The organism is Anaerococcus sp. C0059F3 (genome assembly GCF_056590475.1).
The window spans coordinates 1-164,545 of sequence record NZ_JBWPWE010000005.1 but is presented as its reverse complement, the minus strand read 5'-3'; the positions used below and the strand labels follow the sequence as shown (position 1 = coordinate 164,545).

150 protein-coding genes, 1 tRNA gene, 1 rRNA gene, 1 pseudogene and 2 riboswitches are annotated in these 164,545 nt (G+C 37.1%); of the genes and pseudogenes, 54 read left to right on the top strand and 99 right to left on the bottom strand.

Annotated features, from left to right (window positions below; all coding sequences use genetic code 11):
* Positions 1-130: 130 nt before the first annotated feature.
* Genes AC1EJ5_RS04895 through AC1EJ5_RS04880 form a run of 4 tightly spaced genes read right to left on the bottom strand, consistent with a single transcriptional unit; the run spans position 131 to position 3,252 of the window.
* Positions 131-487 carry a DUF956 family protein gene (locus AC1EJ5_RS04895; RefSeq protein WP_223418884.1) on the bottom strand — a complete coding sequence of 119 codons (357 nt, stop codon included), beginning with the start codon at positions 485-487 and terminating at the stop codon, positions 131-133.
* On the bottom strand, positions 488-1,426 hold the full coding sequence (locus AC1EJ5_RS04890) for a PTS system mannose/fructose/sorbose family transporter subunit IID (RefSeq protein ID WP_348938444.1): 939 nt from the start codon (positions 1,424-1,426) through the stop codon (positions 488-490).
* On the bottom strand, positions 1,423-2,250 hold the full coding sequence (locus tag AC1EJ5_RS04885) for a PTS mannose/fructose/sorbose transporter subunit IIC (RefSeq protein ID WP_479814882.1): 828 nt from the start codon (positions 2,248-2,250) through the stop codon (positions 1,423-1,425). The genes AC1EJ5_RS04890 and AC1EJ5_RS04885 overlap by 4 nt, the downstream gene beginning before the upstream one ends.
* Positions 2,251-2,259: 9 nt before the next feature.
* Positions 2,260-3,252 (bottom strand): PTS sugar transporter subunit IIB, encoded by a 993-nt coding sequence (locus AC1EJ5_RS04880; protein ID WP_223418878.1) that lies wholly within the window; start codon positions 3,250-3,252, stop codon positions 2,260-2,262.
* A gap of 562 nt (positions 3,253-3,814) precedes the next feature.
* Here AC1EJ5_RS04880 and AC1EJ5_RS04875 point away from each other — a divergent pair.
* Entirely contained in the window at positions 3,815-4,558 is a 744-nt protein-coding gene (locus tag AC1EJ5_RS04875) for a DeoR/GlpR family DNA-binding transcription regulator (protein ID WP_223418876.1), read from the top strand.
* Positions 4,559-4,590: 32 nt separating this feature from the next.
* On the opposite strand, the gene AC1EJ5_RS04870 is transcribed toward AC1EJ5_RS04875, so the two are convergent.
* Together AC1EJ5_RS04870 and AC1EJ5_RS04865 are read right to left on the bottom strand one after the other, a co-directional pair.
* Positions 4,591-5,271, bottom strand: a complete 681-nt coding sequence (locus AC1EJ5_RS04870; RefSeq protein ID WP_308749488.1) for a transaldolase family protein — start codon at positions 5,269-5,271, stop codon at positions 4,591-4,593.
* 171 nt (positions 5,272-5,442) lie between these two features.
* Positions 5,443-7,866 (bottom strand): glycyl radical protein, encoded by a 2,424-nt coding sequence (locus AC1EJ5_RS04865; protein WP_308749489.1) that lies wholly within the window; start codon positions 7,864-7,866, stop codon positions 5,443-5,445.
* A gap of 163 nt (positions 7,867-8,029) precedes the next feature.
* On the opposite strand from AC1EJ5_RS04865, the gene AC1EJ5_RS04860 reads away from it, so the two are divergent.
* From AC1EJ5_RS04860 to AC1EJ5_RS04845, 4 genes are all read left to right on the top strand, one after another.
* Complete coding sequence (locus AC1EJ5_RS04860; protein ID WP_479814880.1) at positions 8,030-10,885, top strand: insulinase family protein; 2,856 nt, start codon at positions 8,030-8,032, stop codon at positions 10,883-10,885.
* 114 nt (positions 10,886-10,999) lie between these two features.
* A complete protein-coding gene (locus AC1EJ5_RS04855; RefSeq protein ID WP_479814878.1) occupies positions 11,000-12,091 on the top strand; it encodes a 5-bromo-4-chloroindolyl phosphate hydrolysis family protein in 1,092 nt (363 codons plus the stop codon).
* The gene (locus AC1EJ5_RS04850) at positions 12,084-13,199 is read left to right on the top strand and encodes a toxic anion resistance protein (protein ID WP_223418864.1); all 1,116 of its coding nucleotides are present in this window, start codon (positions 12,084-12,086) and stop codon (positions 13,197-13,199) included. The genes AC1EJ5_RS04855 and AC1EJ5_RS04850 overlap by 8 nt, the downstream gene beginning before the upstream one ends.
* Positions 13,200-13,288: 89 nt before the next feature.
* The gene (locus AC1EJ5_RS04845; RefSeq protein WP_209774744.1) at positions 13,289-13,570 is read left to right on the top strand and encodes a kinase to dihydroxyacetone kinase; all 282 of its coding nucleotides are present in this window, start codon (positions 13,289-13,291) and stop codon (positions 13,568-13,570) included.
* Between the two features lie 71 nt (positions 13,571-13,641).
* Here AC1EJ5_RS04845 and AC1EJ5_RS04840 read toward each other — a convergent pair whose 3' ends face one another.
* From AC1EJ5_RS04840 to AC1EJ5_RS04830, 3 genes are all read right to left on the bottom strand, one after another.
* Complete coding sequence (locus AC1EJ5_RS04840; RefSeq protein WP_479814876.1) at positions 13,642-14,718, bottom strand: NAD(P)H-dependent amine dehydrogenase family protein; 1,077 nt, start codon at positions 14,716-14,718, stop codon at positions 13,642-13,644.
* 534 nt (positions 14,719-15,252) lie between these two features.
* Complete coding sequence (locus AC1EJ5_RS04835; RefSeq protein WP_479814874.1) at positions 15,253-15,651, bottom strand: GNAT family N-acetyltransferase; 399 nt, start codon at positions 15,649-15,651, stop codon at positions 15,253-15,255.
* A gap of 12 nt (positions 15,652-15,663) precedes the next feature.
* Complete coding sequence (locus AC1EJ5_RS04830) at positions 15,664-16,524, bottom strand: DUF4300 family protein (protein WP_479814872.1); 861 nt, start codon at positions 16,522-16,524, stop codon at positions 15,664-15,666.
* Positions 16,525-16,773: 249 nt separating this feature from the next.
* Here AC1EJ5_RS04830 and AC1EJ5_RS04825 point away from each other — a divergent pair, with 249 nt between their 5' ends.
* Positions 16,774-18,060 carry a hypothetical protein gene (locus AC1EJ5_RS04825; RefSeq protein WP_479814870.1) on the top strand — a complete coding sequence of 429 codons (1,287 nt, stop codon included), beginning with the start codon at positions 16,774-16,776 and terminating at the stop codon, positions 18,058-18,060.
* A gap of 110 nt (positions 18,061-18,170) precedes the next feature.
* Positions 18,171-18,983, top strand: a complete 813-nt coding sequence (locus AC1EJ5_RS04820) for a hypothetical protein (protein WP_479814868.1) — start codon at positions 18,171-18,173, stop codon at positions 18,981-18,983.
* A gap of 410 nt (positions 18,984-19,393) precedes the next feature.
* Here AC1EJ5_RS04820 and AC1EJ5_RS04815 read toward each other — a convergent pair whose 3' ends face one another.
* The 9 genes from AC1EJ5_RS04815 to AC1EJ5_RS04775 form a co-directional block, all read right to left on the bottom strand.
* A complete protein-coding gene (locus AC1EJ5_RS04815; RefSeq protein WP_479814866.1) occupies positions 19,394-20,368 on the bottom strand; it encodes a hypothetical protein in 975 nt (324 codons plus the stop codon).
* Positions 20,369-20,657: 289 nt separating this feature from the next.
* Positions 20,658-21,455: a conjugal transfer protein gene (locus AC1EJ5_RS04810; protein ID WP_308749124.1), complete on the bottom strand. Its 798-nt coding sequence runs from the start codon at positions 21,453-21,455 to the stop codon at positions 20,658-20,660.
* Positions 21,445-21,900, bottom strand: a complete 456-nt coding sequence (locus tag AC1EJ5_RS04805) for a TFIIB-type zinc ribbon-containing protein (protein ID WP_308749125.1) — start codon at positions 21,898-21,900, stop codon at positions 21,445-21,447. The genes AC1EJ5_RS04810 and AC1EJ5_RS04805 overlap by 11 nt, the downstream gene beginning before the upstream one ends.
* Before the next feature lie 60 nt (positions 21,901-21,960).
* Positions 21,961-23,127 carry a helix-turn-helix domain-containing protein gene (locus AC1EJ5_RS04800; RefSeq protein ID WP_308749126.1) on the bottom strand — a complete coding sequence of 389 codons (1,167 nt, stop codon included), beginning with the start codon at positions 23,125-23,127 and terminating at the stop codon, positions 21,961-21,963.
* A 14-nt stretch (positions 23,128-23,141) separates the two neighbouring features.
* Complete coding sequence (locus AC1EJ5_RS04795; protein ID WP_308749127.1) at positions 23,142-23,840, bottom strand: DUF5986 family protein; 699 nt, start codon at positions 23,838-23,840, stop codon at positions 23,142-23,144.
* Between the two features lie 575 nt (positions 23,841-24,415).
* The gene (locus AC1EJ5_RS04790) at positions 24,416-27,514 is read right to left on the bottom strand and encodes a type I restriction endonuclease subunit R (protein ID WP_308749128.1); all 3,099 of its coding nucleotides are present in this window, start codon (positions 27,512-27,514) and stop codon (positions 24,416-24,418) included.
* Positions 27,507-28,730 (bottom strand): restriction endonuclease subunit S, encoded by a 1,224-nt coding sequence (locus AC1EJ5_RS04785; protein WP_308749129.1) that lies wholly within the window; start codon positions 28,728-28,730, stop codon positions 27,507-27,509. Before AC1EJ5_RS04785 ends, AC1EJ5_RS04790 begins: the two co-directional genes overlap by 8 nt.
* Positions 28,720-30,222 (bottom strand): type I restriction-modification system subunit M, encoded by a 1,503-nt coding sequence (locus tag AC1EJ5_RS04780; RefSeq protein WP_308749130.1) that lies wholly within the window; start codon positions 30,220-30,222, stop codon positions 28,720-28,722. The genes AC1EJ5_RS04785 and AC1EJ5_RS04780 overlap by 11 nt, the downstream gene beginning before the upstream one ends.
* Positions 30,223-30,308: 86 nt before the next feature.
* Entirely contained in the window at positions 30,309-31,013 is a 705-nt protein-coding gene (locus AC1EJ5_RS04775; RefSeq protein ID WP_308749131.1) for a DUF4145 domain-containing protein, read from the bottom strand.
* 296 nt (positions 31,014-31,309) lie between these two features.
* Here AC1EJ5_RS04775 and AC1EJ5_RS04770 point away from each other — a divergent pair, with 296 nt between their 5' ends.
* Positions 31,310-32,029: a helix-turn-helix domain-containing protein gene (locus AC1EJ5_RS04770; RefSeq protein WP_308749132.1), complete on the top strand. Its 720-nt coding sequence runs from the start codon at positions 31,310-31,312 to the stop codon at positions 32,027-32,029.
* 113 nt (positions 32,030-32,142) lie between these two features.
* Here the strand turns inward: AC1EJ5_RS04770 and AC1EJ5_RS04765 are convergent, their stop codons facing one another.
* The 23 genes from AC1EJ5_RS04765 to uvrB form a co-directional block, all read right to left on the bottom strand.
* A complete protein-coding gene (locus AC1EJ5_RS04765; RefSeq protein WP_308749133.1) occupies positions 32,143-32,796 on the bottom strand; it encodes a hypothetical protein in 654 nt (217 codons plus the stop codon).
* 632 nt (positions 32,797-33,428) lie between these two features.
* A complete protein-coding gene (locus AC1EJ5_RS04760) occupies positions 33,429-34,829 on the bottom strand; it encodes a S41 family peptidase (protein WP_223418813.1) in 1,401 nt (466 codons plus the stop codon).
* The gene (locus AC1EJ5_RS04755) at positions 34,816-35,163 is read right to left on the bottom strand and encodes a hypothetical protein (protein WP_308749134.1); all 348 of its coding nucleotides are present in this window, start codon (positions 35,161-35,163) and stop codon (positions 34,816-34,818) included. Before AC1EJ5_RS04755 ends, AC1EJ5_RS04760 begins: the two co-directional genes overlap by 14 nt.
* Position 35,164: 1 nt before the next feature.
* Complete coding sequence (tsaD, locus tag AC1EJ5_RS04750) at positions 35,165-36,175, bottom strand: tRNA (adenosine(37)-N6)-threonylcarbamoyltransferase complex transferase subunit TsaD (RefSeq protein WP_308749135.1); 1,011 nt, start codon at positions 36,173-36,175, stop codon at positions 35,165-35,167.
* Positions 36,172-36,609 (bottom strand): ribosomal protein S18-alanine N-acetyltransferase, encoded by a 438-nt coding sequence (gene rimI / locus AC1EJ5_RS04745; protein WP_311487222.1) that lies wholly within the window; start codon positions 36,607-36,609, stop codon positions 36,172-36,174. Before rimI ends, tsaD begins: the two co-directional genes overlap by 4 nt.
* Positions 36,606-37,265: a tRNA (adenosine(37)-N6)-threonylcarbamoyltransferase complex dimerization subunit type 1 TsaB gene (gene tsaB / locus AC1EJ5_RS04740; protein WP_311487221.1), complete on the bottom strand. Its 660-nt coding sequence runs from the start codon at positions 37,263-37,265 to the stop codon at positions 36,606-36,608. The genes rimI and tsaB overlap by 4 nt, the downstream gene beginning before the upstream one ends.
* A complete protein-coding gene (gene tsaE / locus AC1EJ5_RS04735) occupies positions 37,246-37,692 on the bottom strand; it encodes a tRNA (adenosine(37)-N6)-threonylcarbamoyltransferase complex ATPase subunit type 1 TsaE (RefSeq protein ID WP_223418802.1) in 447 nt (148 codons plus the stop codon). Before tsaE ends, tsaB begins: the two co-directional genes overlap by 20 nt.
* Positions 37,693-37,832: 140 nt before the next feature.
* Positions 37,833-38,426, bottom strand: coding sequence for an ECF transporter S component (locus tag AC1EJ5_RS04730; protein WP_479814860.1), 594 nt, complete (start codon positions 38,424-38,426; stop codon positions 37,833-37,835).
* A gap of 56 nt (positions 38,427-38,482) precedes the next feature.
* Positions 38,483-38,598: riboswitch (FMN riboswitch) on the bottom strand.
* Positions 38,599-38,671: 73 nt separating this feature from the next.
* The gene (locus AC1EJ5_RS04725; RefSeq protein WP_479814858.1) at positions 38,672-39,331 is read right to left on the bottom strand and encodes a winged helix-turn-helix domain-containing protein; all 660 of its coding nucleotides are present in this window, start codon (positions 39,329-39,331) and stop codon (positions 38,672-38,674) included.
* Between the two features lie 365 nt (positions 39,332-39,696).
* Positions 39,697-40,386 (bottom strand): 2,3-diphosphoglycerate-dependent phosphoglycerate mutase, encoded by a 690-nt coding sequence (gene gpmA / locus AC1EJ5_RS04720; RefSeq protein ID WP_479814856.1) that lies wholly within the window; start codon positions 40,384-40,386, stop codon positions 39,697-39,699.
* Entirely contained in the window at positions 40,387-41,436 is a 1,050-nt protein-coding gene (mreB, locus tag AC1EJ5_RS04715; RefSeq protein ID WP_223418793.1) for a rod shape-determining protein, read from the bottom strand. It lies immediately after the preceding gene.
* A gap of 1,158 nt (positions 41,437-42,594) precedes the next feature.
* Positions 42,595-43,767: a methionine adenosyltransferase gene (gene metK / locus AC1EJ5_RS04710; RefSeq protein WP_308749326.1), complete on the bottom strand. Its 1,173-nt coding sequence runs from the start codon at positions 43,765-43,767 to the stop codon at positions 42,595-42,597.
* Positions 43,760-44,239: a 2-C-methyl-D-erythritol 2,4-cyclodiphosphate synthase gene (ispF, locus tag AC1EJ5_RS04705; RefSeq protein ID WP_308749327.1), complete on the bottom strand. Its 480-nt coding sequence runs from the start codon at positions 44,237-44,239 to the stop codon at positions 43,760-43,762. The genes metK and ispF overlap by 8 nt, the downstream gene beginning before the upstream one ends.
* Complete coding sequence (ispD, locus tag AC1EJ5_RS04700) at positions 44,236-44,937, bottom strand: 2-C-methyl-D-erythritol 4-phosphate cytidylyltransferase (RefSeq protein WP_308749328.1); 702 nt, start codon at positions 44,935-44,937, stop codon at positions 44,236-44,238. The genes ispF and ispD overlap by 4 nt, the downstream gene beginning before the upstream one ends.
* A complete protein-coding gene (locus AC1EJ5_RS04695; protein WP_308749329.1) occupies positions 44,930-46,027 on the bottom strand; it encodes a PIN/TRAM domain-containing protein in 1,098 nt (365 codons plus the stop codon). The genes ispD and AC1EJ5_RS04695 overlap by 8 nt, the downstream gene beginning before the upstream one ends.
* A gap of 22 nt (positions 46,028-46,049) precedes the next feature.
* Entirely contained in the window at positions 46,050-46,529 is a 480-nt protein-coding gene (locus AC1EJ5_RS04690; RefSeq protein WP_223418783.1) for a CarD family transcriptional regulator, read from the bottom strand.
* 92 nt (positions 46,530-46,621) lie between these two features.
* On the bottom strand, positions 46,622-47,518 hold the full coding sequence (locus AC1EJ5_RS04685; RefSeq protein ID WP_479814852.1) for a diacylglycerol/lipid kinase family protein: 897 nt from the start codon (positions 47,516-47,518) through the stop codon (positions 46,622-46,624).
* An 85-nt stretch (positions 47,519-47,603) separates the two neighbouring features.
* On the bottom strand, positions 47,604-48,242 hold the full coding sequence (locus tag AC1EJ5_RS04680; protein WP_479814850.1) for a hypothetical protein: 639 nt from the start codon (positions 48,240-48,242) through the stop codon (positions 47,604-47,606).
* The gene (locus AC1EJ5_RS04675) at positions 48,239-48,778 is read right to left on the bottom strand and encodes a DUF4256 domain-containing protein (RefSeq protein ID WP_479814848.1); all 540 of its coding nucleotides are present in this window, start codon (positions 48,776-48,778) and stop codon (positions 48,239-48,241) included. The genes AC1EJ5_RS04680 and AC1EJ5_RS04675 overlap by 4 nt, the downstream gene beginning before the upstream one ends.
* Positions 48,778-49,074 carry a nitrous oxide-stimulated promoter family protein gene (locus AC1EJ5_RS04670; protein ID WP_479814846.1) on the bottom strand — a complete coding sequence of 99 codons (297 nt, stop codon included), beginning with the start codon at positions 49,072-49,074 and terminating at the stop codon, positions 48,778-48,780. The genes AC1EJ5_RS04675 and AC1EJ5_RS04670 overlap by 1 nt, the downstream gene beginning before the upstream one ends.
* A complete protein-coding gene (locus AC1EJ5_RS04665) occupies positions 49,074-49,358 on the bottom strand; it encodes a hypothetical protein (RefSeq protein WP_223418773.1) in 285 nt (94 codons plus the stop codon). Before AC1EJ5_RS04665 ends, AC1EJ5_RS04670 begins: the two co-directional genes overlap by 1 nt.
* Positions 49,359-49,459: 101 nt before the next feature.
* Positions 49,460-52,279: an excinuclease ABC subunit UvrA gene (gene uvrA, locus AC1EJ5_RS04660; RefSeq protein WP_479814844.1), complete on the bottom strand. Its 2,820-nt coding sequence runs from the start codon at positions 52,277-52,279 to the stop codon at positions 49,460-49,462.
* A gap of 859 nt (positions 52,280-53,138) precedes the next feature.
* The gene (uvrB, locus tag AC1EJ5_RS04655; RefSeq protein ID WP_308749334.1) at positions 53,139-55,094 is read right to left on the bottom strand and encodes an excinuclease ABC subunit UvrB; all 1,956 of its coding nucleotides are present in this window, start codon (positions 55,092-55,094) and stop codon (positions 53,139-53,141) included.
* 144 nt (positions 55,095-55,238) lie between these two features.
* Positions 55,239-55,333: riboswitch (TPP riboswitch) on the top strand.
* 27 nt (positions 55,334-55,360) lie between these two features.
* Here uvrB and thiT point away from each other — a divergent pair.
* Positions 55,361-55,909, top strand: a complete 549-nt coding sequence (gene thiT, locus AC1EJ5_RS04650; protein ID WP_308749335.1) for an energy-coupled thiamine transporter ThiT — start codon at positions 55,361-55,363, stop codon at positions 55,907-55,909.
* A gap of 50 nt (positions 55,910-55,959) precedes the next feature.
* Here the strand turns inward: thiT and AC1EJ5_RS04645 are convergent, their stop codons facing one another.
* The 4 genes from AC1EJ5_RS04645 to AC1EJ5_RS04630 all read right to left on the bottom strand — a co-directional run bounded on the left by AC1EJ5_RS04645 (position 55,960) and on the right by AC1EJ5_RS04630 (position 61,214).
* Positions 55,960-57,219: an amidohydrolase family protein gene (locus AC1EJ5_RS04645; RefSeq protein ID WP_308749336.1), complete on the bottom strand. Its 1,260-nt coding sequence runs from the start codon at positions 57,217-57,219 to the stop codon at positions 55,960-55,962.
* A gap of 29 nt (positions 57,220-57,248) precedes the next feature.
* Positions 57,249-58,409: an MFS transporter gene (locus AC1EJ5_RS04640; protein ID WP_308749337.1), complete on the bottom strand. Its 1,161-nt coding sequence runs from the start codon at positions 58,407-58,409 to the stop codon at positions 57,249-57,251.
* Positions 58,410-58,855: 446 nt separating this feature from the next.
* Positions 58,856-60,496, bottom strand: coding sequence for a hypothetical protein (locus tag AC1EJ5_RS04635; protein ID WP_479814841.1), 1,641 nt, complete (start codon positions 60,494-60,496; stop codon positions 58,856-58,858).
* Positions 60,489-61,214 carry an ABC transporter ATP-binding protein gene (locus tag AC1EJ5_RS04630; protein WP_223418755.1) on the bottom strand — a complete coding sequence of 242 codons (726 nt, stop codon included), beginning with the start codon at positions 61,212-61,214 and terminating at the stop codon, positions 60,489-60,491. Before AC1EJ5_RS04630 ends, AC1EJ5_RS04635 begins: the two co-directional genes overlap by 8 nt.
* Positions 61,215-61,714: 500 nt before the next feature.
* Here AC1EJ5_RS04630 and AC1EJ5_RS04625 point away from each other — a divergent pair, with 500 nt between their 5' ends.
* The 4 genes from AC1EJ5_RS04625 to AC1EJ5_RS04610 are packed head-to-tail and all read left to right on the top strand — an operon-like array spanning position 61,715 to position 64,182.
* The gene (locus tag AC1EJ5_RS04625) at positions 61,715-62,074 is read left to right on the top strand and encodes a GntR family transcriptional regulator (protein WP_479814839.1); all 360 of its coding nucleotides are present in this window, start codon (positions 61,715-61,717) and stop codon (positions 62,072-62,074) included.
* Positions 62,071-62,754, top strand: coding sequence for an ABC transporter ATP-binding protein (locus AC1EJ5_RS04620; protein ID WP_479814837.1), 684 nt, complete (start codon positions 62,071-62,073; stop codon positions 62,752-62,754). Before AC1EJ5_RS04625 ends, AC1EJ5_RS04620 begins: the two co-directional genes overlap by 4 nt.
* On the top strand, positions 62,754-63,548 hold the full coding sequence (locus AC1EJ5_RS04615) for a hypothetical protein (protein ID WP_479814835.1): 795 nt from the start codon (positions 62,754-62,756) through the stop codon (positions 63,546-63,548). Before AC1EJ5_RS04620 ends, AC1EJ5_RS04615 begins: the two co-directional genes overlap by 1 nt.
* A 10-nt stretch (positions 63,549-63,558) precedes the next feature.
* Positions 63,559-64,182, top strand: a complete 624-nt coding sequence (locus AC1EJ5_RS04610; RefSeq protein WP_479814833.1) for a hypothetical protein — start codon at positions 63,559-63,561, stop codon at positions 64,180-64,182.
* Positions 64,183-64,263: 81 nt separating this feature from the next.
* Here AC1EJ5_RS04610 and AC1EJ5_RS04605 read toward each other — a convergent pair whose 3' ends face one another.
* The 12 genes from AC1EJ5_RS04605 to AC1EJ5_RS04550 form a co-directional block, all read right to left on the bottom strand.
* On the bottom strand, positions 64,264-64,656 hold the full coding sequence (locus tag AC1EJ5_RS04605) for an SMI1/KNR4 family protein (RefSeq protein WP_479814831.1): 393 nt from the start codon (positions 64,654-64,656) through the stop codon (positions 64,264-64,266).
* A gap of 2 nt (positions 64,657-64,658) precedes the next feature.
* Positions 64,659-65,879, bottom strand: a complete 1,221-nt coding sequence (locus tag AC1EJ5_RS04600; protein ID WP_479814829.1) for an HNH/ENDO VII family nuclease — start codon at positions 65,877-65,879, stop codon at positions 64,659-64,661.
* The gene (locus AC1EJ5_RS04595) at positions 65,876-67,738 is read right to left on the bottom strand and encodes a hypothetical protein (RefSeq protein ID WP_479814827.1); all 1,863 of its coding nucleotides are present in this window, start codon (positions 67,736-67,738) and stop codon (positions 65,876-65,878) included. The genes AC1EJ5_RS04600 and AC1EJ5_RS04595 overlap by 4 nt, the downstream gene beginning before the upstream one ends.
* A gap of 252 nt (positions 67,739-67,990) precedes the next feature.
* A complete protein-coding gene (locus tag AC1EJ5_RS04590) occupies positions 67,991-68,320 on the bottom strand; it encodes a hypothetical protein (protein ID WP_479814825.1) in 330 nt (109 codons plus the stop codon).
* The gene (locus AC1EJ5_RS04585; RefSeq protein ID WP_479814823.1) at positions 68,298-69,443 is read right to left on the bottom strand and encodes a hypothetical protein; all 1,146 of its coding nucleotides are present in this window, start codon (positions 69,441-69,443) and stop codon (positions 68,298-68,300) included. The genes AC1EJ5_RS04590 and AC1EJ5_RS04585 overlap by 23 nt, the downstream gene beginning before the upstream one ends.
* A gap of 12 nt (positions 69,444-69,455) precedes the next feature.
* Positions 69,456-70,574: an EpsG family protein gene (locus AC1EJ5_RS04580; protein ID WP_479814821.1), complete on the bottom strand. Its 1,119-nt coding sequence runs from the start codon at positions 70,572-70,574 to the stop codon at positions 69,456-69,458.
* A 1,020-nt stretch (positions 70,575-71,594) separates the two neighbouring features.
* Positions 71,595-71,822 (bottom strand): hypothetical protein, encoded by a 228-nt coding sequence (locus tag AC1EJ5_RS04575; protein ID WP_479814819.1) that lies wholly within the window; start codon positions 71,820-71,822, stop codon positions 71,595-71,597.
* A gap of 80 nt (positions 71,823-71,902) precedes the next feature.
* Positions 71,903-72,955, bottom strand: a complete 1,053-nt coding sequence (locus tag AC1EJ5_RS04570) for a DUF4097 family beta strand repeat-containing protein (RefSeq protein ID WP_479814817.1) — start codon at positions 72,953-72,955, stop codon at positions 71,903-71,905.
* Positions 72,948-73,304 (bottom strand): DUF2089 domain-containing protein, encoded by a 357-nt coding sequence (locus AC1EJ5_RS04565; protein ID WP_223418725.1) that lies wholly within the window; start codon positions 73,302-73,304, stop codon positions 72,948-72,950. The genes AC1EJ5_RS04570 and AC1EJ5_RS04565 overlap by 8 nt, the downstream gene beginning before the upstream one ends.
* A gap of 145 nt (positions 73,305-73,449) precedes the next feature.
* The gene (locus AC1EJ5_RS04560) at positions 73,450-74,142 is read right to left on the bottom strand and encodes a hypothetical protein (protein ID WP_479814815.1); all 693 of its coding nucleotides are present in this window, start codon (positions 74,140-74,142) and stop codon (positions 73,450-73,452) included.
* Positions 74,126-75,139 carry an LTA glycolipid anchor biosynthesis glycosyltransferase, IagA/BgsA family gene (locus AC1EJ5_RS04555; protein ID WP_479814813.1) on the bottom strand — a complete coding sequence of 338 codons (1,014 nt, stop codon included), beginning with the start codon at positions 75,137-75,139 and terminating at the stop codon, positions 74,126-74,128. Before AC1EJ5_RS04555 ends, AC1EJ5_RS04560 begins: the two co-directional genes overlap by 17 nt.
* Complete coding sequence (locus tag AC1EJ5_RS04550; protein ID WP_479814811.1) at positions 75,108-76,271, bottom strand: glycosyltransferase; 1,164 nt, start codon at positions 76,269-76,271, stop codon at positions 75,108-75,110. The genes AC1EJ5_RS04555 and AC1EJ5_RS04550 overlap by 32 nt, the downstream gene beginning before the upstream one ends.
* A gap of 991 nt (positions 76,272-77,262) precedes the next feature.
* Here AC1EJ5_RS04550 and AC1EJ5_RS04545 point away from each other — a divergent pair.
* On the top strand, positions 77,263-77,616 hold the full coding sequence (locus AC1EJ5_RS04545; protein WP_479814809.1) for a hypothetical protein: 354 nt from the start codon (positions 77,263-77,265) through the stop codon (positions 77,614-77,616).
* 193 nt (positions 77,617-77,809) lie between these two features.
* Entirely contained in the window at positions 77,810-80,485 is a 2,676-nt protein-coding gene (locus AC1EJ5_RS04540; protein WP_479814807.1) for a cation-translocating P-type ATPase, read from the top strand.
* A 120-nt stretch (positions 80,486-80,605) separates the two neighbouring features.
* On the opposite strand, the gene AC1EJ5_RS04535 is transcribed toward AC1EJ5_RS04540, so the two are convergent.
* Positions 80,606-80,929 (bottom strand): PTS sugar transporter subunit IIA, encoded by a 324-nt coding sequence (locus tag AC1EJ5_RS04535; protein ID WP_308748614.1) that lies wholly within the window; start codon positions 80,927-80,929, stop codon positions 80,606-80,608.
* A 203-nt stretch (positions 80,930-81,132) separates the two neighbouring features.
* Between AC1EJ5_RS04535 and AC1EJ5_RS04530 the strand changes: the two genes are divergently transcribed.
* From AC1EJ5_RS04530 to AC1EJ5_RS04510, 5 genes are read left to right on the top strand one after another with little or no spacing between them, the layout of a single operon-like run.
* Positions 81,133-83,109 carry a BglG family transcription antiterminator gene (locus tag AC1EJ5_RS04530; protein WP_479814805.1) on the top strand — a complete coding sequence of 659 codons (1,977 nt, stop codon included), beginning with the start codon at positions 81,133-81,135 and terminating at the stop codon, positions 83,107-83,109.
* Between the two features lie 17 nt (positions 83,110-83,126).
* Entirely contained in the window at positions 83,127-83,459 is a 333-nt protein-coding gene (locus AC1EJ5_RS04525) for a PTS sugar transporter subunit IIA (RefSeq protein ID WP_308748612.1), read from the top strand.
* Between the two features lie 4 nt (positions 83,460-83,463).
* Positions 83,464-84,798, top strand: coding sequence for a PTS sugar transporter subunit IIC (locus AC1EJ5_RS04520; RefSeq protein WP_479814803.1), 1,335 nt, complete (start codon positions 83,464-83,466; stop codon positions 84,796-84,798).
* Positions 84,798-85,883: a DUF871 domain-containing protein gene (locus AC1EJ5_RS04515; protein WP_479814801.1), complete on the top strand. Its 1,086-nt coding sequence runs from the start codon at positions 84,798-84,800 to the stop codon at positions 85,881-85,883. Before AC1EJ5_RS04520 ends, AC1EJ5_RS04515 begins: the two co-directional genes overlap by 1 nt.
* Positions 85,884-85,893: 10 nt before the next feature.
* On the top strand, positions 85,894-86,220 hold the full coding sequence (locus AC1EJ5_RS04510) for a PTS sugar transporter subunit IIB (protein ID WP_479814799.1): 327 nt from the start codon (positions 85,894-85,896) through the stop codon (positions 86,218-86,220).
* Positions 86,221-86,276: 56 nt separating this feature from the next.
* On the opposite strand, the gene AC1EJ5_RS04505 is transcribed toward AC1EJ5_RS04510, so the two are convergent.
* Both AC1EJ5_RS04505 and AC1EJ5_RS04500 read right to left on the bottom strand, forming a co-directional pair.
* Positions 86,277-86,837, bottom strand: coding sequence for a chromate transporter (locus AC1EJ5_RS04505; RefSeq protein WP_479814797.1), 561 nt, complete (start codon positions 86,835-86,837; stop codon positions 86,277-86,279).
* Positions 86,830-87,366, bottom strand: coding sequence for a chromate transporter (locus AC1EJ5_RS04500; RefSeq protein WP_479814795.1), 537 nt, complete (start codon positions 87,364-87,366; stop codon positions 86,830-86,832). Before AC1EJ5_RS04500 ends, AC1EJ5_RS04505 begins: the two co-directional genes overlap by 8 nt.
* Positions 87,367-87,628: 262 nt before the next feature.
* Here AC1EJ5_RS04500 and AC1EJ5_RS04495 point away from each other — a divergent pair, with 262 nt between their 5' ends.
* Both AC1EJ5_RS04495 and AC1EJ5_RS04490 read left to right on the top strand, forming a co-directional pair.
* On the top strand, positions 87,629-88,471 hold the full coding sequence (locus AC1EJ5_RS04495) for a hypothetical protein (protein WP_479814793.1): 843 nt from the start codon (positions 87,629-87,631) through the stop codon (positions 88,469-88,471).
* 111 nt (positions 88,472-88,582) lie between these two features.
* On the top strand, positions 88,583-89,242 hold the full coding sequence (locus AC1EJ5_RS04490; RefSeq protein ID WP_308748609.1) for an HAD family hydrolase: 660 nt from the start codon (positions 88,583-88,585) through the stop codon (positions 89,240-89,242).
* 189 nt (positions 89,243-89,431) lie between these two features.
* Here AC1EJ5_RS04490 and larA read toward each other — a convergent pair whose 3' ends face one another.
* Positions 89,432-90,709: a nickel-dependent lactate racemase gene (gene larA, locus AC1EJ5_RS04485; RefSeq protein WP_223418688.1), complete on the bottom strand. Its 1,278-nt coding sequence runs from the start codon at positions 90,707-90,709 to the stop codon at positions 89,432-89,434.
* 101 nt (positions 90,710-90,810) lie between these two features.
* Positions 90,811-92,154 carry an MATE family efflux transporter gene (locus AC1EJ5_RS04480; RefSeq protein WP_223418685.1) on the bottom strand — a complete coding sequence of 448 codons (1,344 nt, stop codon included), beginning with the start codon at positions 92,152-92,154 and terminating at the stop codon, positions 90,811-90,813.
* 85 nt (positions 92,155-92,239) lie between these two features.
* Here AC1EJ5_RS04480 and AC1EJ5_RS04475 point away from each other — a divergent pair, with 85 nt between their 5' ends.
* The 27 genes and pseudogenes from AC1EJ5_RS04475 (at position 92,240) to AC1EJ5_RS04345 (ending at position 120,620) form a co-directional block, all read left to right on the top strand.
* Positions 92,240-92,842: a sugar O-acetyltransferase gene (locus AC1EJ5_RS04475; RefSeq protein WP_479814790.1), complete on the top strand. Its 603-nt coding sequence runs from the start codon at positions 92,240-92,242 to the stop codon at positions 92,840-92,842.
* A gap of 178 nt (positions 92,843-93,020) precedes the next feature.
* Positions 93,021-94,898 carry a BglG family transcription antiterminator gene (locus AC1EJ5_RS04470; RefSeq protein WP_223418680.1) on the top strand — a complete coding sequence of 626 codons (1,878 nt, stop codon included), beginning with the start codon at positions 93,021-93,023 and terminating at the stop codon, positions 94,896-94,898.
* Between the two features lie 27 nt (positions 94,899-94,925).
* The gene (locus tag AC1EJ5_RS04465) at positions 94,926-95,903 is read left to right on the top strand and encodes a glycosylasparaginase (protein ID WP_479814788.1); all 978 of its coding nucleotides are present in this window, start codon (positions 94,926-94,928) and stop codon (positions 95,901-95,903) included.
* 8 nt (positions 95,904-95,911) lie between these two features.
* Positions 95,912-96,232 (top strand): PTS sugar transporter subunit IIA, encoded by a 321-nt coding sequence (locus AC1EJ5_RS04460; RefSeq protein ID WP_223418676.1) that lies wholly within the window; start codon positions 95,912-95,914, stop codon positions 96,230-96,232.
* On the top strand, positions 96,225-96,809 hold the full coding sequence (locus AC1EJ5_RS04455; protein ID WP_223418674.1) for an RDD family protein: 585 nt from the start codon (positions 96,225-96,227) through the stop codon (positions 96,807-96,809). The genes AC1EJ5_RS04460 and AC1EJ5_RS04455 overlap by 8 nt, the downstream gene beginning before the upstream one ends.
* A gap of 2 nt (positions 96,810-96,811) precedes the next feature.
* Positions 96,812-97,138: a PTS sugar transporter subunit IIB gene (locus tag AC1EJ5_RS04450; RefSeq protein WP_223418671.1), complete on the top strand. Its 327-nt coding sequence runs from the start codon at positions 96,812-96,814 to the stop codon at positions 97,136-97,138.
* Between the two features lie 2 nt (positions 97,139-97,140).
* Complete coding sequence (locus AC1EJ5_RS04445; RefSeq protein ID WP_348937915.1) at positions 97,141-98,493, top strand: PTS sugar transporter subunit IIC; 1,353 nt, start codon at positions 97,141-97,143, stop codon at positions 98,491-98,493.
* Positions 98,494-98,513: 20 nt separating this feature from the next.
* Positions 98,514-99,026 carry a GrdB-related putative oxidoreductase gene (locus tag AC1EJ5_RS04440; RefSeq protein ID WP_223418667.1) on the top strand — a complete coding sequence of 171 codons (513 nt, stop codon included), beginning with the start codon at positions 98,514-98,516 and terminating at the stop codon, positions 99,024-99,026.
* A gap of 8 nt (positions 99,027-99,034) precedes the next feature.
* Positions 99,035-100,030, top strand: coding sequence for a hypothetical protein (locus tag AC1EJ5_RS04435; RefSeq protein ID WP_308748603.1), 996 nt, complete (start codon positions 99,035-99,037; stop codon positions 100,028-100,030).
* Position 100,031: 1 nt separating this feature from the next.
* A complete protein-coding gene (locus tag AC1EJ5_RS04430) occupies positions 100,032-101,093 on the top strand; it encodes a M42 family metallopeptidase (RefSeq protein ID WP_223418663.1) in 1,062 nt (353 codons plus the stop codon).
* A complete protein-coding gene (locus tag AC1EJ5_RS04425) occupies positions 101,090-102,196 on the top strand; it encodes a Sapep family Mn(2+)-dependent dipeptidase (protein WP_348937921.1) in 1,107 nt (368 codons plus the stop codon). Before AC1EJ5_RS04430 ends, AC1EJ5_RS04425 begins: the two co-directional genes overlap by 4 nt.
* 1 nt (position 102,197) lies before the next feature.
* Entirely contained in the window at positions 102,198-103,091 is an 894-nt protein-coding gene (locus AC1EJ5_RS04420; protein ID WP_308748602.1) for a DUF7916 family protein, read from the top strand.
* A 230-nt stretch (positions 103,092-103,321) separates the two neighbouring features.
* Positions 103,322-105,199 (top strand): BglG family transcription antiterminator, encoded by a 1,878-nt coding sequence (locus tag AC1EJ5_RS04415; protein ID WP_479814784.1) that lies wholly within the window; start codon positions 103,322-103,324, stop codon positions 105,197-105,199.
* A 4-nt stretch (positions 105,200-105,203) separates the two neighbouring features.
* Positions 105,204-105,533 (top strand): PTS lactose/cellobiose transporter subunit IIA, encoded by a 330-nt coding sequence (locus AC1EJ5_RS04410; protein WP_223418654.1) that lies wholly within the window; start codon positions 105,204-105,206, stop codon positions 105,531-105,533.
* Positions 105,533-105,850 carry a PTS cellobiose transporter subunit IIB gene (locus AC1EJ5_RS04405; RefSeq protein ID WP_223418652.1) on the top strand — a complete coding sequence of 106 codons (318 nt, stop codon included), beginning with the start codon at positions 105,533-105,535 and terminating at the stop codon, positions 105,848-105,850. Before AC1EJ5_RS04410 ends, AC1EJ5_RS04405 begins: the two co-directional genes overlap by 1 nt.
* An 8-nt stretch (positions 105,851-105,858) precedes the next feature.
* Positions 105,859-107,214, top strand: coding sequence for a glycoside hydrolase family 1 protein (locus AC1EJ5_RS04400; protein ID WP_479814782.1), 1,356 nt, complete (start codon positions 105,859-105,861; stop codon positions 107,212-107,214).
* On the top strand, positions 107,211-108,521 hold the full coding sequence (locus tag AC1EJ5_RS04395; RefSeq protein WP_223418646.1) for a PTS sugar transporter subunit IIC: 1,311 nt from the start codon (positions 107,211-107,213) through the stop codon (positions 108,519-108,521). Before AC1EJ5_RS04400 ends, AC1EJ5_RS04395 begins: the two co-directional genes overlap by 4 nt.
* 68 nt (positions 108,522-108,589) lie before the next feature.
* A complete protein-coding gene (locus tag AC1EJ5_RS04390) occupies positions 108,590-110,014 on the top strand; it encodes a 6-phospho-beta-glucosidase (protein ID WP_479814779.1) in 1,425 nt (474 codons plus the stop codon).
* A gap of 79 nt (positions 110,015-110,093) precedes the next feature.
* Positions 110,094-110,537, top strand: a pseudogene (locus AC1EJ5_RS04385) (transposase).
* A 222-nt stretch (positions 110,538-110,759) separates the two neighbouring features.
* Positions 110,760-111,449, top strand: a complete 690-nt coding sequence (locus AC1EJ5_RS04380; RefSeq protein ID WP_479814884.1) for a transposase — start codon at positions 110,760-110,762, stop codon at positions 111,447-111,449.
* 267 nt (positions 111,450-111,716) lie between these two features.
* Complete coding sequence (locus AC1EJ5_RS04375; protein ID WP_223418644.1) at positions 111,717-112,136, top strand: PTS sugar transporter subunit IIA; 420 nt, start codon at positions 111,717-111,719, stop codon at positions 112,134-112,136.
* Between the two features lies 1 nt (position 112,137).
* Positions 112,138-112,452 carry a PTS fructose transporter subunit IIB gene (locus AC1EJ5_RS04370; protein ID WP_223418641.1) on the top strand — a complete coding sequence of 105 codons (315 nt, stop codon included), beginning with the start codon at positions 112,138-112,140 and terminating at the stop codon, positions 112,450-112,452.
* A 10-nt stretch (positions 112,453-112,462) separates the two neighbouring features.
* Positions 112,463-113,698 carry a PTS fructose transporter subunit IIC gene (locus AC1EJ5_RS04365; protein ID WP_308748596.1) on the top strand — a complete coding sequence of 412 codons (1,236 nt, stop codon included), beginning with the start codon at positions 112,463-112,465 and terminating at the stop codon, positions 113,696-113,698.
* Positions 113,691-116,258: a glycoside hydrolase family 38 N-terminal domain-containing protein gene (locus AC1EJ5_RS04360; RefSeq protein WP_308748595.1), complete on the top strand. Its 2,568-nt coding sequence runs from the start codon at positions 113,691-113,693 to the stop codon at positions 116,256-116,258. Before AC1EJ5_RS04365 ends, AC1EJ5_RS04360 begins: the two co-directional genes overlap by 8 nt.
* 9 nt (positions 116,259-116,267) lie before the next feature.
* Entirely contained in the window at positions 116,268-118,061 is a 1,794-nt protein-coding gene (locus tag AC1EJ5_RS04355) for a BglG family transcription antiterminator (protein WP_308748594.1), read from the top strand.
* 102 nt (positions 118,062-118,163) lie between these two features.
* Positions 118,164-119,069, top strand: a complete 906-nt coding sequence (locus AC1EJ5_RS04350) for an alpha/beta hydrolase (protein WP_308748593.1) — start codon at positions 118,164-118,166, stop codon at positions 119,067-119,069.
* A gap of 78 nt (positions 119,070-119,147) precedes the next feature.
* Positions 119,148-120,620: a hypothetical protein gene (locus AC1EJ5_RS04345; RefSeq protein ID WP_308748592.1), complete on the top strand. Its 1,473-nt coding sequence runs from the start codon at positions 119,148-119,150 to the stop codon at positions 120,618-120,620.
* A gap of 102 nt (positions 120,621-120,722) precedes the next feature.
* Here AC1EJ5_RS04345 and AC1EJ5_RS04340 read toward each other — a convergent pair whose 3' ends face one another.
* The 27 genes from AC1EJ5_RS04340 to AC1EJ5_RS04210 form a co-directional block, all read right to left on the bottom strand.
* Positions 120,723-121,577 (bottom strand): amidohydrolase family protein, encoded by an 855-nt coding sequence (locus AC1EJ5_RS04340; RefSeq protein WP_308748591.1) that lies wholly within the window; start codon positions 121,575-121,577, stop codon positions 120,723-120,725.
* Positions 121,574-122,959 (bottom strand): MFS transporter, encoded by a 1,386-nt coding sequence (locus tag AC1EJ5_RS04335; protein ID WP_308748590.1) that lies wholly within the window; start codon positions 122,957-122,959, stop codon positions 121,574-121,576. The genes AC1EJ5_RS04340 and AC1EJ5_RS04335 overlap by 4 nt, the downstream gene beginning before the upstream one ends.
* Positions 122,960-122,973: 14 nt before the next feature.
* Positions 122,974-124,368, bottom strand: coding sequence for an alpha/beta hydrolase domain-containing protein (locus AC1EJ5_RS04330; RefSeq protein WP_308748589.1), 1,395 nt, complete (start codon positions 124,366-124,368; stop codon positions 122,974-122,976).
* A gap of 113 nt (positions 124,369-124,481) precedes the next feature.
* Entirely contained in the window at positions 124,482-125,174 is a 693-nt protein-coding gene (locus AC1EJ5_RS04325) for an AraC family transcriptional regulator (protein WP_308748588.1), read from the bottom strand.
* A gap of 292 nt (positions 125,175-125,466) precedes the next feature.
* On the bottom strand, positions 125,467-126,354 hold the full coding sequence (sdaAA, locus tag AC1EJ5_RS04320) for an L-serine ammonia-lyase, iron-sulfur-dependent, subunit alpha (protein ID WP_479814774.1): 888 nt from the start codon (positions 126,352-126,354) through the stop codon (positions 125,467-125,469).
* Between the two features lie 8 nt (positions 126,355-126,362).
* The gene (sdaAB, locus tag AC1EJ5_RS04315) at positions 126,363-127,022 is read right to left on the bottom strand and encodes an L-serine ammonia-lyase, iron-sulfur-dependent subunit beta (RefSeq protein ID WP_209774468.1); all 660 of its coding nucleotides are present in this window, start codon (positions 127,020-127,022) and stop codon (positions 126,363-126,365) included.
* Positions 127,023-127,117: 95 nt separating this feature from the next.
* Positions 127,118-128,329, bottom strand: a complete 1,212-nt coding sequence (locus AC1EJ5_RS04310) for a dicarboxylate/amino acid:cation symporter (protein WP_479814772.1) — start codon at positions 128,327-128,329, stop codon at positions 127,118-127,120.
* Positions 128,330-128,762: 433 nt separating this feature from the next.
* Positions 128,763-129,203 carry a MaoC family dehydratase gene (locus tag AC1EJ5_RS04305; RefSeq protein ID WP_223418606.1) on the bottom strand — a complete coding sequence of 147 codons (441 nt, stop codon included), beginning with the start codon at positions 129,201-129,203 and terminating at the stop codon, positions 128,763-128,765.
* A complete protein-coding gene (locus AC1EJ5_RS04300) occupies positions 129,203-130,333 on the bottom strand; it encodes a haloacid dehalogenase-like hydrolase (protein ID WP_479814770.1) in 1,131 nt (376 codons plus the stop codon). Before AC1EJ5_RS04300 ends, AC1EJ5_RS04305 begins: the two co-directional genes overlap by 1 nt.
* Entirely contained in the window at positions 130,334-131,698 is a 1,365-nt protein-coding gene (locus tag AC1EJ5_RS04295; protein WP_479814768.1) for a class II fumarate hydratase, read from the bottom strand.
* On the bottom strand, positions 131,698-133,116 hold the full coding sequence (locus AC1EJ5_RS04290; RefSeq protein WP_479814766.1) for an aspartate ammonia-lyase: 1,419 nt from the start codon (positions 133,114-133,116) through the stop codon (positions 131,698-131,700). The genes AC1EJ5_RS04295 and AC1EJ5_RS04290 overlap by 1 nt, the downstream gene beginning before the upstream one ends.
* A gap of 140 nt (positions 133,117-133,256) precedes the next feature.
* Positions 133,257-134,387 (bottom strand): sortase, encoded by a 1,131-nt coding sequence (locus tag AC1EJ5_RS04285; RefSeq protein WP_223418596.1) that lies wholly within the window; start codon positions 134,385-134,387, stop codon positions 133,257-133,259.
* 176 nt (positions 134,388-134,563) lie between these two features.
* Complete coding sequence (gene nagA, locus AC1EJ5_RS04280) at positions 134,564-135,694, bottom strand: N-acetylglucosamine-6-phosphate deacetylase (RefSeq protein ID WP_479814764.1); 1,131 nt, start codon at positions 135,692-135,694, stop codon at positions 134,564-134,566.
* 30 nt (positions 135,695-135,724) lie between these two features.
* Entirely contained in the window at positions 135,725-135,922 is a 198-nt protein-coding gene (locus tag AC1EJ5_RS04275; RefSeq protein ID WP_479814762.1) for a hypothetical protein, read from the bottom strand.
* 224 nt (positions 135,923-136,146) lie between these two features.
* Positions 136,147-136,434 carry an AraC family ligand binding domain-containing protein gene (locus AC1EJ5_RS04270; protein ID WP_311486862.1) on the bottom strand — a complete coding sequence of 96 codons (288 nt, stop codon included), beginning with the start codon at positions 136,432-136,434 and terminating at the stop codon, positions 136,147-136,149.
* 37 nt (positions 136,435-136,471) lie between these two features.
* Positions 136,472-137,044 (bottom strand): uracil-DNA glycosylase family protein, encoded by a 573-nt coding sequence (locus tag AC1EJ5_RS04265; RefSeq protein WP_479814760.1) that lies wholly within the window; start codon positions 137,042-137,044, stop codon positions 136,472-136,474.
* A 131-nt stretch (positions 137,045-137,175) separates the two neighbouring features.
* Positions 137,176-137,298, bottom strand: coding sequence for a hypothetical protein (locus AC1EJ5_RS04260; protein ID WP_479814758.1), 123 nt, complete (start codon positions 137,296-137,298; stop codon positions 137,176-137,178).
* A complete protein-coding gene (locus AC1EJ5_RS04255; protein WP_479814756.1) occupies positions 137,291-137,431 on the bottom strand; it encodes a hypothetical protein in 141 nt (46 codons plus the stop codon). Before AC1EJ5_RS04255 ends, AC1EJ5_RS04260 begins: the two co-directional genes overlap by 8 nt.
* Positions 137,432-137,563: 132 nt before the next feature.
* On the bottom strand, positions 137,564-138,547 hold the full coding sequence (locus tag AC1EJ5_RS04250; protein WP_479814755.1) for a tagatose 1,6-diphosphate aldolase: 984 nt from the start codon (positions 138,545-138,547) through the stop codon (positions 137,564-137,566).
* Entirely contained in the window at positions 138,544-139,473 is a 930-nt protein-coding gene (locus AC1EJ5_RS04245) for a 1-phosphofructokinase family hexose kinase (RefSeq protein WP_479814753.1), read from the bottom strand. The genes AC1EJ5_RS04250 and AC1EJ5_RS04245 overlap by 4 nt, the downstream gene beginning before the upstream one ends.
* 57 nt (positions 139,474-139,530) lie before the next feature.
* Positions 139,531-140,280 carry a DeoR/GlpR family DNA-binding transcription regulator gene (locus AC1EJ5_RS04240; protein WP_479814751.1) on the bottom strand — a complete coding sequence of 250 codons (750 nt, stop codon included), beginning with the start codon at positions 140,278-140,280 and terminating at the stop codon, positions 139,531-139,533.
* Between the two features lie 34 nt (positions 140,281-140,314).
* Positions 140,315-141,718 (bottom strand): 6-phospho-beta-galactosidase, encoded by a 1,404-nt coding sequence (gene lacG, locus AC1EJ5_RS04235; RefSeq protein ID WP_308748575.1) that lies wholly within the window; start codon positions 141,716-141,718, stop codon positions 140,315-140,317.
* The gene (locus tag AC1EJ5_RS04230; RefSeq protein ID WP_308748574.1) at positions 141,718-143,445 is read right to left on the bottom strand and encodes a lactose-specific PTS transporter subunit EIIC; all 1,728 of its coding nucleotides are present in this window, start codon (positions 143,443-143,445) and stop codon (positions 141,718-141,720) included. The genes lacG and AC1EJ5_RS04230 overlap by 1 nt, the downstream gene beginning before the upstream one ends.
* Before the next feature lie 14 nt (positions 143,446-143,459).
* A complete protein-coding gene (locus AC1EJ5_RS04225) occupies positions 143,460-143,786 on the bottom strand; it encodes a PTS lactose/cellobiose transporter subunit IIA (protein ID WP_223418570.1) in 327 nt (108 codons plus the stop codon).
* 13 nt (positions 143,787-143,799) lie between these two features.
* The gene (gene lacB / locus AC1EJ5_RS04220; RefSeq protein ID WP_308748573.1) at positions 143,800-144,330 is read right to left on the bottom strand and encodes a galactose-6-phosphate isomerase subunit LacB; all 531 of its coding nucleotides are present in this window, start codon (positions 144,328-144,330) and stop codon (positions 143,800-143,802) included.
* An 11-nt stretch (positions 144,331-144,341) separates the two neighbouring features.
* Positions 144,342-144,794, bottom strand: a complete 453-nt coding sequence (locus AC1EJ5_RS04215; protein ID WP_223418565.1) for an RpiB/LacA/LacB family sugar-phosphate isomerase — start codon at positions 144,792-144,794, stop codon at positions 144,342-144,344.
* A 190-nt stretch (positions 144,795-144,984) separates the two neighbouring features.
* The gene (locus AC1EJ5_RS04210; RefSeq protein WP_479814748.1) at positions 144,985-145,896 is read right to left on the bottom strand and encodes an N-acetylglucosamine kinase; all 912 of its coding nucleotides are present in this window, start codon (positions 145,894-145,896) and stop codon (positions 144,985-144,987) included.
* Positions 145,897-146,359: 463 nt separating this feature from the next.
* Here AC1EJ5_RS04210 and AC1EJ5_RS04205 point away from each other — a divergent pair, with 463 nt between their 5' ends.
* The 3 genes from AC1EJ5_RS04205 (at position 146,360) to AC1EJ5_RS04195 (ending at position 150,044) form a co-directional block, all read left to right on the top strand.
* Positions 146,360-147,442 carry a galactose ABC transporter substrate-binding protein gene (locus tag AC1EJ5_RS04205; RefSeq protein WP_308748571.1) on the top strand — a complete coding sequence of 361 codons (1,083 nt, stop codon included), beginning with the start codon at positions 146,360-146,362 and terminating at the stop codon, positions 147,440-147,442.
* Between the two features lie 62 nt (positions 147,443-147,504).
* Positions 147,505-149,001: a sugar ABC transporter ATP-binding protein gene (locus AC1EJ5_RS04200; protein WP_479814746.1), complete on the top strand. Its 1,497-nt coding sequence runs from the start codon at positions 147,505-147,507 to the stop codon at positions 148,999-149,001.
* An 8-nt stretch (positions 149,002-149,009) separates the two neighbouring features.
* Positions 149,010-150,044 carry an ABC transporter permease subunit gene (locus AC1EJ5_RS04195; protein ID WP_479814744.1) on the top strand — a complete coding sequence of 345 codons (1,035 nt, stop codon included), beginning with the start codon at positions 149,010-149,012 and terminating at the stop codon, positions 150,042-150,044.
* A 288-nt stretch (positions 150,045-150,332) separates the two neighbouring features.
* On the opposite strand, the gene AC1EJ5_RS04190 is transcribed toward AC1EJ5_RS04195, so the two are convergent.
* Genes AC1EJ5_RS04190 through AC1EJ5_RS04180 form a run of 3 tightly spaced genes read right to left on the bottom strand, consistent with a single transcriptional unit; the run spans position 150,333 to position 154,616 of the window.
* Complete coding sequence (locus AC1EJ5_RS04190) at positions 150,333-151,682, bottom strand: citrate synthase (protein WP_479814742.1); 1,350 nt, start codon at positions 151,680-151,682, stop codon at positions 150,333-150,335.
* A gap of 1 nt (position 151,683) precedes the next feature.
* Positions 151,684-152,682, bottom strand: coding sequence for an isocitrate/isopropylmalate dehydrogenase family protein (locus AC1EJ5_RS04185; RefSeq protein ID WP_479814740.1), 999 nt, complete (start codon positions 152,680-152,682; stop codon positions 151,684-151,686).
* Positions 152,679-154,616: an aconitate hydratase gene (locus AC1EJ5_RS04180; protein WP_479814738.1), complete on the bottom strand. Its 1,938-nt coding sequence runs from the start codon at positions 154,614-154,616 to the stop codon at positions 152,679-152,681. Before AC1EJ5_RS04180 ends, AC1EJ5_RS04185 begins: the two co-directional genes overlap by 4 nt.
* A gap of 236 nt (positions 154,617-154,852) precedes the next feature.
* On the opposite strand from AC1EJ5_RS04180, the gene AC1EJ5_RS04175 reads away from it, so the two are divergent.
* Complete coding sequence (locus AC1EJ5_RS04175; RefSeq protein WP_479814736.1) at positions 154,853-156,007, top strand: iron-containing alcohol dehydrogenase; 1,155 nt, start codon at positions 154,853-154,855, stop codon at positions 156,005-156,007.
* A gap of 123 nt (positions 156,008-156,130) precedes the next feature.
* Here the strand turns inward: AC1EJ5_RS04175 and AC1EJ5_RS04170 are convergent.
* The 6 genes from AC1EJ5_RS04170 to AC1EJ5_RS04145 all read right to left on the bottom strand — a co-directional run bounded on the left by AC1EJ5_RS04170 (position 156,131) and on the right by AC1EJ5_RS04145 (position 161,846).
* Positions 156,131-156,206: transfer RNA gene (locus AC1EJ5_RS04170), tRNA-Gln, on the bottom strand.
* 77 nt (positions 156,207-156,283) lie between these two features.
* A complete protein-coding gene (locus AC1EJ5_RS04165; protein ID WP_479814734.1) occupies positions 156,284-157,000 on the bottom strand; it encodes a hypothetical protein in 717 nt (238 codons plus the stop codon).
* 110 nt (positions 157,001-157,110) lie between these two features.
* Positions 157,111-159,438 (bottom strand): DUF5633 domain-containing protein, encoded by a 2,328-nt coding sequence (locus AC1EJ5_RS04160; protein ID WP_479814732.1) that lies wholly within the window; start codon positions 159,436-159,438, stop codon positions 157,111-157,113.
* Positions 159,439-159,448: 10 nt separating this feature from the next.
* Positions 159,449-160,243 carry a metal ABC transporter permease gene (locus AC1EJ5_RS04155; protein ID WP_311486874.1) on the bottom strand — a complete coding sequence of 265 codons (795 nt, stop codon included), beginning with the start codon at positions 160,241-160,243 and terminating at the stop codon, positions 159,449-159,451.
* A 6-nt stretch (positions 160,244-160,249) separates the two neighbouring features.
* Positions 160,250-160,912, bottom strand: a complete 663-nt coding sequence (locus AC1EJ5_RS04150) for a metal ABC transporter ATP-binding protein (protein ID WP_479814730.1) — start codon at positions 160,910-160,912, stop codon at positions 160,250-160,252.
* A complete protein-coding gene (locus AC1EJ5_RS04145) occupies positions 160,905-161,846 on the bottom strand; it encodes a metal ABC transporter substrate-binding protein (protein ID WP_479814728.1) in 942 nt (313 codons plus the stop codon). The genes AC1EJ5_RS04150 and AC1EJ5_RS04145 overlap by 8 nt, the downstream gene beginning before the upstream one ends.
* Positions 161,847-162,713: 867 nt before the next feature.
* Here AC1EJ5_RS04145 and AC1EJ5_RS04140 point away from each other — a divergent pair.
* The gene (locus tag AC1EJ5_RS04140; protein ID WP_479814726.1) at positions 162,714-163,613 is read left to right on the top strand and encodes a GIY-YIG nuclease family protein; all 900 of its coding nucleotides are present in this window, start codon (positions 162,714-162,716) and stop codon (positions 163,611-163,613) included.
* A gap of 569 nt (positions 163,614-164,182) precedes the next feature.
* On the opposite strand, the gene rrf is transcribed toward AC1EJ5_RS04140, so the two are convergent.
* A 5S ribosomal RNA gene (gene rrf / locus AC1EJ5_RS04135) occupies positions 164,183-164,299 on the bottom strand.
* Between the last annotated feature and the right edge of the window lie 246 nt (positions 164,300-164,545).

The following is a 164,545-nucleotide window of genomic DNA, read 5'->3' as shown; positions in this document are numbered from 1 at the left end:
TATTCTTTTACTACTTTCATTTTGAATTCTGTGCTATATTTTGCCATTAAAAAACTGACCTCCTTTAGTTAGTTTTTTGGTCTAACTTTTGGGGGTCAGTTCATTTTATTACTTGAAGTGGGTGGTTTTTTTATTTCTTATTTTTATCCTTAAGCTTATCAAGGATACTAGGTATTTTTCTTATTTTTTCTTTGCCTAGGTAGGTCTGTAAGAGGAGTAGGATTTTTTTATTGTTTGAACTATTAAATTCAAAATCTCCATTGCTTCTAGTGCAAATTTTAAATCTTAAAATCTTTTTGCCAAACAAGAGCCTTACCCCAACTAGGGAAATTTCTGAATATGGTATTTGTATATAATCTCTTGGATTTTTCTCATTATAATATTCAAATGCCTTATCCCCAATGTAAATATCCCCTCGGCTAGTGAAATTTTTTAGATAATTTCCCTTTGCATTCAAATCCACCTTGTTATTTTTACTTGATATCATCTACATTATATGGAAAACTCTTGCTAGTATTCCTACAACAAATAGGGATAATATAATTACTATAGGAGATATATTCTTCTTTAAAAGTTTGCATATACCTAAAGTTAATAGCAAGGCAGATAGACCTGGAATTAAGGAATCTAGGTTTTGTTGAAGGGTTGTCACCTTAACAGAGTCTAAGGCTGTTGGTCCAATCTCTAAAGCTTTGGATATTGCCATTTTAATTCCTTCAGCTCCTGCTGGTAGGACTGCCCAATCTATATAGGTTCCTGGTTGTTGTGTAACTGATGATACATTTATTGTAAAATTAATTGATACCCATCTTTGAACTAGGGCTCCGATTATGAACATACCAAGTATGGATGCCATAAGAGTTACCCTGCCTAAAAGTCCACCAGATAGGTCTTTTATTATTTCATTTCCTGTCCTATAACCAAATTCTTGGCTCTTCCATTCAAATATCAATCTCATAGCATTCCAGATTAGGAAAAATATTAATGGACCTACGATATTACCTGTTAGAGCTAAGGAAGCTCCAAGAGCTCCAAGTATAGGTCTTATTGTAAACCAGAATACTGGGTCACCTACACCTGCAAGTGGTCCCATAAGACCGATTTTAACACCATTTATTGCCCCATCATCAATATCCGCTCCGTTTGCCCTTTCCTCTTCCATGGCGAGGGTAACTCCCATTACAGAATTTGAAACATAAGGGTGGGTATTGTAAAACTCTAAGTGTCTTTTAAGGGCTTGACTCTGATCTTCTTTTTCAGTATAAATTTCTTCTAGGGCCGGAGAAATCGAATAGGCCCAGCCACCATTTTGCATTCTCTCATAGTTCATAACCCCTTGCAAAAATTGGTGACGCCACCAAACTTTTTTCCTTACTTCCTTACTAATAACTACCTTGTTTTCATTGTTATTTATATTTTCTGTCATATTAACCCCTCGAAATCATCTAAAATATCACCTAATGCATCACCCGAACCTGAAACAGCAGCCTTATTGCTTGTAGCAAGCTGTTTTAATGTCATATAAATAACAGCAAGCATTGAACCTAAGGCTCCCAAACCAATCAAAGTTAGTTGTGGCAAAGCCGCTAATACAAAACCGATAATGAAGAAAGGCCATGTTTCCTTACTGCTCATTATATTTATAACCATGGCATAACCAACAGAAGCAACCATACCACCACCAACAGCCATACCTCCTGTTAACCAGTCAGGCATTGCGTTAAGAGCATCTGTAACTACCTTAGCTGGGATAAAGCAAAGGATAATGGCAGGAATCATAATCCTGATACCTTGCAAGAATAAAGCAGTGTAGGTGAGCCTGTCTATCTTTCTAAAATCTGCAACTTCTGCAGCCGCATCCATGCCGTGGATGATAATTATAGACAAGGTCCTAACTATCATAGACAAGAACAAACCTGCAATGGAAAGTGGAATAGCCAATGTTATGGCTGTGTTTATTGCTGTTTCTGCATCGGCACTGCCACCTTTTAGTGCCAAGACCATAATGATAGATGATGCAACTGAGGCAAGACCAGCATCAGGAGCCACTGCAGCACCAATATTAGCCCAACCAAGAGCTATCAGCTGTAAAGAACCACCAAGAATTATTCCCTCTTTTGCATGACCTGTGAAAATACCAATGAGGGTACAAGCTACCAAGGGTTGGTGAAATTGAAACTCGTCAACTATACCGCCACAACCCGCTAAAAATGCCACAACGGCGATTAATACAATATTAATAATACTCATATTTTACTCCTAAGAAATTTTCAATTCTCTTTTAGCTTTTTCAATCATTCTATCAAAAGATTCAGGACTGTCAGCTGGAACTTTTCTAATATCAAATTCAACACCCATATCCTTAATCTTTTCAAGTGTTTCTACATCATCCTTGTCAAGGGCTATGGCATTTGTTGCAACAACCTTACCCTTAGAATGAGCCATAGAACCAAGGTTAACCTTATCTAGCCTGCCACCTAATTCCATAAACTTCAAAACAGATTGAGGCTCTTCAAACAACAATAGAGCCTTAGTTGAACCAAATCTTGGATCATCCTGAACCTGAATCATTTTCTTGAGAGGTATGACATGGGCCTTGACCCCTGGAGGTGCAGCTTCCTTAATCATTCTGCTTCTTAATTCATCCTTGCAAACCTTATCACAAACAACTATAATTCTGTCTGGATTTACAAACTTAGTCCAATTTGTAGCAACTTGCCCATGAAGCAATCTTGTATCAACCCTAGCCAAAACAATATCTATCCTGCCATCTCCCAAAACAGTACCTGTTGGTATTTGGCAACCGATAGTATTTTCCTCAAGTTCCTTAAGCAAGGTGGCCTTATCTGGTGGATTCACAAATTCAGGAACACCCTTAGCTCCTTCCCTAGCAGTATCAATTATTATCTTGGCAAGGTCGTGGGCGGATTCTGATGTCATCCTCTCAGATAGGGCTTGGATAAGCATAGGTAAATTCACACCTGCAACCACAGCTATCCTATCCTTATCTTCCTCATAGAGGGTCATGCATTGGTTAAAAGGTGTTCCTCCCCAGAGGTCTGCCAAAAATAAAATATCACCACTTCCGACCTTATCCATGGCCTTTTTTAGATTATTCCTATATTCTTCTGGGCCCATGGAAGGTTTTAACATTACAGTCTCTAAATTCTCTTGACTGCCAAAAATCATCTCAGATGATTCTTTTATACCTTTAGCAAAGTCACCATGACTAGCTAAAATAATTCCTATCATTCTTCCTCCTTTTCAATTGATATAATTTTCAAAATTTACATAAAAAAAATCTCTTAAAATTAAATAATCAAAATATTTATATGTCATGGCTTTCGTTAAAAAGCACCTGTTAATTATATAATTCTAAGAGCTGTCATCTAAGAAATCGTTCTCAAAAGACAAATAAGTACCAGGCCTTAAAATTATGATTATTATTAAAAAATGGGTAAATATAATTTATAAAGACCAATATTATTAGATACGATATAAAAAAAACAATCAGATTGTAGTTAGAAAAATAAACTAACTTTAATCATTATAATTAGTTTTAATACCCTATAGTTTTAGAATCATTAAGTAAAACATTTCCGGAAATTATAGTTTTCTAGCTTGACTCTTTATCACTATACTCTATTCGAAACTAGTTTCAATTTTAAACGAAAGTTTTTTTATTTTGTTCGATTGTTTTTTTCTTATCTTTGTAAATTTGTGTAAAGTTTTGAAAAAAAATACTATAATATTAATAGTAGGTAAAATAGTATATAAGATATAAACTTAATCTTTAAATTAATAAGGAGAATGTATGAATAAAAGTCAAAGGCAGGCTAAGCTTGTCGAAGAAATTAATAAAAGAAAAAAAGTTTCTGTAAACGACCTTTCTGACATCTTTGAGGTGTCTGCAGTTACTATAAGGAAGGATTTGACTGAGCTTGATGAGGCTGGCCTTATAGTTAGGACCCACAATTATGCAGAGTTGGCTGATGACGATTCAATTTCTAGAAAATTATCTTTTCACTTTATGGAGAAGACCCAAATAGCTGACAAGGCTTGTGAGCTTGTGGCAGATAACGAAACGGTTATGATTGAGTCTGGGTCTTGTTGTGCGATTTTTGCAAAAAAACTCGCTGAGACTAAGAAAAATATTACTATAATAACAAATTCTGTATTCATTGCTGATTATATAAGTGAAACTGGGGCTCAAATTATTGTCCTGGGTGGTATCTACCAAACTAAAAGCCAGGTTTTGGTGGGACCTGTCCTTGCTGAGTCGGTTAAACATTACAAGGTTGATAAGCTTTTTATAGGTGCAGATGGTTATTCCTGCGAATGGGGTTTTTCAAATAAGGATCCTTTCAGGGGTGAGGCTGTTAGACATATGGCTTCAAGGGCCAAACAAGTTGTCGTCCTTACAGAAAGCCATAAGTTTGAATTGGAGGGCAACCTAGGCCTCGGAGTTGCCGTTAATAAGGTTGTAACTGATAAAAATATCAAGAAAAAAACTAAGGACCGCTTGAAGAATTCTGGCATCAAACTAATCTTATCATAAAAAAAATCGCCCAATTTGGACGATTTTTTTCTTTATAGTATATCTAAGAAGGTTTGGCCTTCTTCTAAAATACTTTCAAAGTCTTCTTCGAAGGTTTTGATTGCAAAATCAACGTTTTTGTCATTTACCAGACCCTTAAAGACATCTGGGCCTAAAGTTAGGGCACCTACTCCTCTTTCCACAAGGTCAAGGACCTGGTTAGAATTTTTAAAGGATGCGGCTAGGATTTGTGCGTCAAAATCGTTAGCTTCTAGGATGTTTTGAATCTTTCTTGTCACACCAAGGCCGTCATAGCCTAGGTTATCAATCCTATTTACATAAGGAGCTAGGTATTTAGCTCCTGCCTTGGCGGCTAAGAAGGCTTGGAGAGGGGTGTAGATGCCTGTGGCTGTTATCTTTATCCCTTCCTTGGTGAGTTCTTCCATGGCCTTGAAGCCTTCTCCAGAAGATGGAACTTTGATATAGGTATTTTCCCCAAGTAAGGCTACAAGTTTTCTTGCTTGGTCCACCATTTCTTCTTTTTTTGATGCCACAACTTGGCAATGTAGGTCCATGTCTGGGCCGATTAGTTCTCTAATTTTAACAAGTCTATCTTTAGGATTTTCCCCTGCCTTAGCGAGGATAGTAGGGTTTGTTGTAACCCCGTCAATTGGGAATAAGGCTATCAGTTCCTTGATAGAATCTAGGTCTGCGTGGTCGATTAATAGTTTCATATTTTTTTCTCTCTCCCTCATCCGATATGAGTTATCATTATTAAATCATTTTCTTTATCTTTATTGTATTCTTTTTTTATTAAATTTCGGCTTATTTTCACCTAGGCTCTTTGCTTATAAAACTTTTACCAAGTCCTAGGTCGGATTTTCTTAGTATGACTTTACTTATCTTTAAAGACTTTGTTCAGTCCTTGCTATTATATCATCCTGGGTATCTTTTGATAAGACGTTGAAGAAGGCTGAATATCCTGCTACCCTTACTATTAGGTTTTTATGTTTTTCTGGGTGGATTTGAGCGTCTATTAGTGTTGCCCTGTCTACTACGTTATATTGGATGTGGTAGCCTTCAAGACCGTCGAAGAAGGCTCTAGTTAGGCTTATTAGTTTATCCTTGTTGCCTGGCTTATCTATCATGGTTGGAGTTACTTTTTGGTTTAATAAAACTCCACCTGTGATATCCCTGGTTGGGAGTTTGGCTACTGATTTTAATACTGCTGTTGGGCCATTTAAGTCTGATCCATGGCTTGGTGAACATCCTTCTGCTAGGGCTTCGCCCTTTTTTCTACCGTCTGGTGTGGCGAGTGTGCCTGCACCTTGTGGGACGTTGGCTGAAATTGAAGAGGTGCCAGCATAGTAGCAACCACCGATTGGTCCCCTGCCATACCTTGTATTTTTAGCCTTTTTAATCTCATCAATATAGGAATTGTAGGCCCTTGTTCCTAGCATATCAACGTAATCATCGTCATTGCCATATTTTGGAGCGGCTATTAAAAGCTCTCTGATTTCCTTGCCTCTTGGACTTTCAAAATTATCCATTAGAGCATCCCAGAGTTCTTCCTTGCCTACTGTCTTATCTTCAAAAACGGTTTTCTTGATGGCTGCTAGTGAGTCGGCTGTATTTGCAATTCCTACCTGAAGGCCTGAGATAAAGTCATAAACTGCTCCACCTTCCTTCATAGTAAGTCCTCTTTCTATACAATCGTCTGTTAATACGCTTGCCAAGATGTCGGCTGTGTTTTCTTCTTGGATTGTATCGCAAACTGAGTCTACTACTACTGTTTGCCTAGCCATTTCCCTAATGGTCTTATCCCAAGATTCCATAAAGTCTTCAAAATTATCCAAATCTTTAAATTCTTTGACATTTTCTATTAATAAAGTACCTGTAGCTGGGTCCTTGCCGCCGTTCATGGCTATTAGGATTCCCTTGGTAAAGTTTAAGAAGCTCATACCGGTACATCTATAGCCCCACTTGCCTGGAACAGCTGTTTCTACACAACCTACCGCACAATAGTTGTAGGCGTCTTCTTCTTTTACACCCTTTTCTATAAAAGATGGGATGATTACCTCATCTGAGTTAAAGGCTGGCATACCAAAACCACATCTGATTACTTCTAAACATTCCTTCATGAAGTCGTCTGGTAGATTTTTGTGGTATCTAACTGTGAGGTTAGGTTGTGGGAGATGGCATTGGGCGATTGTCTTAAGGATTAGCCAAGATGTCTTATTTGTGGCATCTTTTTTATCCTTAGTTTGGCCGCCTATGGTCACGTTTTGGTAAAGTGGGCTTCCTGCAGAAAACACTGTATGACCCCAAGGTCTTACCTTATTTATAGTATATGTTTTTAACCAAAGATTGACTAGGACTTCGCTCGCCTGATCCTCTGTAATCCTACCGCAAGCTAGGTCTTGCCTTAGGAAAGGATCAAGGTATTGGTCAACTCTACCATAAGAAACTGAGTGACCATTGGATTCGATTTGTAAGATAAGGTGACCTAACCAAATGGCTTGAACTGCTTCTTTGAAGGTCTTAGCTGGTTCAAAAGGAACCCTTCTTAACATCTGGCCAATTTCAAGTAGTTCTTCTTTTCTTTTGGCATCTGTAGTTTCTCTTGCCTTTTCTTCCGCAAGGACTGCATACCTGAGGGCAAAGTCCCTAACTGCGTCAATTACTATGATACAAGCCTTGTAGAAGTAGGTTTTTTTGATGTTTTTATAATCTGAAAGGTCAAGATTTCTTAATTTTTCCTCTGCCCTTTTCTTATAGTCTTTTAGGCCAACTTTTAACATGTTGGTGTAGTCAGCCGCAAAATGGCCGTCACCACTGGTTACCTTTCCTAAAAATGAAATTATGCCAAGGTCCGCATATTTTTGTGCCTGGTCAGGCATATATGGCTTACCCTTATCGTAAATGGTGTTATTTTCCCAATAAGGATATATGGCCCTTAATTTTTCCTTATTTTCTTCGGTAATTGTAAAGACGTCTCCGTCACGTTTTTCAAGGTCGTCTAGCTCGTCAATTACCCATCCCATTGCATATTCTGGAAAAATTGGCGCAGCCCTATTTGAAGAAGCTTGGTTACCTGCAATTAAGCCGCAATCTTCGATATAGATTGACATATTTTCTAAAATATCCTTAAGCATCAAGGCTCTTTTGATGTGAAGAGGTTTGTTTTGGTTTTCCTTATAAGATTTTGTTACAATTTCCGCTCTTTCTACACAAATTTCTGGGGTCTTGTCTAAAAGCTCATCCCTTAATTCTTGCATCCTTGGAGTTAAAGCTCCAAAATAATTACTTCCGTATGTTGACTGAGTCATATTTTTCCCTTTCTATTTTAGTTTTTCATATTTTCTTTCGTTCGAAACTAATTCATATTTCTAATGTAATCTTACTTCAGTTTTTATCTTTGTCAAATATTATTTTAAGTAACTCCAAGAATGGTATAGTCCTAATGAGAACAATATTAGTAAAGGATGATTTATGAACAAAAATTACGAATTAATTAAAAGTGAAAATTTCCCTGCTATAGGCATTGAGGCTTTCCATTATAAGCATATAAAGACCGGCGCCAAGGTCGTTTTTGCCAAAAAAGATGACACCAACAAGACCTTTGCCATTGGTTTTAAAACCCCACCAACAAATTCTAAGGGCATGGCCCACATTATGGAGCATTCTGTCCTTAATGGTTCAAAAAAATATCCGACCAAGGACCCTTTCATGGCCATGGATTCTTCATCTTTGCAAACTTTTTTGAATGCCATGACCTATCCAGACAAGACAGTTTTTCCTGTTTCAAGTGAAAATGACAAGGATTTTAGAAACCTAGTTGACGTCTATACTGACGCAGTTTTAGCGCCCCTTGTTATTAATAAAAAGCAAATCTTAGACCAAGAAGGTTGGCATTACGACATCGAAGGCGACCAAGTTGTTGGGGTTTCAGGCGTGGTTTATAACGAGATGAAAGGTGCCCTATCAGATCCAGAATCTATCATAGATAATGATATAAATTCCTATCTCTACAAAAATTCCCCTTACCAGTACGAATCTGGCGGTGATCCTCGTTTTATCAAGGATTTGACCTTTGAAGAATTCCAAAAATTCTACGCTGACCACTACCACCCATCAAACGCCTATATTTATTTTTATGGCAATATAGATGACATAGATCCATATTTGACAAGGCTTGACGAGGAATATTTATCAAAATATGAGGCTAAATCCATGGACCTTGCCATAGAAGTTAAGGAAAATTTCTATGAACAACCAATAGAGTCCACCTATCCAGCAAGTGAGGAAAAGCCTGGCCAAGATTATTTGACCTACGCCATGTTGACCCACTCTGCCCTTGATGTCAAGGAAACTCTAACTGCGGCCATTCTTGTAAATGCCCTTTTCAATATGGATTCATCAAAGATTAGGAATGAGATTCAAGAAATCTTATCTCCAGAATATTTTTACGCAAGAAACGCTTATGGCAACAGGTCAGCCCTTATTATCCAAGCCCAAAAAACTGATGCTGCCAAGGTCAATGACTTTGTGGAAATAATTGAAAGTGGACTAAAAAGAGCTAGCCAGGGAATTAACAAGGAAGCCCTCAAATCAGCCTTTTCCCTCTTTGACTTTGGCCAAAGGGAAAACCTAAATTCTGTAAATTCCGGCCTAAATTACTACCTATCCATGTCCTTTGACGCCGATCCTTTCGAAGTCTTTAGGCTGGTTGACTATTTAAAAGAACTTAAGGCTCTAATCGACACAACTTATTACGAGGACTTTATCAAGGAATTTTACCTAGATAATCCTACTAAGCTCATTCATATTGCAAGGCCTTCGGTCGATTATAACAAAAATCAAGATGAAGATTTCAAGGCTTACCTAGATAAGGTCAATGAAGAAATGACTCCAGAAAAGCTTAGCGAAATTAAGGAAGATTTGGAAAAGCTCAAGACCTACCAGGACCGCGAGGATACAGAGGAAGAAAAGGCGACCATTCCAAAACTCGACATAAAAGACGTACCTACAAAAACTAGAGAGGTCCCAAGAGAGGTTGAAACCGATACTTTTGAATATGTCTATAACGACCTTTCCACAGCTGGATTAATCTACACAGATATGTATTTTAACCTAAACCACCTAAATCTTGAGGACTTCAAATATGCCCAAATCATAGGCGAACTTTTAGGATCAATTGACACCAAAACTATGAAATATACAGAAATCGACGACCTCATTTGGCAAAAACTTGGGTCTTTGAATTTCTCAATCATGAATTTCAAAAAAGGTGCAGAAGAGATTGACAGGACCTTCAAGGTTTCTTTCAAGACCCTGCCTACCTACACAAAACAAGCCGCTGACATCGTAAAAGATTTCACAAAAAATTCCCTTTTTGCAAACCAGGCTAGGATTCATGAACTTTTGAGGATTAGAAAGGCTGTTTTTGAGTCAAAAATGTACGACATTGGCCATATGATAGCCATAAACAGGGCCAACGCCCACATCGATAAGCACGCCTACCTCCAGGAAAACTTGACAGGAATCGCCTATTACGACTTTATCAAGGAAAACATAGCTTTAGCAGAAAATGACTTTGGCAAACTTCAAGAGAGGCTGGAAAATGTTTATAAGAGGATATTTACAAAAGACCTTTCTATAAATATTACAAGCGAAAAAGACGGCTATGACCTTATGAAAGGCGGAATAAATGAGGCTTTTGCAGACCTTGGCAGGAGAGAAGCAGATGTCGAAATCGAATTTGAAGCTAGGGCCAAAAAAGAAGCTATAGCAACCGACGCAAATGTCAACTACGTCGCAAAATCAGCTAATTTCTATGATTTTGAAGGTGGCTATGACGGCAAATTCCTCCTTGCAGGATCAATCATGTCAAACCCATACCTCTACTCCCTAATCAGGGCCCAGGGCGGTGCCTACGGGGCAGGCATGTTTGTTTCAAGGTCCATGCTTCTTGCGACCTATTCCTACAGGGACCCAAATATTTCTTCAACTATTGACTCTTTCAACAAGATTGGTCAAATAGCCAAAGACCTAGAAATGACCGACAGGGATTTTGAAAACCAAAAAATTTCCTCTATGGGTACCATTTTAAGGCCTAGAAATCCAAAGCAAATGGGCGATGCCGACTACGCCTACTTTAGGATTCCTTCTTCCAAAAAAGAAGACGACATTCTAGCTGAAATCAAGGCAGCAAATCTTGATGATATCAAGGCTTTAAGCGATTCTTTTGACAAGGCCATGGACCTTGATAACCTGGTTGTGTTTGGGGCAAGGTCCGATATTGAAAAGAACAAGGACCTCTTTGACGAAATTAAGGACCTAAAATAAGGAATCTTTGACCAAAATTTTAAGATAATTAATTTTTGTCTTAAGAATTTTAAAAATATTTATCCTATAGTATAATATCAGCAAGAGGAAAATCACCTTTTGTAAGGAGATAAAATGAAGAAAAAAGATAAGTATAGTCAAAAAGATAACTTTAATATCAATTTTGACTTTGACGACATAGATTTTGAATCAATTGGACAAACAATAAAAAATTCTGTAAATTACGCTGTTTCAAGCTTTTCCAAGGGATATAATAAGAATTTACCAGCAGCAAAAAATCCTGATATTTGTGAACAAAAACCTAAGGAAAAATCCAAGTCAAGTCTCTTAAAAATCGGGGCTGTCTTTGTTGGTATGACCCTTTTTGCCATAGGAATGGACACAATTGAAAATTGGGGCCTTGGAGCAAAAATGATCGGCCTCCTATGTCTAGGAGGTGCTGTAGCAGCGCCAGTCCTTATGTGGAAGCTATCAAGCCACTACAAAAGGCTTGCCATAAACTATTCTAGATACAGGCGTGAGCTTGGAAACTCAACCATTATCTCAATTAGAGATTTGGCCAGCGCAGTTTCCCAAACTGAGGAAGAAACCATCAAGGACTTGCTATATTTTATGAAACAAAACTATTTCAAACAGGCAAGAATTGTTGAAAATGACTCGATTTTCATCCTTGACATTCCAACATTCAAGCTCTATAAGGAAAATCTAGGGAAAATTCCTTCCTACGAAAAAGAACAAATTGCACAATCGGATGACTTCGATTCCCAAAATGCTTCCGACATTCTATCAAATTGTGGTTCTACCCTAAGGGACATGGAAGAAATAGCTAGGAAAATTTCTTCACCTAGCTTTAAGGCGGACCTGGCCCCACTTTTTGAAAATATCAGGGACATCCTAAATATTTTGGACAAATACCCAGAAAAAGCCATCGCCCTTAATAAATTCAACGATTTTTACATGCCAACCGCAGCCAAACTCGTTGAGTCTTACTCGGAATTTGAGCAAATAGACTCAAATAATCCTAAAATATTAAAATCTATGATGGAAATAGATGGGTCAATTAAAACCATTACCGAGGCCTTTGACAAGATCAAAGTTGACCTTATCTCTGACAGGGCCATGGACATAAAGACTGATATTGACACCATTAGGCTTGTTTTAAAACAAGAAGGACTAGTAGAAGGAGATTTTAAAGACCATGAGTGATATCGAATTAAAACTAGACGGAATAGAAGAAAACGACGAAAAACTCGACCAAATCCTAAAAACAGAGCCAGAAAAAATCGAAAATAAAATTGTCTTTACTGAAGCTGAGGAAAAGATGATAGACGAATTTTCCAAAAAAATCGACCTAGACAATACCAACATCATCCTTCAATACGGTTCGGGCGCCCAAAAGAAGATTTCAACCTTCTCCGAGAAGACCCTAGATGCCGTAAAAGATAAGGACCTAGGCGAAATCGGCAAACTCCTTGACACAGTAGTCATGGACATCAAAACCATGGACGATGAGGAAGAATCTAAGGGCCCACTTGGCTTTTTCAAAAAGGCCGGCAGGAAAATTGACAATCTCAAAGTCAAATACCAGTCTACCGAAAAAAACATCAACGAAGTCTCAAGAGCTCTGGAAAATCACCAAATAACCCTCATGAAAGATATCTCCATGCTTGATCAGATGTACGACTTAAACGAGGAATATTACAAGGAAATTTCCATGTATATAGAGGCCGGCAAGAGGAAACTTGAAGATTTGTACAAAAATGACCTCCCAGCCCTAGAAAGGGCGGCAGCCGAATCAAACCTTCCCCTCGATGCCCAAAAAGTCAACGACCTAAAGGCCCAGGCCAACCGTTTTGAGAAAAAACTCCACGATTTAGACCTAACAAGGATGGTCTCAATTCAGATGGCCCCACAAATAAGGATGGTCCAATCATCAAACTCAATTATGGCAGAAAAAATCCAGACAACCATTGTCACAACCATCCCACTTTGGAAAAACCAAATGGTCCTAGCCCTCGGCATGCACCACACCGACCAAGCCATAAGGACCCAACAAATGGTCACCGACCTCACAAATGACCTACTAAAGAAAAACGCCGACACCCTAAAGCAAAACACAATCGAAACCGCAAGGGCAACAGAACGTGGCATAGTTGACGTAGAAACAATCAAACACACCAACGAAGCCCTAATTTCAACCATCGAAGAAGTAAGAAATATCCAAATCGAAGGTGCCAAAAACCGAGAAAAAGCCCAAGCCGAAATCAGAAATTTAGAAGAAGAATTAAAAAAGAACCTAACTAGGAGAAACTAGGGTATAATTTAATTGAGAATGTTTATCAAATGATAAACATTATGTTAATCGAAAATCAATTATTTAGAAAAAAATATGAGGTATATACTATGCACGAATTTAAACCAGGCGAAAAAATTGAATTTCAATTCGATTGCCAAATGCTAATCGCAAGGACAGACAAAGACCTAGACGAAGACGAAATCTTCGACTACATTTCAGACAACCTAGAAGGCGACAGCCTACTTGCAGTGGGAGATGAAGACCTTATAAAAATCCACTTCCACTCCAACAAACCATGGGAAGTCCTAGAATACGCCGCAAGCCTAGGCGACATCCACGACATAGTCGTAGAAAACATGCAAAGACAAGCCGACGGCTTACAAGGCTAAAAACCAAAAAGAGAGCATCGCAAAGGCGAAAGCTCTCTCTTTTATTGCCATTCCAAACAATCAATAAATTTTTATTTTACATACTCATTCATATCTTTAACCATATAGACAGGATTTGGAAACTTATCTGTTGTTACATAACCTGGCTTAGAATTAATTAGCTCTGGTATCCTATTAATTAAATTTGAGCAGGTTAGTCTAACTGTATCAGGTTTATCCATAACTATATCTGTATTTGGCTCACCCTCAAAGGTCCATCTATTCATATCTATATCATTTTCTCCATAAACATAACCTAGGTTGTGAGTTTCTAAGGTTATACCTTCTTCTGTTTCAGTAGTTACAACAAACTCTGTACCTGTGGCATCTCCTGCCTTAACTGTCATGTTTAAGGTTGAAGATTGTAAATCTTTTTCATTTGTAACAGGTATGCTTTTTTGTGTTTGAGATTTTATTGTAAGTCCAAACTTTTCGCATAGCCAGCCATTTTGATTCCACATATATGATGGAATTACCTTGCCTTCATTTATTGCTTCTAGGGTTTCTTCATAGTTTAAATCATTATACTTGCCAAACTTTTCCTCAAAGTCTTCCTTGCTCAAGCCAGCACCATGGCCTTCAGCTAATGCTATACCATAATCTTCAACATTATAGCTGCTGACACCAACTATTTTCTTTATATCATATAATGAACCAGCTAGTGTATCTATTAAAACTCCCCAGTACATATCAGGATAACCACTTCCCGCTAAAGTACAATTGTTTTCCTTTGCTAATTTGTCGAGTTCTGCAGTCAACTTGTGGTTGGAATTCCAAGGATATAAAGCTTCTTCACAAGTAGAGATAGCATTTACACCATGCTTAGCACATAGTTTATAAGCATCTGCTATTTCCTCTACAGTAGATCTAGTAGCAACAATACAAACATCTGGTTTTTCAGTCTCCAAACATTTTTCAAAATCATCTACTGATGAAACCTTGACACCTACTTCGCCTTGTCCAATAATATCACCGATATCTTTTCCAATAACTGCTGGATTCATATCAAATGCTCCTACAATCTCTGCACCTTTTCCTAAGGCATATTTCATAAGATGCTTGGACATTTTTCCACAACCAAATTGAACAATCTTAACTTTTCTATCCATAAAAACCTCCAATCTAAATTATTGTTTTCAATATTATTTTACCCACTGAAAACCTTTTCTAACCAGGAAGCAGTCTTTTCATAAAACATTTATAAAATAATAACAACCCTCCTGAAACCTAGGCAAACCCAAGCCCTCATCTCGACAGAGGCCTTAGGCCGACAAGAGACCTTAATCGTCCTCTACATCAAGGGTTATCTTTATGCACCGGTATTATCCCAATCCTTTATAATTCACCAATATAATTCACAAAATAATCCCGATGCAAGAGCGAATCCTAATCCAGAGTGAGCCGATAGAGACCTCTCGAAGCTTTGCTCCTCGAGGTGGTGGTCTTTATTCTGACTATTTCACAAAATTTAATAGTGTCTTTAGAATAAAATCCAAATAAATCCCCCGAAACCAACTCAAACCCGCACCCGTCTCGACTAAGCGCAGCGCATGGAGAGACCTCCATAATTCTCTACATCAAGGGTTCTGTCAGTTCATCGTTATTATCTTAATCCTCTATAATTAATAAGAAAAATCCCAATCTCACCACATAAAAGCCAGGCAAGAGAATTCTCCGACTTCGCTTAGGCCTAATTTTTTATAAAATCCCTTAGTTTTCTCACTGTCTTCGGTCAAAAGTACAAATTGGCGGATGTTTTGGTTTTCTTTCATGACTTCTTTTAATAAATCGCTGCCAAGACCTTGGCCCTGGTAGGCTTTTAAAATCAAGATATCTTGGAGGTAGCAAATTGTGGCCCCATCTCCTATTGTCCTTGCCAATCCTATTAGTTTTTCACCGTCCCAAAGGGTCCAAACTTTTAGGGAATTTTCTATGGCCTTCATCAAGATGTCTGGCTCATCAGTGTAGGCGGTCCATCCTGCGTCTTCGTAAAGGGCCAAGACTTGGTCTTTTTCTGGTAATATTCCAACTTTTATTTCCATTTTTCTTTCCTCCTAACCTACATATTCCCCATTATCCATCACAAATGGCGGACAGGTATTTGGGTCGGTGTAGTCTTTGAATTTGTCTTTTAGATAATCGTAAACAGCTTGGCGGTTGTGGAATTTTATGGCCTGATAAGGCTCTTCGAAGGAGATTTTTTCTACAAATAAATATCCTTCGTCGGTTTTAACAAGAACTCCAATATGGCCTATAAATAAATAATTTCCGTCCAAATTATCGTGGATTACAACTGAAACCAAGCTAGCGTCTTTGGGAAAGGACCAGCCTTCAAAATATTTTTCCATGACCTTGGCCTGGTCTTCTGGATTTTTAGATCCATTTGTAGGGACTCTTGAGAAAAATTTCCTAAAAGTTTCACTAACTTGGCTATCAAAAATCTTGCCTTCCTTGATTTTTTCAAGGTCCATAAAAAGCATCTCGTCGTCAGGATTGCCTGCCCTTTGGATTTTCATATTGGCAAGGGCAAGCAAATAGGCATTAATCCTACAATTTGTGTCGGGAAATTTTTTCTGGGCCTTTTGTCTATTTTCAATCACCTTCCCTGTATCGTAGGTCGGATTTAGGTCTTCCTTAAAATCGCCAATGAGGTTTTCCTCGCCAACTGACTTGTTGTAATCAGAAACCATATCCATAAACTTGTCAACATTGGCCCTGGCAAAGTCATTGTCTCCGCCTAGCTTATCCTTTAGGATTTCTCCCACAAAATTAAAAGAGGCTTCATTTGCCATATTCGAAAGGCTTGGGCTTTCAAGATTTTCATTTACATTGCTAGGCTTTCTTACAACTTGTTGTTGCCCACAAGCCGCCAAAATCCCAACCATAATCACTAGGCTTAATAATATTTTTTTCATATTTTCTCCTTTTATTCTTAAGATAATTATAAATTATTGGCAAGGCTTGTCAATATGATTGGCCTTTTTCCTCCTTAATGACCTCACCTTTCATCTTTTCAAAATCTGCCCTGAAATCTTTCCAGGCCTTTATTTTTTAATCATCTAGGCTATTTATATACCTCGGATAAATAAAGATTTTATATTGATTTTGTGGGAAAAATAAATATAATGAATACAGTATAAGCAATTGTGAAAAAAGGAAGATTTATGAATAATTTTAAGAAAACTCTAGCAACAGCCCTAGCTTGCGCCCTTATCTTTGGGACAGGATCCAAGGCTTTTGCGGACGAAGCAAATAAAACACCTTCGCTATTTGAAATCCTAACATCTAGCGAAAAAAAGGCCCAAAGCCCAGAAAAAAACGAAGAAAAAACTACAAAAGAATCTTACGAAAGCGACCCAGCCTACCAAGAAGAATTCAAGGCACGCTTTGATCTTTACAATAAGATTCTAATAGCCAAAGAGTTAAAGGAAGTCGATGAGACAAAGTTTATCGACATATTAAATAAAAAGGCAGCCACAAAGGAAGATTTGGAAAAAGCCACAGAAGAGCTTTCTCAACAAATCGACGCTTCTGGCGAAAAAGTTGCCCTAGACCTAGATGTGGAAGGTGTCAAAAAAGACGTCAAGGCCTATATCCTTCAAGGAAAGTTATTTTTCCTAGACAGGCTTGACAAAAAAGACATCAAAAACCTCTACCTCTTCTATGAGTCAACAGTCAATTCCTACGGCCTAAAAAGAGCAAGCGAAGCTGAGAAAAATGCCATTACTCCATGCCTTGAAGAAATTTATAACTATATTCTAGAGACAGATAAAAAAGTCAAGGCAGGAATAGAAATTACAGAATTAGACAAGGCAAGAACCCAAGATTTAATCGAAAAACTCGACAAAACTCTTGAAGAAAACGCCAAAAAAGACTTTACCCACCAATCAACAAAGATTGTAAAAACAAGCTTTTTGACAAGTGGCAACCAAGTAGACGGGACCCTAAACGAAAACTCAGCCTTCTACAAATCTCAAAGGCCAGGCATCAAGGAAGCCTACTCAAAACTTCCATCAAGCCAAAGGACCTTCCTAGATAATATCAACACCAACAACGACGATTATATCGAGGATGCAGAAATAAAGGCCAATGGCCAATACACCCTCCCATTAAGCGAAGATAACTTCATCAAGCCATTTTATGGCAAACCAGAAGGGAATAATGTGGAAGTAAACACCACAGAAGTGGCAGGAACAAGCACCCAAACAACTAGCCAACCAGCCCAAACTCCAACCACCCCACAAAACCCAAACGGAGGCGTGCCAGAAACCGTCACCATCTCCCAAGGCCAAAATGAACAAGGAGTAAAATCAGAAGACGCCCCAACACTCATGACCAAGGCCGCAAGCCAAGTCAAAACAGGTATCAAGGGCGTAGGATACTTGGGGATAGTCCTTGTAGGAGCAATAATCGCATTTGTTGTTCTAAGTAAGAAAAAAGAAGAAAAATAAAAGCAAAAGGATCCGCAAGGGTCCTTTTTTCTTGGCAAAAGTCAGGCCCTTCTGATTGCTTAAGATAATAGGCTCAAGTACAATGATAAAAATATACCAAGGAGTAAGTCATGAAAAAGAAAATCCTAGGAGTCCTTGCCCTATGCCTAGCCTTCACAGCTTGCAAGGCTGATAAGGACCAAAATAAAGAAGCAGAAAATAAACCAGTCCAAGAGGCCCAAATCCAAGAAAAGGAAGAAGGCAAAGATAAAAAAGAAGCTGAAAAAGATAAGGAGAAAGAAAAAACCGACGAAGAAAAACTCTCAAAAGACGAAGAAAACACAGACTCAGAAATATTCTCCATGCTAGAAGACAAGGAATTTGTCGCCTATATCACCGACAGAAGCGATTTTATCTACTTCTACAAGGACGGAACATTTGATGGATGCACCTACTCTGGGGGACTCGAAAAAGTAGCCTGTCTATACACCGGCCGCTTTGGTAAGCCAAGGAAATTAGACGACAAATCCTATGCTCTCACTCTCGAAGAAATAAAATACCAAACCCCAACAAAGGGCAATATCGAAGGCAGTAAAACTAATGACGTATACTACCCATCCATATATTTTGACGAATCCATGAAAGGCGAGGAATACATAGTCTACCTACCAGGCACCAACCTACACGACCTTGAACAAGTAGGCGTATCCCACGAACTTGGCTATGATGAAAATGTAAAAGATGGGGTAATTAATATGTACACAATAGCCAAAAATCCTGTGAAAGCCCTAGATTATCCGGGAGAAGTAATCTTCATGGAAGAAGAAATCAACCGAGATTATTGGTATGCCAAACCAGAATTAAAGAATGAAGATCCAGAAAACAACTGTTTCCAAAAACTACTATTCGGAGACAAAGAAAACCCTTATAAGGGAAAATTATAATAAAAAGGAGGCCTAAGGTCCACAGCTTGTTGACAACCAAAATTAATTAAATGTTTCAATAATTAATATTTGAAAATCCCATAAAGAAATCGCTAATTTATGAGATTCCTCGTCAGAGCATAGCGGCTTTTCTGTCGGAATGACCTAAGTTCATATACTTTCTCAACACAAAAGGATCCGTCAGGGTCCTTGTTTTCTTGGGAAAATTATCCCAAATATTTCCCAAATGGAATTTAAAAGCAAAGGCCAAGGCAAAACCCAATTTGAAATAAGCTCATCTTGGCAAAATCCAAATCCAGCCAAGCCTTAGCCTGGCTTTCCTATCCTCCAGCAAATTAAAACTCTTAAAAAACAAAAAACACCCGCAAATCCAAAAAACTTGCAGGCGTTTGATAAATTTTGTCAAAATCTTATTTGAAACCATCCAAAACTTGGACCTTCTTATCCTTATCCAGATAAAAAAGCTTGCCCTTAAAAACCCTATAACCATAGGATTCTAGGTCTTTGGCAACAAAGTCTCCAGTCAAGAAATTTATTATATCCATCTTAAACAAATAAGGGTCCTTTTCAGGGTCGATGTAGGTCTGCAAAAGAACATTTGGCCCAGCTGAGATAAACTGAGTACCTTCTTCTGCTGGGCAGTTATTGCCGTTAATATAACATTTGCCCTCATCATCAAAGTTTACATCAAGAATTTCGTAATTATCCTTGCCATTCTTGTCATATTTAACTGACTGAAGCCAGGTAAAACCTTCCACGTCCCCGACTTCTTCAGGCTCTTGGTCATAGCCCTTAGATAAATCAAGCCTATACAATTTTTCCGGAAAATCACCAGACATATTATGTTTAATATAGCGAATCTCCTTGTCAGTAAAACCAATACCTTGCAAAAATCCATTAGAATCCTTCATTTTAAGGGCCTCAAAAATATTGGTCTTTCCAGTTTTTAGGTCTATCTCACCAAAGGCAGAAATATAATCAAATTTACTAAGGTTAACATTGCCGCTAAAAAGCCCATAGACCTTATCGTAAACCTTGGCAGATGGCAAAAATTCATGGTCCTTAATTATATAAATTTCCTTAATCTCCTTGCCCACAATCTTCATAAGAGTGCTATTATGGAAACCTTCAGAACCTGTAACAAAAACAAAAAGATCATCAGACAAAGGAACTGGATAGACATAGGTATCAGCGCCAAGATTTTTCATATCCGAAATGATACTTACAACCTCCCCATCCATGACAGAAACCAGGTTAAAATCAGAAAAGAAAAGATCATCCTCAGTCAAAGAGTCTTGATCTGAAACTTTTTCAACCTTATTAGCCTTATTGCCACAAGCAGAAAGAAAAAGGCCCAAAGCCAAAATCCACAAAAACTTCTTCATAAAAACTCCTTAAAAAATAAAATTGTAATACCCCTCTCCCGCAAAAACAAGGATATTATCCGCTAACGCAAACATTTTCTTGTTAGGGATATTATAGCATATTTTATTAGGGTAGTGCAATGAGTGGGATAAATGTAGCCATACTGATAAGAAAATGCCCCAACACACTAGGGTGGTAGGGGAGTATAATTATGTTTGATAAAATAAGTTTTTAATCAATTAATATATAATTTAGTAATTTTTAATTGCAATATCCTAATTAATATAACTAATAGCAATCAATTCAATTTTAAAATCCCAATAAAATCCCTAATTTGTTTATACCCTCAACAAAATCTGGAAGTGTCGCTATAGAACCAAGTATAATTTTCAAATAATTGAAAGCTGTTTTTAATAGATTTCTATCAGGGTTTGCTTTAGCTACTTCCCCCTTTATAAGCTTTAAGTTTTCCAATAAAACAATTTGTTTATCTTTTTCTGCTATTTGATCCAATATACCTTCCAACTTTAAAATTTCTTCATTAATCTCATTCATATTTAAAAAATTATTTTGTATTGCATCTATAGATGAATTATCACTAGCTAAATTTACCTGAACACCAGAACTATTTATGTTAATTTCATATTTATTATTATCATCATAACCCATATCAGTTGCTATATCTTTAATATATTCTTCAATTTCTGAAATAAATGGGTAAACCATTCTATTTCCAAAACAATATGCCATGTCTTGATATTTACTACTATCAGCATAAAACCAACCCAAAAAAATAGTATCTAAATCATTGTCTATAATGTATTTAAAAGTAGTATATAGAAGATACAATCTTTTACCACCATTACTTCCTAGGTCTAAACACTCTCTTCCGTAGGATGAATAAACGCTATTAATATTTTCTTCTAATCCGTCTATGTCATATTTAAAGCTTTCAATATAATTGCATATCAAATACGTCTCATCTATATAATCTATAAATTCTTTTAGAAGATCATTTTGTTCTCTATAATGAGCATAAATTACGCTCTTGCCTAGGCTTCTAAATCTTCTACTAATTTTCCTTAATTCCTTTTTATTAATCTCCATCTATAAGCTCTCCACAAAAAGGACAATATCCTCCCTCAAATTTCTTTATACTACTAATTTTCGCATATTTATTGCAACATGCATAATATTTTTCTTCAAAATCACCTATTTTTCTTCCTATAGGTATCTCTACTTCCTTTTTATTTTTTTCAGATTTAATTTCAATATCTGAATTTTTAAAACTTTTATTAATTGATGTTGAAATCTCATTTAATATATCAGCAACTTTATTACCTACCATCCTTTCTGCTAGATTTATTGTCTCATCATCAAAATACTCTTGATGTACTAAACCACAATTCGGACACCAAATATCTAGAACTGTGTCATCATTAATATCATCTTCGAGAAGCATAAATTTCTCTCCGCAAGATGGGCATTTTAATAAAATATATCCATCATTATCGGATGGTATACTTATATACATTGTTTCAAAATCTTTCATCGTTTCCTTATCAATTCTGACTATTATTTATTATATTATTGACTTAACCAAATAAAATTCTTACGATTTCTCATTAAGCTTTAATTTAACAATATTATTTTCACATTTATTTTCTATTTTCAAATAACCTTCTGGTAAATTTAATAATCCTTCAATTTCGTCACTAAAAAAATTCACCGAAGATTCATTAAACATGTTAACAATATCTTCTTTCGAATAATCATTATCTAAAAGTAATTTTATAGCCATTTTAAATATATTTTCATTTAGAGTATATGGATAATCACCTGGTTCTTTTTTTCTCCAACCTCTAGAACTTACTTGTCTCATTAAATATTGGTACTGATTATTGCTTATAACGTCTAAATCGTTGGCTCTAAATATCATAGCTTGAATAGAGACTTCCCAGTCATTTTTTAAGTTTCTATAATATTCTAATTCTGTTGGATATTTCCTACAATCTGCTAAGAATGTATCTCTTGGTAAAAGAAATGAGCTGGCAAACTTATTAGCTTGCCTCTCTCTTTCTTTAAACTCATCATTAGATAAAGTTTCGATATCTTCAGTCCAAGGATGTAAAATAATGTGACCTAGTTCATGAGCCATATCAAAATTAATTCTTGCTTTACCTTTTTTACCAACACATAAAACAATTATGTAAGTTTCATTATCGTCTATATTCACAATTTGACTATATGCATCAATTTTTCTATCTGGAACATTCACTCCGGTGACAATTAGACCATTTGATTCTAGAACATATTGTAAATTTTTAATAGGCTCTGATCCTAACCCCCAATAACTTCTTAAGTCTGACGCTAACTTTTCAATATATTCATCAGATAAATCCTCATTATCATTGTAAATTTTAGGTAGATTCAACTTGGGAAAATCAACGTATTTATACAACGCCTCATATAGTGCACCAATAAATTCAACTCTTGTAATCTCTGCTAACCTACTTTTCTTAGTAGTTGTGCTTAAAGATCTAAAATAAGTTGATCCTGATTTTATATTATGACTTGATTCTTGGTTGAAATAATTAGTAGGAAAATTTAATACCTTAGATAATTTCATAATAGTTTCAAAATCAGGATTCCCTTTATTATTCTCATATAATGAAAGAGTTTGCTTACTCAAATCAATTGATCTACCTAATTCAGCTAATGTCATGCTTCTATATGTTCTAGCTGTTTTAAGCTTCTCCCCATTAAATTTAAAACCCATATCATATACACCTCTTAACTATTTTTTACTGATTTTTTCTTTTTTAATCCTAGTTTAATTCCTTCATTAGGCTGAGGACTTTCCGAATTCTTATCAATATCCTCGGTTTCACTTTCTGAATTTGTTAATTCTATAATATCTGGTTTAATAAATTTAATCAGTGATTCTGTGTATACTTCATTGAAATCACTGTCAAATAAATACCAAATAATATCAATTACTTTATCAGATTTATAATCATATGCAACTATATAATAAGTATATCCTTTTAAATCTATACCAATATCAGAAAAAATATCATTAAATTCTTTATTATATATCCCCACTCCATCAGTATATAAGGGATCAAACGATAATTGTTTATTAGGTTTAACATCAGTATTTAAAGAGTTACTAATAATTTTCATATAGTGATCACTACTACTATACTTATCTCTAGACACTTTATTTAAATTAGTCGTACCGGTAATACTTACTAAAGACTTGGATTTTGAATCAACTAAAATCTTTCCTTTCCAATAGCTTCTCTTAAAATCATGTATAAAGCAGTCATCAGAAGTAAAAATTTCTTCTAATCGCCAGTATATTGTATCTAATTTTAAATCTCTGTGACAGTTTGCAGTTGGTAAATCTAAGATATTTTTTTTATAAACATAATCTTGCTCTAAAGCACTAACTACTGTATTAGCAATCAACTCTTTTAATCGTTCCATATTTACCTCCGTATCTTGGAATTTTCCATCTTTATGGTCTTATATTTTATTCTATCTTCATTATTTGTCAACTATTTGACTTTTTTTATTATTTCTGTCTAATGGTTAATCATTATATGTATTATTTAATTTCATATGAGTATTTATTTTTAATATATCCATACACCTGATATAATAGTATTAATAAGTAAATTTTCTTTGTGAATAAATTTGAGGTTATTATGGAACAACCGTTGATTGATTTTAATTCTTATCCTTTGAAAATCGCTCTAAAGCGTTTGCTTAAGGATAAGTCTACAAAAAAGAATATTATATGGGCGACTAATACCTATGAGGATTTTGGGGATACTCACGGGTTTTAGTTAATATATTATCCCATGCATTAAAAAGCTGTTGCAATTTCATGAATTAGTACCTTCCATTACTAGAGAAAAGTCAAAGGCTTTCATAAACCTCTAATACTTAAGGAAGCTTTATTCATTCAGCAACAGCTTCTTTTTTTATTTGATCACTATATCCAAAAGTTCCTCAAAAGAGCTTACTAGTCCGTATCTTACCTTATCGCAGCCTATTTCTCACAACTCATAAGCCTCATCAAAATACTGAGCTTGGTCAATAATTAATTTTATTACCTTATTCATCTCATCTTTTGGATACTTGTATTTTCTAAGGAGCTTTTTGACTGCCAATCTCATTGAGGCTCGGCCTGATTCTTTTATTGACCAATCAGGTGTCATTTCCTCGTCAATTGTTTTAGTCAATTCTCTAGTAAACTTGACTAGGTCTTCATTGGTGTAAAAGTCCTTGATGTTTTCTGGTTGAATTATGGCGTGGTAGAAGGCGAGTTCTTCCTTGCTAAGGCCTATGGCCTTGCTTTCTTCTTCCATTTTTACCATTTCATCAGCCAAGCCTATAAGCTTATTAATTATGTCTTCAAGGTCATAGTCCTTATCGCCATCTTCTGCCACTCCACTTGTAAAATTTTGAAGTCCCTCGGCATTGGCAATCAGGCCCCTTTTATACCTTTCCATGACCCTTTCTAATTTCTTAGAAAATTCTTCACTCTTAAGCTTATCAGTTCTTGCATACAAAACTATTTCGTCCCTTAATAGCTTTTCTAATAGCTTGATGCTTAGGTTTTTCTGCTTCATCTTCGCAAGATTTGCTAGAAATTCCCTATTAAATAAGTTAACTTCTCCACCAATAGTTTGGAAAATATCAATCACACCCCTACTTTCCACTACCTTGTCTAACAGAGTACTTATTTCAGCATCAATTTCTTTCCTAGATAATTTGTTAGGATTTGCAATCCTCATTACACTTATTCTTATCGCCTCAATAAAGGCTGCCTCTCTCTGTTCTGTTTCATCAGTCAGTGAAGCGCAAAGACTGTGGGCTTGTTTTAAGGCGTAGGCTTCTTTCTTAAATTCTTCCTGGATTTTATCGTCAAAGCCAAGGACAGTATTGATTCCGTCCCTGATAAGGCCTGCCATTTCCTCTTTTCCTATATCTTTGGCAAAAATCCTCTTATATTTATAATCATTTGTAACAAGTATCCTGCAAGCTTCAAGTTTTTCCTTAAATACTGGATAAACTCTTTCGCTAATGTTAGGATCTGGGGTATCTTTACCACCCCTGGTATATTCGCTAATAGCCTTCCTAAGGGCATCGGCAATACCAATGTAGTCTACAACTAGTCCGCCTGCCTTATCTTCAAAGACCCTATTTACCCTGGCTATAGCCTGCATGAGATTGTAGCCTTCCATAGGCTTATAAACGTACATTGTAGATAGAGAAGGCGCATCAAAACCTGTCAGCCACATATCTACAACTATGGCAATCTTAAATGGATCGTCGTTGTCTTTAAAGCGTTTGGCTAGGTCTTCCTTGTCGGACTTAAAGCCTAGTATGTCCTTCCATTCTTCTGGGTCATTGTTGCTTGAAGTAGCAACGACTTTTACCTTTTCATCCCATTCTGGCCTTAGCTCTAAGATTTTTTTGTAAATTTTTATAGCTATACGCCTGTTGTAAGCCACTAGGAGGGCCTTCCCTGTCAAAAGGTCCGCCCTATTTTTTTCGTAATGGTCGATGATATCCCTAACCAAGGTATCAATGGCTTCATCAGAACCAACTATTCTTTCAAGTTTACTTAACTTTTTCTTTGAATTTTCAATATCAATGGCACTGGCATTTTCTTCCATTTCTTTATATTTGGCATCAATTAGGTCTAGGACTTCCTTGTCCAAAAATAGGTTTAGGACCCTGTTTTCATAAAAGACTGGCTTGGTCGCCCCGTCTTTTACGGCCTGGTTCATATCGTAGATATCTATATAAGAACCAAAAACTTCCTTGGTATCCTTATCTTTTTCAGAAATAGGTGTCCCCGTAAAACCAATATAAGTTGCATTTGGCAAGCTATCACGCACCAGCCTTGCCATTCCCACTTGGATTGCTCCATCTTTGGCAATTTTCTCCCTCAAACCGTACTGGGACCTGTGGGCCTCATCGGAAATCACAATTATATCATTTCTCAAACTCAAAGGCTCGTCAGATTCTCTAAATTTTTGCATGGTTGAGAAAAATATCCCGTTAGACTTTCTCTTATCAAGCAAATTATAGAGGTCTTCTCTAGACTTGGCTTGTTCTGGGACTTGTCTTAAGAATCTAGATGCCCTGGCAAATTGTCCATAAAGCTGGTCATCTAAGTCGTTTCTATCGGTAATAACTACAAAGGTAGGCTTATCCAGGATTCTAATCAAATATTGGCTATAAAAAACCATAGACAAGCTCTTGCCAGATCCTTGGGTATGCCAGAAAACTCCCCCTCTGCCATCGCCTTTTTTGATAGCTTCTAGGGTGGACCTGACTGCCTTGTGGACGGCAAAATACTGGTGGTATTGGGCCATAATCTTGGTAGTTCCTTCGTCCTTATGCTCAAAGAATATAAAATTCCTAAGTATATCCAAAAATCTTCTCTTTTCCAAAAGTCCTTTTATAGGTGTAATATAATCTCCAAAATCCTTGGACTCATAGGACCCGTCCGCACTCTTCCACTCCTTGTACCAGGCCATATTGGCTGTAATTGTCCCAACCTTAGTCGTGGTGAAATCAGAAATAATATTAAATGCATTGTAAACAAAAAGTTCCTCAATGCCCTTTTGGTAGTTTTTGATCTGCCTATAAGCGCTATCCACATCAGAAAATTCTGTATTTAAGGACTTAAGCTCGACTACAACCAGGGGCATACCATTGACATAGATAAGGACATCTGGCCTTCTTGTGTCCCTACCCTCTATTGTAAGCTGGTTTGCAACTACAAAGGAATTTGCCTCAGGGTTTTCGTAGTCAATGAGATAAGCCATCCTAGTCTTAGACTCGCCGTCCTCATAGCTTGTGACCTCGACCCCATTTTGCAGATAATCAAAAAAAGTTTCGTTCCTATTTACAAGGAGACCTGCGTCTATATTATTGATCTTAAAAACCACCTGGTCAATCAATTCATCGCTCAAGTCTGGATTAATCTTTCTTAGGGCATCTCTCAAAAAGTCCGCCGCCAAGGCCGACCTCTTGGATTCCCTCCTAATCATAGTCTGGTCAATCCTTTGATAACCCAAATCCTCTATTGCCTTGATAAAAATCTCTTCAAAGCCTTTTTCTAACAATACTTCAGTCATAAGATCCCCCTAGACCCTCAAGGTCAATCTCCCCCGCCATCAGCCTAGGCAAAAGTGCATCACGGGCCTGGGCTAGGGTTCTATTTTGTATTCCTAAATTTATAATTAAATCTATAATTGGATTTATAACATCACTAGCATTTTTATATGTTTTTTCATCACAAATCAAAACTTTCGATTCTTTTAAATGCGATCTCTTTATATGTCCCATTGTTGTTGCCTTATCTCTAGCAATCGAAATAAATTTCTCTAGATGATACAATGTCCATAAATAATAAAACCATTTATCATATTTTTCAGATGTTACTTTAAATAAATGTTGATTTAATCCAGCATCCCCACCTGTCCATATTTTAACTAATAGAGTTCCTGACCATGAAAAAATAACATCTCCATCATAAACCTTTACACTTTCGTCTATATAATTACCAACCACATCACTACTTTCATCAGTTGAATTTTTGTTTAATTCTCTTATTTTAAGCGCAGGTAGACTGTTATCCTTGTCCTTTGGAGGGAATTTCTTTATAGCTACACCATTTTTATAGTTAGCTATTTTTTCAAGGTTTGAAACTTCCCAACCTTTTGGAATTGGTCCCAAATCTGAGTCTATAAAATTTCCACCCGCGAAGGGCTCAAAGTCTATAAAATAATATTTAAACAAGGCCTGGGCCTGGGCTTCCAGGTTAGCAATAATTTTATTGTTGGTTTCTATTTTTTTGTCAATTCCAAACAAAAAATTTAAAACTTTCTTTTGATAGTTTAAATCTGGAACTAATATATAGTGCCCTAATAAATCAGTTTTCCTAATGCTAGGTTGTGAACTTCCTCTGTTATATTTAATTATTTTATTCTTTTCATTTTTCAGTGCATAGTATAAATATTTATTATACATCAACTCGTTGCATCTCAATCCAATTGTATTTTGAATTATTGCACATTGATTATTAGGAACCATCGTTACATTTCCAATTCCATTTCCTACTAAAGTTATTAAAACATCGTTCTTAATAACATATCCTCGTAAGAAGTTATCCCAGCTATCTTTATCTAAATATCTATTAACCAAGTTTAAATCTGGAAATATATCATTTTTTATTAAGTAATTATCAATAACAGGATATTTTGAAAATTCTGAATACTTTTCTGGGTTCTTTCCTCTATTATCAATAATAATATCTATGACATCTGAAATTTTCTTCTCTTTATATTCCATACCCCAACTCCCCAAGCTGGGTCTTGATGTCTTTTTCCAGCTTGTTTGATTCTTCAAAGAGGGTTTTGAGTTCTCCTGCTAGTCTTTCCATCTTTTCATCAAATGGCTCGTCGTCCTCGTCTTCTTCCTCAAGGCCCACATAGCGCCCTGGGGTTAGGACAAAGGAATTGGCTTCTATCTCACTAGTTTCTGCCACATGGGCAAAGCCAGCTTCCTCTACATCTTTCCCCTCGGTAAACTTATGGTAGGTAGTCGCAATCTTTTCTATATCAACCTCTGCCAAGTCCCTGTGGGCCCTGTCTACCATATGACCAAGAGACCTACAATCCAAAAATAGGGTCTTGTTTTTCTGGGCCTTAGCCTTATTTATTATCCAAAGAGAAACAGAAATCCCAGTTGAATAAAATAGCCTGTCTGGCATAGCAATTATACATTCTACCAGGTCATCTTTGATGATATTTTCCCTGATTTGAGCTTCTGTGCCGGTGGATGAAGATAGGGACCCATTTGCAAGTACTAGTCCCATCTTGCCCACGTCTGATAAGTGGTAAATCATATGCTGCATCCAAGCGTAGTTGGCATTGCCTTCTGGTGGAAGGCCGTACTTCCATCTCTTATCCTCAACCAATCTGTCCCCGCCCCAGTCTTTGAGATTGAAAGGTGGGTTGGCTATGATAAAATCAGCCCTCATATTTGGGTGAAGATCTCTAAAAAATGTATCCGCAGCCCCTTCTCCCAAGTCTCCCTCTAGGCCATGAATGGCTAAGTTCATCTGGGCGAGCTTCCAAGTATTGGCATTTGATTCCTGCCCATAAATAGAAAGGTCATTTGCCCTGCCTTGGTGGTTTTGGACAAATTTTGCAGATTGGACAAACATACCCCCTGCGCCGCAACATGGGTCATAGACACGGCCTTGATAAGGCTCAAGGATTTCTACAATGGTCCTTACTATAGATGTAGGAGTGTAGAATTCCCCAGCGTTTCTACCTTCAAGGCTTGCAAATTGAGCTATGGCATATTCATAAGTCCTGCCAAGTATATCCTTAGATGAGCCGTGGTCTTTTAATTTCAAGTTGTTAAAAAGATCCACAACCTGGCCTAGTTTTCTCTTGTCAAGCTCAGGTCTGGCGTAATTTTTTGGCAAAATTCCATTAAGTCTTGGGTTTTCTTCCTCAATGGCAATCATGGCGTGGTCAATTAAAAGGCCGATTTCTTGGGTCATGGATTGTGAAGCGATAAAATTCCACCTGGCTTCCTTTGGGACAAAGAAAATATTTTCTGCTAGGTATTCGTCCCTGTCTTCAGCGTATTCTTCGCCTTCTTCAAGTAGGCTCTTGTATTTTGATTCAAAAGAATCTGATATATACTTTAGAAATATCAAGCCTAAGACAACATTTTTATATTCAGCCGCATCGATATTGCCCCTAAGCTTATCTGCCGCAGCAAAAATTTCCTTTTCAAAACCGAGATTGGCTCCAGTAATATTATCCATTATGTGCTCCTATTTTTATTATCTTCTACTTATCATATCATAAAGTATTTCCCATACTTATAATTTAATAATTGTTTTAATAATATTTACTTTTCACTTCGTAATTTTTCTTTAGAATCATTGATACTAACTATGTCTTCAAATAATTTTTCTCTCTCGTACACATCTATATACCAAGACTTAATAAGTACCTCTATAAGTAATATTAATTTTTCAGCTTCCAAAGGCTCTATATCTATAATAAGTCTTGTATCCTTTTGCATATGAGCTCCAATATTTCCTATTTTACGCAAGGCATCAATGGCTTCCCAAGTTTTGGCATCTACTTTATCACTTATAGCATCAATTTCCTTATATAAATTTTTCTCATTTACTTTCCACCTATGTCTGATCATGCTTTGTAGGCATCTTCTCGATAAGGTAGCTGAAGCCTTTGGGCTTAATTCTAATATATCATATGCTTCAGTATAATCTTTCAATATATGGCTTGGTATGTAATTTGGATATTGTTTGGCTTGAGATGCTGGGAATATTCTTCGTCTGAACCCTTCAGGAAATTGTGAACCTGCTCCTATTATATCTATTGTTACTTTTTTGCAAGCTGGGCATTTATTAAATTGTACAATTAACCCAGATGTATCTAAATGTGGATATTCAATCTTATCCTCTGAATTTTTCAGCCTATAACATTCCCAATTATTAGAACCAAACTCAGGATAGGCTTCATAAAAAGTATCTGTAGTCAAAGGAAATATCTTCTTACAAAATGGACACTCTAAATAATCGTTCATTTATTATCCTTTCTAAAATAATCAAAGATCTAGCTAACATTTTTTATTTATTATCTCAATTATTATTATATCATATAGGTTCCGAATTCTTAATATTTTATAATAATGAAAAATAGGAATTTATAAGTAATAAAACTAAGCGTAAATTTATGGTTTTAAAAATCCTGATTGACTTTATTTGAAATAGAGGCATAATGTATATAAGTGGCAAGCCATATTTAGGATGGAGAAATATAATGAATTCAATAGAAAATAATAACAACATGTCTAAGCTAATAAAAAACAGAAGAGAAGAATTGTGCTTAACTATTGAACAAGCTGCAAAAAAAGCTAATGTAGGCACTAGAACATGGAGTAGGTATGAATCTGGAAATCCAATTAGACAGGATAAAATTAAGGGTATATTAGTAGCTTTAAGGTGGTCAAAATTTCCTGATGATGAAAAAACAGATGTTGAAAATTATATAGATGAGTATAGGACTCATGATGCATGGTCAGAAACGATAAACGACTTATATGGTAAATACGCAGCTATAGCATTTTGCATAGGTTCTGATATCTTATCAGATGATATAATGATGGATCTAGAAGAATTATCAAGCTTGCCTAAAGGTTCACACATTGGACAATTAAATGCTTCTAGCCTTCAGTTATCCTTACCAGAAGAATTCCTAATGGAGTATGATTATAATTTCTTAATAAAATTAAAAAGAGCTTTAAATCAATTAATAATAAAAGCTGTGAAGGGTGATGACTTTATAGCTCATAAGCCTATTGAAGAGATAATATTAAAATCAATCATTGACGAGGCAGAATTATTAATGCAAGAAATGTTAATCAATCTTAATAAAGATGACTTTGAAGATTTCCAGTATTGGGATGAGTGGATATACGATATGTTTGGAGATAATGATATTGAAACATTTTTATATTCAGATATGCCATTCCCTATAGTTGATGATTATAAGTTTGATAATTGGTTTGAAGATAGATTTTATTTAAATGATTATGAATAATGTTTTTTATATTATTTTAAGTTTAGGATAAAATAAAAAATAAATAATGTAAAAGAGGATCCTATGATCCTCTTTATGTTAATATCTTTTATTAATTTATAATCAAAGTCTAATTATCCTACAACTCCCTCCCCCAAAATCTCTCGTACCGCATCAACCAAGGCGTAGTACAAGTAGGCGTCTCTTATTCTGGCTTCGGGGTGGGCGAAGCTTAGGATGATTTTTTCCTTATCCTTAATATATTTCACGCCTCTTTGGGTCATGGTCCAGTTTATTTCTTTTGGGTCTAGGGCTGATTTTACGAAGTCTTCTGCTGTGCCGCAGCAGATTATGATGTCTGGATTATAGACTTCTATTTGATTTTTGATTATTTCCTTGTTTTCCCATGCTGCCTTGGATATTTCTTTATCAACCGATGTGTGGCCGCCGCCGGTTTTTTTAAGATTTATTGACCCTATTTTTTTGAGGTATGTTTCTCTTCTTTTTTCGTTGTCTTTTAAAAGTTCTTCCCAGCTGTATTCTTTATCTAGGTTTAGTATGCCTTGTGTCCATCTGGCGACATTGTCCCAAGTTTGAGGGCGGCCTCCTTCATATAAAAACTCTCTTAGATCCCAATCCTTGCCTCCGTTTACTTCTTTCATTACATATAATATTTTGTATTTTGATGATAAGTACTCATTTTCATCAACTATCCCGTCTGTTACTATGGCGTGATTATCTTTTCTTAGCTTTTCAAATAATATTTTTTCTTTTTCTTTTATAGTCATTCTTGACCTCGCTTATATTTTTATAATTTATACCCTATTTGGATGGATTGGTAGTAGATATTACTTCGTTCATGCTGGTCCTGGGTTTGTGGGATTCTTCACTTCGCTCAGAATGACTCCCTTCGAGGTAAAGTCTATGACAGCTTGGAAAGTGGGATGCTATCTTCGGTTGTACTGGTCTCGAGTTTATGAGGTCCCTCGGCGGCCTGCGGCCTTTGACGGGACGGCGCCGGTCCTGGGTTTGTGGGATTCTTCCTTCGCCTGCGGCTTCGTTCGGAATGACGGGGCCTTTAGTCATGCTCTATGGAGCTATCAACTATTAGGAATTTCCTAATAGTTCAACTCTTAAGAATTACTTAATAGTTCAGTTATTAAGAAATACTTAATAGTTCAGTTATTAAGAAATACTTAATAGTTCAGTTATTAAGAAATACTTAATAAGTGGTGGGGGTTCTTCGGTTGTGTTGGTCCCTTATTTATAAGGTCCCTCGTCAGTCGCTTCGCTCCTTCTGTTGGGACGGCGCATGGAGTGGTTTCTTCGAATTTTCTGGTCCTGGGTTTATTAGGTCCCTCCGCCGCCTGCGGCGTCGTTCGGGACGGCGCGGTACAAAAAAAGCCCCATTTCTGGAGCTTTAGTTATTTACCATATTTTCAATTATTTCTATAGACTGTCTGTAGGAGGCGGATTCTATGTCGGGGGTGGTTGGGTGTTCTTCGTTGATTTCGCCAGTTGGGTCGTAGCCTAGGGTGTTGGTGTAGGTGAAGACTAGGCCTGAGTTTGGGAGGACGGAGTTTATTACTCCGAGGGTTATCCCATCGCCACCGGTTTGAGTGCCGACAATGGTTGCAAATTCGGTGTTTTTGACGAAGGATGCGAAGCCTTCTGCGGCTGAAAATACGTCTTCGTCGACTAGGAGGAAGATTTTTCCCTCGTAGCCATTGTCCCTTTTTGATTCGTCTGGGTTTATGACTATGGTATCTTTGATATAATAAGAAAACTCTTTTAACTCTTCCGCATGGTCTAACCTTATCCCTGTAATGTCAACATTTGACAAGTTTTCCATATTTAGGGTATTGTCCTGGAGCAAAAGCCTTGTTTTTGGCGAATCCTTGAAGAACATATGGTTTACAACTTGTTTCGGATTTTTGGTTAATTTTGGCATGAGGAAATTCTGCCAGTATTCCATATTTCCGCCTACATTGTCCCTGATGTCTATAACTAGGGCCTTGTACATGTGTTTATTTCTCAAAAATTCGTTAAGAACCTTCTCGTCCTTGTCAAGATTTGCCAAATCTCCCATCTGGGATATCTTTAAAATTGCGAGGTCGCCCTGGCTTTCCAGGCTGATATTGGCTTCACCGTCGTCTTTTATGAGGCCCATTTGTTTCCTTTTTATAGGGCCAGCTCCAGTTTTGGATTGAATACCATCAAGGCCGTACCTATTTCTAACAACCTGCCTATTTAAATTTAAAAATTCGTAATAAATTGAAGGTTGGTTCCAATTTCGCGAATAATATTTCAAAGTCTGATCAACATAGGCAGAATCGGCAATTTTGGCGTGGAAATTGTGCAAATCACCCATTATCTCGTTTAAGGTCTTGGTAAATTCTTCGTCAGTCTTGCAGTCTTTGACCTTTTTGAGGTAAATATCGTGGTTTTTTAGAAAATCTATGTCATATTTTCTCTTCAAAACCTCAAAAAATGGGTAGGTCTCTTTGAGTTCTCTAAATAAGTATTCAAAGTCTTCCACCATCTCAGACCTTGAGAGCTTTTTGGGATTTTCGTGGCTTGCCAGTTGCAAGTGTGGGGGCGCCTTCAAATCCTTGTACCATTTGAGGTAGTCTTCTAGGGAAAAATCCGTAATATTTTCCGGATAAAAAATCCCTGTGTGGGCTGCCGTCTTGATTCCAGCATTTTCCCTGGCAAGTTTTTCCCTCTCAAGATAGGAAATTCTCCTTTTGACACAGGAAGTCTGGATTAGGATGAGGAGGACAAAAAAGATGAAAAGCCCGTATTTTTTAAGCTTTGTCATTGAAATCTCTCCTCATTACAAAATCTCTTTTGAATAGGTCAAAAAGGATGGCAATATTGCCCAAAGGATTAACTAGTGAATAAATTACCAAAAGGCCAGCCAAAACAAGGAGTCTGCGTTCTTCGTAAATCCCTATTGCAGCTGGTTTTTTCCTGGCCCTTAGGGTTAGAAATCCGATTAGGATGGCAAGGGCACCAAAGACTTTTTCCAAAATTTCCTTATAATAAATTCCAAAGGCAATTATCCCGGCTCCCGCCAAAATCCAAATGATTGACGAGGCGGTGTTGAGTTTATAATATTTTCTTAAGTCTGTGTTTTTCTTCCTTCTTCTCATATCATAGGTCTAAGTTTGGATAAACTTTCATAAAGGTGTCATCACGAACGCCGTCCATATAGTCAAGATAGCCTGCCATGGCGATCATGGCTGCGTTGTCTGTGCAAAGGATGGTTTCTGGGTAATAAAACTTTATATCTCGCTTTTCTAGCTCTTCGCCCATCCTTGCCCTAAGTCTTGAATTGGCAGCAACTCCGCCTGAAATGGCAAATTGTTTATAGCCGGTTTCTTCAAGGAGCATGAGGGATTTTTCTACAAGGACGTCAACTACTGCATCCTGGAAAGATGCGGCAAGGTCTGCCTTGTTGATTTCCTCTCCCTTTTGTTCTAGGTTGTGGGCATAGTTTAAAACTGCAGTCTTAAGGCCTGAAAAAGAAAAGTCATAAGAGCCTTTTTCTAGCATAACCCTTGGAAAATCTATGGCTTGTGGGTTGCCTTCCTTGGCGAGTTTGTCAATTTTTGGCCCACCTGGATAGCCGAGGCCGATTTTTCTTGCGACCTTATCAAAAGATTCGCCTGCAGCATCGTCCCTGGTTGATCCCACGACTTCTATGTCGTTATAGTCATTTATCTTGCATAAATATGTATGTCCTCCCGATACGACTAGGCATACAAAGGGTGGCTTTAGGTCCTTATTTGAAAGGTAATTTGCGCAAATGTGGCCCTTCATATGGTTGGCACCCACAAGAGGGAGACCTGTCGCTAGGGCTAGGGCCTTTGCGGCAGAAATCCCCACCAAAAGTGAACCAATGAGGCCTGGCCCTTTGGTTACGGTGATTAAATCTAGGTCAGAATATGTTATGCCTGCATCATCCATTGCCTTGTCAATCAATGGATTTATGGCTTCAAGGTGCTTTCTTGAGGCAATTTCTGGGACAACACCCCCAAAAAGGGCGTGGATGTCAATCTGACTGGATATTAAATTTGTTAGAATTTCTCTTTCATTTTTCAAAATTGCAACGGAGGAATCATCGCAAGATGTCTCTATTGCAAGGGTATAAAAGTCTTTCATGTAATGGTCCTTATCATATTGTAGGCATCTTCGCCTGTCTTTTGATAGTAGTTTTTCCTGATAGATTGGATATTAAAACCGTATTTTTCATAAAGGTTGACAGCGGCAAGGTTCTTAGTTGAGGCCTCTAACCAAATTTCGCTGGCATTTTTCTCCTTGGCAAAATTTATCAAATGCTCCAAGAGAGCAGATCCTATGCCTTGGCCCCTGTGGTTTTTATCGACCGCTATTGTGAAAATCTCAACCAAATCCGATATGCAAGAAATTATGTAAAATCCAACCACTTCCCCGTCTTTTTCGTAGACGAAATGTTTGAGGAAGGAGTTTTCTTCAAATTCTTTTAGGAGCCTTCTTTTAGTCCAAGGTTCGAAAAATGAATCATTCTCGATTTCGTAAACCCTGTCAGCGTCTTCAAGTTCCATCGGTCTAATCACTTCTTAAACTCCCTTTCCGCCTGGCTTTTTCTTAGATAATTTGGGCTTATTTCATAAAGAGGCTTGACTGGATTGTCGTCTTCCATGGCAAGTCTAATTAGGCCACCGCCGATGCAATTATTGATATTTATCGGCGCTTTTTTTGCCCTTTCAAACTTGTCAAAATACTTGTCGTTTAAAAGGCCAATCATCTCTATTTCAAGGCCTTTGGCATTTACAAGCCCTGCCAAATCGTCGATTTCATATAGATTTGCTGGAATAATTTCTTCTAGGTTTTCGCCATACAAGGCGGCATAGACCCTTGTGGACCTTGCGTCAATTAAAGGGAGCTTTGCCCTATCAGATGTGGAACCAGCTGCCATGGCCTTTAGGGTTGAAATTGTAATCAAGTCTTTCTTCTCAACTTGAGCCAAGGTCTTTGCGACAGTCATACCTATCCTGAGGCCGGTAAAAGATCCAGGACCTTCGGCTATGACGAATTTATCAATGTCTGCCACAGTCATTCCCAAAAGATCTAAGAGATTTTCTATCATTGGGACCAGGCTTTCCGAATGGGTCTTTGATTGGTTTACGTTAAAATCGCCCAATATTTCCTTTTCATCAGCTACTGTCACAGTTGAAATCATGGTTGATGTATCAATTGCCAAGTAATTCATTAATCTCCCTTGCCCTTTCTGTGTCGTCTAGGATGGTAATTTCCCTTGTGTCGGGGTCAATCTTGTCTATCCTTATATTTATCATTCCGTCTGGCAAATAGCCCTCGCCATTTTCCGCCCATTCTAAAAATGTTATAGCCCCTTCTGGGTAAAAATAGGTCTCAAAATCAATATCCAAAAGGTCATCAGGACTCTCAAACCTGTATAAATCTAGGTGGTAGATTGTCACATCCCCCTCATAGATATTTACAATGGCAAAGGTTGGTGAAGACGAGTCGTAAATCTTAAAAAACCTAGCAATGGCATTGACAAGGGTTGTTTTGCCGGCACCCATATCGCCAATGAGGTTAATAACGTCGCCTTCTTTTAAAAGCGGCGCAAGATTGTTTGCAAATTTTTCTAAGTCACTTATCTTGTTTATAATCATATAAAACCTTTCATTCCTAACATTATACCTCTTTTTTTCGCCAATAGGAGGCTTTAGCCTATTGCCAACGCAAAAAGCACCCGGCTGAGGTGCTTTTTGTCAAACAGAATATTTTATTGGATAATAATGTAGGATTTCCCTTATCTTAATTTTAATATTGGAGAGACCCTCTTGTAGATTAGGTCGGTAACAAAGGCTGCTGCTGTGCCTTTTACGATGTTAAATGGAGCTATGGATAAAAGCATAAGGCTTACATAGGATTTAACAAGTGGGTTACCTGGAACTTGGCCTGCAAAGGCGTTTAGGTCTATGCCCATGGCTTTTCCATAAGCTGGGAAAACCACAAAGGCGTTTGAAAGTGTAGCTATGGCTGTCATTGCAATTACGCCGCAGAAAAGAGCAAAGATTGCAGTTTTCTTGGTCTTTTTGCTTTTATAGATAGAAGCTGATACAAATACAAAGCTTGCTCCAACTATAAAGTTTGACAATTCGCCAACGCCAACTGTTTGAGTCTTTGTTAGGTTAAGTATATTTTTAACTAATTGGATAGCAACACCTGCCCAAGGTCCCATAGCAAAGCCGCCTACTAGGGCTGGCACGTCAGCTAGGTCTACCTTCATAAAAGGTGGAGCTATAGGAATTGGTATTTGGAAAAACATTAGGATAAAGGCTAATGCTGCTAAAATACCGATCTTGACAACGTTGTTTAATGAAATAGATTTTGTTTTGTTCATAATACCTCCCTTTGGGCAATAAAAAATGCCCAGTTATCAGGGCACGAAAAAAGCTATAATATCTTCTTCCATCCAGACTATACTGTCGGTTTTGGAATTTCACCAAATCGGTCCTAAGACTCGCAGACTATCACTGCCGGTTAAGGAATTGCACCTTTCCCTGAAGAAGCAATGGATTTCCATTGCTATATCTATTCAATTTCTGATTCTATTATATGAAAACTTTTGCTTTTTGTCAAATATTTTTACTTAGTTTTTAAAGAATCCATTGTCCACCTATATCCCTTGGCAGTCACAGTGTCGATTGGCTCTAGGTCTGCCTTCTTAAACTCTTGTCTGATTTTTCTGATGTGCTCTCTGACAGACCTTGGAGTTGAGTTTAGGCCCCTATTTTGCATTTCGCAAACTATATCCTCTTTGGATAAAATATTAGGCATTGATTGGATTAAAATCGAGCAAATTTTAAGCTCAGACTTGGTCAGATCTAGGATTTTGTTGCCAACCCTAAAGACTCCATTGGCCTCATCCAGGCTACACTCACCCAAATCAAGAACATTTGCCTTGGACAATTCTTCGACCTTTTTGAAAACCTCGTCGATAAATTCCTCACGGGTGAAGGAATGGATCACAAAGTCTTTGTCATCAAGCTCCTGTTCGTAGGGGTTTTTTTGGTATCTTTCTGTTAAATAGATTACCGGTATATTTGTTTTTTGTTTTATGTATTGAATAAATTGCAAGCACCTGTTGTGAGTCATATCCACAAGGATTAGGTCATAGATACTACAATCCTTAAACAAGAGCTCGTCCATTGATTTAATTTGTTCAACAACGACCTCATTTTTATCAAAATGAGAGTTTATAAGGCTTGAAACACCATTTTCATTTTCTATTGAAGCTATTCTCATCTTGTCCTCTTTCTAATTACTGTCTTCTTTTACTATCATAATACCTCTATAAAGTATTTTCAACAGTATTTTTTTAATTTTTTTAAAAATATATTTAAATATTAATATAAGGCCTTAAGTAGTTTTGATATTTATTTTGTTTTTACCTAAATTCACCCATAAAAATCAAGCAATTCTAATAAATACCTATACTTTTTTATATATATTGTAAATAAAAGAAAAAAAACAAATTGCCTTTACTAATATTATATGATTAGACCAGTAAGATTTAATCATAGCAAAATTGAAAAGGATTGTCAATGTTTTTCACAAAAAAATTCCCAAACCCTTAAGACAATTCATAGGGTCTGGGAATTTTCTAAAATTTATAGGTAGTATTTTTTGATTACGTTTAACTCGTCGTCTAATTCGTAAACAAGTGGTTGACCTGTTGGAATTTCAAGATCCATAATATCATCATCTGAAATTTTTTCTAGGTGTTTTGCAAGGGCTCTAAGGCTATTGCCGTGAGCTGCTACTAGGACAGTTTCACCTTCAAGTAGTTGTGGAGCGATGCTATCAAAGTAGTAAGGAAGTACTCTTTCAAGTGTTACTTTAAGGTTTTCTGCTCCTGGAATTACATCTTTTGGAAGGTGGGCAAACATTGGTAAATGCGCTTGTTTTTCTTTTTCTTCTTCAGAAATTTCTGGTGGAAGTGTATCGTAAGATCTTCTCCAGATATGAACTTGTTCATCACCGTATTTTTCTGCAGTTTCTGCCTTGTTTAGGCCTTGAAGGGCACCGTAGTGTCTTTCGTTGAGTCTGTAGGTCTTATTTTGTGGGACATACATTTGGTCAGAATATTCAAGTACAAAGTTACAAGTCTTGATTGCTCTTTTTAGAACAGATGTATGAGCGTGGTCAAATCTAATGCCAGCTTCTTTAATCTTTCTACCAGCTTCTTTGGCTTCTTCAATCCCTTTTTCAGAAAGGTCTACATCAACCCAACCTGTAAATTTGTTAGCTAGGTTCCATTCACTTTGTCCATGTCTTACTAAAACTAATTTTTTTGTCATTTATCTTCTCCTAAGTTTTTCAAAAGCTTCGTTTTCTTCTTGCTTGCTTCTTATAGCTTCGTTCCTATTTTCATCCAGACTATCAATCCAATTTAGAGCTTTAGCTGTGCCTTTAATCACGCATTCTTGTGGATCTTCGGCAATTTTCGCCCTGATTTGGAACTTCTCTTCTATCCTATCTTTTAAACCAATTGTGTGTGATGCTCCGCCGGTTAAAATAATTTCCCTGTCGAAAATATCTGAGGCAAGCTCTGGAGGAGTCACCTCGAGGACCTTCTTAATCCCCTCAACAATCTTGTCAATCTCGCCCCTTAGGGCATCCTTAATCTCTGATACAGGTATATAAACCTTGGCTGGGAGGGCATTTGCAACATTTCTACCCTTAACCTCAAAGGAATCATCAGCGGTAAGTGTGTCTGCTGCTTCCTTCAAAGCCTCTGCAGATGTATCGCCAATCAATAAGCCATAACGGATTCTAATAAAATCCTTAATAATCCTATCAAAAGAACGACCCGCAGCATCAACTGACCTTGAAGCAATGATTTGGCCCATGGAAATAACAGCTATATCGCTAGTACCGCCGCCAACATCCACAACCATAGACCCCTTAGGATCTGTAATATCAACGCCAGCCCCAAGAGCAGCTGCAAGAGGCTCCTCGATGAGGTAGGTCCTGTGAGCTCCAGCATTTTCCGCCGCCTGGATAACGGCACGCTTCTCCACCTGGGTGGACCTGGCTGGAACACAGATTAAAAGATCAGGCTTAAAAAGGGACCTCTTAACAGATTTCTTGAGGAAATAATCAAGCATCCTCTCAGTCGCCCCAAAATCAGCAATAACACCCTCTTTCATAGGCATTATGCAAGAAACATTACCACCAGCCCTGCCAATAAGCTTCTTGGCATCACTACCCACCGCAAGGATCTCGTCAGATAGGACGTCAATAGCTATGACAGATGGTTCATTTAAAACTATTCCTTTGTTATTAATATAAACAAGCACACTTGCTGTACCAAGGTCTATAGCAACCGACCTTCTAAATCTTGACATCTTCTTTCCTTTTCTAATACTAATTTCGCCTTAGGCAGGCGATGGCCTTTTTTTGCTCGGCGCAAGGCCTTATCATTTTTTTGCATTAGGCATTTGGCCTTATAATTTTTTTGCATTAGGCATTTGGCCTTATAATTTTTTGCATTAGGCATTTAGCCTTATAAATATATTATATTACTTTTTGTGAAATATTAAACTATTTTATAAAAAATTCGTCCGAGACGAATCAATCTTTGTTCTTTTTCAATCCGAGATTGAATTCATCTTTTATGTAATTATTATATTTACAATATCTCTTCGAACCTGGGGAGGCCCAGGGGAACGTTCCGGACGTTCCCCAACCTGCCTCCCCAGACCCCTTTCGGCTACCCCCTCCGTCCGGCCCCTCGCGGGGGATATTGTGTTTGCCTGCGGCAAACTTTTAATATAGAGGAGCCCTTGTTTAAGTTAAACTATCTCCTTACTTTTTTGACATTCAGTCGGCTAAAAATCTCAATCTCGTCTGACTTGTGTTGTTTTAGTTACATAAGTTCACAGTATTCACATTATTTTAATTCGTAAATGGCTGTCAGTGAGATTTTCTTAACGCCTCCCTCATTTACAAAAATACTTGGTCTTAGGATTTTAATTTCTTCGTTTGAAAAAAATTAATTTAGCAATGTTTGTCAAAGCCAAACGAGCCCAGAAGTTCTGGAAATTCGGGACTAATTCTCCTTTTTATCGGGCAAAGATTTTTAATAGAAAGCCCCGTTAAGAAAACTGATTGTTTGAGGCGGAGCCGAGTTATCAGTTTTTAGGGGCTTGAATATTAGAAATCTGTGGGGATATACGTAAACTTATATGAAGTTGTTCTCTCTACTAAAAAAAAGCTTGCGAAAAGCAAGCTTCTATATCCGCACTCCGCTTTAGGAGCAGTCGGGGGTGTAGCGTAAGGGGGTCTTAGGGGGAACCGGTGAGGGGGCATCTGCCGCCCCCTTGGGTTCCCCCTATGAACGAAGATTCAACTGTAAATAAAATAATAATATATAATATCAAGAAATAACAATAATAAAGTTAATAATAAGTTAGTCTCGGATAATAAAGACAAAAAATCCTAGATAAAAATATAATTTATCTAGGATAAAACTACTCTAATGATACTTCATCTCGGATGAATAATTAATATTTAAGAAGATCTTGGACCTTATCGACTCTTTCCCATGTAAACCCATCTTTTTCTTCCCTACCAAAGTGTCCGTAGGCTGCGGTTTTTTTGTAGATTGGGCGTCTTAGGTCTAGCTTGTCTATTATGGCGCCAGGCCTAAAGTCAAAGTTTTCTTCTATGATTTCCTTTAATTTTTCATCGTCATATTTGCCTGTGCCGAAGCTGTCTACAAAGATTGCAAGTGGTCTTGCTACACCAATAGCGTAGGATACGCCTATTTCTAATTTCTTTGCAAGGCCTGCTGCTACCATGTTTTTGGCTGCGTATCTTGCCATGTAGGCTGCAGATCTGTCTACCTTTGTTGGGTCTTTGCCGGAGAAGGCTCCGCCGCCTGCCTTTGAATAGCCACCGTAGGAGTCTACGATTATCTTCCTGCCTGTAAGGCCAGAGTCACCCTTTGGGCCGCCTATTACGAATTTACCGGTTGGGTTTACGTAGATCTTTGTCTTATCGTCGATTAATTCATTTGGCACCACTTGCTTGATTACATTTTCAATAATGTCTTCGCGGATTTTTTCCATTGGGATTTTGTCTTTGTGTTGGGTTGAAATTACGATTGAGTCTATTCTTACTAGCTTATCGTCGTCGTATTCTACAGTCACAAGGCTCTTGCCGTCTGGTCTTAAGTAGTCTAGGATTTTTTCCTTGCGGACTGTGGCAAGTCTTTTTGCCAAATCTTGGGCAAGTTTGACTGACATTGGTAGATAAACTTCTGTTTCATCATCTGCATAGCCAAAGACCATGCCTTGGTCGCCTGCACCAATTTTATCGTAGTCATCGCCGCTTTGGTCGTATTCGCTTGCCTTGTCAACTCCTTGGGCAATGTCTGGGGATTGGCTGTTGATTGATGTCAAAACTGCAACATTTTCGTAATCAAAGCCTAGGTCATTGTCTGTATAGCCAATTTCCTTGATGGTTTGTCTTACCACATCTTCTATTGGCACGTAGGCTTCTGTTGTTAGTTCTCCTACTACTAGGACAAGTCCTGTTGTTGTGATACATTCTGCAGCAACCCTAGCGTTTGGGTCTTGTTTTAGGCATTCATCCAAGATTGCGTCTGAAATTTGGTCACAAACCTTGTCTGGATGGCCTTCAGTTACTGATTCGCTTGTAATAAATTTACGCATTTATTTCCTCCAAATAAACTATGGCTCTTGCTTCTATCCCTTCGCCCCTACCTGTGAAGCCAAGTTTTTCGCTGGTAGATGCCTTCACTGACACATTTGCTATATCAGTTCTTAGGTGTTTTGCAAGTAATTTTACTATTTCTTCTCTTTTTGGGGCAATCTTTGGGACTTCACAGATTATAACTGAATCAAGATTGCCAATTTTGTAGCCCTTTTCGTACATTTTTTCCACAACCCTGTCTAAAAGGTCGATTGAATATATATCCTTATAGGCAGGATCTGTATCAGGGAAAAGATTGCCAATATCAGGCAGAGCGAGGGCTCCTAAAATGGCATCCATGATAGCATGAGTCAAAACGTCGGCGTCTGAATGGCCCAATAGACCAAAGTCGCTGTCAAATTTCACGCCTCCTAGGATTAAATCCCTGTCTTTTACTAATTTATGAACATCGTAGCCTAGGCCTACTCTCATTTTTCTCCCCTTATATATGCTTTTGCGAAGATTATATCTTCAGCTGTTGTTATCTTAATGTTGGAATATTCGCCTTCAACCACCTTTACAGGTTCCTTTCTGTCAAAAAACTCAAAAAGTTGGCTGTCGTCAGTGATTTTGGCTTCTGATTTGAAATACTTTTGGTAAAGACTTTTTATTAGCCTGGTGTCAAAGGCCTGAGGGGTTTGGATATTGTAGACAAAGTCCCTATTTGGAGTGAAATCTACCTCTCCCGCCTCATTTACAACCTTTATTGTATCTTTGGTTTTAGTCGCAGCAATGGCTGCCTTATAGGTCATTATTTCTTCTAAAACCCTCAAAAAAAGACCCCTAGATGCGAATGGCCTGACTCCGTCATGGCTTAAAACCAAGTCAGAATCGGGATTTAGGGCGCAAAGTCCCTTGTAGGTAGATTCTTCTCTGGATTTGCCACCGGCAACCATTTTTATTCTAGGATCCCTAAAAATAGATAAAATCTCAGAAGCAAGGGGGAAATCTTCCTCCCTTGCCACCAAGATTATCTCGTCAAATTCTTTTATACTTGTCACAGTTTCAATACTTAGTTCAAGGATTTTTTTGCCCCCAACTTCTAGGTATGGCTTATTTATTGATGAACCCATCCTTGTGCCTGAACCTGCTGCAGTAATTACTGCTGATAGAAATTTTCCCTTATACATCTTCCGCCCTTACAAAGATCATCCTGCCGGCTGAGGTCTGTAAAACTGATGTGACCTTGGCCTTGATTGTCTTATCTATGAGGTCTTGGCCGTCTTCAACGACAACCATGGTTCCGTCTTCAAGATAGCCTACGCCTTGGTTTTTGCCCTTACCTTTTTTGATGACTTCTATTTCCATTTTTTCACCAGGTATAACCACAGGTTTCAATGAATTAGCTAGGTCATTAATATTTAGGATTGGGATACCTTGAACATCTGCGACCTTGTTTAGGTTGTAGTCGTTGGTAAAGACCTTGGCTCCAAGATCTAGGGCAAGTTTTAATAATTTGGCATCAACTTCCTTGATGTCTTTGTAGTCCTTATCGAGGACTGTAAGCTTGATTTTGTCAGACTCCTTGATTTTATTTATTATATCAAGGCCGCGCCTTCCCCTTTCTCTTTTGAGGTCATCTGGGGAATCTGCTATGTGTTGGAGCTCTTCAAGGACAAATTCTGTTACGATTAGCTCGCCTTCAAGGAAATCTGTATTTATTATATCAAGTATCCTGCCGTCGATTATGACTGATGTGTCAAGGACTTTTGGACTTGCTGTTAGATTTGACCTGTCGAAAAATTCTCCGCCGTCCTTAGTTTCTACCTTGGACCTGGTAACAAGGCCTAAGAGGTCTTCAGAATTTTTGTAGGCTAGTTTCCATCCTAAATAACCAAAACCAATATATAATAAAATAGATAATAGCACAAAAAATGAATTTCCCATAAATGGTAGGGATAGTTTGGTTAATGGTGTGGATACTAGGGTTGCTATCAAAAATCCTAGGATAATTCCTACGACGCCTACGACTAGGTTGGCAGCGGGCAATTTGCTAATTTTCTTTTCAAACTTCGACAGACTCACTGCTGCACGTTTGGATATTGGATCTGTTGCAAAATAAAATATTATTGCAAATAAAGCTGATGAAATGACTTTCGCCCACAGAATTAATTTGCCGCTATTAGGGATGAACCCAAAAGCGGCGTTAACTATTCCGAAGACTACTATGCCAAGAACAGCTCCGATTAGCATAAAAACTAATCTGATTACTCTTTTCATAAAATCTCCTTATATTAATAGACTAGAGTCCTATAGATTCGTCTATCATTTTCTCTGCTTCTTCCTTGGCCAAGGAACCCGCCATAACAAGCTCACTTGCGAGGATTCGCCTTGCCCTATTTAGAAGCTTCTTTTCAGTTGTTGAAAGTCCCTTGTCAGAATCTAGGATAGCTAGGTTTCTGACCATCTTTGCTATCTCGAAGATGTCACCAGTTTTTAAGATTTCTTGATTGTCCCTATATCTCTTGGTCCAATTAGAGTTCATTTCTGTTGGCTTATCGTCAAGTATTTCTAGGACTTCAAGGCCTTCTTCCTTGCTGATTATAAATCTAATGTTAGCATCTTTCATGTTGGTCGCAGGTATTGAAATATCCATCTCACCTATAGGCATTTTTAGGATGTAATATTCCCTTTCTTCGCCCATAAATTCTATCTTTTCAATTGCATCAATGACACCTGCACCATGCATTGGGTAAACTATCTTATCGCCTACTTTAAACATCATAACCTCCTAGGTTTCTCACTTATACTATACCATAATTTTGAGATTACGCTTATGCTAATCGTTTACTATATCACAAAGGAAGTCCCATTTCAATCCATTAGACCAGTTTTCATATTAACTCTTTGGCCGACGACTTCAATTGTGCAATCGGTGGTCTTGCCACCAAATTCTCCATCTAAGGACCAAGACACTTCCTTTTCAGTTTTGATTCTAATGTTTTTGACCTGTCTTTGGATGACAAGGTCGCTTGATTCGCCTGTTGTCAAAGATTGAATAATCTTATTTAGGTCTGTGATTGATTCCGGTTTTTTAACTAGGGTTACCTCAAAGAGTCCGTCTGTAAGGCCAACCTTGTCGTCAAAGAGGTTAAAACCACCAACTGAAACAGAATTTGATGCCATGAAGTGAATAAATTCGCCATTTATCATTTCGTCATCAAACTCAATTTCCGCATGGTAGGATTCCATGGATTGGATTGGCAAAAGTTTTTTGATGCCTTCTACAATGTAAGCAGAGCGTCCGATTAGGTTTTTTACATCCTGGTCGGTTGAAAAAGAAATATCGGAAAGGGCACCAAAAGCTGCCACATAGACAAAATATTTATCGTCGATTTTGCCTACGTCAATCCTCTTAACCTTGCCCCTGACGGCGGTTTTTGTAGCCTTTTCTATATCTGGGGAAATATTGATTGTCTTTGAAAAATCGTTGGTAGATCCAGTTGGGATATAGGAAATGGTTGGGTCTATATCTGCCTTTAGAGCGCCAGATACTGCTTCATCCAAGGTCCCATCCCCGCCAGAAATTAGGATCTCGTCAAAGTTCTTACCGTATTTTTCGATAATTTCCCTGCAATCTCCAGATTTTTGTGTGGCGTAAACTGTAGGAAAAATCCCCTTTGATGAGAGGTATTCGATTATCCAAGATAATTTATCATTGATGGCCCTTTGGCCAGAGTTTGGATTGTAGATAAATAGTAGTTTTTCCATATATTTCTTTCTTTCTTTTATATTTTACACTGGGGGACCTTAAATTTTGGTTAAGTCCAAAATGTCCCTCAAAATATTTGTAAACTTATTGGTTTTGGCTAAAAATTTCTTTGTCAGTTTTATTATAAATTATAAAACCAGATGTCTTTTGCCCGTCGGGAGAGCCCTTTTTGGCAATTTCTCTTAGCCTATCGTCATTTTCCAAGTCCTTTATTGGACAACCTGGCCTGTAGAGTATATATTCCGCTTCTGGGTTTAAGCCTAAGGCAAAGTCCACATGGTAGTAGATTTGGTCGTAGACACCTTCTTTCGTGGTAATTTTAAAATCTTTAAGGTCTAATTCATAACGATAATCGTCGATTGCCTTGGTGATTTCAAAAATCCCCTCAAACTCAGAAGAGTGGATTTCTTCCCCATGGTAATAAAGCCAGGCAGTATCTGTTAGGCCGTAATCTTTGCCATCTGCGGCAATTTTCCCAAAATAGTCTCCCCTAAAACGTCCCTCATTTTCAAAGATGACTTTTGTCTGACCTGTATCTTCGCCATAGGTCCTGATTAGGGTCTGGCCCTTTAATTTTTCATAGAAAAAGTTTTTTATGGTTTCAAAATCAACTTCTTTTTGGTTTTGGCTTGCTTTTTGGTTTTTGTCTGTATTTTCTACTGACTTTTCTTTTCCACAAGCCGCAAGAATCAAGATAATCAGAAGGGCTAGGACCTTTTTCATATTTCTATGTAGGCCCTAAAGCCCCTGTCTTTATTGTAGGATCCTGGGGTGTTGTAATAAACAAAAACCCTGTCAAAACGCCTGCCCGCAAAGAGGGCTCCTTCTTGGTTTCTTATTTCCTCTGGAGTTTTAATCCAAGAAGTGGTTTTAGTGTCAAAAACTGCAATTTCTGCAAGGGCCTTGTACTTTTCTTCGCTCAAAAGTTTGATACCAAAATCGCCAATTTCTTCCATAACAGAAGATGCTGGAGGATTTTCCTTTCGGGCGAGTCTTGCTTCTTTGTCATAGCAGAGGCTTCTCCTACCCTTTGGGCTCTTATCGGCGAGGTCTACATAAACCAAGCCCTTAAAGATTTCCAAATCCACTAGGTCTGGCTCCCCGCCTGTTTCTTCCATGGCATAAATTGCGTCATAAAGGTCTAAGTTGTTGAGAATACTAGATTTGACAAAGTCCCACTTAATCCTTGGGTGTCTGTCCATATTTTCTTTGAACCTTTTTTCTAGCTTGTCAATAAAGGCTTTATCGTAATTTTCCACTATCTTCTCCTTTTGTTTTCTAGTAAATGTCTTAGGGCCACAACCGGTGCGTAAAAAATCATTCGAGGTCCGGCATATTTCATTACTTTTTTGATTCTCTTCCTATTTTCCTTATCATAGCAATGGATTTTGCAAGACGAACAAAAAGGCTTGGCATCTCCGTGAGGACAGTTGGCAAGTTTTTTTGCCACATAGGCCTTAAGTGGCTTTCTTTCAGAGTCCTTTTCCAAATGCCTGTCGTAGTAGAGATCAATCATAAATTCGACTAAGCCAAGGCCCCTGTCGGATTTTATCATTACTTGTCTTCTTCGGCTAGCTTTCTTATAGCCTCAAGGTCAGTTGGGTCCTCGATTCCTGCTTCTTTTAGTAGGTCAATTATGGCATCTGTTGTTTCGCTTAGTTCTTCGGCTATTGCTTTAGATTCTTCTTCATCGCCTATTGGCTCATTAGCTGGGGCTTTTTTGGGCTCATCTACATAAAAAACCTTGCCTGTCTTTGGGTCAAAACCAACTGTTCCTGCTGTATTATCTGCTATATCTATATCATTTCTATCTTTGTTATCATTTTTTGCTTCTAACATAAGTTCTCCTTTTAATCTTTATAAAATTATTTTATCATTTTTTGCCTATAAATTAAAGCTTTTCGTTTTTTTAAGAAAAATCGCCCCGTCTGGGACGACTTTTACTTCAATAATTTTTTGAGATATTGGCCGGTGTAAGATTTTTTGACCTTGGCAATCTCTTCTGGAGTCCCTGTGGCAACAAGGTTTCCTCCCCCATCTCCGCCTTCAGGTCCCAAATCGATTATATAGTCAGAAACCTTGATCACATCAAGATTGTGCTCGATTACTACAACCGTATTGTTTTGATCAACAAGCCTATTTAAAACTTCTATAAGCTTGTGAACATCAGCTGTGTGAAGGCCTGTTGTTGGCTCATCTAGGATATACAAAGTTTGACCTGTCGACACCTTGGCAAGTTCTGTGGCAAGTTTGACCCTCTGGGCCTCACCACCGGATAATTCTGTAGAAGGTTGGCCGATTTTAATATAGCCAAGGCCCACATCATAGAGGGTTTGGAGTTTTCTCACAATAGTAGGCTGGTTTTCAAAAAATTCAATTCCTTCCTCAACAGTCATATTAAGGACCTCAGAAATATCCTTGCCCTTAAATTTGACTTCAAGGGTTTCCCTGTTGTATCTTTTGCCGTGGCATACTTCGCATGGCACGTAAACATCAGGCAAAAACATCATGTCAACCTTGATTGTCCCATCACCCTTACAAGCCTCGCACCTTCCGCCCTTGACGTTGAAGGAAAATCTTCCCTTTTGGAAGCCCTTCATCTTAGCCTGGTTGGTCATTGCAAAGACGTCACGGATGGAATCGAAAACCTTGGTATAGGTCGCTGGATTTGACCTTGGAGTCCTGCCTATTGGGGACTGGTCGATGGCTATGACCTTATCAATTTGATCAAGGCCCTTGATTTTCTTGTGACGACCAGCGTGAACCTTGGACTTGTTGATTTTCCTGGTTGCCATCTTATATAAAATCTCATTGACAAGCGAAGATTTGCCCGATCCAGAAACCCCTGTCACAGTTGTAAGAGTCCCAAGCGGGAATTTCACGTCAATGTTTTTGAGGTTATTTTCCGCCGCTCCTATTACTTCTATAAATTTATCCGAAGTCCTACGTTTTTTTGGAAGTTCGATTTTCTTCCTGCCCGCTAGGTAATCGCCTGTTAGCGAATCCTTGCAGGCCATGATGTCTTTTAGAGACCCTTTGGCGACAATCTCTCCACCGTGGATGCCAGCCCTTGGCCCAATATCAACAATAAAGTCCGCCGCCCTCATGGTATCTTCGTCGTGTTCTACAATTATCAGTGTATTTCCAATGTCTGTGAGATTTCTTAAGGAATTTATAAGCTTGTCATTATCTCTTTGGTGAAGGCCGATTGAAGGCTCGTCCAAAACATAAGACACGCCCACAAGACCCGATCCGATTTGGGTAGCAAGCCTTATTCTCTGGCTCTCACCACCCGAAAGGGTTGAAGCTGTACGATTTAGGGTCAGATATGAAAGACCAACATCATTTAAAAACCTAAGTCTGCCCTTAATTTCCTTGATAATTAGCTCTGCGATTTGCTCTTTCATCTCAGAAAGCTCAAGCTTTTCGAAAAATTCAATGGATTTGGCCACAGAAAGGCGGGTTAATTCTGAAATATTTTTGCCCCCAACCTTGATTGCCAAAACCTCTGGTTTTAGCCTATCGCCATGGCAAACCCTACATTCTTCTTCGCCCATGTAGTCCCTAAACTTTTTCTTTTGGGAATCAGAATTTGTTCTTTGGTACCTGTCCCAAATATTTTGGATAGCACCCTCAAAAATTCCCTTGTAGCGTTTTTTGCCCGAAAAATGGGACTCAAAAACAAAAGACAAGTCGTAATCAGTTCCATATAAAATATCGTTGATCATTTCATCTGGTGCATCTTCCAAAGGCACGTCGTATGGGTAATTATAATGATCTGCAATGGCCCTTATGACCTCATAGTAATAGGTCCCCTTGGCAGATGTTGCATAAGGCTCAACCGCACCTTGGTTTATAGAAAGGCTCTTGTCGGCAAGGATGAGGTCCGGGTCGACCTGGAGGTGAAAACCAAGTCCATTACACTCAGGGCACATGCCAATTGGAGCGTTAAATGAAAACATATTTGGGGTAATTTCAGGTAAAGATACGTGGCCTTCTGGACAGGCAAGTTTTGATGATAAAAGCATCTGATCTCCGCCTATGACATCCACAATCACGAGGCCATCAGCCAAGCCAATTGTAGTTTCAAGGGAATCTGCAATTCTCGATTCAATCCCCTCTTTCATCTTAATCCTGTCTACAATTACAGAAATGTCGTGTTTTTTATTCTTATCAAGGTCTATATCATCCTCGATTTCATATCTTTCCCCATCGATAATTACACGGACAAAACCGTCTTTTCTAATATTTGCCAGGGCATTTTTGTGCTGACCCTTTCTGGCCCTAATAACAGGGGCAAGAAGTTGGATTTTGGTCCCTTCAGGAAGCTCCATAATCTTATCAACCATCTGGTCAACAGACTGGGCAACGATTGGTTTTCCACAAACCGGACAAAAAGCGTCCCCGATTCTAGCATATAAAAGCCTGTAATAGTCGTAAATTTCAGTCACAGTCGCCACAGTCGAACGTGGGTTCCTGTTGGTAGTCTTTTGGTCAATGGAAATAGAAGGCGACAAGCCCTCGATAGAATCAACATCAGGCTTATCAATCCCACCCAAAAACTGCCTAGCATAAGAAGAAAGACTCTCCACATAACGCCTCTGCCCCTCAGCATAGATAGTGTCAAAGGCAAGAGTAGACTTACCAGATCCCGAAAGCCCAGTAAAAACAATCATCTCATCACGAGGTAAGGTTAAATCAATGTTCTTTAGATTGTTAGTCCTTGCTCCTTTTATAATAATATTATTATTTTCTTTCATTACTTTCCTTTCAGTTTTGTTATCCAAGATAACTTATTTTCTTTATTTATAATATTAAGATATCTTTATCTTTTATATTTTTATTCTACTTACAGTTGAATCCCCGTTCTAAGGGGGACCCCTAGGGAACGTTTCGCACGTTCCCCCATCGGGTCCCCCTTAAACCCCCTTCCGTTACCCCCTCCGGGCGACCCCTCTCGGGGGGCAAGGAGTTTGCCTTTGGCAAACTTGTTGGTATGGAGGTGCCCTTGTTTTAGTTGAACTAACTCCAAACTTTTTTGACATTCAGTCGGCTAAAATTTGATAACTCGCTAACGCTCAAACAATCAAATTTTTATACGCCGACTTCATTTACAAAATACTCGATATTATGTTTTTTGACTTCTTCGTTTAAAAATGAACCTCAATTTAGCAATGTTTGGCAAAGCCAAACGAGCCTGGTAAAATCTGGAACTTCGAAGTCAATTCTCTAATCTACTGGCAAAGATTTCTAATCAAGAAGCCCGTAAAAAATCGCACTGTTTGCGGCGAAGCCGAGTTTGTGATTTTTAGGGCTTCGCAAATTAGAAATCTATGGGGAGATACGTAAACTAATACGAAATCATTCCCCTTAATAAAGAGGTTTGCCGAAAGGCAAACTTCTGATTTTGCCCTCCGCTTAGGAGCCGCTTGCGGGGTGTAACGGAGAGGGGGTTCAAGGGGGAGGCCGATGAGGACCCATGCGGAAGGGTCCTTGGGCCTCCCCCTTTTTACAGGGCAGCCACGTAAATGGCTGAGTTTCACTATTTTACAAAAATAAAAATTAATAAAAACAATTTTATGAAAATTTTTCCAAAAAATAGTTTTGCGAAAACTTTTTCTAAAAGTTTTCTCTCATCTTTTTGATTTGGTCTCTAAGTCTTGCTGCTCTTTCAAAATCAAGCTCTTCTGCCGCCTTATACATTTCGCTTTCCATATTTATTAGGATGGTGGCGATGTCTTCTCTGTTGAATTCTTCGATTTCTTCTTCTTCGGCTTTTTTGGTGATTTGGATTATTTCGCCGATATTTTTCTTTATGGTTGTTGGTGTGATGTCGTGTTTTTTATTGAATTCTTCTTGAATTTTTCTCCTACGTTCTGTTTCGTCGATGGCTCTTTGCATGGATCCTGTGATGGTGTCTCCGTACATAATTACATGACCTTCGGAGTTTCTTGCCGCACGACCTATAGTCTGGATTAGGGAAGTTTCGCTCCTTAAAAATCCTTCCTTATCGGCATCTAGGATGGTAATTAAAGACACTTCTGGTATATCAAGACCTTCTCTTAAGAGGTTGATTCCAACTAGGACGTCAAATTTTCCTAGCCTTAAATCCCTAATAATTTCAGACCTTTCTATGGTTTTGATGTCAGAGTGGAGATATCTTACCTTGATAGATTGTTCCATCAAATAATCTGTCAAATCTTCTGCCATTTTCTTTGTAAGAGTTGTCACTAAGACCCTTTCTCCCTTGGCGATTGTCTTGTGGACTTCTCCTATTAGGTCGTCTATTTGATTTTCTGTTGCCCTTACTTCCACAATTGGGTCCAAAAGTCCTGTTGGTCTAATGATTTGCTCTACAAGCTCACCATGGGTTTTCTTCATTTCGTATGGACCTGGAGTTGCTGATACATAGACCGTTTGGTTTATTAATTTCTCAAATTCATCGAATTTTAAAGGCCTATTATCAAGGGCAGATGGGAGTCTAAAGCCAAAGTCTACCAGGTTTTGCTTTCTAGACCTGTCGCCTTCGTACATGCCGCCAACTTGGGGAATGGATACGTGGGATTCGTCAACCATGAGGACAAAGTCCTTTGGAAAATAATCTATAAGTGTATATGGCCTTGAACCTCTTGGCCTTTGGGAAAGGTGGGCAGAGTAGTTTTCTATTCCCGAGCAAAAGCCGATTTCCTTGAGCATTTCAATGTCATATTTGGTTCTCTGTTCGATTCTCTGGGCCTCTAGGAGTTTGTTTTCACTTTCAAATTCCTTAATTCTTTCCTCAAGCTCTTTTTCAATGGAAATTATTGCTTTTTCAGTCTTTTCACTAGTTGTGGCATAGTGGCTGGCAGGGTAAATATAGGCGTGGGAAATTTTTGAGATTGCCTTTCCTGTTAGGGGATCAAATTCTGAAATTTGGTCGATTTCATCGCCAAAAAATTCGATTCTGATGGCTTTTTGATCAAAACCAGCAGGATAAATATCTAAAATATCGCCCCTTGCCCTAAAGGTTCCCCTTTCAAATTCCACGTCATTTCGGACATATTGGACGTCGATCAGCTTTTTCATCACCTCTTCCGGACTAATTTCCTGGCCAGGTCTTAGGGATACGACTAGCTTTTTATATTCAATCGGGTCACCCAAGCCGTAGATACAAGAGACACTTGCAACAATAATTACATCCCTTCTTTCAAAAAGGGCCATGGTTGCGGAATGGCGCATCTTGTCGATTTCGTCATTTATGGACGAGTCCTTGGCTATGTAGGTGTCAGTCACTGCCACATAGGCCTCTGGCTGGTAGTAGTCGTAGTAGGAAACAAAGTATTCCACAGCATTTTCTGGGAAAAATTCCTTGAATTCGGTAAATAATTGGTAGGCTAGGGTCTTGTTGTGGGCAAGAACCAGGGTTGGTCTTTGAACATTTTGGATAATATTGGCCATGGTAAAGGTCTTACCAGAGCCTGTAACTCCCCTTAGGATTTGGTGCTTTTTGCCAGCGAGAATCCCATCACTTAATTTTTTAATGGCCTCAGGCTGGTCACCCTTTGGCGCATAGTCTGATTGTAACTTAAATTCCATCTTATCTCTCAATCTATATCTAAACTTTCGCTAATTTTCCTTATTTATACCCAAGTATTATACTAGAAATTAGCCACTTTTCTATAAGCAAAGTGGGTAGAGAACCCCGTCGGAGTTTACTTTTACCAATTTTCCTATATAGTAATAGTGTACTAGGGGTGCCAACCAAGAGTTGGCTGAGATCATACCCTTAACCTGATCCAGGTAATGCTGGCGGAGGTAAGTTACAAAATCCTCCCAGTATTGTGCAAAGGAGGAATTTTTTTATGAATAATAGTAAATGGTCAACAAAAATGATAGCTGAAGGCGGTGTAATGCTTGCCCTCGCCTTTATTCTAGGTCGTATAAAACTTTTTGAATTGCCTCAAGGTGGTTCTGTAACAGCAGGCCAGATGATTCCATTAATCATCTTTGCAATAAGACACGGAGCAGGCCCTGGCATTCTTGTAGGAGCTCTTTACGGTGTGCTTGATATGATGTTTGGCGGTTCAATCTACCACCCAGTCCAAGCTATCCTAGATTACCCACTAGCCTACGCTTCACTTGGTCTTGTTGGATTTTTCTCAAAGAATTTTGCAGCAAACCACGAAATCGCACCTGTTATCAAGGGCACATTCCTAGGCGTCTTTGCCAGATTTGTCTGCCACGTCCTAACAGGAGTCATCTTCTTCGGCTCTTACGCCCCAGAAGGCCAAAATGTTTGGTTATATTCCATTGCTTATAATGGTACATTCCTAGGAGTAGAATTTATAATTACAATTGTAATCATCATCCTACTAAAGAATTTCATTACAAAAGATATAGCTAGACTATAAATAAGCATAAAAATGGGGCTGTTTAGCAGCCCCTATTTTTTTATAAATTTTTATTTTAAATTAAGTTCAATTTCAAATTCTCTCTTTGCTTTTTTAAATAAGAATTCTCCATTGCGCACTGATGAAAGACATTCTGCCCTATTTCTTATTGCTTCAAATTCATTTGGTGCATCAAGAACTATGAAGTTAGCTGGTTTTCCTTCATCAAATCCATATTCGTCTTGAAGGTACATTGCCTTTGCTCCATTATAGGTTACAAGGTCAAAGTCCCTATCAAAGTCCTTTTCTCCCATTAGTTGGGCAAGATGGATTCCATTATCAAGAATATTCATTAGGTTTCCATTGCCTGCTGGGTACCAAAGGTCAACTATAGAGTCTTGTGCAAAGCATACGTTAACACCATTGTCTACAAATTCACGAACTCTTGTGATGCCACGACGTTTTGGATATGAATCTTGGCGGCCTTGTAAGAAGGCATTTTCTGTTGGAAGGGAGACGAAATTTAATTTAGATTTTCTAAATAATCCCATCATTCTAAAGGCATAGGAATCATCTGCTGAACCAAAGGAACAGGTATGGCTTGCTGTTGTTTTTTCAGCAATACCATTAATCATTGCTTCCGCATTTAATACTTCAACAAATCTTGCCATAACATCATCAGTTTCATCACAGTGGACGTCAATAAGTTTGTTATGTTTAACTGCAAGACCTACAATTTCTTTTAGTGACTTTTCTCCAAGTTCACGGCTCCATTCGTTGTGTGGGATTCCACCAACAACTTCGCAGCCAAGTTCAAGCGCTTCTTCAACTAAATCTCTTCCTGTTTTGCCAGCTTCTTTGTATGAATACATACCATTTTGTGGGAAGGCAACAACTTGAATTGTACACTTATCTTTTAATTCGTCGCGCACTTCTAGAGCTGCCTTAATTCCTGTTAGGTTAGGATCAGTACAGTCAGTTTGTGCTCTTATATATTGAGTACCATAGGAAAGACAATCTTCTACTGCTTGATAAATTCTCTTTTTCATGTCTTCCTTTGTTACTCCCTTTTTGAAATCATTCCAAAGGTCGATTGCTTCAAAAAGTGTTCCTGATTCATTTTTAACTTCATCAGTCTTACCAATCATGTAGTAATCTAGGTGAAGGTGGGCATCTACATATGGTGGAATAACAAGGTTTCCATCTAAATCAATAACTTCATCTGCATCTTCAAGATTGTTTCCAAATTTCAAAAACTTTCCATCTTCAACTAAGATTTCAGATGCATCTTTGTGACCATAAACTTTTGCGTTAATAAATTTTTTCTTCATAATATATTCCTCCTAAGAATTTTAAATAATTAAGCCAATGTCTTCTTTGATAAAATTGCCACAAGTAAACCTATTCCTAAGATAGCTGCCATTAGGAAAAGTAGATTATTAATATTTCCACTTGCGAGTATTGCTCCACCTAGTGAACTTGCAATCATTATTGAAAAGTTAAAACTTGCAGATTGTAATGATGTAGCAACTGCTGATGCGTTTGATGGCACCTGCCTAGCTACTGCTGTTTGATATAGGGTTACTAAGGCACCAAATCCAATGCCCCAAAGGATAAATCCTAAGTGAACCATAAAACTAATTGATGAAAGACTACCGAAAAATATAAAGGCTAGTAAAGATGATGCTAACATTAAAAGGCAAAGTATCTTTATATGTTTATCTATAATTTTTCCTGCAATAAGAACAGATAAGATTGAACCAATCCCAAAAAGAACTTGGGCAAATCCAATTCCCCCACTGTAATTTATTGAATCAACTAAATTTGTGATGTAAGTGTAAACTCCATAGTTAGTAAGAACTGATATAAATGTAAGCAAGATAATAATAAGTACACCTTTATTTTTGATAAGAGTAAGGGGTGAGTTAGCTCTAACTCTTTTTTCTCCAGATACTTCTGGCAACATTAAATGACTGCCTAGAGCAATTAAAATAATAAGAATTGCAATTACCAAAAATTCAATTCTCCATCCAACATTTGTACCAACAAGGGTTACAAGTGGAAGTCCTAAACTCATACCAAATGTTGTACCACTCATGATAACAGCTACGGCCAAACCCTTGTGTTCATCATCGACAAGCTTCATTCCGTAAGCCGCAATCATTGGCCACAAAACTCCGGCACAGATTCCACCAATTACCCTTCCAACTATGGCAAGAATATAACTAGGTGCGAAACCAACTAAAACATTACTAAGGGCAAAGCCTATTAGTAAGCAAATTAAAAGTTTCTTCCTGCTAAATTCAACAGTTGCAGAGATTAAAGGAATTGCAAAAATCGCACTGGCTATTGCATAAAAACCAACTAAGGTACCAGCTTGTGCTTCAGATATGCCAAGACCCGTCATAAGCTCTGGCAAGATCCCCGATGGTACTAGCTCAGATAGGATTGCCATAAATGTTACACTTGCCATAAGTATAAAAATTGGCCACTGAAATTTTTTATTTTCTACCAAATACATAACCTTCTTTCTTTAATTTCGTTCATAAATCCTTGTATAATTATGAACGAATTAATTATACGATAATTTAATTGTAAGACAAGGACCAACATTATCTACTCTATGCATATAGCAATGACAAAGGTTTGCTTTATTTGCTAAGTTTATACTATCATTTCATGTATTGATTAATATTTATAAAATATTATTTTAATTTTATTATAAATATTAATTTTGTGATTTTTTTAAAGCTTATTGAAGGTTTTAATAAAAAAAATAAGGCGAATTGTCTTAAGACAATTCACCTAGGAATTCGGTTATCCCTCATTCATGAGATTCCTCACTTCGTTCAGAATGACACACGATACTTATTCTATCTGGCTTCATTCCGACAAATAGTTTACCTCGAGCAAGGTCGACAGGAGGAATCTAACAAATTAGGGACCAAAGCATTCGAAGTATTCCCCCTAATCCCTGATCTTAAAAGTTTTTGACCCAAATTTCACTATTAGGATATTTACAACAATTATAAAAGCAAGGATAAAGCCACCGCTTGCCATCAATATCATCTTATAATCCATATCCCTAACAATAAAGGCACCGTAGATACAAATGTAGTAGACAACCATATTTATGACTCCTGCGACCTTACTTACAAGTATGCCCTCTTGGTTGTAAGGTTGGAGGAGGTAATATTTTGCAAGGGCCAGGCTTGTGAAAAATGTGGTCATTAATAGAATATAGGCGAGAACGACCAAATTATTTACCCACAAAAGCTCTCCTTTGTAAGCAATTGCCGCCATATAAGTCGCAAAAACTGCCGCCGCTGGAATCATGTTGATTGCTAGCATGGACCTAAATCTTAGCCTGTACATAGCTTGGAGCATTTCACCTTTCCTGTAAAAACCATAAGGCAAAAGGCCCTGGTCGCAGTTTAAATACATGGCATTTATAACCTTATCCTGCCTTGAAAGAGTGTAGGTCAAAAATGGCATGGCCCTGATTGTTAGCTCAAAAATCCCTTCTGTTGTTAAAGTTTCCTTAAAAACTGTAAAGAAAAATACTCCCAGACCTATGGCTGGCACAGCCAAAGATTTTATTATTACTGGTTTTGTAATAAGTCTTTTGTGCCTTGCAAAAAACAAGGAATTAAGAAAGGCAAGGCCCTTTTTGCGGGAAAGACCTTTTTTATTTTTAACTTCAATATCCTTATCCTTTAGCTCGTAGGCCTTGGCTTCGCTTAAATTAAGATCTTCTGCAGATACATCATAATTTTCTACGGATTCCTCGATTACTTGGTCAAAAGATTCGAAATTCCTAAGTCCATTTAGGCCATAGATGAAAAGGGCAAGTGAAAATCCAAAAATTATAGCAGTCGCAATCCTTAGGTCAAAACGACCTGTAATAACAAGTCCCATAACAAGAACAGGGATTAAAATAATAAAGGCGACTTGCAAAAGTCCATTGTCTAAGATTCCCTTTTTGTGTTTAAGTTTGTATTTCATCCAGAAAACCGAAGCCCCTGTTTCTAGGAAATAGACTCCAAAGCTCATTAAAAGAGGATAAATAAGAGAAATTTTATTTATCAGGCTAAAAAATATAGCAAAAATTAGAGTCCTACCAATTAGCCTCATGGCTGGTTTGTAATACAAAAATATCTTGTAAGAAGATGCGGGGTCTATATGGTATTGGGCAAAATATTTGCCAATTCCAGGCCCATTGTCGTAGATAAAATTCCTAAAAATCCCTGTTGCAAAGTAGAGAATTACAGGAATCATGAGGCCCATAAGATAAGATGACAATTCAGCTTTGCTTGTAATATCCGCCGCAAAAATCTCTCCACCAAAGATTTTAAAAACCCAACCATAAGTGATAGTTGTGAATAAATAGGCGATTACAAAGGATAAAAGACAGCCCAAAATTTGTTTTATAAAGACAAAAATCGGATAAAAGCTATACATTATCCCCTTTACCTCAAAAAACCTATACTTATCTCCTAATTTTTTCCCGATTAAAGGAAGCTTCCTTATACCGTAAACCATGAGGTTAAAAGTTTCAGTAAGAGCGATTTTTTCAGCTATGATGTAGGTCCTAAGATCTTTATTCATGGTCATTTCCTAAATGCTCTTTTTCGCCAGCAAGGATTGATATTAACTTGTCCTCAAAGTCAGGGTCAGCAAGGTAAGAATCATCAAGTCCTGATAATTTTTTCTCTGATAATAAAACAATCTTATCGCAAATATCCTTAGCAAGCTGGAGAATATGGGTTGAGAAAATCATGATGTGATCTTCGTGGATTTGTCTGATAATTTTTTTCATCTGGAGGGACACAACCACGTCAAGGCTTGTTAGCGGCTCATCCATAAGGATTATCCTTGGTTTTAGGATCAAAAACATGAGCATTTGGATTTTGTTTTTCATACCTGTTGAATAGGACTGGATTAGCCTGTGGCTGTCTTCCTCGTCAAAATCAACTAGGTCTAGGTAGTAGTCAATGTCCTTTAAATCCTTGATATTTTCCCTATTGGCATCTATGAAAAATCTGATAAACTCGTAGCCTGTGAGAAATTTAGGCAAATCAGGTTCTGCCACCATCATAAAAACGTCGTCAAAAGACACAGGAGTCTTTGTCCCATCTTCTTCTATATAAATCTCTCCGGAATCTTTCTTGATAGCTTCTGTAATCAGCCTAAAAAGTGTAGTCTTACCTGCCCCATTTCGTCCCAATAGCGCATAAACAGTGCCTTTTTCAAAGTCATAAGAAGCGTCCTTTATAACTTCCTTTTGGTCAAAGGACTTGGATAAATTTTCTATAACTAATTTCATATTATTCCTCAATTTATTTCTTTTATAACTAATTATTTATATTTTACCATAACTTGGTAAGAAAAAAATTTTTAAATTCATATAAAATCTCTTCGTATATATGTATCTCGCATTCATAAGATTTCTCGTCGATTTGCTCCTCGAAACGGCGGAGAGGACGGTTTTTTCGAAAAATTCATCATGCGCCGTCCCTAATGGGAATACAGCCCGTCGGCTCGAGGAGACCACAGTGAGCAAAGCGAACTGATGGCAGCCCTTAATCGAGGCTTTTCGAGGCGAACTCTTTATCCGGAACGGATAAGAGCGAGCCCGAAAAATACCGTCGACAGAGAGAACGAAGCGAACGACGAGGGAGCTTATAAAATCAACATTCTCTCATATACGATATTCACTACTTCCTTGCAAATAAAAATTTTTTTAAATAAATTTGACATTGTATTAAGGACGTAGTACACTTGTATTAAGATAATAGTACAGTGATACAAAGAAAGAAGGTTTGTATGGATTTTGATAACAACCGACCTATCTATATCCAGCTTTTGGAAGATTTTAAAATCAAAATTTCCACAGGCGAATGGCAGGCCGGAGAGAAAATTGACTCGGTAAGAAATCTCGCCACAGCCTACAAGGTAAACCCAAATACCATCCAAAGAGCCCTAGCGGAGCTTGAAAGAGAGGGTCTTTGCGAGAGCCAAAGGACTATCGGCAGGTTTGTAACAGAAGACACAAAGAAAATAAAATCACTTTCAAACAGAGCCTTTACAAGCTTTGCAGATGATTTTATAAATGGGATGGAATCTTTAAACATAGGTAAAGATGCGGCCCTAAAAGATTTAAACGATTATTGGGAGGAAATATGATAGAGATAAAAAACTTAAGCCTCAAATACGGAGGCAGAAAAGTCCTAGAAGACTTTGATTTAAAGCTTGATGCGGGCAAGATAATAGGTCTTGTCGGAGAAAATGGAGCAGGCAAGTCCTCTCTTATGAGAGTAATTGCTGGTCTTGAAAAAAATTATCATGGAGAAATCCTAATCGACGGTCAAAAACCAGGCGGACCTACAAACGCCCTTATCTCCTACCAACCCGACCACCTTCCCTTTGACGATTTCATGACTGTAATAGACATTGGCAATATCTACGAAAAATTCTACGACGATTTTGACTCAGAAAGCTACTACAAGATGATTGATTCATTCTCTATAAAAAGAAATTTAAAAATAAAGGAATGCTCCAAAGGAATGAAGGATAAGGTTCAAATCGCAGCCACCCTTGCGAGGAAAACCGAGATCTACCTCCTAGATGAGCCAATGACGGGCATTGACCCAAAGGCAAGGTATGAAATGCTAAATACAATTATAGAAAATTTTAATTCTGAATCAACGCTTATAATCTCAACCCACCTAATTTCTGAGATTGAAAAAATCCTTGACGAAGTAATTATAATTTCAGACGGCAAGGTCCTTACTCATAAGTCAGTTGACCAGATAAGAGAAGAAAAAGGCCTAAGCCTTGAAGAATATTTTAGGGAGGTCCTCTAATGGGAAAATTATTTAGACAAATTTTTAAAGAAGACATAAAAAAGGTAATGACATGGATGCTATCACCTCTTCTAATAGCAATCCTAGGGGTCTTTGTCTATAAGTTGACAGATTTCCGCCCAATATCCCTTATAATTGTAATAAGCGGATCAGTTATGACCTTTGCCCCACTAATTTCCCTAGCCAGCCTTAATGATAGTGACAACAACAGGTTTTACGGCAAAAAAGCAGCCTTTTATACATCACTACCATTTTCATCAAGTGAGGTAACAGGAGCTAGACTTATAAATTACCTAGTGATGGGACTTGTAATTGGAGTTTTTTCTATCTTTAACTTTTTGCTTATAGGCCTAACTAGCGACGGTGGACTAGATCCACTAGAAGTATTGAAATACCTAAGTCAAAGCATTAACTTAAATGTTTTTATCAGTTTGGTAAAATTCCTAATTATAATCGCCTTGTTTTATACAATTTTTGCCCTAATTATGATGGCAGCTAATACACTTGGCGTATCACGTCCCTTTAACAAAATGGGCAGGTCAGCAAAGTTAGTCCTTTTCGTAGCCTTGATTTTATTCCAAGGATATGTATATGCAAAATTGATTAGTGGACTAGGAAACACAAGCTTAATCAAATTTAAGGAATATTCAACTAATGCAGCCACATTTTCTATAAATATGCTAGATTTAAACTGGTCATCTTTTGCGATTATTGTTCTAATCTTAGGAATATTTGCCCTAGCCTATTTCGCCCTAGTAAATTATTTCCACAAGGAGAAGATTTCTGTAGAATAAGGAGAAGATCATGTTTAAAAAATTAGTATTTGGAATAATTGGGATATTTATCGCCATCTGGGCCTTCATCTTGTTAACCTTCAGACCAACACCTGGATATTTAAGAAATATGGAAGCAAACGGGGTTAAAATTGAAGCGCAGATCTCAAATGACGACAGAAAGCCGATTATAAGGACCTACACCAAAGAAGAATTTGAGACTTTTGACCAGGCGAAAATCGATAATATCGAAGACGACGTAGACGGTAGGGTTGAAGGTGACCTACCTTGTATTGACCTCCTAAAGGACAATAAAATCTACATCTCTTTCTACAAAGACGGTAAAAAAGTTGACCCAGAAAAGACTCACATAGAAATAACCGCCCATGCGAGTGATTACAAGGACCCAACAAAAACACGCCATATCGAAGGCGAACTTACTGAAGATGGAGAAAACACCTACTCTTACGCCACAAAAAGATACGGAGTCCAATTTGAAAAATACTTCATGGAATACCTACAGTTCCAAATTTCTTACACAATCGAAGGCAAGGACTACGTTTCAATCTTCGGTACCTTCCAAAACAACGCCCCAGACGGCACAGATTTCTTCAAAAACGAAGATCTAAAAGAACCCCTAGCCCCTGAAGAATGATAAAAGTAAAACAAAAAAGCCCCCAGCGGGCTTTTTGTTTTTGGAAAATTTATCTTTTTTGAATTCTTAGTTGTAAACATTTTAACTATATTTTTGAATATAAGCTGACAAAGAATCTGCTATGAGCTTTGGGCTTGAATTTTCAACTGTCATATATATCTTTCCTGAAAAATCTTGCCAAATCACTATTCCATCAATATTGGCTTCTTCAATTACATAACAATTTGGGGCTTCAGGATTATTTTCCCGTTGGTCTTTTGTCACATGGACGACATCTAAGCGGGGATCTTGGCAAATCCCTGTTAATTCGTGACCATCAAAACAAGCAAGGCCGATTTCCTTAAGATAGGTTTTATAATCAGTAGCAAAGTCTATGCCAAGCTCCTTTTGAACCCTTTCTATTTCTACATCTGTCCTACCAGTCCCACCTATAAAGTCTGGGGCATCTTTTAAAGTTTTAATAATATCCTCCATGCTTAAATACCCTCATTTTCTAATTTCCGCTTCACATAACCTTTCCAAATCTTATTTCTGACCTTATTAAATTCATATCTATCAATTTCAGATGGCTTATTGGATGTGTGTAAAATTGAATAATTGCCGCGGTGTTGGTCTCTAGTAAGCATTACTAGAGTTCCGTTAGCTTTTTGACCCATATGGTGGAGCTCATAAGGATAGCCCGTCGCTGCTTCTATAGGAGAAAGGTTCTTATTTGTGCGGTCTAGATTAGTAACTATAGTTCCATCAGGCAACTTAATTTTAAAATTAAGGTCAATATTCTTCGGAACAAGGACACTTCTACCATTTATCTTAATTTCTTTCATACCTTTAATAACCTTATACTGGTCAAGATCTTGAATATCTTTAATAACATCCATTGACCACTTGTTTCCCATCTGAATACGTGCAACGTCACCCTTCTTTAGTTTACTATTGGTTATTGAGATAGAACTGAAGGCTTCCTTAGCGCCACCTGTCACAGCTCCTGTAATAGCTCCCCATTTGAAACCCTCACTTGCGCCTAAGGCTGCGGCTTCCATACTTTCTCCAAAATCCCCAGTTTCAATTCCCCTTACAAGGCCTGCTGATATTCCTCCAAAGGCAGCAGAAGATGCGGCAAATGTTTGAGCAGATTTGGCCGATGCAGCAAAGATTGCACTTACAGCTGATGCCGGCCCAGCAGAAACAGCAGAAACTGTTACACAAACAAGAATGACTCCTGTACCAATAGCCACATTTTTAATCATTTTTTGAGTTTTATTATCATCAATGGATTTGAGTTTTTGAACTTTAGTCTTTCCATCATCTCCTAAGGTGAAAATATAAGAATCTCCCTTAAATACTTCATTTAATTCAGCTAGACTATATCCAAAATAGACATTTGACTTAGAATTAAAGGCGACTTCTTCTAGGTATTCTTTAGAAATATAGACGGCACTAACATTTTCTACGACATAATCTTCGCTATTAATGGCATCTATAGTTTCCTTATAAACAAGGTCTTCAACGTCAACTAAGAGTCCCTTATCGCTTAAGGATTTATATTTAGGCTTGTTTTCCTTCAATACTACTGGCTTAGAGCTTTTATCACATATTTGGTTTTCACTAGGTTTTATTGGTTGATTTTCTATTTTTGGCTTTACGCACCCTGTAAGAACCATTGAGATAGCAAGGATAAGGGGAATTATTTTTTTCATTCTTTATCTCCTTTACCGTCTTTCTTATCAAGAGGTCTTCTTTTTTTAAATGCAAAAACCGAAATTAGGATAATAATACAAAGGCCAAGACCTATAAGTACAGGACTTGATAAGGCTCTTTTCCCTTCTTCATCGCCTTCTTTTGCTTTTTCATCATAATTTTCAACTTCAGTCCCAGTTTGTTTTGTCTCCTCAGTTTCCGATACAATTTGTTCCACATTTGCCAGTTGAATAGTCCCATCATCAGAAATTTCAGCTCCCTCTCCTACAAGTTTATTGATTTCAGAAATGCCAAGGCCTGTTGTCATGTGGGCTTTCATCACATTATTATTTCCCACATAAAGCTTCTTTATCGTAGACTGGCCTGTGTATTCATTGCTAACTGTAATAGTGTAAATCCCCTCTTCAGTATATTTAGCACCGTCTCTTGCTGGTCCGTTAAAACGTGTATCTTCCACCAAACCATCAGCCCCTTCTGCCAGGGTCTCTCTTTTGAGATTTATTTTCAAATACCTTGACTTGGCCAAGTCTAAATAAAAACCATTTTCCGTTATAGAAGTGTTTGTTAGCTCACTTCCATTGACTAGATCAAAGGGATATACCATGCAGTTTCCATTTCTGACGGAAAATTTGAAGAATATCCTATAATGGCCAGTTTTATCAATTAACTTGTCGTTGGTGACCTGATAATCCAAAGCCACTTCATAGTCTCCCTCTTCGAAAAGTTTGACTATGGTATCCGCACCTAAAGATGTGTTTGATTCCAGATAATTTGTATAAATCGTAGGCTCTGACTTTTCATTTTTATAGTCTGTATGGCGGATAATGAGAGTCCCGCGGCCAAAATCCATAGAAGGAGTTTCAAAATACTGGTCGCTTCCTTCCCTGTCCGCTGTGATGGAAAGCTTGTCTTTTCCATTTAGCTTATTGATATCCTGGTTCAAATGAAAGCTAAGTGTGACCTTATCACCCAAATTTTTTAGAAAAACCATATTACCATCAGGGTTTTTTATCTTATCTGTATATCCGCTTACAAAGAAAGATCCCAAATCCCAACCATAGTGGGGATCATCCTTGCCAATGGCTTTCTCGCCGGAATATGTGTCAAAATCAGCCACTCGGACTTTGGAGCCAAGCTTGTAAGTTTCCTTTGATGAGTTAGCTTCGCCACTCTTATTGTCAGTATAGGCGTAAAATTTATAAATTTCTGCAATCTTTTTATAATCGTACTTGTCCCTATTTATAAAAAGAAACTTCCTATCTTCTGTTTTAATCCTAAGTTCGTAGGCCACGATCAATCTGTAATAGCAACCATTTATTAACTCTAGGTCCTTACTTTCATAAAAGGGTTTTGTTCTGATTGGGGTTTGGGAAAAAGCATCAGTCATAATTGCTACATTGACCCAATTTAGGCCATCTGTCGAAGTTTGAAGGATGATAGCTCCTTTGAGGATTTTCTCATCTAACTTGAGTTCGTCAATTTTTTTGCCTTTGTCATTGATAACCTGCCAAGCATCTTCCTCTGCATTTAAAAGTATATCCCCATAATTATAGAAAAACTCCAAATTGCCGTCAGTGACTTCATAGGCAGGAATCCCGTCTTTTGTAGTCACATCAGCGATCTTTCCGCTAAGAAAAAAACTTCCGTAGGTATTAGTCTTATCAGTCGGTGAAAAATCTTTAGTCTCAGAAAATTCATAATGACTATCCTTGCCAAAGTTATAAATTCGCCCTGAAACCTCATTTTTAGCCTCTTTAGCAAAAGATTCTTGGATAAAGGTGCTTAAAATAAAAACCGTACCCACTAATAAGGCAAGGGAAAATTTGATTGGTATTGATATTAAATTTTTCTTTGTCATATCTTTTCCTCCTCTGATTATTTTGTTTAAATCTTTCTATAATAAGAATTGCAAATTTTGCGAATCAGTATTTATAATATATTTATAATTGATTTCAGACTTCTTCTCCAATCAGACCTAAGTCAAAGCAGGAAAGGCATAGAGATTAGGCTGTAATTTGAATATTATTATAAAAGATATTATAAAAGTAGATTTTCTACAAAGTTCAAATCAAAATACCAGAACAAAAGCACCTCTAATCTAAGGTGCTTCCTATATTCCTTCTAGGTCTTTAACTTTAATGTAAAACCCCTGGCCCTGGTAGGTCACATAGGCAAAGCCATTTTCTTCTTCCTGGCTAGCTTGGACAACAGCTCCTTTTTCTAAGGTATCGAAGGCTGCTTTTTCGTCGGGATCGGTGTAGATTTCAGCATCTCTTATGACTTTGTATGAAAGCCCGATGCCGATTTCATCTTTAAGCTTCATCCCAGTCCCTGGCCTTGTTTCTATATCTTGTTTGGTGTATTTTTCTTCCTTGCCACATCCAGCTAAGATTATTAAAAGGCAAAAAATTATAAACTTATTTATGGTAAACCACCCCACAATAATCAATCCCAAGTTCCCTTAGGTCGCTAATCGCCTTATCTAGAGCAGTTTTCCTTGTCTTTGAGTCAACTAGGATTATTTCCATATCGCAAAGCCTTGCAGCGAGGTATGGGTCGGCTGTTTTTAGGGATTTTTGATCAATTAGGATGTAGTTGTAAGAAGATTCCCTATTGGCAATTTCTGCAAAAAATTCGTTGGTATCAATAATTTTATCAGAAGCCTTTTCTGGTAGGGCCAAATAGTCAATGGCGCCCTTTCTTAAAACCTTAAAGGAATTAACTTCGCTTAGGTATTTGCCTTCAAGGTCCGCCTTATTTTTGCTGTCTACAAACAAAACCCCATTGGCAGGTGCTAGACTTTCTGCCAAGGCTTTGGCAAAATCAAAGGAATCAACTTTTCCAAGACTTGTTATGCCAAGGACCCCATTTTGAAGTCTGTGGTCAATTTTCGCCTTCACTTTAGAAAGCTCATCGCTAGATCCAAGCACATCAAAATCAAGGTCCCTCAAGTCGTCCTCATCGGCTATAGAATCAGAAAGTAGGGTCTTAATTATAACCATGGCAAGGCCGAAAATTGCCCCTGCAATTCCTGCCGCCACAGAAAAGATGATCAGCTTTTTCTTTGAAGCCTTATCTACCATTACCTCATGCAAATAGGCTAAATTATCCGCATTCATGTAGTCTTTAGCCATTATCCTAAAGTTTTCGCAGGTTGACTTTAAGGAATCTGCCGCCCTGTCTTTATTAGAATCATTGTAGGTTAGGCTAATAAGGCCAGCTTGAGGATTTACTTCAAAATCAGAACGGGCCATAATTTCCTTATAAGAAAGGGTCGAACCTCCCTTTTTTAGGTCAGCCTCAACCTTTTTGTAAAGGTCAGGTGATTTAATAATTTCCGAATAAATGTTGGCAAGTTTTTCGTTTAGGATTAATTTATTATAAGAAATTTCCTCGCCCTCATCAGCTGTGGCAATTAAAACGGCTGAAGCTTGGTAAGTTCCGCCCACATTTTTCATGCCAAGGCCGAAAACTAGGCCAAAAAGCAGGATGGCAGGGACGATAAGAAGGGCAAGGTTTCTCTTAATCCCGTCGATTAATTGGTAAGTTGTAACTTTTCTCATAAAAACTCCTTTTTAATTTAATGACTCGATGGCCATTGGATTTGTAAAGAAAAAATCGTAAGCTGGGGCATCCACGCTAATGTAAATCGCATAAGGTATGATAAAGACCACTATGGATAAGATTAGCAAAAAGGCCGCCAGGCTGTCTTTGTATTTTAATTTCTTGATCATCATTGGCAAATAAAACATCTCCAAAATTGCAAAATAGGACGAAAACCTAAAGGCAATGGCTGTCGATGACCTAAAAACAAGCATGACGCAAAGGCCAAAAACCATGGCTTTGACAGCCGCCTTATCCATCCTGTCACCCTGGAAAGTTTTCTTATCTAGATACATTATGGAAACAATAAATAAGAGAAGGAAAAATATTATCCTCGGGTCGAAAAGTTTCATTCCGTAGGCGAATTTCCCCTCAAAGGTGTAGGTGATAATTTTTCTAGAAAGTATGCCAAGACCAATTTTCGAAAAAATACTGGCCGCTATGGCAAAAACCACCTTTGAAAAAACCGACACAACCAAACTCGCAAGGACAATTACACATTTCACTAGGTTTGAAAGATCAATTTCTAGGTAGATCAAAAATGGAATCAAAACCACGGCCGACTTGTGAAAGCTAATGGCTAAAACAAGGACAAATAAGCTTTTAATTCTCTTTTTTTCGCTCGCAAGATATATGGATAAAAGGCCCAGGCCTATAGCTGTGGCTGTCCTTGATGTTTGCATATCAAATTGCAAGAAAATCGGTAAAAATATGATGGCCGACAAAAATGGATTGACCGATTTTTTAATTGCAACATAGGTCACAGGTACAATTGATAAAAAATTCATAAGGACAATCACCCACTGGCGGGAAAGACCTATGAGGTTTATAAGGTAGGAGGCAAACCTAAAGGAAAACTCAACCGGATAGGAAAAATTCATCACCTTAGCAAAGTCTGTCCCTATATCCTTGGCAAACCACAAATAGTTGTAATAATCCGCATCCCCCGACCCTCTGGCTGCAGCAAAAATAAACATCAAGAAAAACATAGAAAAAGCCGCGAGGTTTTTTTGATATGAAGTTTTAAAATCTATAAGACTAAAGCAAAGAAAAAGCAATAGCTCAAGTGTAAAAAATAAAAAAAATCCCATAAAACTTTTCTAATTAGGGGGCATCCCCCTAAGACTCCCTTATGTAGCAAAAGAATTCTTCTCTTGTACTCTTACTCATTAATATATCATTTTTTGGGCTTTTATCCATGATAAATTAATTTTTTTATCCGAGATAAATTATCTTTTATTCTTATCCGAGATAAGTTATATTTCTTTCGTCAATCCGAGATTAACTTATCATTTAATAATGCTAACTATTCTAACAATATCTCTTCGAACCTGGGGAGGCCCAGGGGAACGTTCCGGACGTTCCCCAACCTGCCTCCCCAGACCCCACTCGGCTACCCCCTCCGGCCGGCCCCTCGCGGGGGATAAGGAGTTTGCCTTCGGCAAACTATTAATAAAGAGGAGCCCTTGTTTTAGTTGGACGATCTCCAAACTTTTTTGACATTCAGTCGGCTAAAATTTGATAACTCGGCTAAAGCCTCAAACAATCAAATTTTTATACGCCGACTTCATTTACAAAATACTCGACCTTGGGATTTTTCACTTCTTTGTTTGAAAATAAACACTAATTTAGCAATGTTTGGCGAAAGCCACACGAGTCTGGCAAAATCTAGAACTTAGATGCCATTTCTCCCTTTTATCAAGCAAAGATTTCTAATCAAGGTCACCGTAAAGAAAATCGCTTGTCTGAGGCGAAGCCGAGTTTGCGATTTTTAGGTGACCGACGATTAGAAATCTCTAGGAAGATACATAATCTTATACAGGGTAATTCTCTCTACACAAAAAAGCTTGCGAAAAGCAAGCTTCTATATCCGCACTCCGCTTAAGGAGCCGCTCGGGGGTGTAGCCGAGAGGGGTTTAAGGGGAGGCGGGTGAGGGACCCTGCGGAAGGTCCCTTGGGCCTCCCCTTTGAACGAAGCAGTTATGTCAATGACTGAAATAATATATAAGATAAGTTCAATCTCGGATTGAAGAAAAAAAAGATGATATTCCTGGATTAATAGACTCACCTAGTGAAAAAATTATTTTCTGAAAATAAAAAAAGAACATCTTTTATAAAGACGTTCTTTTGTGGTTTTTCCATTCCATATATATAAATGTAGCGTCCATTATTATCATTAGGATCCCTATCATGAATAATATTGGGCTGAATTTTTTTATTTGGCCGCCTACATTTCTTTCTAGAGATTGGTAGATAAAAAGGCCTGCTAGGGTTAGTTGTAGGATGTAAAATGTGATTCTTTTTTTAAAGGATTTTTGCTTTTGGTTTTCTTCTTTCATAAAAAGCTCCTTTCACTTCTTTTCCTTATTATATCACATTTTTGAGGTCAAAAAAAGATGGGCTTCTGCCCACCTTTATTTTATCTTAGGGATACTTTGCCGTGGCCTGTTTTGGCTTTTATTGTTAGTTTTGCCTCGTCTGTTGAGGTTGATAGGTCGTATCCTTCGTCGGTTTTTATTTTATTTTGGTATTTTTCTGTCACATTGATAGCTGGGCTTTCTACAAAGGCTTTGATTTCGCCATCGTAGTCATCTGTGTCAACCACAATTATTCCGCTTACAGTTTCTAGGTCTATATCTGTGGTTTCCTTGATATTGTAAATCCTAATTGATCCAGAACTTGAATCTGCACTTATTCTCTCGCTTTCAAGACCATCAACCCTGATATTGCCAGAAACATTGTCGACTTCTACCAAATCTCCCTTGATTCCTGCAAGATAAATTGCACCTGAAACATTTTCTATGCTCAAAAATCCGTCGATATTTTTGATGTCGATTTTTCCATTTACATTGTCAATATCAATCTTGGACTTGGAGTTTATTACCATAATCTTGCCGTTTACAGAGTTGATATTTAAGCTTCCAAAATCTGTATCTGCGATTTCTACCCTAGCATTTACAGTGTCGATATTTAATTTTTCATAGAAATCCTTGCCTAGTTGGACCCTTAATTTTACGCTTGCTCCTAGGGTTTTGTAGTCGTCGTTTTCTCCTATATCTAGGACACCGTCCCTAATTTCAACATCGATGTAGTCTTCTAGGTTGGATTTTTTAGAAAAAACATCAGCAGAAATAATGATTCCTGAATCTGTCCCTTTTTCTATATAAATTTCCCCATTAACTAGGTCAATATTTATCTCGTCAATTTCGTCATCTACCCTTATATCTTTGTGGGTATTGACTTCGCCCTTGAGGTTGAAATTGTTGATGTCAAAGGCTTGGTCAAGGTCGATTGCCCCTATGGCCTCAGTTGCCTTTTTCAAAATAGAATCAACTGCGGATGTGACCTTGCCCGCAAAGTCAGTTTCTCTTGATTTTTTATCCCCGATTGCTGCTAGGAGGTCACTTGCCTCTTCGACTGTGATTTTTCCTTCCTTAAGCATATTTAGGATTAGTTGTTTTTCTTCAGTCATTATTTATCTCCTCTAGTAATTCCTTGGCTTTTTCTGTTGTAATTTCGCCATTATCTAGCATATTCAAAATGTCTAGTCTGTGAGATTTTTTGTCGATTTTTCCACCGAGTTTGCTTACAATTTTATCAATCCTGTTTCTAACTGTTGGGTAGGAAATGCCTATTTCTTCTCCAACATCTTTGATTGATCCTCTTTTTTGTAAGAATAGCTCAATGAATTCCTTATCTTCCTTATCTAGCCTTGAAAAGGCATCAACTTCAAACTCTCCGTGTACTTCTGTGTAGCAAGAATTGCATCTATATGAGGTGATAACCATTTGGTCACCACAATTTGGACATTTATTTATCATAAGAACCTCCCTTTTTTCTAAATTATACTAGGTTTTTTTATTTTTGTAAAGTTAATATTTAATATTTTAAGTTTTTATTTTATTTTTTTTAATATATGAAGTTCGCTTTTAATATAAGCAAAGAAAAAGACCAGCAATGCTGATCTTATAAAAAATCTCTGTCCCAGTAGGATTTGAGGGTCCTTGATAGCCAGATTATGGTATTTATCAAAAAACCTGTCCCCAAAACCATCTGAACCATATATAAAATTACATATAGGCCCTCGTTAGTGTTGTATTTTTGAATCAAGCCTATGAGGCCAAGGAGGATAAAAAATCCGCCCGCCCACTTAAGGCTCATCTTTACATTTTCCTTAAAATCTAGATAGACCCATCTCTTGTGCTTGTATTTCTTGTTGAAATTATCACGTCTTATCTTGTATTCTTCACGAAGGATTGGGTCAGCATTTTTGATAAAGCCTGAATAATAGTGGTCCATATCAGCCACTTTGGATGTGTATTTCTTAAGATTTCCCGCCTCTTCTTCGGAAAATTCTTTTAACAAAATCGCCTTGGTGATGGCAGCCTTTGAATCATGAGAAATTCTCTTTTCTCTTAAGGCTTTTAAATCTTCTATATCCCCCGCCTGGTCAATTAACATGAGGGTTTTGGCTTCGTAGAGCTTTTTTCCCTTTAGATACATTAAAATTATGGCAAGGCTTATGCCGATTACCCCAAATTGGGAAATAACCATGGCTGTACTGCCGTAAATATCAAAGCTAATTAAAAAATAATTTACAAAGAGGGGCGGAAAGATAAAGAGAGCAAGAAGTCCAATTAATTTAATTACCGATCTCATTTTTCATTGTCCTTTCATAAAGTTCAAGGAGCCTAGCTCCTGTTTTTTCAATCGACTTTTCTTTAGCTTTTTTGTAGGCAATTTCTGATAAGTCGGGCAAATCACCTTCCAATATCCCCTTGATTTTACTTTGGAAATCGTCGAGATTTTTGCCCTTGTAGATATTCCCCCCATCTACAAAGCCATCTTGGAAAATTTCTATATCTCGAATTAGGATTTGGGTCTTAGTGGCCAGGGCCTCAAGAAGAACTATGCCTTCGGTTTCTTCGTGGGTCAAAAAGGCGTAAAGATCAGAGCCAGAGTAGGCCTCTCTTAGGTTTTCGCTATTTACATAGCCAGGTGTGTGGAAATTCGCAGGCACATCTTCCATTTCCTTTTTGATTTCAGGGCTCATAAGGGCCCTATCAAGCTTGCCAAACCAGATAAATTCGTATTGAGGAAGCCTTTTTGCAAGCCTTAGAAAATCGTCAATGCCCTTTCTTTTTATTGGTAGGCCAACAGAAATTATTGACTTTTTTTCTGGATCTAGACCATATTTTTTGTAAAAATTCTCCCTGTCATTTGATTTTTTTCGCCAAAAGTCAAGGTCAATCCCATTTGAAACCACTTCTATTGGACGATTTAGGCCATAGGTCTCTAATATTTTTTTCGAATAATCTGTAGGTGTTAGGACTAAGTCGCCCTTTCTGTAGGCATAAACTAGCCACTTTTTAAAAAGCGGAGCTATTTGATTGGAAAATATAAAGGAATTTTTGAAATCTTCCATAGTGGAATGGCCATGGTAGATGACTTTTTTGCCCATTTTCCTAGCCTTTCTTGCAAAGCGGACTGATCCGGGAAGGATGGTGTTAATGTGAACTAGGTCAAAGTCATCTTTCTCATCGAGGGTAAAGTCACAACCAACAAGCCTGAGGGCCTTGATTTGATGGTCCATAGCCTTGCCTACGCCTGATTCCTTCACAGTCTCATAGTCTTTTGAATATATTAAGACTTTCATGGTCATATTCCTTTATAGCTTTTTCGTATGAGTCTATACACTTAGAACCAAAACCATCCACAGAGAAATTTTCCTCGGCATATTCTCTGGCATTTATTTCTAGAAGTTCCTTGTATTCATCATCTGTAAAGACCCTATTTACAAACTTTTCAAATTCTTCAAAATTCCTATATTTAAAGCCATTAAAGCCATTTTTGATTACCCCATCAAGGACCGCATCATCCCTACAAAGGGCGATTGTCCCGTTGGCTAGGGATTCATAATAGGTAAGGCCCTGGGTTTCTGATGTGGAAGCTGTGACAAAAATATCTGCCGCCTGGTAATAGCGGTTTACAGAATTTGACTCAACCATGCCTGTAAAAATGACTTCTTTATTAATGGCGGCGGCATCTTCCTTTAGGGTATCAAGATAAGGTCCACCACCAACTATGTAAAGCTTTATTTCTCTATCTTCTAGCCTGTCGTAATAGGACATGATTTCCTGGATATTTTTCTCAGCCCCAAGTCTGCCCAGATAGAGCAAAACTTTTTCATCCTCGGCCATTCCCAAAGATTTTCTCAAAAGAGCCTTGTCGGACATTTCTGGAATATGGATGCCAGTTGGGATAATATCGAGCATATAAGGATCGATTCCGTAGTCTATCAAAAGCCTCTCAGTCTTTGCAGTCGGCACAATAATCCTATCGCAAAAACCAGCTAGGGTCTTACTTGCAACAGATACAATCTTTTTTCCAGCTTGTTTGGATGGGATAAAATAATGGGTGTAGTCTTCATAAACAGTGTGGTAGGTGTGGACAAGGGGAATTTCCAAATCGCTCGCTAACTTTCTTGCCATCATAAAGGTAGAAAACTCACACTGGGAATGAATGACATCCGGCGCCCAAGCCTTAATCTCCTTTTGGTGACTCTTAGCTAGAAGATTTGAAATCCTCGCTTGTGGATAAATCTTAGCCGCAGAAAGAGATCCAACATAATAAACCTTGCCATCCCTGTATGACTTTGTAGTATTAGAAAGGGTAAGAACCCTAACATCGTGGCCCTCATCCTCTAGATATTCTATTAAATTCATAACCGAACGCACCACCCCATTAACAACAGGATAGTACCAATCGCTTGTAATTAAAATCTTCATAAAACCTCTCTTCAAATATAATACTCTTTTTGCAAGGAATTTTACAATAAACTTCACATTAAGATATATTCTTCTTATTATGTATTTATCTTTAAATATAATAATTCTATTTACTGTGTTTCTTCGGAATTTTATTTTTTAAATAATTATTCTACTTACAGTTGAATCTCCGTAAAAAGGGGCCCCCAGGGGAACGTTTCGCACGTTCCCCCATCGGGTCCCCTTAAACCCCTTCCGTTACCCCCTCCGGGCGACCCCTCGCGGGGAAAAAGGAGTTTGCCTGTGGCAAACTTGTTGATATGAAGGATCCCTTGTTTAAGTTGTACTATCTTCTAACTTTTTTGACATTCAGTCGGCTAAAATTTGATAACTCGGCTAAAGCCTCAAACAATAAAATTTTTATACGCCGACTTCATTTACAAAAATTCTAGGTCATAAGTTTTTTTAACTCTTCGTATAAGAATAAATAAACCCATCTAGCAATGTTTGGCGAAAGCCAAACGAGCCCAGCAAATTCTGGAACTTCGAAACTAATTCTACCTTTTATCGAGCAAAGATTTCTAATAGAAAGCCCCGTTAAGAAAACTGATTGTTTGAGCGTTAGCGATTTATCAGTTTTTAGGGGCTCGAATATTAGAAATCAGCGGGGATATACGTAATCTTATACAAGGTAATTCTCTCTATATAAAAAAGCTTGCGATTAGCAAGCTTCTATTTTCGCACTCCGCTTTAGGAGCATTCGGGGGTGTAGCGTAAGGGGGTCTTAGGGGGAACCAGTGAGGGGGCATCTGCTGCCCCCCTTGGGTTCCCCCTATGAACGGAGAGGTCATGTAAATGACCTAGAATTTTTATAAGATACAGTTAATCTCGGATTAACAAAAAGATATTTTTATTCTCGGATAAAACCCCAAAAAATAGTATATTAAATAAAAAGGGTATTAGGGAAGATTTCCCTAATTTAATTTATCAAGGATAAAAAGGAGAGAGTGTTTTGGGACCAGTTATTGTTGGCGATTTGATGCTTCTTATTTTTTCAATTTATATAGGAATATTTTTTATATTTTTCCACACAGATAATCCTGACATGCATGTTGGTTTTCATGTCTGGGAAGCTTGTTTTTCTCGCGAGACTTGGATTTTTGGCAATAAGTTTGCGGGGTGTCTTTCTATTGGACTTGGGATTTTGTTTTATGGGATCCTTATTCCGATTTTGATTTATCTTGAGATTTCTAGGGAGATTCTTTCTATTATAATCATTATTTCCCTCTTAATTTTCTTTTTATTATTATTTGGCATTGCTAAATTGGTTTTGAGGAAGAAATTTGATCTTAAGGATACCAAGTAAAGACCTTTTTGATTGATTTTGCTTTTATTTGCTATATAATATTACTAGCAAAAGGGAGTAGCCCAATTATTTAATCGTCAGAACGGTTTTTACCCGGTTAAATAAACCCTAAAAGGTGGCGAGACGGAGCTAATGAGTATGACTCACTAAGCCCCGCTTTTTTTATATTTTGCAAAATTTTTAAGGAGGAATTATGGACTATAAAGGCAGTCTTAATGAAGTAATCAAAAAACACGCTACTGATGCCAAACGTGGACTTACCTCATCTGAAGCCAAAGCTAGGCTTGAAAAATATGGCCCAAATGCTATTGAGTCATCAAATAAAAAGAGCCTAATCAGCAAAATTATCGAACAATTAGCCGATCCAATGGTTATTCTTTTGATAGTTGCTGCTATTGTATCAGCTTTCACTGGTGATGTGGTTGAGTGTGTAATTATTATCGCAATTGTTGTTATTAACGCCATTATGTCTATTATCCAGGAAGGAAAGGCAGAAGACTCTGTTGCGGCTTTACAAAAAATGAGCTCACCTGAAGCCACTGTCATCCGTGATGGACAAAGAGGACATGTAAAGGCAGAAGATTTGGTGCCAGGAGATATAGTTGTATTAGAAACTGGGGATATTATCCCAGCTGACATGAGGCTTATCGAATCATCAAACCTAAAGATAGACGAATCATCACTCACAGGTGAATCTGTGGCGGTAGAAAAACATGCAGATTTTGAAACAAATGAAGATGTAGGTATTGGTGATAGGGAAAACTACGTCCACTCATCATCAATCGTGACTTATGGCCACGGCATTGGCCTTGTGGCAACAACTGGTGAAAATACAGAAATCGGTAAAATCGCAACAAGTCTTGATGAAGTTGAGGATAAGGAAACTCCTCTCCAAAAGCAGCTTAAAAAGCTTTCAAAACTTTTAGCTGTCCTTGTAGTTGTAGTTTGTATAGCAGTTTTTGCCCTAGGTTATTACAGGACAGGGGATGACCTTCTTGAGACCTTTATGGTGGCGGTATCTCTTGCTGTTGCAGCTATACCAGAGGGCCTTACAGCCGTTGTAACCATTGTCTTATCAATCGGTATGAACAGGATGGCAGACAGAAAGGCCATAGTTAAAAACCTCTTATCTGTAGAAACTTTGGGCTCAACCACAGTTATCTGCTCAGATAAGACCGGAACTCTTACCCAAAATGAGATGACTATCACAAAAATTTTCACCAACGACCAAGAATACGAAGTCGAAGGTTCAGGCTATAAACCAGATGGTGATATAAGAAACCAAAACAAAGAAGTAATTGATTCTGACGATCAAATCAAACTTCTTATGACTATTGCAAGTCTATGTAATGACGCAAATCTCATCCGCGAAGGCGAAGAATACAAGATTACAGGTGACCCTACTGAAGGTGCCATGCTAACTTTCGCCGAAAAATGGAACATCAACCAAGAGACTCTTAACGACAAACACCCAAGGCTCCAGGAAATCCCATTTGATTCTACAAGGAAGATGATGACAACCTTCCACGAGCTTGATGGCAAATACTACGCCATGACCAAGGGTGCACCAGATGTTGTTATGGGCCATTCTTCAAAGATTTTAATCAATGGTCAAATGGAAGATTTCACAGATGATTATCGTAAGAAACTTGCCGATAAGAATAATGACCTAGCAAGCCAGGCCCTAAGAGTAATGGCTTACGCTTTTAGGCCACTAGAAACTCTTGACCAAGACCTTACAACAGAAAATATCGAAAAAGATATGATTTTTGTAGGGCTCACAGGAATGATTGACCCAGCTAGGCCAGAAGCCAGGGCAGCTGTTGCCGAATGTCATGCATCAGGTATTGATGTAATAATGATTACAGGCGATTATTTTGAAACGGCCCTTGCCATTGCCAAGGACCTTGGAATCGCATCAAGCCGTGACCAAGCTATGCAGGGATCTGAATTAAACGATAAGACCCACGAGGAAATCAGAGAAATTGTCAAAACTAAGAGGATTTTTGCTAGAGTTTCCCCAGAAAACAAGGTTCAACTTGTTAAGGCACTAGAAGCCAACGACAATGTCGTAGCCATGACAGGTGACGGAGTAAATGATGCTCCAGCTATTAAAAACGCCGACATAGGTGTGTCTATGGGTATTACAGGAACAGACGTTGCCAAGGATGCATCAGATATGATCCTTGTTGACGATAACTTCGCAACCATCGTAAATGCAGTTGAAGAAGGAAGAGTAATCTTTTCAAATATCAAAAAATTTGTATCCTTCCTCCTATCTTGTAACATCGCAGAAGTTTTGATAGTTTTCCTATCAATCTTATTAGGCCTACCAAGCCCATTAACCCCAATCCAGTTATTGTGGTTAAACCTAGTCACAGACGCCTTCCCAGCCCTTGCTTTGGGTGTTGAACCAGCAGAGCCAGGCCTTATGGAAGAACCACCAAGAGACCCAAGAGAATCAATCATCTCTGGCGATATCAGGACCAACCTAATTAGCCAATCAATCTTTATAACCCTTGCAGTCCTTGGAGCTTATATAGTTGGCTTAAAATGGATCTTCCCTGACTCAATCGAAGGTGCCCACACAATGGTATTTGCAACCTTAATCACATCAGAACTTCTTAGAGCCTTCTCTGTAAGGTCTACAAAGTTCACCCTAAAGGAATTAGGTTTTGCCTCAAACCCACACCTAATCAAGGCAGTGCTCCTATCCTTTGCTCTACTCTTAGTTGTGATGTATGTCCCAGTATTGACAGAACTCTTTGAAGTCGTATCCCTAACTTGGGAATGGATCCCAGTTCTAATACTCGCATTGATTCCTCTAGTATTTGGAGAAATTTCTAAGGTTATTAGAAGAAAAAAATAATAAATTAGAAAAATTTTCAAAAGCCAAAGGCTAAAGGCTTTTAAAAATCGAAAGCTGCTGAAAATTGAAAGTAAAGTAAAAAAGCCCAGAATCCTGTTGGACTCTGGGCTTTTTGCATGCTTATTTTTTGTAAATATCAATCAAATTGTTTATTAAATCCCTAAGTAAAAGGGTAGTCATGTAGTGGTCTTGGGCGTGGATGGCCAAAAAGTCAAGACCCTCGCAGCTTCCTTCTGCCTCATTGGCTAGGAAATCTTTTTGAGCCTGACCTGCCAAGTCCAAGTTTTCTAAACCCATTTTTATATATTGGTCTGCTTCATCAAACTTACAAGCCTTGGCAAGGTCAAGGGCTTCAAGGAAATTGCTCCTAGCATTGCCCGAAAAAGCCACAACCCTAAGGCCAGCATTGGTTAATTCTTCTTTTGGATTATTAATATCAGTCATAAATCTCTCCTTATATCATTCTTATAAGTAAAATACCGAAATAAGCTAAATATGCAAGAGTTTTTCAAATAACTTTGATTTTTATTTTTTAAACAAATCCTTTATAATATAGGTTACTAATAATCAGGATTGCCGCTTGTATAACGGAAAAAATAGAAATTTGTTTGAATACGTTTTCTAGTATAATGGTAGTGAGGAGAAGTATGTTATCTGATAGAGAAATAAGAATTATAAAATATCTATATAAAAATAAAGACCAATACTGCACAAGTACAGAAATAGGTGATAATGTTGGTTTTTCTGAAAGGACTATAAGGACCAATATAAACTACATATCAGAAAATGTTCCTAAGGATATTTTTGAAATTGTTGCGAAAAAAGGCTGTGGCTTTAAGCTTAAAATAAATGATCAGGACAAGTATATAGACTATATTTATAAGTCTAGGGCCAATATGTCAAGCATAGACCAGGCTTACGATAAAAAGGGTAGGGAAAAATATATACTCGAAGATCTTCTATTAGAAAACAAAAATCTAAGCTTTGAGGACTTTGTTGATATACTTTTTATTAGCGAATCAACCTTGCAAAGAGATATTTATAATTTAAAAAACAAGCTAAATGAATACAAGCTTGATATAGTTAAAACCGATAAATCCTACCTAGAAATTGTTGGTAAAGAAATAGATAAAAGACACTTTATCCTTGATTATTTCTTTTCAAATATATATGCTAATTCCTTCATAAACGAATTAGATAGGCTTGACCTTTTTGATAGGTCCACCATTTCTCAACTCCTAATAATTCTTCTAGATTGCATTAGAGAGTACAACATATCAGTCAACGACTATATCATACAAAACTTGGTCATTCACTTCGCCCTAGTCCTTGAAAGAGTTAATAAAAACTTTTTAATAGATAAGCCTATTAAAGACATCCCTAAGGATAGGGATGAGTACTTTGATGACTTTGCAGGGACCATTATAAATAGGATTTCTAAAAGTTTTAACCTAGAATTGCCAGTTGAGGAAAAAACCTATATATATTTGCAACTTTTATCAAAAACTAAACCATCTTATGAGAAAAGTTATGAATCTTTTGAAGCCTATAACCAAGTCATAGATATGTTAAGGTACTTATCAAAGAAGTTAGATGTTAATTTATTAGAAGATAATTTATTTATGAATAATTTCATTGAGCATCTAAAATCTCTAAAAAACAGGATTGAATCAGGTCTTTTCGTATCAAACCCTTTGACAGCTAAGATAAAAAGTCAATATAAAGATTATTTTGACTTAGTTATAAAAAGTTTTAGAAAATTTTTGATATTTGATAATGTAGAGATAAGTGATGACGAGTGGTCTTACCTAGTAATTTATATCCTGTCAGCCATTGAGAGAAATAAATTCAACAAGAAGATAAACGTCCTTGTTGTTTGTGCTTCAGGCTATAGCACAGGGCTTATGCTCAAAAATAGAATACAAAACGAGTACGGCAATACAATCAATATTAAAAATGTAGTTGGATACTATGAAATAACTCCAAAAAATATTGAAGATATAGATTTGATTATATCTAGTGTAGATTTAAATGGTTTGGTAATTGCCGTTCCATCTATAAAGGTCAGTGTCTTCCTTGATGATGAGGACTGCGCCCTAATAGATAAAGAAATAGAAGGCCTTAGAAAATCTTATAGAACAAACAAATTCGAAGAAAATGTCCCTGATTTTAATAATATTGACTTATTTGAAAAATATTTTACAGAAAAAAACTTTCTTATAAACGAAACTTATACTGATAAAAAAGACATATTAGAAGTAATTTATGAAACCTTGGCAGAAGATGAAGACAGCAAAAAACTTTTTGAAGAAAAAACAATAATTAGGGAGAATTTTTCTTCCATTGTTTTCAAGGATTTGATTGCTATCCCCCATCCTATAAGCCCAGTAAAAACAGAAGCTGAAGTCTTTGCCGTAATTTCAAGAAAAGATATAAATTGGGGAAGAGACTCAGATAAGGTGAGATTGATTTTTTATATATCCCCAGCTAAGAAAAAAGATTCTGATTTTGAAAAAATCATTAGAATCTTTACCAAGCTTTTAAAAGATGATTCTTCAATCGAAAATTTGACTAAAGTCGGTAATTTTAAGGATTTTAAGAAAATCATCTTGAAACTAATATAAAAAGAAAGGAGGTATCCATGGAATTAGGCGATTTAGAAGAAGTATGCATGCAACTAATAACCTTTGCTGGCGTGACCAAGTCAGCCTATGTTGAAGCAATGGCCGAAAGAAGGGCTGGAAATAAAGACAAGGCCCTAGACTTATTAAAAGAAGGCAAGGAGAGCTTTGCCCAGTGCCACAAAATTCACCAGCAGATGTTTACCAAGGACTTTAAAATAGAAAAGCCCATGCAAAATATCTTGCTAATGCATGCTGAAGATCAGATGATGGCATGTGAAACAATTTATATTTTGGCAACAGAACTTATGGAGTCTTATGCCAGAATAGAAAACTTAGAAAATAAGAGGTAATAAAATGAAAAAACAAAGTTTTATGGACAAATTAGAAGAAAAACTTATGCCAATGGCGGCAAAAATAAGTGGTAACGCCCATCTACAATCAATCAGAGATGGTTTTGCCCTTGCTATGCCTTTATTAATTATAGGCTCAATGTTTATGTTAATTTCAAACTTCCCAATTCAATCATGGATGGACTTATTAAGAAGTACTGAAGTAAACGGCAATACAATAGCTTCATATTTCTCAGCTGCTACAAATGCAACCTTTACTATCATGTCAATATTTGTAGTTATTGGTATTGGTTATGCCTACGGCGGCAAACTTAAAGTCAACCAAATATTTAGTGGGATTGTTTCTCTAGTAGCATGGTTTATATTAATGCCATTTTCTTTTGAATTCACTCCTGAAGGAAGCGAAGAAGCCCTAACAGTAAATGGCCTTTCTTTTGATTGGCTTGGATCAAAGGGTGTATTTATCGGTATAATTTCTGCCTTTTTAGCAGTAAGAATTTATAAAATAATAATAGATAAGGGTCTTGTTATTAAGATGCCTGCAGGTGTTCCACCAACAGTAGGTCAATCATTCGCAGCTTTATTACCAGCAGCCTTTGTAATGACAGCCTTTGTCCTAATCAGATTTATATTTTCCCTAACTCCATGGGACAACGCTTTTAACTTTGTATACAGCGTCCTACAACTTCCACTCCAACACATCGGTGGAACCCTAACAGCAATGATTTTAGTATATCTATTTGCCCACATCCTATGGTTCTTAGGTATCCACGGCACAAACATCACCGACTCAATGTTTATGCCAATCCTATATGCCCTATCTGCAGAAAACTTAGCAAAAGTAAATGCAGGACAATTACCTGAAAATATCATAAATGTACAATTCCAAAACTTATTTGCTACCTATGGTGGTGCAGGATCTACCCTATCCTTATTAATAGTTGCAGTATTAATTGCAAAATCAAAAAGACTTAAACAACTATCAAAATTATCAATCTTACCTGCCGTATTTGGTATAAACGAACCAGTTATCTACGGTTTGCCAATAGTATTGAACCCATTATTGATGGTGCCATTTATACTTGTTCCAACTATAAACATCATAATAAGTTACGTAACAATGAATATAGGCCTAGTGCCAATACCAAATGGTGTAATCATGCCTTGGACAACACCACCTATAGTTTCAGGGTTCTTATCAAGCAATTGGCAAGGAGCTGTTTTGCAACTATTCCTAATTGCTTTGGGTTGCTTAATCTACTACCCATTTGTAGTTGCAATTGATAAAAATAACCTAATCCAAGAAGAAGAACTCGCAAATGAAAGCGAAGAAGCCTAATGCGTAAACTAGGTATTTCAATCTATCCTGAACACTCCACACCAGAAAAAGATCTAGCCTATATGAAACTTGCCTCAAAGTATGGTTTTTCAAGAATCTTTACCTGCCTTCTATCAGTAGAAGAAAGCAAGGAAGACTTAATTGAAAATTTCACAAGCTTTATAAAAAAAGCCCATGACCTAGGCTTTGAAGTGGCTGTTGATACAAATATAGACGTCTTTAACAAGCTTGGTGCAAGAGCAGATGATATTTCTGCTTTTGCCAAAATGGGTGTTGATATAATTAGACTTGACTGGCCACTTTCTGATAGAGAAAATATTTTAATAACAAATAACCCTTATAATATCACTGTTGAATTTAACGCAAGTTCAGATATGGCTTTGGATTTGTTGATCAAAAAAGGGGCAAATAGGAATCAAATGTCTACCTGCCACAACTTCTATCCACAAGAATACACAGGCCTAAGCAAGGAAAGATTTGATTATTTTACCCAAAAGTACTACGATATGGCCCTTGACGTCCACGCTTTCATTTCAAGCAACAACGACTCTACCTTTGGCCCATGGCCTGTTTATAATGGCCTTTGCACCCTGGAAGACCATAGACATAAGGATATAGGCTACCAACTAAGATATTTGATAGCTGACAGGAGAATTAAGGATGTAATTATCGGCAACTCTTTTGCTTCCGAATCTGAACTTAAAGAATTAAGCGAAGTTGACCTTTCCATTCCGAGCTTAAAAATAGAAGAAATAAGTGATATAATAGAAGTAGAAAGAGAAATCCTTTATGATTTTGTTCACGCTGATAGGATCGACTCCTCAGAATACTTTATTAGAAGTAGCATAAGCAGGGCTTTTGGAAAAGATAAGGACATTCCTCAAAGAAAATCTGAAAAAGAATATTTTGAAAAGGGCGATGTCTTAATAATTAACAACAATCTATCCTACTACAAAGGTGAGCTTGAAATTGTTAAAAAGAAAATCAAAAATACAGGCGAAAGAAATCTTGTAGGCCACTTTAACGAAGATGAGCAAAAAATCGTCGATATATTAGCCGAACAAAATCCTTTCAAAATTATTTAAGGAGATTAATATGAGTGAAAAATTAGACATAGTGCTTTGCTGTTCAGCAGGAATGAGTACAAGTTTGGTAGTAGAAAAAATGCAAGATGCCGCTAAAGAAAAGGGAATAGATGCTGAAATTAAGGCTGTTCCTGTTTCTAGCGTCGAAGAACTAGATAATTCACACAAGATAGACATCCTTCTTTTAGGACCACAAGTGAAGTTCAAATTAAACGAGCTAAAGGAAGTCTATAAAGACCAAAACACCCTAGTTGACGTCATAAATATGATAGACTATGGAATGATTAACGGCGAAAAAATCCTCACAGATGCCCTAATGGCTTATAAGAAACAATAGCAAAGTAGAAAAACCCAAGTTGATACTTGGGTTTTTCTTTGCCAATTATTAGATTTTTACAAGCCCAAAACTATTCCAAGACCTGCCCCTGCAAGAATTATCCAAAGAGGGCTTAGGTCTTTGAATTTGAATAAAACAAAGCTAAAACCTGCAAAAAGGGCAATTGGAATTGGCCTTATTAGGGAAAGTAGATTTCCTGTTTGACTAAAGGCCGCTGTGTCAAAGAGGGTTATTATTAAAACTGTTGACATTGCTCCTAAAATCAAGCCTGCTGTGGCAGGTCTAAGTGTTGTGAAGGCGTCAGCAACTGTCTTTGAGTTTTTGAAGGCCAGGATCATCCTCGCTATTATTAAAATTATTATAATAGGACCTGTTACAAGAGATAAGGTTGCGAGAATGCCACCGATTGGTCCATAGGCCTTAATGCCAGCATAGTTTGCCATGTTGATGCCAATAGCCCCTGGGGTTGATTCAGAGACTGCTATCATGTCTAATAACTCTTCACCAGTGAAATATCCATATTTTTCGCCCATTTCCTGAAGGAAAGGAATAGTTGCCATTCCTCCGCCAACGGCAAAAAGTCCTGTTTTGAAAAATTCCCACATCATCCTAAGCATTTCTAAACCTCCCCAAAACAATTCCTAAAAGCCCAACTCCAATTACAATTAGAACTGGAGAAATGTTTAAAACTCCAATAGCCAAAAAGGTTAGGAGAAATACAGCAAATTTCCCAAAGCTATTAGCGTTTTTTCTAACCATTTTTATTACCGAATACAAAACCAGGGCACAAACCGCAATCCTAATGCCTACAAAGGCGTGCTGGATGGCTTCAATATGAGAAAAGTTTTCCAAAAATTTTGAAATAAGGGTTATGATTATTATAGAAGGTGTGATAAAACCAAGACTTGCCACAAGACCCCCAATGTTTTTTGCCATCTTGTAGCCGCAAAAAGTCGCTGTATTTATAGCGATTATCCCAGGTGTGGACTGGCCAATTGCATAATAATCTAGGATTTCTTCGCTGGTTGCCCATTTTTTCTTCTCAACAACTTCTCTTTCAAGAATTGGCAGCATGGCATAGCCACCGCCAAAGGTCATAAAACCAATTTTTACAAAAGATATATAAAGATCTAATAAAATATTCATATTTTTCCTTTCTATTTCTTATGGCTATTATATAACAATCCCGAAAAATTATAAAGCAAAGTATTTTTTTAAAAAAATCCCTATTTTGCAATAAAAAACAATTATTTTACTAAGGTTACAAAAATAATACAAAAATACAGGTTTTATTCGAGAATTGACAAGGTTTTCAAGGATTAAGTAACAAAATCGTAACATTTTTGTTGACAAAATGGTAATTATGGGTTAGAATATAAAATGTTGTAAGATTAAAGGAGAAAAAATTATGAATTTTAAATATATATTAACAGGCCTAGTAACGGCTTCTGCCTTGGCTATGGTAAGCCCGGCTATGGCTGATGAAGACGCTAATACTAGCCAAGCAGAAACAGAAAATTATGAACTTGTCGAATATGACTCAACCAACCTTGATGACCTAATCAAAAGCGTGGACACTGAAGTTTTTCATGAAGAAACAAAGCTTGTCCAAACTCCTTACAAAGGCGAAAATACTCTTGAAGTAAAGGAAGAAGAAAAAGATCCTGGTCATCCTGATCGTGTTGAAATCACCGGTTCAAATAGAAATGCAACAGGCAACAATGAGGAACCTGGAAGACTATCTTGGAGAAATTACAGACAAGGCGATTTAGCAAATTTTGACATAAGAACAAAAAATCCTGATCATATCACAGGTGCATACATAGATAAGTTCCTAGAAAAGCGTGGTCACTACACCCCACTTAAGGGCTATGGCAACACTATTTTAAAACTTTCAGAAAAATACGGAATCAACGTAGGAATCTTTATGGGCCAAATCGCTAAGGAAACTACCTTTGGAATGAACTCAGGCGGCGGCAAATACAATTTCGGTTGCATCCGCTACTACAAAAATGGTTTTGGTGGCGAATGGCCACCTGCCTATATCGGCCGTTCACCATGGGTAAACCCACCAACAGTTGAGGACGGGATTGAAGTTACTTTCAAACTCATGAGAAAAGCCTATGCGGACAAGGGATATACAACCTACAAGTCTTTCATAAATCGCTATTCTCCAGCATTTGAGAATAACCATAGGTCTTTTGAGCAACTAGCAGCAGGAACTATGAACGCCCTAAATATAGCATATTAATTTTAAACCAGCCTAGAAAATCGGGCTGGTTTTTTAGTCTATTTTTTGCCTTTATAGAAGAAAACATATAAGATATATAGAGAAGGAAAACCCAGTTAAGAAAGGAAAATAATGAAAAAACTAATTTTTGATGTTGACGGGACAATTTTAGATTCTATGCACATTTGGATTGAGCCACAAAACAGGCTTTTTTCAAAGTACGGCTTTACTCTAGAAGATCTTAAAAAGGAAGAAAAGGGCAAGATTGAGGCCCTATCAGTTGAGGCAATGTGCCAATATATAGTAGATGAAATAGCCAAAGACATGACCTTTGACCAGGTTAGGCAGTATTTTGAAGATGTAATCTACGACGCCTACAAGGATAACCTAATGCCAAAGCCTGGCAATCTCGAAATCCTGAAAAAATTAAAGGATGCAGGCTTTTCTATGTCAGTTGCCTCATCCACCCCATATATCTACCTAGAAATGGCCCTAAAAAGACTAGGAATCTACGATTACTTCGATTTTTTCGCCACACCTGACCTTTTGGATATGCGAAAATCAGACCCTGCCTTCTGGCAATATTCAATTAAAAAACACGGAGCTAAGCCTTCTGACTGCGTTCTTTTTGACGATGCCCTTTATGCTATAAAGGCCGCCAAAAAAGAAGGAATCATGACCGTAGGCCTTGAAGATTTCCCTTGGAATGAAAAAGAATGGGAATATATCATAGAAAAAGCCGACCTCACCCTGCCTACAATCGCAGATATGGATATAAATAAATTTATGTAATAAAAAAGATGTTTTACTAGAATCTAGTTAAACATCTTTTTATTTTGGAAATAGTAAATAAATCTGTTTTTAAAAGGCTTTTGGGACTTATCTTTAGAAAATATTTCTAAATACCAGGTCTTTTATCAAAGGAATCTTCGCAATATTTTCTCTTTAAAATCTCTACCTTCTAAAAGCATTTTCAAATTCTTATTTTTTCTTGTTAACAATTACAGATACACCATCTGGAACAAAGGCAATCTTAGCATCTTCGCCCTTGATTTCCTTAGCCATTCTGAGAGCTTCCTCAATGTTTTCAGCATAAGTCATGTGCATATCTTCGATTAATTGTCTATTTTCTGGGTCAGTTACAAAGATTACTTTATGACGAACTAAGATTCTTGCAAGAATTTGGATTTCCCATTGGTCTGGAATTGTTTCTTCCATTGGGATTTGAAGGACCCTATCTTCAACATCTTTTGGTGTTGCTGCTTCTTTAAAGGTTTTATAGAAGCTTTCTCCACCATGACCATCGTTACATCTAGAAACCTCGATGATTACTCCATCGTCTGCTGCAGCTGCTTCTGCTGCTGTCATTGATTTTACAGATTGGTAGACGTTTTGATCTAGTGGGTAGCCACCGTTACTTGTAATAGCAATATCTGCGTTAACGCCGTCTATGGTTGATAGGCCTCTAACAAATTCTGTACCCTCATAGTGAGCTTTTACCCTATCGCCTGCAAAGGCATTGATAATTTTCTTTTCAGCGTCGATTACAACGTTAAGAATGAAGGCAAGTTTTGCTTGTTCTGCAGCAAATTCCATGTCTTTGTGGATTGGGTTTTCTTTAAGGATACCTGTTCTTGAATAATCACTTGCTATAAATTTAGAGCAGTGGTTGGCAAGAACTGTTTTTTCGCTGGCAACACCTGGAAGAATTGATTTTCTACCGCCTGAGAAACCTGCGAAGAAGTGTGGTTCGATAAAGCCTTCAGCGATTAGAAGGTCGGTGTTAATTGCGTGTTTGTTTAGAAGTAGTCTTCCGCCTGAAGGAAGAGTATCTAGCTCAACCATGTCTTCATCTACACCAGATTTGTGGACAACAATGTGTTCATTGTCTACAATTTCTTGGCCATATTTTGCAACTAATTCTTCATGAGTAGTTGGCCTATGGAAACCTGTTGCTATAAGGATTGTAATCTCAGCATCTGGGTTGGTTGACCTGATTTCCTCTAGAAGGATTGGCATGGTAATTGCAGATGGAACTGGTCTTGTATGGTCAGACGAAATAATTGTTATGGTTTTCTTTCCTTTTACAAGTTCAGATAATTTCTCTGTACCAATTGGATGTGCAAGGGCATCTCTTACGAGGTCTTCTTGGCTTTTTTCCGCCTTAAAATCTCCTGCTTTGCTGACTAATATATCAGCATCATCGCCAACTTCGAGTTCGATAAATTCTTTGCCGTATGGCAATCTTACTTGTTTCATATTTGATCTCCTTTTCTTCTCTCTTTATTATTTTATATTATAATACTAATTATTGCAAACATTTTCACAATCAATATAAAAAAACTCTTCCGAAGAAGAGTTTAGCCCGCCATATATTTTTTTACTTTCCTGTAAATTAAGGTCATGGCTACAAGACCTTTCATGATAGAAGTCGAACTCATGGCAATCCATACACCATAAACGCCAACAAAAGGCATCAAAACTATGGCAATTGGGATCCTTAGAAGGTTGTTGATTACACCTAGGATGGCTGGAGTCTTGGTATCGCTCATCCCATTGAAACAACCCGCAAGTCCTATTTCAATCGCCATAAAGCCTTGGGAAAGACCCAGGATAAAGAGGTAATTTGCCCCAAGTTCTATGGCTTCCTGACTTTCCGGAGTGAAAAGTTCAAAAAGTTTATGCCTAAAAACAATTAAAACCAAGGTCGCAATGATGCCGATAATCGCAACGAGTCTGAAGGATTCTTTGATAGAACCTTTTACCCTTTCCTTGTTTTCTGCCCCATAATTTTGGGCAACAAGGGCTTGGATACCGACCTGGATACCCTCAGTAGTATTCCAAGAAATTGACTCAAGCTGAGAACCTATGGCACAAACAGCCACAGGTGTTGGCCCGAAAGCTGACATAAACCTATTTAAAACCATAGAAATTGAAGCATGAAATCCAGACAAAAGTGCCGCAGGAAGGCCAAGCCTAAAAATTTCTAGTTGCCAATTTTCCCTATAATCTATATAGGAAATCGCAGATTTTATAATCCCGTCTTTAGAAATCACAACCAAAAAGTAAATCAAAACGACCACAAATTGGCTGATGATAGTAGCAAGAGCCGCTCCCTTTGCCCCCATGTGTGGGAAAGGACCAAGGCCAAAAATCAAAACTGGGTCTAAAACCATGTTGATAGCAAGGCCTACAGCGTTAATCACAAAGGGCGTAAAAGAATCGCCTAGAGATGTGAAAGCCTGAGTAAACATAGGGCCTACAAAAAAGAAAATCATCCCAAGACTTACAACAAAGAAATAATCCTTGGCAGCCATTTCAGCCTCATGACCCAAATTATAAAATTCAATAAAAACATTTTTTACAATGAGGCAAAAAGTAGTGAAAAACAAACCGATGATAATAGCTTGGATAAAACCATTATTAATAATCATCACCGTTTCCTTCTCATTTTGCGAACCAAAGGCCTGGGAAGCATATACACCCATGCCAACTTTTGGTATAAGGACAAGGGAATTGCCTATCCAAAAGATAAAACCAGCTATCCCTACCCCTGCCATAGCCTTAGTACCCAACCTTGCAATCCAAATCGTATCTACAAAGCCATAGGCAATCTGGATAAAGGCTGTAAGGGCCAAAGGAAAAGACAGCTTCAAAAGCGTATGCCTAATATTTCCATGTAATAAATCTATTTTCCTATTCATACCGACTCCTATATATGTAATAACCTTATTATTCTACTAATATTTTACGAATTGTCATTTAATTTATCAAAAGTATATTGATAATATGAAAAACTACGAAAATTTAAAAGCAGGCAAACTTTTTAAGACAGATTCCTACCTAGTCGAAAAACTCACAACCTGCTGGAAAAAATTAGTAAAATTAAATATGGAAACAGACAGAGAAGAAAGAAACAAAATCTGTAAGGAAATCTTTGGATCCTTTGGCAAATCAACAGTCCTCTCACCCTTCAGGTGTGACTACGGAGAAAATGTCTTTATAGGAGACAATTCTTTTATAAACTTCAACGTCTCCATGGTAGACCTGGGGAAAATTAAAATAGGAAACAGGGTCCTCATAGGCCCAGGCACTGGACTTTTCACCGCAATCCACCCCATAGATCCAGAAATAAGAGCCACAGGCATAGAAAAAGGAGCCGACATAAGCCTAGAAGACGACGTTTGGATAGGCGGAAACGTCACCATCCTCCCAGGAGTCACTATAGGAGAAGGATCCATAATAGGAGCAGGATCAGTAGTCACCAAAGACATACCTCAAATGTCCATAGCAATTGGAAACCCCGCCAAAGTCGTAAGGAAAATAACCGAAGAAGACAAGAAGTATTGGCAAGAGGAATACAAAAATTATCTTGAAGAAGTTTGGGAATAAATTTCAATAATATATTAAAATTCAAAAGGGAAATCCACTGGGTTTCCTCTTTTTTATCCAAATTCATCCTTTTTCCTTACATGGGATTTCAAAACACCCCTCTTCCACAGACTTAAGGAAAATGTTTGTGTGGACCTTATTTCTCTTCTCTACTATAATAAAATTACAAGGTGGTTATATGATTGAGACAAGACTAAAACAGATATTTGACTACCTAACTCTTGACTACGACTACCATACGTCTAAAGAGATAGGCGAAGTGATGGAATTATCTTCTAAAACTATAAGAAAGGAGATAAACCAACTAAATTCAGTAATTAAAGATAAGGGAGCGATAGTTGAATCCAAGCCTGGTAAAGGTTTTATCTTTACAATCAAGGATAAGGATAAATTCAAGCTCTTTTTGAAAAACGACTGGTACAAATATGCCTACTACCAGGAAGAAGATGGAGATAAAAACTTAAGATATATAAATATCCTAAAGACCTTCCTCTTCTCAAATTCCTATATCAAGCAGTTTGAACTAGCCGAAACCTTTCATGTAAGCGAATCCCAAATCAATAAGGACCTGCCTATCGTAAGGCAAATTTTAGAAACTTACAACCTAAACCTTGTAGCAAGACCCTACTACGGTATGAAAGTAGAGGGTAGCGAAAAAAATATAAGGCTTGCTATAAAAAACGAAATCGGAGAAGATCCCCTCCTCTTCGAAGGAGATGTAAATAGGGACCTCTTTAAAAAAATCCAAGATATTATCGAAGAAATGGACTTCGGCGATGACTATTACATGCCTTATGTAAACTTCAAAAACCTAGTCATCCACATTTATATATCAATATTAAGGATTAAGCAAAAGAAATATATAAGCCTAAGTAAGGATTTTGAAAAAAAGGTCGACTCTACAAAAGAATACAAAATAGCAAAAATAATTGTAGATGAACTTGAAGATAAACTTGAGATTAAAATCCCAAAAGAAGAACTAGTCTATATCACCATGCACCTAATAGCCAAAAATACAATAAGAGACCAAGAAAAAATATCCACAGAAATCCTCGAACTATCTCAAAGTATAATCGATGAAATCTACAAGGTCTCCAAATACGATTTTAGGGCAAATATAGACTTCTACTTCTCCCTCGCCATCCACCTAAGCCCCTTGGCAAATAGGATAAAATACGGTTTTGACATGAAAAACCCAATCCTAGATGACATCAAAGAAAACAAAATATCCTACCTTTTGGCAACAATCGGGGCAAATGTGATAAACGAAAAATACCACACAAAACTATCAGAAGATGAGGTTGGCTACATATCCCTCCACATAATGGCAGCTATGAATTCCAACTCTGTAAACCAAAAGAAAATACTCATAATCTGTGGTTCTGGCAACTCCTCAGCCCAGATAATGAAAGCCCAGCTAAACAGGCAATTTAAAGAAAAAATAGATAGCCTAGATACAACTGACCTAAGAAGCCTAAAAAACTTAGACCTAAAAAAATACGACCTAATCATTTCATCAATAAAACTAGACTACGACTTGGAAATTCCTGTGGTTTATGTTGATATAATATTTTCTCAAAATGATTTGGATAATTTAAAGCTAGCTTTTGAAGACAAAAGGCTTGCAAAAATCTACGACTTGTTCAATAATTCTATCTTTATAAGAACTAGTCAGTTTAAAAACAAGTTGGAAATCCTAAAATATATATCAGAATGCATCGAAGAAAAATCTGCAATGAACAAAGACCTTGCCCTTAAGCAATTGAAACAAAGGGAAGATATGGGTTATACCTTGTTTAACCAAATAGCCATCCCCCACATCCTAGACCAGGTTGATGGAGATTCCTATTCCATAATTATTTTCTTAGACAATCCTGTAAAATGGAACGAATCATGCGCCAGACTAGTTTATTCCCTAATTATAGGTAAGGAACTAGCTGATATGAGCCTATATTACGAAAAACTCGGCTTGTTTTTATCAAACCACAAGTCAGTCACAAGGGCTCTTGAAGCAAATAACCAAATGGACTTTATGAACATATTCTTAAACATTTAAGATAAATATAATCTGAAAGGAGAACTTATGTACGCTTTAATCGGAACTTGGAGGATGTCCCTTGAAGGCATAGAAAAAAGCTTAAAAGATTTGGAAAATGGCAAAAGTGCAGCAGATGCCATGACCCAAACCATAAAAGAAGTTGAAGACTTTCCCTATTTTAAATCTGTAGGTTACGGTGGTTTGCCAAATGAAAATATGGAAGTTGAGCTAGACTCAGCCTTTATGGACGGTACTAATTTTAACTTTGGTGCTGTTGCAGGTGTGAAAAATATTAAAAACCCAATCGCTGTCGCAAGGGACTTGTCAAAATTTGATGCCAACAACTTTTTGGTAGGAGCTGGAGCAGAAAAATACGCCGACCAAAACGGTTTTGAAAGGGTAAACATGCTCACAGATAGGGCGAAAATCCATTACAAAAACCGTATCTACCAAGAAAAAAAATTAGCCATGGAAAGAGATCTAAAACCCTATATAGGTCACGATACTGTTGGAGTTTGTGCCCTTGATAAGGACGGCAACATCGCCTGTGGCACATCTACAAGTGGACTTTTTATGAAAAAGCCAGGCAGGGTTGGCGATAGTCCTGTAATTGGATCGGGTCTTTATGCAGACAGTGAAGTTGGAGCCGCCACAGCCACAGGTCTTGGAGAAGACCTTATGAAAGGTTGTATCTCATACGAAATCGTAAGGCTAATGAAAGAAGGAAAAAATGTCCAAGACGCTTGTGATCAAGCAGTGAACAATTTGGATAAAATCCTAAAGAAAAAAAGGACCAAAAGTGGTGACCTATCGGTAGTAGCCATTGACAAAGACGGGAATTTTGGCGTAGCAACCAACATTGACGGCTTCTCCTTTGTTTATGGAGGAGAAAACCAAGAGGCCAAGGTCTATCTCTGCTATAGAGAAAATGACAAAACCCTCTACAAAGAAGCAAGCTCCGATTGGCTTGATGACTATATGAAAACCAGGACTACACCACTAAAATTATTGGAAGAAGAATAGGAGGAAACATGGAAGATTTAGAATTGATTTGCTTTCAAATCATCTCGCACGCAGGCACAGCCAAATCAAATTATATAGAGGCTATGACCAAGGCAAGAGAAGGTGATTTTAAAAGAGCTTCAGAATTAATTGAGGAAGGGGTTGAGTCTTATAGGCTTGCCCACAAGGCCCACTCTTCCCTAATTACAGAAGAAGCATCTGGTAATAAGGTAGAAGTAGGCTTGCTCCTAATGCACGCCGAAGACCAACTAATAACAACGGAGGTGATAAAATTAATGGCTGAAGAAAATATTCAGCTGATAAAAGAAATTAGGAAAATCGATGAGTAAAAAATCTAAAATAAAAATTGAGGAAGACACAAAAACTGAATATTTTATTAAAAGAGTCTTTGCTTACATGATAGATTGGTACATCTCGGCTGTGTTCTTAAACTTAGCCATCAGACTAAGCTTGATTTTTACAGGACTTGGAGATGAATACGGAGCCTTAGTTACTAGGAGTAATAAGGCAGATGCAATAATAATTGTTATGTCACTAATAATAGCCTTTATATACTATGTACTAATCCCTTACACTTCTAAAACTACCTCCACTATCATGAACAAGGTTATGAAATTTGAAATAGTAAATATGGACGGAAGCAAACCTAGCCTTTTAACCTTAACTAAAAGGTATTTCCTAGGATGTTTCCTCCTTCAAGGCATATTGTATTCGCCTTTTAACACCATAATTCAAACCATATTTCAACACATAAACCACAGTGGAACCAAGAGTTTTGATATAATCCTAGCTTCCGCTATGACCCTTATAATAGCTTATTCATCCTATATGGCCCTAAAAGATAAGAATACTCATCAGACTGTTCAAGACAAGATTTCAAACACTTATGTAAGAAAAAGGAAGTAAACATGAAAAAATTTTATTTATTTTGCAACGCTGGTATGTCTACAAGCCTACTCGCAAGCAAAATGCAAAAAGTAGCCGACCAAAATAACTTGCCTATAGAAGTAAAGGCTTTCCCTGATTCTGAAATGGATACAATAATCAATTCAGAAAATCCGGATGCCATCCTCTTAGGCCCACAAGTACGCCATATTTATGAAAAAACAAAAGAAAAATACGGCCCACTTGGCAAGGTTATAATGCCAATTAATCCTGATGATTACGGCACAATGAACGGCGAGAGAGTCCTCAAAGCAGCAATCTTAGAATACAAGAAAAACGGAGGTAAATAGAAATGTTAAAAAAACTTGATTCTTTCCTATCCCCTATTGCCAACGCCTTATCAAAAAACAAAATTTTAAGTGCGATTAGAGACGGTTTCTTAATTACAACACCAATTGTAATTATCGGTTCTTTATTTTTACTAATTGCCAACTTCCCAATAAACGGCTATGAAGAATTTATGGCTGGTATTTTTGGTGAAGGTTGGGATGCTTATCTTGGCAGAGTAACATCTATAGCCTTTGACTGTATAGCCCTACTATCATCATTTTCTATTGGTTATTGCTACGCTCGTGAAAAAGGCCTAGCTGATAGGGTATCTGCAGCAGCAGTTGCCCTAGTATCCTTCTTGATAGTAACACCACAACAACACCCAGACTTCGTAAACATAGAAGATTCTGAAAAAGTATTCCGTGGTTTCTCTTTTGGAAACTTTGGTACAGCTGGTATCTTCCTATCAATGATAGTAGCAATCATATCTGTAAGCATTTTTACTTGGGCAATTAAGAAAAAACTTGTAATCAAACTACCTGATGGTGTTCCACCAGCAGTAATGGATTCTTTTGCAGCCCTAATCCCTGCAGCCTTATCAATGGTATTCTTCTTTGTGATAAATATTATTATTTCTCACACTTCATATGAATATCTTCACAACTTAATTTACCAAGTTCTTCAAGCACCACTTGTTGGCCTAGGAAGATTTGCCCTATTCGAAGTTATATACCAATTCTTATCAACCCTATTCTGGTTCTTTGGTATAAACGGCCCTGCTGTTACAAATACAGTATTCTCACCAATCCACAAGGCTCTTACACTTGAAAACTACGAAGCAGCTCAAGCTGGTCTTAAGATGACAAACATCTTCACAGCTGGTTTCTCTGATTTCTTCTGCAACTTCGGTGGTGGTGGATCAACACTTGGTCTTGTAATAATGATGTCATTCTTAGCTAAATCTGAAAGAATGAAAGTTTTAGGTAGACTATCTCTACCAGCAGGTATCTTTGGAATTAACGAACCAATCATCTTTGGTCTACCAATAGTATTAAACCCAATTATGATAATTCCATTTATCCTATCACCTATTGCAAATACAGTTATAGCATATCTTGCAACCATTTCAGGTTTCATTCCTATAACATCTGGTATCCAACTACCATGGACAACACCAATAGGTTTCTCTGGATACCTAATCACAGGTTCAATCTTTGCAGTAATCTTGCAGCTAGGCCTACTTGCACTCAACATGGCAATCTACTACCCATTCATGAAACTACTAGATAACCAATACCTAGAAGAAGAAAAGAATAAAGTAGAAGAAGTTGACGAAATCGACTCCCTATCATTTGATGATTTAAGCCTAGATTAATTTGTAGAAAGAAGTAACGAATGAAAGTTTTAATGATCTTTGATCAGGGTTTGGCTGGTGCTGGTGGGAAATCAAATCCCAACCAGGAACTAGCTATAGCAAAGGGCGGAATTGGTTCTGCCCTTATGCTAAAACCCCATTTTGATAAAGTTTCCGCTACAATAGTAGCAACCTTATACTGTGGCAACGAATATTTTCTAAACCACAAAAAAGAAGTAGTAATAAAAATGACCAAGATGGCTGAAAAAATAAAACCAGACATAGTTGTTTGTGGGCCATGTTTTAACTTTGAAGACTATGCCCTAATGTCAGCTGAAATTGCACAAAGCATAAAAGAAAACACCGATATTAGTGTAGTAGCAATGATGTCTAAAGAAAACGAAGCTACCATTACAAACTTCAAAGACAAGGTCGACATCCTAAAGATGCCAAAAAAAGGTGGAACAGGACTTAGCGAAAGTTTTGACAACCTAGCTAGCTATATAGATAGCAAGGTCAATGGTGGAGAAATAAATAAGGACCACTTATATTAAAAATTATGATGAAAAATACAATTAAAGAAATCTACGATATTTATTCCGTATCAAGTTTTGAAAGGCCAATTAGCGAATATCTCGAACAAGCTTACAAAGGCTATAGCTATAAAATAGTAAGAGATAAGCTAAATTCAATTTTTTTCAACAAGGAAAATCCAGGTCGCAAAAAAGTTATGATAGCTTTTCCCCTAGATGAATACGGATTAATGGTTAGAGAAATAGAAGATAATGGAAAGGTAAGGTTCGTCCTACTAGAAGATATTTCTCCATTATCTTTTTTAAATCAAAGAGTAAATATAATAACAAGAAACAAAGAAAATATAAAGGGTATCGTAAAGGCGGATGTGAAATTTGCCGAAAATAGTAAGACAAATATTGGTGAAGATGACCTTTATATAGAAGTTTTAGCCCCTAGGGATAAGCTAGAAGAAAAGGTAAAAATAGGCGACCTTGTAAGTTTAGATTCGCCTTTTTATGAAGACGAAGATTTCATCATGGCAAGGTCTCTTAGCCAAAAAATCTTCCAATACATTTCCCTAAATCTTGCCGGAAAAATCAAGGATAAGACCTATCCTTTTGACCTATATGTTGGGGGCATTTCCCAATCAACAATCGGTTTTAGGGGGACAAAAACAGCTACCTACGTAATAAAGCCTGACCTTGCCCTAGCGCTGGCAAGTTTTGAAACTAACGCCTCAAGCCCAAAAATTTCCCTGGGCGATGGACTAATAGTCGGCAAATATGACAAGCAGATGCTCCCAGATAAGAAACTTTTATCTTTTGTAGAAGACAGGTTTGAAAGTAAATCCTACCTCGGTCTTAGGGGCAATGACGGGTCTTTTATCCACAAAACAATTTCTGGAACCCCTAGCCTATCTGTAGGTCTTGCCACAGCAAATATCTCAACAGCCAATGAAATAGTCTTGAAAACCGACATAGAAAAGCTAGAAAATTTCTTGATTGATTTCCTAGATCAAGTTGGCGAATTTTTAGGGGAATAATATGGATTTAGGAAAATTCAAATCCCTAGCAAGCCTTCCCGGCCTAAGCTCTTTTGAAGATAGGGTCGTAAGTCACTTAGAAAAAAACCTAGATGCTAAGGACCTAGAAATTCAAAAAGACGGGATAGGCAGCCTAATAGTAAAAAAGAAAACTAAGGAATCTAAAAATCCTCTAAAACTCATGTTCGCAACCCACATAGATGAAATTGGGTTCTTAGTAGAAGATTTTAGGGGCAATTTTTTGAAACTAAGACCAGTTGGTTCTACCTGGACCCACTTGGTTGTAGGGCAAATTTATCAGTTGATAAATAAGGATGGAAAAAGATATTTTGGAGTCATCTCCTCTCCAGCAACCCACGGCAGGAGCCAAGAAGAGAAATCCAAAACCCTAAGTCAAGATGAACTCTACCTGGATTTGGGTTTGGAAGATGGGGATTTTGATAAATTAAATATAGGGATTGGAGATGAGGTAGTTCCCTATGCTCCAGACCTTGACCTTGCCAACGATAAATTTTTCCTAGAAAAGGCCATCGATAATAGGATTTCTGCCTACCTTGGAGAAGAGGTTTTAGCCTGTGACCTTAAGAATAAAACCGATCTCTACTGGGCCTTTACAGTCCAGGAAGAACCAGGTCTTAGAGGCGCTCGCACAGTTACAGATGTCATTCGTCCAGACCTTGCCTTTGCCATTGACACCACCCTTGCAGGTGATACTATTTTTGACAAAAACTCAGTCAAACTCGGTGGTGGCCTTGTTCTTTCCTTTATAGATTCAAACTCCATTGCCCACAGGGGACTCATGCGTTGGGTGGAAAATTTGTGTGAAGCTAATCATATAAAATACCAATATGCCGTCTTTAACAAGGGTGGAACAGATTCTGGCAATATCCATAAGTCCCTAGATGGAATTATAAATATGAGCCTATCCATTCCGGTAAGATATATGCACACCAACCACACCCTAGCCAACACAGACGATGTAGATAGTTGCCTAAGGCTAGTAAAAATAATTATCGAAAACCTAGATGAAAAAGAATTTGAAAAAATTAAGGATTTGCAATGAAAGAAAAGATTGACCAAATGATCGATTCCCTAAAGGACGATCTAATTTCCGACCTAAGAGAAGTAATAAAAATTCCAAGCAAAAAGGGGAAAGCCACATCTGATGCTCCCTACGGCGAAGCTTGCAAAAAAGTTTTAGAAAAAATAATTGAAATCACTGACAAAAAGGGTTTTGCCACCAAAAACGTAGACAACCACATGGCCTATTGTTCAATTGGTGAAGGCGATGACTATGTTTGCGCCATGGGCCACCTAGATGTAGTCGATGAAATGCCAGGCTGGAAATACCCTCCTTTTGCCGGAGAAATCCACGAAAACAGGATGTACTCAAGGGGCGCTCTAGACAACAAGGGCCCAATCATGGCAGCCTTTTACGGCCTATATGCCCTAAAAAAATTAGGTGTAAACTTCAACAAGGAATTTAGGATTGTCTTTGGCTCTGATGAAGAAAGTGGCATGGCAGACCTCAAATATTACCTTACCAAGGAAAAACCACCTATAATGGGCTTTTCCCCAGACAACAAATTCCCAGCCATCTACGGAGAAAGGGCCAGGGCCAAAGTCGCCCTAAGGGGAGATTTTGACCACTTTGAAGATTTCCTAAACAAAAAAATCTTTGCCGGCGACCCAATTATAAACCTGGGTATAAATATCAGCGATCAAGACTTTGGTAGGATGATTTTAAGGGGCAAGAAAATTTTTAGGGATAAAGATGAATATGGTATAGAATTTAGCCTTTCCATGCCTATTTGCGACAAGGATTATGTCCTAAAACAAATCGAGGAAAACGCCCTCGGTCTTAAAGTAAGTCTAATATCCTACGAAAAAGCCTTCCTAGAAGATAAAAATTCTGCCCTAGTGAGAATTTTAAATGATGCCTATAATGATTTTGTAGGTGCAAATGAAAAGCCAACCACAACCACAGGCATGACCTATGCTCATTTTTGCCCAAATATAATTCCTTTTGGCCCATCATTCCCAGGTCAAAACGGAATTGCCCACCTCCCAAACGAGTGGATGGACATAGACGATTTGATAAAATGTGCAAAAATCTACGCCTACGCCTTTTATAAAATAAACGAAAATTTCAATAAAGGAGAATAAAATGAAAAGATTAATAAGTTCTAACGCCTCAGACCTATGTGCCTATACTGCGAAGGAACTCAAACAAAGTATCAAGGCAAGCGAAGGCAGGACAGTCTGCGCAGAAAATGTTGCCGTCAGAGAAGCCTTCATAGGAGATATAACCGGAGCAGAAATTGCAACAGCCTTTGGCGCCGACCTCATCCTCCTAAACGCAGTTGATGTCCTAGAACCAAAGCTAGCCGGTATTGAAAACCAATCCGATTTTGTAAATGAACTAAAAAAACTTGTCGGTAGACCTATCGGAGTTAACCTCGAACCAGTAGACCCAGATGCCAAAATGATGGAAAATACCCTAGCTATTTCCAAGGGCAGGACTGTAAACAAAGATAGTTTAGATGCCCTTGATAAGCTTGGCATGGACTTTTTATGCCTAACAGGCAATCCTGGCACAGGCGTTACCAACAAAACCATATCTGAAGCCATAAAACTAGCCAAGGAAAATTTCTCAGGCCTAATTATAGCAGGTAAGATGCACTCATCAGGAGTTGACGAACCTGTAACCAGCAAGGAAACCATAGAAACCTTCATCAAGGCAGGCGCAGATATAATCCTAGTTCCAGCAGTCGGCACAGTTCCAGGATTTGACAGCGATGATCTCAAAGAAGCTGTAAAAGTTGCCCATGCCAACGATGCCCTAGTAATGACAGCTATCGGCACCAGCCAAGAAGGCTCTAGCAAGGAAACAATCAGACAAATCGCTATCGCCAACAAAATCTGTGGCGTAGATATCCAACACATAGGAGATGCCGGCTACGGAGGCCTTGCCCCAGTAGAAAACATCTTCGAACTAAGCCTAGCCATCAGAGGCATCAGACACACAGTATCCATGGTTGCAAGGTCTGTTAATAGGTAAAATATATTAATTTGTAAATCTCTCGAAAGTTGTCTTGTAAACTTCTTTCGAGAGATTTTTATTTCCATAATAAAAAAATCTCAGCTTAATAAGCCGATTCTCAATTAAGTCTCCAACTCATAATTAATTTGCCTTACTACTTCGATACAATAAACTTACCTACATATAAAGAAAATGTTTGAGTGGAGGTTTAGTGATTTTTTTACTATAATGAAATAAAGGGTGATAAAATGATTGAAACAAGAATAAAAGAAGTCTTTGATTTTCTGACAAGAGATTATGACTACCATAGCTCAGAAGAAATTGGACAGGCTCTCGAGCTAAGTAAAAAAACTGTACAAAAAGAAATATCAATCCTAAATTCATACATCGAGAAAAATGGTGCTATTGTCGTATCTGAGCCAGGAAAGGGATACCAATTTAAAATCTTAAATGAGGATAAGTTCAAAAACTTTTTAAAGCATGATTGGTACAAATACGCCTACTTCCATCAAGAAAACCCAAACAAGGATTTTAGGATAGAAAGCATATTGAAACTTCTTTTGTTTTCAAATTCCTTTATTAAACAACAAGAACTTGCTGATATGTTTTATGTATCTCCTTCTCAAATCAACAAAGATCTAAAAAAAGTTAGGAAACTCTTAGGAGCTTATAAGATTGACCTAATCAGCAAACCTTATTACGGCATGAAAATAAAGGGAAATGAAAAAGAAATAAGACGTGCCATAAGAAATGAAATAGGCGAAGACCCATCGATTTTTGGTAAAGATGAAGAAAAGAAACTTTTTAGCAAAATCCAATCCATAATTGATGGCATTAGCTTTCCTGAATCTTTCTATATGCCCTATGCTAATTTCAAAAATCTTGTAATCCATATCTATATTTCTATTCTCCGTATTAAAAATGGAAAATATATAGAAATATCCGATGAGCTATCAAAGAGAGTAGTCTCTCATGAAGAATTTGAAACTGCTAATATGGTTGTTAAGGAACTTTCAGACAAATTAGATATAAAATTTCCGGAAGAAGAAATCCTCTACCTAACCATGCACCTTATTAGCAAAAACGCTGTTACAAACTATGAGAAAGTATCACCAGAAATCTCTGAGCTTGCCCAGAAGATGATAGATGAAATCTACAAAGTCAGCAAATACGACTTTAGATCAAATATCGACCTCTTCTTTGCCCTAGCCCTCCACCTCGGTCCACTAATAGAAAGATTAAGGTATGGACTAACAATGAATAATCCAATCCTTGCTGATATAAAAGAAAATCAAATATCCTTTATGTTGGCGACTATAGCTACCACTCCCATAAATCAAACCTATAACACCAAGGTATCCGATGATGAAATTGGCTATCTTGCCTTGCACCTTGCAAGCGCCATGGAAAATAATACCCAGCAGAAAAGGGATATTCTAATTGTTTGTGGATCTGGAAATGCTTCAGCTCAGATAATGAAAACACAAATCGAAAAAAAATACATGAGCCAAATCTCAAGCCTAAGCTTAACTGACTTAAGCAAATTAAAGCTATACAAGCTTGATAATTTTGACTTCATAGTATCATCTGTCCCAATCAAAGAAAAAACTAAAACACCAATTGTTTATGTGGATGTAATTTTTAAGCAACAAGACTTTTTGAAAATAGATGATGCCATTAAAGTAAGCGACTTTACTGAGATAGACTCCATATTTGCTAATTCAGTATTCATAAGAGATATAGACATCAAAGATATGGACGAAGCCTTAGATATCCTAGCAAATATTGTTACCGAAAAAACTGATTTAAGCTTTTCAAATATCAAACACCAATACCTACAAAGAGAAGAAATGGCCTTTACTTCCTATGGAAACATAGCCTTGCCCCATATATTTGAGCAAGTAGACGGCGAGACCTTTTCAATAATTCTAATTCCAAAAAAGCAAATAAATCGGAATGAGAATAAGGTCAAGATAATATTTTCTTTAATAATTGGACATACAAATGGTGACCTAAGTATATACTACGATAAATTAGGCGATTACTTAAACAATTTTGACCTTATAAAAAAATCTGCAGAAGCAAATAATATTAAAGAATTTCAGAAAATATTTTTGGAGGGATAAAAAAATGGATAATGAAAAAATATATGAAGTAGCCTTTCAAATCATAGTCCACGCTGGCGAAAGCCGATCACTATCATCAGAAGCTATGGATGCAGCGGAAAACTACGATTTTGAAAAGGCAGAGGATTTACTAAACAAAGCCAACCAGGAATTCCTTAATTGCCATGAAATACAAACGGAATTGTTGACAAATGAAGCAAATGGCGAAAAAAATGATATAAACGTGATTTTAATCCATTCTCAAGACCATTTAACTATGGCTACCATGGCCATGGACAATGCAAAAAGGCTAATAGGATTATATAAAAAAATTAAAATTTTGGAGGATAAATAATGAAAAAAGTAATGTTGATTTGTAATGCAGGTATGAGTTCGTCTTTAATGGCAAAAAAAGTTACAGAACAATTAGAAAAAGACGGCAAGGACATCATAGTTGATGCAACAACAAGTAGCGACAGCGACAAAGTCCTAACTGGTGATAAATATGACATGGTCCTTGTTAGTCCACAAATCAGAATGTACTTTGATGCCTACAAGGAAAAAGCAGACAAAAATGGCAAGGCCATAGCCCAAGTTCCATTTAATGCCTATGCTCCAACTCCAGCGGGCATCAAAAATATGGAAAATATTATCTTAGAAAATATTAAATAGGAGAAATAATGGAAAAACAATTAATGTGGGGCAACTCCACATCTTCCATGCAAACCGAAGGCGCTTTTGATTTAGATGGTAAGGGCAAGTCTGTCTATGACATTAGGGAGGCTAGCGAAAACCAAAGTGATTGGAAGGTTGCCATAGACGAATACCATAGGTATGAAGAAGATATAAGACTTATGAAGGAAATGGGATCCAATTCATACAGGTTCCAGATCTCCTGGTCAAGAGTTTTGCCAAAGGGTTATGGAGAAGTTAACGAAAAAGGATTAGAATTTTACGATAAATTAATTTCGTGCCTAGAAAAATACCAAATTGAACCAATTATTTGTTTATACCACTTTGATATGCCTTTATATTTGAGCGAAAAATACAATGGATTTTCTTCAAAAAAGGTAATTGATTATTTCTTCGAATTTTCAAAAATAATAATTGACAGGTACCACAAAAGAGTAAAGTATTGGCTAACCTTTAATGAGCACAACCTTTATTCCTCTGATTTTGCCCTAACCATAGCAGGCAGCAATCTAGAAGTTAACCCTAAAAACATCCACCAAGTCCAATACAATACCTTGATTGGCCATGGAAGGGTGGCCAAGTATATCCACGAAAATTATAAGGATTTAAAAATCGGTGGCATGTTAGCCTACACCACCTACTACCCATATTCGTCAAAACCAGAAGACAATTATATAAGAAATGCCTATGAAGACTTTGATTACAACTTATATTTGAATGTCTTCACCCAAAGAGGCTATATGAACACCTTTAAGGCCTACCTAGAGAAAAATAATATCATCCTGGAGATAACCGACAAAGAAGAAGAAATCATCAATAATATAGAAAGTGATTTTATAGCCTTCTCATATTACAGGTCAGCAACACTTAAATACCAAGGAAAAGACTATAATCCTTTAAATACCGATGTTTTTGTAAATAACGACTATCTTGATAGGAATGAATGGAATTGGGAGATTGACCCAAAAGGATTAGAAATCGCAATGTTAGATATCTACAACAGGACCAACCTACCAGTATTCATAGTCGAAAACGGTATAGGTCTAAGGGAAGAACTTACTGAAGACGAATTTATAGAAGATGACCAAAGGATAGCCTACCTAAAAGGTCACTTTGATGCTATGGCAGAAGCTATGGATAAAGGTGTTGAATGTATGGGCTACTTGGGTTGGGGATTTATTGACATACTCTCTTCATCAGGAAACATGGACAAAAGATATGGTGTTGTATATGTAAATAGGGACAACCACGACTTAAAAGACTTAAGAAGGATAAAAAAGAAAAGTTTTGCTTATGTTAAGCAAGTATTTGAATCTAACGGAAAGGAAAGAAAAATAAAATGACAGAAAAAAATAAAAAATCATTCGTTGACAAGCTCTCTGAAGCTAGTATGAAATTCGGTTCACAAATCCACCTAAAATCTCTAAGAGATGCATTCGCAATTATGCTACCACTATTTATAATTGCAGGTATAGCAGTATTAATCAACGCTGTAATCCTACCAAAAATATTAACTGAAGCTCAAATGGCAGTTGCCTCTTACTGGGCAGTCTCAGTTGCAAATGCAACCTTAAGCATATCAGGATTGTTAATCTGTGGTATAGTCGCCTATACACTTTCAGTAAATAAGGGCTTTGAACATTCTATTACAGCAGTAATGATTGCCATAGCATCACTTATTGTAATGATGCCTCAAACAATAGATGTAACAGGAGCAAACGGAGAGGTTGTCCAAGCTGGAGGCATCCTATCCTATGGCAACCTCGGCACAAACTCCATGTTCGGTGGAATCATCATGGGCCTTCTTGCTACAGAATTATTCATTAGGCTTTCAAATATCAAAGCAATTAAAATTAATATAGGCGGAGATGTACCTCCAGCAGTAAACAACTCCTTTAACAACCTAATACCAGTAATATTAACCCTTCTTATATTCTCAGTCCTATCATTTGTGCTATACTACTTCTTCCAAGTAGATCTAATAACACTAATAGCAACAATGATCCAAGAGCCATTAAGAAAAGTTAACACATCGCTCCTTGGTACAATCCTAATCTACAGCCTAGGTAACCTAATATTTACTTTTGGTATCCACCAAGCTGTAATATATTCAACAATCCTAGAACCATTACTACTAGTAAACATCAACGAAAACATGGAAGCAGCAAGAGCAGGCCTTGAAATCCCACACATAATGAACCTAAGCTTGGTACAATGCTATGGTCTTATAGGTGGATCTGGTTCAACAATCTGCTTACTAATTGCAGTATTCCTATTCTTTAGGAAAAACAAACAATACAGACAAATTGGTGAATTATCAGTCCTTCCAGGCTTATTCAACATCAACGAACCAATCATCTTCGGTTTACCAATCGTATTCAACCTACCAATGATGATTCCTTTTGTACTAGTCCCAGCAATGGGTATTCTAATAAGCTACACAGCAACAGCCATAGGCTTTATGAATAAGGCAAGCGTACTAGTTCCATGGACAACTCCACCATTATTAAATGCATACCTAGCAACAGGTGCAGATTTTAGAGCTGTTCTTGTTCAACTAGTAGTTATAGCCCTTGGGGTATTAATCTACCTACCATTCTTAAGGATAAGTGCTAAAACTCTTGAAAAACAAGCAGAACTAGAACAATAAAATTAGAAAAATGAACCTTGTAACATAATGCTACAAGGTTTATTTTTTGAGAAAAGAAAGGAAAATTAATGACTTTTAGAAAAGATTTCCTTTGGGGCGGCGCAACAGCCGCCAACCAATGTGAAGGTGCTTATAATGTAGACGGTAGAGGCCTTGCCAATGTGGATCTTTGTCCAGTTGGCGAAGACAGGCTTGCTGTGATCACAGGCAGACAAAAAATGCTCGACTTTGACGATGACCACTTCTACCCTGCCAAGCATTCAATAGATATGTATGACAGATACAAAGAAGATATTAAGCTTTTTGCAGAAATGGGCTTTGGGGTTTATAGGTTTTCTATAGCTTGGACAAGGATTTTCCCTCTAGGTGATGAAGAAACTCCAAACGAAGCAGGCTTAAAATTCTATGAAGACCTCATTGATGAATGTCTAAAATACGACATCGAGCCACTTATCACCCTTGTCCACTTTGACTTCCCAATGCATCTAGCAACAGAATATGGTGGCTGGAGAAACAGAAAAACTATAGAATTTTATGCAAAATTTGTCAGAACTGTCATGGAAAGATTTAAGGGTAAGGTAAAATACTACCTAAACTTCAATGAAATGAACGTTTTAATGGCTGCTCCATTTATGGGTGCTGGTCTATACTTTGAAGAAGGCGAAAATATCAAGGAAATCCAATACCTAGCTGCCCACCACGAGCTTGTGGCATCAGCAAGGGCAAAACAAATCGCCAAAGAAGTTGACCCAGATATTATGATGGGCTGTATGCTTGCAGCTGGTAAATATTACCCAGCAACATGCAAACCAGAAGATGTCCTAGCTGCCCAAGAAGAAGATAGGAACAACTACTTCTTTGTAGATGTCCAATCTAGAGGCTACTACCCATCATATATGGTTAAGAAACTAGAAAGAGAAGGCATAATGCCTGAAATAACCGAAGAAGATAAAAAACTCCTTAGAGAAAATACAATCGACTTCATTTCCTTCTCCTACTACACAACAAGGACCATAAGCGGAGATAAGGGAGAAGGACTTGATGAAGCTAACCTTCTCGCAACTGTAGATAACCCATACCTAGGCAAGACTGAATGGGGCTGGCAAATCGACCCACTTGGCTTTAGGATAACAATAAATGATATCTATGACAGGTACCAAAAACCACTTTTCGTTGTAGAAAATGGCCTAGGAGCCATTGATAAACCAGATGAAAACGGCTATGTAGAAGATGATTACAGGATAGACTACCTTAGAGATCACATCAAGGCTATGAGAGACGCTGTTGAACTAGATGGTGCAGACATCATTGGTTATACAACTTGGGGCCCAATCGACCTAGTATCTGCTGGTACAGGTGAAATGAGTAAGAGATATGGTTTCATATATGTAGACCGTGATGATTACGGCAATGGAAGTCTAAAAAGATCCAAGAAAAAATCTTTTGACTGGTACAAGAAAGTAATTGCATCAAACGGAGAAGATTTAGATTAAAAAAAGAGGCTTCGGCTCCTTTAAACTGTAGACAAAGTAGATGAAAGGCACAACTCCATCTACTTTTTCTATGCGATAAATGCTTAAATCTAGCCGTTTTTTTGGCATAAACATACCAAGAATGGAGAAACTGACGCTACATAAAAACGAAAAGAATAATACTGATCAAATTCAAATTGTATCAGTAGAACAACTAGTTACAAAAGAGCACATATTAAGAAAAATAGATAAATACATAAACTTTAACTTCATATACGACCTAGTAGAAGAAAAATACTCACAAACAGCAGGTAGATCAAGTATAGACCCAGTAGTATTAATAAAACTACTAATTCTACAATACTTCTTCAACATAAATAGCATGAGGCAAATAATAAGATAAGTAGAAGTAAACTTAGCCTATCGATGGTTCTTAGGCCTAGACTTCTACGATAAAGTCCCACACTTTTCAACCTTCGGAAAAACTATGAAAGAAGATTCAAAAACACCGACATATTCAATCAAATATTCGAAAACATCCTAACCCAAGCACTGGCCCATGGATTTGTAGACACAAAAATACAATTTGTAGACTCAACCCATGTAAAAGCCCACGCCAACAGACATAAAAACCAAAAAGTAAAAATAAAGAAAAAAGTAAAATCATATCAAAGAAAACTAGAAAAAGAAGTAAATGAAGATAGAAACAACAATGGCAAATATGACTTTGATTACCCAGAAGGTGAAATACTAGAAGAAAAAAGAAATCATCCAATCAACAACAGATTCAGTAAGTGGACTATTCCATAAAGGAAATCACAAAGAAGCATACGCCTACTCACTACAAACATCATGTGATAAAAATGGATGGATATTAGGATACAAAGCCTACCCAGCAAACCTACACGACTCCACAACCTTCCCATCATTCTTCAATGAAAAATTAGAAAAATACCAACCAGAAAAAATAGTAATGGATGCTGGATACAAAATACCATCGATAGCAAAAGAACTAGTAGATAAAGGAATAATGCCGGTATTGCCATACACAAAACCAAAAGGAAGAAGAAACGATAAAGAATCATTCTATCCAAAACAATACAAATATGACCAAACAAACGACTGCTACATATATTCAGAAAACAAAATACTCCTCTACTCAACAACAAATAGAGAAGGCTACAGAATATATAAAAGCAAAAAGAGTTTATGTGAAAACTGTCCATCTTTAAGTAAGTGTACAAAAAGTAAAAGCAAAGTAAAAGTAATAATTAGACATATTCGGCAAGAATACATAGACTATTGCGAATGGTACAGATTAACCAAGTCAGGAAAAACCGAATACAAGCAAAGAAAAGAAACAATAGAAAGACAATTCGGAAGTGCAAAAGAATACCATAGCTACAGATATACCAACATGATAGGCAGAGCTAAAATGAGTATGATACACCGCTAACATTTGCGTACCTAAATATGAAAAAATTAGCAAAATTACTAGATATATTAGAGGCAGATGGGGGGAAATCTCCCCATTTACAAAAATATTTACTCTATTATTTGAAAAATTTATATATTTTAGAATAAAGATAAAAAAAGCCCATGCGATATTTTATTAATTATGCATCCAATAATTAATAATTCGAAAATGTGCAAGTAATTGTGAAAAAATTTATGAATATTTCTTTACATTTTTGGTTATAATTCAATAAAGGAGATGATTGTTATGTATCGTGAAAACGCTATCTTTGATGTAGACCTCAAAAGTCAGGACGAGTGTTTTGATTTCTTGGTTGACCAAGCTTTTAAGACTGGTCTAATTTCTGATAAGAAGTCCATCAAAGATGAATTAGTTAAGAGAGAAGAGATCATGAGCACAGCCTTGCTCCCACCTTTTGCTATTCCCCATGCAAAAAGTAGCAATGTCTTGGAGACTTCCTTAATTTTTTTAAGACTTAAAGATGAAATTGATTGGGATGGCTCTATGGTTAAGGTTGTTATTGCTCTATTTAGCAAAGACGGAGATGTTCACATTTCTCTACTTGCTAATCTCAGCAGAAAACTTGTAGATGCAGAATTTAGAGATTTTTGCCTAAACGCATCTGAAGATGAAGTATTTGAGAAAATACAAGAATTAGGAGAATAATATGAAGAAATTTGTTGGTTTATGTGCTTGCACTATGGGTTTAGCTCATACATTTATGGCTGCGGAAGCTATACAAAAAGCTGCCGAAAAAAAAGGTTATGAATGCAAAATAGAAACCCAAGGATCTGATGGCATCCAAAATGAACTCACAGCTGAAGACCTAGCAGAAGCTGATATTATTTTATTATCAACAGCTATCACTCCTCAAAATATGGAGAGGTTTGAAGGTTATGAGGTTTATGAAGTAAGTTTGGCTGAAGCAATCAAAAATCCTGATGGTATCATCCAAGAAATAGAAGACGACTTAAATAGCTAGGAGGATTATTATGGCAATTACAAAAAGAAAAATCGGATCAGATAATAGCAGTCCAAAAAATATTAATACCAACATGAAAACCTCAAATTCAAAATTTACCGAGGTACAAAAACACTTGATGACTGGTATTTCCTATATGATTCCTGTTTTAATCATGGGAGGACTTTTAGGTGCTATATCACAGCTTATTCCTTATGTATTTTTAAAAATAGATCCATCAGTTTCAATTGTTGATGCTATGAATTCGGGTAATTTTACTGGAACTTCTCTTACAATGCTCAACTTAGCTGATGTATTGTCAAAATTTGGATTTACCCTATTTGGTTTTGCAATTCCAATTTTCGCTGCATTCACCGCTAACTCAATTGGTGGTAAGACTGCATTAATATGTGGTTTTATGGGTGGTATAGTTGCAAACAAGCCAATAGAACGACTAGTTTTAACTGAAGGCGTTTTTGAAGGCGCTACCCCTGCTCCTTCTGGATTTTTAGGTGGTTTATTAATAGCTTTCATTATAGGTTACTTTATAAAGTTATTAAATGAAAAAATCAAAGTAAGTCACAATTGGATGGCTTTCAAAACAACATTCCTTATCCCATTAATTGGTATACTTACAACAATGATACTAATGCTATACGTTATAACTCCATTTGGTGCATTCTTAAATGGTCAAGTTAAAAACTTACTTGAATCTGCAGGAAAAAGTGGACAAATAGTTTACTCAATACTTCTATCTATATTTACAGCCTTTGACTTAGGTGGAGCTGTAAATAAGGCGGCAGGATTTGTTGCAACTGGATTTACAGTTGATAAAGTTATGCCTATTACAGCTAGGGTTATAGCAATCGTTACTCCTTCTATCGGTCTTGGCTTATCAACAATACTTGATAAATATATAGTAGGCAGAAGAGTTTATGATAGACAATTTAAAGAAGCTGGTAAAACTTCAATTTTCTTAGCATTCATGGGAATAAGTGAAGGTGCTATTCCATTTGCTCTTGAAAATCCAGCATTTACAGTTCCTCTTTACGTAATCGGTTCAGTAATTGGATCTCTATTTGCAGTTGTTACTGGAGCTGTTCAATGGTTCCCAGAATCAGCAATCTGGGCATGGCCTTTAGTATCAGGTATCCTACAATATGTCGGTGGTATATTAATCGGTTCCCTATTTATAGCCGTTATAAATATACTATACAGAAACAACCAAATTAAAAAGGGTAAATTACCTGAGGTAAACTATGAATAAAGTAAATGTGATAGCTCATACCCATTGGGATAGAGAATGGTATTTTACATCTCAAAGGTCTGAGATTTATTCAACATTTGTTTTTGATGAAATTCTTGATTTTCTTGATGAAAATCAAGAATTTCATTCTTTTTTACTGGATGGACAAACATCTATAATAGATGATTATCTAAAATTTCGTCCCGAAAAAGAAGAATTAGTAAAAAAACTTGTTAGAGAAAGGAGGCTAATTACAGGCCCTTGGTACACTCAAACTGACACCCTTGTAATTTCAGGAGAAAGTATATTAAGAAACCTTCTTTATGGCATAAAAGATTCTAATAAATATGGCGGATATCAAAAAATCGGATACCTTCCTGATAGCTTTGGTATGAGCTCCCAATTACCGATGCTATTTAATCAGTTTAATTTAAAATATGCAGTTTTCAGAAGGGGAATTGCAGATCATCTTCTTAAAGACAGGGAGTTTATCTGGAAATCTAATAGTGGTGATAAAATAAAATCATTTAACATCTATCACTATGGTGTAATGGCATATCCTCCAAACGATGCTAATGAAGAATATTTTGAAGAATTAATTTCTAAACTTGAAAAATTTGGTAATAGAGAACCATATATCTTATTTAATGGAGAAGATCAAAAACCTGTAAGAAAAAATCTTCAAAAATTAAATGAAGCTTCAGGTATGGATATAAAAATCGCTTCATTAGAAGATTCTCTAGACGAATTATTTGAGGCTAACAAAGACAACTTGAAAGAATATTCCGGCGAATTTACCTTTGGGCAATTTTCTAGAACTCACAAGTCTATTTTCTCAACAAGAGCAGATCTTAAAAATAAAAATAACTTCTTAGAAAGACTCATTTCTCACAAACTAGAGCCACTTATGAGTTTAGCTTATAATTTAGGATTAAGGTATGAATCAGAAATCATCGAGAAAATTTGGAGACTTATGCTTGATAATTCTGCCCACGATTCAATAGGAATGTGCAATTCAGACCTTACAAATAAATTTATAGAAAATCGCTACGATATAGCTTATGACTATGCTTCTAACCTTATTGATTTAATCTGTAGGAGAATTGGTGATAGGATACAGCCAAAAGATTTCTCATTCCAAGCCTATAACCTTTCTCCAAATAAGAGGGATGACTTCATTAAGTTTGAGATCCTTGTACCTTTTGAAAATTTTGAAATTAAAAGAGATGGCAAGAATATAGACTATCTAATCTTATCTAGAGAAGATTTTACTGATGACCTTAAAAAATCTCAAAAAGAAATAGGAGTCAATAATGAAGAATCTTCAAATCTTAATAATTATGATAGATTAAATAAGTTTGAAGTTCTAATTTTCGATTCATTTCTTCCAATGGGTTATCAAACTTATGATATAATTGAATCTAAAGAGTTAAAGGAATGCGAAATAAAGAAAACTTCCTGCGATTATATAGAAAATGAATTCTATAAAATAGTATTAGAGGATAATGGCCATATCAAGGTGGTTGGAGATAGTAATATATCAGAAATTTATCTAGAAAATAACGGTGACGAAGGAGATTCTTACGATTATTCAAGTCCAAGCAAAGATTTGTATATAAACGAAGGTACTGTAGATAATGTTAGGGTTGAAAAGAACATTTTCTTTGAAAAATTATCTTTTAATCTCAAAAGAATCCTACCATCTAATCTCAAAGATAGAGAAAAAGGCATTTTGAATGCTTATTTAGTTTCTAAAATAGATATTACCTTATACAAAGGAAAGAAATTTATTGAAGTAAGCCAAGAAACTACAAACCAAATCCATGAGCACAGGGATAGGTTAGTAGTGGCAAGCAAGATTTCTTCTGACTATTCTTTATCTGATAATCAATTTTCTACAATAATAAGAGAAGTTGATTATAACAAATACTCTAATTGGAAAGATGAAAAATGGGATGAAAAGCCAAGAGGAATCGAGCCAATGATTTCTTTTGCTGGTTTAGATTCTGATAAGACTGTGCAAGTTGTAAGTGATGGTGTTAGGGAGTACGAAATCCTAGATCATTCAAAAATAGCTCTTACAACTTTTAGATCAATACCATATCTAGGAAAAGAAAATCTTAATGATAGACCTGGTCGTGCATCTGGTGTATATAAAAAAGAATTAGGTCACGAAATGATGGGCAAAACTATCAAAACAAATTTTTATATTAGAGATTGTGATAAAAACTACTACGACATGCACAAGTTTGCCCATGACGCACTAAACAAACCTTTTGCATATCAAGCCGGAGAAATCCTAGATAATACTAATAATTTTGTAATTCCTAAGGACCACAAAGCATTAGATAAGGATTATTCCTTATTAGAAGTCGAAGGTAATGTAATTTTCTCAACACTCAAAAAAGAAGAATATGGCGACAAATTATTGTTGAGATTGTACAATCCTAATATAGACAAGGAAGAAGAATATAAAATCAAAGATAAAACTTACAACACTTTCTTGGCAGACGAGCTGACAGAACTAGAAAGAACCAATGTAATTAAAGCAAGCGACTTAGCAAATCTCAAACTTAACTAGGAGTTAATATTGAATCACAACGATGAAATCTTATTAGATTTTTTAAAAAAACAAAAATCATATATAAGCATAGATGAAATCTGTGATTCAACAAACTTGTCAAGAAGAACAATTTATAATTGCTTAGATAGGATAGAGGAACATTTTAGAAATAAGTCAATTTCATATAAAATTCACAAAAAGTATGGAGAAGGTATAAAGCTTGAAATGTTCACTAATAGTGAATATGACCAGACTCTAAACCTAATAATTATCGACCTACTAAATGATAATTTAAAAACTATATCGTCTATCATGTCCTCTTACTACCTATCTTATTACTCTGCAAACAAGTATTTGCTCGAAATAAAAAATATTTTTGCTTCCTATAAGATAGATTTGGATATCAGAGAAAAAATAGGAATTGTTATAGAAGATAAATTCTCAAATAAGTATGACTTGCTTAGAGATGTACTTATTAAGTCCCCTAATGATGAAACATTTGACAAACTATTTCAAAAGATACTGGATAAAATTGATATAGATAAGATAAATTCAATAATTTATGTTTTTTCTATAAAATATAATATCGATAAGAAAATTCACAGATTATTAAAGGCGCATATCTATTATATAATAAATAAAAACTTGGATAATTCGGAAAAGCTTAGGGATTCACACTATCAGCATTATGCAACAAGCATGTTCAACCTTATGAAGCTTCATTACATAGTGTTAAACAAAAATCAGATAGCTAACTACTTAATAGGAGTATTTAAGAAAATAGATTTAAGTTCTTATTTTATTTACGACGAAAAAATAATTATAAATGCTAATAATTTTATAAACCTTCTCAAAGACCATCTCTCCTACGCTAATAATAACTATTTATTCGATTCGAAAGAAAAAGAAGAATTAATCCGCAAACACCTTCTTCTAATGTTTTCGAGGATAAAAAAGGGAGAAAAAATAGATAACCCAGTTTACGATGATATCATAAAAAAACAAGCGTTTTATTTCAATGAAATTATGAATGTAGCTGAGGATTTCTACGATTTATATAATATCAACATCCCACTCTATGAAATTGCTTATATTGTTATATACATACTAAGTTTTGAGAAAGACAGTGTCCAAAAACAAAAAGCAGTTATCGTTTCAGATTTCAGAAGCGGACTTAACCAATATTTAAAAACAGTCTTAGAATCAAATCTTAACTGGATTGACTTTGAAAAAATTTTAACCTATAGAGAGTTTATAAACCAAGACTTTAACGACTATCTAGTATTTTCAACTATTGATCTAGGAGCAGTAGATTATTTTAAAATACCAATCAGCAATGATAATAGCTTTGATGTAAGAGATTTGAAAAAAGATGTATATATAGAGAATAAGTTCATAAATATCTTAAATAAGGATACCTCTAGTTTTAATTTAGATATTGATAACAAATATGATGTTCTAAAATATATTGCAGATGTACTTTTAGAAAAAGGTCTGGTTAATGAAAATTATTTTGAATCTCTTTTAAAAAGAGAAGAACTTGAGTCAACCGAGATTGGCAAGAAATTTGCTTTAGTCCACGGCAATCAGAAATATATAAAAAATAGTTCCCTATCATTCATTAAACTTAGAAAACCAATCAAATGGAAGGTAGACACAGTTCAATATATTTTTGTTATAGCTGCTAGAGCTGATGATTATAGCAAATATTCTATGAAAGAATTTTTCAAAATAATAAATCTAGTATTAAATAATGGAGACTTAGAAGCAATTGATAATTATGAAGATCTTGTAAACTTATTTTTTAAATATATATTGTAGCCAACTCTTGGTCTCTTGAAGTATTAAAAATAATAATTATTATTCCCTTGAGCTCTCCAACGTATTTGTGGTACACTAAATTATAGAGTTTTAGGGGGCCCTATGGTAAAAAAACATCCAGACCTTTATCCTGATTTGGGTCTAGAAGATATTATAGAAATGTTGAATAAAAATGACCGCAAGCGTCTGGCCTGTGCTTCTTATAGTCTTGATGGGGTTGAGGTTCTTGCTGACCTTTCTTATAAGGACGACGGGGATTTGTACCATAATTTTGATATTTATTATGGCAATTCTTCCGGAAATCTCCTTCCTACTGTGATTAATGTCCACGGTGGTGGGCTTGTTTATGGGATTAAGGAAATTTGCAAACAGGCTTGTGTTTATATGGCTAAGTTTGGTTTTAATGTTGCCAATATAAACTACAGGCTCTTGCCGGATGTGACTTTAAGGGATCAGATAAAGGACGTTATTGATGGCCTTACTTATATTTATGAAAATTCTCACAGGTTAAATCTAAGGTCCGATAAGATTTTTCTGACTTCTGATTCAGCGGGTTCATTTTTGACCTTGGCGGCCTTAGCCATTATGAAAGATGAAAATTTCAGGGAAATTTTTGGCATCAAGGCTAAAGACATCAGAATTTCAGGAATGGCTTTGATTTCTCCTATGATAGGCCTTTTAAAATCCGGTTCTCTTTCTCTCATAAACGAACCTGCTAGACGCGGCTTAACCCAAGATCAAATTCCTTTTACAGATGACATTTTAAAGGCTCTTACAAATACAATTTTACTGCCAACCATCATTACAACTAGCGAGGAAGACTTTATCAGGGACCAGGCTCTGTCTATAAAAAATTTCCTAGATGAGAGAAATATTAAAAATATCTTTCTTGATTTCAAGAAAACTGATTCCCATCCACTGGGCCACGGCTTTGCCATCACCCACCCAGACCTTGAAGAAAGCAGCCAGGTGTTTATGGAAATTAATAATTTTTTTAAAAAACTTTAAGAGACTTAGGTCTCTTTTTTTGTGGGAAAGATGGTTTTGGGGGTAAAAATAGATTAAAGATAGGAAAGGATGGTGTTTATGGCTAATATTATTTCTACAAATAGGAAGCTAGAATTTCAAGATTTTAAGAGGTCAGAATTGGCAGAGAGGCTGGGCAGAATGGCTAGGATTTGCTCTGACCTTAATATTCCAATATTAATAATCGTTGACGGCTGGGAATCTTCGGGCAGGGGCTATGTGATCAAGGATTTGACTAGAGAATTTGCCGCCAAAAATTTTGACGTGGCTGCGCCTGACAAGGACGATGCTTGGGATGATTCCTATCCTTTCATCAGGAAATTTTGGGTAAATGTACCTAAAAAGGGCAATATAAAGATTTTTGACAGGTCTTTTTACTACAAACTTTTTGAAAATCTAAAGCTTTCCGATAAGGAAATCGAGGCTAGGATTTCTTCAATCAAAAATACAGAAAAGGCCCTTTTTGACGATCAAACAATTATCATCAAATTTTTCTTAAATGTCGATAAGGACGTGCAAAAGGCTAGAATTAAAGACCTTAAAGATTCTGTCAAAAAAGATTTTTATATAGACGGCCTTGATAAGGACCAAGAAAAAGACTATGAGGCCTATGAAAAACATTTCAAAAAACTACTAGAAGCCACAGATTTCCCTTATGCCCCTTGGGATATAATCGACTCCAACGACAGGAAAGCCGCCTCCAAAGAAGCCTTGGGAATAGCCATCGATAGGCTAAGCCAGGGTCTTGAAAGGGTCATTAGGCAAAGAAAGGAAAATGAAAACACCGAAAGAACCTATGTAAAAGGCAAGTCAATTCTCAAAAGCCTAGACCTTTCAAAAGAAATTTCCGAGGAAGACTACCAGAAAAAGAAGGCCAAACTCCAAAAAGAAGTGGCAGATTTGATGTATAAATATTACGAAAAAGGCATCAGCCAGGTCTTAGTCTTTGAAGGAGTGGACGCAGCTGGCAAGGACGGGGCCATCGAGAGGTTAATCAAGGACGTTGACCCAAGACTTTATACAGTCTACGGGATTTCCGCCCCATCCAAGGAGGAACTCGACAGAAATTATCTCTGGAGATTCTACACTAAACTTCCAAAAGACGGCTACGTTAGCATCTTCTCCCGCTCCTGGTACGGAAGGGTCATGGTCGAAAGGGTCGAAGGCTTCGCCAAAGTCAACGAATGGGACAGGGCCTACGGAGAAATTGCCAACATGGAAAAAGAAATCTACGACCACGGCAGCCTTATCATCAAATTTTTCGTAACAATTGATGAAGATGAACAGCTTAAACGCTTCAAAGACAGACAAAGAAACCCAGACAAACAATACAAAATCACCGACGAAGACTGGCGCAACCGCAAAAAATGGGACGCCTACACCGAAGCCATGGACGAAATGCTAGAAAGAACCAACCTAGCCTACGCCCCATGGATAATAGTGGGCTCAAACCAAAAGAAATACGCAAGAATAAAAGTGATGGAAGAATATATTAGGCTTGCCAAAGAACATTTAAAAATGTTAGAAAAATAGACCATAAAAAAGACGAGGTTATTTAGTTTCCTCGTCTTTTCTCTATATTGGAACTTCTGCAACAGCCCCTTTTTCTTTCCTAAGACTTCCATAAGTCCCTTATTATTCATTAATTTTAAAAACTCTTTCAAAATTTCTATAATAAATTTTTTCCAAATCTTCTTTATCTATTAATCCTTCTTGACCTAGCTTTTCAAGGTAAGAATCAAGTGGGAATTCTTGGTCCTTATTAAAGGTGTCTGTTCCAAAAAATAACCTGTCTGAAAATTCTTTGATAAAAGATATACCATAATCTTTATCTCTCATGATAGCATTAGCTCCACTGTTAGCAGATAAGTCTGCATAGAGATTTTGGTATTTTCTCATAAGCCCACCTATCCTACCTTCTTCAACTGGCCCTTTTGGATAAGAATCTCTGTAGGCTGGGTCTTTGTCGTCATACTTAGAAATCTCACACCAAAAGGCTTGGGAATGGCCTATAAAGATCAGGTTTTTAAATCTTTGAAGGGCTTCTTCCAGGTAAGGCAGGCCTTTTAAATCATAAACTCCATAGTATTTGCCAATTTGTGGACTTAAGTGAAATAAAACTGGCATTTCTAATTTTTCAGCTGCTTGTAAAAGCTTAAAAATTTCAGGACTATTGAAGGCTTTGTTGTAAACAAGTTCTCCTATGCCAATCGAGCCTAGATCCTTTTCTCTTTCTAGCTGTTTGTTAATATCTTGTTCAAAATCAACCATAGACATATAGTAGAACCTATCAGACTCTTGGCAAATTTGTCTAAGTTCATCATTTGATAGCAAATCCGATTTCTTAGCTGAGGAGGACATGAGAACAGATTTATCTATCCCCCTTTTCTCCATTGATTCTAGCATTTGGTCTTTATTTATTAGTTCTTGGCCATTTATCGTGTGGCCAGGGTCCTTAGAAGTATGGACATGGATATCTATTTTTCTCATTCTGCCTCTCTTAAGGCTTTTGTAATCTCTTCAGAGTCTTCTCTGGTCAAATTCCAGATAAACTTCATTCCGATTATCTCTATTATAGAGGCAATTAAAGGTATAGATGTACCTAGGTACCTGATTGCGGATATAGTTTCTGGACTTTGAGTTTCAGCTGTAGCAATAAAACCTATGGCAGCAAGGGCAGCTGTTGCTCCGAAACTTGCAAGGGTTGAACCGATTTTTCTAGCAAAGGTGTAGATAGAATAAAGGGTTCCATCATTTCTAGAATTAAATTTATATTCGTGATAGTCGATAGCATCTGCAACAAAGGCCCAAACTACCATTATGAAGGTAACCTGACCAAGATTGGCTAGGGCGTTAAGGATGATGTAGGCCATTACATTTTCAAGTGGTTTTAAAAATATAAATAGAGAAAGGGCAAAGTTCCATGTAAGCATGGCTAAAAGGAGATTTCTCTTTCCAAATTTCGCTTGCATCTTTGGCACTATGAAGAACATTGCAATTGTTACTGGTAATTGAACATACATGGCAACTGATTGCATCTTTGGTGCTTGGTAGAATTCCTTAAAGATAAAACCACCAAATTGAGAGTTTCCTGTTATATAAATTAATGATCCGATTGAAGCAAACATGATGCCGATCATCGCTCTATTTTTGAAGGCTTGGCCTATTACATCTTTGAATGAATAATCGCTTTTTCCATCACTTGCCTTGTGGGCTAGGTGGGCATATCTTTCTTGGGTTAGGGAACAAAGTATGTAGTAGAAAATTATACAACCTAGGGCTGCTATTATTGCTACTGTCATATAACCGTTTGGGTTAGGGTTCTTGTTGGCATCCCAAATAAACATTGGTATTATAGATAAAAATCCATATCCGATTGCCATTCCACCGATAGCTCTAGCTGCAGATAGCTTTGATCTTTCTGTTGGGTCAAGAGTTACTACTGTAGCCATAGCTCCAAATGGCATGGATGTACCTGTATAACTCATTCCATAAAGAATATAGGTGAAGGCTACCCAAATATGGGTTGCTGTTGTGGAAAATCCTAATCTTGTAACATCAAAAAATCCTAAAAGAATGGATATAGCTAGTGGCCACATGGCGATTTTAATAAAAGGTTTAAATTTATCTCCGCTCTTTCCGATAGAAAACCTATCTGGCAAAGATCCTATAAGTGGGTCGTTGATTGCGTCAAAAAGTCTAGCAAATAAGAATAGACCTGACATGAATTTTGGGTCTACCTTTAATACATAAGTACAAAATACTAGGAAGAAGGCATCCATGGTTAGGTTTACAAAGGAACCTGCCATATCTCCTGCTATATATCCTATCTGATCCTTTTTACTAAAAGGTCTAAATTCTCTAGTTTTCATAAGTTCTCCTCTTCTTACTCATTTACATTTTCTGCCCAGTCAATAGCTCTTTTTGCATCATTTTCTGTCAAAAGACCTTCCTTGACTTGAGCTTTGGCTACTTCTTTAAATTTTTCTAAATAATTTTCGAAGCTTCCATAAATTTCTTGCATTTTTTCCTTAGAGAAAAATTCCATCTTTCCATTTGTTGATCCAGGGAAGTCACAAGCTTGGTAAGATGCCTTTGGTACTATCAAATAAACAGACCTTAAACCTCCAAGCTGGTGTCCATATTCATCCTTCTTGTCAAAGTCGATTGGATCTATTATTTGTGGTGGATTTTCGCCTGTCGCCCATTCATGGAGCCTATCAAGCATGGCATTGATATAATAGTCGAATTTCAAATCATTTAACCTAAAATCATATTCATTATCTAAAATCCTTGGTGGGCACTTAGTTTTTTCAATCTCATCATTGGTTGGTACTAGAGGACTCGCTGCATCTGTATGGGCAGCTGCTGTCATGTCGTAATACCTTCTCTTATTAGTAGGCGAATTTTCATTTTTTGTCTTTACTAGGCCATCGCCCATTGCCCCAAATAAGTAGTAATCACATTCAGTATTAAAGGTAATTACTGGCACATCTATTTCTTCTTCACGGCTAGGTCTTATAGCAAAATTTAGTTTTTCCTCAGGATCTTGTCTTAAGGCCCTTGTCAATCCTCCAGAAGCTAAGGATAGGTAGCCATCATATACTTTCTCGTATCCTTGGTCCTTATAATAATTGTGCATAAAATTGATATAGGTGTTTAGATACATACCTGATTGGCTTTGTCCACTTAAATATAGATATTTTACATCTAAACCACCACAGAAACTTTGTGGATTATTCTTGGCTTCTCTTCCTACTTGATAGAGAATATCCCAAATAAGGCCGTCTTCACAACCATCTATGGACCCTGTCCTAGGATCTAAGACTGCTGGTTGAGGAGCGGGATTTTTAAATGGCATTGATAGGGATCTATACCTATCAAGGTCAAAATTTTTTAGGGATAGGATATTTGTAGGCTTGGATGTAACTCCTATATACATATGGTTATTTTCCATAATATGAAGATAAGATCTTCTCCATAAATCCTCTATATCATAGTTATTAGAGGCATTCATTATATCTATGTAACATCTGCCGGTGAAGTCTTCTTTTGCACTAGGTCTTCTAACTAGGATTCTAGTAGTGTAGGGAATGTTTTCCTGATATTTAAAAACCTTTTCTTTTTCTTCATCAAAGTCATATACATTAGCAAAATCCGAAATAAAATACTCTTCTTCTACAAAACCATAATCTTCTACATTTATCACTTTTCGTGCAAATTTCATAGACGAAAATGGATGAGAATTTTCTGTTACTTCTATCGGCCCTAAAACCTTCATTTTTTCCTCCTTAATTACATCGTTAGTTAAATAATAAACTTATACCTATATGATATAGGTTTTCCCAGCTTAATTCTTCTAATAAAATGACTGTTTTTTATAAATTAATGATTTTATTTTGATTTTCTGTAGTCTTTTGGAGAAAAACCTGTATTTTTCTTGAAGGAATTAGAAAAATATTGAGAATTTTTAAAGCCAATTCTGAAAGCTATCTCTGTCATAGATAGGTCAGATAAGAGGAGAAGTTCTTTGGCCTCGTCTATTCTTTTTGTGACTAAATAATTATTTATTGTATCACCTGTCTCCTTTTTATAAGTCCTCATCATGTGTTCCTTGGATATATTAAAATGAAGAGCTAGGCTATCATTATTTATATCTTCCATAAAATTATTGTCTATATAGGCATTTATCTTTCTAGATAATGTATCAAGATTTTTATTATGAAGTCTATTTTCCCTAGAAGCATAGTTATATAGCATTTCTTCGTGTATACTCCATAAGTCGTCTTCATTATCAACGTATTCTATTAAAATAGCATATTTTTCTGCCATATAGTGACCAATGAGCGGATCCATCCCACCACTTAAGGCAGTTACAAAATAAAGGGTGTTGTAGGATAGGCTAATATTTTTAAGACTTCTAAGTGGATCCTTGACTACCCTGCTTCCTATTCCAAGCTCTTCTCCTTTAAAAATAAGCTTAACTTGAGGAAAAAAATCTTTTATGTAGGCAATGTCAGATTCTTTGATAGCCCTAAGAAAGTCATCCCTTTTCCTATTTATTTTTTCTATTTCATCTCTTCTCATAGGACCTCCTTGTTATTATATTTATTCCCTTATCTGTCCATAAATATAGAATTTTTGAAAAGCCGTATAAAACCACAAGATTTATTTGCCTAAGCCCTTATCTTCCTATACTAATAGAAAAAAATCTTTTAGACCTCATGTATATAAGTGTAATTATCTACACCTATATTCAATCATTTATAAATCCTTATAATTATAGGATATTTGTTAATAATATCTCTTATTTTAATAAAAAAATCGTGCTTGAAGAAGTTTTACCAACTTCTACCAACACGATTTCTTATAAGCTATTTTATTCCTCTTCAGGAAGTTTATCTATATATTTTCTCTTTAGTCTTATTGATGATGGGCACACTGCGATTCCGCCTTCGCCTGTTTCACGGAGTCTTTCTGGTAGGCTGTCTCCTACTCTTTTCATAGCTTCTACTGCTTCGTCGAATGTTACAAACATTTCTACCCCTGCCATGGCCATATCTGCACTTGCTAAGGCGTTCATGATGCCGTTGGCATTTCTTAAGTTGCATGGAAATTCTACCATGCCTCCGATTGGGTCACAGATTAGGCCCATGATGTTTAAAAGTGCTGCTATTGCTGCATTTTCTTGGATTTCTACATCGTAGCCTCTTAGGTAGCATACTGCTGCGGCTGCCATGGCTGATGCTGATCCTGTTTCTGCCTGACACCCACCTTCTGCACCTGCAAAAGTTGCGTTATCAAAGATTACCTGGCCAATTTGTGTAGCTACAAGTAGGGCTTCGCAAAGTTTTCTGTCGTCGTAGTCGTATTTATTTAGCATGGTCATCATTGTTGCAGGGATGATACCTGCTGATCCTGCTGTTGGAGCCGCTACAATCCTGCCCATGGCTGCATTTACTTCTGATGTTGATAGGGCAAAGGCCATGGCCATGGCTGGTGTTTCGCCTAGGACTGATTTGCCGCCTAAAAAGTATTCGTGCATTTTCTTTGCGTTGCCGCCTGTCATGCCTGTCACGCTTCTGACGTCTTCTTCTAGGGCTCTTTTTGCTGAAGCCTTCATTACGTCTAGGGTTTTTTGTAGCCTTGCGAAGATTTCTTCTTCGGTTTTACCTGTGTTTTCTATTTCGTCTTTTATGGCTAATTGCCAAAGGTTAAGATTTTCTTCCTTGCATCTTTCCTTTAATAATTTCATTGTAGTAAGCATATTTAATCCTATCCTATATATTTCAAGAAGGTGAAGTCTTTGCCTTCCCTGATTTTTTCAAGGATGCCTTCTTTTAGTGGTTCGTCTAGCTCACAAACTAGCATTACATTATCGCCGTCTTTGATGGTTTTCATCATGTGGATGTTGTAGCCATATTCAAAGAGGATGCCTGATACATGGGCAATTACTCCCTTTTGTTCGCCATAGGCCATAAAGAGGGTTGGTTTGGTTGCCTTATATTCAATAGCATTGCCATTTATCTTTGTGATTACAATCGCTCCCCCACCTATAGATGAGCCTTGGACTTCAAGTGGAGTCCTATCTGAGTATTTAAAGACGATTCTAACTGTGTTTGGGTGGACATCTCCAAGGTCTGTTTCAAAAAATTCATATTTGATCCCAGCCTCGTCCGCATAGTCGAAGGAATTTATTATCCTGTCGTCGTCTGGTTCAAAACCCAATACCCCTCCTACAAGTGCCCTGTTTGTGCCGTGGCCTTTGTAGGTTTTGGCAAAGGAACCGTGGAGGTAAAAATCAACTTCGTTGAAGTTCCTATCTACCATCCTTCTTGCAATATTACCTATTTTACAAGCTCCAGCTGTATGTGAACTTGATGGGCCAACCATTATTGGTCCCATTATGTCAAATACTGAAGAATTTACTGCCATAATATCTCCTTTTCAAAATTATAAAGGGGCTGTTAACCCTATTAACTTATCATTAATACTTTGTTAACATCCCCTAATTTGCAAAAATTATACTTTTATTTAACTGGATCTGCTACCCAGTCTTTGTCGCCTAATATGTTTTTGTGGTAGAATTTATCTACTGCTACTGCTAGAGCTGTATCACCTGAGATGTTTGCAGCTGTACCAAATGAGTCTTGGGTTAGGTATAGGGAAATAGCAAGTGATGCCATTGCAGACTCTGGGCTAATACCTACGATTGGTAGGAATGGAAGAGCTGACATGATTGCGCCACCTGGTGCACCTGGTGCTGCTACCATTGCTACGCCTAGGATACCTATAAGTTGGATCATTAGGCCGTATGAGTGGTCCATGTTGTACATTGTTAGGATTGTGAAGACACAACCTGTAATTGTAATCATAGAACCTGGCATATGAACTGTAGCTCCTAGTGGAATTACAAAATCTCTGATTGGTTTAGATACACCGTTTGCCTCAGCACATTGTAAGTTTACTGGAATTGTAGCTGCTGAAGATTGGGTACCAACTGCTGTAAAGTAGCCTCTAAGCTCATTTTTAAGCATAGCAAATGGGTTTTTGCCTGTATATGAACCTGAAACTAGGAACATTATTGTAATGTAGATTAGGTGTAGGGCTATGATGCAGATAAATATCTTCCAGAATATTGAAAGTACTGCAAATACAGAGCCTGTGAAGGCCATCTTTGCGAAGTTACCCATGATAAAGAATGGAAGAACTGGAACTATTGCTACTGCTAATACTTGAGTAATAATTTGGTTAAATTCATCAACTGCACCGTAAAGGTATTGGCCAGAACCTTTCTTTCTTAACCATGAAATACAAATACCTAGCATAAATGCGAAGATAATACCACTTGTTACTGTGAAGAATGGTGCTATTTCTACGGTGAAATATGGGTCAAGTTTGATTTCATCTGCTGCTTGGATAGCGGCTACTTGTTCTTGGCTGATAAAGTTTGGGAATATAGCTCTTGACATAAAGTATGATGCAGAACCTGCAACAAGTGTTGAACAATAAGCTATAGCTACTGTAATACCAAGTAGTTTACCAGCACCTTCTCCAAGGTCTGCTATACCCTTAGTAACGAATGCTAAGATCATAAGTGGAATTATGAATCCTAAGAAGTTACCAAAGATAGATGAAAATGTCACAAAAATTCTTACTATTGATTCTGGTAAATATCTACCGATTAGGATACCAAGAAGAATACCTAGTAACATTCTTGGAATTAAACCAATTTTTTTCATTTTTCTCTCCTTGTTTTTTAATTTAATATGTAAACCTTTGCAATTTGGTAGAAAAAATTAATAGAAATGAAAATATTTTAGAATCTTAGCCCCAGACCCTAAAATAAAAAAATTTTATAAATTTGGTCATCTCTAAGAAAACCATTCTTTCTACCAGTTAAAATTATATATGATAAAAACCTTTATGTCAACACCTTTAAGAGGGTTTTTGTAATAATTTTTGAAAACCGAATTTTCCCAATATATCTAAAACGCCTTATTTTTCACTTTGTATGCCCTTACATTTTATATAATTTTAGAAAAATATTTTATTAAGAATTTTGGCTAATTAAATTATTAACAATCATTTACACACCTTTTCCTAGTTTTTTTATAAAACCTAGGTTGAGTTTTGTTTTTTCAAAAATTAAAAAATCTTTTAAATAATTCCTATTTAATTTTGCCTACAGCGGACCAATCCATAGGGACTGTATTCACTTACAAGGTCGCCTTGGGGATCAAAGGCCCTCATCATAAAAGTGACCTGGCCATTTTTACCTTCTTTCCAAATCTTTTTGTCAATAATTTCTACTTCTATAGTGTATTTTACATTGGCAAATACCGGCTTGTGCCACCTGGCATATGAGATTCCAATCCCTGCTATCATCCCTTCCTTGTCATTTTTTGTCTTTACCCACTGGCCCCAAAAAGCCATATTGGAAAAAGATCCTGGAGCTATAATTTGGCCAAAGGGAGATTTTTCGGCAGCTTTTTTATCGGTATGAATTGGTCTTGGGTCGTATTTTTCTCCGTAGTAAATTAACTCTTCTTCTGTAAAACTGATAGGCTCTATATCTTTATAGATCGTCCCTATTTCATAGTCTTCAAAATACATTAAATTGACCTTTCTTCTCTGATAAATTTCTTCCCATATTGGTCTCTGGCCTGGAGGATATAGGTCCTAGACCCTGCTAGGGCCTCGTCCTTTAGCTTATTAATCTCTCCATGCCTCTGTCTATCAATAATTATACCCAAATCAGTTTCCTTAAAATCAGTGAGCATGGCGTAGTCACCGTCGCTGTCGCCGCCAACTAGGATTGGCCCATAGTTAGTTTCATTTTGAATTAATTTTTTAATGGTTTCTGACTTGCCTGATTTTTGGGTAAGGGGATAAGAGTGGTCGAGTTCTGGGATGACTTTGCCTTCCTCATCCTTGGCAAGCCTTAGGCCAAGGACTTTTTCCCCATCAAATTTATAGGAATTTTTAGTAGCAAAAGCCCTTACTATGTCAATGAAGGATGCAGAAACGACGTACACATCAATACCCTCTCGCTCTAGAGTGTGGAAAAGATCGGCCATTTCTGGAATATCGCCCATGCCTACAAAATAAGAAACAGAAATCCTACCGGCTTGTGATTCTATTTCTGGAGATGTGAAAATCTCCCTTCTCGCCTCCTCTTTTTTTACAAATTTAAAAGCCTTATCACAAAATTCTTCAATTTCATTTTGCTTGTAATTTGTAAAAAGAAAGGTCATCCAGCAATAGGGATCTCTGGCATCTTTGTCATATTCAGCCGCCTTGTAGCGGAAGAACATCTTAGCCACAAATTCTTTATAGGCATTGGTTTCTTTGATAAGATCAAAAGGAACGTCGCCACCTAGCCTGTCGGAAGTTCCATAAAGTCTCTTATAGACATCGTAAATATCAGCTGAAATCTGGTCTATATTTACAGGATTTCCGTCAAGGTTTTTATAAAGGTCTTTAAAATCTCCCTTATCAACATTTTTCCTAATTATATGGTAAAGGTCCTCAGGATTTATTTTGAAAGCGAGTTGTGTCACCAAATAGAAAAATGCCGCCTCTTCCACATCTCCGATTATGGAAGTATTGTCCCAATCAAAGACTGCAAAGGGCTTTTTTTCTGGATTATAGGCCGGATTATCCCTGCCGTGGTCAGCAATTAACTTGTTTAAAAATTGAAAGGCTCTGTCATTCCAAGAGCCTTTTTTGATATATTCTTTCATTTACACCATCTTTTTTGGATCTACTATTTTTATAAATTCTTCATCTGTCACAAAGCCAAGCCTTTGGTTGGCTTCTCTGAGGCTTATCCCTTCTTTATGGGCAAATTTTGCCATCTGGCTTGCCTTATCATAGCCTATATGTGGGGAAAGGGCTGTCACAAGCATGAGGGATTTTTCAAGATTTTCTTGAATTTTCTCCTCATTTGCCACAAGGCCTTTAACTAGGTGGATATTAAAGGAATGAAGTCCTTTGTATAAGATTTTTACAGAATCCACCATCTTGTAAATTATTAGCGGCATATAGGCATTTAGCTCGAGTTGGCCAAGACCATTTGCCATGGTTATTGCCTGGTCATTTGCCATTACTTCAAGGCAAATAATAGCGAGCATCTCAACCTGGGTTGGGTTTACCTTGCCAGGCATGATTGATGAGCCTGGCTCATTTGACGGAATAATTAATTCGCCAATGCCTGTCCTTGGACCTGATGATAAAAATCTTATGTCTTCAGCGATTTTTAATAGGTCTGAGGCAAGGATTTTGATTGCACCGTGGGCCTTAGCCATGCCATGCTTGCTTGATAATTGGAGGAACTTGTTTGAATCAGCCTTTAAATCTAGGCCTGTAAGTTCTGATAAGACTTCAGCCATTTTCACATCATAACCTTGCTTGGTATTTAGGCCTGTGCCCACAGCTGTGCCGCCAATCGCCAAAAATTCCAAGGCCTTGGCGGATTCTCTAATATAGTCCCCGTCCCTTTTTATAAGGTCCCCATAAGTTCTAATTTCATCTGAGAGCTTAAGAGGAGTTGCGTCTTGGAGGTGGGTCCTGCCAGTTTTTATGATTCCCTCAAAGTCCTCTGCTCTTTTGTAAAATTCATCAGCTAGAGCATCAACTTCTGGAAGTAAGTTTTCATTTATCATCTTTAGGCTTGTAAGGTGGATAGCTGTTGGAAATGAGTCATTTGTTGACTGACTCATATTGACGTGATCGTTTGGGTGGATTAGGTCTTGACCCAAAATTTGGTTTGCCAAATGAGCTATAACCTCATTTACATTCATATTTGTCTGAGTGCCTGACCCTGTTTGATAAACTGTAAGTGGAAATTGGTCCTCATAGCCACCTGCCAAAACCTTGTCACAAGCTTCAACAATGGCATCTTTATAGACATCATCAAGTTTGCCCTGGCTATTATTTACTATTGCCGCTGCCTTTTTAACAATAACCATGGATTTGATTTGCTCAAGGGGCATGATTGCCACTCCTTGTGGGAAATTTTCGTAAGACCTCTGGGTTTGAGCTCCCCAGACCTTGTCATTTGCGACCTTGATTTCCCCCATGGAATCTTTTTCTATCCTAAAATTCATTAGTGTGTCTCCATGTGTTCTTCATCTAAGATGCCAGGTTTGGTCATCTTTCTATAGTCTAAAATCTTATCAACCTCAGCACTTGTCATGAGGCCTTTTTCTAGAATTATCTCCCTAATTGGCCTAGACTCCTTCATTGATTGTTTGGCGATAGCTGAAGCCATATCATAACCAATGTGTGGGGCAAAGGCGGTGATGATTCCTACAGAATTTTCTACCTTGGCCCTTAGTTTTTCCTTGTTGGCTGTGATGCCTTCTATGCAATTAAGAGTGAGTGTGTGAATTGCTCCCCTAAGGCTTGTTATTGACTGGATTAGAGCGTAGAAAATTATAGGTTCAAAGGCGTTTAACTCTAATTGACCAGCCTCAACTGCCATGGTTACTGTTAGGTCATTGCCTACAACCAAAAAGGCAACCTGGTTTACAACTTCTGGTATTACTGGGTTTACCTTGCCTGGCATGATTGAAGATCCTGCCTGTTTGGCTGGTAGGTTGAAGTCTGAAATACCTGTTGTCGGACCAGAAGATAGGAGTCTTAGGTCATTTGCCACCTTTGAAAGGCTGGCTGCAAAAGTTTTTAAAACTGAAGAAGTGAATAAAAATCCATCTAGGTTTTGGGTGGAGTCTATCAAATCTTCTGCTTGTTTTAAATCGAGACCTGTGATTTCCCTTAGGACCTTGTCGATATTTTCAACAAAATCATCGTCAGCGTTAAGGCCAGTTCCCACAGCTGTGCCGCCTAGGTTGATTGAAGAAAGCTCTTCGATGGCCTTTTTAAACCTCAAAAGTCCCCTTTCCACAACCCTAGAATAGGCCTTAAATTCTTGGCCAAGGGTGATTGGAACAGCATCTTGAAGCTGGGTGCGGCCCATTTTTACATAGTCGTCAAAGTATTCTGCCTTTTTATCAAGGGCTACGATTAGTTTTTCTGTATCTTCCGCAAGGTCTTTTATATAGCGAATTATAGCGATTTTGCCAGCTGTCGGTATAACGTCGTTGGTGGATTGGCCGAGGTTTACGTGGTCGTTTGGGTGGATATGTTCGTAGTGACCAAGAGTCCCGCCGAGGGCCACATTTGCAATATTTGCAATAACTTCGTTGGCATTCATATTAAAAGAAGTTCCTGCTCCACCTTGGATAGGGTCAACGATAAAGTCTCCTATATATGAGCCTGCCAAAACCTCATCACAAGCGGCAACAATAGCTTTGCTTTTCTTATCTGAAAGAATGCCAACCTTGTTATTTTGAATGGCACAAGCCTTTTTGATTTCAACAATAGCCCTAATAAAATATGGGTCCATAGCCTTGCCCGTAATTTTGAAATTTTCGTAGGCCCTATAGGCATTTGCTCCATAATAAGCGTCTTTTGGAATCCTAAGGTCTCCTAAAGAATCTCTTTCAATCCTATAATCTGTCATCTCTATCTCCTTTTGCTTTACTTAAATTTAAAATGCTTTATAAGCTTATTATAAACCAAGCAAACGGTTTTTCCAAATAAATATACAGGACCTATAAATGATTTTTTAAAAAAAAAGAGTCCCAAGGACTCTTTAGAATATTATTTTCTTTTTTTACTTGCAAAGAGAGCTGTTGAACTTGCTCCTAGAGTTAGGATAGCTGCTATTGAAGATGCCACGCCTGTTTTTGCGTTTTTGGCTGCAGCTTTAGCTCCTACTTTAGCTTCTTCTTTTTTATCTTTCTTTGTAGCTTCGCTTGTTGAGTCTGCCTTCTTAACTTCCTTAGCTTTTTTGCTTGAAAGTTTTTCTTCTTTTTTCTCGCTTGCCTTTTCTGTAGCTCCGCTCTTTTGATCTACTTTTTCAGCCTTTGCTGGCTTAGCTGATGATTTTTCGTTTTTGACATAGACTATATCACCATTTTCAAAATATGTTCCATCAGCAAATTTAACTAGAGCTACAGGTTTGATGAATTTCGCATCTGCAGGTAGTTTGGTGATTTCTATTTCATAGCCATCTTCTACTTCCCTTATTATGTAATCATCTTGAGGGAGTTCTTGTTTTTTGTATTTTGGTGTTGCAGCTGATACTCCATCAAGCTTCATTGCCTGATAATCAGCTTCTGTAACATAGTTTAATTTTATAAATTTATTTTTGCTTTCTCCAGATTTTTTTAGGCCCTTAAAGCTTGATTTGATCTTGATTTTATTATCCCTAAGTCCTACATAGGCTTTATTGTTGTGAGGATTCTTATTTGTCCTCTCACCCACTACTTCAAAATTTACCAAGGCCTTATGGGTGTAGTCTCTAAATAAACCTTGTTTCTTGCCATCTACTTTCTTAAAAGGAATCTTTTCCATTTCTTCAAGCTTAGCTTGGTCTATAGATTCATCAGCTAAAAGCTCTTTTGCCCTTGCTATGGCCTTTTTGATATCTTCCTTGGTTTGTCCTTCGTAGGCTATAGCTGGATTATCAACAGATTCTTCATCCATTGAGTCTAAATATTTTTTAAGTTCTTCCTTAGCCTTAGCAACTTTTTCCTCAAAAGCCTTTGTTTCATCATCCTGTGTGGCTTCGTCACTAAGTGATATAGGATTTTCAACATCCTTCTCTTCACTCATAGTTTCTTGCTTAGGCATCTCTTCCATTACCTGGCTGGCATCTACTCTTCCAGGCACTATATTAATCGCCAATAATAAGGCTAGAGCTAAGCTTACTTTATGTTTTACTTTCATAATTCCTCCAAATTTATATAATAATTATCCTAAGCTATTTAAAGCTTATTGTTAGTTAGTTATTTATTTAATTAACCCTTATAATTATAATAAAAATTCAAAAGATTGTCAATAACGATTATCATTATCCTACATAAAAAAGCTCCTCATTTCTGAGAAGCTTTAAATATTTTATATTATTTGCTATAAACTAATTTGCCATTTAAAAATGTTTTTTCTAGGTTCATATCATAATCAAGAACTATAAAGTCAGCAGAGTAGCCTTCCTTAAGCTTGCCACAAACATCATCTATGCCAACAGACTTGGCTGGCACAAGGCTTGCCATTTGAATGGCTTCAAAAATATCAGCAATTTCCCAATCAATCACGTTTTTAACAGCTTCCTTTAATTTAAGGATGGAACCTGCAAGAGAGCCGCCATCCTTAAGCCTAGCTGTGCCGCCCTCAACCCTAACAGGGAAATCTCCTAGCATATAGTCCCCATCAGCCATGCCGCCAGCGCTCATACAATCAGTGATTAGGGCAATCTTATCCCTACCTTTAGCGTTCATTAGGATATTTGCAGCATTTGGATTTACATGGTGGCCGTCACAAATTAGCTCTGAAATAGCATCTGTAGACATAGCAGCGCCAACCATGCCAGGTTCTCTGTGATGAAGACCGCTCATGCCGTTGTAGGTGTGGACAAAAATATTTGCCCCAGCATCAACAGCAGCCACAGCTTGGTCAAAGCTTGCATCTGAATGGCCAAGAGCAACTCTAACGCCCATGGCATTGGCCTTTTTAATAAAGTCCTCTGCACCTTCCCTTTCAGGAGCGATGGCGATTTTATTTACCAAACCATCTGAAAGTTCAATCCATTCCTTTAAATAGTCAATCTTTGGATCTGACATGTAGGCTGGGTTTTGGGCGCCCTTGTATTTCTCAGTGAAAAATGGTCCTTCAAGGAAAACTCCCCTTACCTTGGCCCCTTCTACATCCTTGTATTCTTGTCCAACTCTTTTAAGAGCTGCATCTGTCTTTTCCTTAGAATCTGTAAGGGTAGTTGGTAAAAAGCTAGTAACTCCACACTCCAAAAGTCCCTTAGAAATCACATTTAAGGCCCCTTCTTCGGCATTCATAATATCCTTGCCGTGGTAACCATGGATGTGGGTATCGACAAGACCAGGAGCCACAATCTCTCCCAAATACTCATAGTCGCCCGGTTCATTTTTGGAAAATCCAACAATGACCCCGTCTTCGACTTCCATATAATAATCTTCAAGCATAGCGTCTTCTAAAACAAAATAATCAGCCTTGTAAAACATAAATCCTCCTTTTAATATATAGTAGCATGTCTAACTAATCTTGTTTGCATCAATAGCAAATAAACTTGTCCACGTTTCCTTTTTAAAGATTTTGCTAAGGCTTACAACCAAAACTATAGCCGCCAACAGTCTAATCAGCAGGTTGTTTCTAGTAGCCAAAGCATTAGAGGCAATAACAATAAGGGCAATATGGTATATGATTATGATAATTTTCTTAAATCTCTCCATAAATCCTCCCTAGTTTTTAATAAACCTTATATTAAATTAATACCCTTTTTTAGTGGTAATTACCATTAATTTTTAAAAAAATTTTACCTATTCATTGCTTGGTAAAATTAACCATCTTTAATTTTGTAAATAAACATGAAAGCAAAAAAGAGACGAGTCAATGGCCCCTCTCTTTATACCTAATAAGCTAAAATTATATAATTATTAACCTAAAGTCTCAACATCTATATCCTAGCCTTAATAACCATCAAATCACTGTCTTCAAGGGCCTCTAGGGCGTGCATTTCATCAGGATCCATAGTAATTATGTCCCCTGGGACAATTATCTCTTTCCCATTTTCTCCAGTGAAATTTACTTTTCCCTTGTAAATTACAACTACTACATTTTTATCTGACTTATGGCTTGGAACCTCCTCGCCTTTTTTTATCTGTAAATGTGTTATCTGCAAGTTTTCTTCGTCTACCAAATGTTCAAATTTACCTTCTAAAATATTTGCGCTGATTTTTTTCATTATATCTTCCTTTCTATAATATCAATTTTATCTCGTATTATAAAATTTCTCCAACAATTTCTTTCAATTTTGGCAAAACTTCTTTCTCAAAAAATTTATTCTTTGCCATCCATCTGTTATTCAAGGGGCTTGGATGAACTAGGGGAAAATATTCTGGCAGAAAGTCTTCATAGGATTTTACAGTTTCGGTTAAGTTTTTCTTAAATTTATCCTTAAAATAAAACTTTTGGGCATAGGCCCCTATCAAAATTCTTAGCCTAACATTCTTTAATTCATCTAATAATAAGGGATGGTATTCTTTTGCAATAAAAGATCTAGGTGCCTTATCGCCTGATTTTCCCTTGCCGGGATAATAAAAATCCATTGGAATTATAGAAAAATCTTCACTATGGAGGGCATCTTCCGATATACCAAGCCATTTGACGAGATTTTCCCCACTCTTGTCATTGAATAAAATACCAGTTTCTTCAACCCTTTTCCCAGGAGCTTGTCCAATTATCAAAATTTTAGAATTTCTATTAAATTGAAAAATCGGACCAATTCCCCTGTCTGTATATGCTTTATTTCTAGGATCCGCCTTTAATTTTTCTATTACTTCCTTTTCTTCCATAATTTTTTTCTTTCTCTTCTTGTATTCGAATGATTTTATAACTTATACTTTCTTAGCTTTGGCCATATTTTTAACTAATACTTGCCAATAAATATATACCCGTTTTCTTGAAATTATCCTTGTTTTCCTAATTAAAGTTTATCAATCTTATCATTTATTGATTTTAATAATCTCTTCACCCTTACTATTCCAACTACTAGAATCATCCCCCAAGCCAATGACAAAAATATGTATAAAATTTCTTCCCTAGTCATTTTTATCTCCTAGTTTTTGATCAAGTTTTTTATCAAGCTTGGTCAAGGAAAAATACAAGATATTGACAGGAATTGATAGAAGGAAAAGGCCCTGGGATAGGTCTCTTAGGATGTCTTCTAGGTTATTAAACATATAGGTGTCTCCTTATAGGTTCATTTATTATTTCTGCTTGTCTTTATCATAATACCTTTTTTGTTTTTTATTTTATAGATTAATCTAAATTTTACTAAAAAAAGCCCTGGTTTCCCAGAGCTTTTCGCTTTATTATTCTTCTATCTTATCAAATACAGAATGAGCTGTTTGTTTTAATACTTCGTTTAGGGTTTGGATGTTTTCCTTGCCTGCTGTTTCTAGCCATTTTTTAGCTTCTGCTTGGTCTTTGCCGAAGATTTCTACTGAGTCTTTCCATGTTGCTCTTCCACATAAAACTCCGTTGAAGTTTGCTTCTGCTTCTTTGGCAAGTTTTAGTGTTTCTTGGAAGAGGCTTGCTGTGATTCCTCCTGATAGGAAGATGTATGGGAGGTCAGTTGATAGAGATTGTTCTTTGAAGTGTTTGATTGCTTCTTCTCTAGTGTAAACCGCTTCTTCTTTGCCTAGTCCTTCTACAAAGTTCATGTTTGTTGGTGTTTCTACCTTTAATACGTCTACTTTGTATCTTGGGTTTGAGAATTCTTTCATGGCGGTGTTTACTTTGTGTGGTCTTACTTTTGCGTATTCAGCGTTCTTTTCTGAGTCCATGTTTCTGTCATAGGTGATGATTTCTAGGAAGTGTGGGAGGCCTAGTCCTTCACATTCGTAGCCTACTCTTTCTACCCATGCTTTTTTGATGTTGTTGGTTTTTTCTTCGTCGTCGCAGTCGTAGTATAGGAGGGTTTTTATTGCGTTTGCTCCCATTTCTTTAGCTCTTAATACGCTCATGAAGTCGATTAGACGTGGTAGTCTTCCTTCGTCGTATTCGTCATAGCCTGTTTGTTCATATGATAGGATGAGGCCTGCGTTTGCATCTTTGGCTTTGATTCCCTTTTCTCCATAGATTGGGTCTAGGAGGATTGATGATGCGTATGGAGTTAGTTCTTTTGATACTAATTCCTTGTAGCTTCCTATGCCTTCTACGTTGTTTAGGCTTGGGTTTGCTTTTTCCATCATTTTTTCCATAGAGCCTCTTTGGTCTATGGCTAGGGCTGCTATGGCTCCGTCTTCATTTACTAATTTTTTTAGGTTCGCTAATTTTTCTTGCGATATTTTCATTTTATCTCCTCTACTTGAATTTTTTCAAAATACTCGTCAAACTTTTCTATTTCTATGTGGGCTATTTCTTCTGTTAAAACATTTAAAAGTCCACATGTCATTGATGTTTTGATCACTTCTTCAGTTTTTTTATCCTTGGAAATGGCAAAGATTGCTCCTGCAAGAGATGAGTCACCACTGCCAACAGGATTTACTGCGGTAACCCTTGGCACGCTTGCCTTAAAGATCCTATCTCCCGCCTTAACAACTGCTCCCTCTGATCCGAGAGATACAATTACGTATTCTATCTCGCTTAGAGGAGATTTTTTTAGGGCGTCTTTGATATTGTCTTTGGTGATTTCTTCGCCCAACAAATCTGCCACTTCAGTTTCGTTTGGCTTGATTAAATCTGGTTTTATTTTAGCATTTACGACATCTTTTAAGGTCTGTCCAGATGTATCGACAGCAACAAAGATGCCATGCTTTTTTGCGTAGGCTATGATTTCTTCATAAAAACTTGAATCAAGACCCTTTGGTAGGGACCCTGACATAGAAATTACAGAGCAACCTGCGCTTATATCGTCGAGTTTCCTTATAAATTCTTCTCTTTCGGCCTGGCTAATAGTTGGACCTGCCTCAAGGATTTCTGTCTGTTTTCCCTCGTGAAGGATTGCAAGACAATTTCTAGTTGGCTCTTTTATCTTAATGAATTTTGATTTTTGACCTCTTTGTTCGAGACCTTCCTCTATAAATTCACCAAGCTTGCCTCCGACAAAACCTGAGTGGACAACATCTGCACCCAAATCATGAAGGACATAACCAACATGGATACCCTTACCTCCTGCGTGTTTGATAACCTTATCAGTCCTTATGACACCGTCTATATTAAGCTTATCAAGCTGGTAGGACATATCTACAGAAGGATTCGCTGTAATAGTTAATATCATTTTTTCTCCTTTATATATTAAATGGTCACTACCATTATTATAAGGCTTTTTTTAATTTTATCTAATTATTTCCGTATATTTTTCAATCTCACTGGATTGGTCCGGACTTATTTTAGAATCTGTAATAAATCTTGCATCTTCTATATTATAAAAATGATACAAGTCTTCATAGCCAAGCTTGGAGGAGTCTGCTACCAAGTACCTATCAAAGGAATTATCCAAAATCATCTTCTGCAAAATTCCTTCTTCTGGGCTGTAGGTGTAGGCCTTGCCTTTATTAATACCGTTTACACCAATAAAGGCCTGGTTAAACCTCATCTTTGCAACAAGATCAAGGCTTAGGGGACCAACAAAGGCCCCTGTCACCCTCCTAAATTCCCCTCCAATTAGCTTAATATTCACATTATCAAGAAAGACTAACTTCCTAAAAAGGTAGAGTGAATTGGTGAAAATATTGAGTTTCTTTTCTCCAATAAATTCGCTAACATATTCTATGGTTGACCCTGCACCTAGGAAAATATTTTGGTCAGGAGCCATGATTTCATTGATTTTCTTGGCGATTTCTATCTTTAGGTCCTTGTTTTGGAGGAGTTTTTCTTCGTTTGAAAACTCTCTGGACCTTGCTTTTTCAACCTTGCTCGCCCCGCCGTGGATTCTGACAAGGAGGTTTTTATCCTCAAGCTCCTTAAGATCGCGCCTTATAGTCATATCTGTCACATCAAGAAGGTCTGTCATTTGAGAAACCTGGATAATGTCATTTTCTTTTAGCTTATCTAGAATTATTTTTTGTCTTTCTTCTTTTAACATTTGCTTTTCCATTCCTCGAAGCTTTTGTTAAGTCTTATTTAAGCTCCTTAGTTTCTGCGAGGTCCTTGTACCAATAAGCAGATTTCTTTGGAAATCTCTCTTGGGTGTCGAAATCTACATAGAAAAGGCCATACCTCTTCTCATAGCCATTTGACCAAGAGAATACATCCATGAGTGACCATAGGAAGTATCCCTTTACAACAGCCCCGTCATCTATGGCATCGCAAATTGCCTCAAAGTGTTGTTTGATATAGTCAATTCTTGCATCGTCATAGACAGTATTATCTTCAAATTTATCCTTATAGCCTAGGCCGTTTTCTGTGATATAGATTTTTTTGTAGTTTGGATAATCTCTTTTTACCCTCATAATCTGATCATAGAGGCCTTTTGGATAGATCATCCAATCCCAATCGGTCCTTGGCACGTCTACATCAAACCTTCTTTGGCCAACTCCATTGATTTGGTAAACTGAACCACCCTTGTCGCCTTTGCCGTTGTGGGTGATTTTTGTTTCCCCATCAAAGTGGGCCATCCAATCGCTCATGTAGTAGTTAATACCCAAAAAGTCGTTTAGGTCCTTAGCCTTTGTTAGGATTTCAATATCTTCATCCCTAATATCAAGGCTTCCTCCGTTTACTTCAAGAATGTGTTTTACACCTTCCATGGTTTTTTCAGAATATTTTCCAAGATAAGTTGCATCTAGGATAAACTTATTGTGGATTATATCTTCAAGTTCTGCCGCCCTCACATCCCTCTCATCTGTCGGATCAAATGGATATTTGGTTGGAAGAGCGTGTACAATTCCGATTTCCCCATCATAGCCACCTTCCTTGTAGGCAAGGATGGCCTTGGCGTGGGCTAACATCATATTGTGGTGGGATTGGAAAACTTTGGCCAAGTCGTATTGGATACCTGGTGGGAATTTCCCTACCAAGTATTGACCATCGCCTATCGGTCCTATTTCGTTAAAGGTTGTCCAGAAATTTACTTCCTTAAATTCTTCAAAACAGAATTTGGCATAGTCTACAAAGTGTTCGATATTTTCCCTATTTAAGAAGTCCCCATTTGAGTGAAGGGCTTCTGGTGTATCGAAATGGTGGAGGGTTACAAATGGCTCCACCCCTCTTTTGTGACATTCTTCAAAGACCCTATGGTAGAAGTCAACACCTTTTGGGTTGACTTCTCCAAAGCCTTGTGGGAATATCCTAGACCAGGCTATAGAAATTCTGATTCCATTAACACCGAATTCCTCAGCAAGTTTTAGGTCTACTGGATATTTGTGATAAAAATCGCTAGCTGGCTCTGCAGTATACCAGTAATTTTCCTCAAGATACTTATCCCAGGCTACCGGTCCCTTGCCATCGGTTTTTGTCGCACCTTCACATTGGTAGGCAGCTGTTGCGCCGCCAAATATAAAATCATTAGGTAATTTTCTCATTATTTCATACTTTCTTTTACAAAATCAAGTGAAGCTTGTCCATCCCTAGAAAGTCCGATGTATTGAACTCCCTGGGTCTTAACCAACTTGATTCCAAGTGGGTCTGTTTCTTGTTTCATATCGTCATAGTTTGAAGCAACTTGTGGGGCAAGGATTACAAGGTCAAAGTCTGGCAAAATATCCCTGTGAGCGCCATAGCTGTCTGCTACTGCTGTGACTTTGGCTCCATATTCTTCTGCCGCTTCGTTAAGAGCGTTGGCAAGAAGTCCGCTTGTGCCGCCGCCTGCGCATAGTACGAGGACATTTATTGGTTTATCATCATCCCCATCTGCCTTTAAGGCGTCTTTTTCTGCTGGTGTTTCTTCTTTTTTATTTTCCGCTAAAATCTTATCAGCTTTTTCTGTATTGAAATTAGCCTTTACTTTTTCTTGCAATTCGCTTGAACCATCAGTCTTTCCAGATCTTTCTTCTTCTAGGATTTCTTCATCATAAACCTTAAAGAATGGATAGTAGATTAGAGTATCAACTATTATCAGAACAAAGATTAGAATTATTGCCTTAACTTGGAAGTTAAGTCCTAATAGCATTCCTAGTGGAGCTGGTGTTGTCCAAGGTAGGTTGGCTGTAAAGCTGTTCATGCCTAGTGTGTCAACAAAGAACTTAAAGATCCATACGTTTACAATTGGAGCTAAGATAAATGGCACAAAGAAAACTGGGTTTAGTACAATTGGTGCACCAAATAGGATTGGTTCGTTTACACCAAAGAAGGTTGGCACTACTGATGCCCTTCCTACCACCTTATTTCTCTTTGATTTCGCAAGAAGCATAAATATAAATGGCACTACAAGGGTTGCACCAGTACCACCCATTGTTACTATGAACATTTGTGTACCGGCTGTAATTACCTTATCAGCGTGTTGGCCTGCTTGCATTAGGCTTAGGTTTATTTCTGCGTTTGAATATAAAACTGCTGCTATAGCTGGTTCTACAATTGATGGTCCGTGGATACCGATAAACCAGAAAAATGCATAAGCACCAAAGATAAATGTTAAACCAAGATAACCATCTGCAGCTTGGAAAAGTGGAGCAAGTCCCAAACTAATTGACTCAGCCACACTATTTCCTGTCATATTTCTTACTATAATATCAACTCCATAAAGAAGTACTATGGCAAGTGAAAATGGAATTAAATCTGTAAATACCCTAGAAATGTTTGGTGGCACTTCTTTTGGCATCTTTATTGTAACTTCATTTATCATACAAACTTTGTAAATGTTTACTGTTATAAAAGCTGCGATAAAGGCTGTAATAAGGCCCTTTGTACCCATAAATCCACTTAGGAATCCGCCTTCTGCTGCAGGATCTGCTGAAAGGATTAAAAATCCAATCATAGCCGCAAGCATGGTAGACATGAAGTTTATTTGTTTTCTCCTATCCATTGTCCTATTTACCATATCGGTAAAGGATTTGGCTGTTGTACCGGCTACTAAGAAACCAAGGATACCCATAGAGTAATTGTAAGGTTTCATAAGCATTTCTACAGTCTTATCACTCCAAACTATACCAAAGGCGTTTGGCACAAAAGCAATAAGAATGAAAATACTTGAGAATAATACCACTGGCATACCAGCGATAAATCCATCTCTAATAGATCTTAGATATATATTTCTTGATAATTTTTCAAAGAAAGGTTTAAACTTTTCTATTCTTTCTACTAATTTATTCATCACTTACCTCTTTTTTATTTTTTGTAAATCTCGCAAATGTCGTAGACAATATCCTTAAGAAGCATTGTTGTCATTAGGTGGTCTTGGGCGTGAATCATGATAAATCCGATTTCAAGATCTTTTCCCTGGGCCTCTAGGGCTAGCATTTCTGTTTGCTTAGCGTGGGCTATGTTTAGGTTTTCTTGAGCATCTCTTACAAGGCCGTCAATTTTGTCAAATTCACCTTTTTTTGCACATTTGATTGCTTCTAATAGTGAGCTTCTAGCATCTCCAGCATAGGCTACGATTTCAAAACCAATCATACCAATTTCTTGTCTTGTTAAATTCTTTTCGCTTGTCATTTTTTACTCCTAATTAATCGTGATATTCGCCTCTGTCCCATTTTTCAATAAATTCTGTGAAAAATTCTGGGTTTGCAACTTGTTTTTCTTTATCCTCTTTATAGGATTCTTCGATTGCCATTATCTTTTCGATTATTTTTTCCCTTTCAGGGCTTTCCTCGTATTGAGTTTCTAGGAATCCATCTACGATTTCAAGAGCCAAGTCTTTTCCAACAATCATTCCGCCAAAGCCTATTACATTGGCATTTAATTCTCTTTTGGCTGCTCTTGCTGTTTCTACATCCCTTACTAGGGCACATCTGGTTCCAAAAGCCTTGTTTACAGCTGTTGTTATTCCAACTCCTGTACCGCAAAGCACTACTCCTAGGTCACATTCACCGCTGCCTACAAGTTCGCCGACTCTTTTGCCGTAGATTGGGTAGTGGGTTCTGGTGTTATCGTAGCATCCTACGTCGTAAACTTCGTGGCCTAGACTCTTAAGATGGTCTGATACCTGCATCTTAAGACTTGTTACAATATGATCGCATCCTAAAGCTATTTTCATAAAAGACCTCCTTAAAGCATTTTGTTTAGCATATCAATTCTTATTTGGTGACGGCCACCGTCATAACCGTGAGATAAGAATGATCTTAAGCATGATTTGGCAAGTTCTTCACCTACTATGGCTGAGCCCATAACTAGGATTCTTGCACCGTTGTGTCTTTTTGTCATGAGGGCTGATCTTTCTTCGCTAACTTCTGCGGCAATCATTCCCTTGTGTTTTGAACAAGCCATATAAGAACCTGCTCCGTACTTATCGATAACCACGCCTACTGATTGGTCATCAGAGCCTGATGTGAGCATGCCATCTACTTCAAGTAGCTTTTGGCATACGGCCTTGGAGCTATCAACTAGGTCAAAACCTTCTTCTGTGAGGTCTTCATAGTCGTAGCCAAGTCTCTTTACTTCTTCAACTAGGGCATCTTTTAGCCCTTTACCATCCATATCAGATGCTAGAAATACTTTCATACTGCCTCCTTATATTTTTTTACGCACAGCTTTCCAAACAAGAAATCTAAGCCAATTTCAAATGGTTTTTCTTTTTATTCTCAACACTTAATTGAAATTGATGTTTGTTTGTGTTTTCTTTTTATCGTTTTTGTTCACTTTCAATATACAAGCTTATAATTTTTTGTCAACACCTTAATTGCAATATTTGCTAATTTTCTTTAGAAAACTTCTTAGCAAGGATTAGAGCGCCTTGGGTTGGGTCTGCAAAAGGCTTTACTAATTCAATGTTTGGGTCTAAATATTGTTCGATTTTTCCTATCAAAGCTTGACCCAGGTTAAATACTCCACCTGAATAAGATGCTAGGACTTTTCCTTCAAAGTCTAGCTGTTTTGCCAAGGTATTTATGGTTAAGGCTGCCTCGTATCCAGCTTTGTCTATTAATTCTAGGGCACACTCGTCTTTGTTTTCCAAGAGTTTTCCTAAAATTTTGCTCACTGCCGCTAGCTCATCCCTGGTCATGCCTTCTGCCATTGGTATTATTTCAAAATCATCGTCGATTTTTAATTCTTCTTTGATTAGGTCATAGAGCGTGGTTTTTGGGATTCTTCCGTCACTTTGTTTGGTGAAATAATTTATAAGTCTAAGACCGAGGTAGTATCCACTTGATTCATCGCTTATTAGTGGACCCCAACCACCACATCTTAGAGAATTGCCCTTATCATCAAGTCCAAAGCCTATTGATCCTGTGCCTAAGATTAAGTTTATACCTGGTTTAGCATTTAAGGATCCTGCCCAAGCATTTAGGCAGTCGTTGCCGACTTTGAAATTACCTGTCCCTAAAATTTCCCTTAGGCTCTCATCAATAAAGGCCTCGTCTTCTGGATATTGGCCATAGCCTGGAACTGATACAAAAGTGTAAGCAATGTCCTTATTTGTGATCCCCGCTTCTTTTGTAAGGACTTCTACAGCATTTTTAATTCTCTTTTTAAACTCGTCTCTAGATATTTGGCTTAAGTGGATTGTGCCTTCCTTGTGGAGAAATGTTTTTCCGTCTTTTTCTAGGATAAAGGCTGTTTTTGTGCCTCCTCCATCTACTCCTAAATAAATTTCTTTACTCATCTTGCCTCCTTGTGTTCTTTTGTGTTCGTTTTTGTTTGGCTCAAGTATATACCCATATAACTTTCTTGTCAATAAAACTTTTTTTATTTCTATTTAAATAATAAATACCCAAAAATTAAGAATTTAAGAGATTTTTTATATCTTATTTTCGATTTCTGGAAAAAGTTTTTTTATAAAATTTTATCCCACAATATTTTTTGAGTTCCCTTTTGGTTTTCTTAATTATTTGCCTTAATCTAGCCCTTCGTCCTGCATTTTATATATCTTTTTATCATTGATTTTTACCTAATTTTCTAAAAAAATCCTGTTTGTTATTGTCAGAAAGTGTTGACAGAAATTTAGAAATAGGTTATATTTAAATTACGATAGCAAATAAAAAACGTTTTGCTAAATCGGGACGATTCCTAAAAACAATCATATTAGAATAAGGAAATCGTTATTATAATATTCACAGGAGGGAATTATGAATATTAGAAAATTTGCAAGCTTAGCATTGGTGATGGCTTTATCACTTGGTATTACTAGCTGTGGTTCAAACAAACCAGCTGAAGAAGGCAAGGAAGAAGCTAAAGTAGAAGAAAAAGCTGAAGAAGGCAAAGAAGAAGCTAAAACAGACGGTAAAGTTAAGAAAATAGCCGTACTTCTTTACAATGGTTCTGATACCTATATCGCTTCTGTTCGTCAACAACTAGAAAAACTTGACGCAGAAGACGACTCTATAGAACTTGTTTTCCAAGATGGACAAAACAACCAAGGTACACAAACAGACCAACTTAACAACGTTATAGCTCAAGGCGTTGATGGTATCCTTCTTAATATCGTAGATATTTCTGCAGCTCCAACAGCTATGGAAACTATCAAAGCAAGCGGCATTCCAACAGCATTCTTTAACAGAGATATGACTGAATCTATGACAGAAGAAGACCTAAAAGAATTCTTATTCATCGGTACAGATGCTCCAGAAGCTGGTAAAATGCAAGGTCAAATCCTAACAGATCTTTGGAAAAAAGGCGACATGGATAGAAACGGCAACGGAGTTCTTGACTATGTAATGCTTAACGGTGGTCTTGATAACCCAGAAGCTCAAGCAAGAACAGAATATTCTGTAAAAACTCTTGAAGAAAACGGCATCAAAGTAAACGAAGTTGCATTCCAAGATGCTAAATGGGATACAGATAAGGCTAAAACAGCTATGGATACATGGCTACAAACTAACCAAGACAATATCGATGCAGTTATCGCCAACAACGACGGTATGGCAATCGGTGCTATCTCAGCCCTACAAGCAGTTGGTATGAACACTGGTTCTTCTGAAGACAACATGGTAGTTGTAGGTGTAGATGCTACAGACCTTGCTGTTGCAGAAATCGACAAAGGAACAATGTCTGGTACTGTAAAACAAGACGCTGAAGGTATGGCAAAAGCTCTTATCGTAACTATGAAAAACAAACTAGGAAATGGCGACTTTATTGACGGTACAGAATACAAGCTTGGAGCAGATAAAAAATCAATCAGAATTGATTATCAAATCTACACAGGTAAATAGTAGTTTATTATTCAGAGGCATTGGTTTTTTCCTTGCCTCTGAATTATTATAGAGAGGAAGATATGAGTAATTTATTAGAAATGAGAAAAATTACCAAAACCTTCCCAGGTGTCAAGGCCCTAGACGAGGTAGACTTCTCCCTAGAGAGAGGCACCGTCCATGCCTTGATGGGAGAAAATGGTGCTGGTAAATCTACCCTCATGAAGTGCCTCTTTGGCATATATACTCCGGATTCTGGTGAAATCTATATAGACGGCAAAAAGGTCTCCTACAAGGACCCAAAAGACGCCCTAGATAGTGGAGTTGCCATGGTTCACCAAGAATTAAACCAAGTATCTATGAGATCTGTCGCTGAAAATATCATGCTTGGCAGGTTTCCAAACAAATACGGAATCATAGACCACAAAAAAATGAACCAGGAAACCCAAGACCTCTTTGACAGGCTTGGCCTAAACTTTGACCCAAAAAAGATAATCGGCAAGTATTCAGTTGCAGAAAGACAGCTTATTGAAATAGCAAAAGCTGTTTCCTATGACGCCAAAATCCTAGTTTTAGACGAGCCAACCAGTTCTCTAACAGAATCTGAAGTTGACAAATTATTTGAAATTATAAACAAACTTAGGAAACAAGGCGTAGGAATAATCTACATCTCCCACAAGATGGAAGAAATTCTTTCTATTTCTGACTTTGTAACAGTCATGCGTGATGGTAAATTCATCGATTGTAAACCAGCAAGTGAACTTAGCAAGGACGAAATAATCAAACTAATGGTTGGTAGAAAGATTGACGCTACAAGCCTAAAGACTGACGAATATATCCAAGATGAGGTCATGCTCGAAGTTAAAAACCTTTCAGGCAAATATAAACCAACCGTCACAGACATAAGTTTCACCCTTCAAAAAGGGGAAATCCTCGGCGTGGCAGGCTTGGTTGGATCTAGAAGAACAGAACTTGTTGAAACTATCTTTGGCCTAAGACAGAAGGAATCTGGTCAAATTTTCATTCACGGCAAGGAAGTCCAAAATAAGGACCCAATCGAAGCTATCAAAAACGGCTTTGCCCTTGTTACAGAAGAAAGAAGGGCCACAGGCATCTTTCCTTATGCGGCAATCAGGCTAAACGCAACCATAGCCAACATCAAAAAATATTCAAAACATTCTATAGTAAGCGATAAGGCCTTAAAGGAAGACACCGACAAGGTCATAGAGTCAATGGAAGTTAAAACTCCAAGCCAATCAACCAAGATTATGAACCTTTCAGGTGGCAACCAACAGAAGGTAATCATTGGCCGCTGGCTTCTAACTGACCCAGACGTCCTCCTATTAGATGAGCCAACCCGTGGTATAGATGTTGGGGCCAAATACGAAATCTATAAGCTAATAGGCGATTTGGCCAAGGAAGGCAAATCAGTAATCTTTATCTCATCAGAAATGGCAGAACTTCAAATGGTCTGCAACCGAATTATGGTTATGAGTAATGGTAGACTTGCTGGCATAGAGAAAAACGACGAAAACTTGACCCAAGAAAAGATAATGGCTTTACAGGCTAAGTATGTATAGGTGATAAAATGGAAAAAACAGAAAATAAAAAACCTTTTAATTTTAAAGAGTTTATGTTAAACAACGCTCTGATCATCATAATCGCCGCCCTAATTATCGGCATAATTATCGTTGATCCGACCTTTATAACCAATCCGAAAAACATTCTAAACATCCTATCCCAAACCTCAACCAGGCTCTTTATAGCCCTTGGTACAGGTGGTCTATTAATCCTTGCAGGTACAGACCTTTCAGCAGGTAGGATAGTAGGATTTACTGCGGCTATAGCTGGTGCTCTCTTGCAGTCACCTGGCTTTGCCCAAAAATTCTTCCCAAATATCCAAAATCCATCAATCATAGTTGGACTTTTGGCTGCAATAGCAATCGGCGCCATCTGCGGAGCTATAAACGGTTTTGGAGTAGCCTATCTTAAACTCCACGCCTTTATATCATCCCTAGGTGTTCAGCTTGCAATCTTTGGTATCCTCCAATTATTCATAGCAGCCAACCCATTTGGACCACAACCAATCGGTGGTTTTGACGAAAGATACGCCAACCTCGTAAGAGGGGGCTTTCATATACCAGGCACAAATCTCCAATTTCCATACCTCATAATCTACGCTGCCATAGCATCAGTAGCTATGTGGTTTATCTGGAATAAAACAGTCCTCGGCAAAAATATGTTCGCCGTAGGCGGCAACCCAGAAGCGGCCGAAGTATCTGGTATCAACGTAACCAGGACCATTATGATAGTCTTCTTAATATCTGGTATTATGTACGGCCTATCAGGTTTCCTTGAAGGACCAAGACTAGGTTCTGTAACATCAACAACAGGTGATGCCTACGACCTAGACGCCATCGAAGCCTGTCTAATCGGCGGTGTTTCCTTCTCAGGCGGTATAGGAACCATCCCAGGAATCGTACTTGGATCAATAATCCTCCAAGTAATTAACTACGGACTTTTATACATAGGCCTTAACTCCTATGTACAAATCATAATCAAGGGTATCCTAATAATCTTGACAGTAGCCCTTGATACAAGAAAGAGAATCAAGAAAAAATAGACCCTCCCGAGAAAGGCTAATAAGTGGTTACTATCTCCACTTAAAGGCCAAAAAAGAGCGAAGATGAACTTCGCTCTTTTTTATTTGTTTTAAAAATGGACTTAAGAGAAAAAGACCTGTAGGCAAATTCACATTACAAAAATATTCCTCCCAGCCCAAAATCCTTGTAAAATCAATGCCTATATTTATCTTAAAGCTTGATTTTCTAGTAAATCCTTATAATTTTTCTCCCTTATCACCTTGCCTTTTTTAATTACAAAGAACTACGCCATAAGACAGGCTTAATTCCTATCTTTGATCCAAATTTATGTATTTTTTCCTCTCACTTAAGGACTTGTAGGCAGGTCTGATTATTTTTTTGTCGGTGATTTGTTCTAGTCTGTGGGCTGACCAGCCGACTGTCCTTGCTATGGCAAAGATTGGTAGGAATAATTCACGGGGGATTCCTAGCATATCATAAACCAAACCTGAATACAAATCGACGTTGGCGCATGGTGGGTAGGCCCTGTTGAATTTTTCTTGGATTAAGCCTTGGCCGATTTTTTCAACATTTCCTACAAAGGCAAAGTCAGCTTGTCTTCCCTTTATTTCTGCTAAATCTCTGGCCTTTTCTTTTAGCAAAACCGCTCTCGGATCGGAAAGTGTGTAGACTGCGTGACCTAGGCCATAGATCAAACCCTCGCCGTCAAAGGCTTTTTTGTCCAAAATCTTTTCAAGATATGCTTTTATCTCTTCCTTATCTTCCCTGTTTTTGACATTTCCTTTGATATTATCAAGCATCTTGCCCACTTTAATGTTAGCACCACCATGTCTTGGTCCTTTGAGGGAGGCAAGACCTGCTGCCATGGCCGAATAAGAATCAGTTCCCGATGATGATACTACGTGGGTTGCAAAGGCAGAATTGTTTCCGCCACCGTGCTCAGCGTGGATTATTAAAAGCAAATCTAAAATGGCTGCTTCTTCTTTAGAATATTTTTGATCTGGCCTTAACATGGCCAGGATATTTTCTGCTATAGATTTTTCTGGGTCTGGATTGTGTATAATCAGCGATTTCTTATCAAAATTGTGGATTTTTACCTGGTAGGAATAAATCGCAATCAAAGGCATCTTGGCAATTAGCGATAGGGCCTGGCCCAGGACATTTTGGGAATCTGTCCCGTCAGGATTTTCGTCATAGGTATAAAGGGCCAGCATGGATCTCATCATCTTGTTCATAATATCCGCTCCAGGCACCTTCATGATGGTATCTTCTATGAAATATGGAGGAAGATTTCGATTTTCGACTAAGATTTTTTTAAAATTTGTTAGTTGGTTTTCATTTGCAAGTTTATCAAAAAGCAAAAGATAGATGACCTCTTCAAAGCCAAGCCTGCCGCTTTCTTCTATGTCGCGGACCAAACTTGTCAAAGGATAACCCCTGTAGTAAAGCTCACCAGCCGCCGGGATTTTTTCCCCTTCATTGATTTGATAGCCGCAAACGTCACCGACCTTGGTTACTCCAACCAAAACTCCAGTTCCGTTTTTATTCCTAAGGCCCCTTTTAATTGAATATTTTTCGTAAATTTCCTTATCAATCCTTGTAGCCTTTTCGATTTCTCCAGCATAGGCCCTTAGTTTTTCTTCTAAATTCTTATCCATTTTAATTTCCTAAATTGCTAATGATAGCCTCTGTTATGCCGGTGGTGGTGTTTTCTCCGCCCAAGTCTCTGGTGTAGTTTTTCTTATCTGCCAGAGTCTTGTAGATGGCACTTCTGATTTTTTCTGCATTTTCTTTTTCATTTATATCGTCAAGGAGAAGGCAAAAGGTCAAAAGCATGGCAATAGGATTGGCGAGATTTTTGCCCGCTATATCTGGAGCAGAACCATGGATGGATTCGTAAATTGCAATATCTTTCCCCTTGTTTACCCCAGGCATAAGACCCAGCCCACCAACAAGACCTGCGCCAAGATCTGATAAAATATCGCCGTAAAGATTTTCTGTCACAAGTACATCAAAACGGCCAGGATTCATTACCATTTGCATGGCTGTATTGTCAACCAAAAGCTCTTCAAATTCTATATCTGGGAATTTTTTGGCAACTTCCCTACCAACTTCGAGGAAAAGTCCGTCAGAAAGCTTCATAATATTGGCCTTGGTAATGATGCTCACCTTTTTCCTGCCCTTTTCTCTAGCAAATTCAAAAGCTTTCTCAATAATTCTCTGAGATTTTTCCCTGGTGATAACCTTGATAGAATGGGCTTCGGCAGGAGAAATTTGCTCTTCGATGCCAGCGTAGAGGTCTTCGGTGTTTTCCCTAAAGATTACCATGTCCACACCGTCAAATTTTAATTCAAGAGGGCCTGGAGCCTTGATTGGCCTGATGTTAGCAAAAAGGTCAAATTTCTTTCTGAGTTCCACATTTATAGACCTAAAACCATGGCCAATCGGAGTTGTAATCGGGCCCTTGATGGCGATTTTGTTTTTATTTATAGAATCGAAAAGCCTTTGGGGAATGTAGACCCCTTCTTCTTCAAATACTGAAAGTCCTGCATTTATTTCCTCAAATTCAAGGTCGATCCCAAGGGCCGCAACAACTTTTTCCATGGCAGCTGTGATTTCTGGCCCAATTCCATCGCCCCTTATAAGTGTAATTTTCATTTTCCCTCCAAATCTAGGTTCTTAGCGTAGTTTAAATATCCGCCTTCAAGGAGAATTTCCTTTTCCCTGTCAGAAAAATCTCCCTTTAATTTTATTTTTATATTTTTTGTAAGATCTTCTAGGATAAATTCCCCGGTTTCGATTGATTTTTCCATATTAGAAATTTTTATATCGTCAAATTCGGAAATTTTTTCGTAATCACTTTCATTTTCAAAAACTAGGGGCAAGATTGCGTTATTTATGAGGTTTGACCTGTGAATCCTCGCAAAAGATTTGGCCACGACAGCCTTGATTCCTAAGAATAAAGGAAGGAGGGCGGCGTGTTCTCTGGATGAACCTTGGCCGTAGTTTTCGCCTGCGACAATTATTCCTCCGCCATTTTCCTGGCACCTGTCCTTAAAATCGTCGATTTTTGTTGTGAAAGCAAAGTTTGATAAGTATTCGATATTTGACCTAAATGGCAAAAGATGAGCATTTGATGGACAAATATCGTCGGTAGTTATACCGTCACCCGCTTTATAAATTACTTTTTTATCTATATCAGTGGTCTTTTCTGCCTTCGGGAAAGGCTTGATATTCTTGCCTTTGATAGTTTCCTTGATTCTCTTTGATAAGTCTTTTTCAGGCCTTATAAAATATGCGTCTGTGTGATTAAAGCTTACATTTTTATCAAAATCTTCCTTGTAGTCAAGGTCACTTGGATCTGCAATGTAGCCTAGGACAGCACTTGCCGCACAAGTTTCTGGGCTTGCAAGATAAATTTCAGCATCCATGGTGCCTGACCTACCCTTAAAATTCCTGTTAAAACTTCTTAGGGAAACACCTCCAGACCTTGGTGCCTGTCCCATACCAATACATGGTCCACAGCCAGATTCAAGGACCCTTGCCCCCGCCTTAATCATTGTCGCAAGGGCTCCGTTTTCTGAAATTTTTTCTAATATTGTTGCAGATCCTGGTGAAATAACAAGGGACACGTCTGGGTGGACCTTCCTGCCGTCAAGGATCGCTGCCACCTTCATCAAATCCATATAGGAAGAATTTGTACAAGATCCTATGGCAACCTGATCTAGTTTTATCTTGCCAAGATCTTTGACCTCTGAATATTGGTCAGGAAAATGTGGTTTGGCCACAGCTGGCTTTATTTCTGCCAAGTCAACTTCTATTGTATCATCATAAAAAGCGTCAGGATCGGCCGCTAGTTCCACATATTCTTCTTCCCTTCCCTGGCTTTTTAGGTAGGATTTTGTATTTTCATCTGATGGGAAAATCGAAGTGGTCGCTCCAAGCTCAGCCCCCATATTGCAAATTGTAGCCCTATCTGTCACAGAAAGGGACTTGATACCTTCTCCTGTATATTCCATTATATAGCCTGTGCCGCCCTTTACGGTGAGTTTTCCAAGAATATAAAGGATGACATCCTTGGCGTTGGCAGCTGGATTTAAGGAATTTATGAGATTTACCCTAAAAATTTTTGGGACTTTTACAAAATAAAAACCCTTGGCCATAGCAACAGCCACTTCAAGACCACCTGCCCCTATTGCAAGTTCGCCCATACCGCCACCTGTAGGAGTATGGGAGTCAGAACCTAGGAGTGTGTCGCCAGGTTTAGCGAATTGTTCGAGGTTAACTTGGTGGCAAATTCCGCCACCAGCCTTTGAAAATGTGATACCAAACTTGTTAGCAGCTGACTTTATAAATTCGTGGTCGTCAGCATTTTCAAAACCTGCCTGCAAAATGTTATGGTCGATATAAGCCACAGAATTTTCTGTCGCCACATCTTTTATATCCATTGCCTCAAGCTGGAGATAGGCCATAGTCCCTGTAGAATCCTGGGTCAAGGTCTGGTCGATTTTTATGGCAATCTCTTCTCCAGTCTTGAGTTCTCCTTTTAATAAGTGATTTTTTAATATTTTGTAAGCTAATGATAAGCCCATATGTGTCTCCTTTAATTAGTTTATGTATTAGTGTACTATGGTCAATTATACTTTTAAATTAATTTTTTCCCATTTTTAGTATTAATTATTTGATTATACTATAAATTTCAAACAAAAATTCACGGATACTATATATATTTATATTTGGGTAAACCTTTACATAACATAAGAGGAGTGGTATATTAAAAGTAGATTGTTAATTATTTAATTAACGATAAATAGATTTGGAGGATTTTATGACATATACAACATTTTCAGTACCAAACACCATAGTTCACGGTGAAAACGCACTCGATTATTTAGCAACCCTTAAGGGCAAAAAAGCTGTCCTTGTTACTGGCGGTTCTTCTATGAAAAGATTTGGTTTCCTTGATGAAGCTAAAGACCAACTCGAAAAAGCAGGCATGGAAGTTTTGATAATTGACGGTGTAGAACCAGACCCATCTGTTAAAACCTGCCTAGCTGGCGGTGCAAAGATGGCTGAATTTGAACCTGAATGGATAATCGCAATCGGTGGGGGTTCTGCAATGGACGCTGCAAAAGCCATGTGGGTTTTCTATGAGCACCCAGATTGGGATTTTGAAAGACTAGCTGCTTTTGACAACCCACCACTAAAAAACAAGGCAAGGATGATTTGTATCCCATCAACATCTGGTACAGCAAGTGAAATTACCGCTTTCTCTGTAATAACTGATACAGAAAAAGAAATCAAATACCCACTTGTTCACCCAGATTTTGTTCCAGAAGTAGCCCTTCTTGACATGAGAATTCCAGCAACCATGCCTCCAAAAATTACAGCAGCAACAGGTATGGACGTAATGACCCACGCTGTCGAAGCCTTTGTATCAACAGCAGCAGATGATTTCACAGACCCATACGCAATTAGAGCTATTGAGTTAGTTTTCGGATACCTAAAGAAAGCCTATGATAACGGCGACGACATGGAAGCTCGTGAAAAAATGCACATTGCATCTTGTATAGCAGGTATGGCATTTACAAATGCTTCCCTTGGTATAGTTCACTCTATGGCACATAAAATCGGTGGCATCTTCCACCTAACCCACGGAGAAGCTAACGCAATCATGCTTCCTTACATCATCGACTACAACAGGAAAGCTTGCGATAAATACGAAAAAATCGAAAAAATCCTAGGAGTAGATGACATAGCAGAAGAAATCAGAAAATTAAATCAAGCTGTAGGCATCACAGCAAATATCAAAGACGGCAAAAATACTATAATCGAAGAAAAAGACTTCCTAGAAGTTCTAGATAAGATGAGCGAAAATGCCTTCAAAGACGCTTGTACACTCACAAACCCAAGAGAAACAAGCCCAGCAGACATCAAAAAAATCTACCACGCAGCCTACTACGGAGAAAAGGTAGACTTCTAAGAACTATAATGAAAAAACACGAAACCAATCCTTAAGAGGGTTGGTTTTTTCTTGGGAAAATATTTGTTAGATAAAAATTATAAAATAAAAAATCCGTAGATATGATCCACGGATTTACTACACTGGCTGGAATGACAGGATTCGAACCTGTGATCTCCAGAGTCAGAATCTGGTGCCTTACCGGCTTGGCTACATTCCAAAAATTTACTTTTTCCTACCCTTATAAATTACCGCTTTAGGCGTTTATTGTCAACGACAAATCCAGCAATTATTGACCTATTTTTTCCTACCAGTCATGCAAAGATTCATCTCAAATCCCGCCCTTATGGCGGTATTTATAGACCTTGTGTGGGAAAATTGAGTAGCGGTGATTGGGCTTATACCCTCATTTTCTTCCCTTATTATTAAAGATAGGCTCCTTAAAATTGAGGATCCAAGTCCTTGGTATTTAGGACTTTCAGAAAATTTCTCAAGGCCTATATCCCAAAGGTATTTGCCAGAAACAGAGGCTCCCGCAAGGGCTATGAGCTCTTTGCCATCATAAAAACCAAGTCCTATTCTATCATCCTCATCAAAAGCAAAGGCCATTTTTGTCTTGCCTTTAAATTTGCTTATATCTTCCTTTTCTATCCTTGTGAATTCAAAGTCTTTGACCAAAACTTCCCTATCACAAAAGCTCATCAAAGGAAAAAAATTGTCGATTTCTATTCCAAATTCTCCCAAAATTTTATCAAGCTTTCTAATGTTAGCCGCCTCAGCAAACCAGGCTCCTGGATAATCTTTGAAATTTTCCCTAAGCTCATCTATCAAATCATAATCTTCAGATCTCATAAAGACTTTTCCGCCTACACATATAGCAGAAAATGGCGCCTTGTCATAAAAGAGAAATGACTCTTCTGGTTTATTTACTGTAAAAATATTCTTTCTATCCTTGAATTCTCCAGAACTTATTGAATAATCGTTCATTATTTGTTTCTTAAAATTTATATCCATAAGGTCACCTCTAGTATTTTTGTTAGCAAGGATTATACTTTAAATAATGAAATTTCGCTAAATTTATAAGTTAAAAAGCGCTCAGCTTCTAACTAAGCGCTCTTACAATTTTAGCTTACTTTTAAATTGAAAAACCACCTTCCATTTTCTCCTTGAAAGATTTCGTAAGAGTCATTTGCAAAGTCACTATCCAAGGCTTTTTGAGCTGCTTCTTCTGCTTCTTCCTTACTTGAGTATCCATCTTGAGCCTTTTTAAGATTTTCTTCTTTCTCTTCAGGATCTATCTCTTTCTTTTCTTCCTGGATTTTAGAATCTTTTTCCCCTTCTTTTGCTTTCAAATCTTCTTTTGAAGAATTTTCCGCTTTATTTTTTCCAGCATTTTCATTAGAAGGATTTTCGACTTCCTTTTTGTCTGGATTTTCTTCACTAGTTTCTTCTTTTTTCATTTCTGGAAGCTTGTCTTTTTTATAGACTATCTTTCCATCAACGTCCTCAAAATCGCTTATATGGAAAGTGAGGTGACTAGGTCCGTAGACATGAAAATTAAGTCCTATATTTTGCACGTCGGCGTCAGGATATTCTTTTTTCAACATTTGCTCTATATTGTATCTTAAAATTTCTGATTTTTCGTCATCATAATCTTGGCCTATTTTTTCGTCCGGATTCTCCATCTTGTATTTTAATGTGGCTACAATATCTTTAGCTGTAAAATCTCCTAATTCTCCAGCTTTTTCCATTTTTACTAAGTCTTCTATGCTTAGATAATGGTAATGGTCTCCATGAAGCCAATAAAATACCTTACCGCCCTTGTATTGGCCTCCTGGGCCGAAGGCTGGTTTTCCATCTGATATTTGTCCAAAATTTTCCATTTGTTTGAACCTATCATCGAAGACTCTTTCTATTCCTTCTATTTTCTTGCCTTCAACACTGTCATAGTTAAACAAATCACCATCATTTACTTCTACATGAGAATAATCTTTTGATTCATTAATATATTCAGCATCTGGGTAATGACTTTTTGGGTTTTCTGTGACAACTCCAACTTCTTGATCGCCCTTATAGAGGTGCCAGTGGTCGCCGTGGTCAATAATTTTTGTAATTCCTTCTGGCCAATTGATCTTATTCTTATTTTGGTCCTTGTCTGAATGACTTCCCTCATATTGGCCAAAGCTGGCGTTTGGATATAGGTCTTGAGGATTTTCATAAGTCACACCTTCCCTACCCTTTGAATCGTAAATATGGTAGTGGTCCTCATGTTTTAAAATTTTCACTATATCATAAGGGTCGACTTCTTCCTGGCCAAGAATATTTGTAATCTTTAGCTTTCCTATCCTTGTTTTCCTATCTTCCGCTGCATTTGTTGGCCTGTCTTCACTTGAATTTTCTTGATTTTGATTCTCTACTTTTCCGCCATTTTCTTTTTCTGGCTTTACTTTTTGATCACCATGGCTGCCGTGATAAATACCCACACTTACACCTGGATAATCTGATGATGGATCTGAATAAGTAATGAACTCCCTTCCGTCAGATGTGTATACATGCCAATGGTCCCCATGCCTTAGTATACTTACCACATTGTGAGTTTTCTTATTTTCTTCCACTTTTACAAGTTTATCAGCTTCTATAAGTTTATCAGAGTTTTCTCTCTCATCTTTTATTCCGGCTGCTTTTTTCTTAGCTTTCCTTTCCTTATCTTCCTTGAGGATTTTTGCTATCATATTTTTCCTATCACCATGGCTACCTTCATATATACCATAAGATGCGTTTGGATATAGGCTTCTTGGGTCTTCGTAGGTTACAAATTCGTTGCCCTTTGATGTATAAATATGATAGTGGTCACCGTGTTTTAGTATCTTTATAACCCTTTCATCTTCTTTTTCGAGTTTCTCTTTTACTTTTTTATTTTCAGCTACTTTTTGTGCCTTAGTCTTACTTCTATTTTCTTGTCCATGGCTTCCCACATAAGTCCCTATTTTTATATTTGGAAATAGGGCTGATGGGTCTTCGTAGGTAAGGTATTCTGTCCCATCTGCAAGGTAGACATGGTAGTGGTCACCGTGTTTTTTGATAGCTACCACGTTTTTGTTTTTTAATTGATTTTTACCTACAACACTGACCATATCAAAATTTCCATTTTCTTTAATCTGATTAGGGTCAGAGTAAGTTATTTTTTCCCTGCCGTCCTTGGTAAATACGTGCCAGTGATCACCGTGTTTTACTATTTTAACTATGTCTTCCTTTTTGATTTCAGAATCTACCAAAACTTCGGTAGTAGTGTCTTTTTTAAGACTAGTTTTTTTAGCCTCATAGGCTACTTTCTGGCTTGGTTTTACTTGTTTTTCTTCTTTATTATTTTTAAATAGGGAGCAGGAGCTTAGGCTTGTTAAAAAAACACAAGCTAATAAGACTACTTTTCCTATATTTTTTTTATTTTTCATTATTTCCCCTTTATTTTTTCTTTATAATTAGGCTTAGTATTAGCCATAAAACAGATATCAGCACAATTACAGAGCCTGGTTTTAAATCTAAGTAATAAGATATTATTAAGCCTAAAAATACAAAAGTTAGCGAAAACCCTATAGATAATAACAAGGTCTGCTTGTATGTTTTGGTATATTGCATAGCACATATGCTCGGTATAACCAAAATTGACGAAACTATCAAAGAACCAATAGTCTTAGCCGAAATAGACACAGCAATTGCTGTTAAAAATGTTATAAATAAATTGATTATCCTTGTGTTTATGCCCATGATCTTGGCTGCTTGCTGGTCGAAAATTGTTAAATAAAGTTTTTTATAAAGTATGGAATAAGCAACAAGCACAAGTGCAGCGACACCTATAACCAAATAAAATTCTTCATCAGATATTGTCACAATGGAACCAAATAAATACGACGATATGGCATTAGTATTTTTGACCATAGATGAAAAAATCCCTGCAAGACCAATTGACGCTGCTAAAATAATAACTGTTGAAATTTCTTGATAAGACTTCAATTTATTTCTAATTATTTCTATAGAAAGCCCTGCCAATAGACAAGCAATAATGGCCGCGAGAATAGGGCTAAATCCAAAGGCAAGCCCTATAGTAAGGCCAGCAAGAGATGAGTGGGAGAGGGTGTCTCCTATCATCGAAAGTCTTTTAAGTAAGACTAATTGGCCCATACATGGCAGAATCAAAGCCAAAAGCCCTCCGACAATAAAAGCCCTTTGCATAAATTCATATTCAAATATATCTAACATACTACCTCACAAACTAAGCTTATCTTTGCTTATTCTTTCTATCTTCCCCTTCTTGATTCGCAAGGCGTAATCTACATATAGGCCTGCCATATCTAGCTGGTGGGTAATTATTATTATAGTCTTCCCATCGTCTTTTAAATCCTTGAGATTTTCAAAAAAATCCTTAGAAAAATTTTCATCTATACCTGTAGTTGGCTCATCAAGCAGGATAAGACTTGCATCTTTAATTAGAGCTAGGCTTATTGCAAATCTTTGAATTTGTCCACCCGACAATTCGCTTAAAGATTTTTTTCGATGTTCGTATAAGCCAAGTTTTTCCATTATTTCCTTTGGATCAGTCTTCTTTTTAAGATAAGAAAGGTGAATTTTAATTGATTCCTCAATACTTGTTGGGAAATTTCTATAAGATTCCACTGCATTTTGTGAAATATAAGCGAGGTCTCTATAGTGCCTATCTTTTCTTATGTCATCGCCAAATATTTTTATTTGGCCATTCCTAGGCTTTAGATCGCCCAAAATAAGTTTAAGGAGAGTTGACTTTCCAACACCATTTGCCCCAACCAAGCCAACAAAGTCACCTTGGTTGATTTCAAAACTAATATTATCAAGAATAAGTTCCTTATCATAGGCAAAACTAAGACCTTCTACCTTTAATACCTCTCTATTCATTGAAAGATTCAACCAAAGCCTTCAAATTTTCTTCCATAAGACCAAAATAACCCTTTTCTATCATATGGTCATCGAGATTTTCCATTGTATAGAGAGTTGAGGTCTTAGTTCCTGTATTTTTTGCCAAAGTCTCAGCCACCTTTGGAGTTGCCTTGCCTTCAAAAAATATAGTCTTGATATTTTTTTCCTTAACGAAATCAGCAATAGTCTTAAGGTCTTTAGCTGAAGGTTCCTCTTCTGGAGAAATACCAGTCACAGCCACTTGCTTAAGACCATAATCATCTGCTAAATAATTAAAAGCGGCATGAGAAACAACAAAATATTTCTCCTTGTCCTTAACCTTTGCAAGCTCATCAGTAAACTTCTTATCAAGATCGTCAAACTTAGCAAGAGCCTCATCAAGCTTGTCTTTATAATATTTTTCATTATCAGGATCAATGGCTGAAAGCTTCCTATAAATATTATCAACCATGACCTTAGCATTCTTAATAGAAAGCCAAGTGTGAGGATTAATAGAAGCCATATCTGAGCCTTCCTTCGATGAATCAAGCAAGGTAAGCCCATCAGACAAGTCTAAAAACTTATCATCATCCTTAACATTATCCTTTAAATCATCTATAAAAGACTCCATACCAGCCCCATTATAAGCAATTAAATTAGCTCCATTAAGGTCTTTCATAGCCTGACTAGTAAGCTCAAAAGAATGAGGTTCTTCACTAGTTTTTATGATAGTCTTCACCTCAAACTTATCTCCGGCAATCATCTTTACAAGTTCACTAACAGGATAAAAACTTGCATAAATAGTCTTCTTAGACTCAACATTTTTATCCACAGCTTCCTTATTTTCAATATTTTGATTATCCTTACCACAGGATGTTAAACAAACCATAGCAAGGATAAGAATAACAAATAAATTTCTGAATTTTTTAACCATATTCTTCCTCCTAATATGCAAACCATTTGCAATAAATATTATTTTACATCAAATGCTTATCATTTGCAATAAGGAATTTATAAATTTTACATGAATTTTCCCCTGTAAACTTATGGAAATACCCAAATAAAAAAACCAACAAATTCACTAATTCTAATGAACTTATTGGTATAAGTATGATCAAAAATTATTCAACCTAATAATCCAGCTTCAATCTTAATTTCAATAATTATATAAAAATTAAAAACAAAAAATCGACTCTGAAATTTCTTTACACTTCAAAGTCGATTATTTTTCCCCACCGGCACAGCGTACTGATTTAGGTTCAATCACGCTTATTTCCTTTCTATATGCGAAGCCCTAAGCTTCATGAAACTTCCTTACTATATGTGAAATCTTCTTTTCTATTAGCAACAGGCTTACAAAATACTTTACAAAATTATTTTCTTTCTCAAAACTTTTAGTTCAAATCATATAGAAAAACGTCAGATGGCTCATCTTTTACACTTATCTTCCACCACTTTTTCTATAAATTCATAAGCAAAGTAGATATACTAGAAACTTATAAATCACCAGCAGTCCATAAAAGCATCAAAATCAAATAAATCTATAAATAATATTCAATTTTCTTAATCCCTGTGCCAGTGGGTAAGAAAACTATTTAATTTTTCTTATTACTATTATACCCTGATAATGTGGTTTTAAACATTAAAATAAGATTTTTTCAATATTTTTTAAAGATTTTCTCCAATTCTGTAAAATTCAACACTTTAAAATAGATTTAATAATAATGTCTACATTAAAATAATAATAAATAAAATATTAACCAGTATAATATAGTTAATATATAATATTTGGAGTGCTATGATGAAAAACAGCAAAAATTTCAATATTTTTTTAATGGATGGAGAAGTTACGGGTAGAATAAAGTGTACCTTATCGAATTGGACAGGCTTAGCCTATAAGGTTCCAAGACCTTACCTTGAAAAATGCAAAGATAGGCAAGATTTAAAACAAAGTGGAGTTTATTTTTTATTTGGCAAGAATGACGACGGGAATGATGAGGTATATATAGGTCAAGCTGGGATAAGAAAAAATGGTGAGGGCGTTTTATTTAGAGTAAGTGAACATCTAAAAAATGAATTTTATTTTACTGAAGCAGTTATGTTAACCACACAAAATAACTCATTTGGTCCAACTGAAATCTCTTACCTAGAGAATAAGTTCACAAACATGGCTATAGATGTAGATAGGTATAAAGTAAGAAATGGAAATGATCCAAACCCTGGAAATGTAACAGAAGAAAAAGAATCAGAATTGGAAGATTTCATAGAATATTCTAAAATGGTTCTTGGGGTCCTCGGCTATAAAATATTTGTTCCCATAGTTGATAAATTATCAAAAGAAAAAGATGAAAATAATAATGATGAAAAAGAGTTATTCCTATATCTTTCAAGAAAAAGTGGTAAGTCAAGTAGACAAATAGAAGCTAAATGTAAAAGAACAGATGAAGGATTTGTTGTACTAAAAGATAGTATGATCGAGGTTATAGATTCAACTGCCATTCCAAAATCAATAAAAGAATTGAGGGAGAAATGCATTAGAAATAATGAAATTGTAGATGGTAGGCTAAATAAAAATTACTTATTTAATAGTCCATCCTATGCTGCCGCCTTTGTCTTAGGGACTAATGCAAATGGCAGAACACATTGGAAAACTGAAAAAGGTACAAGTTTAAAAGATATAGAAGAAAATGAAATAAAATAATCTGAAAATCAGACGATAGACCTTTATACTATCGTCTTTTTTCATGCAATTTAATGATACTAAGAAAATCAATTCTTGAATTCAATATTAGATACTAAAAAAGGACTCACGTAATGTGAATCCTAATTTGTTTGGCCGCTCTAGGCCGCTCGGGCAGAATTCCTACTCTGATTAATATGCCTTGATTTGGCATATTAATCCCGAAAAGTAGCGTTGGAGCGCGGAGAGCTTCGTTAGAAGCGATTTTCGTCCACACGGTTGCCCGACCTCTACTATCTCATTTTAAGATTATTAAACACTAAAAAAGGACTCACAACACTGTGAATCCTAATTTATTTGGCGATTTCCTACTATCATTTCAGAGTTGATTGACCTCTACTATCTCGTTTTAAGGATTAGTATAGAATTAATTTTTATACTAAAAAAGACCCACTTTGATGTGAGTCTTGATTATTTGGCGACGTCCTACTCTACCACACGGTTGCCCGACCTCTACCCTCTCGTTTAAGGATTAGTGTAGAATTAATTTTTATACTAAAAAAGACCCACTTTTCTGTGGATCTTTGTTTATTTGGCGACGTCCTACTCTACCACACGGTTGCCCGAGCAGTACCATCGGCGTTATAAGGCTTAACTTCTGTGTTCGGTATGGGAACAGGTGTATCCCTTATGCAATCATCACCATATAATGACCTTTATTTTCTAAATAGCGCCGAGTGAAACTTTCCAAACATAAGTCACTTTCTTACTTACTATTGGTCCGTAAGTTTCTTACCAATCGCGCTTTGCGCTCTTGGGAAACTCTCGACGAGGTCCTTCCATCAATTCAATTTCATTGAATTGGGATAGGACTCTCAAACAATATTTCCAGTCAAGATGTAAAGTTTAGTATCCATTAGCTTAATACATTACTGCACTTACACCTTGGACCT

Coding starts and splice junctions, on each gene's coding strand:
- AC1EJ5_RS04845 (WP_209774744.1), top strand. CDS start 13,289: ATGCACGAATTTAAACCAGGCGAAAAAATTGAATTTCAATTCGATTGC.
- AC1EJ5_RS04230 (WP_308748574.1), bottom strand. CDS start 143,445: ATGAATAAATTAGTAGAAAGAATAGAAAAGTTTAAACCTTTCTTTGAA.
- AC1EJ5_RS04435 (WP_308748603.1), top strand. CDS start 99,035: ATGAAAAATACAATTAAAGAAATCTACGATATTTATTCCGTATCAAGT.
- AC1EJ5_RS04465 (WP_479814788.1), top strand. CDS start 94,926: ATGTACGCTTTAATCGGAACTTGGAGGATGTCCCTTGAAGGCATAGAA.
- uvrA (WP_479814844.1), bottom strand. CDS start 52,279: ATGAAAGAAAATAATAATATTATTATAAAAGGAGCAAGGACTAACAAT.
- AC1EJ5_RS04215 (WP_223418565.1), bottom strand. CDS start 144,794: ATGAAAGTATTTCTAGCATCTGATATGGATGGTAAAGGGCTAAAAGAT.
- AC1EJ5_RS04410 (WP_223418654.1), top strand. CDS start 105,204: ATGGATAATGAAAAAATATATGAAGTAGCCTTTCAAATCATAGTCCAC.
- AC1EJ5_RS04165 (WP_479814734.1), bottom strand. CDS start 157,000: ATGGATATAAATTTTAAGAAACAAATAATGAACGATTATTCAATAAGT.
- AC1EJ5_RS04340 (WP_308748591.1), bottom strand. CDS start 121,577: ATGAGAAAAATAGATATCCATGTCCATACTTCTAAGGACCCTGGCCAC.
- AC1EJ5_RS04600 (WP_479814829.1), bottom strand. CDS start 65,879: ATGAAAAAAATAATTCCCCTTATCCTTGCTATCTCAATGGTTCTTACA.
- tsaB (WP_311487221.1), bottom strand. CDS start 37,265: ATGAATTACTTGGCAATTGATACATCAACCATGATTTCAACTGTGACA.
- AC1EJ5_RS04890 (WP_348938444.1), bottom strand. CDS start 1,426: ATGACAGAAAATATAAATAACAATGAAAACAAGGTAGTTATTAGTAAG.
- AC1EJ5_RS04820 (WP_479814868.1), top strand. CDS start 18,171: ATGAAAAAGAAAATCCTAGGAGTCCTTGCCCTATGCCTAGCCTTCACA.
- tsaD (WP_308749135.1), bottom strand. CDS start 36,175: ATGAAAGACTTTTATACCCTTGCAATAGAGACATCTTGCGATGATTCC.
- AC1EJ5_RS04565 (WP_223418725.1), bottom strand. CDS start 73,304: ATGATAAATAAATGTCCAAATTGTGGTGACCAAATGGTTATCACCTCA.
- AC1EJ5_RS04445 (WP_348937915.1), top strand. CDS start 97,141: ATGTTAAAAAAACTTGATTCTTTCCTATCCCCTATTGCCAACGCCTTA.
- AC1EJ5_RS04210 (WP_479814748.1), bottom strand. CDS start 145,896: ATGAGTAAAGAAATTTATTTAGGAGTAGATGGAGGAGGCACAAAAACA.
- AC1EJ5_RS04805 (WP_308749125.1), bottom strand. CDS start 21,900: ATGAAAGATTTTGAAACAATGTATATAAGTATACCATCCGATAATGAT.
- AC1EJ5_RS04195 (WP_479814744.1), top strand. CDS start 149,010: ATGGAAAAAACAGAAAATAAAAAACCTTTTAATTTTAAAGAGTTTATG.
- AC1EJ5_RS04645 (WP_308749336.1), bottom strand. CDS start 57,219: ATGAAGAAAAAATTTATTAACGCAAAAGTTTATGGTCACAAAGATGCA.
- AC1EJ5_RS04175 (WP_479814736.1), top strand. CDS start 154,853: ATGACATATACAACATTTTCAGTACCAAACACCATAGTTCACGGTGAA.
- AC1EJ5_RS04840 (WP_479814876.1), bottom strand. CDS start 14,718: ATGGATAGAAAAGTTAAGATTGTTCAATTTGGTTGTGGAAAAATGTCC.
- AC1EJ5_RS04610 (WP_479814833.1), top strand. CDS start 63,559: ATGTTTAAAAAATTAGTATTTGGAATAATTGGGATATTTATCGCCATC.
- AC1EJ5_RS04275 (WP_479814762.1), bottom strand. CDS start 135,922: ATGGAGAGATTTAAGAAAATTATCATAATCATATACCATATTGCCCTT.
- AC1EJ5_RS04350 (WP_308748593.1), top strand. CDS start 118,164: ATGGTAAAAAAACATCCAGACCTTTATCCTGATTTGGGTCTAGAAGAT.
- AC1EJ5_RS04595 (WP_479814827.1), bottom strand. CDS start 67,738: ATGACAAAGAAAAATTTAATATCAATACCAATCAAATTTTCCCTTGCC.
- AC1EJ5_RS04560 (WP_479814815.1), bottom strand. CDS start 74,142: ATGAGATCGGTAATTAAATTAATTGGACTTCTTGCTCTCTTTATCTTT.
- AC1EJ5_RS04630 (WP_223418755.1), bottom strand. CDS start 61,214: ATGAAATTAGTTATAGAAAATTTATCCAAGTCCTTTGACCAAAAGGAA.
- lacB (WP_308748573.1), bottom strand. CDS start 144,330: ATGAAAATAGCTTTAGGATGCGATCATATTGTAACAAGTCTTAAGATG.
- AC1EJ5_RS04150 (WP_479814730.1), bottom strand. CDS start 160,912: ATGAATAGAGAGGTATTAAAGGTAGAAGGTCTTAGTTTTGCCTATGAT.
- AC1EJ5_RS04405 (WP_223418652.1), top strand. CDS start 105,533: ATGAAAAAAGTAATGTTGATTTGTAATGCAGGTATGAGTTCGTCTTTA.
- AC1EJ5_RS04665 (WP_223418773.1), bottom strand. CDS start 49,358: ATGTTAGAAGCAAAAAATGATAACAAAGATAGAAATGATATAGATATA.
- AC1EJ5_RS04790 (WP_308749128.1), bottom strand. CDS start 27,514: ATGACTGAAGTATTGTTAGAAAAAGGCTTTGAAGAGATTTTTATCAAG.
- gpmA (WP_479814856.1), bottom strand. CDS start 40,386: ATGACAAAAAAATTAGTTTTAGTAAGACATGGACAAAGTGAATGGAAC.
- AC1EJ5_RS04725 (WP_479814858.1), bottom strand. CDS start 39,331: ATGAGAATAGCTTCAATAGAAAATGAAAATGGTGTTTCAAGCCTTATA.
- AC1EJ5_RS04295 (WP_479814768.1), bottom strand. CDS start 131,698: ATGAATTTTAGGATAGAAAAAGATTCCATGGGGGAAATCAAGGTCGCA.
- AC1EJ5_RS04855 (WP_479814878.1), top strand. CDS start 11,000: ATGAAGAAAAAAGATAAGTATAGTCAAAAAGATAACTTTAATATCAAT.
- AC1EJ5_RS04730 (WP_479814860.1), bottom strand. CDS start 38,426: ATGAACAAAACAAAATCTATTTCATTAAACAACGTTGTCAAGATCGGT.
- AC1EJ5_RS04310 (WP_479814772.1), bottom strand. CDS start 128,329: ATGAAAAAAATTGGTTTAATTCCAAGAATGTTACTAGGTATTCTTCTT.
- nagA (WP_479814764.1), bottom strand. CDS start 135,694: ATGTTTTACAAGGCTGATTATTTTGTTTTAGAAGACGCTATGCTTGAA.
- AC1EJ5_RS04535 (WP_308748614.1), bottom strand. CDS start 80,929: ATGACTGATATTAATAATCCAAAAGAAGAATTAACCAATGCTGGCCTT.
- AC1EJ5_RS04400 (WP_479814782.1), top strand. CDS start 105,859: ATGGAAAAACAATTAATGTGGGGCAACTCCACATCTTCCATGCAAACC.
- thiT (WP_308749335.1), top strand. CDS start 55,361: ATGAATAATAGTAAATGGTCAACAAAAATGATAGCTGAAGGCGGTGTA.
- AC1EJ5_RS04365 (WP_308748596.1), top strand. CDS start 112,463: ATGGCAATTACAAAAAGAAAAATCGGATCAGATAATAGCAGTCCAAAA.
- AC1EJ5_RS04305 (WP_223418606.1), bottom strand. CDS start 129,203: ATGTATTTTGAAGACTATGAAATAGGGACGATCTATAAAGATATAGAG.
- AC1EJ5_RS04570 (WP_479814817.1), bottom strand. CDS start 72,955: ATGACTGAAGAAAAACAACTAATCCTAAATATGCTTAAGGAAGGAAAA.
- AC1EJ5_RS04690 (WP_223418783.1), bottom strand. CDS start 46,529: ATGTTTAAAGTAGGCGATAAGATAGTTTACCCAATGCATGGTGCAGGT.
- AC1EJ5_RS04430 (WP_223418663.1), top strand. CDS start 100,032: ATGGATTTAGGAAAATTCAAATCCCTAGCAAGCCTTCCCGGCCTAAGC.
- AC1EJ5_RS04335 (WP_308748590.1), bottom strand. CDS start 122,959: ATGAAAACTAGAGAATTTAGACCTTTTAGTAAAAAGGATCAGATAGGA.
- ispF (WP_308749327.1), bottom strand. CDS start 44,239: ATGAGAGTAGGCCTAGGCTACGATGTTCATAAATTAGTAAAAGACAGG.
- AC1EJ5_RS04330 (WP_308748589.1), bottom strand. CDS start 124,368: ATGAAGGTTTTAGGGCCGATAGAAGTAACAGAAAATTCTCATCCATTT.
- AC1EJ5_RS04680 (WP_479814850.1), bottom strand. CDS start 48,242: ATGAAAAAGGTCCTAGCCCTTCTGATTATCTTGATTCTTGCGGCTTGT.
- AC1EJ5_RS04620 (WP_479814837.1), top strand. CDS start 62,071: ATGATAGAGATAAAAAACTTAAGCCTCAAATACGGAGGCAGAAAAGTC.
- AC1EJ5_RS04505 (WP_479814797.1), bottom strand. CDS start 86,837: ATGCTTAGGATGATGTGGGAATTTTTCAAAACAGGACTTTTTGCCGTT.
- AC1EJ5_RS04420 (WP_308748602.1), top strand. CDS start 102,198: ATGAAAAGATTAATAAGTTCTAACGCCTCAGACCTATGTGCCTATACT.
- AC1EJ5_RS04785 (WP_308749129.1), bottom strand. CDS start 28,730: ATGGAATATAAAGAGAAGAAAATTTCAGATGTCATAGATATTATTATT.
- AC1EJ5_RS04250 (WP_479814755.1), bottom strand. CDS start 138,547: ATGAAAATATCGCAAGAAAAATTAGCGAACCTAAAAAAATTAGTAAAT.
- AC1EJ5_RS04190 (WP_479814742.1), bottom strand. CDS start 151,682: ATGGATAAGAATTTAGAAGAAAAACTAAGGGCCTATGCTGGAGAAATC.
- AC1EJ5_RS04285 (WP_223418596.1), bottom strand. CDS start 134,387: ATGAAAGTAAAACATAAAGTAAGCTTAGCTCTAGCCTTATTATTGGCG.
- AC1EJ5_RS04520 (WP_479814803.1), top strand. CDS start 83,464: ATGAAAAAACAAAGTTTTATGGACAAATTAGAAGAAAAACTTATGCCA.
- AC1EJ5_RS04375 (WP_223418644.1), top strand. CDS start 111,717: ATGTATCGTGAAAACGCTATCTTTGATGTAGACCTCAAAAGTCAGGAC.
- metK (WP_308749326.1), bottom strand. CDS start 43,767: ATGCGTAAATTTATTACAAGCGAATCAGTAACTGAAGGCCATCCAGAC.
- AC1EJ5_RS04800 (WP_308749126.1), bottom strand. CDS start 23,127: ATGGGTTTTAAATTTAATGGGGAGAAGCTTAAAACAGCTAGAACATAT.
- ispD (WP_308749328.1), bottom strand. CDS start 44,937: ATGTATAAGGGAAAATTTCTATCAGCAGTAATTACTGCAGCAGGTTCA.
- AC1EJ5_RS04780 (WP_308749130.1), bottom strand. CDS start 30,222: ATGGATAATATTACTGGAGCCAATCTCGGTTTTGAAAAGGAAATTTTT.
- AC1EJ5_RS04555 (WP_479814813.1), bottom strand. CDS start 75,139: ATGAAAGTCTTAATATATTCAAAAGACTATGAGACTGTGAAGGAATCA.
- AC1EJ5_RS04145 (WP_479814728.1), bottom strand. CDS start 161,846: ATGGTTAAAAAATTCAGAAATTTATTTGTTATTCTTATCCTTGCTATG.
- AC1EJ5_RS04865 (WP_308749489.1), bottom strand. CDS start 7,866: ATGACTCAGTCAACATACGGAAGTAATTATTTTGGAGCTTTAACTCCA.
- AC1EJ5_RS04460 (WP_223418676.1), top strand. CDS start 95,912: ATGGAAGATTTAGAATTGATTTGCTTTCAAATCATCTCGCACGCAGGC.
- AC1EJ5_RS04685 (WP_479814852.1), bottom strand. CDS start 47,518: ATGGAAAAACTACTATTTATCTACAATCCAAACTCTGGCCAAAGGGCC.
- AC1EJ5_RS04270 (WP_311486862.1), bottom strand. CDS start 136,434: ATGAAAAAAATCAGCGCAAATATTTTAGAAGGTAAATTTGAACATTTG.
- AC1EJ5_RS04440 (WP_223418667.1), top strand. CDS start 98,514: ATGAAAGTTTTAATGATCTTTGATCAGGGTTTGGCTGGTGCTGGTGGG.
- AC1EJ5_RS04345 (WP_308748592.1), top strand. CDS start 119,148: ATGGCTAATATTATTTCTACAAATAGGAAGCTAGAATTTCAAGATTTT.
- AC1EJ5_RS04830 (WP_479814872.1), bottom strand. CDS start 16,524: ATGAAAAAAATATTATTAAGCCTAGTGATTATGGTTGGGATTTTGGCG.
- AC1EJ5_RS04795 (WP_308749127.1), bottom strand. CDS start 23,840: ATGGAACGATTAAAAGAGTTGATTGCTAATACAGTAGTTAGTGCTTTA.
- AC1EJ5_RS04455 (WP_223418674.1), top strand. CDS start 96,225: ATGAGTAAAAAATCTAAAATAAAAATTGAGGAAGACACAAAAACTGAA.
- AC1EJ5_RS04585 (WP_479814823.1), bottom strand. CDS start 69,443: ATGAGAAAAGTTACAACTTACCAATTAATCGACGGGATTAAGAGAAAC.
- AC1EJ5_RS04370 (WP_223418641.1), top strand. CDS start 112,138: ATGAAGAAATTTGTTGGTTTATGTGCTTGCACTATGGGTTTAGCTCAT.
- AC1EJ5_RS04580 (WP_479814821.1), bottom strand. CDS start 70,574: ATGGGATTTTTTTTATTTTTTACACTTGAGCTATTGCTTTTTCTTTGC.
- AC1EJ5_RS04245 (WP_479814753.1), bottom strand. CDS start 139,473: ATGATATTAACTATTACAGCGAATCCTTCTGTAGATATGTCCTACCAG.
- AC1EJ5_RS04775 (WP_308749131.1), bottom strand. CDS start 31,013: ATGAACGATTATTTAGAGTGTCCATTTTGTAAGAAGATATTTCCTTTG.
- AC1EJ5_RS04825 (WP_479814870.1), top strand. CDS start 16,774: ATGAATAATTTTAAGAAAACTCTAGCAACAGCCCTAGCTTGCGCCCTT.
- AC1EJ5_RS04205 (WP_308748571.1), top strand. CDS start 146,360: ATGAATATTAGAAAATTTGCAAGCTTAGCATTGGTGATGGCTTTATCA.
- AC1EJ5_RS04530 (WP_479814805.1), top strand. CDS start 81,133: ATGTTATCTGATAGAGAAATAAGAATTATAAAATATCTATATAAAAAT.
- AC1EJ5_RS04325 (WP_308748588.1), bottom strand. CDS start 125,174: ATGAGAAGAGATGAAATAGAAAAAATAAATAGGAAAAGGGATGACTTT.
- AC1EJ5_RS04875 (WP_223418876.1), top strand. CDS start 3,815: ATGAATAAAAGTCAAAGGCAGGCTAAGCTTGTCGAAGAAATTAATAAA.
- AC1EJ5_RS04860 (WP_479814880.1), top strand. CDS start 8,030: ATGAACAAAAATTACGAATTAATTAAAAGTGAAAATTTCCCTGCTATA.
- AC1EJ5_RS04640 (WP_308749337.1), bottom strand. CDS start 58,409: ATGTATTTGGTAGAAAATAAAAAATTTCAGTGGCCAATTTTTATACTT.
- AC1EJ5_RS04510 (WP_479814799.1), top strand. CDS start 85,894: ATGAGTGAAAAATTAGACATAGTGCTTTGCTGTTCAGCAGGAATGAGT.
- AC1EJ5_RS04695 (WP_308749329.1), bottom strand. CDS start 46,027: ATGAAAAGAGTAATCAGATTAGTTTTTATGCTAATCGGAGCTGTTCTT.
- tsaE (WP_223418802.1), bottom strand. CDS start 37,692: ATGATTATAAACAAGATAAGTGACTTAGAAAAATTTGCAAACAATCTT.
- AC1EJ5_RS04180 (WP_479814738.1), bottom strand. CDS start 154,616: ATGGGCTTATCATTAGCTTACAAAATATTAAAAAATCACTTATTAAAA.
- AC1EJ5_RS04390 (WP_479814779.1), top strand. CDS start 108,590: ATGACTTTTAGAAAAGATTTCCTTTGGGGCGGCGCAACAGCCGCCAAC.
- AC1EJ5_RS04670 (WP_479814846.1), bottom strand. CDS start 49,074: ATGATAAAATCCGACAGGGGCCTTGGCTTAGTCGAATTTATGATTGAT.
- AC1EJ5_RS04425 (WP_348937921.1), top strand. CDS start 101,090: ATGAAAGAAAAGATTGACCAAATGATCGATTCCCTAAAGGACGATCTA.
- AC1EJ5_RS04475 (WP_479814790.1), top strand. CDS start 92,240: ATGAAAAACTACGAAAATTTAAAAGCAGGCAAACTTTTTAAGACAGAT.
- AC1EJ5_RS04470 (WP_223418680.1), top strand. CDS start 93,021: ATGATTGAGACAAGACTAAAACAGATATTTGACTACCTAACTCTTGAC.
- AC1EJ5_RS04625 (WP_479814839.1), top strand. CDS start 61,715: ATGGATTTTGATAACAACCGACCTATCTATATCCAGCTTTTGGAAGAT.
- AC1EJ5_RS04360 (WP_308748595.1), top strand. CDS start 113,691: ATGAATAAAGTAAATGTGATAGCTCATACCCATTGGGATAGAGAATGG.
- AC1EJ5_RS04240 (WP_479814751.1), bottom strand. CDS start 140,280: ATGTTAAAAGAAGAAAGACAAAAAATAATTCTAGATAAGCTAAAAGAA.
- AC1EJ5_RS04850 (WP_223418864.1), top strand. CDS start 12,084: ATGAGTGATATCGAATTAAAACTAGACGGAATAGAAGAAAACGACGAA.
- sdaAB (WP_209774468.1), bottom strand. CDS start 127,022: ATGGCAGTAAATTCTTCAGTATTTGACATAATGGGACCAATAATGGTT.
- AC1EJ5_RS04260 (WP_479814758.1), bottom strand. CDS start 137,298: ATGACTAGGGAAGAAATTTTATACATATTTTTGTCATTGGCTTGGGGG.
- AC1EJ5_RS04835 (WP_479814874.1), bottom strand. CDS start 15,651: ATGGAAATAAAAGTTGGAATATTACCAGAAAAAGACCAAGTCTTGGCC.
- AC1EJ5_RS04550 (WP_479814811.1), bottom strand. CDS start 76,271: ATGAAGATTTTAATTACAAGCGATTGGTACTATCCTGTTGTTAATGGG.
- AC1EJ5_RS04265 (WP_479814760.1), bottom strand. CDS start 137,044: ATGGAAGAAAAGGAAGTAATAGAAAAATTAAAGGCGGATCCTAGAAAT.
- AC1EJ5_RS04495 (WP_479814793.1), top strand. CDS start 87,629: ATGAATTTTAAATATATATTAACAGGCCTAGTAACGGCTTCTGCCTTG.
- AC1EJ5_RS04160 (WP_479814732.1), bottom strand. CDS start 159,438: ATGAAAAATAAAAAAAATATAGGAAAAGTAGTCTTATTAGCTTGTGTT.
- AC1EJ5_RS04140 (WP_479814726.1), top strand. CDS start 162,714: ATGAAAAACAGCAAAAATTTCAATATTTTTTTAATGGATGGAGAAGTT.
- AC1EJ5_RS04490 (WP_308748609.1), top strand. CDS start 88,583: ATGAAAAAACTAATTTTTGATGTTGACGGGACAATTTTAGATTCTATG.
- lacG (WP_308748575.1), bottom strand. CDS start 141,718: ATGAGAAAATTACCTAATGATTTTATATTTGGCGGCGCAACAGCTGCC.
- AC1EJ5_RS04615 (WP_479814835.1), top strand. CDS start 62,754: ATGGGAAAATTATTTAGACAAATTTTTAAAGAAGACATAAAAAAGGTA.
- AC1EJ5_RS04155 (WP_311486874.1), bottom strand. CDS start 160,243: ATGTTAGATATATTTGAATATGAATTTATGCAAAGGGCTTTTATTGTC.
- AC1EJ5_RS04200 (WP_479814746.1), top strand. CDS start 147,505: ATGAGTAATTTATTAGAAATGAGAAAAATTACCAAAACCTTCCCAGGT.
- AC1EJ5_RS04760 (WP_223418813.1), bottom strand. CDS start 34,829: ATGACAAAGCTTAAAAAATACGGGCTTTTCATCTTTTTTGTCCTCCTC.
- AC1EJ5_RS04300 (WP_479814770.1), bottom strand. CDS start 130,333: ATGAAAGAATATATCAAAAAAGGCTCTTGGAATGACAGAGCCTTTCAA.
- AC1EJ5_RS04870 (WP_308749488.1), bottom strand. CDS start 5,271: ATGAAACTATTAATCGACCACGCAGACCTAGATTCTATCAAGGAACTG.
- AC1EJ5_RS04895 (WP_223418884.1), bottom strand. CDS start 487: ATGATATCAAGTAAAAATAACAAGGTGGATTTGAATGCAAAGGGAAAT.
- AC1EJ5_RS04255 (WP_479814756.1), bottom strand. CDS start 137,431: ATGTTTAATAACCTAGAAGACATCCTAAGAGACCTATCCCAGGGCCTT.
- AC1EJ5_RS04525 (WP_308748612.1), top strand. CDS start 83,127: ATGGAATTAGGCGATTTAGAAGAAGTATGCATGCAACTAATAACCTTT.
- AC1EJ5_RS04540 (WP_479814807.1), top strand. CDS start 77,810: ATGGACTATAAAGGCAGTCTTAATGAAGTAATCAAAAAACACGCTACT.
- AC1EJ5_RS04880 (WP_223418878.1), bottom strand. CDS start 3,252: ATGATAGGAATTATTTTAGCTAGTCATGGTGACTTTGCTAAAGGTATA.
- AC1EJ5_RS04605 (WP_479814831.1), bottom strand. CDS start 64,656: ATGGAGGATATTATTAAAACTTTAAAAGATGCCCCAGACTTTATAGGT.
- AC1EJ5_RS04515 (WP_479814801.1), top strand. CDS start 84,798: ATGCGTAAACTAGGTATTTCAATCTATCCTGAACACTCCACACCAGAA.
- AC1EJ5_RS04395 (WP_223418646.1), top strand. CDS start 107,211: ATGACAGAAAAAAATAAAAAATCATTCGTTGACAAGCTCTCTGAAGCT.
- AC1EJ5_RS04885 (WP_479814882.1), bottom strand. CDS start 2,250: ATGAGTATTATTAATATTGTATTAATCGCCGTTGTGGCATTTTTAGCG.
- AC1EJ5_RS04815 (WP_479814866.1), bottom strand. CDS start 20,368: ATGAAGAAGTTTTTGTGGATTTTGGCTTTGGGCCTTTTTCTTTCTGCT.
- AC1EJ5_RS04575 (WP_479814819.1), bottom strand. CDS start 71,822: ATGAAAGAAGAAAACCAAAAGCAAAAATCCTTTAAAAAAAGAATCACA.
- AC1EJ5_RS04225 (WP_223418570.1), bottom strand. CDS start 143,786: ATGACAAGCGAAAAGAATTTAACAAGACAAGAAATTGGTATGATTGGT.
- AC1EJ5_RS04755 (WP_308749134.1), bottom strand. CDS start 35,163: ATGAGAAGAAGGAAGAAAAACACAGACTTAAGAAAATATTATAAACTC.
- AC1EJ5_RS04765 (WP_308749133.1), bottom strand. CDS start 32,796: ATGACTATAAAAGAAAAAGAAAAAATATTATTTGAAAAGCTAAGAAAA.
- AC1EJ5_RS04480 (WP_223418685.1), bottom strand. CDS start 92,154: ATGAATAGGAAAATAGATTTATTACATGGAAATATTAGGCATACGCTT.
- AC1EJ5_RS04290 (WP_479814766.1), bottom strand. CDS start 133,116: ATGACAGATTATAGGATTGAAAGAGATTCTTTAGGAGACCTTAGGATT.
- AC1EJ5_RS04415 (WP_479814784.1), top strand. CDS start 103,322: ATGATTGAAACAAGAATAAAAGAAGTCTTTGATTTTCTGACAAGAGAT.
- AC1EJ5_RS04185 (WP_479814740.1), bottom strand. CDS start 152,682: ATGAAAATTACACTTATAAGGGGCGATGGAATTGGGCCAGAAATCACA.
- AC1EJ5_RS04810 (WP_308749124.1), bottom strand. CDS start 21,455: ATGGAGATTAATAAAAAGGAATTAAGGAAAATTAGTAGAAGATTTAGA.
- mreB (WP_223418793.1), bottom strand. CDS start 41,436: ATGTCAAGATTTAGAAGGTCGGTTGCTATAGACCTTGGTACAGCAAGT.
- AC1EJ5_RS04450 (WP_223418671.1), top strand. CDS start 96,812: ATGAAAAAATTTTATTTATTTTGCAACGCTGGTATGTCTACAAGCCTA.
- larA (WP_223418688.1), bottom strand. CDS start 90,709: ATGAAACAAGTAAGATTGCCATACGGCAAAGAATTTATCGAACTCGAA.
- uvrB (WP_308749334.1), bottom strand. CDS start 55,094: ATGGAATTTAAGTTACAATCAGACTATGCGCCAAAGGGTGACCAGCCT.
- AC1EJ5_RS04500 (WP_479814795.1), bottom strand. CDS start 87,366: ATGAATATTTTATTAGATCTTTATATATCTTTTGTAAAAATTGGTTTT.
- AC1EJ5_RS04635 (WP_479814841.1), bottom strand. CDS start 60,496: ATGAATAAAGATCTTAGGACCTACATCATAGCTGAAAAAATCGCTCTT.
- sdaAA (WP_479814774.1), bottom strand. CDS start 126,354: ATGCTTACTACAATGAAATTATTAAAGGAAAGATGCAAGGAAGAAAAT.